The following is a 226,640-nucleotide window of genomic DNA, read 5'->3' on the forward strand; positions in this document are numbered from 1 at the left end:
CGCCCGCAAGGGGCTGGACGAGATATCCGGCCCCAATATCGACCTCACCGTTGCCCGATCGGCCTTCGCGACCGGCAACAGGCGCGGCGGCGCGATCGCCGTCAATGGCACGATCCCCGGTCCGCTGTTGCGATTGCAGGAAGGCACGACCGTCCGGCTCAATGTCCATAACCAGCTCGAGGAAGATACCTCGATCCACTGGCACGGTCTGCTCGTGCCGTTTCAGCTCGATGGAGTGCCTGGCGTGAGCTTTCCCGGCGTCAAACCGGGAGAGACCTTCACCGCCGAATTTCCGGTTCGCCAGTCGGGTACCTACTGGTGGCACTCGCATAGCGGCCTGCAGGAACAGGCCGGGCATTACGGCGCGATCGTGATCGACCCCGCCGGACCCGATCCGGTCCAGGCCGACCGCGAATATATCGTGGTGCTGAGCGAATTCAGCGAAATGTCGCCCCACACGATTTTCGACAAGCTCAAGAAGGGCGAAGGCTACTTCAACTACAACCAGAACACCTGGACCGACGATTACCCGCTTTCGGGCGAGGATCGCCGGATGTGGGCGAAAATGCGCATGATGCCGACGGACATCCTCGACGTGTCGAGCGCGGCTTATACCTATCTTCTGAACGGCCATGGCCCGCTCGACAATCTGGAATACCTCTTCCGCCCGGGCGAACGCGTGCGGCTGCGCTTCATCAATGCCGGCGCCATGACCTTCTTCAATATTCGCATTCCCGGCCTGCCGATGACCATCGTTCAGGCGGACGGGCAGAACGTCGAGCCGGTGGAGGTCGACGAGTTCCAGATCGGTGTGGCCGAGACATACGACGTCGTCGTGACGCCGGGCGCGCAACAAGCCTACACGCTGGTCGCGGAGTCGATGGACCGCTCGGGCATGGGTATTGCCACACTCGCGAGCGCGCCCGGCGCTCGCGCCGCCATTCCGCCGCTGCGCGATCCGCCGCTTCTGACCATGGCCGACATGGGCATGAGCGGCATGGACCACGGCTCGTCTGGCGATGCCGGCATGTCGGGCATGGACCACGGAAGTGGCGGCGACATGGCGGGGATGGATCATGGTTCGTCCGGCCAATCCGAGATGGCAGGCATGGCCGGCATGTCGGGGATGCAGATGCGCGACACGTCGCTTCTGCCGCCCGATGTGAAGGTCGGGCCCGGTCTCGACATGGTCTCGATGAACCCGGTCGACCGCATGGGCGATCCCGGCATCGGTCTCGCCGATGTGCCGCATCGTACGCTCGACTATCGCAAGCTGCGCGCTCTGACTCCACACCGCGAGGGCCGCACGCCGTCCCGGCGAATGGAAATTCATCTGACCGGCAATATGGAGCGCTACATGTGGTCGTTCGACGGCAAGAAGTTCTCCGCCGTCTCAGACGAGCCGATCCGTTTCGCCTATAACGAGCGCGTGCGCGTGAAGCTCGTCAACGACACGATGATGGCGCACCCCATTCACTTGCACGGTCATTTCTTCGAGCTGGTCAATGGCGCGCCGGCCGATCGTCAACCGCTCAAGCACACGGTAATCCTGCAGCCGGGTGGCAGCGCGCAGTTCGACCTGACGGCGGACGAGCCGGGCGACTGGGCCTTCCACTGTCACCTTCTCTACCACATGCATGCCGGGATGTTTCAGATCGTCACGGTCGCCAATCCCGACGGGAGCGAAGCATGAAAATTCGTATTGCCAGCCTGCTCGCATCGGTCGCAGCCGGCTCAGTTCTCGCCTCCCCCGCGGCGGCACAGCATGCCGGTCATTCGCCGACGGAACCGCAGCAGAGTGTCGAGGCGCAGTCTGACGCGAAGACGAAGTGCGAACTAGAAGCCGAGCGCCATCGCGCAAAGGGGCATCCCGTAGCAGATGGAGCATGCGAACCGGCTGCTCAGCCTGAAGCCGCCATGGACCGCTCGCAGATGGATCATTCAACCATGGATCATGGTTCGATGACCGCTCGGGACGGTCATTCTGGCATGACAATGCCGATGGACGCTGCCCGTCCACAGGCATCGCCCGAAAGTCATGACGGAATGGATCACGGCTCTATGCCGCAGGGCAAGCCTGCCGAAGGCGCGATGGATCATTCGCAGATGAATCACGGCGAGATGGGACAGGCGGAAGCCAGTTCGTCGATGGACCATGGGCAGATGGATCACAGCCAGATGAGCCATGGGGAGACGCCTTCGCAGGACATGCAGGGCATGGACCATTCGGCGATGCAGATGGGCGCGGACGATGATATCCCGCTGCTGCCGCCTCCTCCAGAAGCCGGGAGCGGCCCCGCGCGCGCGGCGGTCGCCATCTGGGGCGAGGAAGCCATGAACGAAGCGCGCCGCGAGCTTGTCCGCGAGACCGACGGAGGAATGCGCTTCTGGTTTCAGGGCGATCGGCTCGAATACCGCGCCCGCGAGGGGAAGGATGGATATCTGTGGGACATCCAGGGCTATTATGGCGGCGACATCGACAAATTCTGGTTCAAGTCAGAGGGGGAGGGCAGCTTCGGCGAACCCATAGAAGGTGCCGAGGTTCAGGCGCTCTGGAGCCGCGCCATTGCGCCCTTCTTCGATTTCCAGGCGGGTGTTCGCCAGGACCTCACCGGTCCGGAGCGCACGCACGCGGTTATCGGCATACAGGGCCTCATGCCGTACCGTTTCGAGGTCGATGCTGCGGCCTTCGTGTCCACCAAGGGCGATGTGACCGCGCGGATCGAGGGCGAACTCGACCAGCGCATCACGCAGCGGTTGATCCTCCAGCCCAGAGCCGAACTCGCGCTTTCTGCGCAGGACATTCCCGAGCTGGGCATCGGTGCCGGTCTTGATCGGATCGAGGCGGGCCTGCGTCTACGCTACGAGTTCGCACGCGAATTCGCACCCTATGTCGGCGTTTCGCAGGAATGGCGCATCGGCGACAGCGCGGATTTTGCGCGGGCCGCCGGAGAGGATCCGAGCGTCACCAATTATGTCGTCGGTGTGCGATTCTGGTTCTGAAATTTCAAAAAGGATAGAACTTCCATGACCAAGACTTTGACACGCATCGCGGCGACTGCGCTTGTTGCCACGCTGATACCGCTGCCAGCCTTCGCCCAGCAGATGGACCACTCTTCCCATGCGAACCATCAGATGCACGCGATGGACGCTTCGGCGGACGATGTCGCGGGCGCTGAAGAAACCCTCAAGGCCTATCGCACCGCTCTTGAAGCGCGCGACGCGCAGGCAATGCGCGCGCTCTTCACCGAGGACTCGGCCATCTTCGAGAATGGCAAGGCCGAAGGAAGTTTCGCGAATTACATGGAGCATCATCTCGGACCCGAGCTCGACGCGATCGTGAGCTTCACCTTTACCGACCCCACGCTGACCGTCACCCGGATGGGGCACATGGCCCATGCCTATGAGACGTATGGCTATCGTATCGAACTTACCGATGGCCGGGTGATCGAGCGCGACGGCGTGGCGACATCGGTGCTTGCTCACGATGCGGACGGGTGGAGAATCGTCCAGTACCATTCCTCGTCGCGCGCGCCGCGCAACTGATTACGGCTTTCGAAGAGGTAGCACCGGTTGGCAACGCCGTCGCTGAAGCTGCGCTTGCATGTGCTCGGCAGCAAGATCCACAAATGGCTGGCGATTTTCGTCGGTGTCCAGGTCCTCTTGTGGATGGGAACCGGCGCCCTCATGTCGTTTCTCGACCTGGAAGAAGTTCGCTCCGAACATGTCGTTTCGCGTGAACGAGAGGCGCTACCCGCCGACGCCCCGCTCCCGGCCTGGGTCGCAAGCGACGGTACTCTTGCAGCGGTAGCGACACGTTCGCTCGACGGCGATGCCGTGACCGAGGTCCGAAAGGTCGACGGTAGCGTGAGCCTCCACGATCCGGTGACAGGGCGCAAACTCTCCCCCATCTCTGCTGCGACGGCAAGATCCATCGCGTTGCGCGCATGGACCGGACCGCGCACGACGATCGAAGGCGCGCGGCTCGTTCACGAACCGGTGGGAACCGAGTTTCGCGGACCATTTCCGGCCTGGCAGGTCACCTATGCTGACGAGGCTTCGACGCGCATCTACATCGATGCCAGCAGCGGCACGCTCGGGGCGGCGCGCAGCGATACATGGCGCCTGTTCGATTTCATCTGGGGCCTGCACATCATGGATTGGACCGAGCGCGATCGCATCAACAGTTGGTGGCTGCTCCTGTTCGGTATTGGCGGCACGATCATAGCCCTGTCGGGTTTCGTCCTGCTGGCGAACCGGATGCCGAGGCTGCGTCGTCGCACAAAGAAGAGCAAGCTCGCCTGAGCCCATGGGGCTTATTCGCGTGGGCGCACTGGGCCAGGAGCCGAATGCGTTCGACGATCGCGATCGAGTCGTCAGCAGACGTGATACGGCGGACGCACATCTGTCGCACCAATACCATCAAATTAATGTGAGGGGCACGCGGCTGCCGTGCGTATCAGGCACATAGGTCGCACTGCAACTGCCGGGCCGGGAGATATACGAGACATGAAAGCCCCCTCATTTTTGGCGCTGCTCGCCGCAAGCCTGCTCTTCGTCGGACCCGTTCAGGCTCATGGCGACGAAAAGCACGGCGAACAGGCGAGCGCCGCGCCTGCTGCCACCAATGGCGATGCGCACGACCAGGCGGCCATGGCGCAGATGGGCGAGACTGCCGATGCTGGCGAGTCGTCCGGCGCGCACGACGAAGCGGGCGGAGGCCATGACGAGGCCGGTGGCCATGCGGATGTGGGCGAGGCCGGACTCATGGCCGTAATGAAGAAGCTGCATCCGGCAACGATCCATTTCCCGATCGCCTTGTTTCTCATGGCTGCGGCCACCGAATTGTTCGTGATGCGCCGGAAAGGAGCGGGCCTGGAAAGTGCGGTGCGCGTGCTTGTCTACGGCGGAGCCATCGGCGCGGTGGTCGCAGTCCTGTTCGGATGGATTCACACCGGGCTGTGGTTCGGCGGCGACACTGTCATGCAGGTGCATCGATGGAACGGTATGCTGATCGCGGTTCTCGGTATTGCGATGGCGTATCTCGCGAGCAGGCCGAGCCAGAGCCGTGCATGGTTGCGCGCCTCGATCTTCTCCATGGCGGCACTCGTTCTCATCCAGGGCTTCCTTGGCGGCGAGCTCGCGCATGGACCGAACCACCTCGGTATTTCCTGGCTCTGAAGGAGTTGAAAAGCATGCGTACTTCCAGATTGAATGTAGCGATCGGGTTTCTCGCGATCGCGCCCTTGATGTCCGCTCTTGCTGCTTGCGACGAGGCGCAGGAGAGCACACCGATCACCGAGGTTTCGCCTATGGGCGAAGCTGCGGTGGTGGCTGGCACGGCACCCGAGCCGGGCCTCGCCGATCCGGCAGCCTCTCCCTCCGAAGATGAGGCAGCGACTGCGCGGCAGGACGCTCTTTCGACAAATGGCGCCGCGCCGACCGCCTCACGGCCTGCTGCCTCTCCCGCATCACGCGCAACTGCCAAACCCGCAGCGCCAGCAGCGGGCACGCAACCCGCGAGCGAAGCGACCCAACCCGCCGATCCCCATGCGGGCCATGACATGTCCTCGATGGCCGATCACGACATGGAAGGCATGTGATCGGACGCGTTTCCCGGTGACACAGTTATTCAGGAGAGACCCTCGGCAAGAAATCGCAACGAACAACGCAAGATCAGGAAAGGACGGCCCCGCCTCCCCCCGAAGCCCTGCGGGTCGCAGGTGCCCCCAAGGGGTCGTTCAGGAACCCCGCGTGAAGACCAACCCGCGCGGGGTTCCGTTTGCCCGGCTTCGCTGTCGCCGTGCCAGGCGCATCCCGGTAGGGCTTTGTGCTATGTGAGCAGCGTGCAGACGATCGCCTCGTTGGTTATGAAAGGAACCGCATATGTCGGAAACGGGAAAAGCCGGGGCGCTGTCGCGCTGGGAAGACGAAGGCGGGGCATTGCCCTGCGGGCCGCAGGAAGCGCTCGCTGCCGATTGCGAGAAATGGGATATTCCGCCACTTTCCGATGCCGAGATCATCCAATTGCGCATCAGGGTGATCGCCCTTGAGAACATGGTGCTCGGCCTTCTGTCGAAGGCCAGCGCCGATCAGCTTGCAGCAATCGAAGAAATCGCGGAATTCATATCCCCGCGTGCCGATGCGAAGCCGCATCCGCTTACCCTGCATGCCGCCACCCAGATGGAGCACTTCGTCGAGCGCGCCCGGCGGCTTCGCGAGCAACCCACCGCTGATTGAGCGACGCATGACCGGGCCACGAATGCTGGCCTTCCTCGCCGCGGCCCGACCGATGATCCGAAAAGAGTGCGATGGACCTCGATACGCTTCTCATCCGCTATTTTGGCACTGCCGATCCTGGAGCGATTGGCGCAGAAACCTTGGCCTCGGGGATCGAGCGATGCCAGGTCGATCTCGGTCTGGAGCAGGACCGGGGAAAACGCTTTGCCCTGTGGGCCATGCTCTACCTGCTCGGGTCTGCCCCCGACCTCGACGTGGCCTTCGAGAACGAGGAAGACCGGGAAGCAGCCCGCAACTTCATGGATCTCCTGGCGGCATCGGAAGGCAATGAGGTAAGCTGATTGCAGCAGGGTCCTGGCACCTTCAGACCCGCACCCGATACCCATCCGGCTTTCTTCGCGAACAGTCCTGAACCAGGTCAGCTGAGGAGCCGCAACCCGTTCCTTTCCGGCCGTGTTGGCGGCTTCGCCGCCTGCCCGCACCACCCGTCATGAACAGGTTTCCCTTCGGCCCTTCAGGCCTGCGGTGCAGTCCTCCCATGCCCTGCTTCTTCTGGATGTTCGCAAGCCGGAGATGGTCTCCGGTTTGAGGAACTGAAGGAATTTGATCATGACCAATATCGCAATCCTCACCGGCCGCATCGCCCGCGATCCCGACACCCGCGAGACCAAGGGCGGCACCAGCGTCACCGGGATCACTGTCGTCACCGATCGTCCTGCACGCGACAAGGACGGCAAGACCTACAAGGACGAGAACGGCTACACCGCCAAGGACAGCGAATTCCACCGTGTGACCTGCTTCAACGGCCTCGCCAAGACCGTCGGTCAGTATTGCTCGAAAGGCCAGCTGGTCTCGGTCCAGGGCCGCATCCACTACACCCAGTGGGAAGACCAGGACGGTGTGACGCGGTATGGCTCGGAGATCCTTGCCGACAAGGTCGATTTCCTCTCGCGGGCCAATGGCGGCGACAACCAGGACGCTCCTCCGATCGACTGATCCGGCGCCATCGAACCAGCCATAGGAGGCTCTGCCGGAAACGGCAGGGCCTCTTTCGCTGTTCACACGTCCTTCCGCTCGTTCTTCTCTCCAGGGATTAGCCAGGCGCTGCCCGGAGGGCCCGACCCATTATGGCAGCGATCATCTGAAACGGTCGTTTGAGGTGGACTGGATTGGCCTTGTCCGTCGTCAGAACATTCGGCACAACTCGCGGCGTAGATTAGCGGAGTGCGGACCTCGTCAGGGGGTTGATGTTAGGCGGCGAACTTGCGGTGCTGCAAGCGCCGATGTTCGATGGTCTGTCGCTTGATCCTTTCGCGCAGTTTGATGATTGCCGGAGCCCTGCCGAAGTAGGCGTCGGCAGGCGTCACATTGGCCAGGCTCTCGTGGTATCGCTGGTGATTGTAGTGCTCGACGAAGGCCTCGATGTGAGCTTCGAGGTCGCCGGGCAGGAAGTAGTTTTCCAGCAAGATGCGGTTTTTCAGGGTCTGATGCCAGCGCTCGATCTTGCCCTGGGTCTGCGGGTGTAGCGGGGCACCGCGCACATGGCTCATCTTCAGGGCCTCGATGTATTCCGCCAGTTCGCCGGCGATGTAGCTGGGGCCATTGTCCGACAGCAGCCTTGGCTTGTGCAGCACCGTGGCGCTGTCGCAGCCCGATGCGGCCAGTGCCATGTCCAGCGTGTCGGTCACGTCCTCGGCGCGCATGTTGGTGCACAGCTTCCAGGCGATGATGTAGCGTGAGAAGTCGTCGAGCACGGTCGACAGGTACATCCAGCCCCACCCGATAATCTTGAAGTAGGTGAAGTCGGTCTGCCACATCTCGTTCGGCCGGGTGGTCTTGGTGTGGAACTGATCGGCGGCCTTGATCACCACATAGGCCGGGCTGGTGATCAGGTCATGGGCCTTCAGAAGGCGGTAAACCGTGGCTTCCGACACGAAGTAACGCCTTTCGTCGGTAAAGCGCATCGCCAGCTCCCGTGGGCTCAGCTCGGACTGCTCCAGTGCCAGTTCGATGATCTGATCAAGGATGTCAGGCGGGATCCGGTTCCACACGCGGCTCGGTGCCGATGGCCGATCTTCCAACGCCTCCGGTCCGCCTTCGAGGAACCGGTCGTACCAGCGGTAGAACGTCCGGCGTGCGATCCCCAGCTTGTCGAGGGTGAGCTTCGCCGGCAGATGCGACTGCTCGACGATCCGGATGATCTCGAGCTTCTCGGATGCGGGATATCTATCATCTCGATGGGCTGATCGAATCCGTCCTGCCGTTCGCCGAAGAAAAGCTCGAAGAGATCGAGGGCAGAAAGGCGCGCGAGGCAGCCCGGCGCAATCGGCGCGGTGCACCGAAGCGGCGCTTGAAGCTGGTCCACAGCAAGGAAGGCGACGACGAATAACGAGATTGCGCCGTAGCTCAGCGGATAGAGCCCCTGGTTGCTACGTAGGTGGGTGGTTGGCACCCCTATCTACGGCCAGGGAGGTCGCGGGTTCAAGTCCCGCCGGCGCACCCACCTTTAGGGCCGTCCCTGCAGTCCCGTTCGCGCCTGGCTTAGAACGATGAGATTTTCCGGCTCGGCCGCGAACCAGGCGTAGCTTCCCCATGCGAGGCTATCGACTGTCTTCTTGAACGGTCCGGCGCTGCGATCGAGATAAGCGGTCACGAAGGCGACGTGCTCGGCCGGGAAGCCTGATTCAGCGACCAACTTTTCGAGCGCCTCCTTGCGGCGCTCGCTCACCGGTCCATCGGTCGCCACGACCTCGATGAAAACGAGAAGAGGATGGGTCGGCTTCAAATCGACCAGGATCATGTCCGGAAGGTTCTTGTCGGCCTGGATGGCAAGGCCGATCGATCGCGCCAGCTCGTCGTCGCGCTCGACCACCTTATTCCCGCTCTCGCTCAGAAAGACGACTGCAGGCTCGCCTAGATAGCTTGACGCAAAAACCTCTAGCACCGCCTTGCTGATCGCCGAACTCGGACCCGGCTTCATGCGGCGCGTTTCCCCATTAGGGAAAGTGACGAGCACCTGATCGTCGCTCATGCCCGCGCCCCGGCGCACGATAGCCATTCTGGCGAGCGCACCGGGATTGAGAAGCTCGCTGCGCCAGGCTTTGATGCGCGTTGCGAGATCTTCTCCAGTGAGCGCGGGATCGAAAAGCGCGGCGAAGCCCGGCGTCAAGGCATAGCGCGGCTTGCTCGATGTCGTCGGAAGGTCGGTTCGCTCGCTCACCGCGCCGATCGCCACAAGACCTTCGCGGAGCGTCTCGTCGCGGATCGGCTCGCGCGTGTTGTCCTGATACCAGCGCTGGCCCTCAATCGCGCTGCCGGGACGCAGGACACCGGTTGCATAGGCCGCACGGCTATCGTCGTCGGTCAGCGCGGCCTGTTCGTCCGTCATGCGGTAGATATGCTTTGGCCCTAGCAGCGTGTCGCCGCCTTCGATCGCCTCGATGTAAAGCGCCACGAAAACAGTGCTCGCAGCGAGCATACGGGTCAGATAGACGCGGTTGGGCGCGCCATCGGGAAAAATGGTCTGCAGCCGCTCATGGACGGCATCGCGGTCGAGCAACGGTTTCATACAAACTGCTCATAGAGCTTTGCCAGCTCGGCCTCGATCTTCGCACCGCTCGCACCGCGCCGGACCATTCGCTCGATGCTGAGCATGGAATCAGGCGAGGGCAGGGGTATCGCCTCCAGCTCGAAGGCCGATACCGCCACGCTGCCATTGATGCAGCGGAACAGCTTATCGATAACTTGGCTGTTCAGCACGGCCGCAACCGTCGCCGGGGATAGCGCTGGCCGGGATTTAGGCCGAACCATGTTCAAATGGTTCTCGACGACGACACCACCATGATCCTCGATGAAGTCGGCGGGAAGCTCGGCCGCGATCAAGCGGCGTGCCTGCTCTTTCGCGGTCGTGCGCTGCACCAGAACACAGGCCTGATCGACCAAGAGCCATCCATCGCCGCGCTCAATCTTAAAATAAGGCGCGTGATTGCGCTTCTCGGCCCGGTAGATGAATTGGCCGTCGGCCGTCACCGCTTCCGCCCATAAAAGCGGATGCACATTGCGGCCGGGGCGATGGCGCATCTGACCTTTGAAGCGATTCCACACCAAAGGCCCGGTCGAGACGGTATAGCCCCAATCCGCCAGGCGAGCGGACATCTTCTCGGCAGCGGCAATCAATGCGCTATGATCCGGCTCGCGCGGCGCAAGCCACGGTTGCGAGGCGGGGGAGGGCAGGCCAATCGTACCGTTCTTGATCACCCGTGCCTCGCGCTCATTCGCGACATGGACGTAGTGAACTTGGGCGCGCGCAGGTTTGGCACCGCGTTTGTAGACGGCAAGCAGAGTCTCCTGCAGCACGTCCTCGAACACGCCGCGCCGCGCATGGACGAAATCGATCGCCACGGGCGGCGCTTCATCGGCGATCAGCGCGCGCAGCGCGGAATAGTATTGGCCAGAGAGAAAGCTGGTAGGAGTGAGATAGGCGATCACGCCGCCTCGTTTCACCCATCGCATGGCGATGTCGGTGAACACGCCGTAGAGGTTGGCATGTCCGTAAAGCCCGCGCGCGAACCGCTGGCGCTGCTCCGGCGTCAGCCGAACGCGGCCATAGGGCGGATTGCCGATCACGATGTCGAAGCGAGCCTTTGGAGGCTCTTCCAGCGTATCGGCAACCTGCGTGACAATCGGCGCGGGCAAACCTGCAGCGGCGGTCACATCGGCCAACAGCAGTTCGATCGCGTTCTGGCCTAGTCCGGCCGCATAGGGGTCCAGCTCCAAGCCTCTCAGGCGTGCGCCAATCTGTCGAAGCACGAATGCCGGGTCGGCAGAGGGGAGGGCAGCGATCATCCGCTCGGCTGCAGGCAACAGGAATGCCCCACCGCCGCTGGCGGGATCGAGTACGCGCGCCGTGCTCCAATCGGCACCCTGTTCTTCGGCCATGTCGAGCAAGCGGTTGGCCAGAGCCGGGGGTGTGTAAAATGCTCCGAGCGCACCGCGTTCGCGTGCCGCCAAGAGCACGGTGTAAAGCCCGGTCAGAAAATAGGCCGCTTCATTCATCGGAAGTGGCGCGGTCTCGCGGCCGATCGTCTGCGCCAGCTCGGCAATGGCAGGATCGAGCTGGCCGTAAGGCTGCGCCAGAGGCGGGCTAAGGCGTGCATGTGGCCGCGCGTGCTGCTGGTAGGCTTCGATCGCCTGGCGCGTGAACAGCGCGGCTTGGTCTCGCCGCCGTGGCTCGGGTAAGGTCTGCGCCCATGCACGAGCGAGTTGGCGCGCGCGCGTCAGTTCGTAACGCTGCTGCTCTAGGTCTGCAGGTTTGCGAAACGATGATGCCGGGGCAGGGCGCGCGCTGCGCGCGAAAGAAGCTGGCTTAGACAAGTTCGAGCTGCACGCGTCGTCCCACAACTGCAGCGGCGCGCTGCAACGTCTCGATCGTGACATTGCCGTCCTGCGGGTCGAGCACCCGGTCAACCTGGGTGCGGCTTGTGTGCATCATTGATGCGAGGCGGCTTTTGCTGAGCTTACGCTCCTTCATCGCCTCGGTGAGCTGCCAGGCGATAGCTTCCTTGATCGCCTTCGCCTGAAATTCGCCAAGGACGCCTTCCTCTTCAAGAAAGCTGTCGAGCGTCGATCCCCGATGCTTGTTCTCAGCCATTTTCAATCTCCTTCTGGCGCTTGCGCGCCAATGCTAAATCGGGCGGCGGGGTCTTCTTCGCCTTCTTGATGAACCCATGCAACGCATACAGCTCGCCAGCGTTGAAACAGAACATCACCCTGGCAATCGTGTTGTCCGCTAGGTTTGTGCGGACCTCGAATAATCCTTTTCCCATCGGTCGCACCAGCGGCATTCCGATGGGCCATCCATACTGGACCCGCATGAGATCGAGTCCGATCGCGCGCCGATGCTCCTCCGGCAATTCGACCAACCAATCCCGGACCGGCTCATTGCCGCTCTCGGTCTGGTAGAACACCAATTCGATCTTTTGGGGCGAACTGGTATCCATCAAGTTTCTTCTCCACCAACTGCACCATATATAGTGCATATGTCAAGAACATTCGGTGAATGCCTGCGGTAATTATAATTCACTGGATAGAGGCTCGCGCTGAGGAGAACTCCATCAACACCGGCAGGCGATAGGCACGGCGCAGCGCGTCACATTGCGCCAAGGCTTCGGGGTCCGGCTGCCCGTCCTCGCCGTAAACATTGAGCCGCACTGCCCATCCGTTCTCGGGCGATCCACCTTCACCAGTCATATCGACAAGCTGCTGCGCGACGGGCCGACCTACATCGCGCCTGCGCATGAATTCGGCATCGCTGATTGGTACGCCGTAGACGACTTCAACCGGCACACCCCTAGCACGATCACGCAAGGGTGGAGGGTTGATCTTGTCCTCGCCGGTCACGGCGATCTCATAGATCAGGGGCGGGGGAGAGGATGGCGGCGGCTCGCCTCTTATCGGCTCCCAATCATAGGTCACGGTAGCATAAGCGAGTCTGTCGCCCAGATTGTCGCGCGCCCATCGGCCGAGCCAATAACTGTCTGATCGAACTTCCCGCAGCCTCGTCCGAACCGTAGGGCTCTCGACCCACGCCGGGCGGGGCGGTTGGCGCATCAAGCAGGGACGGTCCGGGTCCTCGGCGTAAGCTGTCTTGTCGAGCATCCAGCGCAAGCCAGGATCGTATGGCTCAAACGCTTGCGGACTGTCAGCACTCGGCGTCGAAGAGGAAGAAGGGGAGGGGGAAGGAGCAAACACGGTCCACCCACCCTCGCCAGTGGTCGGACCGGGCTCGCTGGGCGCGCAACCGCCGACAAGTCCAAGCGCGACAACGAGAGCGCGACTACCAAAATAGTCTTTCGCAAGCGTCATGAGACTGGCCCGACCAGCGAGCTTCGCCCGCCGGGAATATGCCGGTATAGCGTCGAGGGCCGCACCCCAATCTGCTGCGCCACTTCCTCGACCGTAATTTCCGGGTCGGCCAGCATGGCCTTGGCGCGCTTGATTTCCGCTGGACCCATTGCCGGTTTGCGCCCGCCGCGCCGGCCCAGTGCCTTTGCCTTGGCGAGCCCCGCATGCGTGCGCTCGAGCGTCAACTCTCGCTCGAACTCCGCCACGGCCGCGAACACATGGAACACGAGCCGCCCGCCGGGACTGGTGGTGTCGATCGCCTGGGTAAGCACTCGAAGGCCGATCTCGCGGTTAGCCAGATCCTCGGCCGTCTCGACCAGCTGGCGAACGGACCGCGCCAGACGGTCCAGTTTCCAGACCACTAGCGTGTCGCCGGCGCGGATGTAATCGAGCGCCGCTTTCAGCTCGGGCCGATCACGCGCGGCGCCCGATGCTTTCTCGGTGAACACGCGTTCGCAGCCTGCCTCGCGCAGCGCGTCGAGCTGTAGAGCAGGAGATTGGTCGCGGGTTGATACGCGGGCATAGCCGACAAGCACAGTCGTTCTCCGAAAACTCGACGTCGGGTATCCCGTTTTCGGAGAAGGAAACAAGAGACGGTTTCGGGAAGCCGTAGCGCTATCCCCAGCTGATCAGACCATTCCCGGTCACGGTCTCCCGCGAACGACCGTTCGCGGGATAGAAGGACATTACTATTATGTAGAAGTGCAGGGGACTCGTGGCTGGGCCCTTCATGTCATCTTTGCGAAGGGACACGTTGTCAAAGGTTGGCTGGCGCCGTTCATCCTCTCTGGAAATGATGGATCGAGAAGCCGGCGTGTGCTTGCAACCGCCCAGACAAGCGCACCTGGCAAACCGTGCGGTATATCTGAGCTGCCCAAAGCCGGCTCAGCGTCCGTCCGCTTAAGAAGCCGTAACAGCGCCCGCTCGTCCGTGTTGAGCATTGGATTACAACAGCATTCAGGAACCAATGCTCGGCCAAGGCATCCTTCGGTTAGTTGAAAGACGCTAGCGAGGGCGACCACCGCAGGAGCCGGAATCCCGAACTCGCCCCCTAGTCTGGTGAACGGCGGCAGGGGTTGCTCACCGAGTTGCCGGCACGCCGCGTAGCGGCGCAGCAGCCGCACCACGATCTGCTCGGCGTCCCCTGCATTGGGGTCTATGCGCACCATCACCGTCATCGCCCATATTTCATCAGAGCCGCTATTGCGATGCATTCGCATCTATCATAGGGCGCGTCAACGATTGAGAACGATTCGCAAAGGGGTGAAAATGAGGAAAAGTGGATTAAGCGGTGCGCTAGGCCTTGGATTGATGGCCGTGCCCGCAGCGGCTCAGGGTCAGCCAGCCATTCCGGCTACGGACGCCCGCCAAACAATCATCGTCACCGGCGTCCGGGACGGCTACCAAGTCGATGCGACAAGCACCGCCACCCGCACACCGACCAGTCTCAAGGACGTTCCGCAGGCGGCCTCGATCATCACCGAGGCGCAGATTGACGACCAGGCGATGCGCTCGATCGCCGACGTGCTTCGCTATGTCCCCGGCGCGGTGATCTCGCAGGGCGAGGGCCACCGCGACCAGATCATCCTGCGCGGGAACAGCAGCACCGCGGACTTCTTTGTCGATGGCCTGCGTGACGACGTGCAATATTACCGCGGCCTCTACAACGCGGAGCGGATCGAGGTCCTGAAAGGTCCCAACGCGATGATTTTCGGGCGCGGCGGCGGGGGTGGGATCGTCAACCGCGTCACGAAGCGCCCCGTTGCCAACGCCTTCATCAGCGGCAGCGGCTCGGCGGACACATATGGCGCATGGTATGTCGACACCGACATCAACCAGCCAATCGGCGAATCCGCCTCCGCTCGGCTGAACGCCGTTTACGAGGAGTTCAACAGCAACCGCGACTTCTACGACGGACGCCGGATTGCGATCAATCCGACCTTTGCGGTATCGCTCGGCGGCACCACCCGGATCGACCTGGGCTTCGAATATAACAATGACAAGCGCACGATCGATCGAGGTGTCCCCTCGGCTGTCCAGGGCTTTCTGACGAGCCCGTCACGCCCCCTCACCGGCTACCGCGACACCTTCTTCGGTGTTCCGGGCTTCAACGTCAGCGACTTCGAGGCCAAGGTCCTGAGCGGGCGCATCGAGCATCGGTTCAGCGACAACCTGACCCTGACAAGCCGGGTCCTGTACGGCGATTATGACAAGCTCTATCGGAATGCCTTCGCGGTGACCCCGGTCACCCTGCGCGGCGGCGTCCAGAGCGTCGGCCTCGAAGCCTATAGCGATCCCACGACGCGCAAGAACTTGCTCAACCAGAACGACCTCGTCTGGACGGTCACAACCGGACCCGTCCGCCACGTGCTGCTCGCCGGCTTTGAAGTTGGCGATCAGCGCACGCGCAACCAGCGGATCAATGGCTTCTTCGCAGGCGGTGACGTGGTCAACGGGGGCCGGCGAGTTTTTGTGGGGTTGGCCGACCGGATCACGGTGCCGCCGGTCACGCTGCGCACCACCGCCAACACCGGTTACCGGTCGATCCGGACAAACGCCGACGCCACTGCCTTCTATGTGCAGGACCAGATCTCGATCGGCGACCATGTCGATGTTATCGGTGGCGTTCGCCGCGACCGCTTCGAGCTTAGCATCGACGACCTGGTCGCCGGGCAAAGCTACAGCCGGACAGACACTCTCTGGTCTCCCCGCCTAGGGGTGGTGCTGAAGCCGGTGCAACCCGTCTCGATCTACGCCAGCTATAGCCGGTCCTTCCTGCCCCAGTCGGGCGATCAGTTTTCATCGCTCGACATCACAAGCGCCGCGCTGGAGCCGGAGAAGTTCGACAATTACGAACTTGGCCTCAAATGGGATATCTTTCCAACGCTTAGCCTGACCGCTGCCGTCTACCGGCTCGATCGTACCAACACCCGCGCGACCGACCCCAACGATGCCACGCGGACGGTGCTTACCGGCGCACAGCGCAGCAAAGGGCTTGAGATCGGCCTCAGCGGAGCGATCACGCCCCAGTGGCAGGTCAGTGCGGGCTATGCGCTGCAGGACGCGGAGATTCGCAAAACGACGAGCGCGGCCCCGGCCGGGCGCGAGGTACCGCTGGTTCCCAAACAGCAGGTTTCGCTCTGGACCCGCTACGACTTCACCCCGCGCTTCGGGGCCGGCGTCGGCGTCTACCACCAGTCGAAGAGCTTCACTTCCATCAGCAACACCGCCGTCCTGCCCGCCTTCACCCGCGTCGATGCGGCCGCATTCTTCAAGCTTACCCCCCAGATCGAGGCGCAAATCAACGTCGAGAACCTCCTCGACAGCAACTATTTCTCGTCCGCCTACAACGACAACAACATCATGCCTGGTGCGCCGACGACGGCGCGAGCGACGGTTAGAATGAGCTTTTAGACAAGGAGTTCCCGTTGCTGCTGGATGCTTCACCACAGTCGTTCAGCATGCGCTAAACCGCCTCCTCGTTGGGGGGGCACACTGAACCGCCCCATTCATTTCCTCCAGAAGTCGATAGTGTCGGTCCATCTACCGAGCCGCTACCATTCTTTGACGATTCCGCTGGCCATCGTCCAGCTTCTGCGGGCAGCGGCATGGCCATGTGCCGCTGCCCGGCTCACGAGCAATATCGGCGGCTTGTCGCCAATCGCGCTATGTGGCCGCGATAAACGTCGGCATATGTACGGCCACGCCCTTGCCGGCAGCCGCCACGCACATAATAGTCGCCGCCTCGCTTGACCTAACGAGCACCATGGTTGCCGCCGTAGCTGCGCTCGGAATGTCAACAGAGGTTAATCAGGGAAATTGAAACAGCGGGACGCGTGGATCGCCGGCCTGCGTGCGAGCTGTGAACGATTGGACGCAATGGAAAAGTGCGCCGCCGCGCCCGGGGGCGTTCCCGCTTAGTGACATTCGTTCACGTCGGATTCGAGGGGTGTTCGCCGGCCGTGCGTAAAGGATGTGAGCACGGCGGAGGAATGAACATGGATATGGATTTGGACAGCGCCTTGCGCCGCCTTGCCGAGCAGCCGCTTCATCCCCGGCTCGCTGAACTGGAAGGCGATGTCATGCGGTAGATCGCGGCGGAGCGGCGCGCCGGCGGCGGAGTGACACTGCGGACTGGCATGCTGGCAGCGGTAGGCGCAGTCGCCTTGGGAGTGGTGGGCGGCGGCTTGTCGTCCGCAGCGGCGACTGCGCAGGTGCCGGCGCTGACACCTTTCGGGCCCGCCACGCCGCTAGCGCCTTCGACCTTGCTGGCGTTCCAGTGACGAGCAGCGCCCGGAGAACGATGCTGATCGCGGCCGTCGTGTTCTTGGCAGCGATCGCAGGCGTGTGGGCTGGGCGCGAGTTGTTCCCTTCCCCACCGAGCCCGGGCGTGGAACTTCATAGCTTGCTCCACGACGGGCTCGAGCTGGACGAAGCTCAACGGACCAAGCTCGAGACGCTGGAGTCACGCTTCGCCGTTCGAAGGCGTGCCTTGGAGCTTGAACTCAGGGCCGACAACGCCCGGCTTGCCGACGCCATGGCGCATTCGCAGCAGCATCTGCAGTCGATGCACGGCGGCCAGAATTTCTCGCAGGTCATATTTAATCTGGCCGAATACCAGGTCCGCGACGGTCGCGACGCCTATCGATGGGATGGCGGTGCCTGGTACGGTGGCGACATCAATCGCCTGGTTCTTAAAACCGAAGGCGAAGGGAACTTTGGGAGAAGCCTGGAAAGGGCGGAGCTGCAGGCGCTCTATGCACGGGCGATCGGACCCTTCACCGACTTCCAGGCCGGGATTCGTTACGACTTCAAGCCCAACCCCTCCCGTGTCTACGCTACGGTTGGGTTCGAGAGCCTGGCCCCAGGCTTTTTCGATGTGGAGGGCGCACTGTTCTTGTCTAGCAAGGGTGACGTGCTCGGCCGCGTTGAAGGGTATTACGATCAGCGTATCACCCAGCGCCTGATCCTCCAGCCTCGTCTCGAAGCGGAATTTGCGGCGCAAGACGTTCCGGAAGACCGGATCGGCTCGGGCTTGTCGGACCTCGAGCTTGGCTTGCGGCTGCGCTACGAGGTGAAGCGCGAGTTTGCCCCTTATATCGGTGTTTCATACGAGCGCAGAGTGGGCCGCTCTGCTCGTTTTGCACGCGAGGACGGCGAGGATGCGTCATCGACCAGCCTTGTTCTGGGCATTCGCACATGGTTTTGAGGCCGATTGGGCTTTGTTGCGTTGACTAAGTCCAAGAAGGAGCAGGCAATGTTTAAGACACTTACAGCTCTGGCTCTGGCGGCGATGGCAGCGAGCCCGGCTTTGGCTCAGCAGCAGATGCAAGGCATGGACCACTCGAAAATGCAGGGCATGAACCACGACAACATGCCTGGCATGAACACGCCCTTCATGCCCGCCGAGATGGCGATGCACGAGAAGATGATGAGGGCCAAAGGCGCCAATGCAAATGAGACGTGGGCCCGCAAGATGATCGAGCATCACCGCGGTGCGATTGCCATGTCGCAGATCGTTCTCCGCGAGGCGCCCGATGCGAAGACCCGGCAAATGGCTCAGAAGTCTATTGCCGAGCAAAACAAGAGCATCGGTGAACTCCAGGCGATGCTCCGGTCGATGAGCAAGCGACCTCAGTGATAATCTTCGTTCCTCCCGCCCCACGAGGGGCGGGAGGAATGACCAAGGAGTTTTTCCATGAAGACAGCTTTACGATCCGCGCTTACTGCCGCAGCCTTGTTGGTTCCGGTTGCCGTCAGCGCGGCCACCCCCGATCGTTATGCACCGCGATCCCGGCTGCGGCTGTTGCGCCAAGTGGGCAGCGCAGGTGCAGCGGCAGCTCGGACGCCAGGTGCGCGTCGTCGATGATTCCAATCGCCCGGCGCTGCAGAAGCGCGCGGGGGTCCCTGCGGACGTCTCGTCCTGCCACACAGCAATCGCCGATGGCATGGCTTTCGAGGGCCACGTGCCGATTGCCGATATGAAGCGGGCTCTCGCGACCCGGCCCAAGGGTGTGCGAGGCCTCGCGGTCGGCGGTATGCCGCTCGGCTCGCCGGGAATGGAAGTGCCGGGCGTCAAGACGCAGGCCTATGACGTGGTCGCCTTCGGTCCCGGCGGGCGCCGCCTGTTCGCGCGCCACGGCAGCTGATCGGCGGTTTTTTCAGGCTAGCGGCGCAGGACCCGGCCGCCGCAGCCGGCGTAGCTCCACGGTCCAGTTCGTCTGAAAGAGCAGGCGAAGAGTTCACAAAAGGGTTCGGACGGGTGAGGAAAACGGGAATCGATGAACACGGATCAAGGGGTCGGGTGATGGGCGGTAAACGAGGCGGGGCCTTCGCTTTGCTCCTTGCGGTTGCAATGTCAGTAAGCACGTCGGCATCGGCTCATGAAGATCACGATGCGCTCGGGGCCGGTCCCGGGCCGGCCGCTAACAGCGCAGGCGAGACTCAGAAAAAGGATGGAGCAGACGCTGGCGACGGTCACATGGGGATGGGCTCTATGTCGACCGTGGACATGAACATGGCCGGCCGCGACATCGCCGGCGATGACATGGACATGGGCGGCATGCACGAGGAGACCGCTAACAAGAACAAGAGTTTCGGCGAACGTCTTGTGAGTTGGCTGGGTCGGCTGCACACCATGGTCATTCATTTTCCCATCGCACTGTTCATCGGTGCGTTCGGGGTGGAGCTGTTCGGGTTGTGGCGCCGCAACCGGGACTATCAGCATGTCGCACATATAATGTTGGTCGTCGGAGCGCTGGGAGCAATCGCGGCGGCGTTCCTGGGCTGGTTCGCAGGCGGGTTCTACCTGACCGACCGCAACCCGATCCTGATGACGCATCGCTGGCTGGGAACGTTGATCGCGGTCTTCGGCGTTGCGCTGGCTTGGATGGCAGCGCGCCACCGTAAGGGTCCCGAGCGGTCGCGGACGTTGTACTGGGTGTTGCTTGGCCTGATGACGCTGGCGATCTCCATCCAGGGGTTCCTTGGCGGAACCTTCATGCATGGCGGAATAAACCACTTGGCGTTCTGACCCAGTCCGGCTGTGTGCGTGAAGCGGTCGTTTCCTGAACAGGGACCGTCGAGGACGCGTCTCCGCCAAGGACGCGTCCTCGGCTGATCAGCGGATCGACTGAACCGCTTCGTTGCAAGCCTGTTCGCAGCGGCGACAGTGTTCAGCGCAGATGCGGCAATGCTCGTGCATGCTCGCATGCTTCTCGCACTCCTCCGCACACAGCCCGCAGGCGATGGCGCAGGCTTGAAGAGCCGCGACCAGCGCCTGCTCGTTGCTGCCGGTGCGGCGGGTGCCGAGCGAGCCTGCCGCCAAGCAGATGTCGGCGCAGTCGAGGTTCAGACGAATGCACTGGCGAAGCTGCGCGACCATCTCTTCCGCCAGACAGGCATCAGCGCACGACGTGCAGGTTTGAGCACATGAGTAGCACTCCTCGAGACAGCGGATCAGTGCATCGTTCGTGCTTCCTTTCACGTCCGGATGCGTCGCGATCATCTCTTTCATGTGGTGCATCGTTCTCTCCTGTTCAGGCAGTGGTCTCACCACCTGTCGAAGCAAGAGGTTACAAACCTGAATGTTCCGGCCTTTGCGTTGGACCGTGCGTAAGCGCCGACGGAAGGCGGCCTTGTTGCCGGCACCGGAATAGGAAAGCTCGCGGCCTTTGAGGAGGCGTGAGCATGGACATCGAGCAGTCAAACGAGCCTCGTATGAGCGGTCGCGGTGATGGCGGAGCGCTTGTACGGGTGGAGCGGCGTCGGAACTGGAGCGACGAGGAGAAGCTGGCGATCCTGAAGGAGACGACGGCGCCGGGGGCGATCGTATCGGCCGTGGCTCGGCGGCACAGCGTTGGAACAGGCCAGCTTTATACCTGGCGCAAGCAGCTGCTTCGCGGAGCGATGGCGGGCTTCGTGCCTGTCGAATTGGCATCGTCTTCGCCGTCGGCCAAAGCTCGGGAGCCAGGGCGGATTGAGGTTCGAGGGCGGTGCGGCCTGACGGTGTTGGTTGATGGCGAGGTCGATCGGGCCGCCCTGAAACAGGTGCTCGATGTCCTGCGGGAGCTGGATCAATGAGCCTGGCGTTCCCGCCTTCGACGAAAATCTATCTGTCGCTGGCGCCGTGCGACATGCGCAAGGGGTTTGATGGGCTGTCGGCGCAGGTGCGCAATATTCTTCAGCTTGATCCCTTCTCGGGGGCGGTTTTCCTGTTCCGCGGGAAAAGGGGCGACAGGTTGAAGGCCTTGGTCTGGGACGGGTCCGGGCTATGCGTGTATGCGAAGCGTCTCGAGCGCGGAAAGTTCGTGTGGCCTCGTGCTCATGAGGGCGCGCTACGCCTGTCGGCAGCCCAGCTTGCGATGCTCGTCGAAGGGCTGAACTGGAAGCAGGCGATCGTCCACGACGCGGTGATCACGCCGAGGCTCGCATAGCCACAAAGATCAGGAAAACCGCCATTTTATGTAGGATTTACCGTGGGCTTCGGCTATTATCGGCGGCATGCGGTTCGCCCTTGATCGCCTTCCCACAGACCCGGTTCTCCTGCAGAAAATGCTGCTGGAGATGGCCGATGTCATGGAGCAGGAACGGGCCGAACTGACGGCGGCGCAAGCCACCGTCAAAGCCCAGACCTTGCGGATCGAAAAGCTCGAGCATCGCGTCGCGCGGCTGCTGCGCGTCCAGTTCGGCCGCAGCTCCGAGAAAATGGATATCGCCCAGCTGCGGCTGATGTTCGAGGAGGTCGATGCACCAGAACCCGCCAACGATGAGGTGGCGGCGCCGCTTGTGGTGAAATCGGCCCGCAAATCCGGCGGCCGTGTTCCGCTTCCTTCGCACTTCCCGCGTCATACAGTCGATCATCAGCCCCGCCCGTGCAGTACCGGTTGTAACGGGCCGTCAGTACAGATCGACGAGGCTGTCACTGAGGTCCTCGACTATGTCCCTGCGCGCTTCCGGGTCATCCGTCACGTGCGGCCAAGACTGGTGTGCCGGTCCTGCGAACAGATCCGCCAGGCGCCCGCTGTCGATCTGCCGCTGCCCAAGGTGATGGCGAGCAGCGCCTTGCTGGCCCACCTCGTCGTGAGCCGCTTTGTCGATCATCAGCCCTGGCACCGGCAGTCAGTGATCTTTCGCCGCGTGGGACTCCACATCGATCGGGACGTGATGAGCCGCTGGGCACGGAAACTGGCATGGCTGCTGGCGCCGCTGGGCGAGCGGCTGTTCGCCTATATCCGGGAAGCCGCCAAGATTCATGGTGACGACACGCCGGTCACCTTGCTGGGCAATGGCGACGGCAGCCGGACCGGGCACTTGTGGGTATATCTGCGTGATGACCGCTCCAGCGGCGACATGAGCCCGCCTGCCGTGGTCTTCCGCTTCAGCGCCGATCGTGGCGGAGCGCATCCGGCAGAACATCTCGCCGACTATCGGGGGTATCTACAGGCAGACGGCTTTGCCGGGTACAACGCACTTTACCGTGACCCCAAGACCAAGGCGCTCAGGGATATCGTCGAAGTGGGATGCTGGAGCCACGCGCGCCGGAAGTTTACCGACATCCTGGATAAGAGCCCGTCACCGATCGCGGCGGAGGCGGTCGTGCGGATCGCCGAACTCTTCGCCATCGAGCGCGATATCAAGGGTGCGCCACCTGATGAGCGAAGACGCATCCGCCAGATCAAGGCGGTGCCGAAGCTCGAGGCTTTGCGCGTCTGGCTTGAAACCCAGAACCGTGGCCTGTCTTCCGACAGCAATCTGGCGCGTGCCTGTCGCTATCCGCTCAACCGCTGGCAGGCCATGATCCGTTACTGCGATGACGGTCGGCTCGAGATCAGCAACAATCTGGTGGAGAACGCCCTGCGCGGTGTCGCGCTCGGGCGCCGGAACTGGATGTTCGTCGGCTCCATGAAGGGGGGAGAAGCGGCGGCGCTCTTCTACGCCCTGGCGGGCACATGCCGGCTCAACGGCGTCGAGCCCGAGGCATGGTTCACTGACGTCATCGAGCGCATCGGTGATCACCCGATCAATCGGATCGATGACTTCTTGCCGTGGAACTGGCAGGCATCAAGGCTGACCAACGATCTGGAGAAGGCTGCGTGAGCAACGGCACTGTCGTGCGGATGAAGATTACGCTGGACGATGTCCCGCCCATCGTCAGCCGAACGCTGGAGGTGCCGCTCAATATCCGGCTCGATCGTCTGCACACCGTCTTCCAGACTGCCTTCTCCTGGACGGACTCTCACCTGTGGGAAATGAGCTTCGGGCAAACCGGCTTCGGCATCCCTGATCCTGAATATGGCTTCGACGGACCGCTCGATGCCCGTAAGGCCACTCTCGCTCAGGTTCTGGCGGACACCAGGCGAAAGACCTTCCGATATCTCTACGACTTTGGCGACGCCTGGGAGCATAGCGTCAAGATCGAGCGCGTCACCGCGGCCAGCCCGCACCTGACATATCCGCTCATTCTCAATGCAGTAGGCATGCGGCCGCCAGAGGACTGTGGCGGCCCATGGGGTTACGCCGAAAAACTCGAAGCGTTCGGCGACCCCCAGCATGAATATCATGAAGAAGCGCTCGATACCCTCGGCGACGACCATGATCCCAACGCCCAGCCCGATATCCCACTGATCGAGGCAAGGCTGGAAGCGCTCGCGAAAAAATGGGCGCCGCGGACACGCCGCAAAGCCTGACAGGCCGCGTCAACGCCACCTTCCATCGGCGCTTACGACCGTGCGGCCGCTTTGGCGTGTCGAGTAACCTCTGGCGCTGGTGGTAGCGCACCGTCTCGACGCCCATGCCGCCTGCGTGAGCGAGCCCGGGATCGTAGTGCGGGAATTTGAACGGAGAAGGGCCGTGTCGCCGATCGTCGTGTGGGTACGATTCAGCGCTGGGTGGCGGCTTTACTCGTTGCACTGCCAATAGCTCGCGCTAGGTCGGCAGTACGCCCCGAGCGGGACACAGCCCGGCCATGGCGGATGCCAATCCGCTGTCGCTGTCGCGCAACAGGTTATGGATTGCGGTCGCAGCGATCGCTGCTTGTCCGGTCGCGACGCTGATCTGATCGAGCCCTTCCACAACGTCGCCAACCGCGTAGAGGCCAGCAACAGAGGATTGTTGGCGGGCGTTGGTCAGCACGCAACCTGATTCGCTGAGCTTCGCGCCCAGCGAAGTGGCAAGCCGCGTTCGAGGCGACGAGCCGAGCGCAGGGTAAAGCGTGTCGAATTGTAGCCCCAGGCCGTTGGCCAACCGCACCTCGACACACTCGCCCAGACGCAGCTGCTCGAGAGGCGAAGGCGCGACATCGATGCCCTGCTGGTTCAGCTTGGCAAATTCCATTGGAGCGAGGTCGAGCGACCGTTCGGCGAGAAGCGTGACCTTGGCGCCATAAGCGCGCAGAAATTCGGCTTCTTCAGCGCCATGGCCGTCGCAGCCGAGCACCGCCACGTTCATCCGCCGAGCCTCATAACCATCGCAAATCGGGCAGTAGCGAATAAGACCACGCGCGACGCCGATGTCATGCATCGCATCGGGCATCTCTGGACGTCGATTGACGACCCCGGTCGCGAGGACCACGGTCCGCGCGTACATGACGTTCAGTCCGCAGCTTGCCGAGAAATGGTCGCCTGATGCGACAATCGCGTCGATCTCACCGCTCTGGATCGTACCGCCATATTCGTGCAGCTGAGCTTGCAGGCGCGCAAGAAACGTGACGCCGGAAATGCCGCCGGGAAATCCTGGAAGGTTGTGCGAGCGCGGGATGGAGGCGGCGCGCCCTGCCGCCGTGTCGAAGACGACGCAGCTCCTGAGAAACCGGGACAGATAGATCGCGGTCGTGAGGCCTGCGGGACCGCCGCCCACAATCAGACAGTCGATGACCTCCTCGGGATCGCCAGTCCAGCCTTGATTGGTCAACCGCAACCTCATCATTACCCCGCGCAAGCGCCCGTCAGGCCCGCCGCGACACCTCGTCCGGACGGGAAGGCGCAGTGAAAAGCGCTCTGTACTCCCTTCTGAATACGCGCCTCCCCCGCTAACCCCTCATCGAGAGGCGCGGCGGCACGAAAAAGATCGTGAGGGGTGACCCGCCCGGCTGCGTAATACAGGTGAACCCAATCGAAATGGAGATTACCCTGATGCGTCGCTTGTTCATCACGACTGCCGCCGCGGCCTTATTCTTCGCAGGCGGCGTGGCGAACGCGCACCCGAAGCTGGTGTCCTCCAGCCCCGCCGCCAACGCGGCCGTCGCGACCCCCGAGAAGATCAGCCTTCAGTTCAGCGAGAAACTCGTGCCGGCTTTCTCCAAGGCCGACCTTACCATGGCAGCGATGCCGGGCATGGACGCTTCCCTCCAGCGTCGCGGGGAAGGGGCATGATGGTCGCCGGGCGGATGCCTGCACTGTTCATCGGCCACGGTAGCCCGATGAACACGCTGGAGCGGAACGGCTTCACCGACGCCTGGAAGTCGCTCGGGCGAACACTGCCCCGTCCCCGTGCACTGCTGGTCGTCTCGGCCCATTGGTATTTCGGTGCGACCGCGGTGACGGCCATGCCGAGACCTCGAACGATCCACGATTTCTACGGCTTCCCGCAGGCGCTGTTCGACTTCGACTATCCGGCACCCGGCGCGCCGGACGTGGCGCAGGAGATTGCGGAAGTGGTGAAACCGGAATGGGTTGGTCTCGACCGCGATCAGTGGGGGCTCGATCACGGCACCTGGTCCGTGCTCGCGCACCTCTACCCGCAAGCCGACGTGCCCGTGGTGCAACTTTCGATCAATGCGCTGCGCCCGCTCGAATACCATGTGGACATCGCCGCGCGGCTCGCCGCGTTGCGCGACAGCGGCGTGGCGATCCTCGCCAGCGGCAACGTCGTCCATAACCTACGAGAAATCCAGTGGGACCAGCCTAACACAGCATTCGATTGGGCAGAGCGGTTCGACGACGCCGTGGTAGCGCAGCTCGCCGACGCGCCAAGCGACATTCTGAGGGTGCGCGAGCATCCCGACTACGCGCGCGCCGTGCCTACGCCCGACCACTTCGTTCCGCTCCTCTACCTGGCAGGCCTGGCGGCCGCTGAGGACGCCCGGCCGGAACCGATCGTGCGCGGCTTTTCGATGGGTTCGATCTCGATGACATGCCACGCACTCGGCGCGAACCTACCGGTCGAGACGGACGCAGAGGACGCCGCGACGCTGCCGCGCGACGTTCCCGCCGATCAGACGAATATCTGACCTACGCGGCTACGAAGTGATGGATTCATTGTCATGAGCTCTCCGCCTCCAGAGCGACCGCTGCCCTATAAATGCACCCCTGTGTTCGACGAGAACACGCTTCCGGCCGGGCTGCGAAAAGAGCATCGCACTAAGCCTGGGGTGTGGGCGCCATTCGAGTGCGCGCCGGGCGATTGCGCTATCATGTTCTCGACCCGGCCTCGGAAACCATACTCGATCCCGATTGTCCTGGCTTGGTGCTCCCGGACCAACCACATTTTGTCGAACCGTTCGGACCGATGCGAATGCAGGTCGAGTTCTATGACCGGATGCCCGCACACGCCGCGGGTTAAGGCTGAAAAGCTGGCCTGTTAACGTTTTCAGAGACAAACGAACGAGGGTAGCAAGTCATGATCGATGGCAAAAGCAGTGAAGCCGGCAGCGGCCAGGGTGGCGGCGGCGTCGTTCTGATCACGGGTGCGAGCGGTTTCATCGCCGCCGCGCTAATTGCCCGGCTCGGCGAACGCTACACGGTTGTCGGCCTTGATCGTGCCGGTCCTCCGGACCCGCCGCCTCCTGCGGCCGCGGTCGCCATCGATCTCGGGTCCGACGAGGCGGTCCGCGCCGCGCTCGAGGAGGTGCGCGCACGATACGGCGCCCGCATCGCGTCGGTTATCCACCTAGCCGCTTATTACGACATAACCGGCAAGCCTAACCCGCTCTATGACAAGGTGACAGTCCAGGGCACCCGCCGGCTGATTGAGGGGCTGCAATCGTTCGAGGTCGAGCAATTCGTCTTCGCCAGCACGATGCTGGTCCATAAGCCGACCGCCACTCCGGAGGAGCGCATCAGCGAGGAGTCGCCAATCGGTGCGTCCTGGGCGTATCCGCAGTCCAAGGTCGACACCGAGGCATTGCTGCATGAGCGCCACGGGAACATCCCCGCCGTCTTCCTCCGCGCCGCAGGAGTTTACGACGACGACGGGCGCTCGGCGTTTCTCGCGCAGCAGATATCGCAGATCTACGAGCACCGCCTGATCTCGCATTTCTATCCCGGCATGCTGTGCGCGGCACAGTCATCGGTGCACCGCGAGGACTTGGCCGACGCCGTGGTGCGCCTCGTCGATCGGCGGCACGACTTGCCGTCAGAACTGCCACTGCTCGTCGGCGAACCCGACCCGCCCGGCTATGCCGAGATCCAGGACATCGTCGGGGAGGCGCTCCACGGCGAGGGCTGGAAGACGATCCGCATCCCGCAGCCGCTCGCGAAGGCCGGGATCATCCTGCAGAACGAGGCGCTCGGCAGTGAAGACTTTATCAAGCCGTGGATGATCGACAGCAGCAACGATCACTACATCCTGGACATCTCGCGTGCACGTTCGCTGCTCGGATGGGAGCCGAAGCACAACCTTCGCGACACGCTGCCGACGATCGTCGCTGCGCTCAAGCGGCATCCGCGGGCCTGGTACCGGAACAACAAGCTCAACGAGAACCTGGTCGCGTGGGATGAAGAGCCAGAGGCCGAGCTTGCGGGGTCTGGCCACCACCAGCCCGCAGCGGCCGCCGGAACGGGCGGCATAGATCACGGCGGGATGGATCACAGCAAAATGGACCACGCGGCGATGGGGCACGGGTCCGGCGCCGCGGTCGCGGTCATGTCGGACCACGGCGGGCACGGCGATCACATGGCCTTGATGGACCGCGATGAGCGCCGCGCACGCTGGGCGCTTTACGCCAACATCGGTCTCGGTCTGTGGCTCGCCTCCAGCCCGCTCATCTATGATTCCATGACCACGCAGAGCGTCGGCGAAGCCGCGCGTTTCGTAACCGTCGATCGCGGGCTGCCTTCGATCGAATGGCGGGCCAGCGCACTGGCTATCAGCGATGTCGTCAGCGGGCTCGCCATCGCGCTGTTCGGCGCGCTGTCGCTCGCCCCGCGCACCAAGACATGGGCGCAGTGGGCTGTCGCGTTCATCGGCATCTGGCTGTTCTTCGCGCCGCTGATCTTCTGGAGCCCGAGCGCCGCGCAGTACAACAACAACCTGCTCATCGGCTCGGCCGTGATCGCCCTGTCGGTGCTCGTGCCAATGATGCCGGGCATGAGCATGGCGGGCATGATGGACCCCAAGAACATCCCGCCTGGCTGGACCTATTCGCCATCGACGGACGCGCAGCGGCTGCCGATCGTCGCCATGGCGCTGATTGGGCTTCTGACCTCGCGTATCCTGACGGCCTACCAGTTAGGCCACATCGATACTGTGTGGGAGCCGTTCTTTGCTGGATCGCTGGCCGACCCGCGTAATGGGACCGAGGAGATCATTACATCCGACATGTCGAAGGCTTGGCCGATCCCCGACGGCGGTCTTGGTACAGTCAGCTACGTGCTCGAAATTCTTATGGCGGTGATGGGCACCCGCGACCGCTGGCGGACCATGCCGTGGATGGTGACCTTCTTCGGCATTCTCGTCATTCCGCTCGGCGTCGTCAGCATCTATTTCATCATCAGCCAGCCGATCGTCATCGGCACGTGGAGCACGCTGGCGCTGATCGCCGCGCTCGCCATGCTGATCATGATCCCGTTCGCATTGGACGAGGTCATTGCCATGGGCCAGTTCCTCGCCTGGGCGAAGCGCCGCGGCAAGCCGCTGATCCGCACCTTCTTCCAGGGCGACGCGGTCGAGGCGGGGGCCGAGGACGCATCCGACGTGATGGCCTCGCCTTCTACCTTCTGGGCGGATGCGAAGCGCGGGCTGACGCTGCCGTGGACGCTGGCGGCCAGTATCGTGCTCGGCGCCTTCCTGATGCTGACGCGGGTGATCCTGGGGAACGAAGGCGAGATGGCGAACAGCGACCATGTCGTCGGCGCCCTCGTGATCACAGTCGCGATCATTGCCACCGCAGAGGTGGCCCGCGCTCTCCGCTTCATCAATGTCGCGTTCGGGGCATGGCTCGTCGCTGCCCCGTTCCTGCTGACAGGGGCCGGCCCCCTCGGGGCGATCGTGTCGGTGGTCGTGGGAATCGCGCTCATCGGGCTCAGCCTGCCGCGCGGCAAGCGCAGCCCCGAACATTATGCGAGCTGGGACAAATACGTAATTTGAGGCCTTATTCGCCTCCAGAGAGGAGGGGCACAGCATGGCGCAGTCCAGGTACCGAGTTCTATCCGGGCGGTCATTCAGGCGGTTATATGGCCGTCGATTATGGCGGTGCGGTTGCCGATGGCCGGGTCAAGAGCGGCCGAGTATGCCGAGATGAACGAGTTCGCGTGAAGCTGCTCCAGGCCGCAGGCGTCGGCGTGAAGTTCGCGATCCATCCGGTTGCGGGGCGCATGCCCGGTCACATGAACGTGCTGCTCGCCGAAGCCGGCGTGCCCTATGACATCATCTTCGATATGGAAGATATCAACGCCGAGTTTGCCAACACCGATGTCGCGCTGGTCATCGGGGCCAACGATGTCGTCAACCCGGCGGCACGCACCGACAAATCCTCGCCGATCTACGGCATGCCCATCCTCGATACCGACCAGGCCCACCAGGTCTATGTCGTCAAGCGCGGTCAGGGCAAAGGTTATTCCGGCTTCGAGAACCTGCTCTTCTTCAACGAGAATTGCAGCATGGTCTATGGGGATGCCCAGGCGGTGCTGACGCAGATGGTGCAGGCCGTGAAGGATCTCGGCGCGTGACCGTACCCCTTACCCCCGAAATCTGATTCACCACAGGAGAATGGACAATGACCTACGCGACCATCAATCCCTATACCGGAGACACTGTTGCGACCTTTCCCGACGCAACGGACGAGGAGGTGAAGACCGCGCTGGACAAAGCAGACGCGGCTTTCCTCAGTTGGCGCGAAACCTCCTTCGCCGAGCGCGGCCGTATCCTGCAGAATGCCGCAGACATCCTGCGCCGGGACAGCGATGCTTTTGCCCGCCTGCTGACGCTGGAAATGGGTAAGCTGGTCGCCGAAGCGAAGGCCGAGGTGGAACTCTCCGCCAAGATCTTCGAATATTATGTTCGGCATGCGGAAGACCTGCTGAAGCCGGAGAAGCTGCCGGTGCTCGATCCCGCCGAAGGCGAGGCGATGCTGGTGCACGAGCCGCTCGGCGTCCTCCTGGCGATCGAGCCATGGAATTTCCCTTATTATCAGATTGCCCGCATTCTCGCGCCGCAACTCTCGGCCGGCAACACGCTGATCCTCAAGCACGCCTCGAACGTTCCGCAGAGCGCCGCGGCGTTCGAGAGACTGATGAACGAAGCGGGTCTGCCGGAAGGCGCGTTCCAGAATCTCTATGCAACGCGCGATCAGATCAACCTCATCATCAACGATCCGCGCGTTCATGGCGTGGCGTTGACTGGCTCGGAAGCTGCCGGCGCGGTGGTTGCATCCGAGGCCGGCAAGGCGCTCAAGAAGTCGACCATGGAACTGGGCGGCGCCGACGCCTTTGTCGTGCTCGCCGATGCCGACATGGACAAGACGATCGACTGGGCCGTCTTCGGCCGGCACTGGAACGGTGGCCAGGTCTGTGTTTCGTCCAAGCGCATGATCGTCGTCGATGAAGTCTACGACACCTTCCTCGACGGTTATCGCAAGGGCGTAGCCAAGCTCGTCATGGGCGACCCCTCCGACCCCGGCACCACTCTCGCGCCGCTCTCCTCGCAAAAGGCGGCCGACGACATCAAGGAACAGATCCGCAAGGCCGTCGAACTGGGCGCCAAGGCTGAGGAAGTCGGTCCTACAGTGCCGAACAAGGGGGCTTTCGTGCAGCCAACTTTTCTGACCGACCTCGATGAGGGCAATCCGGCCCGTTATTGGGAATTCTTCGGTCCGGTATCGATGCTGTTCCGTGCGAAGGATGAGGACGATGCCGTGCGCATCGCCAACGACTCGCCCTTTGGCCTGGGCGGCTCCGTCTTCACCTCCGATCCTGTCCACGGCGCCGAAGTGGCGAAGCGGATTTCCACCGGCATGGTCTTCGTCAATCACCCGACTAAGGTGGAGGCCGACCTGCCGTTCGGCGGCATCCGTCGCTCGGGCTATGGCCGCGAACTGCTGGGCCTCGGCCTCAAGGAGTTCGTCAATCACAAGCTGATCGATGTCGTCGATATCGACGCGCATTTCTGAGAGAGGAACATCGCCATGGAAAGCACGATGAAAGCCGCGGTCGTCCGTGAATTCGGAAAGCCATTGGTCATGGAGGAAGTCGCGGTGCCCCGACCTGGCGCCGGCCAGATCCTCGTCAAGATCGCAGCCACCGGTGTGTGCCACACCGACCTGCATGCCGCTGAGGGCGATTGGCCGGTCAAGCCCAATCCACCCTTCATTCCTGGTCACGAGGGCGTCGGACATGTGGTCGCGGTTGGCGCAGGTGTGAAGCATGTCAAGGAGGGCGACCGGGTGGGCGTGCCATGGCTATATGATGCCTGCGGCCATTGCACGCACTGCCTGGGCGGCTGGGAAACGCTGTGCGAGGAGCAGCACAATACCGGGTATTCGGTGAACGGCAGCTTTGCCGAATATGTTCTCGCCGATCCCAATTATGTGGGGCATCTGCCCGGCAACGTTTCGTTCGTCGATATTGCGCCGATCCTGTGCGCCGGCGTCACCGTCTACAAGGGCCTCAAGGTAACCGACACCAAACCGGGCGACTGGGTGGTGATCTCCGGCATCGGAGGTCTCGGCCATCTCGCCGTGCAATATGCCAAGGCGATGGGCCTCAACGTCGTCGCCGTCGATGTCGATGACAGGAAGCTCGACCTCGCCCGGTCGCTGGGGGCCACGTTGGCAGTCAACGCCCGTTCGGAAGACCCGATCGCTTTCGTGAAGAAGCAGATCGGAGGCGCGAATGGGGTGTTGGTCACCGCCGTGTCGCCCAAGGCCTTCGAACAGGCGATGGGTATGGTGGGACGCGGCGGCACGGTCGCGCTCAACGGCCTGCCGCCCGGTGACTTCCCGCTGCCGATCTTCGACACGGTGCTGAACGGCGTGACCGTGCGGGGATCGATCGTGGGGACGCGGCTCGATTTACAGGAAGCCTTGGACTTCGCCGGTGACGGCAAGGTGAAGGCCACGATCTCAACCGACAAACTCGAGAACATCAACGACATCTTCTCCCGGATGAACAAGGGCGACATCCAGGGCCGCGTCGTCATCGATTTCGAGCAAGCGACTTGAGCGGAAAGTACATATGTCATCCCTGCCCTCATTTCCGCCAAAGGAGCCGCTCGATGGCACCCACTTCTAAAGGCCATTCAGGCCATGTTCCCCCGTCGACGGATCGTCGCGCGCTGGTGGTCTCAGGCTGGCTCACCGGCAGCTATTTCGTGGTCGAGCTGGTGATCGGCCTGTGGACAGGCTCCGTTGCGGTGACATCAGATGCCTTCCACACCTTTTCGGCTGTCGGTGGCGTACTCATCGCCCTGGTGGCGATGCGGCTCGCGGAACGCAAATCCACGCCTGCGAGGACCTTCGGCTACACCAGGGCAGAGATTCTGGGAGCTCTCTTCAACGGCCTCTTCCTCGTTCTGATGGCGCTGTTCGTCTTCGGGATGGGAGCAATGCGCCTGATGGACCCGATCGAGCTGCCAACGACTCCCATGCTTTGGGCGGCAGCGGGCGGCATCGCCACGGAGCTGGTCGCGCTCCGGCTTCTCTACCAACGCCAGAAGGGCAACCTCAACATGAGGGGAGCCTTCTGGCACGTCATGCAGACCTTCGTCGGCAGCTTCCTCATCATCATCTCGGCCCTCGTCATTCGTTTCACAGGCTTCCTGGCCATCGACCCGCTTCTCGGAATGGCATTCGGAGTCGTGCTCCTTTGGGCCTCATGGGGCATCCTCAAGGAGTCCCTGCACATCCTGCTGCAGGGGACGCCGGAAGATGTAGATCTGGATGCCGCCATTTCAGCCATAGGGGGTCTCGACGGCGTTATCGACGTCCATCACGTGCATGCCTGGAGCCTCACGTCGGGACTCAACATCTTTTCGAGCCATGTGCGCGTGCAGGATGCCAGCACGGGGCAGCATATTCTCACCGAAGTAAGCAACCTTCTCCGGGACCGTTTCAACATCTACTTTTCGACCATCCAGATCGAGGAACTCTGCCTCTCCGGCGAAGACAGAGCAGCAGCAATCGACGTCGGGGACCTTTCCATCGGCTCACATGGCGCACATGGCGCACATGGCGCCTGATGACCCTCATAAGGCGGACACATCCTTGGTTTTGCCTCGGCTAAGTGCTTGGCAAGCGTAGTGTGAGGACGCGTAGCTGCGCGGCGCTATCAGATGATGCAGCACTCAAGCGTCTGGCTCTGCCAGGACTAGGGGTTCATGCATCTGATAACGCTGACCGAAACTGACCGCCTGACATTACGGATATCTCTGACCTGGAAGCAGTGGAGAGAGCGCAGATCGGTTCAAGCCGATTCTGGGGAGGCGGCGATGCTTTCCAGCGGAAGCCCGTTTATCGGTATGGTGACGAACCGGAATATCCTCTCGTCAGTCTGCTCGCGATATCACGCGTAACGGCGTCCATGCCCTGCATCCCGTCGATCTGAACGAGTTCTCCTCTGCGGAGATAATAGCCCAGAAGCGGCCCTGTCGTTTCCCGATATTCGTCGAGACGCCTCGCAAAGACTTCCGGATTATCGTCGCTTCGCACTGGGTCGTGGGCGGCCAGGGTATCGGCGACGCGCTTCGCCATTCGCTCGATCAGCACGGCGGGATCGACCTTCAGTTCGATCGCAGCGCTTAGCTTGACGCCCTTTCGATCGAGCATCGCCGTCAGGGCTTCCGCCTGCGCGACGGTCCGGGGAAAGCCGTCCAGAATGAATCCGGTGCGGCAATCCTCGCGATCGATCCGGTCGGATACCATCTGATCGACGACATCATCGGGTACGAGCTCACCGCGATCCATGATCGCTTTGACCGGCAGCCCGAGTTCCGTGCCGCCCGTCACCGCCGCACGCAGCATCTCGCCTGTGGAAAGCCACGGAATGGAATAGCGTTCGGCCAGGCGCCTCGCCTGCGTTCCCTTTCCCGCTCCCGGCGGTCCCAGCACAACCAGCCTCATCGTCTTTTCTTACCTCACGAATTTTCGGCGTCCTGCCGGACCCCTCGGACCCCCGTAACGCTGCGGCCCTGTTCGGCAGCAACAACCGGACCCGCTGAAACTTCTCTCGCGAACCGGAACTCGCTCAAGTCCACGCTCGGCTCTCGCAGAGCTAAACCATATACGAGCCGCTAGGGAACCACTTCATGGGTCCGAAGCCTAGGACTTATCGAGGACGGTGGCGCCAAGTTCGACGTAGTCGCCACTGTCGCCGGCGAGGTCGCTGAGGATGGGACAATCGGGCCGATCATCGCCATGACAAGCGCGTGCGAGATCCTCGAGCGAGCGTCGCATCGAGCGAATCTCCGCCTCCCTGTTTCTGAGTTCCCCGGCCCGTGCGAGCGCGACCGACTTGACGTCCGCGCTCGAACGGCCGCGATCTTTCCACAGCGCCAGCAGCTGCCTGATCTCCTCGATCGGGAAGCCGAGGTCGCGAGCGCGGCGGATGAACCGCAGCATATGAAGGTCGCGCGCGTCATAGTCGCGATAGCCCGATTCCCGTCGCGGCGCCTTGGGGATGAGTCCGATCGCCTCGTAATGACGGATCATCCGCTGGCTGACCCCCGACTGCTTCGAAGCCTGGCCGATGTTCATGCTGTAGCTTCTGCGGCGAGACCATATTTGCCATGGCCGATTACCGGGCGGAAACGCTTCAGGCGAAGGGCATTGGCGAGCACGAACACGCTGGACAGAGCCATCGCGCCCGCGGCGAAGACCGGCGAGAGAAGCAGGCCATAAGCGGGGTAGAGGATGCCGGCTGCGACCGGGATCAGCGCGATGTTATAGGCGAAAGCCCAGAACAGATTCTGCCGAATGTTGCGGATCGTCGCCTTGGAAATGGCGATCGCGTTCACCACCCCGCGCAGGTCGCCGGACATCAGCACGACATCGGCCGACTCGATGGCAATGTCGGTCCCCGTCCCGATCGCGACACCGATATCCGCTTCCGCAAGCGCCGGCGCGTCGTTGATGCCGTCGCCGACAAAAGCGAGCCTGCGCCCTCCCTCGCGCAGTTGGCGAATGGCCTCGACCTTGCCTTCGGGGAGCACCTCCGGCACCACCTGGTCGATGCTGAGCCGGCGAGCGACCGCTTCGGCCGTGCCGCGATTGTCGCCGGTGATCATCGCGACCTTGAGGCCGAGGCGATGCAGCGCCGCGATCGCTTCGGGAGTCGTTTCCCTGATCGGGTCCGCCACGGCAATGGCGGCCGCAATCCGCCCTTCCACCGCAGCGTAAAGCGGCGTCTTGCCCTCGCCCGCGAGGCGGGCGGCCTCGGCGGTGAACAGGCCCACATCATGGCCGAGCCGCGCCATATAGCGGTCGGCCCCGACCTCGACGCGCCTGCCCTCCACGTCCGCGGAAACGCCAAAGCCCGGGAGCGTCTCGAACGACCGCGGGGATGCCACAGAAAGGCCGCGCTCACGCGCCGCTTCAAGGATCGCCTCGGCGATCGGATGCTCGGATCGGGATTCCACAGCAGCAACCAGCGCAAGCACCTCGTCGTGCGCAAAGCCCGGCGCCGGCGCAAGGTCGGTGAGCGCCGGCCGTCCTGCGGTGAGAGTGCCGGTCTTGTCCAGCGCCACCACCTCGACATCGCGGAGCGACTGCAGCGCCTCTCCTTTGCGAAACAGGATGCCGAGCTCCGCGGCGCGACCGGTTCCGACCATGATCGAGGTCGGTGTCGCGAGGCCCATCGCGCACGGGCAGGCGATGATCAGCACGGCCACGGCGTTCACCAGCGCGAAGGTGAGCGCCGGCGACGGCCCGAGGACGAGCCAGACAAGGAAGGTGAGCGCCGCCACGGCCATGACGGCTGGCACGAACCAGCCGGTGACCTTGTCGACGAGCGCCTGGATCGGCAGCTTGGAGCCCTGTGCCTGCTCGACCATGCGGATGATCTGGGCGAGCAGAGTATCCGCCCCGACCTTGGTGGCGCGGACGCTGAACGCGCCCGTCTTGTTGATCGTCCCTCCGACCACGTCTGTGCCCGCTGCCTTGGCTACCGGCACGGGTTCGCCGGTGATCATGCTCTCATCGACATAAGACGAGCCGTCGACCACCTCTCCATCAACCGGGACCTTCTCGCCGGGACGCACCTGGACGATATCGCCGCGGCGGACGTCCGCCAGGGGCACCTCCACCACTGCACCATCGCGCTCCACGCGAGCGGTCTTCGGCTGAAGGCCGACGAGCCGCTTGATCGCTTCCGAGGTGCGGCCCTTCGCCTTGGCTTCGAGATAGCGGCCCAGAAGGATCAGGGTCACGATGACGGCGGCTGCTTCATAATAGACATAATGAGTGCCCGCGGGCAGCAGCCCCGGAGCGAAGGTCGCCACCAAAGAATAGGCCCAGGCTGCGCTTGTGCCGATCGTCACCAGCGAATTCATGTCTGGCGTCCCGCGCAGCAGCGCCGGAACGCCCTTGCGGAAGAAGCGCAGCCCCGGTCCGAACAGCACGATCGACGCCAAAGCGAACTGAGCGAGCCAGCTCGCCTGGATGCCGATGGTCCCCATCACCAGCCGATGGATTGCGGGCACGAAGTGCGAGCCCATTTCAAGAATGACGATCGGCAGAGTGAGCAGTGCCGCGATCAGGGTCGAACGGCGGAGGCTAGAGATCTCCTGGTCCCGGACAGCACGCTCACGATCGACTCCGCCATCATCGGCGATGATACGCTTTGCCTCATAGCCTGCGCCCCGGACTGCCGCTTCAAGGTCTTCGATCGAGGCGATGCTGCCGCGGAAGAGGACGCTCGCCCTGCCGGTAGCCAGGTTCACGGTCGCGGTGGTCACTCCGGGCACTTTCAACAGAGCGCGTTCGACGTGCGACACGCACGAGCCGCAGGTCATGCCCTCCACGGCCAATTCGACCTGGTTTTCGGGAACCTCATAGCCCGCCCGTTCGATCGCTCCGACGACACCGGCGACATCGACCGCGTTCTCGAACTCAATCTCGGCCCGGCCGGTGGCGAGGTTGACGCTGACAGTACGAACGCCCGGCACCTTCCCGACCGCCTTCTCCACGCTCCCCACGCAGGAGGCGCAGGTCATGCCGGCCACCGGCAGCGTGATGCTGCCGCCCTGGCCGTCTTTCGCCTCCGGGCGTGCGAGTGTCTGAACGTCCATGTCTTGCCTCCTCTTGCGAGCAGACCCTCATATGCGCCTTGACATGATGTGAAGGTCAAGAGGCGAAAAAGCTATCATGGTCCCTTGACCTTGACACGATGTCAAACCCCACATCGTTGTCATCGAATAAAGGAGAAGAATGATGATGAAGTTCCGTGTTGAAGGGATGACCTGCGGCGGCTGCGCCCGAGGTGTCACCAATGCCGTTCGAGCGATCGATCCAGAAGCCGAAGTGGCAGTGGACCTTGCTGCCAAGTCGGTCGCGGTCCGCTCCAACGCCTCCGCCGATCGCATACGCAGCGCAATCGATGAGGCAGGCTATCGCGCGGTCGTCTCCGATTGACCATTTTCCGGAGGCTCTCCGCCCCCCTCCTGCAACTTTCGGCTAAGCGGATCGTCCCTCGTGCAAGGCGCCCGCACACTGCGTGCCGGAACAATCCGACTCAGATAGGATCGTGCGAGCAGAGGGACGTCGTTTTAGTGGAGAAGACCTATGCACCATATGCATCCGATGATATCGGCCCTGTCCGTCGTCAGAACATTTGGCACAACTCGCGGCGTAGAGTTACGGAGTGTGGGCCTCGTCTTGGTTTGATGTTTAGGCGGCGAGCCTGCGGTGTTGCAAGCGCCGATATTCGAGTGTCTGTCGCTTGATCCTTTCTCTTCGTTTGATGATGGCAGGAGCCCTGCCGAAGTAGGCATCGGCGGGTGTCACATTGTCGAGGCTCTCGTGGTATCGGCAGTGGTTGTAATGCTCGACGAAGGCCTCGATCTGCTGGTGGAGATCGCCGGGCAGGAAGTAGTTCTCCAGCAGCACGCGGTTCTTCAGGGTCTGGTGCCAGCGCTCGATCTTGCCTTGGGTCTGTGGGTGGAAGGGTGCGCCGCGCACGTGGCTCATCTTGTTGGCCTCGATGTATTCGGCCAGTTCGCCAGCGATGTAGCTGGGGCCATTATCGCTGAGCAGGCGGGGCCTGTGCAGCACGTTGGCGTGATCGCAGCCTGAGGCTGCTAGCGCCATATCGAGCGTGTCAGTGACGTCCTCGGCTCGCATGGTGGTGCAGAGCTTCCATGCAATGATGTAGCGCGAGTAATCGTCGAGCACGGTCGACAGATACATCCAGCCCCACCCGATGATCTTGAAGTAGGTAAAGTCTGTCTGCCACATCTCATTCGGGCGCGTGGTCTTCGTGTGGAACGCCTCTGCCGCCTTGATCACCGTATAGGCCGGGCTGGTGATGAGGTCGTGGGCCTTGAGCAGGCGGTAGACCGTGGCTTCGGACACGGATTCGAAGCGTAGCGAAGAAGGGCAAGCGTAGCGCGCCCAACTAGCGCTTCTCGTCGGTGAAGCGCACCGCCAGCTCTCTCGGCGATAGCTCGCTGTGTTCCAGAGCCATGTCGACGATCTGATCCTGAACCTCGGGCGCGATCCTGTTCCACACCCGGCTCGGCGTCGATGGCCGGTCTGCCAGCGCTTCGGGCCCGCCTTCAAGGTAGCGATCATACCAGCGGTAGAAGGTCCGGCGAGCAACGCCGAGCTGGTCCAGCGTGCGCTTGGCGGGCAGGTGCGATTGCTCGACGATCCGGATGATCTCGAGCTTCTCGGATGCGGGGTATCTCATTCGTCGCCTCCCCCATCCGCGATCATGCTTTTTTTGAGCAAGCGGTTCTCCAGGGTGAGGTCGGCCACGCACTCCTTCAGGTCGCGGGCCTCACGGCGCAGGTCCTTCACCTCGTCCGTGGTAGCAGCACGGGCTGTATCGCCAGCAAGCCTGCGCTTGCCAGCTTCCATGAACTCTTTGGACCAGGTGTAATACAGGCTCTGCGCAATCCCTTCGCGGCGGCACAGCTCGGCAATGGAGTCCTCGCCGCGCAGGCCATCGAGGACGATCCTGATCTTATCCTCGGCAGAGAAATGCCGACGGGTCTTGCGGCGGATGTCCTTTACGACCTGCTCGGCAGGCAATTTGGACCTTGAGGATTTGGGCTTCATCTTCGTTCCTTCGTCACTACGACGAAGCCCAAATCCTCCTTAAATCACAACCTCAAATCTGTGCCATTGGCGCTGACGGGGGACATAGTGCGGAACAGGCGGTCAACAGAGCAGCGAAGGCTGCTACCATGGGTGCATCAAGAACGATCATAGCTATCTCCGAATCGAGATCGCACTTGTTCTACATTTGTTCCGAGTAGGAAAATTAGGAAAGTGCGATTAAGCCGGTCGCATGCTGTTGATTGCTGCCGCGCTCGCTGTATGTGCTCCCGGTCCCCGCGACCACTGCGTCCATGACGGCGACACAGTCTGGCTTGATGGCGAGAAAATCCGCATCGCCGACATCGATACGCCGGAATTGAACGGAGAATGCGCCTCTGAGCGAAAGCTGGCGCTTCGTGCGCGCAATCGGCTTGTCGAGCTTCTCAACGTTGGTCCATTCGACATAAGCCGCTCTGGCACCGATCGCTACGGTCGAACGCTGGCGGTGCTACATCGCTCGGGCAACTCGATTGGCGGGCAGCTCGTAGCTGAAGGATTGGCAAGGATCTGGTCCGGCCGCCGAGAGCCATGGTGCTAGGGCGAAGTGGTTATGCGGGAGTGGTCTGACAAAGAGGCAAAGCCAAGCCTCGCTATCTACCTCGAAGCCAGCCTGCTTGCCCTGCTACAGATTGCGGCTCTTTTCGCGTTGGCTCTGGCGATCTTCTCGCCTCAACCGGTAGAGGCTCACCCTGGTGGGCTCGCTGCAGATGGTTGTCACAATGATCGAAAGAATGGCGGTAGGCATTGTCATCGCGGGCCGAATGCTGGGAAGTCATCGCAACCCGCCCGGTCCGGCGATATCTACTATCCGAACTGCGCCGCAGCACGTGAAGCTGGAGCAGCTCCGGTTCGGCGCGGTGAGCCAGGCTACGGTCGGCATCTCGATCGAGACAATGACGGCATCGGCTGCGAGTAGAAACCTTGTATCTCGGCCTGCCTAAGCGGAAAGCCGTAACAAATGCCAACGATGACGGTGCGATAGTGAGCGTGACGCGAGAACAAGAGCTATGGGCTATGGCGCTCTGGGTAGACCGCGAACATGGCGAGGACGGTGAACGCTTCATCACGGAACGTGTCCTGCATTTCGATGCGATCGGAGACGAAGGCGGCAAGCTGCTGTGGATGGACGTGGCGCGCAGGTTCGTGGAATTGCAGGGTAGTATTTCCGCAACTCCGAACTGACTGCTTCGGGGCCGGTAGTTGACTGTCCGCTCTTGGCTTCACCTTCGGCAATGTGGACATCCACGGGCCCATAAGTCGGCGCGAGACGTTACCACCACATGACCATGCACTACACGCGCACGGGGCGCGGAAAACCCCTTCTCCTTGTCCACGGACTGGGGGCAACCTGCGGCTCGTGGGACACTATTTCGCCTGCGCTTTCTCAAGTCAGGGAGGTAATTGCCCTCGACCTTCCCGGCCATGGGCAGACAAGCGAAGAGGCCGACAGCGGCACGTTCGAAGGACTCGCGCGCAGTCTCGACGAATGGCTCGGCGCAGAGAATTTCACAGGTATTGATATGGTTGGCAGCTCGCTGGGTGCTCGCCTGGTACTCGAGATGGCGCGGCGCGGCAGAGCGGGCGCGGTTGTCGCACTGGATCCGGGCGGCTTCTGGCAGGGGTGGGAGCGCACCTTCTTCAAAGCCACCATAACGCCATCAGTTGCTCTGGTTCGCGCGCTGCAACCGGCGCTTCCTGCTATCACCGGAAATGTCGCAGGACGGACCGCGCTCATGGCCCAGCTCTCTGCAAGGCCGTGGGCACTCGACCCGGCATTCGTCGCGCGTGAATTGAAGTCATTGGCTGATACGCGCACCGTCAATTCGCTTGTGAAAGATCTTGCCAATGGGCCAATGCAGGAGGGCCCTGCAAAGACGGCTGCGCCCATTGTTATCGGCTGGGGACGCAAGGATCGGTTGTGTCTACCGCAGCAGGCGGAGCGCGCGATGAAAGCCTTCCCTCAAGCCACATTGCACTGGTTCGAGCGTAGTGGACACTTCCCGATGTGGGATCAGCCAGAGGAGACGGTTCGCGTGATCCTAGATGCAAAGAGCATTTCGAAATCGAAATAATACTGCAACTGGGCGATTAGCAAAACGAGGGCCTATACAGGGGCTGACCCCATCGTAGGGTCCTTTGTGGGGCCGAAAGCTAATTGTCTGTTTTAAGGCAGATCGGGCGCTATCTTGATGTTGCATTGGATCGACTGTCCTTGGGTCAGCGACCGTAAGCGAAGCGCGGCGTCCAGCGATCGATCACCGCTTCCTCGTCTTCTTCGCCATCGTCGTCGGGCTCGGCCAAGGCCTCTGAGGACAGGATAGTCAAGGTGAAGCCATAGCGGCCAATCCCGATGACCTCCTCGTCCAGGCGGGCGTGGCGGTCGGTGTCGAACCAGTCCTTGAGGTCGCATTCGCCGGCCGATCGGCGGGCCGCTGTCACATTGCCGGACCGAGCGTTAAACGCCGCCGTCACCCCGGCGGGCAAAGGGTCTCCCTTCCTCAGGAAAATGCGTGTGCCAAGGCTTTTGAACGCATCCGACGAGAAGGCGTAGCGAACCTCCCCACCGTTGCTGACGACTACGCACAGTGGAAAGGACGCACACTCGGCGGCCCTGATCGCGGCCGCGGTGAGCGACACGTGGGCGTCCTCCGCCAGCCGGCAGATGCCCTCAAGGCCGACTTGGTGCCGTTCGAGGTGGCTGCGGACGAGCCCTGCCGGCATCAGCAATCCGGCGGCGAAATGGTCCGCTTCAAGCTCAATCGAGCTGGTCCCCTCCGTAAATCCGGCTCGCGAGAAATGCTGCCCGCCGGCCTTCAGGATCTGATCGGGATGATCGGGCAGGAAATAGTGCCCCAGCTCGTGGGCCACGCTGAACCGCTCGAACCCCTCATTCTCCAGCTCAGCGGAATAGATGATGATCGGTCGCGGCTCGGCGAAAATCAGCGCACCGGAGACACCCTGCATCCCGGCCGGCTTCTCTTCGATATGGATGTCGTGCTTCGCCGCGATCGCGAACGGGTCCACCGGAAAGGAGTGAAACCCCTCGTCCCTGGCGCGCTTTTGCCCGGTCTGCGTCGCCATCAGGAGACGGAATTTGCCCGCCATCTCAGGTCTTCCCTCCTCCCGCAAGCCGATCGATCAGGCCCTGAATATAATCCCTGTCGCCAGCAGTGAGCTTCTCTTCGTTCCTGAATGCCACCGTCGCCTGCACCCCCAACAGATAATCCGAAGACACCCCGAGGGACGTCGCAAGCCGGCGCACATTCTCGAACGAGGGCTTGCGCCGATTCGCCTCGAAATGGGCGATCGCGGATGGCTGCATCCCGGCGCGTTCCCCTAATTCTGCCTGGCTAAGTCCTTGTTGTTCGCGCGCTTCTTTGAGGCGCGCCCCAAACACAGACTGCGAGCTTGACCCATTCATGACGATTCCGTATAGTTCAGTTGACGATATCGTCATAAACCCTGCTAGGGCGCCGCGGAGAGGGGCCATCGCAGTAATGACGAGTTCGTCAAGATAGGCTTACGAGCTGTAGCGGGTCAACCCGCCTTATAGAGAGTGACGAAATGAGCAATGACAAGCGGATCCACGTCGTGCCTCACAATGGGGAATGGGCCACCCGCCGCGAGGGCGCCGACCGGGTCGGGACCACCCATCGGACCCAAGCGGATGCGATCGAGGCCGCCCGCGGCCGGGCTATCCGTGAGAGCGGCGAGGTCGTGATCCATCGGCCCGATGGCCGGATCCGGGACGCCGATTCCTACGGCAACGATCCCAATCCGCCCCGTGACATGAAGCACTAAGCCGGCGGCGCGCCCACGGTCGGGTGCGCCGCCAAGCAAGAAGGAAATTGAATATCATGGCCAAAGAGAAGCTGGTGACGATCGCGATCAATTCGCGGAAGTTCGAGGAGCCCAAGGGCAAGATCACATACGACCGCGTCGTCGCGCTGGCCTATCCGGACCACGCACAATTCCCCGACGCCACCTACAGCATCGTCTACGAGCGCGGCGCCTCGGGGCGCGCCCAAGGCACGCTGTCAAAGGACGGCTCCGTCGAGATCGTTGAAGGGATGCGCTTCCGTGTCAAACGTACTGGAGAGTCATGACGACCTGAGACAGCTGGTCGAGCGAGACTACGCTGTTTCGATCATCGGCGCCCATCTGGTCGTCGACGACGTCTATTATCTTGACGCCGCCGGGGCGCTGCAGAAGGGGCGCCTCGCGGCGCCTCTCAATCTGCCGACCCCGGAGAACCTAGGTCCGCCAGTCAACCACCAGATGTATTGGTCCGGCTCGGCCCCGCATTATGCCAACGGCAGCGCGATCCCGAACTTGGGGACCGGCGAGGTTTCGCTGCCGATCGGCGACACGACCTACGTGCGCCATCTATCCAACAAGCCGCCCGAAGGCTTCGCGACCTACGGCCTCCTAGTCGAGCATTATGTGTCGCTAATCTCCGCGCCGGCCGAACAGAAATTCGGCGTGTCCGCGCGGACCGGCGCAACCTACGATGTACCGCCCGACACCTCGCCTTTTAAGGTCCGCGACACCTTCTCGGCACGGGCCGAGATCACCGACCTGAACCAGCGGGTCGCGAACGACAGGGTGGCCGTCATCGGCTTGGGCGGCACTGGCGGCTTCGTGCTCGACTTCATCGTGAAGACGCCCGTCGCAGCGATCGACGCCTATGATTTCGACACCTTCAAGGTTCATAATGGCTTCCGCCTTCCGGGCGGAGTCCCGATGGACCAATTCGGGCACTTGAAGACCGAGGTGCTGAAGCGAAAATATGAGCCGCTTCGTCATGGCCTTACCTTTCGCAACAAGCGCATCGGCGCCGGGGACGAGGCTCTCTTCGCCGAAACGACCTTTGCGTTCGTGTGCATCGACGATGGCGAGGCGCGGGCCGAAATCTGCGAGATGCTCACCCGCCTCGGCATCACGTTTATCGATGTCGGCATGGGCGTGGAAAAAGAGGAGGGCTCCCTGGACGGCTTGGTCCGGACAACCCTGTTCACCCCGGCGACGGCGGCGCGGGCCATCAAGGAGGTTCCGCTGGATCGCCGGACCGAAGATGGCGCCTATCGCACCTTCGTGCAGATCGCTGAGCTAAATGCGCTGAATGCGGTGATCGCGGTCATGCGCTACAAGCAGCTTCGGGGTTTCTATACTGATGACGCTGCCTACTGGCACAGCCTGGTCTCGATCGGCTCCAGTAACTGGATTGGTGAAGCATGAGATACCGGCTCGTTGAGGTGGAAGAATTGCCCGAAACGCTCGGGGCGGGCGCGCTCTACTGGTCCCGGGAATATGAAATTTCGGCGCACCTTTGTGCGTGTGGATGCGGTGATGTCATCTATCTGCCGATCGGTCCGGTCGACTATTCAATATCGGTGGATCCTTCCGGCCCCACATTGAGCCCGTCGGTGGGGAACTGGAACGTGTGCAACGCTCATTACTGGATCACCCGCGGCGAGGTCGCATGGGCCAGTCAGTGGAGCCCGGAGCAGATCGCGGTGAGCCGGGCGAGCGAGGATTTGCGCCGTGAGGCGCATTACGACCAGCCGGAAGGTTGGTGGCGGCGCCTCATCAGCCGGCTCCGCGCTTGGCTGCGTTGGATCGGCATTGGCGAAGGTGATTAAGCTGTCCCCATTAGAATGCTGGAGTCGAGCCTCCCGCATTGAACCATCGACGCTTGTCATCAGGGCGGTACGGCTGCTTTCCGGTACCGCCCCACTGCGGACGGATGACTGAAATGCGGACGCGGCCGCACGTATAGACTTTTTTAGAACGAAAGGGGGTGGCTCTCTGAAAGAGAGCGGAAAAGGGCTTCGACCTGCTTCCCGAACCCGACGAGGGCGACCTCTTCTACGACATCGAGGGCGATCCCTACTATCCGGACGGAGGACTGGAGTACCTCCACGGCATCTGGATGCTGAAGGACGGCGATTGGGACTTCGTGGACTTCTGGGCGCACGACCGAACGGAGGAGGCGAAGCTCACCCACGACCTCCTCGACTTCCTCTCCTCGCACATGCGTGCGCACCCCAGGGCCCACATTTACCACTACGCCAACTACGAGATAGCGGCACTGCGACGGTTGACCTCTCAGCACAGGACCGGCGAGGCTGCGATGGACCAGCTCCAACGCGAACGTCGGTTCGTCGATCTCTTCAGGGTGGTGGCAGGCGGCCTGATCGCGTCCGAGAAGGGATACTCCATCAAGGACCTTGAGGCCTTCTACATGGCGAAGCGCGACGACCAGGTCGCGACCGCCGGCGCCAGCGTCGTCGCCTACGAGGAATGGCGCAGGACCCGAAGACAGGAAATCCTCGACGAGATCCGCGACTACAACCGCACCGACTGCATATCGACGAAGCTTCTGCGCGACTGGCTCGTGTCGGAAGTGCGGCCCGCCGGCCCCTATCCAGTCTTCGGCGACACTCCGGGTCCGAAGGCCGACGAGAAGGTCCAGGCCGAGGAGGACGAGGACGAGGCCCTGCGCGAGAGGCTGGTGCCGGTTGGAGAGAAGCTCGGCGAGAACGTCGCGACGCTCCTTTTCGATCTCAGTCGCTTCCACCAGAGGGAGGACAAGCCGGCCTACTGGGCGATCTTCGACAGGCTCGCCCAAGACAGCGAGGATCTGCTGGACGACCTGGAATGCCTGCAGGGGCTCGAAGCGACGGGTGCGGCAATCAAGGACAAGCGCTCGTTCCAACGCGAATACCGCTTTCCCGAGCAGGAGACGAAGCTCAGGGTCGGCAAGACGCCGTGCGTGAAGCCGGCGACGATGCCCGAAGGCATCAACCTTGTGGCCCTCGACGAGGAGGCCCGCACCGTCGTATTACGACGATCGACGGCCAAGGGTCCACTGCCCGACAGACTCGATCTCCTCCCTCCACGACCCATCGACAACCGGATCGTCCGCAAGGCGATGGCCTCGACGACCGAGCGCATCATAGCGGCCGACCCTCGCGCCTCCGCCATCGTCGATCTTCTCACCAAGGCGCATCCCCGCATCGACTGCGTCGAACCGGGGGTCGCGATCGTCGCGGAAGGCAGGGAACTGGTCGAAGGAGCCGTCGAGGCCATCGGCGCGATGCGGGACACGGTCCTCGCGATCCAGGGACCTCCCGGCACGGGCAAGACCTACGTGTCGGCCAAGGCGATCGTCGCACTGGTGAGGACAGGACGCCGCGTGGCGGTATCGTCCAATAGCCACCGTGCCATCGGCAACCTGCTGAAGGGGGTGGCGGAGGAGGCTGGGGATCAGGGCGTCGAGTGCCGTATCGCGCAGAAGGTCTCGGACCCCTCGGACGCCGGCGACCACCCCGCGGTGCAGGTCGTGAGCGACAACGAGGCGCCCGAGATCGCCGCGGCCGATGTGGTCGGGGCGACGTCATGGCATTTCGCCCGATACGACGATGCGGCGTTCGACCACCTGGTAATCGACGAGGCAGGGCAGGTGTCGCTCGCCAACGTGATGGCCATGTCGCGAGTGGCCCGCAACATCGTGCTGGTCGGCGATCCCATGCAGCTTCCGCAACCGATACAAGGCGCCCATCCTGGCGAGAGCGGTCTCTCCAGCCTGGAATACCTAATCGGCGAGCACCGCACGGTCCCTGCCGACAGGGGGATCTTCCTACCGACCACGCGGCGACTGCACGACGACTTATGCGCCTTCATCTCGCGAGCGGTCTACGAAGGACGGCTCGAGAACGACGCCGCGGCTTCGGCGCAGTCGCTCGTCGCACCTGACGGGACGGATCTCGCCGGGGCGCGGGTCGTGGGAGCCTGCCACGAGGGCCGTTCGCAGGTCTCGCCAGAGGAGGTCGAGCGCGTGCATGCGGAGATCGAATCCGTCCTGGGCGCGCGATATGTCGATCGAGACGGCGAGCAGCACGTGATCGGATCGAAGGACGTGATCGTGGTCGCGCCGTTCAACGCGCAGGTCAACGCCTTGAGATCGGCCCTCGACTCCGACGTCAAGGTCGGCACGGTGGATCTCTTCCAGGGGCAGGAGGCACCCGTGTGCATCGTATCCATGACGACGTCGGACGGGGAGGAGATACCTCGTGGCGTGGAGTTTCTATTCTCGCTCAACCGGATCAACGTGGCCGTGTCGCGCGCGAAGGTCGCCGCGCGCGTGATCATGAGCCCCTCGCTGCTAGACACGCCGGTCAGTACAGTCGAGCAGATGAAGTTGGTCAACACCCTATGCCTTCTCGAAGAACACGGCGAGCGTTGATCGGCTCGCTTCGAGGGTGACATGTTCCGACACCCTCGCGTGCGACAAGGGCAATGGCAGGCGAATCGGTCCGCCCGCCGGAAGCACGTGAAGGAGCAAGATCATGGCAGGAAGTCGTTACCGTAGCGCCGGGAGTGGTCGCTACGTCACCAGCAAAGCATGGAAAGGCGAGCCTCAGCACGACCGTGCGCGAGGCCGCAGGCAAGAGTGGAAGCACCGGCGGCGCATATCGCAGCGCTATCAGCGGCCGCTTCGTGACCGCCAAGCACGGGAAGAGCAGCCCGAGTACGACGGTGCGCGAGAAGTGATCCTCGGCGGGGGCGGCTCGATGGGGCCGTCCCCGCTCAAACGCAGGAGGTGCATGACAGAATGACCCAGGACGAACTGCAACTGGAAAGCCTCGAAAGTGGAGAGGAGCGGCGACAGACGCGGCGCTTGGTCTTGTGCTTCGATGGGTCATGGAATAAACTGGATTCAAGTCAGCACCCTACGAATGTCGTGTTGCTGGCCGAAAGTGTGCCGCCCGTCGACCGAGACGGGCGCGACCAAATCGTCTACTATGATGAGGGGGTAGGCACGGCGTCAGACGAGACGTTCCGCGGAGGGGCATTCGGGAAGGGCCTCGTCGCCAACGTCCAAGAGGCCTATCGCTTCCTCATCTTCAATTATCGCCCCGGCGACGAGATATTCGTCTTCGGTTTCAGCCGCGGCGCCTTCACCGCGCGCACATTCATCGGATTCATCAAGTGTGCGGGAATCATCTCGGTCGCGGATGCCTCGCAACTGAGGCGGGCCTGGGAACTCTACGGTATGCATGCCAACCGCGACGCGGACGAACCGGAAGAATTGCTCGAATTCCGCCGCAGGCACTGTCCTGCGTCCTGCGTTTCCGCTGCGGAGCTCGCTTGGCGACGGCAAGACGACCCCTCTACGGATGCCGAAATGGTCAAGGTACGCTATTGCGGCGTGTGGGACACGGTCGGGTCGCTCGGCTGGAAGGCGATAGCGGCGACCTTCGACCGGCGTAAAGACAAACGCTACTCCGATCACGACACCCAGCTGTCCGATCTCGTCGAGGCCGGCAGGCACGCGGTCGCAATAGACGAGCGGCGGGTCCACTTCATGCCGACGCTCTGGCGTAACGTTCGCGAACTGAATGTCGCGTCGGGGCACGACCCTTATTCGACCGAGGCACCCTATCAGCAGAAGTGGTTCGCGGGCGACCATGGCTCGGTCGGGGGCGGTGGTCCGGAACGCGGCCTCTCGAACGCCGCTCTGCATTGGGTCCTCAAGGGCGCCATCGAGATGGGGCTCGAGGTGGATCTCGGAGGACGTTCGCAACTCGACGACATACGCTACCGCGCGGATGCGCCCTTGACCAATACGCCGCAGCCGCTGGCCGAGCAGGGTTTTTCGCTCCGAAGGTCGGCCAGTAGGGTACTTTCCGCCGCCAAGGACCAGCTGCTCACCGCTGACCGCAGCGGGCCTGTCGAGGCTGAGGATATACATCCCTCAGCGTTGCGTCGCTGGTTCCTGCCCGGTTCTTCTCTCGGCGGAGCGGATTACCGTCCGGCGCCGCTCGCGCCCTTGGAACGCAGTATTGAAGCAGGAAGGCAATTGTTCGATCCATTGGGCAAAGCCGATCTACCGACCTACGTCGTCGCACCGGGCGAGAGCCTATGGCGCATTGCCCGCCGGATCCTGAAGGATTCGGATCGCCATGACGAGATATTCGCTCTCAATCGTGATCTGCTCGATCATCCGGGCGACATCTTTCCCGGTGACGTGCTTCGCATGCCGAAGGACGCCGCGATCCTCTCGCCCGAGGTTTCCTACCGCCCAGGCTCATGAAACCCAACTGCGCGACCTTGGCTGCACCCGGAAATCCCACTTGTCGAGGATCCCGCGCCCCAGAAACCATCCGAGCTAGGGAGAACTAGCGTCCGTCTGGGGGTCAATGGTCTTTCTATAAGTGGGATGACCGCCGCTTCCAAGCCGCTCACAAAACCGCTTGCGCAAAATACTTTAAAGTATTACATACGTGAGTAAGGAAGGGCCCCATGGACAGAATCAATCCATCAAAGACCTCACGCACACGTCGGGCGGCAGCCGAGTTGATGCTTCAGGACGAACAGCATCGGACCGCCAACGAACTATCTTCTGCGCTCGCTGCTCTGAAGCTGACTGTCCGAGATCACGAGGAAGGTTCGCTTCCGTTCGTCGAAAGCGCAATCAAGCGACTGGAGGGGTTCGTCGCAGTGCGCCGAATTCTCGCCAGCCCAGAAGAGCGCGGATGTGACATCGTAGAGTGCCTTCGCGATCTCGCCATAGCTATGGAGCAAGGCCGTTCGATACCCGGAGGCATCGCGCTCACTACGTGCACACTTACCGTGCGGGTCGTGCCGGATCTCGCGCGCACCATCCTCAATCTTGCACACGAAATGCTCACCAACGCGATGAAGCACGGGTCGGGGGCCCACGAGATCCTCCTTTCGATCCGCTTCACGCGCCGATCCGTCCTCCTGCGTTGCGAGAATTCGAGCCAGGCTTGTGGGATTGGGCGCAAAGGCGGCGGAGGCCTGCGGATCATGCGCGCTCTGTGCCGAACTCGTGGTGGGGCCTTCAGCTACAGTAGTGGCGAGGACGGTTTCCATGTTCTCGCGCGACTGCCACGTCTGCCGCGGCCCGATGTCTGACGGTCACGACCGGACCGGCTTGTGCCGAACGTAGTCTCTGTTGCGCAACTCGACGCTCGAGCAATCGACGTCCGCTACGAGCGCTGAGAGCGACACGTCCAACGCAACGGCTATCCTCGCCATCGTCCTCAAGTTCGGAACGGCGCGACCTGCTTCGAGGCGCCAGACATGAGCCTGCGACATGCCGACCCGACGCCCGAGTTCGGTGCCATCGATCCCCGCGATCTCCCGCAATTCGGCGAGGCGTCTGCCGAAGGACAGGGCAAGTCCATCATCGTCGGTCGTGTCGTCCGCCTTTGCCATCCTGCAATTCTATCACCGGCATCGTGGCGGCAAAACCCCCTCAATCCGCGTTAGCCACGACGACGATCTGCATTCACCGCGCATGCTGCGCACCACTCGCATCGGTGCCTGGTCAGGTTCGTCATCATCGCCGCTCAAGCGCCAATGAATGCGCGTTCAGGTGGAGAGGCTTCTGCAACCACCTGCGGGAAGCGGCGCGAAATCCGCGCGGCGAATTCGGATCCGGTGGTGACCTGCGACTTGCGCGGAAAGCGACGTCCAGAGAATCTTCAGGAAATCCAGGCATGCTTCGGGGATGGTTTCAGACCAGACTGAAGAGAGCGACCTTGGTCATCCGATCGCATCGGACGCATGGACATGGATGGACTGGCTCCTTCGTGCCGCTGGCGCCGGTAATCGTGTCCTCGCTCCGGGAACGGCGCGAGACCTGAAGCGGCGGATCTACACGCGGAGGACTTTCGGGCCGGATGGAGCTGGCCTACATGAGATCGATGTCGGTAACGGAGCCCGGCTAGCCGACTGTCTTCTACTCGTTCTGGAGGAAAGCGGGTACGATCTGTCGGACCAGTCGTCACGGCCGACATCCGCGCGGATTGCGTCCATCGAACGATTTCGTGCCATCTGTCCCTCCCGAAGGTCGCGGCTCGATCATATGAAGCATATCGCGCTCCGATACTGCCAACGGAGGGACGAGATCTTCGACGAAGCGGGATGCGCCCGCCAACTCGCACAATGGTCAGATAGACGGTGAGGCGCGTCGTTCACCGAGCGCCACGCCGACTTCGTCACTGGCCCAATCCCGGAAACCATCGTCGAAGGCTTGAGCGATGTTCTCATCGGCCTGAGCGAGGAAGTCCCGGAAGCCTCGAATGATCGCCGCGGGATCCACGACCACCCTCGTCGCCTGGGTCCGAGGATCTGACAGCCACTCGCCGATTTCGCCGTAATTAGAAACCGCGAATGGTGAGCGGACCGGGAGGTCCGGCCTGTCCGGGGTGTTCATCTCGGCCAGTGCCGATGGAGCCATGACCAGTTGCGGCCGACCCCTCGTATTGTTCGCCTGGCCCGCAGCCACCAGCCAGCTCTGTGCGAAGGCGGGCCTGAGTTCGGGCCAGTTGGTGCGCACGATCCGAATGATCCTCGTAGGACCACAGCCAGTCTCCACCAGTTCGAACGCCAAGAGAAGCTGCAGGATCTGGTCGATCCCGAACATCACGGCCTTGCCTCGGCCGGCATTGACGCCGCTCGGAAAGCCGTTTCGCTGGAAGTTCTTATAGCGGGCCAGCAGCCCAGCCTTGTCGTCCCTGATGTCATGGATGACGCGCAAGGCGGCATCCAGGACGCCGTAGCCGATCGCGAACATCTTCAATCTCCTGACGCAGAGCAGCGGAAGTAGCGATTTTCAGGATGGAGGAAAAGAATGGAAGACGCATCTTCCCCAGAAGCCAACTATCTCGTGCTCGATATCGAGACCAAGCAGGATCCTACCGCTCGTGCGCTTGCCGGCGGCGGCAAAGGGTGGCGCATCGGCCTGGAAAAGCTTTCTGCGTTCGCGGTCCTCACCGCGCGATTGCGAAAGAATGTCTGGGATAATGTCGAACTGGTCTCGGGAGAGAGCGAGGAAGAGCACGATCTGCTTCTCCGCCTCGACGCGATCGTCGGCGCTCATCCAGCGAGTTCGATCCTCGTCTCGTACAACGGTACAGGCCATGATCTGGGAGTCATACGCAGAAGAGCGGCCCGCCACTGGTTGTTCGATCTGCCCCTACTCGAATATCTCCAGCAAGCCGATCACGTCGATCTCATGCGTCGCCACACCAGGGCAGCGAAGGACCGATTCCCGTCGTTGCGGGATGCGTGTGCCGGTTTGGGCATCGCAGCCGATCACCGCCTTGTCGCAGCCAATGCCGTCGACCCGGGCCTGCCATCGCGCAAGGCGGAAACCGATGTGGTCGCGACCTTTCTGCTCATGCTTTTCGAACTCGCCATAGCTGAGCGGGATCACGACGTTCTGTACAACGGCTGGCGCTCGCTCGAGGCAATGATCGCCGCCAAAAACCCCGAGCGTGCGGCGCCGCATCTCGAGCAGTTTCTTCGCCATGCCCATTTCAGGGCGATGAAGGTACGGCAGCGACGATAGGAAGGCCTTGCATAGGAGAAAATGCAAGATTATATTGCATAGTGGAGAATGAAAATGGAAATCAGAGTCGGCGAGCGAATACGTGCGTTGAGAGAGAAGAGCGGCGTCACACAGGACAGACTGCGGGAGGTTCTCGGGCTTGAGAACCGGCAGACGATCGGCCAGATCGAGGCCGATGAGCGTCGTATCACGGTTCCAGAACTCATGACGGTACTCGAATTCTTCGATGTCCCTCTGGAGCGCTTCACCAACCCGTTCATACCCATGGCGACGCCGAAGTTTTCCTGGAGGCAATCGGATAGCGAGATCGATGACCTACGGCAGTTCGAGGAGCGAGCCTCGGAATGGATCGGGGCGTACCGCGAATTCGGTCGCGCTCTCGGGGAGGATCGAAGTGCGCTCCGTCATACCCTCGACCTGACATTCAAGAGTTCCTTCGAAGAGGCGACCGCAGCGGGAAGTGCGATGGCCCGCCAACTCGAGCTGGGAATTGCTCCCGGTAAAGCACTGGCTGACGTGATGCAGCAGCGCATGGGCATCCTCGTGCTGATGGTGGATGCGCTGCCCGGAATTTCCGGCGCCGCGAGCACCCTTCCGGACCTAGATGTCGCTCTCATCAACCGGCGTGAACCGGAAGGCCGCAGAAACTTCGATCTCGCGCATGAACTCTTCCACCTCCTGACATGGAAGACCATGCCGCCGAAATGGCTGGACGGTGAGGCGGCCAATGATGCCGAAGCCAAGAAACTGAAGCGCATCGAGCAACTCGCAGACCGTTTCGCAGCCGGCCTCCTCATGCCGAAGGAGGCCATCGAGGCACTCGGCGAGCCGGGAGAAGACGTGAACGAGTGGGTGAAGGAGAAGGCCGGCGTTCTCGGGGTTTCTGCTCAGGCCCTCGGATACGAACTCATCGACGCAGGCATCATCTGTCCGGAATACCTGCATAACTCCTCGCGCCGGAAGCTTGCTCGCCGTGCCACTGCACTGCCCCCTCTCTTCAGCCGCCCCTTCGCCGAACGTCTGGCTAAGGCAATATCCAGAGGGTTGATCTCCGTCAGCAGGGCAGCCGTGCTCACCGATCTGACGATAGAAGCAATGGGTCGGCTGTTCGATGATCACGGGGTCGTGCGTCCGTCAACGATGGGCGGACCTATGGCGGACGCGGCCTGAAACACCTACCGTGCGGCTTCGTGACAAACCGGTTCTCGTCGATACGAACGTCATCCTCGAAGCCCATCTTACGGGTTGCTGGGATGCATTGGCGGGAGGCTACAACCTCGAGACCGTCGAGAAATGCATCGAGGAGACGCAGACGGGAAACCAGCTGCGCGAACGGAAGGTCGAAATCGATGAACGAGCGCTGCGTGCATCGTTGACCGTGAACGAGGTGGACGAAGACGAGGTGCTCGTACTTCGTCTCTATGGCGGCTCATCGGTTCATGACGGAGAACTTCATCTGTGGACGCATGCGCTCGCTCGCGAGGATGCCTGGATATTTTGCGGTCCCGATGGGGGTAGCATGAGGCTGGGTCACCGGCAGGGCCACGGCGCCCGGATCGTCCATCTCGAAGGCCTTCTCCACGAGATCGGCCTGAAGCTCCCCCGGAGCGCCGGGCAGCATTTCGGACGAAGGTGGCACGAGAAGTTCATGACGGACCTCGCGCTGGGATTGATCTAGCTGCCGTAATCGGATGCGCCCCGCGACTGCCGTTACGGCTCGGCACACATTTCCATCGTTCGGATGGCGGACCGTCAAAGCGCTCGGCGGCCTAGCGTCATCCTGACCCTAATGCGCTACAGCTCAGGCTCTCGCGTCGTGCTGGTCGGCTGCTCTAGATCAATATTCTCATTTACAAGCGGTAGCCCGCGTCGCGTCGAGGCAGCTTGGGAGCGCCGATCCTCCATCATATAAAGTACCGGCCCAACACCACAACGGACTGCAGCATGGCCTTATCGAGCACCCATATTGATCCAGTCGTAGGCGAGAAAATCATCTTCGACGATTGCCAGGACAGTGGCCGCTCGGATTGGGAGGCAGCGCAGGGCCATGAGCATGCGTTTCGACGAGTTCTTGCGGACCTCGGGTTGGACGCAACCTTCCCGATCCGACTGTCTCACGTCCAAGGTTCCGCGAACGTCGAGATATCCGTATTCGATCAAGACATCCGACGATTGTCCTCCCCCAATCTCCTCATACCGATCGATACCACTTCCGAACCGGACGTTCGTGTCATCCGATCGACCCTAATGGCATCGATCGGCCAGTTGATCGCTGAGAAAGAGGCTCTGATCGAGATGGCGGAGGAAACATGGAAACAGCTGCAACCCATGTTTCAAACGAGATCCAAGGCCACTCTCGAGCGGATCGATTTCGTGAAGGGAGACGGAGGACGCCTTCTTCTCCATGCTCGGGTCGTCACGGTGCGAGACGATCTCGACAGGGCTCGGTCGAGGATAGTCGCCGAGCGCGTCGAACCACTCGTCGCACTCATGACTTCGGTATTGCAGGATCACGATGCGTATGTGTCGGTCATGAAGGATGACAGAGAGCCCTTCGATCAGACGAGGATGAGTTCTCTCACCGCGAAGGTGCTCGAGCTCGTCGGAATGGATCCCACGAGCCTCATTATGCGGGTCGACGCCGATAACGGTCTCGGTTTCGAAGTCATCGACAGTTCCCTGCCGTTCTCTTCGGGCAGGTTCATATGGTCAAGAGGGGTCCTCGGGTGCTCGCTCGCGATGCGAAGCCAGAACTGCTGGGTAGACCACGATCGGGTGTTGCTAACCACCTCCGGAGCAATCCCGGAGACCTTGCTCGCATCCTCCGCGGGTCGGCCCTCGGGCGATTTCGTGGCAATCGAAGGGCTGAATTTCGAGGCTCGAGTTTCGAAAGTCAGTAGGATGGGCGAACTCTTTGTAATTGGTATCGAAATGCCGGAAGTGGAAATGTGAAAAGTAGCCCTGCACACCCCTATTGCGGCCCGCAGTCGTGTCTTCCAGAAGGGAGCGGCAACGATCATTTACTCACGGTGGGGTTCTGACGACCGGCGATGGTCGTTAGTTATTCGGAGCGAAGACTTTCCGGCAGCCGGGCCAACCTGGCGTTGCTGGGTAACCGACAGAGAAGACAACGGTCGTGGAGCCCTATGCTCGCGCCCTTGTGCATTTATTGCCTAAGCGGACGTTATCCGCCCGCGGCGGTCAAGGTTTTTGTCAATTTAGGTCGCGAACTCGCGCGCGCCGCAAATCAGATTTGAAACTGAAACAGTCTAACCGGCGGCTTGAATGGGTCGGAAGCGGACTGTCTTCTTTCGGAGCACAGAGGCCACGTAGCTGTCGGTCCGCTACGAACGCGGTTCAGCGCGCCGAATTTCGATGCTTGGCGGGCAGGAAGCGATTAATTCATCGGCGTCTGCTGGACGGTTGCCGGGGAAAGACGGCCCGAGTGTCAAAGAGCGAATACCCTTTCGATCGCCTTGTGACAGCGGCAGCGCCACGTAAGGCGTCGGGCCGTAGCGGCCTTCCCTGACGCCTACTGGTAGGGCATCTACGTGCCCTTCGGGACAGTTGCCGCCGTGATCACTAAACCCGCTCGCCACGCCCGCATCCCGGATAAGGAGCCGAGAGATCCTGATCTCCCGTTCGGATCGATGCTGAGGCCGTTTAAACGCATAAAGGTCGCTGACGAAGAATTGCGCCAGCTCGAGAAGCGCTTCCCGATCGTCGGGCTCCAGTTCATGCTCCTCTTGGAGCATCATCAGTCCCGCTCCGACGAAGCGGTCCAGTCCGTCACGATCATAGACGACGCGTCGGACGTTCACCCCTGCCCAATCCACGAGGAAGCGGGCGTCGGTTCCAATAGCGCAGCCAGTTCCGCCGTCCCCGTAGCGCTCCCATTGGCCGGGGTCGTCATCAGTCGGGGATAGGCAGCCGATAAACATCTTGGTATTGTTCTCAAGCCCAAGCAGCGCGGACGTGGCCAAAAGTCGTGGCACCATATCGACGAAGACTGGACGGTCCCGGTAGACTTCGAGAAAGCAATCCCGGGCGTAGGTATATTCGTCCGGATCGTTCATGCAGGCAAAATCCGACAGCCAGAGGGCGTCCCCGGCGAGGATCCCGCGCGCACCCGCAATGCTCGTGTAGTGGTAGAGCAACTCGCCCTCGCGCGGCACGTAGAAGTGCGGGGGAAGCCCCTCGACCTCCTGCCCCGCACAGGCCCTGTTGCTATCAGCCATCCGTCCGGATCCTTCGTCCAAGCCCTCGATGTAGGACGTCGCGCCGCTTCGCTGTAGGCGGCCCGTATGAGGCACGTCCAGATTGTTATCCAATCGGGACCGAGAGAGGTGGAGGAGATCGACGATCACGCCATTCACGAAGCGGATCAGTGCTGAAAATCAGCCGAGGCGGTTGGCCTCGGGGATTACTCGAACTGGGCCGGAACAACTCAGTCAGCTTTGGACCTGAGTTCTTCACAAACCGGCCAGTCCGATCGGACCTGTCCTATATGAGGGCCGGGCCGCCCGCTGCCGTTCCATCCTTTCCAAGGTCCGCAGCCGCCCTTAGAGAAGGGGGTCCCCGCGCGGGGTGGCGGAATTGGAGCTAAAGCTCTTGTCTGGGCAAGCTCGTCACGCTGGGTCGGCAGCGCCGTTAGCGTCGAGCGTGCGATCGTCCAGAGCCTTCTTCATGTTTCCAGTGAAGGTGGTAATCTCGAGATAGATTTCGGTCCCCTTTGGCAGGCGCTCCTCGGCTGATCTCGCCGCACCAAACTCGACCAGCAAAGCGTTGATCGGGTCGCGCACGTCAACACACGGCCCACCGAAGGCCTTGGTCAGCATATCAGTATGCCGGTCAAGGGCGGCTGTGAACGCGCGAACGGCATTTGCATCGCTGTCCGGAGAAGTTCCTCGAAGCGAGGATGCGCGGCTACCCGGGCCATACTTCTCCATCGCCTTCAGGGCAGCCGCTAGAACGCCGTCAAGCACTCCCAACTCGCCATGTTCGAAACGGCCGATGATTTGTTGACGAGCCGTCTCAGCCTTGTTGGCTGAGGTTCGCGCTTGCCAAGCCTGCCAGATCGCAATCCCGGCCCCAAGGATCGAGAAGGCGGTGCCAATCCAGGTGACGGTCTCACTGGTCACGGTCAGTCACCGAGAAGCGCGGCTATTTGTTCGCGTCCGAGATTGTGCTGCCGCTCGAGTCCCCGCCAACGCGCCAACATCTCGCGATAGGTGTCGAGCATCGGGCAGTGGCTGTTGAAGTAGGGATATTCGTCGTGCTTCAATATCGAGAAGCGGTCGAGATCGACAACGAAGTAGCGGACATACGCCATCAGGTGCGTTTCGTTGTTGCCGTCGAACCCCGGGAAACGCGCCATGTGGTGCTCCCTGAGCTTGTCGCCCTCGTCCAGCTTCTCGATGCCCCATGCGATTTCGCTGAACATATCGAGGATGTCGATCACCTCGCGACACTGTTCTTCGCTCAACTCGTCGTAGAGATGCTCGACCATCCAATCGTAGTGGTAGGTGTACCCTTCTTCGAGAGCGGTCCTGTTCTTTGCGTAATGATCTGCATCCTCGGGATACAGTTTTTCAAGAATACGGAGCTGATAAACAAATGACAGCCGTTCCTTCTTCGTCAGTTCCATGACTTCCCTCGTTCGGTGTGAGGGACCCTCATAATTGGTGAACAGGCCCGCGCAAGCCAAGTTGGGAACCGCCCCCTCAGGGGCGGAGGCTTGCGCTTTCGGCGTACGCGGCCCGAGCCTACAGTCCGCGCGCCTCGGCCCGGTACGGCGCAATGCAGACGTTCAAGGAAGAGGTCTGGGTGGATGTGGTCCGCTCGCCTCACAACCAATCGCTCGTCCGCGATCTGATAAGCGCGCAGGCCAGCGCCGGGCCTTCGGCACGATGCTGGCGATACACTATGTGGCGTGAGTAGTCCGGGCAACACCGACAACACCCACGCCGGGCGAAAGCGCCGGGACATGAACGGCGAGCTTGTGCCGACCGAGAGCCGGCACTGGCTCCGATGCCGGAAGCCCTTCGGGAGCGAGGGGCCGCACAATCGGATTTGTAACGGATGCCGCAATAGCGACGTGAGCCCGTTTGCTAGGTAGCTGTGGAAAAGTTCGCTAGCAGCGAACAATTGCTTGCGTCTGGCGAACAGCCGTCATACATACGTTTCAGCGTTTGGGTAATGGAGATGCACTAGAAGCATGGCGGTTCGCCGCCAGTGAAGGACCGCAAGGACCTTTATCACCTTTCCAGCTCTCGTTCCGGCGTCCCGGCGTCGGAGAAACGAGGATGGTCTCGGCATACAGTTATTCGGTAATTCGGATTTTCCGTGTGCAGTGTGCGCCTAGGAGTAGAACCTCAACCCTGATCCGCTCTCGGACCTAGTGCAGATCGACCAGCAATTCGGCTGGTTGACGGTCTGGGAGACTCATGATGGCTCATTTGCCGAAAAAGAGCCCAGACGCCGGGTTGTGGAAGTACGGACGGCAGGCGGTCCGGCGCATTGTGGAAGCAGTGCGTTGGAGCTTCAGAAAGGTTCTGCGGAACCGCCTTGTCCTGATGTCGCTGATTAAGATGGCGGAAGCCATCGTGAAACTGATCAGCGCCATCCTCGAGTTGTTCCGTCACTTCTAGGCGTCATTCACAAGAAAGGATGCATGATGCTGAACGAAGCTCTGCGACTGGTTCGGGTTTTCCATGATCTGAACAAGACGCAGACTGCAAATCGCGTCGGGCTGTCGAAGTCGTATATCACCGAGCTCGAGCGGGGCGATAAGAAAGTGTCGATGGAGGTGCTGGAGAAGTACGCAGAGGCGTTCTCCATCCCGCTGTCGTCGCTCATGTTCTTCGCTGAACAGGCGGCTGACCCCTCCACTGCTGAAAAGACGCGCACATTCGTCGCGGGCAAGACCCTCAAGATGCTCGACTGGATTTCGACCGTGACTGCCGAGCGGGACGAGCATGAACACGCATAAGCGCGTCCCACTCAAGGGCAGTGCCCTCTTCCGGCTCACCTCCCCTCGTCGCCTCGCTGAGATGTTGCTTGTGCCCCGCGCAACCCTTGAGCGCTTGGTCGAGGCGGGCGATGACAACTACCTCGTCCGGCCCGACCGCAAGTCCGGCCGGATAATCGAGGAACCGAAACCGCAACTCAAGCTCATTCATCAGCGCTTCGCGCGACTGCTCGCTCAAATCGAAACCCCGGATTATTTGCATTCTGGCGTGAAGGGTCGCTCCTACATCACAAATGCCAACGCCCACGGCGCTGACGACGCTTGCGTGAAGCTCGACATCAAGAAGTTCTTCCCGTCTTCAAGCTCCCACCACGTTCAGCGGTTCTTCGAGGACGTTCTCGAGTATCCGCCGGACGTAGCTTCTCGAGCGAAGCAACTGCTGACCCATGACGGGCATTTGCCGACCGGCGGCAATGCCAGTCCCATCCTCTCCTTTTGGGCATACAAGCCCATGTTCGATGAGATCGACACGCTGGCTCGGGAGAACGATTGCGAATTCACGCTCTATGTCGATGACATGTCAATCACCGGCGTATTCGCAAACCGCAAGTTTCAACAGGCCGCTCGGAAGATCATCGCGCGCTACGGGTTGCGAGCTCACAAGGCGAAGACCTTCTCCCCGAACCAGCCACGGGTCCTCACCGGCATCGCAAAGACGCGGCGTGGGCGGGAGGTTCCACACCGGCGCGCGAAAGGCATCGCCCAGCTAGAACAGCAAGAAGCGGAAGCCGAAACGACAGCAGATAAATTGAGGGTGATGCCGTCGCTCATCGGCAAGCTGAGCGAGGCGGCGATAGTGGATCCATCGTGGACTGCCAGGAAGAACGCCGCCGTTCAACGTCGCAGGAAAATGAAAGCGTCGGGGTAAAGGTCGCTACCCCGAAAATACCTCTCACCGAATTGGCGGGGCCGTCCATCCAGCTAAGATTTGAAAAGTTTGTAGGCGCGGCAAGGCTTGAACTTGGGCCTCACTCGTGTGGAGGGTAACCTCAGTCATTCTTGTGCGAATGGCAGGTTTGGGCAAGGACCGAAAATAGCTGCAATGGCCGAGATTAGGGCGCATAGCAGCCAATTGCCTAACTTCCCGAAACTGCCAGCTGGCAAGAGCGCTGACGAAAGCCAATTGACGCAACGCAGGTATTCGTAATGTCTGCCGTTGAAAGAATGAGCCCTAAAATCCCTGATAGCTACGTCCCAGCTGCTCGGAGATTTCACTGTCATTGAGGAAGAAACGCGTCGCATATTCCTGCTCGGTCACTTGGACTGGCTCGTCGCGCGGCATTCCGATCCACTGTCGCGCCTGCCAAGAACCCAAGCGGGCGAGCGTTTCGATTTCATCAGCGTAGTTCGCGATCGCATGCGCCTTCCATGTTTCGAATTCGTCAAGCATGCACAAACAGCCGTGCCCAAGCTGATCGTAGCGGACAGCTGCGGTCTCGGTCGGAAATGTTTCGCCAAGGTCGCGCTCGCGCAGGAGCTCGCGGTAATTGTCAACGCTGTCCAACAGCGTGATCTCGCTTCGCCAGAGGCGCTTCAGTTCATTGCGTGCCGACGCCGACCGAAATCTCTGCTTCTCATCCATCATCGCGTCGACGAAACGCTCGTTGCTCATACGCTCGATTTGTTCGGTCTCGAAGATGAGATGCCGCTCGGGGCTCGAAACCAGCTGGCCGAAAGCGAACTCGTCGCCGAAATGACGCTGCGCCAAGTGGAGCGCCTGACCTGTCTTGCGCAAATGCGGTACCAGCACGAAAAGTAATTTTGCGACGCGACGGCTGGCCGCCGCATGCAGGAGAATAACCTGCCGGTCACGATTGGCGCTGAAATTTGTCAGGCACAGACCGATCAGGTCATTGATGGCTTCTTCGAGATCAGGCTTACTGGAGTCGCGAAAGAGCCAGGCGGGTAAATGACGCGCCTCACCGCCGTCGGCGTGCAGCGTAATAAGGTATTGGAGCGAATGAATGTGAAACGCGTGATTGGCGGAGCGCGGACGATCAGGGAAAATGCGAGAGGAAATCGCAATAGCATCGTCGCGGCTCCGTGATACGAGAGTCGATGCGATAGTCTTCATCTGGCGCCAAGGCATCTCGAGCCAGAATCGGCTTTCGATGAGCTCAGGGGTCTCCAGCGACCGCAGCGCGACATCTACCTTTTCCGGCGTATCGCCATCCGGCAAGGCTCTCATATTGTCGATGATCCGATCGCGCTTGCTGTCGAGCCGCCGCCGGAGAAGCTTGGCCATTTCCTCGAAACGACCCAGGCTGAACTCGCGATCGAACACTTTGTCCAGCAGCCGCACTACCCGACGCTTCTCGAAGAACCATGCTTGCAGGGGGCCAAGTAGCGCGCGAATCAGATCGAGGTCCTTCAAGAGGTTTTCGCGCATCACCCGCAGCACGGGTGATTCCAGGCTTTCTTCCCTGTCGTAGATTTCAAGCGCGTGACCATCGCACAGCACCACGAGTGCTGCATTGATCTTCGGATGGATCGCGTACTGGACCGCCTGCCAGAGCGCGTTGTAGCCGAAGACGCCCTTTGTCACGTCCGGTTTCTTGGCCTCGATGATCCAGAAGTTCTCCTCCCAAAGCGTGACGCTGTAGTCGACGGCGAGACCTTTCTTGGCGATCCGGAGCGAGACTTCCCGATCGACGGAGAACATCGACTCCTTCCTGTAACCGATTGCCCGTAGAAGCGGTGTGATGATCTCTTCGCGGACGTCCTGCTCGGAGAACCGATCGAGTTTCTCAAGAGACTGGATCCGCTCAGTAGAGTGGGTTGCGATGGACTGACGGACGACGCCGACATTGATCAGCGAGAGGACATTGCGGTGCGTCAGCATAGATGGCGTAGGCATTGCGCAGACGATGGAGAGCGAACTGGAGGGGGTACCAGTTCCCAATTGTGGCGCTGCCTAAATGATCCGACCCCCTCGGACACTAGGAAACAATCTAAAGCAAAGTGACAACGACTGTTGGTATCGTCCGACCGTCTCGGAAGATAGCGCTAACCGGGTGAACTGAAACGATAACGATATATGATTGCAAGATGCATCTCCTGCTCATATATATGCGTCATGCGCTATCTGATTTCTCCTCCCGGCGACGTGGTGTCACTCGAGAACGGCTACCGCGAGACCATGAGCCTTTGCTTGGTGGACTGTCTCGGAAGCTATGCGGTCTCCGACCGCAAAAGGCGGCTGCGGTTCATCCGTGAGGAACTTAACTTCGAACTGGAACCGGGTGAGCCAGAAGACGCGATCTTCACTGAGGACTGCGAAGGGGCGGGGGTAAGAAGGGCCAAGGCGCATCTGGAAGCGCTGAAACTGATCGTCGTCAGTGCCCCCGGCTTTGACGGTGACTTCCATGTCGAAAATCCGAAGGGATGCAACAATCCCATCTCAGATCGCATAGCCACCCTCCGCAAGTTCCGTGAAACATGCGCCAAGCATTTCCTGTGTCCGAAGGCCAATCCTTGGTCCATCACCGGCTGGCACGACAAGAGTGACACGGAAAAACACGATTACTGGCGCCGCCGCCATCCCAAGGCGAAGTGGGGCTTCGTCCATGCGGGCGGTCGCTTCCGGACCGTGAACCGGGAAATCTATCCGCCCCTAATGGAGGATCCGGACCAATGCGGACCCACGATGACCGAAGCCGTGCGAGCCTATGGCGCGCCGGTCAAAGTCCTGCAGATCTGCATGACGATGGAAGTCAGCGGACAGCGCTACTCCGATGTGGCCTTCGGTGACACGCTCGGCTGGTCCGGCAGCGGTTTCGGGGACTGGTTCTGGGGGCGCAACAAGTTCGAGCGCGGCAACTACCAGAAGCCCATCATCCTCCATCCGGAAGTGCGCGAGCGTCTGATCGAGGAATTCGATTGCCGCCCTCATCCCACCGAGGAGGGAAGATCGCTGATGGACAGGGTCCGCGAACTGGCCGAGCGGAATGACGCTGCAGCAAGGAGCGAACTCGCTTCCATCCCTCTCTTTCCAAGCAGTCGCGGAACCCCCTTTCACTATTCCACCTTCAACGGGCATTGGTTCAGACCAGCCATGGAAAAGGGCGGTGTGCTCATCCATTCCGATCAGGGCACCCGGAGGCCCACTCCCGGCTGGTACCGGCACGCCACCTACACCGCCGAGATGGAAGAGATCTACGCGACCACAGAGCACGAAGAGGACATCCCGGGCAAATGCGAGGAGCTGGGCAAGACCTTCGGGCACAATTCCGATCAGTCCGGCCGATACGCACCCCTCATAGAGAAGCGCAGGGCGATCGAGAAACAGTTCGATCAGATGGAGCGCCGCAAGGAGCGTCAGCGGGCGAAGAGGGAAGGCTTCGTGCTCCCGCGAGACAACAAGCTGGAGGATCCAGAGGCTGACCGGCTTATCGCGAACCTTCCGAGGCGGAGGACGGACGCGTGACCAAGGAGCGTGCCAAGCGCAGCACCAGGCGCACCAAGATGCCGCGGTTCGAGGTGGCTTCGTTCGCCATCCATCCCGATGATCGGGGCGAGATGACGGCTCGTCTAGGGGTGGATGTCGACGTCCGCACCTTCTGCAAGCCGATATGGGTCAGCTTCGCAGCATTCCAGTCCGTCTATGCCCTCAACCGAGGAACAGCCACCGAACTGCGCCGCGCTGGCATCTTCGAGAGCAAACGCTCAGGCAGCAAAGCCGGAAAGCCGACATACTGGATGCGCATCGATCCTTCGAAGGACATCCAGCGGGTCTACGAAGACTGGGCTGCGGACCTTCCGTTGCTCACGAAGCACAAGCAGTTCGACCTCTACAAATCCGTCCGCCGCTGGATGCGGGTCGTCGCCCGATACCCCCATCCGCACAACGTCCTGCTCGGTGCCGCCATCAAGCTGGAAGAGATCGGTTCCTTCCACAAGACCGAGATCGCCGCATTCCTCCCATTGCCGGAATGCGTAAGAGAATCCACCACACAAGCTCTCAAGGCCCTGTGTGGAGAAGCAGGCCGCAGACTGGCTCTCCAAGGGGCGGTCCCCAGTGTGGACAGTCTGTGCGAACGTGAACCGCGACTCCGCGCGATCCCCGAAACCCACTTCACGAACCCCGGTATCGAAGCCCCCTGTCCGGCGTCCCGGAGATGTCTGGGCCAGGTCGAAAGGATCTTTCCCGCCGCGTCCTCTTTCCTGTTCCTGTTCGCACCGAAAAGCCGAGCCCCTCGCCGTACGTCCGAGATCGCACGAGCATTCCTGCGCTTCGACCAGGAGTTCGCGAAACGACATCCCGAGTCCGATCATCGCGACCAGGAGGCGATCGGGGACACGCTGAAGCACATAATCACCGATGACGAATGCAGGTCGCGCTATCGCTATTACGTCCGGTACCGCCTCGTTTCATTCGTCCTGTCCAGCATGAGACAGATGAAGCGATGGATCGCGCATGCCGATCCAGAAGCGGCAGGAGGAATGGAAGACCTCACGCTCGCGACACCTGCCGACCTCGACGAGATCGTCGAATTGTTCCACGCCGAGTTCAAGGGCCGAAAGGGTTCTGCGGAAGGGCGGCGGAAAGCCCATAGCGACAAGGTCAGCGACGCGCTTCCGGAAATCGATGACTGCACAACGTTCAGGATGGAACAGCTCAAAGGCATCGAAGCCGGTCTCGATGCGGCCGCAACGAAACTGCCGGCCTGCGGAAGCCTGCGCTGCGCGATCGATACGACGGTGCTCGATGAGAAGGGCAGGATACTCAGCGGTAGCCAGAGGACCTATTGGACCATCTGGCGGGCAAGCGCGATCATCCCGACCATCCGGACGACCCACGGGACAGTGGTAGAAAGAGACGAACAGGGACTGACGAGCCTCGCAGCCCTCACCGAAAGCGGGGAAAGGCCCGATGAGATATTCTTCGAATACAATGGGTGCGTGCCGTTGGTAGGCGAACGAAGTGAAATGCCGTTCTTCGTTCTTCCCTTCGCAATGGCCACGATCGCAGCTCCGAATGGACTGGATGTCAGATCACGGCGTATCCGTCACAGGGCTCTCCTCCGAACGGGCCTACCCGCCTATACGGCGTGCTCGGGGGGTCTCCTGACCTTCGATAGGTGCGGTTGGAGCGTCTACCGTTACGCCTTGGCACGCAACAGGGTGATCGTGCCGGTCAAGGAATTCGGGACGGCCATGCGCTTCGCATCCGTCGCCTATGACCTGTCCAGGGACACGCTGGCGCGCCCTCATGAAGTCCTGCAGACCGTACAGGATGCGGACGGCTGGTCGGTGAAACGGGTGAGGGGGCAGGCCCAGGCGGGTTTCGAAGCGTTCCCCAAATGCGGACCGGGAAAGCCGTTGCCGAAAGAGCCCGTGTGGTTCCCGGTCTCGAACGATACCTTCAAGGGCGCCCTCGCGCTGGCCGAAAGAATATCGGGCATCCATGAGTACGAAAACGGGCACCTGCCCATGGTCACACCCCTGCCTGCGGTAGGATGGAAATTGCCTGGCGATGCCGCGCTGATCTTCCAGTGGAACGGCAAAGCCCTCCGGATGGACGAGATCGCCCTGTTCCTGAGGTACCTGCTGGTCGGGTGGCGGGAGGTACGTTGGTACGATCTGCGTCACGCCGGTGCGAACGAGATGCGAGAGGCCGGGGTCCCCATGCGTTACATCCGGGCGATGCTCAACCATTCCGATCTCAGGATCGCAGGCTACTATGCTCGTTGGACCAAGCGCCAGAAATCGACTGCGGTCAGTAACCGTGTGGCGAAGATGCGGACCATAGCCGCAGATGCCGAGTTCAGAAGGGCCGAAGCATGAGCAAGCGTCTATCGGATGGCTCGGGCGGACCGAAGCATATGAGGAAGCGGCGCGGTGTCGAGCGCAGAGAACGCGACAGAGCGATATCGAACGCCTGCGACAAGGCAGTCGCGAAGGACGAGTGGCCATCCCCTGCACTGATCGCTTCGCTGGCCGGCGTGTCGGAAGCGGTGGTCAGCCGAAGGAAGGAAATCCTGCGGCCGGCGCGCCTCCGCTGGGTCGAGAAGTTCGGACCCCACCCCCAATGGGGGGATGGCGAGCGGGACGCGTCCGGCGATCCCCGCGACGCGCGGATCGAAGCTCTGGAGCGCAGGGTCGAACATCTCACCGCAAGACTCGATTATGCCATCGCGCTCATCCGGCGCCTGCGAAAGCTGATCCCGCGCTTCAAGCGCGAGGCGAAGGAAGCGACGGCCGAGCGCGATGCGTTCATGGAATCCGTCAGGCCGCCGAACGTCCAGATGCTGGTCACGCGCAACGCCACGCAAGAGGGGAAGGGTGATCCCGGTCCGGTCCGCCGTCTCGTGACGCGTGGGAGCGACCGTTGAGCGGGGCACTCGCTGTCAACTGCTCTGCGCCGGCACCGGACAGCCCGAACCTATTTCTCGAGGCTAGTGCCCGTTTCAAGCAGCGCTTCTGCAGCAGAGATGAGAAGCCTTGCGTGATGCTTCGTCATCAGCCCTGCGTCGACTGCCGCCCTTGCCAAGAGCCTCACACCCGAACGCAGGTCATTGGTGGCCGCGTTCTTTCTCTCGTCGCGAGAAAACAAGGGATCAGGCGCGGGGTCCGGCATCTCCATTATCGATGGGTCCCATGAATCGATCCGTGAGCGCGTCGTAATCAGACGATGTTCTCGGTGAACGACCGCGATCTCCGCGTTCCAGGCGCCTAATGCCAATTGCGCCACGATGCGCTTCAACTGCCGCGGGGTGTCAACGCATTCGTAACGCAGGAACCGCCCCGACGATGTGACCTCGAGCCACTCAGCCCGCCAGCGGCCGATGGGAGTGGACCGCTTCATGCTCCCAGGCCTGATGTCTGCGCTGCAAGGACCATCATTGTGCGCGCACGGAATGACGAGACTTACGACGCAGAGCCGTGATACCGGCGTTCCAGCGAGACACGGATCAGTCGCAGCCCGGCTAGCGAGATCGCCAATTCGCACGGAACCGAGCCTTCGAGAAACGGATCGGACCGGCGAAACCAGGCTGCGGGATCTCTCTGTTCCGACCACGCGGCCAGACCGAGTACGGCATCCAATTGGCGCAGCTTCGCCTCGAAGGTCTCCTTCGGCGGCAGCGGCGCCAACAGCATCTCCAGTTCCCTCGTGCCGATGCCGAAAAGAGGCGCCCTGGCCTTAACCCTACCGGCAAGATGGCTCACCTCGTCGAATTGCGGAAGCTGCATGGCTCGTGTCCCTTCAAGAAAGCGATCCCGTCGAGCAGATCAATGCAACTACTTTAAAGTAGTTCCCGGGGTGTTAGCCATCTCCCGGACGATGCCAGCCAAGCCAACGGTCGGTGGGCACGCATCGCAACGGCCGAAAAGGCATCCGTCGAGCAAGAAACCGCCATGCCAAGCCGAGGCGGTCAATCGGGCATCGTGGGCCGAACGAGGTTGAACTCCGTCAACTCACAAGCGAAAGGAAACGCATCATGCATCACAAGGACGCGATTCTCGACTCTCTCGCCATGCGGGGAAACGTCGCCCAGTTCGTCGCCTTCCGTCCCGATAGCGGGAAGGCGAGGCAGAGCCACTCGCGCATCGCCGGTCACGAACCCAATCAGCTTTATCTCGATACCCACGAGGCTATCGAGACACTCCTCGCGGCGAGCGCAGACCATTCGGTCAACGTGCGCAGCTATCTCCCCAGCGATCCTCGCAGCCGGGAGTTCGTGTATGGATTGAAGAGTGCAAAGGAGGCCTGCAGGACGGTCGAGCGGCTCACTGCGGAGGGCCTCCATACGATCGTGAACGAGACGGTCGACATCTCAGATGGCGGCGTATCCGGGGTACTGCAGGGTCAGACGCTCGAATTCTCTCCCGACGACACTCCCAGATGCGTGGAGAAGCCCGGGACGGCTTCGATGCCGTTCGAGAAAGGCATGGCGCTTCTGGAAATGGTGTACGGGTTTCGCCCCGATCTCGACGCGGCAATCGGAGAACGGACCGAATTCAGCATCCACCCACGGCCCATGGGTTGGAAACAGACCCACACCTTGCTCTGGGAACACGAATTCGGTGCTCCTTCGGTTGCCGGTGGCGAGGTGACCTGGCCGAACAACTTCAGCCGAATGATCGGCGACAAGGCATTCGGCCTCATGATTGCGCACCTCGCGGGAGCGTGCGTGCCGAGGACACTCGTGATATCGAGACGGATCCGTCCCTTCGAGTTCGGCAGATCGACCGGTGAGCAGGAAGTGTGGACGCGGACCTGTCCGACGGAGCAGCAGCCCGGTCTCTATACGACGGTAAAAGGTTGGATCGACCCTTTCACACTGCTGCAAAAGGAGGATCCGGAAGGGGACCAGATCGCATCCGTGCTCTCACAGGACGCCGTGGCAGCCGGCTATTCAGGTGCGGCAATCACCACGGCGGATGGCGGCTTCCTGATCGAAGGCGTGCAAGGCGAGGGCGATGAATTCATGACGGGCAGGGTCCAGCCTGGCGATCTTCCTCAGGAAATCCGGGCGGACGTGGAGAACCTGAACCGGCGTCTCTCCTCTTCACTGGGCCCCGTCCGCTTCGAATGGGTCCACGACGGCAAGACGGCCTGGTGCGTCCAGCTCCACAGGGGTCAGAGCGTCAGTACCCGAAGTGTCATAGTCGACGGCGAGACCGAAAAATGGTTCGAGTTCGACGTTTCGTGCGGGTTGCCTGCGCTCCGCGACCTACTCGCAGAGATGCCGCGCGGGGCTGGCGTCCTGGTCGAGGGCAAGGTGGGTCTTACAAGTCACATAGCCGATGTGCTGCGCAAGGAAGGACGGCCAGCCCGTTTCACGGCCACCAAGACCCACGCCTAAGGGTGGTCTTCGTCCGTGGCGTCAACGCTGCGCCAGACTTCTCCGAGCAGTCTGTCCTTCTCGGCCTCGTGGACCGCGAGGACGTACTCGGACACGTCAGGCACCCCACTCTCGACCAGGAGTTCGACCACATTGCCATACAGGCCGCGACCCGCCTTCCGGCGTTCCTCGAAAGGGAAATCCTCGATCCGCCGGAACGTGCTCTTGCCTCGGGGCAGGGGGGCATAGATCGTGGAGCCGCTGTTCATCGGGCTGAGCAGGATACGATCCCGGTAGGCATCGACAAGCTTCGCGGTATCAAGGGTGAGCACCGTCTGCTTCCGTCCGCGGTACGCTCGTGCGTCCAGGAGATTCCAGACCCGTTTCCGTGACAGCCAGAAGAAGGATTTCGAATTGAGTGTCCGATACCAGTCGGAAGGCTGAAGCCCATCCTCCAGGCACTTCTCCAACGCGCTGTCTCGCATCGGCTTCTGGTCACGCAGCACCGCACCGGGCAGCCCATCCGCGGAGAGCGGGACAATCTCCGGCCGGTGCCGGGCGAAATGCGCCTCCCGTTCCTCGCCTTCGATGCCGTAGAGATCGAGCAGCGCCTCCACGCTCAGCAGCCCGTGCTCTACTATCGCCGGCCACGCGCCCTCATGCGCCATGTGATAGAGGCGTGGGTATTTCTCGACGAGGGTATCGACTTTCACGTCCAGGTTCCTTTCTCCAGAACGCCATCCTTTGCGAACGCCTTCGAGACGTAGGCGACCGGGACGCCGGTTACCATCTCAAGCTTCCGGATGAACGCCTGGGTCTGCTCGTTCAACGACGCGTAGTCGGTCGCCTCCCGGTTCTCGACGCCGAAGTAGTCCGCGAAGGTGAGGGCGATCTTGGTGGCGCCGTTGAGTTGCGCCGAACGCCGAATGCGCGCCCAGTCGAACTCGGCAACGCGGCGCTTTCGCCCGGACACCGTGCCGCGTTCGGTCTTGTCGAATTCCTCGATGGGAATGTTCGACCGCTCCTGGATCGTTTCGAAATCAATCACCTGACCCATCGCGCCGGACGGTCCACCTACGCGGATCGGATAGGTCCGCACGACCATTATGACATCACGCACCACGTCGAAAGAGACACCGGCATCCGCCAGACAGCCTGAGCTCGACGTCTCGCGCGAGGTGACATGGGGATAGCGTCCGTGATGAATGCTGAGTTCGGTACCCTGAGTGCCTTCGAGCATGACCAGACGGCCTTGCGCCAGCATGGCCTCGATGACTTCACGCGCGGAACGGACGTAGGGCCGCAGCTGCTCGACATCCCGCGCGAGCTTGACGGGAGGGCCGAAGACCGGATCACCACGATTGAGGATCTTCCGAGCGGCGGCAGCGCCGACGCCCTGTGCCGTCGTCGCGATCCGATTCAGGCCGCGTTCGGTATCCCCGGCCTCGATACGACGATCTTCATCGTCGATCACGATCGCCTGAGGATCGATCGTCAGTCGTTCAGGCGTCACATCGTGATCCAGCATCTCGAGCATGAGCTGCGGCAGCCAGAGCGTCGAGCCGGCTGCGATGACGATCTTCGCGTTCGGGTTCGACTTCGATCCTGACGGGAACTGCACATACTTGTACTTGGGATCGGCCACGCGATGGCCGGCGTTCGGGCCGCCGATGCGTACAAGGCAATCGTAGTTCTCCGCCAGATGCGCGCAGACATTGCCCTTTCCCTCGCTGCCGTACTGTCCGCCAACTATCACGTCGAGCGTGCGCTCGAGGCGCGGTGCCGGCTGACCCAGCCAGGCCATCGCGGTGGCAGCGAGTTCCTCGCTGGTCGCGGCGGAACCATCCAGGACGAGATCCGCGATATCGGCCAGCGTCGACACCTGCGCCTCGGTACCATGGGCGGCGGCTTGCTCGTAGGTATCGAACTCGCGGACATCGGAGGCCCGTGTCATGTATCGCTCCTCGAGCACTTCGTGGTCCGCGTAGAGATGGATGTGGACGAGTTTCCCGCCGAACCTTGAACGCAATGCTGCGACCTGCTTTGCGATGCGGGCGGAATCAAGAACGAGGATCGGAGCGCTGGATGCTTCCACCACTGGTTCCACGGCGTCGGCCACCCAACCGCCATCGGTCTCGCGGTCGAGCCGATCTCCTGCGTCCTGAAGCGCCCGCCGCTCATTTTCGCACCCGGTCGTATCCAGGATATACGAGCGAGTTGAGATGCGTTCTGCACCGAATGTTTCCAAAGCTTCAAAGAAGCTGGATTTGCCTACGCCGATCGGTCCGGACAGAACAATCAGGTGCTTCATGGAATCACTTCCTTCCTGTTTTTGGTTTTGACCTCATGCATCCTATAATTGCCTAGACAACGCCTCGACGCACCGCACGTGACAAAAGGAACCAGCGTGAACATTTTCTCACCTACCCTGGCCATCGTCTCGCAGAAGGGGCCGACGATCATGCTGGCGAGCGGCAAACGTTTCGATCTCCTCGATCCCTCTGGCAGCGACTTCGACATAGACGACGTCGCCCACGGACTCGCCCACGTTTGCCGCTATGCTGGGCAATGCAGGAAATTCTATTCCGTCGCGGAACATTCCATCCTCGTCAGCGAGACTGTCGCTGACTTTGCGTACGAGGCACTTCTGCACGATGCCGCAGAAGCCTTCATAGGCGACATCACGCGTCCCCTGAAACAGCTGCTCCCCGACTACAAGGCAATCGAGGCCGACATTGAAGAAGCGATCAACGAGCGGTTCGGATTGAGCAAGGCGGCCAAACCGGTCATCAAGGAAGCGGATCTGCGGGTCCTGGCAGCCGAACAGATGCAGGTCATGGCTCCCGAATGTGCGGACTGGGCGGTCGAGGCCGGGATCGCACCAGCCGATATAACGGTACGTGGTCTCCTCCCTCAACAGGCAAAGGCCGAATTCCTCCGCCGTTTCTCGGACTTACGACCCTGAGCGACCGCCCCCGGCCGCGCCGAGGGGCATGTACTACGCTGCGACCGAGATCGAAGCTCGATCCTGCCGTGAGACCATGCAGTCATAATCGGTGCCGAAACTTCCGCAGGCCAGCCCGCGATGATCTCAGCCGATCCACCGGACGTGTGCATCCACATGTAAGGGAAACGATGCTGGCAGCATCGATGTCCAGCTACCTTTCAAAGCGCCTGGAAGCGGATCCGTGGATCACAATCCACTAGCAGACCGAGGTCGGACCACTCGACGGCGAAGAGCACCTGACGGGCATCACGGTGCGTCACCGGGCCGATCGTACCCATGAACTGCGCGACACCTGAGCATAGTTCATCATGGCCGGGCCGCCCCCGGTACGTCGTGGCTCGCCTATTTCGTCAGACTAGACAAGCACGGCCTCGTCATCACCGGTTCCTATACGGATGCGGGCTCTGCCTACGAACGTCCCGGCCGGATGTCCAACGCAACCTCCCCATCGAAGAAACGCTACGTTCGATCCATCGGGATCTGGGCAGATCGCAGAGCATCCGCATGGAGGATGGAAATCATATCATCGTCTACTGGAAGAACGGAGTGCTCACAGGGACATACATTCTCGGCGATGGCATCCGTTTCCAAGAGCGGCGGATCAGGCTCGACCTTGGGAACAAGACCGTGCCGAAGACCGCCAAAGGTCGCGAAGTCGCGGATGTGATAGAATGCAAGCCTCGGCTTCCGAGCGGCGTGCGCATCGAGACGGTACACAAAAAGGAGGCTGTCGGTCAGGAACTTGCTCTCGAAGCGACCCCCATACCGTTCGACTCGCAAGGCAATCTGCTGAGTTAACTTGTTGAGTAGCGATCGCTGACGATCTCGTGCCGATCGCTACCCATCCTCATCCGACGTCGCGCGGATCACGACATTGGATCGATGGGTCCTCTGATCCACTCAGTGCCGCCGAGCATGTCATTGTAATCTATGGTCACCGACCATTCGTTTCCCACAATCATCGTCACCCCTACCGTGTCTGGACCGTGGAACCGCAAGTCTGTCACCAATGCGAAGATCGCCGATCTGACCTTGGACCGAGCCTCGAATCTCACATCCCCGTCGTCGGCGTGCAGGGATGCACGGAGACCGTTGATGCGTTCCCATTGCTCCTCCTTGCTGGGCGCGTGTTTCAAGGCGAGAAGCCTTTCTCGAGCTTCCTCCAGCTTTGTCGAGGCAATATCGACCTCATCTGTCAACGCGGTCCAGGCAACCTGTGCTTCGGGCCTCCCGGTCTCTATGGCGATGCGTAGAGCGGAATCGGCCTTTGCCTTGGCCACCTCCCATATCCGTTCCAATTGCGCGATCTCGATCTCGTTTCCACGCAGCTCGGACTGCGATGCCGCATGGTCTTCGTGAAGAGCCTCGAAGATGATGGGGTCGAGGATGCCATTCTCCCAGATCGTGTAGTTGTAGTGGGTGCGGTTTTGGCATCCGCGGCCCCGTTGGTAGCCGTCGCAAACCAGATAGTCTTCGTTCACCCATGAGCCGTCAGCGCGTTGCTTCCTGCCTTTGCTCCTGAAGATCATCTTCGACGAGCAGGCGTCACAGCGTGCGAGACCCGAAAACAGATTGACCAATCGTCGACCGCGGCCGGTCGAAACGCGAGACCTTTCTTTCATCGCGAGCATTGCGCGGCGATGGAGGTCTGCATCGATCACTATTGGATAGTAATCGAGGATCACCTCCCCGGTCATCATCCTTTCGCCTCCACGCGCCTTCTGGGCCAGGTGCAATTCACCGATGACGGCCGGATTCCGAAGTATCTTCTGAACATAGCTGGCGTGCCAGGCTTCGGCCCTCCCGAACGGCGGCACGCCGTCCAGATTCAAGTTTCGCGCAATATGGGCTTTCCCGAAGCCGGCAACGGTCTCCTCAAAAATACGACGAACGATCTCGGCTCGTTCCGAGTTGGGTATAAAGACCGGCGGCGAACCCACCACATCAAGCCAAGCAGGCGCACGGCGGGTCATCACGAACTTCTCGCCGCTGTTCAGACGGCGCCGCTTCGCCGCCCAAGCCGCACCCAACCTCTGGCTCTTCTTCTCGGATTCTTCATGACTGAGCTGGGCCTTCACCACCACCTCGATGATTGAAGCCATGTCGAAATTGCCCTTCGAATAGCGACGGCTCCCATCGACAGTGGCAACAGTAACACCGGCCTCGGTGAGGTTCATCATCCAAAGGAACACCTTCCCCGGCTCCTGCCTCGAAAGCCGGTCCAATTTCTCGCATAGCAGGACGACCCCGTCCGGATACCGTCCGGCGTCCACCTCGGCGACGAATCTCCCTAAAGCACCGGTTGATGCATGCTGCCCCTTGAAAGCGCTGATACCATCGTCAACGAGTTCATCGACTACCGACCATTCGTTTTCCGAAGCGTGGCGACGACAATCGTCTCTTTGCCGTTCGAGTGTCGATCCGCGTGATTGTTCAGCGCTCGACCACCGCATGTAAATGACACAATCCATCATGGCTTCTTATCGCTATTTCCGATTGAAGTGTAGCCATACCGTAACTGAGCAGGTTGTGCGCGCCCGCCGCGGCGATTTCCAATGCGCGCTTGGCGGTTTCCTGCCCCTTCACCTGCTTGAGATCGCCGCCGCTCCTCTCGCTCGCCACCACGCCCGGTTCGGGCTGGGACAGCAGCTGCGTACCCTTGAGATGGTTGAGCAGGCTGGCCAGGTCGGGCGCGGCACACACAGGGACCTCGCTCGCCCAGCGCGCTTCCGATCCCTGCGTGCTGGGGCAGATCAGCCCGACCTCGGCCTCGCTCGCATGGATTGCCGCCAGCAGTACGCCGGGCGAAGCGACGATCCGCGCATCGAGCGCGAGTTCGCCCACCGCGATCCAGTCGCCCAGCTGTTCGGCATCGGTCACGCCCATCGCCGCCAGCAGCGCCAGCGCGATCGGCAGGTCGTAATGCGACCCCTCCTTCGGCAGATCGGCGGGGGAGAGGTTGATCGTTATCCGCTTGGGCGGCAGCGCCAGCCCCATGCCCGCCAGCGCCGCGCGCACGCGTTCCTTGCTTTCGCCGACCGCCTTGTCGGCCAGGCCGACGATGTTGAACTTGGGCAGGCCCGGCGCGACCGAGCACTGAACTTCCACGCTGCGCGCTTCGAGCCCCAGATAGGCAACGGTTTTGACCAGCGCGACCAGCGTGAATCCCCACCCCCGTAGTTACCCGTAGATGATGGCCGCGAACGCCTCGCTTGTCGAGGGTAAACAGAAACCACAACGCCAGTGAACTATTATGGTTAACAGCGAGTTAGCCATACCTCTTGAGCCGGTCGAAACCGGGCGAGCCGCATAAGCTTGCCATGTTTCGAATCACTGCCCTTATCGCTTCCGCCGTCGGCTCGCTGTTTGCTGCCCCCGCAGCCGCCCAGTCGCTGACCCTGGTCAACCTCCCGGTGGTCTATGTCGCCAGCCCGGTGGTCCAGGAAACCCATCAGGGCAAGGCGATCGCGCCGAAGGCCGTTTCGCGCCCCGCAGCAAAGCCGCAGACCGAGACCAAGCAGCTCGCCGCCATGCGTCCACAGGTCCATGCGCCCGCCGCGCTGCCTGTGTGGAAGGCCCCCGCCTTCGTCGATCGCCGGTTCCGCAATTACAACCGCGGCGTCGCGCAATACGGCCCGTTCCGCGTGCTCGACGATCGCCGCGTCGCGCTGGTCGGTGAAACCGATGCCACAACGCCGGGCTACTTCCGCGCCATGATGCGCGATTTTCCCGATCTCGAGCAGCTCGACATGGTCGAATGCCCGGGCACGCGCGACGACCGCGCCAACCTGCAGGTCGGCCGGATGATTCGCGCAGCCGGTCTCGTCACGCATGTGCCCGCCGTCGGGTCGGTGCGTTCGGGCGCGGTCGAGCTGTTCCTTGCCGGTGTCGAACGCGACATTGCGCAGGGTGCCGAATTCGCCGTGCACAGCTGGATGGACGCCTATGGCCGCGAAGCCGACGACTTCGCCATGCATGCGCAGGAAAACCGCCAGTATCTCGACTATTATCGCGAAATGGGTATGAGCGCCGAGCAGGCCCGTTCGTTCTACGCCTTCACCAATTCGGTGCCGCACGCCCGCGCGTTGTGGCTCGATGCAAGCGACATGCGCCGCTGGACGGGCCGCAAGACGCAGCGCGCCCAGTCGCCTGCACGCTACCAGCAGGCACAGCCCGCCCCGACGCTGACCTACGCCAACGTCACTTTTTCTTGACGCCCCCGGGCCTATCGCCTAGGCGCGCGGCCCTGTAAGGCGGTCGCTCCCGAGATCGAATCAAGCGGGGCGACCCTTGTGCCGGAGCGAACCGTTCGTACCGGCAACCAACCTATCTAGTAAGGACGATCCGATGAAGCGGACATTCCAGCCCTCGAACCTCGTACGCGCCCGGCGCCACGGTTTCTTCGCGCGCAAGGCTACCCCGGGTGGCCGCAAGGTGCTGCGTTCGCGCCGCGCCCGTGGCCGCAAGAACCTCTGCGCGTGATGTGATGCGCTGCGCTCCGGCGCAGCGATAGTCACGGACAGTCAGCGGGCTCCCCTCGGGGGGCCCGTTCGCGTATCTGACTCCCATGGACCCGAGTCTTTCCGTCATCCGCAAGCGCGGCGACTTCCTGGCGGCAAATCGCGGGCTGCGGGTGGCGCGCCCCGGCTTCGTGCTGCTGGCCCACCCCAATGACGGGCGGGGCAAGCGCTATGGCATCACGGTGACCAAGAAAATCGGCAATGCAGTGGTGCGCAACCGCATGAAACGGCGGTTCCGCGAATTGCTGTGGGACGCACTCCCCGATAGCGGCCTGCCCGATCACGACCATGTCCTGATCGGCCGTGCGGGCGGGGTCGAACGCGATTTCGCCAAATTGCGCGACGAGCTGGCCGCTGCGCTCGACCGCGCGGCGCAGGGCAAGGGCGATCGCGCGCGCAGCCCGCGTGCGCATCGCAGCCGCCGCGCGTGAAGCAGCCGCTCATCTGGATTGCCCGCCTGTGGCAGCTCGGGCCGAGCCGGATCCTGCCGCCGACCTGCCGCTATCACCCCTCGTGCAGCCAGTATGCGATCGAGGCGCTGGGAAAACACGGCGCGATCAAGGGTGGATGGATGGCATTCAAGCGTATATTGCGCTGCAACCCATGGGGCGGCCACGGCCACGATCCGGTGCCCTAGCACTGTCTTGACAGGCTAAGACACCTCCCCACATTCTGTATTCGACCGGACAAAGACGGGACCGACCTTGGACAACCAGCGTAACCTGATCCTCGCCATTGCGCTCTCCTTCCTGCTGTTGCTGGGCTGGACGTCGGCGATGGACTATTTCTATCCGCAGCCCGAACAGGCGCTGGTGGAAGACCGGGCGGACACCCCGACCGAACAGGCCAGCCAGGCGGCGACGCAGCATTCGCGCACCGGCGGGCTCGTCGATCCGGCGATGCGCGCGCAGGAAGTCGCCGACGTTAAGACCGCGCTGGCCAGTCCCGACCGCGTGCGCATCGACGCCCCGCGGGTGGCCGGCTCGGTCAATCTGCGCGGCGGCGTCGTCGACGACATCGTCCTCAAGGAGTATGACGAGACCACGCAGAAGGACAGCGAACCGGTCCGCATCTTCTCGCCCAGCGGCACCCCGGCGCAGCAGTTCGCGCAGTTCGGCTGGGTCGGCTCGAACCTCAAGGTACCCGGGCCGCAGACGCTGTGGGAAGCCGATGGCGATGTGCTGAGCGCCGACACCCCGCTCACGCTGACGCATGAGAATGGCGAAGGGCTGACCTTCTCGATCCGCTATACGATCGATGACCAGTACATGATCACTGCCGCGCAGACGGTGGCCAACACTGCGGGCAATGATGTGGTCGTGCAGCCTTTCGGACTCGTCAACCGCACCAGCCGTACGGCCAGCGAAGACCTGTGGATCGCGCACTCGGGGCCGATCGGCGTGTTCGGCGACAGCGCCGATTACGACATCGATTACGACGATCTCGACGAAGACCAGCGCGTTTCGCCCGAAGGCCGCACCAGCTGGGTCGGCTTCACCGATATCTACTGGCTCGCCGCGCTCGTCCCGCAGGACGACAGCGCGCCTGAAACCACCTTCCGCGCGATGGGCGACGAAACCTACCGCGCCGACATGATCTACGAAGCGACCACGCTGCCCGCGGGCAATGCGCTGACGGTCACCTCGCGCCTCTATGCGGGGGCCAAGGAAAGCGCGGTGCTCGATTCCTACGAGGATGCGGGCATCCAGAAGTTCGGCCTGGCGATCGACTGGGGCTGGTTCCGCTGGTTCGAGAAGCCGATGTTGTGGCTGCTGCGCACGATCTACGACGCGGTGGGCAATTTCGGCATCGCGATCATCGGGCTGACCTTCATCGTGCGCGGCCTGATGTTCCCGATCGCGCAGCGCGGCTTCGCCAGCATGGCGGAGATGAAGGCCATCCAGCCGAAGATGAAAGCGCTGCAGGAGAAGTACAAGGACGACAAGCCCAAGCAGCAGCAGGAAATCATGGCGCTCTACAAGAGCGAGAAGGTCAACCCCGTTGCGGGCTGCCTGCCAATGCTGCTGCAGATCCCGGTGTTCTTCGCGCTCTACAAGGTGCTCTATCTCGCGATCGAGATGCGGCACCGCGACTTCCTGTGGATCGGCGACCTGTCCGCGCCCGACCCGGCCAATCTTGCCAATGCGCTGGCCTATGTCGGGATCGACGTGCCGCAGTTCCTGATGATCATCTTCGGCCTCGGCGTGCTCGCTGTGCTGCTCGGCTTCACCATGTGGCTGACCTTCCGCCTCAACCCGAGCCAGATGGACCCGATGCAGCAGAAGATCTTCGACATCATGCCGTGGATCCTGATGTTCGTGATGGCGCCCTTCGCCGCCGGCCTGCTGCTGTACTGGGTAACCTCCAACGTGCTCACGCTGGCGCAGCAGAAGTACCTCTATTCGAAGCATCCGCAGCTGCGCGCCTCGATCGAGGAAGAAAAGGCGCGCAAAGCCGCCGAAGCTGCAAAGGCGGGATCATGAGCACCGAAGAAGCTGCCGAGCGGGCCGCGCTCGAACGGCGCGCGGGCAAGCTGTTCTCGGGCCGGGTGGATTTCCTCCTTTCGGCGCCGCAGCTCAAGTTCCTGCCCGAACCCACCGTACCCGAGATCGCCTTCTGCGGACGCTCGAACGTGGGCAAGAGCTCGCTGCTCAATGCGCTGACCGGGCGCAAGGCGATCGCGCGCGCTTCGGTCACGCCTGGCCGCACGCAGGAACTCAACTTCTTCGAAGTGGGCGAACCCACGCTGTTCCGTCTCGTCGACATGCCCGGCTACGGCTTTGCCAAGGCGCCAGTGAAAGTGGTCGAGAAGTGGAAGAGCCTCGTGAAGACCTATCTGCGCGGCCGGCCCGTACTGGCGCGCACGCTGGTGCTGGTCGATGGGCGCCACGGCCCCAAGGATGTCGACCGCGAGATGATGAAAATGCTCGACGAGGCAGCGGTGGGTTACCGTGTCGTGCTGACCAAGGCCGACAAGATGAAGGCCAGCGAACTCGCCAAGGTGATCGAGGCCACCGAAGCCGAAGCACGCAAACACGTCGCCGCCTTCCCCGAAATCCACGTTACCAGTGCGGAAAAGGGCATGGGTATCGGCGAGCTAAGGGCGGCGGTCCTGGGCGACGCGGGGGTCTAGGTGGCATCCGCTTCGCGGCGGACTTTCTCGCACCTCCAGCTGCAAGATCGGCAAGACTGGCAGGGCCAGGCTGGCGGGGCATTTACCAGCCGCCCGTATTCTCACCCGAGGCATTTCTGACCAGGCTTCGCGCGAAGGAATTTCCGTCACGCATCACACGGGCCCAGCGCTTGTTCGTGAGGCACACGTTCCTCACCTTCGCCCGTGTGCCGGTCTTTCTCCAATCACGGCAAACGATCAGGTCCGGATCGTAGCCCGGATGAGCCGGATTGGTGATCGGTTCGCCCGAAGCCTTGTAACCCGGCTTGACCGTACGCTCATCGGCCGAAGCCATGCCCGCACCAGATATTGTCAGACCAAGAAAAAGTAACGCCTGCCATTTCACTGCGGACCTCCTGTCGTTTCTTGTGTCTTTAGTTTTTCAGAGGATACACAGGGGCGAGACAGAGTCTAGGGGGAGGGAAAGTACTGCCCTTGTTCGCAAGGTTTCCGAGCGTTCTTAACCCCTTGCCTAGTCTTCAGCCGGGAAACAGCCGGAATTGCGATCGGGCGCATGACCGCGGTTGGATTCGTCGGCTTGGATCTCTTACGTCGCAAACAGCATCGCGTCGTCGGCGAAGGCCTTCATCTCCAGCGCGTTGCCGCTGGGGTCGCGGAAGAACATCGTCGCCTGTTCGCCTGGCTGCCCCTTGAAGCGGATGGTCGGCGGTATTGCGAATTCGGTGCCCGCGGCCTCGAGCCGGTCGGCCAGCGCGTGCCAGTCCGCCATCGCCAGCACCACGCCGAAATGCGGCACGGGCACGCCGTGCCCGTCGACATGGTTGTTCGCGCGGTCGCCCGCTTCGCCGGGGGCGAGATGCGCGACGATCTGGTGGCCGTAGAAATCGAAATCGACCCATTCGGCGCTCGATCGTCCCTCGCGGCAACCCATCGTTTCGCCATAGAAGGCGCGGGCCGCGGCGAGGTCGTCGACTGGAAAAGCGAGGTGGAAGGGCCTGAGCGACATGTCTACTCCGTCGCCCCTGCGGAGGCAGGGGCCTAGATATGGGGTCTTGCTGGCACACCTTCCGCCTAATGGAAACCGCATCGAGCATCGCTGCCGTTATCTGGATTCCCGCCTGCGCGGGAATGACGAACCGGGGCCGGGCGACCTTGCCTGTTCAGCCTCGACAGTGCCCGGCCGGGTCTCTACCGCCGCCCCACGCAAGGTGGGTGCACACATGAAGCTGATCATCGGCAACAAGAATTACTCGAGCTGGAGCCTGCGCGGCTGGCTCGCGGCCAAGCAGTCGGGCCTGTCGTTCGAGGAAATCACCGTGCCGATGTTCGGCAAGCAATGGGATGCGCTCAAGAGCGAGGATGGCGGTACGCAGCCCTCGCACGGCAAGGTGCCGATCCTGTGGGACGACGAGGCGGTGGTGTGGGACAGCCTCGCGATCCTCGAATATCTCGCCGACAAGGTCGGGCGCGATCGGTTCTGGCCCAAGGACGCGGTCGCGCGCGGCATGGCGCGCTCGATGGTCGCGGAAATGCATTCCTCCTACCATGCGCTGCGCGGCGAATGCCCGATGAATGTGCGCAAGCGGTTCGAGGGCTTCACCCCGAGCGAGGCCTGCCGGCAGGACATCCTGCGCATTCTCGGGCTGTGGGCCGAGGCGCGCAGCCGCTTCGGCAGCGGCGGCCCGTTCCTGTTCGGCACTTTCGGCGCGGCGGATGTCTATTTCGCCCCCGTCGTGTCACGCTTCATCAGCTATCAGATCGCCGTACCCGGCTTCGCCGCCGCCTATATGCAGGCGGTGTGGGAGCATGAGTGGTTGCAGGCGTGGATCGAAACATCGGAAAGCGAAGAATGGGTCATCGAACAATACGAAACCATTGGCTGAGCGCATGCGCCGCGCTGGCGGCGCTGCTGCTCCCCGCGCAGGCGCAGGCCTGGGGCTTCTACGCGCATACGGTGACCGCCGATATCGCGCTGGAAAACGTGCGCCCGCAGACGCGCGCGGATATTGCCCGGCTGCTGCAGGCTTCGCCCATGCTGGGCACGCCAGAGTGCGACCTGGACAGTCTGCAGGATGCAAGCGTGTGGCCCGACTGCCTGCGCGGCCAGTACTGGCGCTGGGGCCACACTTTCGCCTGGCACTACCAGACCGAGCCGGTCACCGAGGAATATGACGCGCGCAAGAACTGCTCGGGCCTCGGCTGCGTCAGCGCGCAGGTCGAACGCAACCAGCGCATCCTCGCGGACGAGAGCCTGCCCGACAATGTCCGCGTTGAAGCGCTCGCCTTCCTCGTCCACTTCATCGGCGACATCCACATGCCGCTGCATTCGGGCGATCACGACGACCGCGGCGGCAACGATCGCGAGGCCGCCTATGGCATCGTCCCGGGGCTGAACCTGCACTGGGTGTGGGACGGGCCGCTGGCCGAACGCGCGATCAGCGGCAATCCGCCGATCGCGCGGCGCTACAGCGCGGCCGAACGCGCCGAACTGGCTGGGGGCAAGGCCGCCGACTGGGGCCGCGAAAGCTGGCAGATCTCGCGCGATTTCATCTATCCCGAAACCTTCGGCTGCGACCCGTGCGAGGGCGAGCTGCCGCGCGAAACCGCGCTGTCGCAGGAACTGATCGAACGCTCGGCCCCGATCGCGCGGCGCCGCGTGCTGCAGGCGGGGTTGCGCATGGCCGAATATCTCGACCGCGCTTTCGAGCCGGGGCCGCTGCCCGAAGAGGCACGCGACTAGGGCACGCGCTCGGTCTCGTAGCGGCTGCCATCGCGGCGGAAATAGCCTTCGGGGCTGAACCGCATGTCGATATCGGGATACTCGCCGCCGTCGATGGCGAAATCGCCCGCAGAAGCGACCACGAAGACGCAAGGCTCCTCGCCCCGGTTCTGCAGGTGGTGGCCATTGGCCGCGCCCGCGGGCCAGGCGAGGATGTCGCCGGGGCACACGGCGGTTTCGCCATCGCCCTCGACCAGCACCGCTTCGCCTGCGAGCATTACCAGCAGTTCGTCGAGATCGGTGTGCCAGTGCCGCTGGCTCGACCAGGCGCCCGGCTCGAGCACGACGTGGCTCGCGCGCAGATGCTCGAGCCCGCAGGCCGGGGCGAGGCGGCGGTAGCGGCGGCCGCTCACGGGCGCATCGAACGGCGCGGGATAGCCCGTCGCATTGGTCTGGGGGATGGCATCGAGATCGAGCTTGGGCATCGCTGCGCACTCCTGCTAGCGGACACAGCATGACTGATGTTCTCGATCTCGCCAAGCGGCTGATGGCCGCGCCCAGCGTCACTCCCGCCACGGGGGAGGTGTTCGATGCGCTGGAAGCGATGCTGGCGCCGCTCGGCTTCGAGGTGACGCGGTTCACCCGCGGAGAAGGCGCCGCGGGCACGCCCGAGGCGCCGGTGGAGAACCTCTTCGCGATCCGCCGCGGGCCCGAAGCCTCGCGGCACCTGGCCTTTGCCGGCCATCTCGACGTCGTCCCGCCCGGTGGCGGCTGGACCAGCGAGGCCTTCGAACCCGAGGTGCGCGGCGAGCTGCTCTATGGCCGCGGCGCGGTCGACATGAAGGGAGCGATCGCCTGCATGGTCGATGCGGCGGCGCAGGTGCCTGCCGATGCGGGGACGATCAGCTTCATCATCACCGGCGACGAGGAGGGCCCCGCGCTGCACGGCACGCGCGCGCTGATCGATTTCATGCGCGAGCAGGGCCACCAGCCCGACCTCTGCCTCGTCGGCGAACCCACCTCGGTCAACCGGCTGGGCGACATGATGAAGATCGGGCGGCGCGGTTCGGTCAACATCTGGCTCGAAGTGCAGGGCACGCAGGGGCATGTCGCCTATCCGCATCTGGCGGACAATCCGATCCCCAGGCTGGTGGCGATGCTCGCCGACCTCGATGCGCTGGTGCTGGACGAAGGCACCGACTGGTTCCAGCCGAGCAATCTCGAAGTGACAGAGATCGACGTGCCCAACGATGCACACAATGTGATCCCCGCGGTCGCCAAGGCGCGGATCTCGATCCGCTTCAACGATCTTCATTCGGGCGCAACGCTGTCCGAGAAGGTCGGCGAAATCGCGGAAAAGCACGGCGGCAGCGCGCTGCCGATCATCAGCGGCGAGCCGTTCCTGACCCCCCCCGGTGCCTTCAGCGATACGATCGCCGCCGCCGTGAAGGCGGAAACCGGCGTCGATCCCGAACCCTCGACCACCGGCGGCACGTCGGATGCGCGGTTCCTGCGCAGCGTCTGCCCGGTGATCGAATTCGGGCTGGTCAATGCAACCATGCACAAGACCAATGAGGCGGTGGCGGTGGAAGACCTTGCCGCGCTCGGCCGGATTTACGCGCGCATCGCGCGGGACGTGCTGGCCGGCCAGGCCTAGGCCAGGACGCCGGGCAGCGGCGGTCCGGCGTTCACTTTGCTTTGCTTTCGCCGAGAACTGCGTCATGGATTGGCGCGCGGCCATGCCGCTTGCAACGACGGTAGACAGGGGTTGGGAATTTGCTGAAGACGTGGTTCGAAATTCCACTGTGGCAGCGCGTGGTCACTGCGCTCATTCTGGGTGTGCTCACCGGCTGGGCCTGGGGTCCCGATGCCGAAAGCATCAAGTGGATCGGCGATTTCTTCATCAAGGCGATCAAGATGCTGGTCGTCCCGCTGATCTTCTTCAGCCTCGTGTCGGGCGTCGCCGCGATCGGCGACCTGCGCAAGCTGGGCGCGGTCGGCGGACGCGCGCTGCTGCTGTTCGTCGTCACCGGGCAGATCGCGGTCTGGCTGGGCCTCGGCCTCGGCACGTTGATCCAGCCGGGTGCGGGTGTGGATACCAGCGCGATCCAGATGGGGGAGACTCCGGTTCCCAACGAAACCACTGCGGTCGACATGGTGCTTTCGATCGTGCCCGAAAGCCCGGTCCAGGTGATGGCGGACGTAGCCGTGTTGCCGCTGATCGTCTTTTCGCTGCTGATCGGCATCGGCATCCTGATGGCCAAGGAAGAAGGCCTTCCCGTCCAGAAGGTGTTCGATAGCGGCGCGGTGATCATGCAGAAGGTCACCATGATCGTGATGGAGCTGACCCCCTTCGGCGTCTTCGCGCTGATGGCCTGGGTGGCGGGCACGCTGGGGCTCGATGCCTTGGTCAGCCTCGCCAAGCTCGTCGGCCTCAACTATCTCGGCTGCCTGCTTATCATCGTGCTGATCTATGGCAGCATGATCAAGTTCCTCGCCCGGCTGCCGGTGCGCGATTTCTTCCGCGGCATCGTCGATGCGATGGCGGTGAGCTATTCGACCGCCAGTTCGAACGCGACGCTGCCGGTGACGCTGCGCTGCGCCGAGCGGAACCTCGGCGTGTCGAACTCGGTGGCGAGCTTCGTGATCGCGCTGGGGGCGACGATCAACATGAACGGCACCGCGATGTACCTGGGACTTGCGACGCTGTTCGGCGCGCAGATCTTCGGCGTCGACCTGTCGATGGGCGATTATTTCCTCATCTCGATCCTCGCCACGCTGGGCGCGGTCGGCGCGGCGGGCATCCCCGGCGCGGGCCTGATCATGATGGCGCTGGTGTTCGGGGCGGTCGGCGTGCCGCTGGAAACGATCGCCTTCGTCGCCGGCGTGGACCGGATCATGGACATGATGCGCACCACCACCAATGTCAGCGGCGACGCGGCCGTGGCAACTACGGTGGCGGTGATGACCGGCGAGATCGACACGCGCGAGATGATCTCGGCGGACGATGTCTGAATAGAGAATCCGCCCCGTCTGGCGGCGCCGGATGGGGAAGCTGTTGGACCTACCGTCCCCTGGGCTTCTCCAGCACCTTCTTCCGGTAGCTGCACAGATCGACCACCGGGCAGCGCCAGCATTCGGGCGTGCGCGCCTTGCAGATATAGCGGCCGTGCAGGATCAGCCAGTGATGCGCCCCCAGCCGGAAGGGCTGCGGCACGCGCTTTTCCAGCTTGGCCTCGACCTGCTCGGGCGTCTTGCCCTTGGCGAGGCCGGTGCGGTTGCCGACGCGCAGGATATGCGTGTCCACCGCGAAGGTTTCCTGCCCGAACCAGCAATTGAGCACGACATTGGCGGTCTTGCGCCCGACGCCGGGCAGGCGGACGAGATCCTCGCGCGTGTCGGGCACCTCGCCGTCATACTCGTCGACCAGCAATTGGCTCAGCGCGATCACGTTCTTGGCCTTGGAGTTGAACAGGCCGATGGTCTTGATGTGCTCCTTCAGTCCCTCTTCGCCCAGTTCGAGCATCTGCCGGGGCGTCTCCACTTCGGCGAAGAGCGCGCGCGTGGCCTTGTTGACGCCGACATCGGTTGCCTGCGCCGACAGCGCCACGGCCACCACCAGCTGGTAGGCATTGCCATATTCCAGCTCGGTCTCGGGTGAGGGATTGTCCTCCGCCAGTCGGCGGAAAAACTCGAATATCTGGTCTTTGGTCATAGCTGTTGGCGGCTCATTCCAGGCCTGCGCCTTCCATTTCCTCGAGCGCGCGGGCCATCGCTTCGCGGCGGCGTTGCATGGCGTCGCTGAAGGCGGCGGCAACGATTCCGGTGGGCAGGGCGACCAGCAGCACGCCGCCGATGGCGACAGCCGAACCGATCAGCCGGCCAAGCGCGGTGACCGGATAGGCGTCGCCATATCCCACCGTGGTCAGCGTGATCACCGCCCACCACAGCGCGCGCGGGATCGAGCCGAACTGCTCGGGCTGCAGGTCGCCCTCGACCCAGTAGAGGCCGGCAGCGCCCAGCAGCACGAGGACCAGCGCCAGCGTGGCGCAGACGAGCAGATCGTAGCTGCGTTCGCGCAGCGCCGCGCCGATTTCACGCATGGCGGCGGAAAAGCGGCTGAACTTCATGATCGACACGATCCGCAGCAGGCGGATCACGCGCAGCACGGCGGCATTGGCCACGAAGAACGGCGCCAGGCTGACCACCACCACCACGAGGTCGATCAGCCCGATCGGGGAGAAGATGAAGCGCCAGCGTTTCTGCCAGGGGGAGCCGGGGCCTTCGCGCTCGGGGGCGGCGAAGATCCGCCCCGCATATTCGAGCAGGAAGACCAGCCCGAAGATGAATTCCGCGATCAGGATTTCGCCCTGATAGGGCAGGCGTATCGCCGGTTCGGTCGCGACGATCCCCACCAGCAGCGCCGCGAGGATGACCCACACGACGAATACGTTGAGCCCGGTCAGCTTGCCGTTCGGCCAAGAGCCGATGTGGAGCTGCCGGTGGAGCCTGGCGCGCAGCGTCACCGGGTCAGATCCCCAGCACCTGATCCATCGCATAGCGGCCGGGGGCGCGGCCGATCATCCATTCCGCCGCGCGCACCGCGCCGCGCGCGAAGATCGCCCGGTTTTCCGCGCTGTGCGACAGCGTGATGCGCTCTTCGCTGCCGGCGAGGATGACGCTGTGCTCGCCCGCCACCGTGCCGCCGCGCAATGCCGCGAAGCCGATCGTGCCCTCTTCTCGCGCGCCGGTGCACCCGTCGCGCCCGCGCACTGCATGATCGCCCAACGCAATCCCGCGCCCGGCCGCCGCGGCTTCGCCCAGCAGCAGCGCGGTCCCGCTGGGTGCGTCCACCTTGCGGCGGTGGTGCATTTCGAGGATCTCGATATCCCAGTCCGGGCCCAGCCGTGCGGCCGCCTCGCGGACCAGATGCGCCAGCAGCGTCACCCCCAGCGAGGTGTTGCCCGTCTGCAGCACCGCCACTGCACGCGCGGCATCGTCGATCGCGCCGTGATGGCGTTCCTCCAGCCCGGTGGTCCCAATGACGAGCGGGATGCCGGCGCCGATCGCGGCATGCAGATTGGCGTCGAGCGCCTGCGGCGAGGAGAAATCCACCAGCACATCGCTGGCGTCGGCGAGCGATGCCGCATCGCCGCCGCGGTCGATGCCGCCGGCCCATTCGTGGTCGCTGGCGTCAATCACGCCGGCCAGCGCCTGGCCCATTGCGCCTTCGCTGCCGATAATTCCGATCCGTGCCACTGCTGCTCCCTTTCGGTTATGGTTCATGGCCGGTCTTTGACTTGCCCTTCTGCATCGCTACTTGAGGGCAAATGACCGACATGCGCAACATCGTGATACTCACCGGGGCGGGGATTTCCGCGGAAAGCGGCATCGATACCTTCCGCGATGCCGGCGGGCTGTGGGAACAGCACCGGGTGGAGGACGTCGCCACGCCCGAAGGCTTCGCGCGCGATCCCGAACTGGTCCTGCGTTTCTACGACATGCGGCGCGAGGCGATCCAGACCAAGCAGCCCAATGCCGCGCATGAGGCGCTGGCGCGGCTGGACGCGAACTGGGACGGCGAGCTGCTGATCGTTACGCAGAATGTCGACGATCTGCACGAACGCGCTGGCGCGGGGCGCGTGCTCCACATGCACGGGACGCATCTCAACGCCTGGTGCACAGCCTGCGACGTGCGCACGCCGTGGACCGGGCCGCTGATCGATCGCCCGGCCTGCCCGGCCTGCGATGCGCGCAGCCTGCGCCCCGATGTCGTCTGGTTCGGCGAGATGCCCTATGAAATGGGGCGGATATATTCGGCGCTGCGGCGGGCGGACCTGTTCGTGTCGATCGGCACGTCGGGCGCGGTCTATCCCGCGGCCGGTTTCGTCGAGGAAGCGCGCCAGCGGCGCGTCCGCACGCTCGAGCTCAACCTCGAAGCAAGCCAGGGTTCGCGCTGGTTCCACGAAACCCGTCAGGGGCCGGCAACCAAGGTGGTGCCGGAATGGGTCGACGAGGTGCTAGGCGGCTGATCCGCAGCCGGCGCAGGCCGGATCCTTCGCAATGGTGAAATTGCGCATGCCGGGCTTGAGCCCGTCGAGCAAATGGACCCGCCCCCAATCGGTTGCGCCGAATGCGCTGACGCCGTCGAGCAGAGTGCGCACTGCCTGCAGCGCGGCGAATGTCGCGACCCAGCCGGCCATGGCGCCCAGCATGCCGTCCTCGGCGCAGCTGTCGCAATTTTCCGCATCGAACGCATCGCCGACGAAGCAGCGATAACAGGCCTCGCCCGGCAAGTGCCCGGCAAAGGCGCCGACCTGCCCCTGAAAGCGGCCGACCGCCGCGGACAGCAGCGGGACGCGTTCGGCGACGCAGGCGTCGGATACCGCCAGCCGGGTGGCGAAATTGTCGGTCCCGTCGAGAATCAGGTCGGCATCGACCACCAGTTCATGGGCATTGTCGCGCGTGATCCGGCGGTCGCTGATCGTCACGTCGAGTTCGGGATCGAAGCCGGTCACCCAGCGCTTGGCGATGACCGCCTTGCCATGGCCGACATCGCGCGCATTGAACAATGTCTGGCGTTGCAGGTTCGACGCCTCCACCCGGTCGTCGTCGACCAGCGTGAGTTTCCCGATTCCCGCCCCGGCGAGATATTGGAGCGCGGGCGAACCGATCCCGCCGAGGCCCACCAGCACGAGGTGCTTGCCGGCCAGCGCGACCTGCCCCGCGCCGCCGATTTCGGGCAGCACGATGTGACGGGCAAAGCGGTCGAGGCGCTCGGGCGACAGGCTCATGCGTCGTTGCCGGGCTGGGGGCGGCGTTCGGCGCGAAAGCCGTGCATGCCATGCCACCATTGCAGCGCGATCACTGCGCCCTTCGCGGGTTGCAGCGTGAGCAGCATGAAGGCCACCGCCAGCGGCAGGATGATCGCGAGGATCGCCGTGCTCGACAGCGCAAAATCGCTTGCCAGCACGATCAGCACCGGCGCCAGCAAGTGCCCGGTCACGAAGATGGAGATGTAGGCGGGGAAATCGTCCGCCCGCTGGCCCGATATATCGAGCGTACAGGCGGGGCAGGTGTCATAAGGCTTGAGCCAGCGCCGGAACAGCCGCGCCTCGCCGCAGCGCGGGCAGCGGCAGCGCGCCCCGCGCAGCAGCGCCGCGCCGAAGGAATGCGGCAGGTCGATGCCTGCAGGCTGCGCAGTGGGGGCGGGATCGGGCATGGAGGCTCTTTGACGCGTCGCGGCGTGCCTGTCGACAGGTCTGTGTACAGACCTGTCGATCAGCTGTGCTCCGGTTGAGGAAGGCGCTGCAGGGCAGCGGGGGCGTCAGCTTTCCAGCTGGCGCAGCAGGCTGCGCACATCGCCGTCCATATCGGCATCGCGCTGGCGCAGGTCTTCGATCAGCCGCACTGCGTGGATCACGGTCGAATGATCGCGTCCGCCAAACTTGCGTCCGATTTCCGGATAGCTGCGCGGGGTGAGCACCTTCGACAGATACATCGCCACCTGCCGCGGTCGGACCACGGCGCGCGCGCGGCGCTTGCTGCTCATCTCGCTGCGGTCAATGCGGTAGAACTGGCACACGGTGCGCTGGATCTCGTCGATCGTGATCCGCCGGCGATTGGCCGACAGGATATCGGTCAGCTGCTCTTCGGCCAGCTGGAGCGAGACTTCCTGCCCGGTGAGCTGGGCGTAGGCGATCAGCTTGTTGAGCCCGCCAACCAGTTCGCGGATGTTGCGCGTGATCGTCCGCGCGAGGAAGTCGAGCACGTCGGCAGGGACCTCGAGCGGCGCGAAGCGCGTCAGCTTGGAGGTCAGGATCTTCTTGCGCAGCTCGATATCGGCGGCTTGGATGTCGGCGACCAGACCCATCGACAGCCGGCTCAGCAGCCGCGGTTCGACCCCGTCCAGCGCCTGCGGGGCGCGGTCGGCGGCGAACACCAGCCGCTTGCCCTCGGCGAGCAGCGCATCGATCGTGTAGAGCAGTTCTTCCTGCGCGCTGGCCTTGCCGATGATGAACTGGATGTCGTCCACCAGCAACAGGTCGAAGCTGCGCAGGCGCGCCTTGAATTCGAGCATCTGGTTGGCCTTCAGCGCCTGGACGAATTCGACCATGAAGCGCTCGGCGCTGCAGTAGAAGATACGGCTGCGCGGATGCGCCTGCAGGAACGCGTGGCCGGTGGCGTGCAGCAGGTGCGTCTTGCCCTGACCGGTGGCGGCCTTGAGGTAGAGCGGGCTGAACTGCGGCTTCTCGGTCGCGCCCATGCGCTGCGCGGCATTGAACGCCAGCACATTGGCTTCGCCGGTGATAAAGGCGGCAAAGGTGAGGCTCGGGTCGAGGCCGACCGAGCTGGTGAAACCGGTGTCGCCCAGCGTGTCGGCGCCGATCGCCATCATCGAGGTGTCGAGCCCGTCATTGGCCGGACGGCGGCCGTCAGAATGCAGCCGCAAATCCGTTACCTGGCGGCGTCCGGGATGGACCTGGATGCGGACGTCGCGCACTTCGCTGCGCGCGATCTTCCATGCCAGGCCCAGGCGGTCGGCAAAGCGGTCCTTGACCCAGTTGGCGCTGAATTCGGTGGGCAGGAAGAGGTCGAGCGTGCCGGTTTCCTTTTCGATCCCGCCCACCTGGATCGGCTTGATCCACTGGCTGTGCAGCTGGTGGCCCAGGTCCTTGCGCAGGCCCTGGCTGATGTCGGCCCAATCGGCGGCGAGGTTTACGGCTTCCTGGTCTGCCATGAAATCGTCCTGTGCCTTCTGCGCGCCGATGTCCGATGTCTTTCGCATACTACTTATCACCCCCGGTCGGCTGACCCGCCGCCTGTTTGTTGTTCTTACATCGGCAAGGCCGGGCACAGCACAGTCCCGCTCCGGAATCGGTTCATCCGGAGGTCGCCCTCGCACATCGATCATTTAAAAGCCGGAGCTGTCCCGCCCCCGACTGAGAGCCTTGGTGTAGGTCGCTCTCCGGATGAGTCGCAAGGGGGATAACTGTAAAAAACACGAAATATACTTGTTGACTCAAGTGGACCCCGCAGAGGCCCGTTCAAGTCGATGAATCTACTACGATAAGCCCGAAATGGCAGCGCGAATCGCGGGATTCCCATGGGTTATGTTACGGCGTCATTACAGGCCGGTATCGGAATGAAACTGGAATACGACAAAAGGGCCGCCGGTACACCGGCGGCCCCTTCGAATGACTCGCTTGCAGCCGGCTGCGAAAGCCGGCGGTCGGAGATCAGAGCGCGGAAACGCGCTTGCTCAGACGGCTCATCTTGCGCGACGCCGTGTTCTTGTGAAGCACGCCGCGGGCAACACCGCGCGCCAGTTCCGGCTGGGCGTTGCGGAGCGCGGTCTGCGCGCTGTCCTTGTCGCCGCCTTCGATCGCGGTTTCCACCTTCTTGAGGAAGTTGCGGATGCGGCTCATGCGGGCACCGTTGATTTCGGCGCGCTTTTCGTTGCGACGGATGCGCTTTTTGGCTTGCGGCGTATTGGCCATGTCTGTCCTCGTCAGGCCGCACGGCATGCGCGGCGGAAAATCTCTGTATTGCGTACGGAAAGGCGGCACGGGCCGCCGGAAAGCGGCGCACTTAGCGGCGCCCCTGCGAATCGTCAAGCAAATCGTCGACCATTCGCGGAACCGCGTGCATCGGCTCCGGTTGGCCCTATATGGGATACCTCACTCGAAAGGACAAGGCATTGCCCGACCAGCAAGAACTCACCGATGCCGAATGGCGGGAGAAACTGAGCCCCGAACAATATCAGGTGCTGCGCCAGGCAGGCACCGAACGCGCCTTCACCGGCAAGTACGACAAGCATTACGATGAAGGCGAATATTACTGCGCCGGATGCGGACAGAAGCTGTTCGAAAGCGACGACAAGTACAACAGCGGCTGCGGCTGGCCCGCCTTTACTGCCCCGGCCGAGGGCGAGGCGGTGAACGAGCACCGCGATACCTCGCATGGCATGGTGCGAACCGAAGTCACCTGCGCCAATTGCGGCGGGCACCTCGGCCATGTCTTCCCCGACGGTCCGCGCGATCGCGGGGGCATGCGCTATTGCATCAATTCCGCCGCGCTCGATTTCGAGCCCGAGGATTAAGCGCCGCCGCCTGCCGTTCACATGCGGTTAGCTCTCGCCATGCGAGATTGCGGCAATTACAGGGCGGACAGCAACAAGGGTGCCAGCGTAAGCAATGAATAACCGACGCAGTGGTCGCCAGCGGACGCGACGCCAGAAACGCGGCTCCGCAGCGGGCGGCACACCGCCGGGCCGGCTGCGGACATGGGGCCGCCGGCTGGCGATCTGGGGCGCCGCGCTGGCCTTGTTGTTGGTGCTGTTCGTCAGTCTGGCAGTGGCCTTTTCGGTCCGCTCGATGCCCAGCTATTACCAGCTCAAGGCGACGCAGACCGCGCAGACCATCGTCGTGCGCGCGCGCGACGGGACCGAGATCGTCGAGCTGGGCCCCAGCTTCGGCAAGTGGCTGACCGCGGACGAGATCCCGCAGGTGATGAAGGATGCGATGATCTCGGTCGAGGATCGCCGCTATTATTCGCATTTCGGCATCGATCCGGTACGCACGGGCGGCGCGATCATCGAGGGGCTGACCGGATCGCGAGCGCGCGTGGGCGGTACGTCGACCATCAGCCAGCAGCTGGCGCGCAACGTCTTCCTCAACAACAACCGGTCGCTCGACCGCAAGCTGCGCGAGGCGATCCTCGCCATGGCGCTCGAGTGGAAGTTCTCGAAGGAGCAGATCCTCGAGCTCTATCTCAACAAGGTCTATTTCGGCGGCGGCGCCTATGGCATCGATTCGGCCAGCCGCAAGTTCTTCAGCCATCCCGCAACCGAGCTCTCGGTCGCCGAGGCGGCGATCATCGCCGGGCTGGTCAAGGCGCCCAGCCGCTATTCGCCCACTGCCGATGTCGATGCCGCGGTCGGCCGCGCCAGCGTGGTGCTGCGGCTGATGAAGGAACAGGGGCGCATTTCACCCGACGTCACCGTCGATCCCAGCGCAGTGCGGCTCAAGGAAGAGGCCGGGCAGAACTCGGTGCGCTATTTCACCGACTGGGTGCTGCCGCAGCTCGACATGCTGCTGCCCGAAACCTTCGAGCCGATCGAGGTGTGGACCACTCTCGACGTCGGAATGCAGCGTGCGGCGACGGCCTCGATCAAGGCGAACACGCCCGATGGGGCGCAGGGCGCGCTGGTCAGCATGGACCGCGACGGCGCTGTGCTCGCGCTGGTGGGCGGCACCGATTACGTCCAGACCAATTACAACCGCGCCACCGATGCGCTGCGACAGCCGGGTTCGTCATGGAAACTGTTCGTCTATCTCGCCGCGCTCGAAGCGGGCTACACGCCCGACGACCGCGTGGTCGACACGGCGGTGACGATCGACGGCTGGAGCCCGCGCAATTCGAGCGGGCGCAATGTCGGCGAAATCGACCTGCGCACCGCCTTCGCCTATTCGATCAACACGGTTGCGGCGCAGCTCGGCAATGAGGTCGGCTTCACCTCGGTCGCCTCGATGGCGCGGCGCTTCGGGATCACCACCGAAATCAACACCTATCCGGCCATGGTGCTGGGCTCGAACGAGGTCCGGCTGATCGACATGACGCGGGCCTTTGCCGCGGTGTCGGCGCGGGGCGAATCGGTCGAACCCTATGGCATTCTCAAGGTCGAGACCGCCGATGGCGAATTGCTCTACCAGCATGAAAAGCCGCGCAGCTCGCAGCTGGTGCCCGACTACGTGGCCGCGGGGATCACAGATTTGCTGCAGACCGCCGTCGCGACCGGGACCGGGCGCGCGGCGCAGATCGGGCGTCCGGTTGCGGGCAAGACCGGGACCACCAGCTCGAACAAGGACGGCTATTTCGTCGGCTTTTCCTCGGGCGTGACCACCGGCGTGTGGATGGGCCGCGACGACAACACCCGCGTCGGCGGCCTGCAGGGCGGTACCGCCCCGGCGCGCGCCTTTGCCGCCTATATGCGCTACGCGGTCAAGGATCGCCCGGTCGAGGAATTCGACACCGATCTGCAATTGCCCGAATGGCAGCTGGAGCCCGACGATGAATACATGTTCGGCGATCCGGAAGATTACTATTTCATCGACGAGCAGGGGAACCTGATCGAACCGGGCACTGCGGACACGCCGCGCAATGACCCCTTCGCGCAGGACTTCGACCGCACGCTCGGCCCCGAGCGGCCGAACCCGTCTAACACCTCTCAGCCCGGGCCCGGGCCGCGGCCGCCCCAGCAACCGCCGCGCGGCGCCGACGGCGCTCCGCAGGCGATCGGCGACGATTTCCTCGAGGAAGCCACCGGGGCAAGCGGAAGCAATCGCTCGCCGCCTGCACAGCGGCAGATCAACTAGGCTAGGCTGGCAACAGAAAGGGCGGCTCTCCCCATCGGAAGAGCCGCCCTGCTGTCGTCTGGTCCGGGCCAGGGGCTAGCGCAGCCGAACCGCCACATAGGCCGCCGGCTGGCCGCGGCGCTGGACGCGCAGCAGCACGGCTTCGCGGTCTTCGCTTTCCGCCGTGCGGATGATGCTTTCCAGATCGTCGAGCGAGCGCACCTGGCGATAATTGGCCGTCAGGATGATGTCGCCGCGCTGCAGGCGCTTGCGTGCCGCATCCGAATTGGGATCGACGCGTGCCACGACAAGGCCCTGCGTATCCGCGCCGGCACCCAACTGGCGCGCGATCTGGGCGGTCAGCGGCAGGACCTGGAGCCCCAGCCGTTCCTCGATCACGGCATTCTCGCCCGGCTCCATCGGGTCCTCGTCCTCGATGTCGGGGTTGAACTGCTGCTGCTGGCGCAGTTCCTCCTCGCTCGGACGTTTGCCCACGGTCAGCGTGACGCGGCGGGTTTCGCCGTCGCGGACCAGTTCGACCGGAATGGTGGTGCCCGGCGCGATGTTGGCCACGAGGAAGGACAGGGTCTGATCGGGCGTGACCTCCTGCCCGTCGATCTTGGTGACGATATCACCGGGGCGGATGCCCGCCTGCTCGGCGGCTTCGCCGGGCTGGACACCCTGGATGAATTCGCCCCGGTTCTGCGGGATGCCAAGCGAATCGGCCAGGTCGTCGTCGACCGGCTGGATCGATACGCCGAGATAGCCGCGCTCGATTTCCACCCCGTCGCGCAGCTTCTGCACGATCGGCGCGGCGATTTCGGCGGGAATGGCGAAACCGATCCCCACGCTCCCGCCCGAAGGCGAGAAGATCGCGTTGTTGATGCCGATCACATTGCCCTGCATGTCGAACAGCGGGCCGCCCGAATTGCCGCGGTTGATCGCGGTATCGGTCTGGATGTAGCGGTCATAGGCACCGCCCTGGCCGGTGTTGCGATAGACCGCCGAGACGATGCCCGAGGTGACCGTGCCGCCAAGGCCGAAGGGATTGCCGATCGCGATCACCCAGTCGCCGGGGCGGGACTGGGTCGAATCGCCGAACTCGACGAAGGGGAAGGGCTCGCGGCGGCTGATCTTGAGCACTGCGAGATCGCTCTGCGCATCGGTGCCGACGAGCTCGGCGTTGTATTCGGTGCCGTCGGGCATGGTGACGGTGATCTCTTCCACCGTGCCGCGCCCGTTGGGGCTCACCACGTGGTTGTTGGTCACGACATAGCCATCGGCCGAAATGACGAAGCCCGAACCCAGCGACTGGCCTTCGCGGTACTGCGGTTCGCGCTGCTGCCCGCCGCGGCGGTTGAACAGGCCTTCGAAGGGCGTGCCCGCGAAAGGATTGCCATTGTTGCCCGATACCTCGATCCGCTGGCGGGTCGAGATGTTGACCACCGCAGGCTGCAATTGCGCGGTGAGATCGGCGAAGCTTTCGGGAGCGCCCGCACGGGGCACCACGCGCGCCATCTGGCTGTCGTCGTTCTGGGCGACCTGGGCACCCGCCGGATAGCCGGTCGCGAGCGAAATGGCAGCGCCGCCTACCAGCAGCGCACTCGTTACGGAATATGCATATCGCACTGGCTTCACGTCCTTTTCGTCCTCTTCTCTACTGTGCGGGCCCCGCGGTCGGCAGAACGCTGACCAAGCGGGAACCACGCGTTCCGGCGGGTGAATGTCGGGCCCGCCGGTGAATGCCGATTGAACGGTGCCGGCGCCGTTCGACGAACCGTCAACGCCGCCCGCGGAACTGCCGCAGATATTCATTGTCCGGCGACAGGATGATGCTGCTCTCCGACGGGTTGTCGTCGTTCGAGAAGGTCGCGTCGTAGCTCTGCATCGCGCGGTAGAAATCGTAGAACTCGGCATCCTTGCCGAAGGCCTCGGCATAGATCCGTGCGCTTTCGGCATCGGCTTCGGCGCGGATGATGCGCGCGTCGCGGCTGCCGCCGGCGCGGATCGTGCGGGCTTCGCGTTCGCGGTCCGATTCCATCCGGCGGAAAGCCGATTGCAGCGGCGCTTCGGGAAGGTCGGTGCGCATGATCTTCACATCGACCACCTCGGCCCCGTACTGCCGCGCCTGACGATCGAGATTGGTGCGGACATTGGCCAGCGCGCTGCCGCGTTCGGCGGTCAGCATGGCCTGGAAGGTCCGGCGGCCGAGTTCCTGGCGCAGCACCGAGTTGAGGATCGGCTCGAGCGCGTTGCGCACGCCATCGGTCGAACCGGCGCGTTCGACCATGCGCACCGGATCGGTGATCCGGAATCGGGCATAGGCGTTGACGAGCAGGCGCTGCTGGTCGGCCGAGAGGACTTCCTCGTCGGTCATTTCGAGATCGAGCAGGCGCTTCTCGATGCGGTTGACGCTGTCGATGAAGGGCACGCGGAAATACAGGCCGGCGTCGGTTTCGCCGCCGGGCGTGTTGACCGTGCCGACCGGTTCACCCGTGCGGATGATCACGACCTGGTCTTCTTCGGGCACCACATAGGCGCTCATCATGAAACCGATCACCAGCACTGCCAGCGCGATGACCGTGTTGCGGTGATCCTGCAGGAAATTGCTCATGTTACTGACCCTCCGGTGCGGTCACGGTGGTGACGGGCTGCTGCGACCGGCGGCGGATTTCCGGCAACGGTAGGTAGGGTGTGACATTGTCGGTCTCGACAATCGTCTTGTCGGTCTGGCTCAGCACGCGCTCCATCGTTTCGTAATACAGTCGCTGGCGGGTCACCTCGGGGGCGAGGCGGTACTGGGCATAGACCTTGTCGAAGGCCTCAGCCTCACCTTCGGCCTGCGCGAGGACCTGCTGGGCATAGCCCTGTGCCTGGTTGCGCGCCGCATCGGCGTTCTGTTCCGCAACCTGCACGTCGCGGAAGGCATCCACCACCTGCGCGGGCGGATCGGCCTTCTCGATTTCGACACCGAGCACCCGCACCCCGGCCTGGTAGCCGTCGAGCGTGCGCTGCATGCGTTCGCGCACGTCCATTTCGATGGCCGCACGCCCCTGGCCCGAGAAGGTCTCGTCGAGCTGGGTTTCGGCGACCGCGGCGCGCATGGCGGCCTCGGCAGCCTCGTTCACGGTTTCTATCGGGTCGACCACGCGGAATTTGTAATTCGCCAGATCCTTGATGTTCCAGCGCACGATATAGCTGAGGTCGACCAGGTTCTGGTCGCCCGTCAGGATCAGTTTGGCCTGGTTGTTATTGCCCGGGATCCGCACCGATCGCACGCCTTCGACGTCTTCCACGTCGACCGTCTCGATCGGGAAGGGGGCGGAGAAATTGAGGCCCGGTTCCATCTTGCGGGTGTAATTGCCCAGCGTCTTGACCACGCCTTCTTCCTGCGGTGCCACGAGATGCACGCTGGTTGCCAGCAGGCCGACGCCCACGATCGCCACCACGGCGAGCGGGAACCAGCTCTTGCCGCCGGGTCGCTGGGGAAAGCGGAAATTGGGGCCGCCGGGCCCGCCGCCGCCACCCGAGCGACGCGGGCCTTCGGGGCCGCGGCTCTTGAAGATGTCTTCGATATTGGGCGCGCGCCGGCCATCGTCGCTGGTGCCGCCGGGTGGCAGCCACGGGTTGCGCGGGCCCTTCGGCTTGTCGCCGCCGCCCTGCGATCCGCCGGGCGTGTCGCCCGTGCCGCCATCATCCGATCCACCGCCCCAAGGGCTTTTCTTGCCCGCCATCGCGAGGGAAATCCTCTGTCCGAACCCGTCAAAAATTCTCATGCTGTTCCTTATAGGTGCGGTTCGGCGGAAAAACAGGGGTTGCCGCGCGCTTTTCGATGCTACAGCAGCCGCGCCCATGAGTTCGACCGATCCCAAAGCGCTGCTTCCCGACAGCCTTGCCGCCCGTGTTTCGACGCTGACCATCAAGGAAGGCAGGGCCATCGCCATCGTCGATGCCGCGGGCCTGGGCCAGCAGGAGCGCGACGATATCGAACGCGCGATCACCGATATCCTCGGCCAGCGCGAAGAGGTTTCCGAAACCCGCGTCGTGATGACCGCCGAACGCACGCAGCGGCGGATCATTGCGGTGGGCAGCGGCAAGGGCGGCGTCGGCAAATCGACGCTGACCGCCAATCTGGCGATTGCGCTGGCACGGCGCGGGCGCAAGGTCGGGCTGGTCGATGCCGATATCTACGGCCCTTCGCAGCCGGTCATCCTGGGCAATCAGGGTTCGAAGCCGGTGGCCCGCGACAAGAAGCTGGAGCCTGTCGACAGCCCGGTGGGGATCCCCGTGCTGTCGATGGGCCATCTGGTCGAACCGGGGCGCGCGCTGGCCTGGCGCGGCCCGATGGCGGGCAATGCGCTGGCGCAGCTGATCGATGCGCATTGGGGCGATGTCGATACGCTGCTGGTCGACCTGCCGCCGGGTACGGGCGATGTGCAGCTGACCATGCTGCAGCGCTACAAGCCGATGGGCGCAGTGCTCGTCTCCACTCCGCAGGACCTTGCCCTGATCGATGCCGCCCGCGCGGGGCAGCTGTTCGACCAGGCGGGGGTGCCGGTGATCGGACTGGTCGAGAACATGGCGGGCTATGCCTGCCCGCATTGCGGCGAGGTGTCCGACCCGTTCGGCAGGGGCGGGGTCGAAACCGCCGCCGGGCGGCTTGACCTGCCGTTCCTCGGGCGCATCCCGCTCGACCTAGCGATCCGCGAAGGCAGCGACCGCGGCCAGCCGCCCGCTTGCGGCGAAGATGCGCTCGCAGCGCCGTTTCACGATATCGCCGCCAAGGTCGACGCGTGGATCCGCGCGCAGGGCTAGCCGCGCTGCCGGTTTCGCGGCGGCAGCTGCTGGCCGGGGCCGCGGTCGGCGGCGGGCTGGCGGTCGGCTGGTGGCTGTGGCCGCGCCGCTATTCCAGCCCGCTGGTTCCCGGACCGAACGAACACGGCTTCGGCGGCTGGCTCACCATTGCCGAAGACGGCGTGGTCACCGTGGCTCTGCCGCAGCTCGAGATGGGGCAGGGCGTGACCACCGTGCTGGCGCAGGTCGTGGCAGTCGAACTGGGTGCCGACTGGCGGCAGGTCGCCATCGAACCCGCACCGCCTGCAGGCCTGTTCGCCAACACTGCGCTCGCCGCGAAATGGGCGCCGCTGTGGTCGCGTCTGCCCGGCCTGGCCGATGATCCCGATGGCCTGCTGGCCGAACGCTTTGCGCGCAGCAACGCCTTCTGCGCCACGGCCGAAGGCCTTTCGCTCGCAGCCTATGAACAGCCGCTGCGCGCGGCCGCTGCGGCGGCCCGCGCGCTGCTCGCCATGGCGGCGGGAGAACGCTGGGGCGTGGGCTGGGAAGAATGCGAAGTCGCAGCGGGTCTCGTGCGCCACGGCGAACAGGAACTGGGCTTCGGCGAACTGGCCGCGCAGGCTGCCACGCTCGACCCGCCCGATCCGCCGCCGCTGCGGGTCGAACATGCCAGCGAGGATCCGTCCCCGGCTGAGGCCGAATTGGCGTCCGCCTTCCCGCGGCTCGACCTGCCCGCCAAGGTCGACGGAAGCTTCCTGTTCGCCGGCGATATCCGCTTGCCGGGCATGGTCTACGCCTCGATCCGTCACGGGCCGCTGGGGAAGGCCGAACTGACCGCCTTCGACAAGGAAGCGGTGGCCGGCCTCAAGGGGCTGGTGGGGGTGGTGAAGTCCAAACGCTATCTCGCGGCAGTGGCCGAAAGCTGGTGGATTGCCGACCGCGCGCTTGCGGCGATGCGGCCGGTCTTCGCCGGGCCCGCGGCCGTCGAGAGCGCGGGTGCACTGCGCGCGCTCGATACCGCGCTGGCGGAGGGCGAGGGCGAGCGCATCGTGACCGAAGGGGATCCGGACGGCGCTCTCGCACGGCCCGATTATGCGCAGGATTATTCCGTCGCCCAGGCAGTTCACGCCGCGATCGAGACCGCCAGCGCGACGGCGCGCTTCGACGGCGGCAAGCTGGAATTGTGGATCGCCGCGCAGGCGGGTGAACTGACGCGCCGCGCGGCGGCCAAGGCAATCGGCATCTCGCCGCAGGACGTGGTGCTCTATCCCACTGCGGCGGGGGGCAGTTTCGACGCGCGGCTCGAACGGCGGCACGCGATCGAGGTTGCGCAGATCGCGCAGCAGATCGGCCGCCCGGTCCAGCTGACCTGGCCGCGCCAGCAGGAATTGCAGCTGGTGCCGGTGCGCACCCCCGTCAGCGCGCGGCTGGAGGCGGGCTTCGTCCCGGCGAGCGGCGGCCGCATCGCTGCCTGGCGCACGCGGCTGGCGATGCCCGCGACCATGCGCGAATTCGGCCACCGTCTGTTCGACAACAACACGCCCGAAGCGGCGATGGAACACGCTGCGGGCGAGGCCGATGCGCTGGCCTGCGAGGGCGCGGTCCCGCCCTATGGAATCGCGCATGTCGCAGTCGACCACCTGCCGGTGACGCTGCCCTTCCCGACCGGGCCGATGCGCGGCAATGCCGCGGCGTACACCGCGTTCTTCACCGAGAGCTTCATCGACGAACTGGCCGAACGCGCCGGGCGCGACCCGTTCCTCTACCGCATCGAGATGCTGGGCCAGACGCCGCGGATGGCCGATTGCCTGCGCCGCGCGACGCGGCTGGCCGGCTGGGACGGCGGGCGCCGCGGCACCGGTCAGGGGCTGGCGATGGTGCGTATGGGCGGACCCGGGGAGGGGGGCGGGCGCATCGCCTGCGTGGCGCAGGCCGCGCTGGGCGAAGGCGGGCTGCGCGTGACCCGGCTGCACGCGGCGGTTGATATAGGGCGGATCGTCAATCACGACATTGCGCGCCAGCAGATCGAAGGCGGGCTGATCTTCGGCCTGTCGCTCGCCACCGGGTCGAGCGTGGCCTATGAGGATGGCCGGCCCGTCCCCGCGCGCCTTGCGGGGCTGAGCTTGCCGACGCTGGCCGATTGCCCCGAGATCGTTATCGAATTCCTCGCCAGCGACGCACCCGCGTTCGATCCCGGCGAACTGGGCGTCGCCGTGGCGCCGCCCGCCATCGCGAATGCGCTTTACTCCGCGACAGGAGTGCGCTTTCGCCGTCTGCCATTGCTTTCGGAGGGCCTATGACCTGGCAAGAACAATCGCTTCCCGCCGACCACCCCGCAGTCAAGTCGGGCGGCGTCGGGGTGCTGCTCGTCAATCTCGGCACGCCCGATGCGCCCGAGAAGGGGCCGGTCAAACGCTATCTCGCGGAATTTCTTTCGGACCGCCGGGTGGTCGAAATCCCGGCAATCGCCTGGCAGCCGATCCTGCGCGGCATCATTCTCAACACGCGGCCCAAGAAAAGCGCGCATGCCTATCGCCAGGTGTGGACCGAGGAAGGCTCGCCGCTGGCGGTGATCACGCGCGACCAGGCGGCCGCAATGCAGCAGCGGCTGGGCGATGAGGTGAAGGTCGACTGGGCGATGCGATACGGCACTCCGTCGATCCCCGAGCGGATCGAGGCGCTGATGGCGGACGGTTGCGAACGGATCCTGCTGGCTCCGCTCTACCCCCAGTACTCGGGTGCGACCACGGCCACGGTTGTGGACAAGGCTGCGGACAAGCTGCGGGAAATGCGTTGGCAAGCCTCACTGCGGACCCTGCCGCCCTATCATGACGACCCGGCCTATATCGATGCGCTGGCGAGCGATCTCTCGCGCCAGATCGATGCGCTCGATTTCGCGCCCGAAGTGCTGCTGCTGAGCTTCCACGGCATGCCGCAGCGCACGCTCGAACTCGGCGATCCCTATCACTGCCACTGCCAGAAGACCTCGCGCCTGCTACAGGAGCGGCTGGCGCGGCCGGGGCTCCGTTTCCGCACCACTTTCCAGTCGCGCTTCGGGCCGGCCAAGTGGCTGGCCCCTGCGACCGACGATACGCTGGAAGAAGAGGCGCGGGCCGGAACCAAGCGGCTGGCGATCGCTGCGCCGGGCTTTTCGGCGGATTGCCTCGAGACGCTCGAGGAGCTGGCCATCCAGGGCCGCGAGCAGTTCACCGAGGCCGGCGGAGCGCAGTTTGCCGCGCTGTCCTGCCTCAATACTTCCGACGCCGGACTGGCCATGCTGGAGACGCTTTTGCGCCGTGAATTGATGGGGTGGATTCGCGCCTGAAAATTACTTACAACGAAGTAAGTTTTAAGGAGCTACCTAATGGCCACGCTTGCCCCGCACCAACCTGCCGAGACCGCGCCGTCGCATTGGCAGGAAGGCAATCCCAGCGAAGATGCGCTCGCGCACATCCCGGGCGAGGGGGGGTGGCCGATCGTCGGCAACACCTTTAAGATGCTGGCCGACCCGCATGGCCAGACGCGGCGCATGGTCGAAAAATACGGCCGCGTGTACAAGAACCGAGCCTTCGGTGGCTGGAATGTCGCGCTGATCGGGGCCGAGGCCAACGAGATGCTGCTGATGAACCGCGACAAGATCTTCAGCTCCGAACAGGGCTGGGGACCGATTCTCGACAAGCTGTTCCCGCGCGGGCTGATGTTGCTCGATTTCGATCATCACCGCGCCGATCGCCGCGCGTTGTCGATCGCCTTCAAGCCCGGCCCGATGCGGCATTATGCGGACGCGCTGAACCGCGGCATCGCCAAGCGGGTCGAGGAATGGGGCGGCGATGGCTCGGGGGCGCAGTTGCTCTTCTATCCGTCAATCAAGGAACTGACGCTCGACCTGGCGGCCGACAGCTTCATTGGCATTCCGTGGGGCCCCGAGGCGGACCGGATCAACACCGCCTTCGTCGACATGGTCCAGGCCAGCGTGGCGCCGGTGCGCAAGCCACTGCCGTTCACGCAGATGAAGCGCGGCGTCGATGGCCGCGCCTATCTGGTCGACTATTTCACGCGCGAAACGCATCGCCGCCGCGCCGAGGGCGGCGGGCAGGACATGTTCAGTCAATTCGCCACCGCCGAATATGACGATGGCAGCCTGATGCCGGTCGACGAAGTGGTCGATCACATGAACTTCCTGATGATGGCCGCGCACGACACCATCACCTCCAGCGCCACCTCGCTGCTGTGGCTGCTCGCCAAGCATCCCGAATGGCAGGATCGGCTGCGCGACGAAATCGCCGCGGTCACCGGGGGCAGCGATGCCAGCGGCCGCCCGCGCGATCTCGAGTATGACGATCTGGGCAAGCTCGACCTGACCGAAATGGCGTTCAAGGAAGCGCTGCGGTTCGTGCCGCCCGTGCCCTCGATGCCGCGCCGCGCGCTGAAATCCTTCGAATACGGTGGCTACCGCATCCCCGCCGGGGCCCATGTCGGGATTAACATCCACTACACGCATCACGACGAGGAACACTGGGAGGATCCCTACACCTTCGACCCGATGCGCTTTACGCCCGAGCAGGTGAAGGCACGGCACAAATATGCCTGGGTGCCCTTCGGCGGCGGCGCGCATATGTGCCTGGGGCTGCATTTCGCCTACATGCAGGTGAAGATCCTGCTGGCGCAGATGCTGCCGCGCTACCGTATCGAACTGGCGGCGGGCGATCCCGAATGGCAGGCGTGGCCGATCCCCAAGCCCAAGGACGGGTTGAAGCTCAAGCTCACCGCCATCTGATTCGGTTTTTATCGGGCATCCTCGCTCACGCGACCTGATGGTCGCGTCGCTGTGGGCGGCCAGTCGGCCTTGCCTCGCCTGCGGCGCGGGGATTCTCGCCCAGCGATCGAGTAGTGCTAGCCCCGGCCCGGAATGAGGGCCGGCAAGGGCGGAAGCGAAGTCGAAGACACAGCTGGCCAGAGGCCACCTGCATGCCCGCCCGCAGGGGCCCGCAGCGAAGCAGAGGAACAGCCCCGAGGACGCACCGACGGATGTCGGTGCGCAACCGGAACATCATTTCAGAAATCGATGGCGATGCCGTCTTTTACCCAGTCGCCATAGCGCGTCGGGCTGAGGTCCTCGTCATTGCTGCCCTTCCTGGGCGCAGGCGGGGCATCGTTGGTCCAGTGAGCGGGCTTCTTGAACCCTTCGGGGCGGGTGGTTGCGCGTTTCGGCATGCCGCCAACATGATGCCGCTGGCGGCTTTGTGCAAGTGGGGGTAGGGGCTGGCCCCCATGGCCCAACCTACCGGTATCCACGCCCGCCGCGCTGCGCTGCGCCTGCTCGATGCAGTGCTTCGCCAGGGCGAAACGCTCGACATCGCCTTCAACGGCGCGACCCGCGACATCCGCAAGTTCGAGGACAAGGCGCTGGCGCGGGCCATTGCCAGCGAAGTCCTGCGCTGGCTGGTCGATCTCGACGCGCTGATCGACAGCGCGACCAAGAAGCCGCTGCCGCATGATGCCAAGGCGCGCATGGTCCTGCGGATGATGCTGGCGCAATGGCTGCGGCTGGACACCCCGCCGCACGCGGTGCTGGCAACCGGGCTCGACTTGCTCGCCGGGGGGCAGCGCCGGCTGGCGCATGGCGTGTTCTCCACTCTGACCAAACGCGGCGACACGCTGCCCGACGCCCCGACGCTGCCCGAGCCAGTCGCTATGCGCTGGGGCGAGCGGGCCCCCGCGATCGCCGCCGGCCTGGCCGAACCGCCCCCGCTCGATCTTACACTGCGCGATCCTGCGGACACCGCGCAGTGGGCCGTACAGCTTTCCGCCGACAGCCTGATGCCCGGGCATTTGCGCCTGCCGCGCGGAGCCAATGTCGAGAAGCTGCCGGGCTTTGGCGAAGGGGCCTGGTGGGTACAGGATATCGCTGCTTCGCTGCCCGCACGGCTGCTGGGCCCGGGCGAGGGGCGCCACGTGCTCGACCTGTGCGCAGCGCCGGGGGGCAAGACGCTGCAGCTGGCCGCGCAGGGCTGGCAGGTGACCGCGCTCGACATATCTAAACGCCGGCTCGACCTGCTCAAGGCCAATCTCAGGCGCACGGGTCTGAAGGCGGGCGCCGTCCGCGCCGACGCGCTCAAGTGGGAACCGAAGCACACATTCGATGCGATCCTGCTCGATGCGCCCTGCACGGCGACCGGGACCGCGCGGCGTCATCCCGATGTGCTGCACCGCATCGGCCCGGAGGCCATCAAGCAAATGGCGCAATTGCAGGCCACACTGCTTCAGCGTGCGCAAGGCTGGCTCAAGCCGGGCGGGACGCTGGTCTATGCAACCTGCTCGCTCGAACGCGCGGAGGGCGAAGACCAGGCCAGCGCCGTCTCGCTCACCCCCGATCCGATAACCCGTGATGGTTTGCCAGAGGGTGTCGAGCCGGGCAGCACGGGATGGCTACGCACCGACCCCGGCATGCTCGAAGAGCACGGCGGTCTCGACGGCTTCTTCATCGCGCGATGGCGGCGGGACCTCTGATCAGCGGGCGATGAAGTCCCGCAGTTGCGCGATCGCGAAATCGGGATCGGTCATCAACACATAGTGGGCCGCCGTATCGCTTGCCGCCAGTTCGATATCGCCCGCAGCATCGAGCCGCTCGGCAAGGGCTGCCGCCCCGGCGAAGGCGGTCTTGGGATCGCGCTTTGCGTGCAGCACCAGCGTCGGCGGGATTCGTTCGGGCAGACGGCCCAGATCCGCGGGTGCTTCATAGGTCGGGAACCCGCCGGGCAGCAAGTGCCGCGGCAGCGGGCTGGCGAACAGCAGCCCGGCTTCTTCGCTCTCGATCATTTCCTCTGTCAGCTCGGCGCGGCGGTTGTTCTCCGACCGGCTGATCAGGCTCACCAGCGGGATCGACGAACCGAACTGCGGGAAAGCGGCGAAGGTCTGCTGGACACGCCCGAGCTCGGCCTGCGCGTGCTCCAGCCATGCCGTGTCGCCGCGGTGCAGGCCCGCGATGATAAAGGGCAACATCGCCCGCGTCCGGGGAAAGTCGATCAATGCGGCGAGCAGGTATTTCGGCTTCGGCCCAAGCGGCTCCGACAGTTCGGGATCGGCGAGCAGGGCTGCCAGCGCCTCGTCGAGCGGCTGGTCGAAATAGCGGCTGCAGTCAGGCCGCTCATCGCAATCGCGCAGCACCTGCCGCCCGACCGCATCGGTCACCTGTGAACGCCGGCTGAGGTCGTGGCGCAGATCGTCGTCGGCGGGGACGAGCGAGTCGAGGATCACACCGTCGAGCCGCTCGGGCGGGGCGACTGCCAGTGTGCGCAAGATCAGCTGCGTGCCGTAGGAGACGCCGTAGAGATGCCGACGCATGTCACCGCCATGGCGGTCCATCAGCAGGCTCACGTCGCGCGCTGCATTGCCGATCGTGAAAGCCAGCGTGCGCTGCGGATCGGCATGCAAAGCGCCGATGCAGCTGCCCCATTCCGCACCCTCCAGCGCCATGCCGCCGGCGCTGTCCGCGCTTTCCTCGGACGGGCACAGCCGTGTGGACAGGCCGGTCCCGCGGTGATCGGGCACGATCAGGTCGAAGCCGGGCGCCGCCGCGCGCAACCTGTCAATGTAGGGGTAGAAGGACGCACCCGATTCCCCCGGTCCGCCGGCGATCAGCCATAGCTCACCGGTCGCAGCCCCGCGTGCCGGGAACTTGCGGACGAACAGATCGATGGTGCCCGTTTCGGGCGCGCCGTGATCGAGCGGGACGGCCAGCTGCGCGCATTGCGTGTCACCAAGTGCTGGAAGCGCGCCGGCGTCAGCGCAGGGGGTGAACCCGGGCCGCTCTGCGGGTTCGCCCGCCGCTGCCGGAGCGGCCGCGGCAAGCGACAGGACTGCGCCGGCGGCAAGCAAGGATATGATCGGTGACACGCTAAGCTCCGGCAATATCGGGGAAATCGACGGCTAGGCGCCATCCTTCCTCCGGGCAATGGAACCCGCCCGCCGCTTCGTCGAAGTGCTGCCTCCTATCGACCGCCGACAGCTTCGGCGAGCAGCAGCCCCGACATATAGGCCGCCTCGACCCGCGGACCGATGAGCCAGTCGCCGCAGACGCCGATCCGCTGTTCTGCGTCCCACAAGGCCTCTTCGCCAGCCGTGCCCGACCTGGCAAAGCGCCAGCGATGGGCGGTTGCGCCCAATTGGCGCGGAAGCGGGCCACCATTGGCTTCGGCCAGTTCGGCCAGCAGCGCGGCTGCAACCGTTTCCGCGTCCTCTTCGAGATGCGCGCGCGACCATTCGGCCGAGGCCTGGACGACCCAGCATTCCTCGCTTGCGCGCCCGGGCTTGGCATTGTTGCGCGCGGCCCAACCGATCGGGCCGCGCTGGCGCAGCGTGTCTTGCACCAGCGCCAGCGGTGCCTCGAACCCGGCCATCAGCGTCCAGCATGGGTCCGAAGCGGTTTGATCCGCGAGCGTGGCCATGGCCGGGGCATGCGGCTGCAGCAGCGGGCCGGCCTGCTCCGCCGGCACCGCGACGAGCACCGTGTCGAAAGGCGTATCCAGCGCGCCTTCTCCGTCGATCTGCCAGCCCTCGCCATCGCGCACGAGCTGTTCGATCCGCGTCCCGAATTGCACGCCGAGCTCACCGGCCATCGCCTTGAGCGGCGCATTCATCGCGGGCGTGCCGACCCAAGCGTCATCGCCTGCGGCGGCCCAGCGCGCGGCCACGCCGGAGGCTTCCCAGTGCGCAACCTGCTCGACGAAGCGCGGGTTGCGCGCGGTGAAATACTGCGCGCCGTGGTCGAAATGCAGCGTGGTGCCGCCGTCTTCCATGCGCCGAGTCGCCATCCGCCCGCCGGGTCCGCGGCCCTTGTCGAACAACCGGACCTCGTGCCCCAGCCGGGAGAGCCGCTGGCCGCAGCTCAACCCGGCCATACCGGCACCGACGATCGCGATCCGCATCGCGCCGCCCGCGTCAGGCATCGGCCTTGAGGTACTTCTGGAAGCTCTTGCGCAGCTTCATCAGCTTGGGCGGGATCACTGCCTGGCAATAGGGATTGCGCTGGCCTTCGCCTTCCCAATATTCCTGGTGGTAATCTTCGGCCGGATACCACTGACCGCTCTCGATCGTGGTCACCGCCTGCTGCCCGGGATGATCGTCGTTCCAGCGCCCGACCGCCGCGCGGGCTTCGTCTTCCTGCCCGTCGAGCGGAAAGATCGCGCTGCGGTACTGCGTGCCGACATCGTTGCCCTGCCGGTTCAGCTGGGTCGGATCATGCGTCCCCAGGAAGACATCGTAGAGCTGGCCCAGCGTGATCTGCGCATCGTCGAAGGTCACGCGCACGCCCTCGGCATGGCCGGTATTGCCGGTGCAGACCTCCTTGTAGGTCGGATCGGGCTTGTCCCCTCCGATATAGCCGCTTTCCACCTTACTGACGCCGATAACGTCCTTCATCACCGCTTCGGTGCACCAGAAGCATCCACCGGCCACGATCGCCTGTTGTTGCGCCATACTCGTCAATCTCCTTGTGCCCAGCAGATAGGAAGCCGTCTTCGCCTTGTCATCCATCGGCGGCAGGTCCAGAACACTGCCGGATGAATTGAGGAGGATTTTCCATGCGTCTTATGCTGACTGCCGCCGTTGCCGCTCTTGTCGCGTCACCGCTCGCCGCCGACAACCACGCCGCCGATCTCGAAACCGTGCTGACAGCCGACATGCGCGATGACGACCGCGCGCGCGACCAGTACCGTAACCCCGCCGAAACGCTCGAATTCTTCCAGGTCGCGCCCGACATGACCGTGGCCGAATACGGTCCGGGCGGCGGCTGGTACACGCGCGTGCTGGCGCCCTATTTGCACTCCTCGGGCAAATATATCGCCTTCGATCAGGACAGCGACGGTCGGACCTACAACAGCCGGGCGCAGGAAGCGCGCGCGAAGGGCTGGACCGAGCGGTTCAAGGCCGAAGTCGCCGAAATGACAGGGGTCGAAGCTGACAGCGTCACTGCATTCGAGATCGACGAGATGCCCGAAGACCTCGCCGGCACGGTCGACCGCGTGCTGATCTTCCGCTCGATGCACGGGCTGAACATGGGCAATGCGGCGGACGATGTGCTCAAGGCCGCGCGCATGATGCTCAAGGACGACGGCATGGTCGGCGTGGTCCAGCACCGCGCGCCCGAAGGCGCCAGCTACGACGATTACGGCGCACGCCAGCGCGGCTACATGCGCAAGCAGGATGTCGTCGCGATCTTCGCCGCCAACGGCTTCGAACTGGCCGGGGAAAGCGAAATCAATGCCAATCCGAACGACCCGGCAAACTGGGAAGGCGGCGTGTGGACGCTGCCGCCGGTGCTGCGTTACGGCGATCAGGACCGCGCGAAATACGAAGCGATCGGTGAAAGCGACCGCATGACGCTGCTGTTCCGCAAGGCGCAGTAACCATTGTCTGGACGGCGGCGGCTGCCTATCTCGCGCGCATGAGAAAGCTGTCCGTCGCCGTCCTGCAATTGCCGCTCGCCCGCCCCGAGCCGGCCGACAACATCGCTGCCGTGTCCGCGCTGGTGGAAGAAGCCGCGGGCAAGGGCGCGCAGGTCATCCTGCCGCCCGAACTGTTCGCGGGCGAGTATTTCTGCCGCATGGAAGAGGAAGAGCTGTTCGACCTCGCGCATCCCACCTTCGAAAGCCCGAGCGTGCAGGCGATGCAGGAACTGGCGGCAAAGCTCGGCGTGGCGATCCCGACCAGCTTCTTCGAACGCGACGGGCAGCACTATTACAACACGCTGGCGATGATCGGCCCCGATGGCGCCATCATGGGGACTTACCGCAAGAGCCACATCCCCGACGGCCCGGGCTACGAAGAGAAATACTATTTCCGCCCGGGTAATGACGGGTTCAAGGTGTGGGACGTGTTCGGCACGCGCATCGGCGTGGGGATCTGCTGGGACCAGTGGTATCCCGAATGTGCGCGCGTGATGGCACTCAAGGGTGCCGAAGTGCTGTTCTACCCCACCGCCATCGGCTCCGAACCCTATGACGCCGATCTCGACACCAGCCGAATGTGGCGCCGCGCGATGATCGGTCATGCGGTGTCCAACTGCATGCCCGTCTGCGCCGCCAACCGGATCGGGCACGAAGGCCCCGCCGATCGCCAGCAGAGCTTCTATGGCCACAGCTTCATCAGCGACGAATGGGGCGATCTGGTCGCGGAATTCGGCGGGTCGAGCGAAGGCGTGCTGACCGCCACGCTCGATCTCGACGGCGCGCGCAAGCACCGCGCCGGCATGGGCTTCTTCCGCGACCGGCGGCCGCAGCTCTACGGGCGCATCAGCGAGGATATCTGAGCTTGGTCGGGGGCATCGACCAGACACGGCTCGATGCCCTGTTCCCGGCCGCGCTCGAAGCCGCGATCGCCCGGATCGAAAAGGACGGGACGTTCTTCCCGCTGGTGTTCGAACTGCGCGCCAATGGCCTCATCCAGAACGTCGCGGTGCTCGATACCGGCGCAACCGAGGGCGCGCAGAAGGTCATCGACCGGCTGGTCCAGGTGCTCCGCCCCCGCGCTGCCGATCAAACCATCCAGGCAGCCGCCATCGTGCTGTTCCGCAGCGCCGAGCCGGCGATCGAGGTGCGGTTGCAGGCGGCGAATTATTCGCGCGACGTGACCGCGCCTTTCACGCTCGCGACCAGCGGCGTGTTCCGCCGCAGGCGCAAGCTGACGCTGGGCGAATTCACCACCCGCGAAGCGGCGAACGAGCTGTTCTAGCCGCCCGCAAGCTCCTTCAGCACGATGTTCCAATGGTCGAGCCCGGCATAGAAGGCCTCGACCCGCATCCGTTCGTTAAGGCCATGCGCGTAGATGTCCTGCGGCCGGCTCGCGCCAGCGCCGATGGCCACCGTGTCGTAGCCCAGCGCGCGGTAATGCATGCCGTCGGTGCCGCCCGATGACATGGTCGGGATCATCGGGATCGCTTCACCGAAGCGGGTTGCAAGCGATTTCGCCAGCGCTGCGCGAACCTCGTCGGGGAACGCGCTCATCGGGCTTTCGGTCGCTTCTTCGCGCTGTGTCACGGTGATCGCTTCATTGTCGACTGCCGTTTCCAGCGCAGCCTTGACCGTTTCCACCCCTTCACCCGGGAAAACCCGGCAGTTGACTGCGGCGCTGGCCGATTGCGGCAGCGCGTTTTCGGCATGACCTGCATCGAGCATGGTCGCCACGCAGGTCGTGCGCAGCGTGCCGACATAGCCCGGATTGGCGCTGATCAGCGCGATTGCCTCGTCATCGGCGGGATTGGCGGCAAATGTCCGCATGGCTGCGCCAAGTTCGCCCGGAATGCTCTGCCCCAGCGCGCCGAAATAGCTGCGCGTCAACTCGCTTTCGCGCACCGGAAAGCGAAGCTGCTCGATCCGCGTCAGTGCGCCCGCGAGGTCATAGATTGCATTGTCGCTGCGCGGACGCGAGGAATGCCCGCCGGGATTGGTCGCGGTTACATCGAAGGTGACATAGGTCTTCTCGGCCAGCTGCACCTGCTGCGCGAGCGGGGCGAAATCGTCCGCCAGGCCGATGCCCCCAGCATCCGAATTGAGCACATAGGCGGGATCGACATTGTCGGCGACCCAGCGGGCCTGCGCGCGGGTGGAGACCATGCCGGTTTCCTCGTCGCCCGAGAAAACCAGATAGAGATCGCGGTTTGGCAGCCAGCCCTCTTCCTTCAGGCGGATGAAAGTGCCGGTGAGGTTGGCGACGCCGTATTTGTTGTCCTGCGTCCCACGGCCGAAGAAATAGCCTTCGTCCTCGACCAGCGTGAAGGGATCGCGCTCCCAGTCCTCGGGCAGGGCGTCGACCACGTCCATATGCGCGAGCATGACGATCGGCTTCGCGCCGGCAGACCCGTCACCGCGGTAGCGCACGACCAGTCCCTGCGTCGGATCGCCGTCACTGTCGAAATCGGTGACCAGCAAATCCTCCTCGGCAAAGCCCGCGGCCGCCAGCCGGCCGGTAAGATAGGCGACCATGTCGTCCATCTGGCCGTGACCTGCTGCCGTGCGGAAGGCGATGATATCGCGGTAGATGTCGTAAACCCGCTGCTCATGCGCGGTCAGCGCGCGCGGCGCGTGGTCGTCGGCGGCGGCCTGCCCCGCCATGGCCAGCGCACCCGCTGCCAGAATCGCCTTGATCTTCATTCGCCTGCCGCTCCCGTTTGGTACTTGTCGGCAGCGAGGCTAGGGCGGGGGCATGGGCGACGCAAGCGAGCATCGATATCTGGTCGCGCTGGGCTCCAACCGCCGGGTGCAGGGGCTGGGCGCGCCGCGCGCGGTGCTGGCGGGGGCGGTGGCGGCGCTGGCCCAAAGCGGCTGGGAGGTCGAGGCGGTTGCGCGCGTGATCGACAGTGCCCCGGTCGGCCCGTCGCTGCGGCGCTATGCCAATGGCGCAGCGATCATCGCGGGCGATCGCGCGCCGCTGGCCGCGCTGGCGAGCCTGCAGGCGATCGAACGCGCTTTCGGGCGCGACCGGCGCGGGCAGCGCTGGCGCTCGCGCACGCTCGATCTCGATATCGTGCTGTGGAGCGGGGGGACATGGTACGGCCCGCGCCTGGCGATCCCGCACCCCCTGTTCCGGCAGCGCGACTTCGTCCTGCGCCCGGCGGCGCAAATCGCGCCCGACTGGCGCGATCCGGTCTCCGGCCTGACGCTGCGCCAGCTGGCGGCACGCGCCGTACGGCGGCGCTGACAGGATTGCCGCAACACCGGCTTGACCACCTGCGACAGCGCCCCTAGGTGGCACGCCGTGGTCGGGCCGTTAGCTCAGTCGGTAGAGCAACTGACTTTTAATCAGTAGGTCGCTGGTTCGAACCCAGCACGGCTCACCACCTTGAATTCCGCCCCGAGGCCGGTGCGCCGGCGCCCCTAGTCCGGAGCCGTCATCCATGAAAACCCGCGCCGCAGTCGCCTTCGCCCCCAAGCAGCCGCTCGAAATCGTCGAGCTCGACCTGGAAGGGCCCAAGGCAGGCGAGGTGCTGGTCGAGATCATGGCCACCGGCATCTGCCATACCGATGCCTACACGCTCGACGGGCTCGATTCCGAAGGTCTTTTCCCCAGCGTGCTGGGCCACGAAGGCGCGGGCATCGTGCGCGAAGTCGGCGCGGGCGTGACCAGCGTGCAGCCGGGCGATCACGTGATCCCGCTCTACACGCCCGAGTGCCGCCAGTGTAAATCGTGCCTCAGCGGCAAGACCAATCTGTGCACCGCGATCCGCGCGACGCAGGGCAAGGGGCTGATGCCCGACGGGACCACGCGCTTTTCCTACAAGGGCGAGCCGATCTACCATTACATGGGCTGCTCGACCTTTTCGAACTTCACCGTGCTGCCCGAAATCGCGGTCGCCAAGATCCGCGAAGACGCGCCGTTCAAGACCAGCTGCTATATCGGCTGCGGCGTCACCACCGGCGTCGGCGCGGTGACCAACACTGCCAAGGTGCAGGTGGGCGACAATGTCGTCGTGTTCGGCCTCGGCGGGATCGGCCTCAACGTGATCCAGGGCGCGCGGCTGTCGGGTGCGGGCATGATCATCGGGATCGACATCAACCCTGACCGCGAGGAATGGGGCCGCAAGTTCGGCATGACCCACTTCCTCAACACCAAGGGCATGAGCCGCGACGAGGTCGTCGCGAAGGTGGTCGAAATGACCGATGGCGGCGCCGATTACACCTTCGACTGCACCGGCAATACCGAGGTCATGCGCACCGCGCTCGAGGCCTGCCATCGCGGCTGGGGCACCAGCATCGTGATCGGCGTGGCCGAAGCGGGCAAGGAAATCGCCACCCGCCCGTTCCAGCTGGTGACCGGGCGCAACTGGCGCGGCACTGCCTTTGGCGGCGCGCGCGGGCGCACCGATGTGCCCAAGATCGTCGACTGGTACATGGACGGCAAGATCGAGATCGACCCGATGATCACCCACGTCCTGTCGCTCGAGGAAATCAACAAGGGCTTCGACCTGATGCATGCAGGCGAAAGCATCCGCAGCGTGGTGGTATTCTGATGGCCGGCAAGATTTATCCCGATGCCACGGCGGCGCTCGACGGCGTGCTGCGCGACGACATGCTCATCGCCAGCGGCGGCTTCGGCCTGTGCGGCATTCCCGAACGCCTGCTGACCGCGATCCGCGATAGCGGCGTGAAGGGGCTGACCTTTGCCAGCAACAATGCGGGCATCGACAATGAAGGCATCGGCATGCTGCTGCGCACGCAGCAGGTGAGGAAGATGATCTCCTCCTATGTCGGCGAGAACAAGGAATTCGAACGCCAGTTTCTTTCGGGCGAGCTCGAGGTCGAGTTCTGCCCGCAGGGCACGCTCGCCGAACGCATGCGCGCCGGCGGCGCGGGCATTCCCGGCTTCTACACCAAGACCGGCGTCGGCACGCAGGTCGCCGAAGGCAAGGAAGTGAAGACCTTCGACGGTGAGGACTACATCCTCGAACGCGGCATCTTCGCCGACCTCGCCATCGTCAAGGCATGGAAGGCGGATGAAACCGGCAACCTCGTGTTCCGCAAGACCGCGCGCAATTTCAACCAGCCCGCGGCCACCTGCGGCAAGGTCTGCGTGGTCGAGGTCGAAGAGATCGTGCCCACCGGCAGCCTCGACCCCGACTGCATCCACCTGCCGGGCGTCTATGTCCAGCGGATGATCGTGGGCGCGCCCTACGACAAGAAGATCGAATTCGAGACCACGCGCGAAAGGGAGAGCGCCTGATGCCCCAGGAAGCAGCAGGCTGGGACCGCAACGAGATGGCGGCGCGCGCCGCGCAGGAATTGCGCGACGGCTATTACGTCAATCTGGGTATCGGCATTCCCACGCTGGTCGCCAACCACATTCCGCAAGGCATGCATGTCACGCTGCAGAGCGAGAACGGCATGCTTGGCATCGGGCCGTTCCCTTACCCCGACGAGGTCGACGCCGACCTGATCAATGCGGGCAAGCAGACCATCAGCGAACTGCCGCACAGCGCCTATTTCGACAGCGCGGCCAGCTTCGCGATGATCCGCGGCGGGCATATCGACCTGACCGTGCTGGGCGCGATGGAAGTGGCCCAGAACGGCGACATCGCCAACTGGATGATCCCGGGCAAGATGATCAAGGGCATGGGCGGCGCGATGGATCTGGTCGCGGGCGTCAAGCAGATCATCGTGGTGATGGATCACACCGCCAAGGACGGCAGCCCCAAGTTCATTCCCGAATGCACGCTGCCGCTGACCGGGCAGAACGTGGTCGACATGATCGTCACCAATCTGGCGGTGTTCCAGCGGCCCGACCATGACAGTCCCTTCCGGCTGGTCGAACTGGCGCCGGGCGTGACGGCTGATGAAATCGCCGAGAAGACGACCGCGAAATACGAGGTCGCGCTATGACCACTGCGGGCACGCTCGAGACGGTATCGGAAAATTGCAGCCATGGCGGCGTGCAGGGCGTCTACCGCCATGCCTCGGCCAGCACCGGCACGCAGATGACCTTCTCGGTCTTCGTCCCGCCGCATGAAGACGGCGCGAAGCTGCCCGTGCTGTGGTTCCTGTCGGGGCTGACCTGCACCCACGCCAATGTCACCGAGAAGGGCGAATTCCGCGCTGCCTGCGCCGAGCACGGGGTCATCTTCGTCGCGCCCGACACCTCGCCCCGCGGCGAGGCCGTGCCCGATGACGAGGCCTATGATTTCGGGCAGGGCGCGGGCTTTTATGTCGATGCGACGCAGGTACCCTGGGCGCAGCATTTCCAGATGCGTAGCTATATCGAACAGGAACTGCCCGCGCTGCTGGCCGAGCATTTCCCCGCGGACATGCAGCGGCAGGCGATCAGCGGCCATTCGATGGGCGGCCACGGCGCGCTGACCATCGGCCTGCGCAATCCCGACCGCTTCCGTTCGATCAGCGCCTTCTCGCCGATCGTCAGCCCGCTGAACTGCCCATGGGGCGACAAGGCGCTGGGCGGCTATCTGGGCGATGACCGCAGCGACTGGCGCGAATACGATGCCTGCGCGCTGATCGAAGACGGTTCGCGCCATGCGAACCTGCTGGTCGACCAGGGCACGGCGGACAATTTCCTCGAGGAACAGCTCAAGACCGATCTGCTGGTCGATGCCTGCAAATCCGCCGACATGCCGGCGGACATCCGTATGCAGCCCGGCTACGACCATTCCTATTACTTCATCTCGACCTTCATGGCCGAGCATGTCGGCTGGCACGCGCGCCATTTGCAGGGCTGAACGCTTGGCGGGATAGATTTGCGTCAGCCATGCGTTAGGGCAGCATGATCCTCGATACTCCCTGGCCCGATATCATCGCCCGCGGCGTGCTGCTGGCAATTGCCGCCATCATCTGGGTGGTGGTGCTGATCCGCCTCAACGGGCTGCGCTCGCTGTCCAAGATGACCAATTTCGACTTCGTGATGACGATCGCGCTGGGCAGCCTGGTCGCGGGCGCGGCGCAGGCAAGCGACTGGAAAGCCTTCGCGCAGGCCATGGTCGCGATGGCGGGCCTGTTCGTCGTCCAGGCGGCGTCGGCGCGGCTGCGCAAGACCTCCGACAGTGTCGAGGACCTGATGCAGAACGATCCGGTCTTCCTGATGCGCGACGGCAAGTTCTGTGACGATGCGCTGACATACACGCGCGTCGCCAAGAGCGATCTGATCGCCAAGCTGCGCGAGGCCAATGTACTCGATTACGGACAGGTTCGCGCCGTAGTGCTCGAGACCACCGGCGACGTGTCGGTGCTGCACGGCGACCATCTCGAGGAGACGATCGTCGAGAATGTGAAGCGCGTCTAGCGGCGGTCGAGCCAGCGGGCGAATGCGACCCCGCCGGTGATCAGGAACGGCACCAGCACCAGGCTGAGCACGACCTTGGCGATGATCTGCCCGATCAGCAGGTTGGTGATGGCGAACTGGCCATAGAATGCCAGCGTGATGAAAATCACCGAATCGATAGCCTGGCTCAGCGCCGAGGCAATCGCCCCGCGGGCCATCAGCGAGAGTGTCGACGCGCCTTCGGCCGATCCGCGGAGCCGCGAGAAAATCCAGACGTTGAGCAGCAGCGACACGATGTAGGCGGCCGGTCCCGCCATCCACACGCGCCACAATGTCGCGTGGACGCGTTCGAAGGCGGCGAGGTCGTCGGCGCGGAATTCGGTCATCTCGACCGATGGCGGCAGGTTCAGCACCAATTGCATCAGCAGCGACGCCACCAGCAGCGGAACGAAGCCCCACCAGACGATGCGATTGGCCAGCTTCTCTCCGTAAAGCTGTGCGATCGTGCTGGAAATCACCACCAGCAGCAGGAAGGCGAAGATGCCCGATTCGACTGCCAGTTCGGTCGGCCACAACTGCACCTGCTTGAAGGCCAGCACGCCCGCCAGCACCGTCATCCCGCCATAGAGCAGCGTGTATACGAACAGCCCCAGCGGCATGGCGGCAGCGGCGAGACGGGTCTCGTTGGCGGGGTGGGTCATCTCTCGGCCTCGACAAGTTTCGTGGACGGCGAGGCCGTCGGCGGGCCCTGAAAATTGACTAATGCGGCGGCGCACGCAAGACAGCGCCCGATTTCATCCGCAACTTGTCCTCCTGCCAAAGGGAAAGCGATGGCGCCTATCCTGATTAATCTCGTCGGTATCGTGGCGATCCTGCTGATCGCCTTCCTCCTGTCGACGGGCAAGAAACGCATCAGCCTGCGCGTCGTCGGGGCGACCTTCGCGCTGCAGGCGCTGATGGCGCTGCTGGTGCTGCGCACCCCGTGGGGCGTGCAATTGATCCAGGCGCTGTCGAACGGGGTCATTGCCCTGCTCGACTATTCGAAGGTCGGGATCGAGGCGATCTTCGGGCCAATGGGCGCCAATCCCTTCACCAACACCTTCGTCATCGCCGCGCTGCCGGTGATCGTCTTCTTCGCGGCGATCGTGTCGATCCTGTATCACTGGGGCATCATGCAGCGGCTGGTGCGCTGGGTCGGCGGCGCGATCGGCTGGATCACCGGGATCAGCAAGGTCGAGGCGCTGGGCAGCGCGGCCAACATCTTCGTCGGCCAGTCCGAAAGCCCGCTGGTGGTGCGCCCCTATCTCGCCGCGCTGACCCCCAGTCGGCTGTTCACGCTGATGAGCGTGGGCATGGCGGGTGTCGCCGGCACGATCCTCGCGGCCTATGCCAGCTTCATCGGCGCCGAGGCAGTGCCCTTCCTGCTCGCCGCGGCGTTCATGTCCGCGCCCGGCGGCATCCTGATGGCCAAGATCATCATGCCCGACGACGACAGCGTGCTGGCGCGCGATGCCGCGCAGATGTCCGGGGTCGACCCCCATGGCGAGATCGTGCTGCCGAAGGGCCGGATCAGCGCCGAAGGACCTGCCGCGCTGACCGAAGGCGGCAAGGCGCATGAAGTCGAAGTCGCCGAGACCTTCGAGGAAGGGCACAAGCCCGCCAATGTCATCGAAGCCGCCGCGCAGGGCACGCAGACCGGCGTGAAGCTCGCCGTGGCGGTTGGCGCGATGGTGATGGTCTTCGTCGCGCTGGTCGCGCTCGCCAATGGGATTCTCGGCGGTATCGGCGGCTGGTTCGGCTATCCCGACGTCAGTTTCCAGCAATTGCTCGGACTGGTGTTCGCCCCGGTGATGTATCTGATCGGCATTCCCTGGGACCAGGCAGGCGCGGCGGGCGGATTGTTCGGCACCAAGATCGTGCTCAACGAATTCGTCGCCTTCATCGAACTCGGTTCGATGGATGGCAGCGTGCTGTCCGATCGCAGCCGCGCGATCGTCACTTTTGCGCTGTGCGGTTTCGCCAATTTCAGCTCGATTGCGATCCAGATGGCGGTGACCGGCGGGCTGGCACCCAACCAGCGCCCGGTGATTGCCAAGCTCGGCCTGCGTGCACTTGCGGCGGGCAGTCTCGCCAATCTGATGAGCGCGGCGCTGGCGGGACTCTTCCTCCCGTATTAAAGGCCGGTCCATTATGACCGATTCGAACACAGATATTGCGGTTGTGTCGCTGGCACAGCCGCTCGACTCGATTGCCGACGAGCTTGGCCGCAGTTTTCAGCAATACGGCTTTGCCGTCATTCGCGACCACGGGATCCCGCAGGAGCTGATCGACCGCGCCGAAGCGCTGTCGAAGCAGTTCTTCGCGCTGCCCGACGAGGTCAAGCGCGCCTATCACATTCCCGGCGGTGGCGGGGCGCGTGGCTACACCCCCTTCGGGACCGAAAAGGCCAAGGACGCCAAGGTCCACGATCTCAAGGAATTCTGGCACGTCGGGCGCGAGCTGCCCGAAGGCCATCCCCTGGCCGAATTCATGGCCGACAATGTCTGGCCGTCCGAGGTCGCAGGCTTTCGCGAAACCTTCAGCGAACTCTATGCGGCGTTCGAGGAAGCCGGCGGCCGCGTGCTCGAAGGCATCGCGCTGCATCTCGGGCTCGACCGCGAGTTCTTCGCGCCGACCATCGAGGACGGCAATTCGGTGATGCGCCTGCTGCGCTATCCTCCTCTGGAAGGCGAGGAAGCCGAAGGCGCGGTCCGCGCCGCCGCGCATGGCGATATCAACACGATCACGCTGCTGCTCGGTGCCGAAGAGGCCGGGCTGGAACTGCTGACCGCGCAGGGCGACTGGAAAGCGGTCGCCCCGCCCGAAGGTGCGCTGGTGGTCAATGTTGGCGACATGCTCGACCGGCTTACCAACGGCAAGCTGCGCTCGACCACGCACCGCGTGGTGAACCCGCGCGGCGATGCCGCCTATCGTGCGCGCTATTCGATGCCGTTCTTCCTGCACTTCCGGCCGGATTACGTGATCGAGACGCTGCCGTCCTGCATCGACGCGGACAGCGGCACCAAACCGCCCGAACCGATTTCAAGTCACGACTACCTGATGCAGCGCCTGCGCGAGATCGGCCTGGCCTGATCCGCACGCCGCTTCCGGGGGCTGTTGCACTTATGCACCGGTTCCCGGAAGAATCGGATTTGTTGCCTTTATGCAACTAACGTAAATACCTGAAATACAGCGGATTTCCCGTTTGGTGCGGCGATGCGTCTCGCACCTGCAACATATGTCTTGATCTTGTCACAAAAAGATAGCTTTGCCGCAACGTCCTCCCGCCAGGGAGTCGGCTCAGCAGCACTAGCCTACTTTTAACGAGACGAAGGGATCCGCTCGATGAAGTTCAAATATCTCCTGGCCGCGTCGGTTGCCGGACTGGCAACCACGACGGCGATGATTGCAGCGCCCGCTGCCGCACAGCAAATCACCTCGGGAATCGAAGGCCGCGTGGTCAGCGAAGCTGGCGAGCCGCTGAATGGCGCAACCGTGGTCGTCACCGATACCCGCACCGGCCAGGACCGGACGCTTGTGACGGCAGCTGACGGCAGCTTCCGCACCAGCTCGCTCGTCCCGGGCGGTCCCTACACCGTCACCGCCACGGCCGATGGCTATGAAGGCCAGACGGTCGAAAACACCTTCATCACCGTTTCGGGCAACACCGATTTCACCTTCGAACTGACGACGGGTGTCGCGGCGAACACCATCATCGTTTCCGGCTCGCGCGCCAATGTGCAGCAGCTTGCCGTCGGACCGGGCACCGCCTTCGGTGTCGAAACGCTGGAAAGTTTCCCGAGCATTTCGCGCGACGTGCGCGACATCATTCGTCTCGACCCGCGCGTAAGCCTCGATCGCTCCGACGAAGTCGACCGGATTTCCTGCCTCGGCGGCAACGACCGGTCGAACACCTTCACTGTCGACGGCATCGTCCAGGCCGACGTGTTCGGTCTCAACGGAACGCCGTTCGCCGCGCGTAACTCGCTGCCCCTGCCGTACGATGTGATCCGCGAGACTTCGGTCGAATTCGCGCCTTTCGACGTCGAGTATTCCGATTTCACCGGCTGCCTCGTGAACGTGGTGACCAAATCGGGCCAGAACCAGTTCCACGGTTCGGCCTTCTACACCTATTACGACGACAGCATGCTCGCCGACACCATCATCGACGGCGACGGTGTCGAACAGCCGCTGTCTTCGGGCAGCGAGAAGCGCTGGGGTGCCACCCTCGGCGGTCCGATCATTCCCGACTATCTGTTCTTCTATGCCGGATACGAGGAAACCGACCTTGGCGATGCGAACGACACGGGCCCCGCAGGCGCCGGTTTCGTCAATTCGGTCGATGCCGTCACGCAGGCCGATTTCGACCGTTTCGCCACGATCGCGCAGAACGTCTACGGCCAGGACATCGGCGGCTATCCGCGCACGCTTGACGAAAGCAGCAAGCGCTACTTCGGTCGTCTCGACGCCTATCTCGGCGAAGACCACCGTCTGGAACTGACCTACCAGCGGCTCGAGGAGAACAATGTCGAGCCCGACTTCGGCACCGATGCTCTGGGCGGTCTCAACTCCTTCGAAGCCGAAGGCACGATCTCCGATTACTATTCGGGCCGTCTGTATTCGGACTGGACCGACACGATTTCGACCGAACTGCGGCTGAGCCGTTCGAAGGTCGGCGACGTTCAGGGCCCGGTGGGCTTCGGTGAAGCGCAGTCGGACAATCCCACGGTCCGTCTGGCTGTCGGTACCTTCAACAATGGCGAATACGGTCTGCTTTCGACCGGCCCCGGCATCTTCCGTTCGGCCAACCAGCTCGACACCACGATCGATCAAGCGAAGTTCCAGATGAACATCGACGCCGGCGATCACCTGTTCAAGCTGGGCGCCGAAATCAATTCGCTCGACACCTACAACCTCTTCGTCATCAATGCGACGGGGACGCTGTACTTCTCGAACCTCGACGATTTCGAGCAGGGCATTCTCAGCCAGGGTGGCGAATTCTTCCCGACCAACGAGGAAGTGTTCCTTGGTGAAGGCTACGGCGCGGATATCAACGCCACTCCGACCGGTGACGTGAACGAAGCAGCCGCGCGTTTCACCCGCAACATCTACTCCTTCTATGCGCAGGACGAATGGCAGGCGACCAGCCAGCTCAACATCACTGCAGGTCTGCGGGTGCAGTTCTATTCGGGCGATGCGCCGCGGGCGAACCCCAACTTCCTCGCTCGCTACGGGTTCACGAACTCGAACCCCTTCAGCAAGCTTGATCCGGTTCTTCTGCCCCGTCTGTCGGCAACCTATGAACTCGACAATGCCGGTTTCTTCTCGAATTCGCGCGTAACCGGCGGCGTTGGTGTCTTCTCCGGCGGCGACCCGGTCGTGTATTTCTCGAATGCCTTCTCGAACAACGGGTTCTCGGCTGGCCTCGGCACGGACATCTTCTGCGCCAACCGTCCTTCGGACGTGGTCGTCAACGGCGAGTTCACCGGTTTCCCTGATTGCGTGATCGCGTCCGGTTCGGACAGCGCGGCCCAGGGTCTTGCCGATACCCAGTCGACCGATCCGAATTTCGACATCCCCACGGTGGTGCGTGCGAACCTCGGTTTCTCGACCGATTTCGGCACCACTTCGGGCTTCTTCAGCGACTGGCGCCTGAACCTCGACTACATCTACTCGCGGTACAACGACACGCTGAACTTCGTCGACCTGTCGCAGACCCCCGATCCGAGCCGCGGTGTCAACGGTTTCACCGTCGACGGTCGTCCGATCTACCGGGCAATCGATCCGACGGCTGCAGGCTGTGAAGCGACGCTCGAAGGAACGGGCGGGACCCCGCCGGTCTGGAACAATGTCACGGCACCGTGCTTCGCAACGGGCCGCGATGATGAAATTCAGCTGACGAACGGCCCGAGCTACGACAGCCACGTGGCATCGTTCCTCCTGTCGAAGAACTTCCGCGGTGGCCTGCTCACCGAGAATGGCAGCGTTGGCCTTCGCTTCGGCTATGCCTTCACCGACTCGAGCAACAACCGCAATGTCGGGTCGTCGACGGCCACTTCGTCCTACGACGTGACCGCGGCATTCGACCGTCAGAACCCTGGGATTTCGACGTCCAACTATGAAACCCGCCACAATCTGACGGCAGCGTTCAGCTGGAAGGAACGCTTCTTCGGTGATTATGCCACGCAGCTGGGCATCTTCTTCCGGGCGCGTTCGGGCCGGCCGTACAGCCTCGTGTTCGACGGCAGCGGCGTCTTCAACGACAGCTCCTCGGGATCGGACAACGCGCTGCTCTACGTTCCGTCGGGCGTGAACGATCCGAATGTCACTGGCGATGCCGGCGACATTCAGGCGCTGATCGATTACGTCGAAGCATCGGGCTGCGATTACACGCCGGGCGCTTCGATCAAGCGCAACAGCTGCCGCAACGAATGGTCGTATGATCTGGACCTCCGCTTCAGTCAGGAACTGCCCTTCCTCGGCAGCCTGACCGGGATCGCGGACGATCGGGTCGAACTGTTCGCCGACTTCGATAACTTCCTGAACTTCCTCGATAAGAGTGCCAACCGCGTGAAGTTCTTCAACGATATTCCGGTAACCAGCACCGGTGTCGATGCGCAGGGTCGCTACGAAATCGGAAGCTTCAATCCGGATGACGACCAGATTGTCTCGGTCTCCAGCTCGGCCTGGAAGGTCCAGGTTGGCGTGCGCTACGAATTCTAATCGGTAGCTCTTCGGCAAGATCAGGGCGGTCCTCTTCGGAGGGCCGCCCTTTTTCGTGGGGTCGCTGGACCCGGTGGGGCGGCTTTGCCATGAGGGGGCGATGGCCGAACCCGCAACTCGTTATGCCCAGACCAGGAAGCGCCTGAACCCCTGGGTGATCGCGCTGATCGCGGTGATCCACCTGGGACTGTTCTACCTGCTTGCAAGGGCGCTTGCGCCCAGCGCCGTCACCGGGGTCGAGCAATCGGTGGTCTCGGCATTTACCGTCACCGTCTCGGCACCCGAGGAGCCGAACGAGCCGCCGGAGCCGGAACCGGAACCGGAAGGCGCGCAGGGCGATCCGGGGCGTGAGGCAGTCCCCGATGCGGTTACCGCGCCGCCGCAACCGGTGCGCCGGGATCCGCCCGCCCCGCGTGCGTCGTCCACCGGCACTGCCGATACGTCGGGGGCGACCGAGGAGGGGGGCGGTACGGGCCGATCAGGCACGGGCGAGGGCACCGGCAGTGGCGAGGGCGGCGGCGGGCAGGGCGGGGGTGCGGCCACCAAGCCGCAGCTGGTCCGTGCGATCACCGATGCCAGCGCCTTCCCGGTGCCGCCCGGCGGGCGTGCCGCGCGGATCGGCCAATCGGTTATCGTGCGGCTGAGCGTATCGGCGCAGGGACGCGCCACCCGCTGCAGCATCTATCGCCCGAGCCCGTTTCCCGAGACCGACGCCACCGTCTGCCGGCTGGCGCTGGAACAATTGCGCTTCGAGCCCGCCCGCGATCGTGCGGGGAACCCGGTGGCCGCGGAATTCTATTACCAGCAGCGCTTCTTCAACTGAGGCGCCTCGCTGCGGCGGGTCAGGTCTGGGTCTTGCTGCCGATCACCTGCAGCAGTTCGTCGCGGCCATAGGGCTTGGTGAGCAGGCCCGCCGCCCCCAGTTCTTCGAGCCGGTCCTGCATTTCGCCATATCCGGTTGCCAGCCAGAACGGCACGCCCAGTTCCTTGAGCTTCAGCGCCACCGGCTCGCTGTTTTCCTTGCCCAGATTGTAATCGAGGATCGCCAGCTCGGGCTCGGTTTTCGCCAGCGCGTCGAGGGCGGCGGCCACCGAGCTTTCGACCCGAACGTTCTCGACCCCCAGTTCCTTGAGGCAATCCTCCGCGTCGAGCGCGATGATCATGCTGTCTTCGACCAGCAGGACGGTATTGGGAACATCGGCCAAGCCGGTCTCCTTCTTGGTGGCGGTGGGCTCGATTTCGTTGCCCTCGGCGGCGCGCCATTCGACATATTGCGAGGGAATGCAGAAGCGGGCCTCGACTCCGCTGAGCCGGTAGTTGATCTCGGCCTCGCCCTTGAGTTCGTGCGGGATCGAGCGATCGATGATCGTGCTGCCGAAGCCGCGCCGCTGCGGCGGCTTGACCGGCGGGCCGCCGCGTTCGCGCCAGTCGAGGCAGAGATCACCATTGTCCTGCCGGGTCACGGTCACTTCGAGCATGCCCGAACTGTCGCTGAGCGAGCCGTATTTGGCCGAATTGGTGATCATCTCATGGATGACCAGCGCCAGCACCGTATAGGCTTCGGGGGCGATCATCGCCTCCGGGCCGATCAGCGCGAGCCGGTCGCGCTGGTCCGACAGATAGGCATGCGCTTCGGTCTCGATCAGCTCGGAAAACGGCGCATGCGACCAATTGCCTTTGGTGATGTTGTCATGCGCAGAGGCCAGCGATCGCACGCGGCCACCGACGATCTCGACGAAGCTTTCGATGTTGCGCGCATCGTTCTTCGACTGGTTGATGAGGCCGCGGATGAGATTGAGGATATTGCGCACCCGGTGGTTGAGCTCGGCAATCAGCAATTCCTGCTGCTGCTGCGCGCGGGCGCGCTCGGTCACCGCTTCGTCGGTCAACCGCAGGATGATCTCGAGCAGCGTGACCCGCAGGCTTTCGGCAATCTCGATATCGGCATCGGACCATTTCTCGGCGCGGCCCTCGACGGTCTCCTGCCACGCTTCGAAGCTCTTGCGCGGGGTCAGCCGGGCGCCATTGGGGCCCATCTCGACCGGCTTTTCCGGATTGCCCGCCCAGGTCACGGTCTGCACCAGCGGCTTGCGCCACAGGACCAGATAATCGCGCGGGGTGCGCGAGACGGGGATGATCAGCGCCCCCACCGCCCGATCGGCGAAACGCGCGGCGCGCGGCAGGCGGTCGGCGATCGCTTCGCTGGCGAGAATCCGGCTGGTCGCCGCGCCGTTCAGGCTCGATACGATCGCGCGGAATTCCTCTTCGTTGGGCGCGGAACCACGCGAATCGTAGAGGTCGTCGACGAAGATGCTCGCGCCGTCATGCGGAATGGCCTGCTGGATGACCGGCTCGATCATCGGCAGGCTGGCCGACAGCGGGGTGCCCGCGGCCACATCGCGCATCAGCTGCGTGTGCATCGCCCGCCCGTGTTCGCGGCGTTCGGCGGTCTGCCGGGCCAGCGTACGGTCGAGCGTCAGCGAGAAGAATTCGGAGAACAGCTCCGCCGCGGTGCGCTGCGAATAGGGCAGCAGCGCGGGGCCGTAGTGATGGCAGGCGAACAGGCCCCACAGCTTGCCGCCGATGATGATCGAGATCGACAGCGAGGCGCCGACGCCCATGTTCTTGAGATATTCGATATGGATCGGCGATACCGCGCGCAGCGAACTCATGCTCAGGTCGAGTGGTTCGCCTTCGAGCGAGAGACCGGGTTCGATCGGGACGGGTTCGGCCTCGACATCGGCGATGATCCGGAAGCGGTTGCGCACGTAGAGCGCGCGGGCCTGGTCGGGAATGTCCGACCGCGGATACCGCAGGCCGTGGAATTTCTCGAGATCGTCGCGCGCCGCCTCGGCGATGACCTCGCCCGAAAGATCGTCGCGGAAGCGATAGACCATCACGCGGTCGATCTCGAGCGCGGCGCGCAGCTGGCGCGCAGCCTCGGCGACAAGCGGTTCGACTTCGGTATGCTTCTCCAGCCGGGCCATGATCGGGCGCAGGACGGCCAGCTGGCGGTTGAGGACGCCTGCGGCATGCGGCTCGATCTCGATGATCGTATTGCCGCCCGAACTGTGCAGCGCGCAGTCGAACAGGCAGTCGCCGTCGAACAGCGCAAGGCCGAAGATCCGTTCGACCTGGTCGGGGAAAGTCAGCGCGGCAGCCGCGCTGCGCAACTGGTCCATCGCATCGGGCGCGAACAGCCTGCTCAGCCGGTCGCCGATTTCGATCGTCCGGCCAGCGCCGAGGATCGTCTCGAGATTGGTCGATCGGTGCGCGACGAACCAGTCGGCATTGAGCGCGAGCAGCGCGCCGAAATTCTGGATTTGGCCCAGCTGGTGGATCGGTTCGCGGTCGCAATTGCTCAGATTGACGTCGGTCGAATGCATCAAGCGGCCTTAATTACAAGGCAGTGTGATGCAACTAGGTTGAAATGCGTAAATGTGGAACGTGCGGCGCGCAGTATGCTTTCACAGTCGCGGCTGTTGCAAGGACGGGTGAGGGCCGGGAGCATGCTGCGCCAGTACTGGCCCATGCGCGGGTCGGCGAGGAAGGCGGTGGGAACATCGGCCTGCGCCTTTGCCAGCCGCGCCAGGATCGCCCGGTTGCCCAGCGCCGATCCGGCCAGAACCCAGCATACCCCCAGCGTGTCCTCGTCATCCGCGGCCGTGAAATCGGGCGCTTCCGCGGGGATCGCCTGGCCGAGGCTGGCCAGGTCCCGCGCGACGAGATCGGATTGCGGCGGCGGCGGATCGCCGAGGGCGCGGGCTTCCAGCCAGCGCTCGACACCGCGCCGTGCCCGGTACTGGATGTCCAGGAACTGCGCGTAGCCATCGCGATCGGCGAGGACGAGCGAACCCAGCCGGGCGTCGAGCATATCATGCTCGGCCGCGGTCCCATGCTTTAGAATTTCCCGGATGGTGCGACCCACCGCGTCGGTTGCCGGCATACGAGCGGCCTCGCTCATCAAACGTTTCACCCCCAGCTAAAAGCAGAGGCCTCAACGATTGGTTATCGGCCAAGCCCCGCCAGAACGAAAAGCGCGCAGTGATCGAAATGGTTCCCGAACTAGCTTTCGCGTGATCCACTCATCCGGCGGGTTACTTGGGAGCGATCAGCTTCTGCCCCTGCTGGCGGATCGCACTAGCGACCATCGGTTCGACGAAGGACAGCGCCAGAGGCAGGTTCACCTCGAAGATCACCTGCGTTTCCTCGATGATGACGCATCCGTCGATCGATTGGCCCATCGCCTTCACGGCCAGGTTCATCCGGTCTTCGCTCGGCCAGCTCGTGGTCACGTCGGCCAACCCGCCGGGCACATATTGCCCGATTTCGTGGCTGCGCGACTGCAGGCGGCGCCGGACTTCGTCCTTGCCGAGATCGTGGGAAAGCGGAACGCGCATCAGCTCTTGTCCTCCAGCTGCGGGCTGGTCTGCGCCGCTTCGCCGAACTTGTAATCGAGATAGCGGTGCTTGATCGCCAGGTCGTCGAGCGAGCCTTCGGCCAGCTGCCGGGTGATCGAATCGATTTCGCCGCTGATCTTGCCGAGGCTGTCGGTCAGCTGCTCGTCGGGCGTCGCCCCGGCACGCTGCTCGGTGCGCAGATGCGCGGGAATGCGGCGGTAGCTGTCGATCATTTCGGGCAGCTGTTCGCCGACCAGGCTGCGCACTTCGCGTGCCTTGGGATGGTTCTGGTCGAGCCCTTCGAGCTGCAAGCCCAGCGCATCCAGCTGGACGCCCATGTCATCGACGATCTTCGCCGCTGGCGGGGGCAGGGCGGGGCGCTGCGCTTCGAGCCACAGCTCGGTGCGGCCGACCATCTGCTGGACATTGCCTTTGTTGATGTCGGCGCGCTTGGGCGTCTTGATCTTCGGATAACTGGAGAAGATTGCGGTAGCGATGGCCGTGGCGACAACGACAGCCATGACGCCCCAGAAACCGATGCCGCTGAAGATCGCCCCGGCAATTCCGGCTCCCACCCAGATGACGGCCACTGCGATCAAGAGGTTGCGCACCTTCTTCATCAGGTGGTCGCGCTTGGCCTTGGCCGAACCCTGCCCGATCGAGGGCGCGCGCCGGTGGCGGCCGCCTTCGCGGTTGTCGCGCACCAGCGCCTTGCTCTCGGACAATATGCGGTCGCTGTCGCGGGTGAGGTCGTTCACGATGCCGCCCTCAGCCCTCGATGCTCAGCAGGCTGCTTTCGGCGACCTGCTTCTGCGCCTGCGCCTGGCCTTCGGCGCGCGCGATATAGCCCTTCGACTTCTCGACCTCGTCGGTCAGCAGCGTGACCGTCTGCTTCATGCTGTCGAGCGCGCGCAGCTTGAAGCTGTCGACCTCGTCCATCGTGTCGTAGATGTTCTGGAAGGCGCGTTGCAGCGTTTCCAGCGGGATCGTGCTCGCTGCGGCCTGTTCGTGGATCTTGCCGGTCTGGTCGCGCAGCAGCGTGCTGGTGCTGTCGATGATTCCTGCAGTGGTTTCGTTGAGCGCGGTGATCTGGCCCAGCACGAGGCGCTGGTTGGTCATCGCCTCGGCCACGGTCACTGCCGTGCGCAGCGCGCCGACGGTGGTGGTGCTGGCGCGGTCGACGCCCTTGACCAGCTCGACATTGTTCTTTTTCACCAGGTCGAGCGCGAGATAGCCCTGCACGCTCACCGCCATCTGGGTGAGCAAATCCTGCGTGCGCTGGCGGACATAGAACAGCGCGGTTTCGCGCACCGCCTTGGCCTTGGCCGGATCGGTCGCGTCGAGTTCGGCGGCCTTTTCCTCCAGCTTCGCGTCGAGCGAGTTGGAGATGTGGATCATCTGTTCCAGATTGCCCATCGCCTCCCACAGTTTCTGCCGTTCGACGTCGATCGCGGCATTGTCCATGATCAGCTCGTCCTTGCCGCTGGCGAGGTTGTTGAGGATCGACTGGATATGCGTCTGCGCGCTCTGGTAGCTGCGGAAGTAATTGGTCAGCTTGTTGCCGAAGGGAATGATACCGAGGATCTTGCGCGGACCGGACAGCTTGCCGCGCTTGCCGGGGTCGAGGTCTTCCACCACGCGGCGCAGTTCGGCCAGATTGGCGCCGACGCCTTCGTCCTTGTCCATCGCGCGCACCGGGCGGTCGAGGAAACGGTTCGACATGCCCGCAGCAGCCATGATTTCCTTGCGGCCCATATTGGTCAGCTGGTCGACCTTCTTGCCGAATTCGGGCGAATTCGCATCCTCGGCGATCAGATCGGCGACGAAGCCGTCGACCTTGGTCTGCAGCTTGCTCTTCACCTCTTCCGAAACCGGGACGAGGCCCGCAGCCTTCTCCGGCTTGACCTCGGGCACGGGATCGGGCGGCGTGAGGTCGAAGGCGGTTTCGGTGGCAGTTGCGGTCGGCGTTTTCGTATCGCTCATGGGCGCAGATCTCTCCAAGCGGCTATAATCCTGTATTAGGGTGGCAATACACGATCTTCAAGCGCGCAGTCGCGCGGCGCAGCGATAGTGCCGCGCCGATGGCGCGAAGCGCAAGGCAATTCGGAAAAGGGTCCGTTCGCAGCGCCAGCGCCCGACCGGGGGCGATTGCTTCAGGCGGCCAGGTCCAGCGGTACGATTTCGCCAGCGAGATACTGCTTTTTCGCCTTGGCCCGGCTGAGTTTGCCCGAACTTGTGCGTGGCAGGGTGCGCGGTGGGACCAGCTCGACCACGCAGCTCATTCCGGTGACGCCGCGGACCTTGTCGGCGATCTGGTCGCGCAGCTTGATCCGCTCTTCGGGGTCCGAGACGCGGCAATGGACCAGCACGGCGGGGGTTTCTTCGCCATTGTCGGTATCGACCGAGAAGGCGGCAATGTCGCCGTGGTTGAAGCCCGGCAATTGCTCGACCGCCCATTCGATGTCCTGCGGCCACAGGTTCTTGCCATTGATGATGATCATGTCCTTGGCGCGGCCGACGATGAACAGATAGCCATCGGCCATGTAGCCCATGTCGCCCGTGTCGAGCCAGACGTCCCCATTGTCCTTGGCGACGAGACAGTCGGTGGTCGCTTCCTCGTTGCGGAAATAGGAATGCATCACGCTCTTGCCGCGGCACCAGACCTTGCCGATCTGGTGATCGCCCTTGATCCGGCCGTTCTCGCCGCGGATCTCGACATCCATGCCCGGTATCGGTTTGCCACAATTGACGATGGCGCGGTACCGCGCGGGTTTGGACAGGTCGCGCGGGCGTCCCGACAGGCGTTCTTCCTCGACCAGTTCGACGCGGATGCCTTCACCCGGCGGCATGACCGTTACGGCCAGCGTGGCTTCGGCGAGGCCGTAGCTGGGGTTGAAGCTGCTTGCCTGGAAACCGGCATCGGCAAAGGCATTGACGAAATTCTGCATGACGTCGGGACGGATCATGTCCGCGCCATTGCCCGCCACGCGCCAGCGCGACAGGTCGAAGCGGTCGGCGACCTGGCTCTGGCTGGAAATGCGGCGCGCGCAGATGTCGTAGCCGAAAGTCGGCGAATAGCTGAGCGTGGTGCCCTGGTTGCGGCTGATCAGGTCGAGCCAGGCGAGCGGACGGCGGGCGAAATGCTCGGTGCGCAGGTAGTCGACCGACACCTGGTTGGCGATCAGCGACAGGAAGCAGCCGACCAGACCCATGTCGTGATACCACGGCAGCCAGCTGACCACGCGGTCGTTGGTGCCGATATGCATCGATTCGGCATGTCCGCGCAGATTGTGGAGCAGCGCCTCGTGCGTTACTGCGACGCCTGTGGGGAAGCGCGTCGAGCCCGACGAATATTGCAGGTAGCAGATGTCTTCGGGCTGCGCTTCGGGCAGCTCGCATTGCGGGCCGGCGCGCTGGGCGAAATCGTCCCAGCTTTCGCCGTCGCAGCCCTGCCGGTCGGCGGCGGCCTTGGCCATTTCGGCGATTTCGGCGGGATAGATCAGGATTTTCGGGTCCGAGCTCTGCAGCTGGACCGAAAGCTGGTCGATATAACTTTCCTTGCCGCCGAAGGTCGTCGGTAAGGGCAGCGGGACCGGCCACGCGCCCATCAGCGTGCAGCCGCAGAACAATGCGGCGAACTCGGCGCTGGTCTCGGCGACCAGCGCGACGCGGTCTTCCTTGCGAATACCCATCGCCACCAGCCGGTACGCGGCCTGCAGCGCGTCCTGCTGCATCTGCGCATAGGGATAGACCCGTTCCAGCGTCCCGCGCATGTCGTGGAAGTTGAGGCCCTTGGCGCTTCGCGCAGCGTAATCGATAGCCTCATTGAACGTCGCGAAGTCCGACCGGCGGCGTGGCAGGTCGCAGTCATTCGGCGTCGGCGTCAGTACGGCGTCGGTCATAATTTTCGGCGATACCCGTGAATAGCTGGGGCCTTTCGGCCATTCTCTTTGCGTGCTCTTTCGCGCTCATTGTAGGATGGGCGCGCTCTCCCACATTTCCCAATCTTAAAGGACTGTGGCAGGAATATGGCCCATGGATGATGAACGCACAACATCCGGTCGTGCTCGTCGCCGGGCAAAACCGCTTGATCGCATCCGGCTGGAAGAGCTGGCGGTGTCCTACGTCGCCCGGTTTTCGACCAGCGCGGGGAAGCTGCGGACCTATCTCCAGCGCAAGCTGCGCGAACGCGGGTTCACCGAGGGGGAGGAGCCCGATCTCGACGGTTTGCTGCACAAGTTCGTCGCGCGGGGCTATGTCGACGACGAGGCCTATGGCCGCGCCAAGGCGGGTGACTTGGCAGCGCGCGGCTATGGCGCCCGGCGGGTCGAGCAGGCCTTGCGGGCGGCGGGAATCGAGGACGACTTGCGCCAGGCGCTCGAACCCGGCGAGCACCAGCGGCGCCGCGCGGCGCTGGTGCTAGCGCGCAAGCGCCGCTTCGGTCCCTATGCCCGCCCGGCAGAAGGCGACGCCGAGGCGCAGCGCAAGCTGCACGAGAAGCGACTTGCCGCGATGGTGCGCGCAGGCCATGATTTCGAAATTGCCCGGCGCGTGATCGAAGCGCGCGATGTCGAGGAGCTAGAGGAATGGGTCGCGGAAGCCGCCGAGGGGTACGAATGAAGGTGCTGGCCGCCATGGCCGGGATGGCGGCGCTGCTTGCGTGTTCGCCGCAGACACAGGCCGGGGCCTCCTCCGAGCCGGCCGGCGCGCAGGCGCAGGCCCCCGAAGCCGCGGTCCACCCCGTTTCGGGCCTCGCGGTCGTTCCCTTGACCGTGACCAGCGGCGAAGACCGCCACCAGTTCGCGGTCGAGGTGGCCGACACGCGCGAAGCGCAGGCCCGCGGCCTCATGTTCCGCACCGAGCTCGGCGATTTCGAAGGGATGATCTTTCCTTATGACGGAACGCGCGCGCAAAGCTTCTGGATGAAGAACACGCCGTTGTCGCTCGACATCATCTATGTCGGGCCGGACAACCGGATCAGCAATATCGCCGCCGAGACCGAACCCTATTCGCTCGACCCGGTCTACTCGGTGGGCCCGGTACTGGGCGTGCTCGAACTGCGCGGCGGACGCGCGGCGGAACTGGGGATCGAACCCGGCGACCGGGTCGAATGGTAAAGTCGCGCGGGCCCGCACGCGGGCGCTTGAGGCACGGCGAATAAACGGCTAACCGCGCGGACATGAACTTCCTCGGCAAGATCTTCACCTGGTGGAACGGTGCCACCATCGGCACGCATCTGTGGTCGGCCCGCAATGGCGAACACGTCGGCACCGATGCGCAGGGGAACAAGTACTACCGGTCGAAGAAGACCACCGGGGACGGGCGCGAACGCCGCTGGGTGATCTACGAAGGTGCCAACGATGCCAGCCGCGTGCCGAGCGAATGGCACGGCTGGCTGCACGGTTCCTTCGACGACGTACCCGAAAGCCATCTGCCGCCCGCCCGGATCTGGGAAACCGATTACACGCCCAATGCCACGGGTACGGCAACTGCCTATCGCCCCGCCGGAGCGCTCGAGCGCGGCGGGCAGCGGGCCCGCGCCACCGGCGATTACGAAGCCTGGTCGCCCGAGGCGTGACGATGCGCGGGGCGCTTGCCCTCCTGGCCATGGCGGCGATTGCCTCGGGCTGCGAGCAGCAGGCCGAAGCGCCCGAAGAAGCCGTCGCCACTGACATTCCCGAAGAGCTGCAGCAGGACGCGCTTCCGGTGCAGCCTGCCGCCGAGGCGGGAATCGGCACGCCGATGGCGGAGCGCGTCGCCACGCTCGGCCTGCTCAACAAGCGCAACAATGTCAGCCGCGATCTCGAATTGCAGCCCGGCGACCAGCAGCGCGTGGGCGACGTGATCGTCCGCCTGCAAGCCTGCGAGCGCACGGCGCCGTGGGAAATGCCTAGCGAAACCGGGGCCTTCGTCCAGTTGCTGGTCAAGGAACGCGGGACCGAGGACCAGTTCCGCAAGGTGTTCTCGGGCTGGCTGTTCAAGAACTCGCCGAGCCTGAACGTGGTCGAACACCCGATCTACGACGTGTGGGTCAAGGAATGCACGATGGCCTTCCCGGGCGAGGAAGATGCGCCGAACCCGGCCACCACTGCAGGTAGCGACGCCGCGGCCTGACCGCCGGCTTGCGCCACCGCCGCCATGTATTGCGCCTGCGGCAGCGGAACCGCGCCCATCCGGCCCAGATGCTCGGTCATGAACTGGCAGTCGAGCACGGCATAGCCCGCCTCGCGCAATGCCGCGACCAGCCACGCCAGCGCCACCTTGCTGGCATCGGATGTGCGGCTGAACATGCTTTCCCCGCAAAACACCCGGTCGAACGCCACCCCGTACAGCCCGCCGACCAGCTCGCCGTCCTGCCAGCATTCGATCGAATGCGCGTGACCGGCCCTGTGCAGCGCGTTGTAGCTCGCTTCGACGCGGTGGCTGATCCAGCTTTCGGCATGCTCTTCGCGCGGCAGGGCGCATTGGGCGATCACGGCGGCGAAGGCGTGATCGCAGGTCACGCGGAAGCGGTCCTGCCGCAGCGTCTTTCGCAGGCTCTTCGACATGCGGAACTCGCCGAGCGGAATGATCGCGCGCTCGCGCGGCTCGACCCAGTAGACTTCGGGGTCGTCCCGGTGGTCGGCCATGGGGAATACCCCGCCGCGATAGGCGCGGAGCAGCAATTCGACCGGAATCAGCGAGAGGTTGGGGGCATGCATCGCGCTGCGCTCTACCACTTCCCGATTGCCAGCGATATCCGCCTTGCCAAGTAGGGATGGGCATACTAATGCGCGCCCTTCCTGCAGGGGTGTAGCTCAGCTGGTAGAGCATCGGTCTCCAAAACCGAGGGCCACGGGTTCGAATCCTGTCACCCCTGCCATTTCCTTTTCGCGGTGACTTGTCGTTGGCTCCCGCGCGCCCTATCGGGCAGCGCATGACAGAAGACGAAAAGCGCCGGCGCGGCATCGAAGACCGCAAGTTTTACGCTGCCGAACAGGAAGCCCGGTTCGAGAAACAGGGCCTCGAATCCCACACTCCCCAGACCGAGCATCCAAGCTACAAACTTGCGTTCCAGGACAAGGACTTCCTGCTGCGCGAGGAATTGCGCCCGGTGCGCTTCCAGCTCGAACTGCTCAAGCCTGAAATGGTCCTCGACGAGGCCGGCGTGGGCTCGACGCTGGTGATGTATGGCAGCGCGCGCATTCCGCCTCCCGAAGCGGCGGAAACCGCGCTCGAAGGCGCGAAGGACCTGCCCGAGGAAGAGCGCAAGGTCGTCGAGAGCCTGGTCGCCAAGTCGAAATATTACGAGGAAGCGCGCAAGCTGGCCAAGCTGGCGACCGAGAAGTCGATCATCGAGAACGGCAAGCGCCAGTTCGTCGTGTGCTCGGGCGGCGGTCCGTCGATCATGGAAGCGGCCAATCGCGGTGCCAGCGAGGCGGGCGGCGAATCGATCGGCCTCAACATCATCCTGCCGCACGAACAGGCGCCCAACCAGTATGTGACGCCCTACTTGTCGCTCAACTTCCATTATTTCGCGCTGCGCAAGATGCACTTCCTGCTGCGCGCGCGCGCGGTTGCGGTGTTCCCCGGCGGGTTCGGCACGTTCGACGAATTCTTCGAACTGCTGACCCTAATCCAGACGGGCAAGATGAAGCCCATCCCGATCCTGCTGTTCGGCAAGGATTTCTGGTCACGCGTCGTCAATTTCGAGGCGATTGCCGAGGAGGGCACGATCTCGAAGAAGGATCTCGATCTGTTCCGCTGGTGCGAAACCGCGGACGAGGCGTGGGAATATCTGTGCGACTTCTACGATCTGGGCTGCTGATCGCGTTCGCCCCGGTTGCGGACCGCCTGATGGCCCAGCGGGCCTGATCCGTCGCCGAAACCGGGCGCATTCTCGATCGCGGCATAGGTGAACGCGCGGGCGATCCGGATCGCGTGGGTCAGCGGCTGCCGGTGCCCCAGCAGCGTGGCCAGCGCGGCCGACAGGGTGCAGCCGGTGCCATGCGTATGGCGCGTGTCGAGGCGGGTATGCGCGAAGCTGGCGAATTTCCCCGAAGGCGAGGCGATCCGGTCGACCACCTGCGTTTCGTCGCCGCCGTGGCCGCCCTTGGCCAGCACCTGGACGCCATGGCGTTCGGCCAGCGCGTGGGCCGCATCGAACATCTCATCGTCGGCAAGCGGACCGCGACCGGCCAGTATCTCGAGTTCGGGCTTGTTGGGGGTGACGATGGTGGCGATGTCCATCAACGCGGCGAACCCGGCGATCGTCTCATCGTCGGCCAGCACCGATCCGCTGGTTGCCACCATGACGGGGTCGAACACGATCGGGCCGGCGAAGGTGTCGAGCTGCTCGGCCAGCAGCCGGGCAGTTTCGGGGGAACCGAGCATGCCGATCTTGATCGCATCGGCGCCGATGTCCGACAGGCAGCTTGCCACCTGATCGAGCACGAATTGGGGCGGCAGCGGTTCGACACCTTGGACGCCGCGCGTATTCTGCGCGGTGATCGCGGTCAGCGCCGTCATCGCATAACCGCCCAACATGGTGATGGTCTTGATATCCGCCTGGATACCCGCGCCGCCCGAACTGTCGGAGCCCGCGATGGACAGGATGCGGGGAGGCGGCGCGTCGCTCACGCGGCAGCCTTTCGCTTGGTGGCAGGCGGGAATTTTTCGTGCAGCTTCCTGGCCCGGGTCGGGCGGTCCATTAGTTCGCCACCGCAATTGGGGCACAGATCGTCCAGCTCGTTCGCGCAATCGGCGCAGAAAGTGCATTCGAAACTGCAGATGAAAGCGCCGGGATCCTGCGCCGGCAGGTCGGTTCCGCAACGCTCGCAATCGGGTCTCATGTCCAGCATGGCTTGCTCCGTTTCCGCCCCCGCAATGCGCAGCGGTTCAATTTATCGATGGTGCGCGCGGCGAGGCGTCAGGACGCCGCCCGCACGGCATCGCAGATCCGGTCGACCAGCAACTCGACCTGGGCGGCATCGTCGCCTTCGGCCATCACCCGGATAACCGGTTCGGTGCCCGACGGGCGGATGACCAGCCGTCCGTTGCCCCCCAGTTCGCGTTCGGCCTCGGCGATCGCCTGCTGGACGCTGTCCTGCTCGAGCGGCGCCCCGTCATCATAGCGCACGTTCTTGAGCAATTGCGGCACCGGTTCGAAGAGCCGCAGCAATTCGCTCGCGCGCTTGCCCGAACGCACCAGGCCGGTCAGCACGCTCAGCGCCGCGACCGTGCCGTCGCCGGTGGTGGCGTGATCGAACAGGATCATGTGCCCCGACTGTTCGCCGCCGACGTTGAAGCCGCCGCGGCGCATGCGTTCGAGCACGTGCCGGTCCCCCACCTGCGTCCGTTCGAGCGTCAGCCCGATGCCCGCAAGATAGCGTTCGAGACCCAGGTTCGACATCACCGTGGCAACCACGCCGCCGCCAGTCAGCTTGCCGCGTTCGTGCAGCCGGGTGGCGATTGCCGCCATGATCTGGTCCCCGTCGACCGTCTCGCCCTTCTCATCGATGACGATGAGGCGGTCGGCGTCGCCATCCAGCGCGATACCGATATCGGCGCCTTCGGCGACCACGCGCGCCTTGATCGCCGCGAGCGAGGTCGAGCCCACGCCGTCGTTGATATTGGTCCCGTCGGGCTCCACCCCCATGGCGATCACTTCGGCGCCCAGTTCCCAGATTGCGCCCGGGGTGACCTCGTAGGCGGCGCCATTGGCGCAATCGACCACCACCTTCAGCCCATCGAAGCGCACGTCGCTGCCGATCGATTGCTTGACCGCGTGCATATAGCGCCCGCGGGCATCCTCGATCCGCCGGGCGCGGCCGATATGGCCGGGCTCGACGAGCTGCGGCTGCTCTTCGAGCAGCGCCTCGATCGAGGCCTCCGCCTCGTCGGACAGCTTGAAGCCATCGGGACCGAACAGCTTGATGCCATTGTCCTCGAACGGATTGTGGCTGGCCGAAATCATCACGCCCAGATCGGCGCGCATCTCGCGGGTCAGCATCGCGATGGCAGGGGTGGGCAGCGGCCCGGTCATGACCACATCCATGCCGACGCTGGTGAAGCCCGCCACCAGCGCGCTTTCCATCATGTAGCCCGACAGCCGCGTATCCTTGCCGATCACCACGCGGTGGCGATGGTCGCCGCGCAGGAAATGCGTGCCTGCCGCCTGGCCGACGCGCATCGCAATTGCGGCAGTCATCACCCCGCTATTGGTGCGTCCGCGGATTCCGTCAGTGCCGAAGAACTTGCGAGCCATGGATGGTCAAACTCCCTTGTGTCGGAGCCCCAATGGCGCGGTTGCCCGAGAAATAAAAGGCCAGCGCCCCTCTTTTCGCGTGCTATATCGCCGCTATGTGCAACCACGCGCTTACAGGGGCGTTAGGGACGCGAGTACGAAATTTGTTCACACCAACCCAAGAGGGGACATTCCATGGCTTTTGAGCTGATCGACCTGCCTTACGACGACACTGCGCTGGAACCTGCGGTTTCGGCCAAGACGCTCTCGTATCACCACGGCAAGCACCACAAGGCCTATCTCGACAAGACCAACAAGGCGATCGAGGGCACCGCCCACGAAGGCAAGAAGCTGGAAGAGGTGGTTGCCGCCGCGCGCGATAGCGACCAGGGCCTGTTCAACAATTCGGCGCAGAGCTGGAACCACGGCTTCTACTGGCACTCGATGGCGCCGGAAGAAACCAGCCCGTCGGACGAGCTCAAGAGCATGATCGACGATGTCTTCGGCTCGGTCGACGGCGTGAAGGAAAAGCTCGCCGAACGCGGTGCGGGCCACTTCGCCAGCGGCTGGGTCTGGCTCGCCGTGAAGGACGGCAAGCTGACGATCGAGGAAACGCATGACGGCGACACGCTGGCCGATCTCGATGGGGTGAACCCGCTGCTCGTGATCGACCTGTGGGAACACGCCTATTACCTCGATCACCAGAACGCGCGCCCGGCCTATCTCGAGGCAGTCAATGGCAAGCTCAACTGGAGCTTCGCGAGCGAAAACCTCGCGCGCGGTACGACCTGGGAATATCCCTGCTAAGCGTCAGGAACCCGACGATTTCGAAACCCGTCGCCAGCAATGGCGGCGGGTTTTTTTACTGCTGCGCGGCGGTTTCGGCGGTCTCAGCTTCGCCGAACAGATCGGTCGCGAACAGCGGTTCGCCGAAGATGAACCCGACCAGATTGGGGCGTCCGATATGGTCGAACAGCGCAGTCAGCATCAACAGGATGGGGACCGACAGCAAGGCGCCGAACACGCCCCAGATCCAGGTGAAATAGGACAGCGCGATCAGGATCAGCACCGGGTTCATGGTGAAGCGCGCGCCAAGGATCGACGGGGTGACGAGATTGGCTTCGACCGTGTGCAGCGCCAGATAGGCGGCTGCCGGGACGAGGCCCAGCACCACCGTATCGGCGGTGCCGATGCCGAACAGCCCGAGCAACGCGACCATCACGATCGGTCCGACATAGGGCAGGAAATTGAGCAGCGCCGCCAGCCCGCCCCACATGATCGGGGCATCGACCCCCAGCGCCCAGGCGCCCAGCGCAACGACCACGCCGACCAGGGCATTGATCGACCCCACCGTGAGGATATAGGCGGCGACCCGGTCCTGCACTTCGCGGATCACGCGCGCGGCCTTGATGCTGGTGCCGAAGCTGGCGCGGCCGAACAGCAGCCGCTGGCGCAGCCGCACGCGCGCCTCGATCATGAAATAGGCCATCAGCAGCGTCAGGATCGTCTCGAGGATCAGGCTCGGCGTGGCAAAGGCCACCTGTTCGAGCAGGCTGGGAGCGGCCAGCACCACTTCGCGGGTGCCGTCACTGTTCATCAGCGCGGCGAGCTGTTCGTTGAGCGTGGCGATCCAGGCGAAGCGCTCGCGCAATTCGCCGAAGCGCGCCATCACGCCTTGCGCCATCGCCGGCACGTCGTCGAACAGCGCGACGGCCGGCTGCAGGATCAGCGCCAGCGCCAGCAGCAGGATGGCGAAGAAGAACAGGAGCGCCGCGAGCGAGGCAAGCGCATTGGGCAGGCCCCAGCCGTTGAGCTTGTCGGCCAGCGGCGAAAGGATCACCGTCAGCACCAGCGCGGTAACCACTGGCAGGAACACCACCGAACCGATCGACAGCACGAAGGGCAGGGCGAGGAACAGGCCCAGCCCGATCAGCAGCACCAGCGAGGAGATCAGCCGCAATTCCTGTTCGGCGAAGGCGTGCCTGCTCGACCGGCGGCGCGGCGCCGGTGACACGGTTTCCTCGGGCGGCTTGGTCTCGCTCATCGGCGCTTATCTGCCTCGCATGGCGATTGGTGACAAGCGGCGCGGTCGCGACGGTTGCTAGCTGCGGCTGCTGCCCATGCCGGAGGCCACATCGTCGAGTTCCTGCAGGATCGCGCGGTGCGCTGCGCTGTCGCCGATCGAACGCTTCGGAATGTTGCCATCCGCCAGCATTGCATTGAGCGCGGCGCGCGCACGGCCCACCCGGCTCTTGATCGTGCCCACCGCACAGTCGCAGATCGTCGCGGCTTCCTCGTAGGAAAAGCCGCCCGCACCCACGAGCAGCAGCGCTTCGCGCCGCTCGGGCGGCAGCGTCAGCAGCGCCCGGTGCATGTCGGACAGGTGGATCGGTTCTTCCTGTCCCGCCGGTGCGGTCAGGACGCGCTCGGCGACGGTCTCGTCATATTCGCCGCGAAAGCGGTTGCGGCGCATGTCGGTGAGGTAGGCATTGCGAAGGATCACGAAGGTCCATGCGCGCATGCTGGTGCCGGGCTGGAAGCGCTCCTGCGCCGCCCATGCCTTGAGCAGCGTTTCCTGGACCAGATCGTCGGCCATGTCGGCGCGTCCGCACAGGCCGCGCGCGAAAGCGCGCAGGTGGGGGACGACCTCGGTCAGTTCCCGTTTGAAGTCGGCTTTGTCCGCTGCCGTCCGTTCGTGGTCCGACATCAGTCCTTTACATCCAGCTTGTCGAGCAGGTCCTGGAAACTGTCGGGGAGGGGCTCTTCAACCACGGAGTCATAGAGTTGGCGCAGGCCGTTCGCCCAATCCGGATCCTGTTCCTTCCCCGGAGCAGATGGATGTGGCGGCGGCCCGCCAGCGGGTGCCCGCTGCGGAGTGTTCGGCGTATCTGAGCTCATGGCTTGAAGACTGCTACCCTTTTCGTATGTCACCGGCAGGACGCCCTACCAGCATCTTTCGATCCCGCAATGTGCTTCGCACAACGCATGGGACGATGTCGAGTTCCCTTGCTTTGTGCAATGGAACAATTAGGCCCCCGCGGCATAGTAAGCGTTACTATGGGACCAGGCAAACCGTCAGGGGCAGGAAGCTGGTAAGCGAAGAACTCCAACGCAAAGGGCGCCGCAGGCGTTGGCTGATCGACTATCCGCGCGGAATCCCGGTGCTGATCTTCGTCCTGGTCACCGCCATAACCGTGCTCAGCGTCTTCGCGATCGAGCGCGGCGAGGCGCAGCGCGATGCCGCGGATGTCGCGCGCAAGGCGCAGGCGATGACTTCGGCGATCGAACGCCGTGCCTATACCAGTTCGGCCTACCTGCGTGCCGGCGCCGCGCTGCTGTCCACGCAGGACGAGATCACGCCCGAACTGTTCCGCCGCTTCGTTTCCGAATTGCGGCTGGATGCCAATTACCGCGGGGCAGAGGGGATCGGCTGGGCCCCGGTCGTCACTGCGGCCGAACTGCCTGAATTCGAAGCCCGGCTGAGCCGCAGCCGCGTGGAAGAACAGCGGGTGTCGCCGACCCTGGCCGAACAGCCGCGCGACATGCTCACTCCGATCCTCTACCTGCAGCCCGACACAGTGCGCAATCGCCGCGCACTCGGCTACGACATGTATTCGGAACCCATCCGCCGGGCCGCGATGGATCTGGCGGGGGCGAACGATCGGCCCACTGCCAGCGGGCCGATCGTCTTGCAGCAGGAAGGCGACAGCGAGGCTGCGGGCTTCCTCATATATATGCCGGTGTTCGAAGGGCTGAGCAGCACGCGCGAGCTCAAGGGCTTCATCTACAGTCCGTTCAATGCCTCGCAATTCCTCAGCTCGGCCAGCGAACTGGTCAGTTACGAGGCGGTCGGGGCGCGCTTGCTCGATACGGATGCCACGGCGGAGGTCGCGATCGCGCATAGCAACAGCTGGATTGAGGGGCGCCCCACGATTACCCGCGAACTCAGCCTCGCCAACCGGTCGATGCTGCTCGAGGTGCAATCCGCGCGCGAGGAAGGGTTGTCGGCCATGTCGATGATCACGCTGCTGTTCGGGCTGGCGGTCGCCAGCCTGCTGATGCTCGTGGCCCGCCTGCTGACCCAGCAGACGCTCGAGGACCGCCGCGCGATCAGCTGGTTCGAGGAACAGAACTCGATCCGCAACTCGCTGACGCGCGAGCTCAACCACCGGGTCAAGAACACGCTCGCCAATGTCCTTTCGATCGTATCGCTGACGCGGCGGCGGTCGCAGGACCTCGACGAATTCGCCGAAGGTCTCGACGGCCGCATCCGCGCGCTGTCGGCCACGCACGACCTGCTGACCCAGTCCGAATGGGGCACCACGCCGATCCGTTCGGTGGTCGAGGTCGAGCTCGCACCCTATGCGCGCGACCAGGACCATTCGCTCGATCTGGTGGGGCCGCATACCGAGCTGGCGCCCAATGATGCGCTGTCGCTGGGGCTCGCGATCCACGAACTGGCGACCAATGCGGCCAAGTTCGGTTCGCTCAGCGTCCCCGGGGGCGAGGTCGCGGTGCATTGGAGCCAGGTCAACGACACGCTGGCGAAAATCGAATGGATCGAAAGCAACGGGCCGCCGGTGGACAAGCCGCGCCGCCGCGGTTTCGGCACCGATCTGATCGAGAAGATCGTCGCGCATGAACTGCGCCACCCGGTCGAGCTCGATTTCTGCCCCGAAGGGGTGCGGTGCACGCTGCTGGTACCGGTGCGCGAACCGAGCGAGTTCGAACTGCGCCGCAAGGGTCCCGCGGCGGTCGGGCGCTAACAGGTCGGGCGCTAACAGCACGGGTTTCGCGGCCGCAAGACCCCGCGCCGACCTCTCGCAACTACATCAATTGATCCGAGAAAAACGCGGCCCGATCGCGCCGCGTCGGTGCCGACCGCATCGGCACGGTGCAGCCTTCGCACTGCAGGCAAAGAAAAACCCGGGCCGCAGGGACCCGGGCTTTCAAAAACCGATTGCCGGCGGGGGTTAGCCCAGCGGGCGGCTCGAGCCGAAGAACAGCGCTTGGCTGATCGCGGCACGAACGGTCTGTTCCTGGAACGGCTTGGTCACGAGATAGGTCGGCTCGGGACGGTCGCCGGTCAGCAAGCGTTCGGGATAGGCGGTTATGAAGATCACCGGCACGCTGCTGATCGCAAGGATATCGTCGACAGCATCGAGGCCTGAGGACCCGTCCGCCAGCTGGATATCCGCCAAGACCAGGCCGGGCGTCTTCTGGGCGACAACTTCCTGGGCCTGCGTGCGCGTGGCAGCAGTGCCGCAGACTTCATGGCCGAGCGAGGTCACGAGGTCTTCGAGCTGCATCGAGATGAGCGGTTCGTCCTCGATGATCAGCACGCTGGTCGACGACTCGCGGTCGATTTCCGAAACCGCTTCCTGGGCCAGCCGCTCGATATCCTCGGCCGACATGTCCATGATTTCGCCGGCCTGGTCGGACGAGAAGTCCTCCAGCGTGGTCAGCAGCAGCGCTTGCCGGTTCAGCGGGGTTACCGATTTCAGCCGGTCCTGCGCCGCATTCTCATGCGTGTTGTCGCCGACGGCTTCGGGCACTTCCATATAAGCGCTCGACCAGACCTTGTTGAACGCCCGGTACAGCGGGACGCGGCCGCCTTCGAGCGATTCCTTGAGTTCGCTGTCAGCCAGTGCGGCTTCCAGCGTGGCACGTACGAATGCGTCTCCCGTGGCCTGCGAACCGGTCAGTGCGCGTGCATAGCGGCGCAGGTACGGCAGGTTACGAGCAATTTGATCACCAAGCGACATTTAGACCCCTTCCTTAAGGTGCGCGCTTCTAACGTCCCGATGGGGGTTAGGTTCCTTGGGCCGATGCCGCAACCCGCAGGTTTGACATCCATGCCGTTTCAGGCCCATTCCGGGTGCTGGGGATTGCCTGTCGAGGACTGCCGCGTTGCAAGAAATTGCCGATCCGATTGCCTGTGTCGAGTGTCCGCTCCAGTCCTGTCCGGGACTGCGCCCGCTCGAGCCGAACCAATTGTCCTACATGCAGCGGTTCAAGGACGGCGAAATCGCGCTGCAGCGCGGCGATATCCTGATCGAGGAAGGCGCGTCGCATCGCCGCCTGTTTACCTTGCTCGACGGCGTGCTCATTCGCTCGCGTGCGCTCGAGGATGGGCGCCGGCAGATCCTCAATTTCATGTTCCCCGGCGATCTGGTCGGCTTGCAAAGCGCCTTCGACGAACCGGCGACCCATACGATCGAGGCGCTGATCGACGCGCGCCTGTGCCGTTTCCGCCGCGCCGATTTCGCCGATCTCATCGCGCAGCACCCGGCGCTGGGCTACGACATCACCTGGCTGGCGGCTAAGGAAGAGACCGCGCTCGAAGGCCATATCGTTTCGCTGGGACAACGCAGTGCGCGCGAACGGGTGACCTATCTCGCGGTCTGGCTGCTCGACCGGGCGCAAGCGACCTGTCTCGCCGATCATCACAATACGCTCGCGCTGCCGATCACGCAGGCGCAGATCGCGGACATGCTCGGGCTGTCGCTGGTGCATACCAACCGCACGCTGCGCCAGCTCGCGCGCGAAGGGCTGGTGGACTGGCAGTCGCGACGGATCCACGTGCCCGATCTCGACCACGCCGCCGACTATGCGCAGTTCGAGCGCAAGCAGGGCGGCGGACGGCCATACATCTGATTGTTTTTGCTTCGGAATGTCATTTTAGGCAAAAAATTTCACCCCGCTTGGGAACCCAGTTTCTGGCGGCGCGTATTCCTTATGTCACCGCCGAGACCCCCCCCTCCCGTCCAAAGCGGCTGGTGATACGATCCCGAAAGGCCTCCGTTGCACGGCAACGGAGGCCTTTTTTCTGTCCGGTGTAGTTTCGGCAGGGTTTGTGATCCGGAACGCGCGCCTTGATCCGGCGCGTGCGGCCGCGTCTATCGCAGCGCGCCGCGCAGCCGCGAGATGATCCCGCGCGGCTTCGACTGGCGCAGCACGGCAATCAGTTCCTGCGCGTCGTAAGGCTTCTCGAGCGTGCAGCCCAGCGCGGCGATGTCCGCCGGAATGTCCTGCGGGGCGCCGGTCGAAAAGATGATCTGGGGGCTGTCGGCGCCCAGCGTGCGCACCAGTTCGGCAATCGCCCAGCCGTCGTCGCGATCGGCCAGGTGGACGTCGAGCACGATCGCTTCGGGACGCCCGTCGCGCAGGTGCTGCATGGCTTCTTCTGTCGACGCGCACAGCGCCACCCGGGCCACGCCTGCATCGAGCAGCGCCTGCTCGATCGTCATGCCGAGCACGGCGTCATCCTCGACGACCAGCACGTGGCCGGGCAGTTTAGCGGGGGCGGCCGTCTCGGGGTGCTGCGTCATCGTCTCTCGCATGGCTGGCGACACGGGCGCCGCTTTCGCCTGTCCAACGGGAGGCGGCCGGGCGCAGTTCCCGGCCCGCGTGCATTGCCGCCGGGCCGTGGCGCAATTGCGACAATCCCGCGGTCAGGAGGCAAGCGAGCGTTCGTAGATCGCATATTCGCGGTTGACCGTGCTGCCAATCGCATCGGCAATTGCCTTCATCCCCTGGTTGTCGTCGAGGATCCAGCCGATCTCCGCGCGCTTGGTCTGGTATTCGGCGATCGCCACCTCGCGGATCTGGCTGATCATCATGAAGGCCAGCTGGCTGGCGAGCCGCGAATTGTGCAGTTCGCGGCGCACCCCCATCAGCGGAACGCGCATGCCCGCACCGCTCGGCTTGCGCATCCAGCGCAGCAGGCGGAGCCAGCCCAGCGGCCACAGCCTGCCGTTCACCTTGCGCAGCACATCGTTGATGTCGGGCAGGGTCAGCATGAAGGCCACCGGCTTGCCGTCGACCTCGGCGATCAAATTGATCTGCGGATGGATGATCGGCTTCAGCTTCTTGCCCGCATAGGCGATCTCGGCATTGGTGAAGGGGATGAAGCCCCAATTGTTCGACCATGCATCGTTGAGGATGGCGAGGATGGTCTCGACCTCCTCGTCCCAGCGCGACAGGTCGACCGGGCGCAGGCTGATCCGCTCGTTGCGCTGGCCCGACTGGACGATCCGGCGAATCAGCGGCGGGAACCCCACCGTCACGTCGAGATCGTAGGTCAGCAGCGTCTTGGCGCGCGCATAGCCCGCGCTTTCGATCCAGTGCTGGTAGATTTCGGGATGGTGCCCCATCATGATCATCGGCGCGTGGTCCTGTCCGCTCACGAGCAGGCCCGGCTCTTCCCAGATCGACATCGAAATCGGCCCGATCGCGCGGTCCATGCCCTGGCCGCGCAGCCAGTCCTCCGCCGCGCGCAGCAGCGCATGCGCCACCGCTTCGTCGGCGGCGTCGAAATAGCCGAACATGCCTGCGCCCGGGCCGAAACCCTGCTGGCGCGGCAATTCCAGCGCGAGGCGGTCGATATGCGCCGAGATCCGGCCGACCACCGCGTCGCCGCGCCGGGCCACGAACAGCTGGTGTGCGGCATGGCCGAAAAAGGGGTTCTTGGCAGGATCGACCAGTTCAAGCTGTTCGCCCCGCAATTGCGGCACCGCATGCGGCTCGCGCGATGCGAAGCGGCGGCCCGTATCGACGAAAAGGGCACGGCCCCGCTTGCCTTCGACCGGATCGATCACCACTTCACCATTCATTCGCGCACACCTCGTTCAGCTTGGATTAGCCCTGTGTGCGCTAGCTGATCTTTGTCAAGGAACCGCACCGCGCCGATCACTATGATCGCAACCCATCGCTGTAATGCGGGTGCGTTTTCGGCTAAGGGCCGCTCCAGGATACCAGACCATGAATGTTCAACAGACACAGATTTCGGCTGCCGATACCCTTTCGCGTCGCGAGGCGGGAAGCGGCTGGCATGCGCAAATCCCCGACGACAAGGCCATGCTGCGCGCCGCGCGCGACCTGACCAAGGATATCTCCGCCCACCGCGCGGACATCTACTGGGCCGACATGATTGCTTCGGCGCTGGTCGGCTATGGCGCGCTGGCGGGCGCGATCCTGACCGGCAGCCTGCCGCTGGCAATTGCGCTGGGCGTGGTTTCGGTGCTCGCGCTCTACCGCGCGCTGCTGTTCATCCACGAGATCTCACATTTCCGTAACGGGGCGCTGCCGGGCTTCCGCACCGCGTGGAACGCATTGGTCGGCGTGCCGATGCTCACCCCGTCGTTCATGTATGAAGGCGTGCACACGCTGCATCACAAGCGCACGCAATACGGCACGATCGAGGATCCCGAATACCTTCCGCTGGCGCTGATGAAGCCGTGGAGCCTGCCCGCATTCGTGCTGATCGCGCTGCTCGCACCGGTCGCGCTGCTGCTGCGCTTCGCTGTGCTGGTCCCGCTGGGCGCGATTGTCCCGCCGATCCGCCGGCTGACCTGGCAGCGGCTGAGCGCGCTGGCGATAAATCCCGATTTCCGTCGCCGCAATCCCGAAGGCGACCTGCGCCGCCGGGTGCTGCTGCAGGAAGCGGGCGGCATGCTGTGGAGCTGGGCGCTGATCGGCAGCGTCTTCGCGTTCGGCTGGAAGCCGCTGCTCGTCGCGCTCGCGGTTGCCTCGGTGGTCGCGCTGCTCAACCAGCTGCGCACTCTGGTGGCGCATCTGTGGGAGAACGAGGGCGAGGCCATGACCGTCACCGCGCAGTTCCTCGACAGCGTCAACGTGCCGCCCCCGGGCCGGATCGCCGAACTGTGGGCGCCCGTCGGCCTGCGCTATCATGCGCTGCATCACCTGATGCCGTCGATGCCCTATCACTCGCTGCCCGAAGCGCACCGTCGGCTGGTGGCCGAGCTGGCAACCGATTCCAGCTACCACGGCGCCAACCATGCCGGGATGGGCGTGCTGGTATCGCGCATCGCACGCAACACGATGCGCCCGCGCGGCTAATCTCGCCAGCGCAGCAGGTTTTCGCGCCTGTCAGCCGAGAAAGCGGATCATCGCCACTCTGCGTTCGCGCGGAATACCCAGCGCGACGGCCCGGTCCAGCGATTGCGTCAGATGGGGGTGGCTTTCGAAATTCTCCACCACCACGAAGCCGTGGCGGGCATAGAAGCCCTCGTTCCAAGGCAGATCGGCGAACGTTGTGAGCGTGATCGCGCGAAAGGCCGAATTGCGGGCGTCGATCACCAGCGCTTCGAGCAGCGTCGCGCCGATCCCGCGGCGCTGGTGCGCGCGCGCCACGCTGAGCTCGTGGAGATGGAGTTCGCGGCGCATCGGCTCGGCCGCCGCGAAACCGACAACGACTTCGCCGACGGTGGCGGTCAGCGAGCGGCCCCGGGCAATGGTCCTGGCGTGATCGCGCGCAGACGCCGTCGGCGGGATGGGAATGCCTTCGAGCGAGGGCGCTTCGAGGAGCAGTGCGGCGGCATCGTCCTCTACCCGGTGGAAGGCCTCGGCATCTTCGGGGCGCGCCAGCCGGATCGAGAACGCGCTCATTCCTCGGTGCGGATCAGCACCGTCTCGCCGATCAGCAGGAACAGGAAGAACGGTGCCCAGGCGGCAAGGAAGGGCGGGTATCCGCCGAAGCTGCCCATTGCGAGCGCGGCATTGTCGACCACAAAATAGGCGAAGCCCAGCGCCATGCCGATCACCGCGCGGACGAACAATTGCCCCGACCGGGCCAGGCCGAACGCCGCCACCGCACCAAGCAGCGGCATCAGGAAAGCGGACAGCGGGCCCGATATCTTGTGCCACCATTTCGCGCGCAATTCGGCCGTCGGCCTCCCCGCGCGTTCGAATTCCGCAATCGAGCGGGTCAGTGTCCAGAAGGGTTCGGCATCGGGGTCGATCTTGGCAAGATCGATCTGATCGGGGGTCAGCGCTTCGCCCACCAACAGCGTATCGGGGGTGTCGGTCACTGCGTTCTGCACTCCGAAGCGCGTGACGCCCGACAGCTGCCAGCCCGGCGCGGCATAGCGCGCTTCCTCGGCCTCGACCTGCTCGGTGATCATGCCGTCGGCATTGCGTTCGTACCAGGTGACCTGGCGCATCACGATGCCCTCGCCCGACCCGGCGAGATAGCCAGCCGTCAGGATGTTGCCGTTGTCGTTGAGGTAGATATTGGTGCGCACGCGCTCCTCTTCGGGGATCGGCCCGTATTCGACCGCTTCCCACGCCTTGAGCGTCTCGGTCGCCCGGGTGACCACGCGCTCGTTGAAGGCGAAGGTGGCCACCGACACCAGCCCCGCGGTCAGCAGCAGCGGGGCCAGCACCTGATGCGCCGACAGCCCCGCCGCCTTCATGGCGATGACCTCGCTGTTCTGGTTGAGCGTGACCAGCGTGATCAGCGTGGCGAGCAGCACCGAATAGGGCAGGAAACGCGACACCAGCTGCGGGATGCGCAGCCCCGCATAGGTGAGCAATTCGCCCTGGCCATTGCCTTCCACCGCCAGGATCTCGCCGCTGCTCGACAGCAGGTCGAGCATCATCAGAACCAGCACGAGGACGAACAGCATCGCCGCGATCCGCGCGACGAACATCTTCGCGAGGTACAGCGTCAGCGTGCGCGAGGGGAAGAAATCGAGCTGCATGGGTTCCCGCTATTCGGCTGCTGCCAGGTCGATCTTGAGCCGCCGGCGGCGGAATACGCGGCCGACGCGCTTGGCCAGCTTGTCGAACCAGATTTCGAGCGCACCGATCGCCTGCCCGCCGGGGACGTAGGCGACCCGCCAGTACATCCACACGATCAGCGCGGCGAACAGGAAGAACGGCCCCCACAGCGCCAGGATCGGATCGACGCGGCCCAGCGCGGCGACGTCTTCGCCATACTGGTTCACCTTGTGATAGGCGACCACCATCACGATCGACAGGAACACGCCCAGCGCGCTGCTCGAACGTTTGGGCGGCACGCCGAGCGCCACGGCCAGCAGCGGCATCAGTGCCATCATCACCACTTCGACCAGCCGGAAGTTGAAGCTTGCCTGGCTGGCGTCGCGCTGGGCTTCGGGGCGTTCGTCGCTCCACCCGATGCGCAGCAGTTCGGGCAGGATGTATTCGCGTTCGGCATCGCCGCGCGCGCGAAATTCCTCCACCGCGGGCAGGTCGATCGGCAGGTCGTGGCGCGTGAAGGTCAGCACACGCGGCGTCTGGCTGCCGGTGTCCTGCACGATCGTGCCATCGGTCAGCCGCAGGATGATCGTATCGGGGCTGTCGGTGGTGGCGAGGAAGGCGCCTTCCTTGGCGGAGATTGACAGCACCTGGCCGCGGTCGTTCGCGACGCGGGCGAAAATCCCCTTCAGGCGGCGGCCGTCGTCCTCGCTTTCCTCGATCCGCAGCGCCATGCGATCGGCCAGCGTGGTAAATTCGCCCACCTTGATCGAGGCGCCGAGCGCGCCCGAGCGCAGCTCATATTCCATCTGCTCGTAATAATAGCGGCTGACCGGCTGGATGAAGAACACCAGCGCGACATTGACCATCATCAGCACGGCGGTGATGGCGAACGGGACGCGCAGCAGGCGGCCATAGCCGAGCCCGACCGCGTGGAAGACATCGAGTTCGCTGGTCGTCGCCAGCTTTCGGAAGGCAAGCAGGATGCCCAGCAGCAGGCCCAGCGGAATGGCGAGGCTGGCATATTCGGGCACCAGCGCGATCAGCATCTTGAACACGACGCCCACCGGGCCGCCTTCGACCGCGACGAAATCGAACAGCCGCAGCATCTTGTCGAGCACGAGCAGCGACGCGGCGATGGCAAACACCGCCAGCATCGGCACGGTCACGAGCCGGAAGATGTATCGATCGATGCTGGGCAGGAATTTGAGCAAGGGGCCGCCGGTCAATTGTCTCCGCGCCAGCCCCTAGCGCGCTTTTGCCTGCAGGTCATGCCCCTTGTGCGGACGGGCCGCGCGGCATCGCCGGTTCAGGCCTTCTCCAGCGTACATTGCAGCGGGTGCTGGTTCTGCCGGGCGAAGTCCATCACCTGGTGGACCTTGGTTTCGGCAACCTCGTAGGGGAAGATCCCGCAGACCCCGACACCCTTCTGGTGGACGTGGAGCATCACGCGGGTGGCTTCCTCCATGTCCATCTTGAAGAAGCGTTTCAGGACGATGACCACGAATTCCATCGGCGTGTAATCGTCATTGAGCAGCAGCACCTTGTACTGGCTGGGCTTCTTGGGCTTGGCGCGGGTCTTGGTGGCAATGCCGACCTGACCGTCGCCCTCGCGCGAATCGTCGTCCTCGCCGGCAGCGCGGATGGGGGTAAGGGGGGGAATCTCGGCCATTGCTGAACCCATTATCGTAACGCTTGGGCAAATCGCAAGGCACGAGCGGTGAGCCCGTGCCTGTGCGCGCCCGCTGGGCCGCACGGATGCAGCCTGTGCGGCAGACGGAAAAAAGGGCCGGATGGCAAAACCATCCGGCCCACGGTGTCCAATTCGCCGGGCGAGGGAGAGAGGAGAGAGTGCCCGGTGGAATTGAAGCTGGAAATTCGGCCTCAGGCGGTCTTGCCGACCTTTTCGGCGGCCAGGCTCATGCGGTTCGACATCGGCGCGAACGCCTCGTTGACCAGCTTGAGCATGGCTTCGGTGTTCTTCGAAGCGGTCGAGACCATGGCATCGAAATTACGGCGGGCGATTTCGCCCTGCAGTTCGAAGAGCTCGGTCGGCGACTTGATCGCGGTGAACTTCTTCATGTCTTCCTGGACGGTCTCGGCAGCCGACTTGGCTTCTTCCGCATAGCTGCGGCCCATGTCCTGCATGCCCGAAGCGAGGATCTTGCCCGATTCGACCACGGCCTCGAGATTGCCCTTCTGGAATTCGGCGGCTTCCTTGGTCATTGCAGTGCCCTTTTCGTAGGCGGCCTTGACGCGGGTCTGCATGTCGGCAGCCATGTTCTGCGCCTTGGCGGTGTAATCGGTGGTGTTAGCGGTCTTGGCAGTAGCCATGATGGTGTCCTTCAACTGGGAGATCGGGGCGGTCTTGGCGAGCGCCGCAGCCGGCGCCGCGGGAGTGGCCTGCTTCGCCGCCGGCGCGGCTTTGCGCCGGGCGGTCTTGGGTGCGGCCTTTTTCGTCGCGGCTTTCTTCGGCTTTTTCGCGACGCTGGCGGGGCCGGCATCGGCTTCCACGGCCTTGGCGATGGCCGCGGTGCTTACTGCATCGCTTGCCGGCGCAGCCGCAGGCTCGGTCGAAACCGTGGCAGTCGCCTTGGCGCTCTTGTTCTGGCTGTCACCCATCGGGAACCTCGCTATGTTGCAGTGCACAAAATAGGCACTGCAGCCGCGAAGTCAAGGATATTTTGTGCACTGCACAATAAGCCGCGAATGCGGCGGGTGGGGCCGGTTATCGCGCCGCGACGTAGCGTCCCGGCGCATCCTCGATCACTCGGTCACCGCGGCCGCCGGGCTTGCGCTTGCCCTTCGCGGCCACCGTGGCGGGATCCTGTTCGCGCAGCCATTCGATCCAGTCGGGCCACCAGCTGCCGGGATGCTCCTGCGCACCGTCGCGGAATTCGGCCAGGGTGCGCGGCGATCCCGTATTGGTCCAGTACTGGTACTTGCCCGAGCCCGGGGGATTGACCACGCCCGCGATATGGCCCGATCCCGCCAGCACGAATTTCAGCGGGCCGGCGAAATGGTCGGTAATCCGCCAGACGCTTTCGGCGGGCGCGATGTGGTCTTCCTTGCCCGCCTGGACGTAGGTCGGGGTCTCGACCAGGCCGAGATCGATCGGCGTGCCATCGGCGCCCAGCGCATCGGGTTCGACCAGCCGGTTGTCGCGGTAGAAATCGCGCAGATATTGTTCATGCCACTTGGCGGGCAGGTTGGTGACGTCGCCATTCCAGTGAAGCAGGTCGAAGGCCGGGTAATCCTCGCCCAGCAGGTAATTGTTGACCACGTAGTTCCAGATCAGGTCGGTGCCGCGCAGCAGGTTGAAGGTCGCCGCCATGTAACGCCCGTCGAGATAGCCTTCGGGGGTCAGGCCCTTGATCGCCGCCAGCTGCTGGTCGTCGACGAAGTTGCGCAGCTCGCCCGCCTTCTCGAAATCGACCTGCGCGGTGAAGAAGGTCGCGCTCCTGACCTTGTCCTGCTCGCCGCGGCGGTGCAGCACCGCCAGCGTCCCCGCCAGCGTCGTTCCGGCCACGCAATAGCCGATCGCGTGGACCGCCGGCACGTCCAGCCGCGCACGGATATGGTCGATCGCGTCGATTTGCGCGCGCACGTAATCGTCCCACACCACGTCTTTCATGCTGGCATCGGCCGATTTCCAGCTGACCATGAACACGGTGACGCCCTGTTCGACCGCCCAGCGCACGAAGCTTTTCCGGGCGTTGAGGTCGAGGATGTAGAACCGGTTTATCCATGGCGGGAAGATGACCAGCGGCGTCGCCAGCACCGTGTCGGTCGTCGGCGTGTACTGGATCAGCTGGTAGAGCGGGGTCTCGTGCACCACCTTGCCCGGCGTCACCGCGATGTTCTCGCCCAGCGTGAAAGCGCTCGCGTCGGTATGCGACAATTGCCCGCGCCTCAGATCGGCGAGCAGGTGTTCCATCCCCGTGACGAGGTTTTCGCCCTGCGTTTCCAGCGTGCGTTCCATCACCACCGGGTTGAGCAGCGGGAAATTGGCCGGGCTGGCCGCATCGGTCATCGTCCGCGTGGTGAACCGCAATTGTTCGCGCTTGTCGTCGGACAGCCCGTCGATCCGGTCGACCATTTCGGCCACGCGCTCGGCCAGGAACAGATAGGTCTGGTGGATCAGCGCATAGGCGGGGTGCGCGCGCCAGCGCGGGTCGGCGAAACGGCGGTCGCGGCGCGGCATGTCGGCGGCGTCCCGGGCCTCTTCCTGCCCGCCGGCGCCCAGTCCGTATTGCGCCAGCACCTGCTGCCACACCTCCATCCCTTCCTGCCACAGCGCCTGCTGCTGTGCGGGATCGCCCAGCGGCATCTGGCGGTACCAGTCCTGCGCCAGCCCCATCCACCGCGCCGGGTCCATCCACGGCACCAGCGCCTGCGGATCGGCCAGCTGCTCGGCCTGGTATTCCAGCCACATCGTCTGCAGCTTCGTCCCGACCTCGGCCCAGTGGCGCATGTCCTCCGCCGACAGCGGGTTGCCCCCCGCCGCCTCGGCCATCGGCGCGAACAGCGCGCGGGCGAATTTCGCCGGCGCTTCGAAAAGGTTGGTGAAGGGGTCGGGGCCGTCGTCGGTCATCATCGCTCCTGCCTGGTGCCAAGCGCCTGTTGGGGTCGCAATAGGATATTCCGCCTCCGCATGCACGCGCGCCGATTGCACCGGGGAGGTGAATAGGTAATCAGTGTGACTCGACCAACGCCCGAAAGAGCCATGATGTCCGACGAATTCTACCGTATCAAGCGCCTGCCGCCCTATGTCATCGCCGAGGTCAACGCGATGCGGCACGAGGCGCGGCGCGCGGGGCGCGACATCATCGATCTCGGCATGGGCAATCCGGACCACCCGCCGCCGCAGCACGTGATCGACAAATTGTGCGAGGTCGCGGCCAAGCCGGGCGCGCATGGCTATTCGCAGTCCAAGGGCATTCCCGGGCTGCGCAAGGCGCAGGCGAACTATTACGGCCGCCGCTTCAACGTCGATCTCGATCCCGATCGCGAAGTGGTGGTGACGATGGGCTCGAAGGAAGGCCTGTCGTCGATGGCCACCGCGATTACCGCGCCGGGCGACGTGATCCTCGCGCCGAGCCCGTCCTATCCGATCCACACCTTCGGCTTCATCATCGCCGGGGCGACCATCCGCAGCGTGCCGACCACGCCCGACGAGCGCTATTGGCGCGCGCTCGAGAACGCGATGGACTACACCGTGCCGCGCCCGACCGTGCTGGTGGTCAACTATCCCAGCAACCCGACTGCCGAAACGGTCGACCTCGCGTTCTACGAACGGCTGGTCGCATGGGCGAAGGAGAACCGGGTCTGGGTGCTGTCCGACCTCGCCTATTCGGAACTCTATTACGACGGCAAGCCGACCCGCTCGATCCTCGAGGTCCCGGGGGCGAAGGATGTCGCGGTGGAATTCACCTCGATGTCGAAAACCTATTCGATGGCCGGCTGGCGGATGGGCTTCGCGGTCGGCAACCCCACGCTGATCTCCGCGCTGACGCGGGTGAAGTCCTATCTCGACTACGGCGCCTTCACCCCGATCCAGGCGGCCGCCTGCGCCGCGCTCAACGGGCCGCAGGACGTGGTCGAGGAAAACCGCGCGCGCTACCAGAGCCGCCGCGACGTGATGGTCGAAAGCTTCGCCCGCGCCGGGTGGGATATCCCCACGCCGCCCGCCAGCATGTTCGCCTGGGCCAAGCTGCCGCCCGGTTTCGAGGAGATGGGCAGCCTCGAATTCTCCAAGCAATTGCTCGAACATGCCGATGTCGCGGTCGCGGCCGGGGTCGGCTATGGCGAGGAGGGCGAAGGCCATGTCCGCATCGCCATGGTCGAGAACGAGCAGCGCATTCGCCAGGCAGCGCGCAATGTGAAGCGCTTCCTCGCCGACCACGCGGGTCGCTGATGCGGCTGTTGCATCCGGATCGGTAGCATTTCCGCGTCCGGGCGGTTCTCAAACCTCGGTTTTTACTTAGTCTCCGGCCCGCATCGGAAAACCGAGGGGTCGCTTGATGAGGGGCGCGACATTCGCATGGCTGTCGACCAGCCCGGCTGTCCCGGTCCGATGGGATCTGGGCCATGCCGGCTGGTCGATGGAACACGCACCGGATGCCGCCAGCGCGTCCGCGGCGTTGCCGGGCGTGCTCGACTGGCGCGCCGCCAGCCGGCCGCGTGACTGGCATGAGCTTGCGGGACGCAGCCGGATCGTCGCGGTAGGGGTCGATAGCCCGCGGGAACGCGCGCGCCTGCTCGATGCCGGGCTGGGCGATGCGCTCTCCAGCCACGTCGCCTTCGTCGAGCTCGGCGTGCGGCTGGCGCGGCTGCGCCATGGCGAAAGCTCGCTCCCGCGGTCGCTGCGGGCGGGGCCGGTGACGCTCGACCTGTTCTACCGCGACGGGCGGCTCGATGGCCGCTGGCTGGGGCTGCATCCGCGCGAATTCGGCCTGCTCTGGCGGCTCGCCGAAGCGCGCGGCATGCCGATCACCCGCCGCCAGCTGCTGCGCGATGTGTGGCGGATCGAGCATCCGCCCGAAACCAACTCGCTCGCCGTGCATGTCTCGCGGCTCCGGGCCAAGCTGGCGGTCTCCGCCTGCAGCTGGCTGGTGGAAACGCATCCGCAAGGCGGCTACCGGCTGGCGGCCCGGCCCGCGGCCATTCCCTGCGAGGCGCAATGCGCCTGACCGTCCGTGCCGCTGCCGGCACGCGGCAACTGGACATGGCCCGCCCGATGGGTACCAAGGGGCGCACAATTGCGGAGAGAGGTTTCAGCATGCAGTTCAACGATCGCGTTTCCATCGACCTGGCCGATAATGGCGTGGCGCAGGTCCGCTTCACTCGCGGCGACAAGATGAACGCGCTCGATCCCGCTCAATTCGACGCGGTGATCGCCGCGGGCGAAGCGCTGCGCACGATGAAAGGGCTGCGCATCGCCGTGCTGTCGGGCGAGGGGCGCGCCTTTTGCGCCGGGCTCGACACTGCCAGCTTCGGCGGCGACGGCGGCGGATCGTCCAAGCTTGCCGAACGCGGCTATGGCAATGCCAACCGCGCACAGGAAGCCGCGATGACCTGGCGCAAATGCCCCGTGCCGGTGATTGCCGCAGTGCACGGCGTGTGCTTCGGCGGCGGGCTGCAGATCGCCAGCGGCGCCGATATCCGGGTGGTGCACCCGCAGACGCGCATGGCGGTGATGGAAATGAAATGGGGCCTCGTGCCCGACATGGGTGGTTATGCCCTGTGGCGCGGGCTGGTGCGCGACGACGTGCTGCGCGAACTGACCTACACCAACCGCGAATTCATCGGCGAGGAAGCGCTCCAACTCGGCCTCGCCACCATGCTCGACGACGATCCGCACGCCCGCGCCACCGCGCTGGCCGAAACCATCGCCAACAAGAACCCCGAAGCGATCCGCGGCGCCAAGCGCCTGTTCCGCGTGATGCATGAAGAGGGCGAGGATGCGATCCTGCTGGCCGAGAGCGAGGAACAGGACGCCATCATGCGCCAGCCCAACCAGATCGAGGCGGTCATGGCCGAAATGCAGAAACGCGCGCCGGTGTTCAAGGACGTGTAAGGGGGGGGCTTGGCCTCACGGGCCGGCTGCGCGCGTTAACATAGCTATGACGATCTGCGCCTAGGCACGCCACTATGCAGCAATTCGGCCAAATCACTCGCCGCCTGTCCGGATGGGTCATGCTCTGCCTTGCACTGGCAGTCGCGGGGTGTTCGCTCACCGATCAGACGCCAGTCTATCGCTATCGGCTGACCGTGGAGGTCGATACGCCCGATGGGGTGAAAACCGGATCGAGCGTGATCGAGGTGGATACCGAGGTAGCGGGCGGATATTCGATCCCGACACCCGGGCGGGTTACCAATCGCGTACGCGGCGAAGCGGTGACGGTCGATCTCGGCGAGGGGCGGGTGTTGTTCGCACTGCTGCGTTCGGAGGCCGACATCGATTGGGCGGGACGGGTAATGTACCGCCTTTCTCCGCAATACGCCGGCGAAAATGCTCTTCGGGACGGGTATCGGAACATGCTGCGGCACCGGCCGGAAAGGACCGTGCCGCGACATTTTTCGCGTGCCGACCAGGTGAATAAACGCTCGGCCTATCCGATGCTGGTCACTTTCGGCGACCTCGACGATCCTGCCAGCGTCGAACGAGTCGACCCCGACGATCTGGCCGCGACATTCGGAGAAGGGGTCCGCCTCAAGCGCATCACTGTGCAGATCACCGACGATCCGGTTACTAGCGGGATTGAGCAACGGCTGGGATGGTTGGGCAATATCAGGGAAATGAATCTCTCCAATGAGGACTTCCCAGAAGATTTTCCCGTTGGTGATTTTAGTGGGCTCTTCCAAAAGGATACAATGAGGTGAAATGGAATGTTTTATCTCGTTGGTCGCCTTTGATAGCTGCAATCGCGGTTTTGGATTAGATACCGATAAGTTGGCTAATCGGCTCGGCTAACATCCCAGCGCTCGCCACCATATCCTACCGCCGCACCCACCAATCACCCCGCCCGCGGGATAGCGCAGGCCGAAGCGTAGCCCAGGCCGCGCGTGATCGCGGGGAACAGCCTGCCGCCGGCTGCGGCGAGCGTCATTTCGGTAGGGACGGGGCGCGAATGCTGCGCCTCGATTGCCTCGCCCAATTCGACCGCGCGGAGAAAATCGCTTTCGTCCGCGGTTATCTCGCTTGAGGCTAGGCCGCTTCGCTTGCGGGCTGCGACGCGGCGAGGAATTGCCGTACGAGGTGTTTGAGATGCGTCGGGAAGTGGTCGAGCCCGGGGGCCTCGCCAATCGGTGCCCCGATCCTCGTGTCCGGCTTGAGCCGTTTCATGCGCCAGTTGGGAAATGCGCGCTGCGCGATTTCGGTCTGGCTCAGGATCTCGATCTGCGAATGGCGCGTGTCTTCGCCAAGCCGCGAAAGCAGCGCATCGATTGCGCTCCGGGAACCTTCGACGACCTGGAAGAAGCGGTTTTCCGCGAAGATCAGGAACCCGGTGAGATCGTCTCGGGAATTGTTTCGTGCCGAGGTTTCGATGATCTTGAACACATCGTCGGGAGCAAGGACGCTCGATGCCCTGCTCACATAGGCTAATTGCAACACCCGGTTCACTCCTGAATTTTCGCTATCCTAACCAGTCTGGCTTACCGAGCCGTTAAGAAATTGCCGGTCAGTGGGTGCGCCACGGCGCCGTTCTGTCACCGCTCCGCGCTTGGCCGCGGGCCTTCCCATCGCAGCAAATTCTCGGGTATCGCCGGCATCCCCATTGCGCTGCCCGATTGCGCGTGTTCAACACCGCAGCCGGTTCATCCAGGGGCACGATCGGGCTTGCTCCACGTTAGAGGTCATGATGTTCGATCGCCTGTCTGTCCTGCCGCAATATCTCCTGCCCAAACGCGGGCTGACACGTCTTGCCGGGCGCGTTGCCCGGGCGCGTGGGGGGCGGGCGACGACCCGGCTGATCCACTGGTTCGTCGGAAAATACGGCGTCGACATGAGCGAGGCCGAAAACCCGGACATTGCCAGCTACGCCTCGTTCAACGATTTTTTCGGCCGCCCGCTGAAACCGGGCGCGCGGCCGCTGGCCGATGCCGATTTCATCTCGCCGGTGGACGGTGCCATCAGCCAGTTCGGCGCGATCGACGATCACCATATCCTGCAGGCCAAGGGGCATCGCTTCACCACGACCCAACTGGTCGGCGGGGACGCCGCGCTCGCGGGCCGGTTCCGCCACGGCAGTTTCGCGAACCTGTATCTCTCGCCGCGGGATTATCACCGGCTGCACATGCCGTGCGCGGGCCGCCTGCAGCGCATGATCTATGTTCCCGGCGCGCTGTTTTCGGTCAATCCCGTGACCGCGCGCGGCGTGCCCGGACTGTTTGCCCGCAACGAACGCGTGGTCTGCGTGTTCGATTCCGAAACGCATGGGCCCTTCGTGATGGTGCTGGTCGGCGCGACGATTGTCGGCAGCATGGCCACCACATGGCACGGGGTGGTCAATCCGCAGCGCACCGGGGCGATTGCCGAGTGGGATTATTCGGACCAGCCGGTCGTGCTCGAACAGGGCGAGGAAATGGGCCGCTTCCTTCTCGGATCGACGGTGATCATGCTGTTCGAGAAGGATGTCATCGAATTCAATGCGGACTGGCGCCCCGAAGGCCCGGTTCGGCTGGGAGAGGTGATGGGCACCAGGCCCGCCCGGTAATCCCGGTTCACGGCTACGCGCAGTCTCGGATCAGGAAACGCGCCGTGCGGTGCTCAGGCGGCGGCGGAAGCGTCGCCCTTCAACCGCCGTGCCTGGAATGCGAAGCGCGCGGCCCTGCCGACATCCTCCTGGAACGATGAATTGACCAGTCCGCCGACGATCGAACCCACGAGGGGTACGACCATGCCCGCCCGGCTGCGGAAGCTGGTGAATGCGATTGCGCGCGAAATCCGCTCGACTGCCTGATCGACGATCGGCGCGATGTGTTCGTGATCGGCATGGACGAGTTCCCCGGCCGGGCCGAGGGCCGCTTCCAGCGCCGCAATGCGGTCCCGGCGCGCCTCGGGTTCGTCCACTGCGGCCAGTTCGAGGATCTGGAGGCGGAACAGCTTTTCTGCCGGGCCATCGCCCGTGTAGCCATAGGCGCGCCCGGTATCGCGGATGGCGCGCAGCGCAATGGCGATGGTGGCCGGGATGTCCGCGCTCATCGACAGCGCACCGCCCAAGCCAGCGGCGGCCCCGGTGGTCGCGCTGACGCTGCGCGCGGCGCGCGAGACCTTGCGTGCCGCCTGCCGCGCCGCCTCGAGATCGGCCGCATCGTGATCGAACTGGACGAGGCGCGGGGCGCCCGCCGCCCGGTCGAGCCCCTTCAGCACGGTTTCGACCAGACCCTTCGGGACCACGCTGGCGATCGCTGCCCCGAACGGATGCGTCAGCCGCTCCAGTCCGCGCCCGAGGCGGGAAGGGGTGCTGTCGCGGAACCGGCGCTGCTCTTCGATGATATCCATGCCAACCGAATGGCTGCGGGGCGGACACGTTCCGGAACGGGGCTGGTAATTCGGCAGCCGGCCGGTGGGTTCGCGGGTACGCCAGTTCCCCCGCGCTCGCTCCTTTAGCCCCGGATAGAGGCGACTCGCGCGCCGCTTTCCTACAGCGTGGGCGATCGGCATGAGCGGCCCGCTCTTTGACCGCGTGAAATTGCTACCCTGCCGGGCGTGAACGGTGCAGTGCCTTATACTGCCGGAAGGTCACACATGCGCGGGCGTTGCCGGGGGCAAACTGCTGGCTGCGCTGATCATTCCGGGAAGGTCACGCTTTCCGCAGGAGCGTAAAGCGGTCCACGTTCAGCCGAACACCGCCACGCATTGCATCCCATCGAGCATCTGCTTGCCATCGGCGTTCCACAGCCGCAGCCGTTCGGAGGAGTAGCCATGCGCAGCGTGCTGGCTGGCGTTCTCGCTCATCCACCAGCCGTCGCGGGTCGCGGGCGCGGGTTCGAGCAGGTTGAACGACCAGTTGACCGAGCTGATCGGTCCCTGCCGTTTCATCGCGCGCATCGCGCCCGGGGGCAGGACGTCGCCCAGCAGGATGAGCTCGCTCACCGGGTCGAGCCCTTCGCGGTCGGTCAGCCGCGCCCAGCGGCGCACCACCGGGTCGCCCGGACCCTGCTGCTCCTGCGCGCGGCGGATCTCGAAGTTGTTCTGGATGAAGGCGGGGCCCTTGCCGTGCATCGCGTTCTCGGCTTCCTCGGGCGGACCGGGCCAGTCGGCGACCGGTGCGGCATCGTGCATCGCATTCGCCTCGCGTTCGGTGCCGAACAGCCAGAAGGCGGTGAGCGTGCATTGCCCCTCGCACCAGATCTCGCTGCGCACCTGTGCGACATTGCGGCCCTGCCGGACGATCTCGCGGCGCAGCTCGGCATCGGGTCCGGTAGGGGCGACGAAGGCAACCTGGGCGCCGCGCAGCGGCGGCAGGTCGGGGAATGCCCGGGTGACCGCGGTATAGGCGATCAGCGCGGAGGCGCCGCCGTAGAGCGTGCGGCCCTGCATCCAGTGGTCGAGCCCGGAAAAGCGCGTGTCGCCGCCTGCTGCGGTGATCGGATCGAGAAGGTTGGCAATGCTCATGCGCAGGGTCATTGCCCCTATCCGGCCATGCGTCCAGACTGACGTTACGTAAGGCATCACTGGGCGATTGCCTTTGCCGCGGAGAATCGCTAGTGCGCCGCTTCCTTCCCGAGAGGGAGGGCGAGGCCCGATGGCGGAGTGGTTACGCAGAGGACTGCAAATCCTTGCACGCCGGTTCGATTCCGGCTCGGGCCTCCACTTCCCGCGCAACCCGCGAAAGTGCCGCTTTAGCTCAGTTGGTAGAGCACATCATTCGTAATGATGGGGTCACAGGTTCGAGTCCTGTAAGCGGCACCATTCACGGCCGAGGCCGAAAAGCGCCCAGCCCGCTCCAGCTGCATCGCCGAATGAAAGAGAAGAAGCGCGAGCGTGGTCCGGCATTTGCGCGCGAGCGTTGCGGCTCCGCCCGCCGTGTTGCCAAGTTATTTGGCCGATCACCCCGCCACGTCGGACATTGCCGGCGGCGAGTGGTCTAGTCCGACAGGGGTAGGGTCGAAATCTGCAGCGCCGCCCTCGGGAACCTCCGGAAGAAGTCCGCGCGGGCAAGCTCGGTTCCGGTCGCAGCGCACACATCCAGCAGATCGGGCGCCTTCGTCCACTGACCATCCCGCCAGCACCACGGCAGGGAATGCCTGGTGTCGATTATGACTGCAGTTCCTTCGAGTTGGTAATAAGCGATCTGCACGGCGCCCTCGTCTGTTCGGCGAGACGCCAATAGAAAATCGGAGGGCCGATACACCCTAGGATTATCACTTAGAAAGCCGGGCGGCGGGGACAGTTTGACGCGAGCACTGACGCGCTGGCAATCCGGGAGCAGGAGCGGCCGGGAAGCCGCGCGGTCAGGCGGTTTCCTTGTCCGAATATCCGAAGCGAAGCGCGCAGGCTTCGTCCACCGGGACGGCAGGGCTGAACAGGTAACCCTGCCCGTAATAGCAGCCAATCTCGAGCAAGGTCCTTCTCTGCTCTTCGGTTTCTATGCCTTCAGCGATCACCTCGATACCGAGGCTGCGGCTCATCACGACCATCGCCTGAACGATGTTCTTGGACATCACCGAAGTGCATATGTCGCGTACGAAAGAGGCATCGATCTTGACCCGGTCGATCGGGAAATCGCGAAGATGGGTGAGCGAGGAATAGCCGGTGCCGAAGTCGTCGAGGGCGATCCGGATCCCGCGACTTCTCAATTGGTCCAGAACGCTTTTCACATTCTGGTTGTCGCCGACCATCAGCATGGTTTCGGTAATTTCCAGGGTTACCCAAGCCGGATTGATGTGGTGTCGCTCCAGCGCCTCGAACACGCGGGGTACGAAGTCGCGGCTTATCAGGTCGGCTTCGGTGGCATTGATGCTGACATATTGCACTCCGCCATGCGCGGCCATCAGGCTCGGAAGATCGCGCGATACGTTCTCGAACATTCGTACGCTGATCTGGCGGGAAAGGATGGGGTCCATGATCGCGGGAATGACGGCGGATGCCGGTATCAGCGTATCGTCTCCGGCTTTCAGTCGCATGAGCGATTCGAAACCGATAAGCCGGTTGTCGGTGATCTGGATGATCGGCTGGTACCCGGACTGCACCCGGTCCTCGCCCAGAGCCTGGGTTACGGTCTCTATGGCCCGCCTACGCTCGACATGCGGCAGTTCCATGGACGAGTTGTAGAAGTGGACCGTTCCCGGTTCGCGGGCCTTGCCATGATACAGCGCCAGATCGGCCTTGTGGATCAGCGCGTCGAGGGATGCGAGCGCCGTGCTCTCCGCAACGCCGCATGTCGCGCTGACACCGACGCCGCCTTCTCCCAGGTCGACCGCCTCTTCGATCGTCAGCAGCAGGTTGCTGGCGAAGTCCTGAACCTCGTCCTCTGACATCGATAGCGGACTGAGCACCGCGAATTCGTCGCCGCCCCACCGGGCAAGGATCGCGTTTGCGGGTACGGCGTCTTCGATTTGCTTCGCAATTCGCCGCAAGAGCTTGTCGCCCGTCTGATGGCCGAAAGTGTCGTTGACGAACTTGAAGCCGGTAAGGTCGAACAGCATCGCGTAGAAGGTGCAATTGATCGCCGCGGCATCTTTCAGCCGCTCGACTGCCCGCGCTTCGAACGCATTGCGGTTGAGCAGGCCCGTCAGATCGTCGTGACTGGCCGCATAGCGCAGGTCCAGCATCGCCTGGAGCTTTTCCGTAATATCGCGGACAGTACCGATCATCACGGATTTGCCGCCCTTGGCATTCTCGACGAACTCCGCGATTATCCGGGCCTGTCGTCTTTGGCCCCCCCGGCCCACGATCTCCGCGGTGAAATCGAGGTTCTTCCCTGTCCGGCGGGACTCCAGATAGAGCGCTTCGACGCGCTCGCGCTCATGCGGGGAGTAAAACTCGAGGGTATCGTCGAGCGTCATCGGACGCTGCTGATCCAGCCCCATGATTTTGTAGGCTTGATCGGAAAAGGTCAGCGACTGCGTCTCGACGTCGAATTCCCATGAACCCAGCTTCGCGATTTTTTCCGCTTGCTGGAATGTCCTGACGCTTCGTTCCAGCCTGCGATGCGACTTGGCCAGTTCGTCTCGCGCGGCAACAACCGCGTCGATGTTAAACGCCTCGACGATCGTCCCGACTGTCGATCCGCTGGAATCGACCATCGGAGAAGCGGTGTAGGAGACGTTGTAGAAATGGCCGTCCTTGTGGACGAACATGTCTTCGCCGCTAATCTGGTGGCGTTCGGGAAACGCCCGGTCGATGGGGCATTCTTCGATCGGGAAGGGCGACCCGTCGGGGTATTGGTGATGGATCAAGCCGTGGAGGCACCGTCCGACCGCCTCTTCGAAACTGTAACCGGTCAATTCTTCGGCAGCGCGATTCATGAAAGAGCAGTTCTGCTGCTCGTCCATCATGAAGATGGCCATCCTGGTGTTGTTCAGGATGGCATCCAGCCGGGAGCTGGTCCGTTCGAGGCGGTCCCTGATCGAGTTGAATTCAGAAATGTCCCGGATCGCTGCGAAGAAAACGAACTCGCCCTGGGATTGGATCAATTGCAGCGAGACCGAGACTTCGTAAGTGCTTCCGTCTTTTCGGCCGTGGACCGTCTCGAAGGAAAGCCTGGGAACTTCTGCGGATAACAGTGGGCCGACGAAGGCTTTGAATTCTTCTTCAGAAAACTCCGGCTTCAGGTCCCAGGGGTGCATTTCGCTGAGTTCTGCCAACGAATAGCCGAGGTTTTCGCGCGCACCCCTGTTGACCAGGATAAAGCGGAAGTCATCCGCGGCGAAGACGTAGATCTCGGACGCCGACTGCTCGACGACTTCTCCCAAACGATCCACGCCTAAAGTTGACATCCGAACCTCATCCTAGGGAGTCTGAGTATCGCAAAGAAGGTAAACCAAACCCTTCATGCCTGTCACGCGTAAGGCCTCGTTCCCGATTGACCGGCTGTATCGCTGCGCGCTCGCGGCGGGAGGGCCGCTATCGGCGATGGGGACCTCGTTCCGGTGCTGGTCCGGTCAACCCACGATTGAAGATTGTGCAGGAGGAGGCGGGCTTTGGGGGGCGGCATGCGCGCCCGCCGACCATGCTGTACCAGACGGTGCGGAAAGCCGGGGCGCCGAGCCGATCCGGCCACAGCGGCTTTTCGGGAAGCCACCGGCGGCCCCTCCGCGCGCAGGCGCGAGCGGCCTCAGGCGGGGATGAAGCAGCAAGGGTAGCCTGCAAAGCGGTTTCGACGAGCCGCCGAGCCCCATGTGGGTTCATTTCTGACAATCCCCAAAACCTAGCGGATTGCGACTCGTGTTATTATTATTTGAAACCAAGCTATCAAAAGCGGGAATCGGAAGCAAATTCCCGATATTTTTCTTACGATTATCCGAGCAGGTGCAAGCGGTGTCATGCGCTGTCACCGGGGCGCGCTGGCGCCTGTCCTGATTCATCCGACCGGCCGACGCCTGGCCCATGCTGCCGAGGGGCAGGTGGACTGGCGGTCAGCCCAGTCTGTCGTGAGACATCCGTGATCAGGTCGTGCTTCCGGGAAGCGTCAGCCCGTTGCCGTACCAACAGCAGCAGCTAGGGACCGGCATGCTCGCCGTGCCGCTGTACATCTCTCGCCCGCGGGCCTGAAGCGGTCAATGCCGCTGGTCAATGATTGGATGATGACTTGCCGGCGGCGCACCCCATGAGGGCGGGCTGGAAGCCAGCCGCGCCGCTCATGGGGCATGTATCATCCACGCACGCTGTCACGAAAGCGAAACGTGCCGTTTCAGATGGTGGTCGACGCTGCCAAATTCGGATTCGAAGATCGTCAGGCGCTTGAAGTAATGCCCGATCGCATATTCATCGGTGACGCCATTGCCGCCGTGGATCTGCACGGCTTCCTGGCCGATCAGGCGCGCGGCCTGGCCCACGCCGACCTTAGCCGCCGAGGCGGTGCGCTTGCGTTCCTTTTCGCCGGCATCGAGCTTGATCGTGGCGAGATAGGTCAGCGAGACCGAGGTCTCATAGGCGGTATACATGTCGACCATGCGGTGCTGAAGCACCTGGAACTTGCCGATCGGCACGCCGAATTGTTTGCGTTGCCGCGAATATTCGACCGTCATCGCATGCGCGACCTTCATCGCGCCGCAGGCCTCGGCACATTGCGCGGCGATCGCCTCGTCAGTCACCTGCTCGATCAGCGGGAGCGCGGCACCTTCTTCGCCGATCAGCGCATCTGCGGGGACCGAGACATTCTCGAAATAGATTTCCGATGCACGGCGGCCGTCGACGGTTTCATAGTCGCGCGTGACGATACCGTCGGCCGATTTATCGACAATGAAAACGCTGACGCCTTCGCGGTCGCGGCGGTCGCCGCCGGTGCGGGCAGTGACCATGAGGTGGCTGGCCCAGGGGGCGCCGATGACCACGGCCTTGTGGCCGTTGAGGACGTAGCCATCGCCGTCTTTCTTCGCCGTCGTCTCGAGATCGGCGTAATCGTAGCGGCCACGCGGCTCGGCATAGGCGAATGCGAAGACACGTTCCCCGCCGATGATGGCCGAAAGGTGTTCCTCGCGCTGGGCGTCGCTGCCGGCATGCTTGAGGAAGCCGCCGGCGCAGACCACGGTGGGAACGAAAGGTTCGACCACCAGGCCCTTGCCGAATTCTTCCATGACGATCATCGCATCGATCGCGCCGCCGCCAAAACCGCCGACATCTTCGCTGAAGGGCATGCCCAGAATGCCGAGTTCGGCGAGCTGCGCCCAGATTTCGGGGCGCCATCCGGCATCGCTCTCGATGGCAGCGCGGCGCGTTTCCCAATCGTATTGTTCACGGACCAGGCGCGAAAGACCGTCGCGCACCATGTCCTGTTCTTCGGTGAAGTTGAAATCCACGTGTCGTCCCTTTCCCGTGCCGTCCGGCGCTCTCAGAGCCCGAGGATCATTTTCGTAATGATGTTGCGCTGGATCTCGTTCGATCCGCCATAGATCGATGTCTTGCGCATGTTGAAATAGGTCGCCGCCGAATCGTGAGCGTAGTCGGGGCCGATCGGGTATTCGTTCGATCCCGTGTCGTTGGCGATACTGCCGTAATAGGGGGCCGAGTAGCTGCCGACCGCTTCGAGCGTGAGTTCGGTCAGGCGCTGCTGGATTTCAGTGCCCTTGATCTTGAGGATCGAGCTTTCCGGTCCCGGACCCTTGCCGGCCTGCTCGCCTGCAAGCGTGCGCAGTTCGGTGATCTCGAGCGCGGCGAGGTCGATCTCGAGCTGGCTCACCTTGCGGGCGAAATCCAGATCGTCGATCAGCGGTTCGCCATCGAGCGTTTCGTTGGCGGCAATTTCGCGTAGCTTTTCGACGCCGCGCTTCGAGCGGGCCACACCGGCGATCCCGCTGCGTTCGTGAGCGAGCAGGAACTTGGCATAGGTCCAGCCCTTGTTCTCTTCACCCACGAGGTTTTCGACCGGGACGCGGACATCGGTCAGCCAGGTTTCGTTGACCTCGTAACCGCCGTCGAGCAGCTTGATCGGCTTCACCTCGACACCTGGCGACTTCATGTCCACGAGGATGAAGCTGATGCCTTCCTGCGGCTTGGCGGCGTCCGGATCGGTGCGGCAGAGGAAGAAGCCCCAGTCGGCATATTGCGCCAGCGTGGTCCAGGTCTTCTGGCCATTGATGACGTAATGATCGCCGTCGCGCACCGCCGTGGTCTTGAGCGAGGCAAGGTCGGAACCCGCGCCGGGTTCGGAATAACCCTGGCACCACCATACTTCGCCGCTGCGGATGCCCGGGAGGTGCCGCGCCTTCTGCTCTTCGCTGCCGAAGGTGTAGATCACCGGCCCGACCATGGAGACGCCGAACGGCAGCGGCATGATCGCATTGACCCGCGCGTTCTCCTCGGACCAGATGTATCGCTGGGTAGGCGTCCAGCCCGTGCCGCCATACTCGACCGGCCAGGCAGGAACCGACCAGCCCTTTTCGCCGAGGACCTTGTGCCAAGCGAGAAAATCCTCGCGCGAGAGGTCTTCGCGCAGGCCCACGTCGCCAAGGTGCTTGGGGTAATTTTCTTCGATGAAGGCGCGCACTTCGTCGCGGAAGGCCTGCTCTTCAGGGGTGAATTCGAGGTTCATATGCTCAAGCTCCGGTTTCCATCCGCTAAGGCTCGGAATTCCCCGTCCAGTTTCTACCGGGTCGGACCATTCGGCTAGGTGAAGGTCTTCGCGAAGCGCGGCGCCTTTGACAAGTGCAAGCTCGACAAATCCTATCTGAAGCGCGTGCAATCTACGCTTTCGCCCGCTCGATCACGGCGGCCGGGGCCAGCTTCGCGCCGGGCCCCGGCCGTATGGTCACTTGAGCGGCAGGATGCGGCCGATGATGTAATCCGCGGCTTCCTCGGGGGTCATTTCGACCGTGTTGACCCGGATCTCCGGGTCTTCAGGAGGCTCATATGGGCTGTCGATCCCGGTGAAGTTCTTGAGCTTGCCTGCGCGCGCCTTCTTGTAGAGACCCTTCACGTCGCGCGCCTCGGCCACTTCCAGCGGCGTATCGACGTGGATTTCGACGAACTCGCCCGCGTCGATCATGTCGCGGACCAGCTGGCGATCCGCGCGGAACGGACTGATGAAGGCGGTGAGGACGATCAGCCCCGCATCGGTCATCAGCTTGGCGACCTCGCCGATGCGGCGGATGTTCTCGATCCGGTCGCTTTCCGTGAAACCGAGATCCTTGTTGAGGCCGTGGCGGACATTGTCGCCATCGAGCAGGAAGGTGTGGCGGTTCATCAGCGCCAACTTCTTTTCGACTTCGTTGGCGATGGTCGACTTGCCCGAGCCCGACAGACCGGTGAACCACAGCACGCGCGGCGTCTGGTTCTTCATTGCTGCGTGATGATCACGGGTGATGTCGGTCGGTTGCCAATGGACGTTCTGGCTGCGCCGCAGGCTGAAATGCAACATGCCTGCGCCGACCGTGCGATGGGTGATCTTGTCGATCAGGATGAACCCGCCCAGCGCACGGTTGTCGGCATAGGAATCGAACACGATCCGCCGGTCGGTGGTGATCTCGCACACGCCGATCTGATTGAGGTGAAGTGTCTGCGAGGCGAGGTGCGACCCCGAGCCTGACGGATTGTTGACGTCGATCTCGTATTTGGGTTCCGCCACGGTCACGCTGACCATCTGTGCGCCTAGCTTGAGCCAGTAGGCACGCCCGACGACCAGTGGTTCGTCGTCCATCCACACGATGGTCGTCTCGAACTGGTCGGCGACTTCGGGCGGACTGTCGGCTGCGGCCAGAACATCGCCGCGCGAACAATCGATCTCGTCGGCCAGCGTGATGGTGACCGACTGGCCGGCAACCGCTTGGTCCAGGTCGCCATCCATGGTGACGATCGACTTGACCGTGCTGGTCTTCCCCGAGGGCAGCGAACGCAGTTCGTCGCCGGGTTTGACCGTGCCGCTGGCGATCAGGCCGGAGAAGCCGCGAAAATCGAGATTGGGGCGATTGACCCATTGCACCGACATGCGGAACGGCTTGGCCTGACTGGCGGTGCTGCTGACCTCGATGGTCTCGAGGTGGTCGATCAGGACGGGACCATCGTACCAGCGCGTGTTGCCGGATCGGGTGGTGATGTTGTCGCCGGCAAGGCCGGACATGGGAATGGCCGTGAAATCCTCAACTCCGATGCTGTCGGCGAATTTCCGGTAATCGGCCACGATCGCTTCGAACTTTTCCTGATCGTAGTCGATCAGGTCCATCTTGTTGACGGCCAGCACGAGGTTCTTGATGCCGAGCTGGTGACACAGGAAGCTGTGACGCCTGGTCTGGACCAGCACGCCCTTGCGCGCATCGATCAGGATAACCGCGCAATCGGCGGTCGAGGCGCCCGTCACCATGTTGCGCGTATATTGCTCATGTCCCGGGCAGTCGGCGACGATGAACTTGCGTTTCTCGGTCGCGAAAAAGCGATAGGCGACGTCGATCGTGATACCCTGTTCGCGCTCGGCGGCGAGCCCGTCAACGAGCAAGGCGAAGTCGATCTCCTGCCCCTGCGTGCCCACGCGTTTGCTGTCGTTCTCGAGCGCGGCGAGCTGGTCCTCGAAGATCATCTTCGAATCGTAGAGCAGGCGGCCGATCAGCGTCGATTTGCCATCATCCACGCTGCCGCAGGTGATGAAGCGCAGCATCGACTTGTTTTGGTGCTGATCGAGATAGGCCTCGATATCGTCCGCGATCAGCGCGTCGGTTTTGTAGATGGGATCGGTCATCAGAAATAACCCTCCTGCTTTTTCTTCTCCATCGACGCGTCGCCCGCGTCCTTGTCGATCACGCGGCCCTGCCGTTCGCTGGTGGTGGTGAGCAGCATTTCCTGCACCACTTCCTGCAAGGTGGCTGCCTCGCTCTCGACCGCGCCGGTCAGCGGGAAGCAGCCCAGCGTGCGGAAGCGGATCGAGCGTTCGGTGACTTCGGGCCGGTAGCCCATCACCTTCTCGAGCCGTTCGAGGTCGTCGGCCATGAACAGCCCGCCTTCATGCTCGTAGGTCGGGCGTTTGGCGCTGAAATAGAGCGGCACGATCTCGATGTTCTCGGCCATGATGTACTGCCAGATGTCGAGCTCGGTCCAGTTGGACAGCGGGAAGACGCGAATGCTCTCGCCTTTCTTCTTGCGCGCATTGTAGATGTTCCACAGCTCGGGGCGCTGGTTTTTCGGGTCCCAGCCATGCGTCGCGGTGCGGAAGGAGAAGATGCGTTCTTTCGCGCGGCTCTTTTCCTCGTCGCGCCGCGCACCGCCGAAGGCGGCATCGAACCCGTGCTTGTCGAGCGCCTGCTTGAGCCCCTCGGTCTTCCACATGTCGGTATGCAGCGGGCCGTGATCGAAGGGATTGATCCCGCGTTCCTCGGCCTCGGGATTCTGATAGACGATCAGGTCCATCCCGGCGCCCCGCGCCGCCTTCTCGCGCAGCTTGTACATGTCCTGGAACTTCCAGGTCGTGTCGACATGCATCAAGGGGAAGGGCGGTGGCGAGGGATAGAAGGCCTTCTTGGCGAGGTGCAGCATGACGGCGCTGTCCTTGCCGATCGAATAGAGCATCACCGGCCTGTCTGCCTCGGCAGCGACCTCGCGCATGATGTGGATGCTCTCGGCCTCGAGCCGCTGGAGGTGGGTCAGGGTCTGGGGTTCGGTCATGTGGGGCTCCGTAACACTTGCCCCAGAGATAGGAGCGGATCGTCAGGATAGACCTCCCAAATGGGAGGTGATAGAAAAGCTTGCATGCGGATTCCCAATCTCGGCGAGACCGACCTGCTCGTGCCGCTCCATTCGGGCGTTTTCGAGCAACCCATGTGGCAGACATTCCTGCGCCAGTTGCGGCGCGTCTGCGGCGCGCGGGGTGCGGCGATCCGGCTGGCGAGCGCGGGTGAGGGGGGCGATATCGCCTTGGGCGACGGGGCCCCGATTGAGGCTGTTACTGCCGCAATGCGCGAGGCGCGTATCTATTCGGGTGGCGATCTGGACGGTCGCGAGGATGGCCTGCGCGCCGTCCGCGTGAGCGGAGCGGACATCGACCTCACCCTGTGCGTGCTCGCGGACAACGCGCCGGGGGCCGAAGTCGCCAGCCTGCTATCGGCGCTCGTCCCGCATGTGCGCGTGGCGCTCCAGGTCGTCGCTTCGATCGCGCGCGAGCGCAACCGCGCTTCGGTCAGTGCGGAGGCGTTCCGGCGGATGAATTTCGGCTGGATCGCCCTGGACCAGCGTTGCCGCATCGTCGATATGGATGCGCAGGCAGAGCGCTTGCTCGAACGCTCGGGCGTGCTGCGCCGGGGGCCGTATGACCGGTTGGTCCCATCTTCTCCCGTGATCGATCGCCAACTCACCGCGCTGGCGAAAGCGATGGCGCGGGACCGCCGCCACCGACCGCGTGCCATCAACCTGGCACAGGATCCGTGGATCGATATCCTGGTGGCACCGATGCGGATCGATGCGCTCGCTCGCGAAAGCGAGGCGGTGGCAGTGGTCTATCTGCGCGGCGACCGGTCATCGAGCGCCGACCGGCACGAACAATTGGTCGATCTGTTCGATCTGACCCCCGCCGAAGCGCGGCTCGCCTGGTCGTTGGCGCAAGGGCTCTCGATCTCCGAGGCGGCGCAGGCGCACGGTCTGACCGTGGAAACCGCGCGCTATTACTCAAAGAAAATCTACGCCAAGACGGGCGCGCGCGGGCAAGTCGATCTGGTGCGCAACATCCTGACCGGCGTGCTTGCGCTGGCCTAGTCGGTTCGCGCGGTCAGCCCGGGCCAGAACGAGTCGGCTCCCGCATCGACCACCATTGTGCCCAGACGCTTGCTCCAGTAGGCGTCGTTCCCGTATTCGGACCGCCATTGCCACAGCCGCCGCGTCAGCGGATGAAGGCCGTATTCGTGCGTGAAGCCGATCGCGCCATGGACCTGATGAGCGACCGTCGTGCCCACCTCCACCGCGCGGTTGGCGCGCAGTTTCGCTGCGGCAATTTCGAACCCGGCATCCCCGCGCTCAAGCGCCTGTGCCGCACCGACGGCCGCGCAATTCGCGGCAGCCGCCTCGCAGGCGAATCCGGCGAGCGACTGCTGCACGGCCTGGAACTTGCCGAGCGGCCGGCCGAACTGTTGCCGCTCGTTGACATAGCCGACCGACAGCGCGAGCGCCGCATCGAGCGCGCCGGCGATCTGCGCCGTGCGCGCGAACGCCATCAGGGCGAAGTGCGCTTCGGTGCCTTCCCCGGCCGTCTTGGCAACGATCATAGCGGGCAGGTCGATGGCCAAGGCGTGGTAGCCGGCGAGGCGGAAGACGGTCAGCGCGTCCATCCAGTCACCGCCGAAACCGCCATCGGCTTCGGGCATCAGCAGCGCGGGCAGGCCCAATTGTTCGAGCCTGGCCCCGTCACGGTCCATCGTGGCATCCGCGCCCAGTTCGGCAAATAGCGGATCGGCCATTTCGGCCAGCATGCGCCTGGTGTCGCTCATCGTAGTCCCAGCCCCCGGGCGATGATGCCCTTGACGATTTCGCGTGTTCCCCCGCGCAGCGAGAAGCTCGGGCTGACCTGCAGCAGGTAGAAGCAGACTGCCTGCACGACCTGTGCATCGATGCGTTCCCAATCGACCGCGGCCTGCACCAGCTGCGGGATCGCCTGTTCGTAGGAATTGCCGAGGTCCTTGACCATGGTCGCCTCCAGCGCCGGGTCTTCGCCGCGCGCCAGCTTGGCAGCGACCGATGCGCTCATCAGCCGCAGGGTCCAGGCTTCCGCGGCCAGCCTGCCGACCAGTTCGGCCAGCGCGGGATCCTGCGCAGTTTCCGCATGGCGCACGAGTTCGAGGAACAGCACCATCGACGACAGATAGCGTTCGGGTCCCGACCGTTCGAGCGAGAGCTCGGCAGTCGCTTGCTTCCAGCCGGCACCCTCTTCGCCCAGCAACGCATGCGCTGGCAGGCGGACGGCGTCGAAGAACACCTCGTTGAACTCATGCGCGCCGGTGAGGTCGGTGATCGGTTTCACCGTCACACCGGGCGTATCCATCGGGATGACGAATTGCGACAGGCCCTGCTGGCGTTCGCTGCCCGCTTCGCTGCGTACCAGGGCGATCATGAAATGGCTGACATGCGCGCCGCTGGTCCAGACCTTCTGCCCGTCGATCACCCAATCCGAGCCATCGCGCCGTGCCGTGGTGCGGACCGAGGCGAGGTCCGAACCCGACCCCGGTTCGCTCAAACCGATGCAGGCGAAGGCTTCGCCGCGCGCGATCTCTGGCACCCAGCGGCGCTTCAGTTCCTCGTTTCCAAGCCGCAACAGCAATGGCCCGCTTTGCCGGTCGGCAATCCAGTGTGCGCCGACCGGCGCGCCCGCAGCAAGCAATTCCTCGATCACGACATAGCGTTCGAGCTGGCTGCGTTCATGCCCGCCGTATTCCTTGGGCCAGGTCATGCCGAGCAGCCCGGCCTCGCCCAGCTTTTTGCTGAACTGCGGGTTTGCCTTGGTCCAGCAATTCGCACGGCGGACCGGGTCGCGCTCGCCATGCGCGGCCACCAGCGCGCGCACCTGTTCGCGCAGGTCCGGCGCGGTCCCGGGCCAATCGACGGCTTCGGTAACGAAGGTCTGCATTGCTCTCCTCTTCGGCGCCTCTCTCTCCAATTTGGCGCCGCACCGCAAGACCCGTTGCATCGAGCAACGAATTTCGACAGTGTGATGCCAAGGGACGAATCCCAGATTTGCGCGAGGAGAGAGACATGACCGACTACAAGAACCTGATCGACGGCAAGATGGTCGATAACGGCCAATGGCTGGAGGTGCTCAACCCCGCCACCGAGCAGGTCGTCGGCCGTGTGCCGTCCTGCGGCAAGGAAGAACTCGACAGCGCCGTTGCAGCTGCACGCCGCGCCTTCACCCAGTGGAAGAAGACCACCGCCGAAGAACGGCAGCAGGTCGTCCAGGGGATCGCCGCTGCGATCAAGGAGAATGCCGACGAGCTCTACCGCTTGCTGACCAGCGAGCAGGGCAAGCCGCATGCGCAGGCACAGCAGGAAATCTACGGCGCGGCGGGCCTCGCCGCCGCCCAGTCGACGCTCACGCTTGACGATGTGATCAACCAGGACGACGATACCCGCCTGTCGCGCACGCGGCGCGTGCCGGTGGGCGTGGTCGGCGGCATCGTGCCGTGGAACTTCCCGATCATGATGGCGATCCAGAAGATCGTCCCGGCGCTGGTCGCGGGCTGCACCATCGTGCTCAAACCGTCGCCCTTCACGCCGCTCACCACGCTGCGGGTGGCCGAACTGATCAAGGATGTCGTGCCCGCGGGTACGGTGAACATCATCACCGGCGAAGACACGCTCGGTCCGCTGATCACCGAGCATCCCGATATCGACAAGATTACCTTCACCGGTTCGACCGCTACGGGCAAGAAGATCATGGAAGGCGCCTCGGGCGACCTCAAGCGCATCACGCTGGAACTGGGCGGCAACGACGCCTCGATCGTGCTGCCCGATGCGGATGTCGAAAAGGTCGCCGAACAGCTGTTCTGGTCGAGCTTCTCCAACGCTGGCCAGGTCTGCATCGCGGCCAAGCGGATCTACATCCACGAGGATATCTACGACGACCTGTCGAAGGCGATCGCGGACTACGCCAAGACCGTGGTCGTCGGTGACGGTTCGCAGCAGGGCACGGGCGTCGGGCCGATCCAGAACAAGAAACAGTACGAGCGCGTGCTCGACCTGATCCAGGACGCCAAGGACAATGGCTACAAGTTCCTCACCGGCGGCGACAAGGATCCTTCCGGCACCGGCTACTATGTGCCGATCACCATCCTCGACAATCCGCCCGAGGATGCGCGCATCGTGGCCGAGGAACAGTTCGGCCCGGTCATGCCGCTGATGAAGTTCGCCAGCGTCGACGAAGTGATCGAGCGCGCGAACAATTCGGAATACGGTCTGGCCGGTGCGGTCTGGACCAAGGATACCGACAAGGGCGTCGAAATCGCCGAACAGCTCGAAACCGGGACCGTCTGGATCAACGAGTTCATGCAGCTGTCGCCCTTCGCGCCCTTCGGCGGGCACAAGCAGTCGGGCTTCGGCGCCGAATACGGCATCGATGGGCTGAAGGAGTTTACCTATCCGCAGGTGATCACGGTCAAGCGCGACGCCGCCGTCTGATCGATATGCTTACTCCGGGCGGGGCGGGCCGAATCCGCCGCCGCCCGGGGTCAGCACCACGAAGGTATCGCCCGGCTGCATCTCGGCACTGGCGGTAGCGCCCAGATCCTCGCGCGACCCGTCCGCGCGCTCGACCCAGTTGCGGCCCGGCGCGGCATCACCCCCGCCGGCAATGCCGCGCGGCGCGATCGCCCGCCGGTTGGCGAGCATGTTGGCGTGCATCGGTTCGAGGAAGGTGATCCGCCGCTCCACCCCGTCGCCGCCGCGAAATTCGCCATCACCCCCCGACCCCGCGCGGATCGCGAAAGCATCGACCCGCACGGGTAGGCGGGTCTCGAGGATTTCGGGATCGGTCAGGCGCGAATTGGTCATATGCGTCTGCACCGCGCTGGTGCCATCGTGGTCCGGCCCCGCGCCCGAACCGCCGCAGATCGTCTCGTAATACTGGTCGGTTCCGTCGCCGAAAGTGAAGTTGTTCATCGTCCCCTGGCTGGGCGCCAGGCGGCCGGTTGCCGCAAACAGCGTATCGGTCACGACCTGGCTGGTCTCGACATTGCCCGCCACCACCGCGGCGCCGGGGCGGGGGTTGAGCATCGATCCTTCTGGGATCACCAGTTTGACCGGCCGCAGGCACCCGTCGTTCATCGGGATGGCATCGTCGACCAGCGTGCGAACGACATAGAGAGCGGCTGCCCGGGTGATCGATTTGGGAGCGTTGAAATTATCGGGCAGCTGGTCGCTGGTGCCGGTGAAGTCGAACACGGCCGAGCGGCTGGCATGATCGATCCGGATCGCGACCTTGACCACCGCACCATTGTCCATCGGGTAGGCAAACTCGCCATCGCCCAGTCGGGACAGCAGACCGCGCACGCTTTCCTCTGCATTGGCGAGCACGTGATCCATATAGGCGGAGACGACCTCTGCGCTCTCGTCGCGCGCTGCCGCCTGGAGCAGTTCCATCCCCCGGGTGCACGCTGCCAACTGCGCGCGCAGATCGGAAATGTTGCGATCGGGATTGCGCGCCGGATAGCGGGCTGATGCCACCAGCTCGCGCACGTCGCTTTCACAGAAGCGGCCTTCATCGACCAGCAACATATTGTCGATCAACACGCCTTCCTGTTCGATCGTCCGGCTCTCGGGGGGCATCGATCCGGGCGCGATCCCGCCGACGTCCGAATGATGTCCACGCGCGGCCACGAACGCATCGGGTTCGCGGCTGTCCTCGCCATAGAATACCGGGACGATCACGGTGATATCGGGCAAATGGGTGCCGCCGCGATAGGGATCGTTGAGCATGTAGGCATCGCCGCGCCTGAACCCGCGACCGTCACGGGCTTCGCCGCGGGCCTCGATCACGCGCGCAATGCTGTCGCCCATGCTGCCCAGATGCACCGGGATATGCGGGGCATTGGCGATCAGTTCGCCGGCCGCATCGAACAGCGCGCAGGAAAAATCGAGGCGCTCCTTGATGTTGACCGAGGTGGCGGTGGATTGCAGCACGACGCCCATTTCCTCGGCAATGGCCATGAACAGATTGTTGTAGATCTCCAGCCGGACGGGATCGGCGAGGGTCCCCGCCGCACTGCTGCGCGCCAAAGGTTCGTTGCGCTTCAGGATCAGGCTACCCTCGACCGCCCGCTCCGCCTGCCAGCCGGGTTCGACCACCGTGGTCGAGGCCGGATCGATGACCAGTACGGGCCCCGCGACCGGTTCGCCGCAAACCATTGCGGCGCGGTCGATGGTCTCCCAACCGCCCGTGGCAGCCGTGCCCGATGATACCGGTTCGGCAACCGCTTCGCCAAGCCCGCCCGAAGTGCCGCTGGCTTCGACGCTGAGCGCTTCGACGATGATCGGGGCGGAGGCGTCCGAATAGCCGAAACGCTGGCGGTGGAGCGTGCGGAAAGCGGCGTCCATATCCGCGCGATCTTCGCAGTCGAGCGTGAGCACGCTGTCGCTGCCGGCAAACCGCAGCCGGGCGCGGCGTTCGAGAACGATCTGGTCAGGCGCGATGCCCTGTTCGGCAAGGGCGGCGCGGCTATCCGCCTCGAGCGCGCCGAGTTCGGCGGTGAAGTCTTCGGTCAGCGGACGCACGAGGCTGACCTCGCGGATCGCCTTTACCGGCGCAAGTCCGATGCCATAGGCGGACAGGATCCCCGCCAGCGGATGGACCAGCACTGTGCCCATGCCCAGTGCATCGGCCACACGGCAGGCATGCTGTCCGCCCGCTCCGCCAAAACAGGCGAGCGCATAAGTGGTGACGTCATGCCCGCGCGCGACGCTGATCTTGCGGATTGCATTCGCCATGTTGTCGACCGCGATGGCCAGGAAGCCTTCGGCAATGTCCTCGAGCGAACGGCTTTCGGGCAGGCCAGCGGCGATGTCTTCCAGCCGCGCGCGCGCCGCGGCTGGATCGAGCGGCTGGTCGCCATCTGGGCCGAAGACGCTCGGGAAAAACGCTGGATCGATCCGGCCGAGAAAGAGGTTGCAGTCGGTCACCGTCAACGGGCCGTCCTTGCGATAGCAAGCCGGGCCCGGATCTGCGCCTGCGCTTTCCGGGCCGACGCGGAAGCGCCCACCATCATACCGGCAGATCGAGCCGCCGCCTGCGGCCACCGTGTGGATCTGCATCATCGGTGCGGCGATCCGCACTCCGGCTACTACGCTGTCGGCAGTAAGCTCGTATTCGCCCGCGTAGTGGGTGACATCGGTGCTGGTCCCGCCCATGTCGAACCCGATGAGCTTGCGATGGCCCAGCGGCTCGCTCGCCGCGACCATCCCGACCACACCGCCGGCCGGGCCTGAGAGGATAGCGTCCTTCCCGCGGAAGGCGCCCACTTCGGCCAGCCCGCCGTTAGACTGCATGAAGCGCAGGCTGTCGGTCTGCGGCAGGCCTGCCTGCAAGGCATCGGTATAGCGCCTCAGAACAGGCGAGAGATAGGCATCGACCACCGTGGTGTCGCCGCGCGGAACCAAGCGGATCAGCGGGGCGACCTCGTGGCTGACGCTGACCTGGGAGAAGCCTTCCTCGCGCGCGATCTCGGCGAGGCGTTCCTCATGTGCTCGGTAGTGCCAGCCGTGCATCAGGACGATGGCCAGCGCATCGAACCCGTCGGCCTTCAGCGCAGCGAAATGAGCGCGTGCCGCTGCTTTATCGAGCGGGGTCAAAACCGTGCCGTCGGCACCGACCCGCTCGTCGATCTCTATGACACGTGCGGGCAATTGTTCGGGCAGCAGGATATGCCGTGCGAATATCTCGGGGCGCGCCTGGTTGCCGATCCGCAGCGCATCGCCGAAGCCTCTCGTAATCGCTAGGGCCAACCGCTCGCCCTTACGTTCGAGCAGCGCATTGGTGGCTACGGTCGTACCGATCCGCAGTTCGGCGATCGGGCCCTCCCCGTGACGGTCCATCAGCCGCCGCACGGCTTCGCTCGCGGCATCGTCGTAATGGCCGGGGCTCTCCGACAGCAGCTTGTCGGTGACCAGCCGTCCTACGGGAGTCACGGCGACGACATCGGTAAAGGTCCCGCCGCGATCGACTGCGAAGCGCCATGCGCCCGGATTTGCCTTGGCATTCATGGCCCAGGGCTTTGCACGCACCGACGAGGCATTTCAAACGCCGCGACCCGCGACGCTGCCGGGACCATCGGATCCCGCATCTGCGTAATCCCCCGAACCGGGAATTAACTATTTAACATTAGCTATATTCGCGAGGCGAGCGGGGGTTCGCCGGAAAAAGACGGGGAGCTAGAATGTCGCAGCAGGCACTTTTGCCGAGATCGGCCGAACCGAACCGGTTCAATGACGACGATTGGGCACGCGGTCATGTGGCCGCGGGCTTCGAGCCGGTAGCACATGCTTTTGCAGCGACCATCCGGTCGGGCGCGGCACTGGGCGCTGCCTGCACCATCATCCACCGCGGCGAAACGGTGGTCGACTTGCAGGGCGGGTGGCAGGATCGATCGCGCCAAATGGCCTGGCAGGGTGACGATATCGCGCTGGTCTATTCGCTCACCAAGGGGGTGACCGGAATGGCTGCGGCAGTCGCCGTCTCGCGCGGCCTGTTCGCCTATGAAGAGCCGGTCGCCGATATCTGGCCCGAATTCGCCGCGCAGGGCAAGGGCGCGGTGACAGTCGGCGAAGCGCTGTCAGAACAGGCGGGGCTCGCGGCTATCGATTTCAAGCTCACGCTCGATACCATGGGTGACGAGGACGCCATCTGCGCTGCCATCGCGCGGCAGAAGCCCAATTGGACACCCGGAGACTATGCGGGCAACCATGCCTATACGCTGGGCTGGATCGCCAGCGAGCTGATCCGCCGCCGCGATCCGCAGCGCCGCAGCCTGGGCCGGTTCTTCGCCGAGGAAATCGCCGCCCCGCTGGGGATCGACGTCTTCATCGGGCTGGACGAAAGCTTCGATCGCAGCCGCATCGCCCGGATCGCTGGCTTCGGCGTGCCCGACCTGTTCCTGCACCACACCACCATGCCCTGGCCGCTGACGATCAGGATGTGCCTTCCCGGCACGCTGGCGTTCCGAACGCTCAACAACCCCTTGCTGCTGCAGGGGCCGGGGGCGCTCGATTGCGAGGCTTTCTGGCGGGCCGGGCAGGGGGCCGCCGGGGGGATGGCCTCTGCACGCGGGCTGGCCGCACTCTACCAGGTCTTTGCCGAGGGCGGGGAGCGCCTCGGGATCACCCGCGCGGTGATGAACAAGGTTTCCTCGGGCCATCGCTATCCGCGCAAGGGCCTCAAGGACCGGATCCTCGCGCTCGACATGTATTATTCGCACGGCTTCGAGAAACCATTCGCGGATTGGGAATACGCCCGCAGCCGGAACGCCTTCGGCAGCTTCGCAGTGGGCGGTTCGCTGGCCTACGCCGATCCCGAGGACGAAGTCGCCTACGCCTGGATAACCAACCAGCTCGGCACCGGAAAATGGGACGACCCGCGCGAGAAAATCGTCCGCGACGCCTTTTATGCCTGCCTGGAGAACCGCTCATGACTATTGCCCAGATCGTTCTGTCGGACCTCCATCTGGGGGCCCGCGACAGCCTGCTTACCCATGTGCTCGGCGGCGGGGAAATCGCCCGCGAACCGTCCCCCGTGCTGGCGGCCTTCGCTGCGGGTCTGCGTGCGACGCTGGGGGATCGGGAAAAGCCCCAGCTCGTGCTGTTGGGCGATGCGCTTGACTTGGGACTGTCGCCCTTCGGCGATGTGTCGAAGGCGTTCCTCCAGCTGATCGATGCGTTTTACCCGGAAAACGGGCAGGAAATCTACCGCCGGGACATCGTCTATATCGCGGGCAATCACGATCATCACTTGTGGCGCATGGCGCAGGACCACCGCTTCGTGAAGCAGCTGCAGGACGGGCAGATCCCGGGCGATCTCGAACACATCACCCCGATCATCGGACAGCCGACGCACAGCTGTCGGCTGATGGAATCGCTGATCGCGCAGCGTCCGCACCTGGCCGGCGCTTCGGTGCGGATCGCCTATCCCAACTGGGGCCTGGCCGATGCCGATCGCAAGCGGGCGGTGGTCATGCATCACGGACATTATCTCGACGGCATGTATCGCGCGCTGTCGAACATGCGCGGCTTTCTCGAACAGACGCCCGCACGCCCGGCAACGATGCACCAGCTCGAGGCGGAGAACGGTTCGTGGATCGATTTCCTGTGGTCGGATCTGGGCAGCGCAGGCGAAGTCGGCGGGCAGACCGGTTCGCTCTACCAGACCATGCTAAGCGCCGGCGCCAGCCACGATTTCGCCGAAAGCATCGCGCGGCGGCTGACCGGCGGGTTGAACGCGAAGCTGGGCATCAATCCGCAAATGCAGCTGAAATACGGAATCACGCTCGACAATCTCATCCGCGCCGGGGTCGATCTGACCGCGGGACGCGCCGCCGAACGCCAGCGCGAAGGCTATGGCCACGTACTTGGCGAAGCCGAGATCGGCGACATTGGCTGGTATCTCGGGCAACCCATGGCTGCCCAGCTGCGCGAGGAACTTGGCGAGCTGCCCCGCGAATTGCAGTTCGTGTTCGGACACACGCACAAGCCGTTCCAGGACGAATTGATGGTCGATGGCTACGCCACCCCGGTCGGTGTCTTCAACACCGGCGGCTGGGTACTCGACGAACCGACGCTGATGCCGGTGCAGGGCTGTGCCGCCATGCTGATTTCCGACGAGCTCGAGGTCGCCTCGCTGCGGCTCTTCAACGACCCGACCGACGGCACGATGGCGCCGGTTCGCGTCGAAGGCAGCGGGCGCGTGTCGCGGCTTGTCGATGACGCGAGTGAAGCGGTGGCGGACGCAGCCGACGAATGGGCCGCATTCTCCAGCGAAGTACACGGGCGCATCGTCGCGGAAGCCGACCGGCGGGTCCGCGACATGCTCGACCAATCGAACCACGCCGTGCGGGAGGCAGCAGAATGACTACCCAGAAACGCATCGCAAAGCCTCTCGACCAGGCGCTATCGCATTATACAGTTCTCGTCGTCGGCTCCGGCTACGGTGCGGGTGTTGCGGCTTCGCGGCTGGCCCGTGCCGGCCAGCAGGTCGCAGTGCTCGAGCGCGGCCGCGAACGCCTGCCGGGTGAATATCCGAACAAGCTCGCCGATGCGCAGGGTGCGATGCAGATCAACGCGAAGGGCGGGCGGATGGGTGAACCCGACGCCCTGTTCGAACTGCATGTAAACGACGATCAATATGCTCTGGTCGGCTGCGGGCTGGGCGGCACATCGCTCATCAACGCCAATGTCGCGCTCGAGCTCGACAAGCGGCTGCTCGACCAGGCGCATTGGCCCGCAGCCTTTCGTGACAACCGCAGCGAGATCGACGGTTTTTTCGAACGGGCGCGCGAAATGCTGGCGCCCAACCCCTATCCCGACAGCCATCCCGTACTGGGCAAGCTCGAAGCGCTCGAACATTCGGCCAAGGCGATGGGGCAGCGTTTCTACAAGACCCCGATCAACGTCACTTTCGAGAACAAGATCAACAAGTTCGGCGTTCCGCAGCCGGCCTGCACGAATTGCGGCGACTGCGTTTCTGGTTGCAATGTCGGGGCGAAGAACACGACGCTGATGAACTACCTGCCCGATGCCGCGAACCACGGGGCGGACATCTTCACGCAGGTCAAGGTCCTGTGGATCGAACGCGACGGACCGCGCTGGCGCGTCCATATCGAGCCCAATGGCGAAGGGGCTGCTCAGGGCCCGGGCAGCATCACGGCCGACCATGTCATCCTTGGCGCGGGCGCGCTGGGGTCGACGGAGATCCTGCTCCGCTCGCGCGAGAAGGGACTGCCGCTGTCCGACCGGCTGGGGGCGAATTTCTCGGGCAATGGCGATGCGCTGGGCTTCGCCTATGACAGTTACCTGAAGGCTGAAAAGCAGGGCGATACGCTGACTGCGCAGCCCCTCTATGCGATTGGCGTTGGCGCTTCGGATATCGCGAAGGATGCCTATCCGGGGCCCTGCATTACCGGCGTGATCGACATGCGCGCGACCGAGGATGTCACCGACGGGCTGGTTATCCAGGAAGGTGTCGCCCCGGGGATCATCGCCACCGCGCTCGCGCCTGCCTTCTTCTTCGGAGAGGCACTGGCCGATGGGTTCACGCGGTTCGGCATGGACCAGATCAAGCCGCGCCTGCTCGATGCCAAGGCAATGGGCGAGGCGGTCCAGACCGATCCGGGAAGCATCGCGCAATGGGCATACAAGGGGCCCATGGCGCGTACGCAGACCTATCTGGTGATGAGCGTCGACGATTCGGGTGGGCAGCTCGCACTCGAAGACGACCGGCTTGCGATCCATTGGGCGCAGGCCGGCGAACAGCGCAGTTTCCGGCGCGACGACGACCGTATGGCCGAAGCCGCGCGCGCAATCGATGCGCAATATTTCTCCGATCCCCTGTGGAGCGATCCGTTCGGCAAGAAGCTGATCACCGTCCATCCAATCGGTGGCTGCGGGATGGGTGACGATGCCGCGCATGGCGTGGTCGACGATACCTGCCGCGTGTTCGCCGGGACGAGCGGAGCCGAGGTACACGAAGGACTCTACGTTTGCGACGGGGCGGCGCTGCCCGGGGCGGTGGGCGTCAATCCGTTGCTGACGATCACCGCAGTGGCCGAACGTGCGATCGAAAAACTGGCCCGGCGACAGGGCTGGCAGATCGATTACACGCTGGGCCAGGAAGCGCCCTTGCCGGCGCCAGTGGAGCAAGCCGCAGAAAAGCCGCAAGCCGACCCAGCACCCGAACCCGCGGCGGCTACGACCGGCCATGGCATGCGGCTCGACATCGCCAAGTGGGTGCCCGGCCATGCAATCGAGGCTGTGGCGCAAGCCGTCGAGAAAGCCGCACGGCATTTCAGGACCGGGGCGATCGATGAAGGCAAGGCAGCGATCCGCCAGCTGGTGATCGACCATCCCCGTGCGATGAGCCCGGGGCTGTCGTTCACCGAAACCATGGCAGGCCACATCAGCGCCACCGGATGCCATCACCGTCCGTGCGGCCATGTCGAACGGATCCGCGACGATTATGCCAATGGCGAAGCCTGGGGACGCAGCGAGGGCAGCGCGTGCGATTTCCGCCTGACGGTGACCACAGACAACCTCCATCGCATGCTCGAGGAGAAGGACCATCGCTCGCGGATCACCGGCGCGGTGACGGTCAGCGCGCTATCGCCCGATCCGCTGCCCGTTCGCGAAGGAACCTTCCGGCTGCTGGTCGCCGATCCCGAACGGGCGGAAAGCTGGACGATGCTTTACGACATGGTCCTCGAAGGACCTGAAGGCCCCGTTCATTTCCATGGCTTCAAGACGCTTGCGCAGCGCGGCAAGTCCGACCCGTGGACCGATCTGACCACTTTGTTCGTGACGCTGCGCACAGGCGAGGATGCGACCGGCGAACTGATCGGGCGCGGCGTGCTGAAGCTGGGCATCGATGAATTCATGCGCCAGCTGACGACGATCGAAGTGCACGACAGCAATAGCCTGATCGGTCACGTGGTGAACCTGATCCCGCAGGCGCGCAAAGCGATCGAAACCTATTTCGTCGCCAAATATGCGGGCTTCTTCGCGATGACTACGTTCCGCGCCTATGGCGGGATGCTGGCAACGCTCAACGATTTCCCCGCTAAGGACGCGGCCGGCCTGGTCGCGCGCGCCTTGCGGCTACCCCCTCCCGAACGCCATGTCGTCCCGACTGCCGATGGCATCAACATCGGCCTGACCCGCTATCGCGGCGGCCCGCGCGGGCCGCTGGTACTGGCGCCGGGACTGTCGGTGCGCGCCTCCAGCTTCGCGACACCTACGGTCGAGGAAAACCTCACCGAAAGCCTCGTCGCCCAGGGCTATGATGTGTGGCTGTTCGATTACCGCGCGAGCGCGGATTCGGGCAATGATACCGAGGACCCGCCCGAGTTCACGATCGACGACATTGCGCGGCATGACTGGCCTGCGGCGATCCACAAGATCCGCGCTGTCACGGGCGCCGACAGCGTCCAGGCGATCGCGCATTGCGTCGGTTCGATGAGCCTCCTGATGGGTATCGGCGCGGGCTGGGTGTCGGGCGTGCGGTCGATGATCGCCTCGCAGCTGACGCTGCATCCGGTAACCGACTGGCTCAACTACATGAAGGCCGATCTCGGCCTCGTCGGCGCGCTGGAACAGGTGTCGATGCTCGATGGCCATCTCGATTTCGTCGGGCGGGGCACCGAAGAGGACAATGAAATCGATGCTATCGCCTACCAGATCCCGGTGCCCGAAGGGCAGGCCTGCAAGAACCCGGTATGCCGCAGGGTATTCGGGGTGTTCGGTCCGAGCTGGGATCATGCGCAACTGGGCCACGATACGCATCTGGCGCTGGGCAGCATGTTCAGCCGTGTTGCGCTCAAGCCGTTCGAACACCTGCAGGACATCATGCGGCAGGGGCTGGCCGTCGATGCGGCGGGAGATGCGATCTACACAACGGAGGATACGGCGCGGCGGCTGGCGTTGCCAATCAGCTTCCTGTCGGGCGCGACCAACAAGCTGTTCTATCCCGAAAGCGGGCAGCGCACTCGGGTCTGGCTGCAGGATCGCAACGACCGCGAGCTGTACCAGCAGCGCATCGTGCCCGATTACGGCCATATGGACTTGTTCATAGGGCATAGCGCGCATCGCGATGTCACGCCGGTGATCCTCGAACAGCTCGAATGGCTGGACGGCCGGGCGCGGCATGCGGCGGACCGCCACCAGGCGTAATCGCTCGCTTTTGCAGTGCAGCGGATAACGCCCGCTGGCGCGCGCCGAGGGCTGGTATTGGAGCACTTGGCTGCGCTACGCAATTTTTCGCGTCGTGGAGGTTCGGCAGTTGGACAAGATGTTTCGCCGAGAAATTCTCGAGGCGATCGGGCACGGGGTTGTGTTCACCGATCCCGCAGAGAAGATCACTTACGCCAATCGCTATTTCTGCGAGATTACCGGCTATGACGAGAGCGAGGTGCTCGGGCGGACGTGCCGGTTCCTGCAGGGGCCCGAGACTGCGGCCGAGACCAAGTGGCGGATCCGGCAGGCGCTCGATGCGCGTACGCAATTCGATGGCGACGTCCTCAACTATCGCAAGAATGGCGATGCGTTCTGGAACAGCATGTCGATCACGCCGCAGTTCGGCGACGATGGTGAACTGATCGGCTATGTCGGGATCACGCGTGACGTCACCGAGAGCAAGGCCCGCCAGCTTCGCAATGAAGAGCTCGAGCAGCAGTTTCGCCTGATCTTCCAGAAGATCCAGGCGGGTATCGTGGTCCACTCGCCCGAAGGGGATGTGGAGATGATCAACCTGCAGGCTTGCCGCCTGTTGGGTCTTTCGCACGATGAAGATGCCGCACTGGGCGAATTCGAGGAGCTTACGCTCATGCTCGAGGACGGGACGACGCTGGCGAAGGAGGATTACCCGGCGCGGCAGGTGGCGGCGACGGGCGAATTCAAGCGCGGCCTGATCGTCGCTCTTACACAGGACGGGCTGAAAGATGTGCGGTGGCTGTCCTGCAGCGCCTTTCCGATCTGCAACGACGCTGGCGAAGTCACGGTCATCGTATCCAGCGTGACCGATATCACCCATGCGCGCGAACAGCAGTTCGCAGCCCAGCGCGACCGCGAGCGGTTCGAACTGGCATCGCGCGCCGCGAAGAGCATGATCTTCGACTGGAACCTCGTCACCGGCGCGCTCTGGACCAACCAGAATTTCGAACGGATTTTCGGAACGCAGCCCCCGGCCGAAATGAATTTGGACAATGTCGCGCAGTTCGTCCTCGAGGCCGAGCGCGAGACTACGCATGGCCAGCTGCTCGAGGCGTTCGAGCAGGGCAGCGAACGGCTCGAAGGGGAATTCCGCTTTGCCCGGCCGCGGGGCGGCGTCGGGATCGCGCATGCGGAATTCATGATCCATTACAATGACGAAAAACCGGTGCGTATCGTCGGGGCGATCCGGGATCTGACCGAGCTGCGGCGCAAGGAACAGCGGCTGGAAACCTCGGAAGAGCGGCTGCGGATCGTGGCCGAACTGTCGAGTGACATGCTGTGGGAACTCGACCCGCGCACCGACCTGTTGTGGCGCGCCAGCGAAGGGGTGGAGCGGCTCGGGCTCGATCCGTCGCTGGCCCCCTATTCGGGCGGCGTGTGGCACAACACCATCCTGCCCGAAGACCGACGGGAGGTGATCGCTTCCTTCTGCGAGGCGATCGAAGGCAAGGCGGATCGCTGGCGCGCCGAATACCGGATCGAGCGCGCGGACGGGTCACACCTCCTGGTCGAGGATCGGGCGGCGATCATCCGGTCGAAAGACGGCACGGCAATCCGCGTTGTCGGGGCGGTGCGCGATATCACCGAAAGCCGGCGGCTGGAGGACATCCTGCGCGAGAACCAGTCGCTCGAGGCTCTGGGGCAGCTTACCGGTGGGGTGGCCCACGACTTCAACAACATGCTGATGATCATCATGGGCAATGCGGAGACGCTGGCCGAAGATCTCGCGAGCCCGTCGGACCGCGAACGGCTCGAACTGATCCACTCGGCGGCGCGCAACGGAGCCGAACTTACCAGCCGCCTGCTGTCCTTCGCGCGGCAGCAGCCGCTGGCCCCGCAACGGATCGATATTGCCGAACAGATGGCGCAGGCAGCCCGCCTGATCCGCCACGCACTGCCCGACCAGGTGGAACTGACGGTCGATGTCGAAGGCCAAACGCTCTATGCCGAGGTCGATCCCAGCCAGCTCGACAATGCGCTGGTCAATCTGGCGCTCAATGCCCGCGACGCAATGCCGCGGGGCGGTTCGCTCTCGCTGGAAGCGCGCCCGTACCGGGTCGAGGCCGGCCTGCTCGATTCCGTGCTGGAGGCTGGCGACTACATCCGGATAGCGATGGTCGATACCGGTGCCGGGATCGAGCCGGAGATCGCGCCGCGCGTTTTCGAACCCTTCTTCACCACCAAGCCGATCGGCGATGGAACGGGGCTGGGGCTCAGCATGGTCTATGGCTTTGCCAAGCAATCCGGCGGCCACGCGCTGGTGGAAAGCAGCCCGGGCAAGGGGACGACGGTCAGCATCTTTCTTCCGCAGGCAGCCGGTGGTCGGCCCGTCCCACGCTCAAACGACGCAAGTCCGAGGATAGACGGGGAAAATGCGACCATCCTGCTGGTCGAGGACGATACGCAGGTGCGCGACTACGTGGAATGGATCCTGAACGCCGAAGGATATTCGGTGCTGAGCGCGTCCGATGGCTCCGAGGCGCTTGAGATACTGGAGCAGCATGCGGAAATCGGGCTGATGTGCACCGATGTCGTCATGCCCGGCGGGATGGACGGTATCGAACTCACGCGCGAGGCGCAGCGCCGCTTACCCGGCCTCAAGGTGCTGGTCATTTCAGGCTATGCGAGCGAGGCATCGCTGCGCGAGGCGCTCGATTGGAGCGATACCGCTTGGCTGCCCAAACCGTTCACCCGCCGTGACCTGGCGGGTGCGCTGGCGCAGATGGAGCGAAGCTGACCGCGCTCAGCAGTTGACGGATGCGGGCCGGGCGGCGAACTTCGCCCTTTCGAAGGTCAGAGCGAATTCCACCGCGTTGCGGACCTCCAGCTTCTTGAAGATATTCGCACGGTGAACTTCGACGGTTCGCGGGCTGATATCGAGCGCGCGGGCGATTTCCTTGTTGCTGCTGCCATGCACGATCTGGCTCGCGATTTCGCTTTCGCGCGATGTCAGCCGTGCAATCAGCGATTTGCACGCTTCCACTTCCGCAACCTGCCGCCGCAGTTCCACCGATCGTTCGATATGCCCTGCGATCTTGTCTGCGAAGCTCTTGATCGACACCGGCTTCTCTACGAAATCGACCGCGCCGCATTTCATGGCTTCGACGGCTAGGCTCACTTCGCCATGCGAGGTGAGCATGATGACGGGTATTGCTTGCGCTTCGGCCGGGATCTTGCCCAGTACTCCCAGCCCGTCGAGTTCGGGCATCCGCATGTCGAGGACTACGCAATCTGGAATCTCGAATTCGAGGCTGTCGAGGAAATCCACGCCGCTGCGAAAGGGACGGCAAACATAGCCGAACCGTTCGAGCCCGCGCACCAGCGTCTGGCGCACACCGGATTCGTCATCGACGATCGCGATGCGGTGTTTAGCGTCGTTATTGTCGTTCGTGTCCTGCGGATCAGCAGTCAATAGTTCCTCCACCCCTGCTCGGTCGTATCGGCGCATCGAGGCGCACAATACAACCCCTTTCCGGCCGGAACCTGCTCTTACCCCGCCCTCGAGCAATCGGCGCGCCCCGACAATGGATGTGGGGGTTAGCCGAATTATCATTAACATCGTCGGAACGCAAATTTGCGGCGCATAAACAAGATGCTATCGGACGGGGCCTAGGATGGGGCGCGGCTGCATTCTACCCAGCGAGATCGGGGGGGCGACTGTTCGTGCAGCTAGGCTTGCTTGAACGCTTCATTTGTCGTCGGTGAAGGCGGCGACGGCAGAGATCGACATGGTCGGAACGCCCAGAAAAATTCTCAGGACCGTTACTTGGGTCCTTCGCGAAGTGCGCTCGCGTAGCTTTAAGGGCGCCCTATCAGGACTTGAGCCAGGTCCTGATAAGGAAGGCTACCGTTCCCAGCACTGCGACGCTGGCGAGCCAGATTGCTGCCATCCATCCCAGCCGCTGCCACAGCGGGGGATCTTCGGGCTGCCCCATCAATGGTAGCCTTCGTCGCCCACCTTGCCGCGAAAGACCCAATAGGCCCAGGCGGTATAGGCGATGATCAGCGGCATGGTGATGGCAACGCCCACCAGCATGAAGATCTGGCTGCGTTCGGGTGCCGCGGCATCCCAGATGGTGACGCCGGGCGGGACGACATAGGGCCACATGGTGAAGCCGAGCCCCGCCATGCCGAAGAAGAACAGCGCCAGGCTGAGCCAAAAGGGCTTGCTGTGGCGCTCGACCGACAGCGAACGCAGCAGGGCGATGGCGATAACTCCGGTCAGGATGGGCACGGGCGCAGCGAGGTATATCTCCGGCGCCGTCAGCCAGCGATCGGCATATTCGGGGTTGAGGAAGACGTTGTAGAGGCTGACCCCGCCCATCAGCGCGAGGGTGGCCCATGCCGCGCGCTTGCCCATCTGCCGCGCGTGGTGCTGGCCAGGCCCGTCGAGCTTCCATACCAGCCAGGTTGCGCCGAGCAGGGCATAGCCCGCCACCGTGCCGAGCCCGGTCAGCAGCGTATAGGGCGTCAGCCAGTCGAACCAGCTGCCCGCATAGGCGCGGTCGACCACCTCGATCCCCTGCAGCAACGCGCCCAGCGTCATCCCTTGCGCCATCGCCGCGACAAGGCTTCCGCCGGTAAAGGCGGCATCCCACAGCCGCCGATGGCCAGGGTCGCGCCAGCGGTATTCAAAGGCGACTCCGCGAAAGACCAGCCCCAGCAACATGGCGATGATCAGCGGATAGGTGGCGGGCAGGATCACCGCGTAGGCCAGCGGGAAAGCAGCGAAAAGCCCGCCGCCGCCCAGCACGAGCCAGGTTTCGTTGCCATCCCAGACCGGGGCGATCGAATTCATCGCGCGGTCGCGTTCGGGCCCGACTTCGAAGGTCGGGAAGAGGATGCCGATGCCCAAATCGAACCCGTCCATCACGACATAGGCGAAGACCGCAAAGGCGATGATGAACGCCCAGATCACGGTGAGGTCGAAATTAACGGCCATCGGTCGCCTCCTCCTGATTGCGCGGCAGGGTGCTGGGGTCGCCCGGGTTCTGCGACGGCCCCGGGGTAATGCCGGCGGTACGGATGGGGCCCGTATCGCCGCGCTTGACGCCCTTCTCGCCGAGATGGGGCGATTTGCGCATCAGGTGGAGGATATACCACACACCCGCGCCGAAGACCGCGAAATAGACCAGGACGAAGGCCACCAGCGATGCGCCGACCGCGGGCGCATCGAGCGGGCTGGCTGCATCGGCCGTGCGCAGGAGATTGTAGATCACATAGGGCTGGCGACCGACCTCGGTCGTGATCCAGCCGGCCAGCACTGCGACAAAGCCGCTGGGCGCCATGACCAGCGCCGCACGGTGCAGCCATTGCCAGTCGTAGAGCTTGCGCCGGAACCGTGCGGCGAGGCTCCACAGACCCAGCCCGAGCATGGCGAAGCCGATGCCGACCATGATGCGGAACGACCAGAACACGATGCCGACCGGCGGTTCCTCGTCGTCGGGAATGGTGTCGAGCCCGGCGAGCGGGGCATCAAGGTCGTGTTTGAGTATCAGGGAGGACAACTTCGGGATTTCGAGTGCATATTTGACGCGTTTCTCCTCGCTGTCGGGAATGCCGAACAGGATCAGCGGCGCCCCGTCGGGGTGGCTCTGGTAATGGCCTTCCATTGCCATCACCTTCTGCGGCTGGTGCTCGAGCGTGTTGATGCCGTGCATGTCGCCGGCGACGATCTGGATCGGCGCGACGATTGCCGCCATCCACATTGCCATGGAGAACATCTTTCGCGCGTGCAGGTTGGTGCGGTCGCGCAGCAGGTGCCAAGCGCCGACCCCGCCGACGACGAAGGCAGTCGTGAGATAGGCGGCAGTCACCGTGTGGACCAGGCGATAGGGGAAGCTGGGATTGAAGATGATCTCGAGCCAGCTGTCACCCGGCAGATATTGTCCGTTGGCGCCGATCTCGTACCCCACCGGCGTCTGCATCCAGCTGTTGACCGACAGGATCCAGAAAGCGGACACGAAGGTCCCCACCGCGACCATCAGCGTGGCGGCGAAATGGAGCTTCTTTCCGACGCGGTTCATGCCGAACAGCATGACGCCGAGGAACCCGGCCTCGAGGAAGAAGGCGGTCAGGACCTCATAGGCCATCAGCGGGCCGATGACGGGGCCGGCAATGTCGGAGAAGACCGACCAGTTGGTGCCGAACTGGTAGCTCATCACGATGCCCGAGACGACGCCCATGGCGAAGGCGATGGCAAAGATCTTCAGCCAGTATTTGAACAGGTCGAGATATAGCTGCTTGCCGGTCTTGAGCCACAGGCCTTCGAGCACTGCGAGAAAGCTGGCGAGCCCGATCGAGAATGCCGGAAAGATGAAGTGGAAGCTCACCGTAAAGGCGAACTGGATCCGGGCGAGTAGAAGTGCGTCGACGCCTTCGAACATGACTTTTTCCCTATCTCTCTGCCTGTCTAGCGGAGCGGGGGGCTCGGGGCCCGTCCGATTTACGCAAGGGGTGTTGCATTGGATCGGCGCTCGGCGCGCCAGCGATAGAAGGTCTTCTCCGAAATTCCGATTTCGCGGCAACTTTCGCATACGCCCCGGCCGGCGGCAATGAGCGCCGCGATCCGGCGGCAGCGGGCGTCCTTGTCGGGGATGCGCGGCATCAGATCATCCCCCGCGCCATGTCGGAGGGCGGCACCTCGGGCGGGCCGCCATTGGCCGCAAGCTCGCGAAAGGCGCGGTTCTGCGACAGGAACACCCGGCCGCTGAGCTCGGCGACGAAATCCGTGCGGTTCAACCGGTCCATGACCGGCCCCTTGACTTCGGACAGGTGCAATCCGATCCCGGCGTCGGCGAGGCGATGATTGATCGCCTCGAGGCTTTCGAGGCCAGAAGCGTCGATCTCGTTCACTGCGCTGCACATCAGGATCACGTGGCGGACTGCGGGTCGGTCGGCGACTTCCTCGAGGACATATTCCTCGAGCCAGCGCGCGTTGAGATAGGTCAGGCTCTCGTCGATGCGGATCGACAGGACGTGCGGCACGGTGAACACGTCATGGCGGTCGATATTGCGGAAATGCTCGGTCTCGGGAACGCGGCCGACGATCGCGGCATGCGGGCGGCTGGCGCGCCACAGATAGAGCAGCAGTCCCACCGCTACCCCGGCGATCACACCCAGTTCGACGCCCGCCAGCAGAGTGATGACGATGGTCACCATATGCGCGGCGAAATCGGCCTTGGAATAGCGCCACAGCTGGCCCGGTGTCTTCAGGTCGACAAGGCTGAGGACGGCAACGATGATCGTCGCGGCCAGTGTCGCGATCGGCAGGCTGAACAGCAGCGGTGTCAGGAACAGCCCCGCCAGCGCGATACCCACCGCGGTATAGGCGCCCGCCGCGGGCGTTTCCGCACCGGCATCGAAATTGACCACCGACCGGGCGAAACCACCGGTGACGGGATAGCCGCCCGAAAAGGCGCTGGCGATGTTGGACGCGCCGAGGCCGATCAGTTCCTGGTTCGGCGCGATCCGCTGGCGGCGCTTGGCGGCCAGCGTCTGCGCGACCGACACGCTCTCGACAAAGCCGATGATCGAGATCAGCAGCGCGGGCACCCACAGTTGGGCAATCAGGTCGGGATTGGTGGAGGGCAGGGCAAATGGCGGTAATCCCTGCGGGATCGCCCCGACGAGGTTGACCCCGCGCGCGCCGAGGTCGAGCGCGAGCGCCGCCACGATGGTTGCAGCGACAGCGGCAACCGGCCCCGCCTTGGCGACGATATCGGCGGCATGCTGCGTCAGGCCCAGCCTGACCAGCAGCGGCTTCAACCCCTTGCGCACCCAGAACAGGAACAGCGTGGCGGGCACCCCGATCGCGAGCGTCCAGGGATTGATCTGGTCGATGGCCGCGGCAATCCCGCCGAGCATGGCGGGCCAGGTATCCCCGCCCGCGCCGACACCCAATATGTGCTTGAGCTGGCTGGTCGCGATCAGGATCCCGCTGGCCGTGATGAAGCCGCTGATGACCGGATGCGACAACAGATTGGCAAGGAAGCCCATCCGCAGCAGGCCGAGCACTGCCAGCATGATGCCGGACAGCGCGGCGAGCGTGATCGCGGCTTCGAGATAGAGCGCCGTGCCCTGCGCTGCCACCGCACCGGCCGCGCTTGCAGTCATCAGCGAAACCACCGCCACCGGCCCCACCGCCAGCGTGCGGCTGGTCCCGAAGATGGCATAAGCCACCAGCGGCAGGATCGAGGCATAGAGACCCACGACCGGGGGCAGGCCCGCCAGCAGCGCATAGGCCAGGCTCTGCGGGATCAGCATGATGGTCACGACCACGGCCGCCACCAGATCCCGCGTCAGAACCGCGCCGTTATAGGAGCGGCCCCATTCGAGAATCGGGAAGTATTGCGCCAGCGCATGCGCGCGCTGGCGCTGCCCGGGTGCACTTGCCGGTGCTGCGCCGCCTTCGGTGCCGGCCGGTTCCATCAGGCTGCGGTCTTGACTTGCGGCCGTGCCAGCCACTCATGGCCCTTGAGCATGCCGTTCCAGTAGATCCACGGCAGCGCCTCGGACTTGAGCAGCCAGCTGAGCCGGCGCGGACGGGTGCCGTCGATCAGCCAGGTGGGCAGGCTGGGCAGGAGCTTGCCGCCATACCCGAATTCGGCGAGTACGATCTTGCCGCGTTCGACAGTCAGCGGGCACGAACCATAGCCGTCGTAATCGGCGACCGGCTGCTTGCCGTCGAGCACCGCCAGCGCGTTGACCGCGACGATCGGGGCCTGCTTGCGCACGGCGGCTGCGGTCTTGGCATTGGGGCTCGACCCGGCATCGCCGAGCCCGAAGACATTCGGATAGCGCACATGGCGCAGGGTGATCGGATCGATATCGACGAAGCCGCTTTCGGCCTGCGCGAGCGGGCTGTCGGCAACGAACGTCGGGGCGACTTGCGGGGGAACGACATGGAGCATGTCGAACGCGACCGTTTCCTCACCGGCTTCGGTTTTGAACGTGGCGGTCTTTGCCGGTCCGTCGACCGCGACAAGTGTTTGGTTGAGCTTGAGGTCGATGCCGTATTTCTCGACATATTCCATCAGCGCGGGGACGTATTCCTTGACACCGAACAGCACTCCGCCGGCATTGCGGAACTCGACATCGATATCGCCCAGCACGCCGCGATCGGCCCAGGCGTCGCACGACAGGTACATCGCCTTCTGCGGTGCGCCCGCGCATTTGATCGGCATCGGCGGCTGGCTGAAGATCGCCCGGCCTGATCTGAGCGTACGAACGAGGTTCCAGGTGTAGGGCGCCAGGTCGTAGCGATAGTTCGAAGTGACGCCATTGCGCCCGAGCGTCTGCTCCAGTCCCTCGATCTGTTCCCAGGCGAGCCGTATGCCCGGTGCAACGATCAGCAGCCGATAGGCGATCGTGCTGCCATCGCGCAGCGTAAGCTGGTTGTCTTCGGGCTGGAAGGTCGCCGCCGCCTGCCGGATCCAGCGGGTGCGTTTGGGCATGACGCTGGCCATCGGGCGGCAGGTCACGGGCGCATCGAACACCCCGCCGCCGACCATGGTCCAGCCGGGCTGGTAATAGTGGTGTTCGCTCGGTTCGACGATGGCAATGTCGAGCAGGGGCCGTCGCTTGAGCAGCGATGCGGCGGTGGCGATGCCGGCCGCGCCGCCACCGATGATAACCACTTCGTGCGTGTAGCTGTGTGCCATGCCAGATCTCCGGTTTGCGGGTGCTATTCGGCCAGTTGCGATGCGAGCGCGGACAGGTCGTAACCCGCGGCGCCGGCTTGCTCGAGGCGGTCGGCTACGCTCACTCCTTCGGGATTGGCGAGCGCATCGAGCGTGATCGAACGGGTGCCGGTGCGACAATAGGCGAGCACCTTGCCGCCGGCTTCGCGGCGGACCTGCCCGAAGGCGGCAACCGCTTCGGCAGGAAATGCGCCGCCGGCAACGGGGATATGGTGGAAGCGCATGCCGGCGCTTTCCGCCGCCGCGCGCATGACTTCCGCGGCGGGCTGGTCATCGTCCTCGCCATCGGGGCGGTTGCAGACCAGCACGCTGAACCCGTCCTGGACCAATGCCGGCAGCGCTTCGGGCGAAAGCTGCGGAGCCACTGCAAAGCGATCGGTGACGCGTTTGTAGGTCATGCCGATTTCGCTTCGAACAACCGGACCAGCGCCATGCCCGCCAGCATCGCGGCGACGAATATTGCGGCCGCACCCGGTTCGATCACCAGAGCGGCAATTCCGGGGCCGGGGCACAGGCCGGCGACGCCCCAGCCAATTCCGAACAAGGCGGCTCCGCCGATCAGGCGCGGCGTGAGATCGGCGCGGGTGGGAAGGTGGAAGGCCTCGGCCAGCCACGGCGTCTGCATCCGCGGAACCGCTCGCCAGACGATTGCCATGACGAGCACTGCCCCGCCCATCACGAAAGCGAGCGTCGGATCCCACGCGCCGAACAGGTCGAGGAAGCCGCGTACGCGCGCCGGGTCGGTCATTCCGCCAAGTGCTAGACCGGCGCCGAACAGCGTACCCGAAACGAGGGCGGGGAGGGCGGGGCGGGTCATCGCAGCACCTCCATGCCCAGCGCATTCATCGCGGCGACAGTGGCGATGCCCGCCGCCATGAAGGTCAGCGTGGCAACGATCGAGCGGGCGGACAGGCGGCTGACGCCGCAGACCCCGTGACCGCTGGTGCACCCGCTGCCCAGCCGCGTCCCGATACCCACCAGCAGGCCCGCGACAATCAGGACCGGGGCGCTGGCGAAGCGGGCTTCGATACCGCCTTGCAGCATGGACACGACCAGCGCGCCAAGCGGTAGCCCGATAACGAATGTCCAGGCTCCGCTGCGGGCAATGCCGCTGCCGCCCAGCCCCGCAGCCTTGGCCGCAATCCCGGAAACGCCTGCAATACGGCCCAGGCCAAGCAGCATGACGGCTGCAGCAAGGCCAATCAGCACGCCGCCCGCAAGGCCGGCAAGCGGGGCCGCCTCGGGATAGCCCGGCAGTGTCATACCGCGTTCACCGGGATCTTGATGTAACTGACGCCATTATCTTCCGGTTCGGGCAACCGCCCGCCACGGATGTTGACCTGCACCGAAGGCATGATCAGCTTGGGCATGTCCAGGGTCTTGTCGCGGCTGGTCCGCATGGCGACGAAGTCTTCCTCGGTGACGCCGTCCTTCACATGGACGTTTTCCTCGCGCTGCTGCTTGACCGTGGTCTCCCAGGCATATTCGTCGCGGCCCGGCGCCTTGTAGTCATGGCACAGGAACAGGCGGGTTTCGTCGGGAAGCGACAGCAGGCGCCGGATCGAGCGGAACAGTTCGTGTGCATCACCGCCGGGGAAGTCGGCGCGTGCGGTGCCGAAATCGGGCATGAAGATCGTGTCGCCGACAAAGGCCGCATCACCGATGATGAAGGCCATGTCCGCGGGCGTATGTCCGGGCACGTGCAGCGCGATGCCCTCGAGCTCGCCAAGGGCAAAGCTTTCGCCATCGTCGAACAGCTTGTCGAACTGCGATCCGTCGCGCTCGAAATCGGTACCGGCGTTGAACAGCTTGCCGAACACTTCCTGCACGCGGATGATCTCGCGGCCGATCGCCAGCTTGCCACCCAGCCTTTCCTGCAGATAGGGCGCCGCCGAGATATGATCGGCATGCGCATGCGTCTCGATCAGCCAGGTAACTTTCAAATTATTCGAAGTGACATATTCGATAATTCGATCGGCGGAGCCGTTCGAAGTCCGGCCCGAGGCCGCTTCGAAGTCGAGCACCGAGTCGATGATCGCCGCTTCTGCAGTCTTTGGGTCATGCACGACGTAGGATATGGTGTTGGTGGCTTCGTCGAAGAAGCCGGCGATCGACGGACGGCGCGTCTTATCGTCGCGGGCGCGCCCGATCTGCTGCGTGGCGTGGGCGAGTGGTTGGTCGGTGGCCATCGGACTTACTCCAATAAATTACATAAACTATGTATATGTATTGCACTATTGATGTCAAGTGGTAGGAAGGCGCAATGAGGCAGGACGCGCACAACTCCGGCGATGCATCTGCGGCCCCCTGCGCGGGCCTGCGGATCGGCGACATGGCCCCCGATTTCTCGGCGCGCAGCACTACGGGCGATGTCCGTCTGTCCGATTACCGCGGGCGCTGGCTGGTGCTGTTTTCGCACCCGGCTGATTTCACGCCCGTCTGCACCACCGAATTCGTCGCGCTGGCGCGTGCGGCGGGTGATTTCGCTCAGCGCGACTGCGCGCTGATGGCGCTGTCGGTGGACAGCCTGTTCTCCCATTTCGCGTGGCTCAGGATGATCCGCGACCGGTTTGATGTCGAAGTCCGCTTCCCCATTCTCGAGGATCCGACGCTGGTGATCGGCCGCGGTTACGGGATGGTCGCACCGGGCGACAGCGACAGCGGCGCCGTACGATCGACCTTCTTCATCGATCCCGAGGGGGTGATCCGCGCGATGACCTGCTATCCCGCCAATGTCGGGCGTTCGACACCCGAAATGCTGCGCATGCTCGACGCGCTGCAGGCGGTCGACAAGGAGACTTCGCTGGCACCCGCGAACTGGCAGCCGGGCGAGGCACTGCTGGGCCAGCCACAGGCGGACCTCGACAGTGTCTTCGCGGCCCAAGGCGAGGCCGACTGGTTCCTGGGCAAGGCCGGGGCGGGAGCGCGCAGGTGAACGATGACGATCTGGTCGCGGCGCTGAAGGCGGTGGCCCACCCGGTCCGCTTGCGCATCCTGCAGACGCTGTCGGGCGCCGAACGCAATGTCGGCGAAATCGACGACGCGGCGGAGATCGGACAGCCGACGCTGTCGCAGCAGCTGGCCGTCCTGCGCGGTGCCGGGCTGGTGGCCACGCGCAAGGACGCGAAGCTGGTCTATTACCGGATCGACGAAACCAAGCTCGGTCACGTGACCGCCGCGCTGGCGCAATTCGCCGGCGAAGCGGTGGGGTCAGAAGCGCCGGTCCGTCGCCGCACTTCAGCGCCCGGCGTGGCCAATTTTGCACAGCTCGGCTGAGCTGGGGCGAATTCCGTAACTCCCAATAAGCACGCTCCCTGATCATGATCAGGGAGGCGGCGAATGGTGCAATTTATGCACCATCGCGCAGCAGAAAACGCAAATGAGAATGACTTGCAATAGAAGTTGCGCGGGCTTAGGCGGACGCTCCAAGCGAATCAGCAGGGCCCAGCACACGTGTTCCGAAAACTCCTTCCCGCAGTCATTCTCATCGCCGCGACTCCGGCCGCGGCAGGCACCCAGACATTGCCGCACGATCTCAGCGTATGGGGCATGTTCACGCAGGCCGACTGGGTGGTGAAACTGGTGATGGTCGGGCTGGTCCTGGCCTCGGTCGCCACCTGGACCGTCCTTATCGCCAAGCATCTCGAGCTCGCCCGCCAGCGCAAGAGCGCCGAAGCCTTCCGCGACACGCTGGCCGACGCGGGATCGCTGGCGCAGCTCGATGCCGCGTCCGCCGCGCATCCCATCGTCAGGGAGGCGCGGGCGGAAATTGCCCAGTCCGCCGATGCTCTGGCGGATGCCGAGGGCCTGAAGGAGCGCCTCGTCTCGCGCCTCGACCGCTATGAAGCGAAAGTCGCCCGCAAGATGACGCAGGGGGTCACGATCCTCGGCACCATCGGGGCGACGGCGCCCTTCGTCGGCCTGTTCGGCACGGTGTGGGGCATCATGAACAGCTTCATCGGGATTGCGGAATCGCAGACCACCAATCTCGCCGTGGTGGCGCCGGGCATCGCCGAAGCCCTGCTGGCGACGGCATTGGGCCTCGTGGCCGCCATCCCCGCCGTGGTGATCTACAACCATTTCGCGCGTGTGATCGCCGCGCACCGCGCCGTGGTCGCCGATAGCGCGGCCGCCTTGCTACGCATCGTCTCGCGCGATCTGAGCCGCGGCACGCTGCCCGCGGTCGAGGGCTGACCATGGCGCTCAAACTTGCTTCGGACAGCGAGGACCTCGCGGTCGCGCATGAAATCAACGTGACGCCGTTCATCGACGTGATGCTGGTGCTGCTGATCATTTTTATGGTCGCCGCGCCGCTCGCGACCGTCGACGTCAAGGTCGACCTGCCGGTATCCAACGCGCAGGCGGCTGCCAAGCCCGAAACCCCCGTCTACCTTTCGCTACAGGCCGACGGGGCCATCCTGGTAAACGAGGACGCGGTCGAGCTCGGCGGGCTCGGTATGGCGATCGAACAGGCGACTGCAGGCGACCGTGAGGAGCGCGTTTTCCTGCGTGCCGACAAGGCGATCACCTATGACGAGATCATGCAGGCCATGAACGCCCTGCGGGCTGCGGGCTACGTCCATGTCGCCCTGGTCGGCGCGGAAGCCCCCGGAGCGGCGCTGTGATCGATATGGGGGCAGGCCGCAGCCACTGGATGCTGGGAGGCGGTTTCGCGATCGCCGGCCATGCAGCCGTGCTGGCGGGCGTGCTCCTGGTCAACACTGGGCCGGTGGAACCCCCGGTCGAGGATCCGGTGGTGCTGGTCGAGCTGCCACCGCAGGCGGCTCCAGCGCCTGCGCCGGCCGTTGTGCAGCCGGTCCAGCAGCAGGCCGACTACGTCCCGCCGCAAACCTTGCCGCCGCGCGTCGAAGCGCCGCGCGTGAATGCACCTTTGCCGCGCGAATTCGTCGCTACGCCCCCGCCCCCGCGGCCGAGGCCCGCTGCCCCGGCCGCGCCGCCGCGCGCTGCCCTGGCGATCGCACCGGCGGGCAGTGGCACCGGAACCGCGGCTACCCCCGGCGACGATCCGAAGGCGAAGCGCGAGGAGGCCGACTATTATTCTCTGCTCAGCGCGCATCTCAACCGCAAGAAGCGGTACCCCAGCGAGGCCAAGAAGGCCCGCCAGCAGGGCGTCGTCACCGTTCGCTTCACCGTCCATGCGGATGGCCGGATCAGCGGCAGTTCGATCCGCACATCGAGTGGCCACGACCTGCTCGACCAGGCCACGCTCGACCTGATGGAGCGCGTCGCCCCGCTGCCCAGATTCCCGCGATCGATGACGCGCGACCGCGTCACGATCTCGCTTCCCATCGACTACTCACTACGCACGAAATGAGAGAAAGGTTTTACCATGAGGGATCGTAACCGGGGCGTGATCCGCCCGCTCAGCCTGCGCGGTGCCGGACGGGGCACTGCTGCGGCGATGGGCCTGTCGGCCGCGTTGATTGCCGGCGGTGCACAGGCGCAGGATGCCAATGGCGAAGACGAAGTCGTCCTCGACACGCTGCAGATCGAAGACGCCACCGCTGACGTTAACCCCAACGCCCAGCCGGGCGTACCCTACAAGGCGCGCACTTCGGGTGATCTGCGCCGCGTGAAGCCGCTCTCGGAAACCCCGCAGACGATCCAGGTGCTGACCGAACAGCAGCTCGAGGAACAGGGCGCAACCGACCTGCGCGACGTGCTCGACAATGTTCCCGGCGTGACCATCGGTACGGGCGAGAACGGCAACGCCTTCGGCGACCGTTACATCATCCGCGGCCACGAGGCCCGCAGTGACGTCTTCGTCGACGGCCTGCGCGATCCGGGCATGACCACGCGCGAGACTTTCGCAGTCGACCAGATCGAAATCACAAAGGGGCCGAGCTCGAGCTTCGCGGGTCGCGGTTCGACCGGCGGCGCAGTCAACTCGATCACCAAGAAGGCCAGCACCGATTACCAGTTTACGCGGGTGGACGCGGGCATCGGTACCGATGACTATTACCGCGTCACGCTCGACGCCAACGTGCCGCTGACCGATACGCTCGCGCTGCGTGCCAACCTGCTCTACGGTTACGAGGAAGTGCCCAACCGCAACTTCTCCGACCGCGAGCGCTACGGCGCCACTGTGTCGGCCGCCTTCAAGCCCAGCGAAGTGTTCGAACTGGTGCTCGACTACTATCACCTGACGGCGAACGATACACCCGATCTCGGCGGCTACGTTCCCCGGCCGACCGGTACCGGCCCGGACGATGTAACGGTTTACGAACCGTGGGACGACGTGCCCAATTACACGCAGAACGGCGACTTCCTGGATTCGGATGTCGATACGGTCACCGGCCGCATCTACATCACGCCGTTCGATGGCTTCACGATCGTCAATTCGACCCGCTACGGCGAAACCAGCAATGGCTATGTCCTTACCGGTCTTCGCGGCGGTGCCTACGATCCGGCGACGGACACCTACGCCCCGGTCACGCTCAGCACGCACCAGGGCAATCAGGAAGTCGAATATTTCGTCAACCAGTTCAATGTGCTGGGCGAATTCGCCACCGGCACCGTGCTGCACAATCTGATCGTGGGTGCCGAATATTCGAACCTCCAGGTCGCCAATGGCACTTACGACCTGACCGCGAACGGCGCGACCAATTGCGTCACTGCCGGGCGCGGCGGACTAAGCCCGAATTACTGCATCACCGATGAGAACCGCAATGTGATCTTCGGCGAGAACGAGATCCACAACATCGTGCAGCGCACGATCGCGGATGGTAGTGTCGACAGCGATTGGCAGGTCGAGACGCTGTCGGTCTATGCGATGGACACGGTGGACTTCACCGACTGGCTGTCGGTTCATGGCGGGATCCGCATGGATGCCTTCAGCTACAGCAACGTGGTGACCAGCCGCGGCACGGTCACGCCCTACACCTACAGCGATACGCTGTGGAACGGCCATGCCGGGATCGGGGTGAAGCCGCTTGAAGAAGTGTATGTCTACTTCAACTACGGCACGGCCAAGAACATCAACGGCGGCGAATCCGATCTTGGCGGCAATTGCGGCTACGGCGGCATCTGTGTCGACGACGGTACCGGCATCGGCGATGGCAGCCCGGAAAGCAGCGAGAGCTTCGAACTCGGCGTCAAGGCCGACCTGTTCGACGATCGCTTCCTCCTGACTGCCGCGGCGTTCCAGATCACCAAGGGCGACGTGTTCGAATCTGCCGGCGACGGTTACAGCGCCGGTGGCTCGCTCAACACCGGCGAGAACCGTGTACGCGGTCTCGAATTCGGGCTGGTCGGCAACATCACCCCGCAGTTGCTCGCGCAAGCGGCGCTGACCGTGATGGATTCGGAAATCACCGACTCGAACGACCCCGACAAGATCGGCCGCCGGCTGAGCAATTTCGCCAACACGCAGTTCAGCGGCCAGCTGCGCTACCAGGTCACCGATGCGATCGCCTTCGGCGGCACCGCGACCTACAAGAGCGCACAGTACACCGGCCAGCCTGACGATGCGGCGAGCTACGACAGCAATCTGGACATCTTCACCTACCGCGTGCCGGATTACTGGACCTTCGACGCCTTCGCGAGCGTGGATTTCAACCAGAATTTCGGTGCCCGCGTAAACGTGACCAACATCGGTAACGAGGATTATTACGTCTCGGGCTATCGCTCGGGTCACTTCCTCTACAAGGGTGACGAACGCCGGGCGACGCTGACGCTCACCGGCAAGTTCTGATAAGGCAGGGCGCGGGCTTCGGCTCGCGCCCTTCCACTCTTGCGACAAGACGACACTGCAATGCTGACCATCATCGAGAACCTGCTTAACGATGAAGAGGTGCGCCGCTTTCGCGAGCGCTTGCATGCTGCCGACTGGCAGGACGGGGCGGGAACCGCCGGTACCCGCTCGATTGCTGTGAAGCAGAACCTCCAGCTCCCCCGGCAAGATGCCTTGGCGCAGGAACTGGGCAATGCGGTCCTGCGGCAGCTCGGCCAGCATCCGGAGTTCGTGTCTGCATCGCTGGCGGAGAAGATCTGGCCGCCGGTGTTCAATCTCTACCAGGACGGCGGACATTACGGCACGCATTCCGATGCGGCGCTGATGCGGCTGCCTGAAGCGGACCTGACCATTCGCAGCGACCTTTCGGCCACGCTGTTCCTGTCCGACCCGGGCAGCTACGACGGCGGCGAGCTGATCGTCGAGGAGCAGTTCGGCGCGCAGGCGGTCAAGCTGGCGGCGGGCGACATGGTCCTCTACCCTTCGTCGAGCCTGCATCAGGTGGCGCCGGTGACGCGCGGGCAGCGGATCTGTGCGATAACCTGGATCCAGAGCGCGGTCGCGGATACGCCGGCGCGCGCGCTGCTGTATGATCTCGATCAGTCGATCAGGGGGCTGACGCCCGAGCGGCCGAAAGACGATCCCGAGATCAACCGGCTGATCCACATCTATCACAATCTGCTGCGGCGCTGGGCCCAGGTGTGATCGGCACACGGCGGGCATTGCTGTGGGTGGCGCTGGCAATCCCGGCGGCGCTGATGATCCAGCGCTTCGCCAGCGGCGAGGCACTGGCGATGGACTTGTACCATCCGAGCGGTGAGATGACAGTGCGGCTGATGATCCTTGCGCTGCTGCCCGGTCCGCTGGCGGATGCGCTGGGGCACAGCCGCTTCCTGTGCGGCTGGCTGGCGATCCGCCGCAATTTCGGCGTGGCCGCATTCCTTTACGCGCTGCTGCACCTTGTATTCTATGTGCTCGACATGCGGATGATCGCCGCGATGCTCGATGAAGTGGTTATCCCCGGCATCTGGACCGGCTGGCTCGCCCTCGTCTTGATGCTGGTTCCGGCGGCGATCAGTTCCGACCGGGCCATGCGCTGGCTGGGCCGCCGCTGGAAAAGCTGGCAGCGACTGGTGTACCCGGCATTCCTGCTGGCGCTGATCCACTGGCTGCTGCTCGACTGGCAGTGGGGGCCAGCACTCGTTCATTTGGCGCCGCTAGTACTCGCCTGGAGCTTACGTTTCGCGCTGCGGCGCCCGAAATCGCCATCGAGGAGTATCGCATGACCTTTCGCCAAAACGCCAAACGCTCTGCTCTTGCCGCTGCCGCATTCGCAGCACTCGGCCTTGCAGTGCCTGCGCAGGCCGATGGCGACGTGACCTGCAATGCCGGCCCGCAGAAGGCTTGGCAGAAGATGTCCAAGCTCAAGAAGAAAGCCTGGCTGGAAGAGTGGGAACTGCTCAAGATGCAGGTCGAGGGCGATTGTTACGAAGTCTATGCGCGGACGAAGGAAGGACAGTCGATCGAGGCTTTCTTCCATCCCGTCACGCTGAAGAAGCTGGTGGTCTTCCGCCGCGGACAGGAAATCTACCGCGCCGACGGTTTTACCGGATAGCGCCCATTAGCGCTGTTGCGGCGCATTCTCGGCTCAGGGTCAGTCCCGGTCCCCGGCGATCACCCGCGCGGCAATTTCACCGATCCCGTCGAATACCGCGATGGCGTGCTGGCCAGCGGCTATTTCGTGCACGCCGGTAATTGCGCCGCTCGAAATCCACCAACCCGCCTGCGGATCGATGCCGCGCTCCACCAGATTGCGCAGAAGGAAGGCCGCCGCGCCGAATGGCCCGTCGAGCATCGTCGCAGTCGTCGCACGGCCCTTTTCCTCGCCGTCGATCGCAAGCGTGACCCCGACCTCATCGAGCCGCGACCAGTCTGCCCGATCGACCAGGCGCCCCAGCAGCAGGCCCGCGTTATTGCCATGGTCGGACACGGTCACGCAGGGGCCGTCGCGATTGATTGCCGCATAGGGCGAAGACGCCACCTCGAGCCCGATGCGAACCTCGTCGACCCAGTCCATGGCCTGTTCGGGGGAGGTGGGCGGCGCGGCCTCGCGCGGGGCGAGCCGCAGCATGAATTCGGCCTCCATGGCAGCGAAGCCGCCGCTGAAGATCGGAAATTCGGCCAGGCCTTCGGCTTCCGATTTGATCGTGTCGGCGAAAGCGGGCCCGATCAGGCGATTGGCTCCCAGTTCATCTCTGGCGGGGGGATTGATCTTGCCCACCTTCCAGCCGCCGACCGGGCGATCCCACTGTTCGAGGGCGGCATCCTGGATGGCATAGGCCCCGGCAAGATCGGTCGGCCGGCGCCCGGGATATGCGGCCAGGGTCTTCCAGTTGCGGCGGGCATCGACAAAGGCGCGTGCAATGTCGCCGGCTGCGGAATTCATGGGGGCCCCTCTCGAAATATCCCACTTGCAGGGTGTCTTTGACGAAAAAGGAAACCGGTGTCAAAACGTATTTCGCCATCGCCCTGCGGATAGCGTTCAGCTGCGCCCTCCCATTTTCCGAGGTGGCGGCTATGAAGATGGCGCACAGCAAAAGGTTGCGACGAATGGCAAAGTCCGGTCCGGCACCTACGATCAACGACGTAGCGCGGGTTGCGGGCGTCTCGAAGAAAACCGTCAGCCGGGTGATCAACCGGTCCCCCCTGCTCAAGCAGGCCACGCGCGAAAAGGTCGAGAAGGTCATTGCCGAGCTCGGCTACACGCCGAACCCGCAAGCGCGGGCCCTGGCGCTGCGGCGCAACTTCCTGCTCGGGCTGCTGCACGACAATCCCAATGCGCAGACCGTGCTCAATTTCCAGGAAGGGGTGCTCGACGCCATCCGCGACACCGAATTCGCACTGGTGGTGCGGCCGGTCGATCGCCATTCGCCTGCCATGCTCGACGACATCCGCAATTTTCTCGAGCAGCAGCGGCTCTACGGCGTGCTGATCCTGCCGCCGATTTCCGAGAATGACGAACTGGCCGCGCTGTGCCGCGAAATGGGTTGCGGCTATGTTCGCATGGGATCTGCAGCGCTCGACGAGGCGGAGCAACTGGTCCAGTCGAACGATCGCGAAATGGTCGAAGGGGTGGTCGATTACCTGGTCGAGATCGGGCATACGCGGATCGGGTTGATCGAAGGGCCGCAGGGTTTTCGTTCTGCCTTCGAACGGCGCGAGGGTTTCCTTACCGCCATGACGCGGCACGGGCTGGAAATGCCCGACGACGCGCTGGTGCAGGGCAATTACCGGTTCAGTTCAGGGGTCGAGGCGGCGAACCGGCTGCTCGACCAGAACCCGCATGTCACCGCGATTTTCGCCAGCAATGACGAAATGGCCGCGGGCGCCTACCACGCGGCGCGCGAACGGGGGGTCGACATCCCGCGGGATCTTTCGATCGTGGGATTCGACGATTCCCCCATCGCCGCGCATATCTGGCCGCCGATGACAACGGTCGGCTGGCCGATCCGCGAAATGGGCAAGGCCGCCGCGCTCAAGCTCGTCGCGCCCGATACGGCGGAAGCCAAGCCATCGTGCTTCCCCGCGCGGCTGGTTACGCGCAATTCGGTCGCCCCGCCTTCCAAGAAAATCTGATCCGCCGCTTGAAATAGCCTCCGGTTTGCGGATACAACGTGCTTTGACACCGGTTTCCTAACTGGACTCTTGGAGCCGCTCGATTTCGCACCAGCGCCCCCAGCGGGCAGGGAGAACCCATGAAGATCGCTCTCATCACCGAGAACAGCCAGGCCGCCAAGAACGGCCTTATCTACGATGCCCTCAACACTGCTGCCGAACCGTTCGGCCACGAAGTGTTCAATTACGGCATGTACACCGCCGAAGACAGCGCATCGCTGACTTATGTGATGAACGGTGTGCTGGCGGGCATCCTGCTCAATTCCAAGGCCGCCGATTTCGTCGTGACCGGCTGCGGCACGGGCATGGGGTCGATGCTCGCCTGCAATGCGATGCCCGGCGTGTTCTGCGGCCTCGTGATCGACCCGACCGATGCCTTCCTGTTCAACCAGATCAATGCCGGCAATGCGATCGCGATGCCCTATGCCAAGGGCTTTGGCTGGGCCGCCGAGCTCAACCTGCAGGATTGCTATCGCAAGCTGTTCGAAAACGAAGCGGGCGCGGGCTATCCGCGCGAGCGGGCCGAACTGATGCGCAAGAACCGCGGCTTCCTCGCCGACCTCAAGACCGCCAGCACGCATGACATGCTGACCGTGCTGAAGAATGTCGATCAGGACCTGCTGCGCGCCGCGATCGCGGGCGAGCGCTTCGCAGAATATTTCTACGCCAATTCGCAGGATGACGCGATCAGCGACTATCTGCGCAATCTTTGACCCCTTCGGGAATCGCATGACCGGCATGAACCGGCACCGGGGGCAGGGGATCGCGTCGTCGCGGCGCGATCCCCACCGCACCACACTGGGAGAGTGAATACCATGGCCACCACCCCCTTCGACCTGACGGGGCGCACTGCGCTCGTCACGGGTGCCAATACGGGTATCGGGCAGGGCATCGCCATCGCGCTGGCACAGGCCGGGGCCGATATTGCCGCGGTGGGTCGCAGCCCCGCCGACGAGACCGCCGAACAGGTCCGCGCGCTGGGCCGCCGCTGCGAGCTCGTTTCCGCCGACCTGTCCTCGATCGAACCGGTTACCGAAGTGGTCGACACGGTCGTCGCCAAGCTCGGGCGTCTCGATATCCTCGTCAACAACGCCGGTATTATTCGCCGCGAGGATGCGCTCGACTTTTCGGAAGAGGATTGGGACGCGGTTATGGACACCAATCTGAAGACGCTGTTCTTCCTGTGCCAGGCGGCCGCGCGCCACATGACCGGCTGGGCATCGCAGGATGGCGAGCGCGGCAAGATCGTTAACATCGCCTCGATGCTGACCTTCCAGGGCGGCATTCGCGTGCCGAGCTATACTGCCAGCAAATCCGGCGTCGGGGGCCTGACCAAGCTGATGGCCAATGAATGGGCGCCGCGCGGCATCAACGTCAACGCGATCGCGCCGGGCTATATCGCGACCAACAACACCGCTGCGCTCCAGGCGGACGAAACGCGCAATCGCCAGATCCTCGAGCGGATCCCCGAACAGCGCTGGGGCGACCCGGCCGATATCGGCGGCGCGGCGGTCTTTCTTGCCAGCCGCGCGGCGGATTATGTCCAGGGGCATATCCTCGCGGTCGATGGCGGATGGCTGGCGCGATGACCGCGTCGCCGAAATCGGGCCACGTGGTCTGTTTCGGCGAGCTGCTGGCGCGCCTGTCGCCCGAGGCGGGGACGCCGCTGGCGCGCGCGCACAGCCTCGCGCTCGCGATCGGCGGGGCCGAAGCCAATGTCGCCATTGCGCTCGCCAGCCTTGGCCAGCCTGCCGCGATGCTCAGCACTGTGCCGGACAATCCGCTGGGGCTCCGCGCGCTCGCCGCGCTGGGCGAAGCGGGTGTGGATCAGCGCTTCGTGCGCCGCGCAGCCGGCCGGATGGGCCTCTATCTGTTCGAGCCGCCCAGCGGTCCGATCGGGGGGCGGGTGACCTACGACCGCGCGGGAAGCGCCTTCGCCATGGCGCAGCCGGAAGATTTCGACTTTGCCGGAGCGCTCGATGGCGCGCGGCTGCTACATCTTTCGGGCATCACGCCTGCGCTGGGCCCCGACGGGGTGGCGCTGGCGAAGAAGGCCGTCGCCGCCGCGTCTGCGGCAGGCGTGCCGATCTGCTTCGATGGCAATTACCGCGCCAGTTTATGGGATGCCTGGGACTGCGATCCGCAGGCGATCCTCACCGAACTGGTCGAAGCGGCCACCATCCTGATCGGCAACCACCGCGATATCTCGCTGCTGCTCGGCAAGAGCTTTTCGGGCGACGGGCCCGATCGCCGACGCGAAGCTGCCGAAGCCGCCTTCGCGCGCTTCCCCGACCTGGCGGCGATCGCCTCGACCGCGCGCCATATCGAAAGTTCGACCACGCATAACCTCGCCGCGCGGGTCGACCTGCGCGAAAGCCATTGGCAGACCGACGAAGTCCGGATCGCCCCGGTGGTCGATCGGATCGGCACTGGCGATGCCTTCGCCGCGGGCGTGCTGCTGCGCTGGCTGGAAGTTGGGTCCGCGCAGGAGATGGCCAAGACAGGGCTGTCGCTGGCGGTGATGAAACACGGTATTCCGGGCGATACGATAGCGGTGACGCGCAGTGAGCTGGACAGCTTCCTTCCGGCAGGAGCCGATGTCAGCCGCTGACGGTATGACCCGCCGCGCGGCTCTGCGCGGGGGCCTCGCAGGGGGCGCATGGCTTGCGGCCCCGGCGGTGGCGGCAGGGAGTAGCGGCGATCCCCGGGCTCTAGCCTATCGCGGCATGATCGATCGCGGGGTGCCCGCATTTCTCGGCATCCGCTATGCCCGCGCGGCGCGGTTCGACCGGCCTGTGCGCGAGCCTGTTCCTACCGCGCCCACGCCCGCGACGCAGTTCGGTCCGCTGTGCCCCCAACGTGGTCCGATGACCCCGGCGATGAGCGAGGACTGCCTGTTCCTCAACATCTGGACGCCAGATGCCCATTCTTCCGCGCGCCGCCCGGTGATGGTCTATTTTCATGGCGGGGCCTACAATTGGGGCTCGGTCACCGACCCGCTGACGCATGGGGCGAAGCTTGCCGAACAAGGCGATGTGGTGGTCGTCACGGTCAATCACCGGCTCAACCTGTTCGGCTATGGCTGGCTGGGACCGCTCGGTGAGCGTTTCCGCCATAGCGGCAATGCGGGGCAGCTCGACCTGATCTGCGCGCTCGAATGGATTCGCGAGCATATCGGGGCCTTCGGCGGGGACGCGGACCGCGTGATGGTCTTCGGCCAGTCGGGCGGCGGCGCCAAGATGGCGACGCTGATGGCGATGCCCGCAGCCGATGGTCTCTTCCACACTGCCGCGACGATGAGCGGACAGCAGGTCACCGCGCAGGGTCCCGGCAATGCCTGGCGGCGGACGCGCGCCCTGTTCGACCATCTCGGACTGGCGGAAGACGGCGGCGCTGCCCTGCTTGCCCTCCCGTATGAGCGCCTGCTCGAAGGTCTCGAGGCGACCGACCCGGTGCTCGGGGGCAGTCTCTATTTCGGCCCGACATTGGATATGCTGCATCTGCACCGCCATCCGTTCTGGCCCGATGCCGCGCCGCAATCGCGGCACATCCCGATGATCCTCGGCAACACGCGGGACGAGACGCGGGCCTTCATCCGCAGCGACGGGCCCGTCGTGCAAGGTCTCGACTGGCAGAATATCGCCGAGCGGCTGGCCAAGCAGATCCGCATCGATCTGCCCGCGGACTGGGTGGTTGCGCAATATCGCGCGAAGTTTCCGCACTGGTCAGCCGAGCAGCTTTTCTATGCCGCGACCACCGCCGGACGCAGCTGGCCCGGTCAGGTCATCGAGGCGGATGCGCGCGCCCGCGCAGGGGCGCAAGCCACCTGGGTTTACCAGCTCGACCGGCCCAGTCCGATCGATCCCACGCGCGGTGCGGCGCATACCGACGATCTGCCCTATGTCTTCGGGACGCTCGCTGCACCGGGCAGCTATTCGGGAACCGGGCCACGCGCCCGCGCGGTCAGCGATGCGATGATAACTGCCTTTGCGGGCATGGCGCATACGGGCCGGCCGGGGCTTCCATCATGGGCGCCCTATACGCTTGCCGACCGTGCGACGCTGGTGATCGACGAAGAGAGCATCGCGACCCGGAGCGACCCGCGCGGATGGGAGCGCGAGCTGTGGGCGCGGGGCCCCTATATCCAGCCGGGCAGTTGAAACTCGGTCAGAGCTGATGCGGTGGTCCGTGACAGCGGCAGGCGGCTCGCTTGCGGCGTGAAGACATACCGCAGCGAAGCCGCCTACCTTTTCAAAAGCCCCAGCATGTTTACCGATTGGTGGCGCGCATCTCACGATCGCGGGGCGAAAGATGCTCCTGCGCACCGTCCTTCTGTCCCGGCCAGATCCCCGACTTGGGGGTCATGGTGGCAAGGTCCCAATCCGCTTCGACGAAGGGCGCGCTTGTCGCTTCGAACTGCGGATAGCCGCCGACCTCGTTTTCCGAATCGATCACCTCGCCGCGTCCTTCTGCGATGTAAAACAAGACTCGGATTTCCATTTCGCTGCGGTCCCACGGGCGCGCGCCCGAGGTTGCGAGCAGGACGGTCTCGACATCCTCGCTGGGCATGATCGAATAGCCATCCAAGTCGTGCAGCGGCGCATCTTGCTCGATGATCTGTGCGCGTGTGTGGCCATAGCGGCCGAACATCGGCAGGTCGTTGCCATACCGGTCGATCGCGACATTATCGCGGCCATAGTATTGCAGATCACCAACACCGCCGATCGTCAGGAACGGCAGGCCCGTATCGGTGCTGTTGCCGCCGCGCATGACATTGCCCACCGCGGTAAGCTGGCCGTCGACCGGCGTGTGGCCCGCCCATTCCAGATCCATCAGATTGTAATGCACCGCGCGATATTGCGGATCATAGATCAGATTGTTGATCATCAGTGCCTCGACCCCGCCCTTCAGCAGCGGCGAGCGTTCGACATTGTGCGCCCAGACATTGCGTTCGAACACGATGCCGGTGGCATTGTCATGGATCAGCGAACCCTTCGAATGCTCGCCCTTGGGGTGCGTCGAATCGGCCAGGCCCTCGGCCGCCAGGTTCGACCGGAAGATTATGTTGCGGCTGGTGCCTTCGCGCCATTCTTCCACCGTATCCCCGGTAAAGCGCGGACCCGAAGCGGACATGTTCTCGTCGACACCCCAGAAGAAGCTGTTGTTCTCGATCAGCAGATTGTGCGCCGAGCGGGTGGAGAAAGCGTCCACTTCCCAGCCGTGGCGTTTCGGCAGGCCGTCGCTGCCCACCGCCACGCGCAAATGGCGGATGATGACATCATGGGTGTTTACATTGATCCCGCCGCGCAGGATGGTGATGCCGGGCGAGGGCGCGGTCTGGCCCGCGATGGTAACATGCGGCTGGGTGATGGTGAGCGAAGACCTCTCGAGGTCGATCGCGCCGCCAACTTCGAACACGATGATCCGCGGTCCTTCGCGGTCAAGCGCGTCGGCAAGGCTGCCGGGGCCATCCTTTGCAAGCGTGATCACGCGGACGATCTGCCCGCCCGCGCCGCCGTCGGTCGGTTCGGCAGCATTTACCGCTACTGGCGAAGCAATCACAAACACGCACAGCGCGAGCAGGCAATTCACGATATATTTCATGACTGTTTCCTCTCCGTTGATTGCATCCTTGACACTGAAGGCGAGATCGAGCAAGAAGAATTGACACCGGTTACCAAAACAGCCGGGTCGAGGGAATTCAGAGTGTCGGGGAGGGGTGCGGCCAAGGCCGCTATTTCGCTTCTCCAAAAAAGACACCGGTGCCAATTTGGAGGAGGATGCGATGAGGTTTGTGGTTCCCACGGGGAGCGTGAAGGCGGCTCTGCTGGCTGGCAGCGCGCTGGTAATTTCGACGCCTGCGCTTGCGCAGGACGCGGGTACGCTCGATGCCGAGGAGGTGAGCGATGCGGCCTCGGAAGCCTCGGGCGAGATTTCCGATAGCGATAACGTGATCATCGTGTCCGGCTTCCGCCAGTCGCTCAATGCGGCCATCGCGGCGAAGCGCGAGGCGGTCGGCCAGGTCGACGTGATCGTAGCGGAAGACATCGCGAAATTCCCCGACACCAACCTTGCCGAATCGCTCCAGCGTATTCCCGGCGTCGCGATCGAACGCGATGCGGGCGAGGGCCGCCAGATTACGGTCCGCGGCCTCGGGGCGCAGTTCACGCGGGTTCGCGTCAACGGCATGGAAACGATCGCGACCTCGGTCGATGGCGCCTCGTTCAACCGCGACCGCGCGTTCGACTTCAACGTCTTCGCATCCGAGTTGTTCAATTCGATCGTCGTGAACAAGACCGCTTCGGCCGCGCTTGACGAAGGCTCGCTGGGGGCCGTGATCGACCTCAATACCGGCAACCCCTTGTCCTATGGTGCGGGCCTGAAGCTCGTGGGTTCGGCGCAGGCGCGCTACAACGATCTGAACGATGATCTGGCGCCGCGTGTCGCGGGCCTGCTCGCGTGGAACAATGCCGACGAGACCTTCGGCATTTCCGCATCTGCGGCCTGGACCAAGTATGAAACGCCCGAACTGGGCAACAATTCGGTCCGCTGGGCGAACAATGCGACCTTCCGTTCGGTCGATGGCGTCGACTGCGCGGCCAATCCGGCCGATTCCGGATGCGTCGAGGTGCGCGAGGCGTTCCATCCGCGCATCCCGCGCTACGGCCTGGTCAATCACGACCGCGAACGCTTGGGCGCAACGGCGGCGATCCAGTTCCGCCCGACCGATCGAACGGATATCGAGCTCAATGCGCTTTATTCCAACTTCAAGGAAGACCGCGACGAATATTGGGGCGAAGTGCTGCTGCGCTCGAACGAGGACGAGATCGACCTGTCGAATTATGTGATCGACAGCGACAACAATCTGATCAGCGCGGACCTGCAGAACGCGTGGGTTCGCAACGAGCGATACCACCGCGAAAGCGAAACGGATTTCTACCAGATTTCGGGTCGGCTCGAGCAGGCGTTCAGCGACACGTTCCGCGTTTCGCTGCTGGCCGGCTTTTCCAAGTCGGACGCCACCATCCCGGTCGAAACGACGATCATCTTCGACGATCGCGATGGCGAATACAGCTATGATTACACCGATATGAAATTCCCGCGGCTGACCTTCGAATCCGATGTCACCACTCCGGGCGCATTTCAGCTTGCCGAATTCCGCGACCGGCCGAGCTCGGTTGAGAACAAGTTCAAGACCGTCGCATTCGATCTCGAATGGGAGCCGACCCAAGGCCTGAAGCTTTCGGGCGGTCCGTTCTATCGGAAGTTCGATTACGCGACCGAAAGCGCGCGTCGCGACAGCCAGTATTGTTCGGTCTTCACCTGCGCTCCGGGGGCCTATGGTGCTCCGGTCACGGGCGACCTCGCCGAATTGTTCGAACTGGGCGATGCCGGTCAGCCGGCGGGGAACACCAATAGCTGGATCGTGCCGGACCTTGATGCGGCGATCGCGTTCCTCGATCTCTACAATCGTCCGGCCGTCACCCGCGAGGGCGATGTGCGCGGCGTCGAGGAAAAGGTCACCGGGGGGTATTTCCAGACCGACTTCGAAATCGACCAGGGTATGCGCGTGACCGGTAACTTCGGTGCCCGCTACGCGCGCACCGAGCAGGCCTCGCAGGGGTTCAACAACGGACAGTACGTCACTGTCGAACGCACTTATGAAGACTTCCTGCCCGCGTTGAACCTGAATGTGTTCCCGAGTGACGACTTCATCATCCGCGGTGCCATCGCAAGGGTTATCACCCGCCCGTCCCTTGGCAATCTGACGCCGGGCGGTTCGGTCGATGAATTCAACTTCCGGATCACCACCGGCAACCCGTTCATCGAACCCTATCGAGCCTGGAATTACGACCTCTCCGCGGAGTGGTATTTCGCCCCGGGTGCGATCCTCTCGCTGGCAGGCTTCATCAAGGAGGTCGAAAGCTTCCCGGTGGGCAGTTCGCAGCAGATCACCTATGCGCAGAGCGGGCTGCCGCTGTCGCTGCTGACTTCGGGAACGCCGGCCTACGATGCCATCGTCAACGGGACCGACCCGAACCGCGAGTTCGAGTTCCGGTCGACGACGAATGGCGAAGGCGCCACGATCAAGGGGCTCGAGCTCGGCCTGCACCTGCCGTTCTCCGTTTTTTCCGCAGGTGCGCTGTCGAACTTCGGCGTGCTGGGTAACGTCACCTATGTCGACAGCTCGCAGGAAATCGAGTTTGAGGGCGAGACTTTCGAAACAACCTTCGCAGGGGTTTCGAAATACTCCGCCAACGGCACCGCGTACTATGACGACGGGCGCCTGTCGGTGCGCGTTTCGGCCGCCTATCGCGACGGATACAACGCCGGCGGCAGCGGCAATGGCAACTTCCTAGAAGGCTTCAGTTCGTCGTTCAATCTCGATGCCGCGATCCGCTACAAGCTCAACGACTTCATCGAGCTGACGCTGGACGGAAACAACCTGACCGACGACTACCGTTTCCGTTGGACCGACGACGTCGCTCGCCGGAACTACGAAAACAACCACTTCGGTCGCATCATCATGGCCGGTGTGCGTTTCGAATACTGACCCGAAGCGCGTGACGACAAAGAGGACCCGCGTATGAGAAGTGATCGACGGTCGCTTCTCGTCGCGGGTCTCTCGCTGTCGGGAGTTCTGGCCGGCGGGGCGGTTGCGCGCGCCGACCGCAACCCTGCAGATGCGAAACTCGCGGCGCTTGAACTCTGGCCGGGGGGCGCGCCCGGCTTGCCCGATCGGCCGCCGCTGGAACGCATCACCGACCGGGCGGCAGACCCGTCCTACCAGGACCGCGCGGTCGCCGGGATAACCGCTCCGCGTGTGAGCGTATTCCAGCCCGAACGTCCCACCGGGGCCAGCGTCCTGCTGCTGCCGGGCGGCGGATACCGCCATGTGGTCGTGGACAAGGAGGGCCATGAAATGGGCCGGTGGCTTGCCGGCCGCGGCATCACCGCTTTCGTGCTATTCTATCGTTTGCCCGGCGACGGTTGGGCGGCCGGACCCGACGTGGCGCTCAGCGATGCGCAGCGTGCGATGCGGCTCATTCGCGCGCAGGCGAAACGCTTCGCGATCGACCCGGCGCGGGTCAGCGCCATGGGCTTTTCCGCGGGCGGGCATCTGTGCGCCGATCTTGCCACGCGGTTCGCGAAGGAAACCTACCGTCCGGGCGACGCAGCCGACGCGCTTTCGCCCCGTCCCGATGGCGCGGCCTGTATCTATCCGGTGATCAGCATGGATCCCGCGATCGCCCATGCCGGTTCGCGCCGCCTGCTGATCGGCGAGGGGGCCAACGCCACACGCGAGCGTGCGCATTCGCCGGACCACAACGTCGCAGCGGACACTCCGCCAATGTTCCTGCTCCACCCCGAGGACGACGGCTCGGTCCCGGTGGAAAACAGCCTGCGGATGCGGTCCGCACTCAAGGCACAGGATGTGCCGGTCGAGACGCATTTGTTCGCCAGCGGCGGACACGGGTTCGGGCTGCGCAGGGCGGTAGGCAAGCCGGTGGAAAACTGGCCCGAGCTCTGGCTGGCCTGGGCCGCAAGAAGGAAGCTTGCATGACTATCCGCCGAAGGGATCTCCTGGTCGGTGTCGCCGGGGCCGGAATGTGCGCATTCTCGCCCGGTTTTACAGCGCCCCTCGCTGCGCGAACCCACACAAAACGCAGTTCCGGCGGCTCGTTGCAGACCTATCGCCGCGGGTTCGACAACCAGCGAATTCCCGATCTTGGCAATGGCACCTTCCTCAATCCCGTGGTCTCGGGCGACCGTCCGGATCCCGCGATCCTCAAGGATGGTGCGGATTACTACATGACCTTCTCCACCTTCGACGCCTATCCGGGTCTGACGATCTGGCATTCGCGCGACCTGGTGAACTGGCGGCCGCTCGAAGCCGCGCTGACGCGCAATATCGGGTCGGTCTGGGCCCCCAGCCTGCACAAGGACAAGGGGCGTTACCTCCTCTACATCCCGGTGAAGGCCAAGCCGCAGAACGACATCTTCGTCGCTTGGGCGGACGATATCACCGGGCCGTGGAGCGATCCGATCCCGCTCGGGCTGCCCAGCCATATCGATCCCTGCCATGCGGTGGCCGAAGACGGCAGCCGCTGGCTGTTCCTGTCGGGCGGCGACCGTGTTCGCCTGTCCGACGACAATCTCTCGCTCGCGGGCGCGGTCGAGCATGTCTATGATCCGTGGCGCTATCCGTCCGACTGGATCGTCGAAGGGTTTTCGCCCGAAGGTCCGAAGATCCACCACGTCGGCGGTTGGTATTACATGATCACCGCCGTGGGCGGCACCGCCGGTCCCCCGACCGGGCACATGGTCATCGCCGCCCGTTCACGCTCGCTCCATGGTCCGTGGGAGCACCATCCGGGTAATCCGCTGGTTCGTACCGAAAGCGTGGATGAGGCGTGGTGGTCGCGCGGCCATGCCTCGTTGGTCGAAGCGCCCGATGGCAGCTGGTGGTCGCTCTATCACGGCTATGAAAACGGCTACTGGACGCTTGGCCGCCAATGCCTGCTCGATCCGGTGGAATTCACCCCCGACGGGTGGTTCCGCATGACCGGCGGCGACCTGTCGGCACCGATCGCCAAACCGGGCGGCGGGGCTGCGGTCACGCATGGCATGCCGCTGACCGACAATTTCTCCGCCCCGCTTGCGCTGGGCAGCAAATGGGCCTTCTTCAAGCCCGACGCCGATGAAGCGGCGCGGGCGACCAGCGGCAACGGCGTGTTGCGGCTGAAGGGCAAGGGCGCGGCGCCGTCCAGCGGCTCGCCGCTGCTGCTGACCGCAGGCGACCGATCCTATCGCTTCGAATGCGATATCGAACTCGCGCCCGGCGGACGGGCGGGGCTGATCCTGTTCTATGACGACAAGCTCTATTGCGGGCTGGGTTTCGATGCGGAGCGCTTCGTCACGCACCAATATGGCCGCGAGCGGGCAAGGCCGGCAAATCCGCATGGTGGGCGGATGCGGATGCGCGTGACCAATCGGCGCCACATCGTCACCTATGATACCAGCGGGGATGGCGGGAAAACCTGGCACCGCTTTGACCGCGGGATGGAAGTCTCCGGATACCACCACAATGTGCGCGGCGATTTCCTGATGCTGCGGCCCGGCCTCTATGCGGCGGGGCCGGGCGAGGCGAAATTCCGTGACTTCCGCTTCACCGCGCTCGAAGATTGAACAAAATGACGGGGAGCGGAAGAAACATGACGAACGGGCGCATGGCGCTGTCGCGGCGAAGCGTGCTGGCCGGCGGCATGGTGCTGGGGGCAGGCGCGATCCTGCCCGGCTGCAAACCGGTGATGTCGGGGCTACTGACCGGCGCCGATGCGCATCCGGGCGATTACCCGACCGTACGCGCGGTCGAGTTCATGGGCCGCTATCTCGATGAGAAAACGGGCGGCCGGCTGGGCATCAGGATGTTCGCCGGCGGCCAGCTCGGCAGCGAAACCGATACGCTGGAGATCACCAGTTTCGGCGGTATCGATTTCAACCGGGTGAACTTCGCGCCGCTCAACTCGATCGAGCCGATGACGCTGCCTTTCTGTCTGCCCTTCGTATTCGATTCGGTCGCGCATATGCGGCGCGTGGTCGACAGCGAAGTGGGCGATGAGGTGATGGCCTCGCTCGAACCGCACAATCTCATCGGCCTGTGCATTTACGATTCTGGTGCGCGCAGCTTCTACAATGTGCGGCGCCCCATCACCACGCCGGATGATCTGCGCGGGCTCAAGATCCGCGTGCCCGCATCGGACCTCTATATCGCGATGGTCAATGCGCTGGGCGCCAATGCGGTGCCGATCCCCTTTGGCGAAATCTACCAGTCGCTTGCCCAGGGCGTGATCGACGGCGCGGAAAACAACTGGCCCACCTTCGTTGGGGAGCGCCATTACGAAGTCGCCAATTATCTCAGCCTGACCCAGCACCTGCTGACCCCCGAGGCGCTGGTGATGAGCAAGGCGAGCTGGGAACGGCTGTCGCGCGCGGACCAGCTGCTCGTGCGCGAGGCGGCCAAGGCTTCGGTGGTCGAGATGCGGCGCTTGTGGGACATTCGCGTTGACGAAGCCAAAGCTGCGGTCGCCGCGTCGGACGTTGCCGTGAACACGGTCGATACCGAACCCTTTGCCGCGCTGATGCGGCCGGTGTGGGATCAATTCATTACGACGCCCGCGCAGCAGGACATCGTCCGGCGGATCCGCGATATGAGGGAAGGATGACTATGGCCGCGACCCTATCGCGCTGGTTGATCGGTTTCGGTTCGATCGGGCTTCTGGCGATGACCGCGATCATCGGCTGGCAGGTGTTCGGGCGCTTCGTGCTCAACTCGAGCCCGTCTTGGACCGAACAGGCTTCGCTGATCATGATGATCTGGTACGTGATGTTTGCCGCCGCCGCGGGCGTCTATGAAGGCTTCCATATCCGCATCGCGCTGCTCGAGGAAAAACTGGGCGGCCGCGCGCGGCCGCTGCTGCGGATCGTCGCTCTCGTCATCGCCGTGATCGGTCTGGTGCTGCTCGTTTACGGCGCGCAGCTGTGCTGGGCGGTGCGCGGCAATGTCGTGCCATCGCTCGGCGTCAGCCGCGCCGTAGCCTATGTGCCGCTGCCCGTTTCGGGACTGCTGATGACATGGTTCGCGCTGCCACAGCTGCTGACCGGACGTCATCCGGCGGATGATGACAGTGAAGATGCCAGTGAAGGGGAGCGCGGCTGATGGAACTCCTCGTCCTGTTCGGCGTGCTCTTCGCCATGCTCGTCATCGGCGTACCGGTGGCCTTTTCCCTGCTCGCGGCGGCGCTAGCTTGCTTCCTCGCGATGGATATCCCTCCCATCGTCGCGGTCCAGCGCGTCGCCGCGGGGATCAGCGTTTTCACCCTGATGGCGATCCCCTTCTTCATCTTTGCAGGCGACCTGATGTACCGCGCGGGGATCGCCGACCGGCTGGTCCGCGTGGCCGATGCCGCCATCGGGCGCGTGCGCGGCGGGCTGGGGATCGTCGATGTCGGCGCCTCGATGATGTTCGGTGCGGTGTCCGGCTCGGCTATCGCCAGCGCCTCGGCGATCGGCTCGACCATGGTCCCGCTGATGAAGGAGAAAGGCTATCCTGCAGATTATGCGGTCAACGTCACCGTAACCGCGGCGATCGTGGGCCTGCTGATCCCGCCTTCGCACAATATGATCATCTATTCCGCCGCCTCGGGGATCGGCGTATCGATCGGCGATCTGTTCCTTGCCGGCGTCATCCCCGGCGTGCTCACCGGCCTGATGCTGATGCTGGTGGCGTGGCTGGTGGCCAAGCGCGGCAAACTGCCGCTGGGCCGCTTCCCCGGTTGGCGCGAGTTCATCCTCGCGAGCGCCTATGCAATCCCCGGTCTGATGACCGCGGTGATCATCATGGGCGGTATCCTCAGCGGGTTTTTCACGCCTACCGAAAGCTCGGCCATCGCAGTGATCTACACCATGCTCATCGGGACCTTCGTCTATCGCAGTCTGGGCTGGAAGGGCATGTGGGAAGCCGCCGGGAAGTCGGTGCGCACCGCTGCGATGGTCTTGTTCATCATCGCTGCCGCCACCGCCTTCGGCTTCGCGCTCGCGCTGCTCGAAGTGCCCGCCGCGATGGGCGCGCTGATCGGCGTGATGACCGACAATCCGATCCTGACCCTGCTGATCATCAACCTCATGCTGCTGGCGCTGGGCACTTTCATGGACATGGCCCCTCTGATCGTCATCACCACGCCGATCTTCCTGCCGGTGGCGATGGATGTCGGGGTCGATCCGGTGCACTTCGGGATCATCATGATGCTCAATCTGGGCATCGGCCTGGTCACGCCGCCGGTCGGCTCGGTGCTGTTTGTCGGCTCGGCAGTGGGCAAGATCCCCGTGACCGCGCTGGTGAAGACCATCTGGCCGTTCTATCTCACGCTGATTGCGGCGCTGGTAGTGATTACCTTCGTGCCTGCGCTCTCGCTCTGGCTCCCGGGGGCATTCGGCGGGTGATCACAGGGTTACCCCGCGTTTCCAGATCGAAATGACGCGCTGGTCGCTGCGTTCGGCGGCGGTGGGCTCGCCGCTGGCAATGGCGAGCAAATAATCCGCAAAGGCGGCATCGACCGCGTCCACCCCTTCGGCAAGCGCGCAGCCTGCGTCGAAATCGATCCAGCCCGGCTTGGTTTGCGCAAGTGCGGTGTTGGACGAAATCTTGACCGTGGGCACCGGAAAGCCGAGCGGCGTGCCCCTTCCGGTGGTGAACAGCACCAAGGTCGCCCCCGCCGCGGCCAGCGCGGTGGAGGAGACCGCATCATTGCCCGGCGCTTCGAGCAGCGTCAGGCCCGGCCGCGATACAGTGCCGCCATAGTCGATCACATCGACCAGCGGGGCGCAGCCGCCCTTCTGCACCGCGCCCAGCGATTTTTCTTCCAGCGTGGTGATCCCCCCCGCGATATTGCCGGGCGAGGGGTTCTTCGAAACCGGTTGGCCCTGGTCGAGGAAATAGCGCTTGAAGCGGTTCACCAACACGCCTGCCTGCTCGAAAACCTCCGGTGACACGGCGCGCGCCAACAGCGCTTCCTCGGCGCCGAAGATTTCGGGGATTTCGGTCAGCACAAGGCTGCCGTCCGACCCTGCGAGACGATCGCTGAAGCGACCGAGCAGGGGATTGGCAGTCAGCCCTGACAGCGCGTCCGACCCGCCGCATTTCAGCCCCACGGTCAGCGCGCTCGCCGGCGCGTCTTCGCGCATTACCGGAGCGAGTTCAGCCACCAGATCGGCAATTTGCGCAAGCAGGCGTTCGCGCTCGTCGCCCGGGTCCTGCGCGCGGACGAGCCGCAGCTTAGCGCGGCTACGTTCGGGGACGCTGGCAACAAGGTCATCGAGCTGGTTGCTCTCGCAGCCGAGCCCCACCAGCACCACGCCGCCCGCATTGGGGTTGTCGCACAGCGCGGCCAGCAATGCGCGCGTGCCCGAAAGATCGTCGCCCAATTGCGAACAGCCGTGCGGGTGAGCGAACCCCACGATTGCATCCACGCTGCCGCGATGGATTGCGTTTGCTTCGCGCGCCACCAATTCCACCAGTGGTGCAACGCAGCCGACGGTGGGCAGCAGCCAGATCTCGTTACGAGTGGCAAAGCGCCCGTCGGCGCGGCGGTATCCCTGCCAATTGCCCAGTGGTGGGGAGGCTTCCGGGCTCGGCGCAGGCGGCGCAAATGTGCCATACTCCATCTCCCCATCCAGCGCGGTGGCGAGATTGTGCGAATGGACATGCTCGCCCGCTGCGATTGGCTGGCTGGCAAGGCCGATCGGGGCGCCATAGCGCAAGACCGGTTCGCCTTCGTTGTGGGGGCGGAGGGCGAATTTATGGCCTCTCGGGATCGCTTCGGGCAGCCGCAGGACAATTCCGTCCAGTTCGATCCATTCGCCGGCCTTGTGATCGCGCAGTGCGACGCCGGCGCCATCGGCCAGGTGCGAGCGCCAGACATCGGGCAACCTCATCCCTGTGGAAGCGCTGTCGGCCTCGGTCATTGCGCGTCGCTCCTTATCCCCCTGCCTGACCGGTTGATTTCCTCTCCGGTAAGCGGCAGAAACCGCTCTTGACACCGGTTACCATAATTCATCGCGGGAGAGAAGAATGAGCACGCCCCTGAAGCTGCATGAGGATCGCCTGTTCCCGGCGGAGCCCGGCATCCGCGCGCTTGCGTGCGAGCTCTATGCCGATGTCGCCGATCTGCCGATCATCAGCCCCCATGGGCATACCGACCCGGCGTGGTTCGCTCATGACGAGCCGTTTGGCAATGCGACCGAATTGCTGCTGCATCCCGACCATTACGTGTTCCGTATGCTGTATTCGCAGGGCATTGCGCTGGAGGATCTGGGCATCGGGGGAGGCGGGGCCGATCCGCGTGCCGCGTGGCGCATCTTCGCCGAGAACTATCATTTGTTTCGCGCCACGCCTTCGCGGATGTGGCTCGACTGGGTCTTCGCCGAGGCCTTCGGCATAGAGGTGCGGCTCGATGCGGGCACGGCCGATCTCTATTTTGATACGATCACCGAGAAGCTGCAGCAAGACGATTTTCGCCCGCGCGCGCTGTTCGACCGCTACGGCATCGAAGTCCTCGCCACGACGGAAAGCCCGCTCGACCCGCTCGACCATCACCGCGCCATTCGCGGCAGCGGGTGGGGCGGCCGGGTCATTACCGCCTATCGCCCCGATCCGGTGGTCGATCCCGAGTTCGAAGGCTTTGCCGACAATCTGCGCGCATTCGGTGACCTCACTGGCGAGGATACGCTGTCATGGCCGGGCTATCTCGCCGCGCACCGCCAGCGGCGCGAATACTTCGCTGCGATGGGGGCGACCTCGACCGATCACGGCCACCCCACCGCGGCAACTGCCAATCTGTCCGATGCCGACGCGGCGGCCCTGTTCGAGCGCGTGAAGCACGGGGGCGCCTCCGCCGCCGATGCCGAACTGTTTCGCGCGCAGATGCTCACCGAAATGGCGGCGATGAGCGTGGACGATGGTCTGGTGATGCAGATCCACCCCGGCAGTTTCCGCAACCATAACCACCAGCTGTTCGCCGGGTTCGGCCGCGACATGGGGGCGGATATCCCCACACGCACCGACTATGTGCAAGCGCTCAAACCGCTGCTCGACCGGTTCGGGAACGAGGTGGGACTTTCGATCATCCTCTTCACGCTCGATGAAAGCGCCTATGCGCGCGAACTGGCGCCGCTGGCGGGGCATTATCCGTGCCTCAAGCTCGGCCCGGCGTGGTGGTTTCACGACAGCCCTGAAGGCATGCGCCGCTTCCGCCAGATGACCACCGAGACCGCCGGCTTCTACAACACGGTCGGCTTCAACGACGATACGCGCGCCTTCCTGTCGATCCCCGCGCGGCACGACGTCGCCCGGCGGGTCGATTGCGGCTTCCTTGCTCAGCTTGTCGCCGAACACCGAATCGAGGACTGGGAGGCCGCCGAGGTCGCCCGTGACCTCGCCTATACGCTGGCGAAGCGGGCCTACCGCCTGTGAGGCTCGGGCCCGATACGCTGGCCCACCTGCCTGCCGATGTCGGCACATGCCCTTACGACCGCGACGCGCAGAAGATCGGCATTGTCCATTTCGGGATCGGGGCGTTCCACCGTGCGCATCAGGCTTGGTATACCGATTGCGCAATGGCGGCGGGGGACCGCGACTGGGGCATATGCGGCGTTTCGCTCCGCTCGCCCGACGTCGCCCGGCAGCTCAATCCGCAAGACGGGCTTTATACGCTAACCGAACGCCAGGGCGAGGCTACGCTAACGCGCGTTATCGGGGCGGTTCGCGAAGTACTCTACGCCCCCGATCAGGCCGGGGCGGTAGTTACCCGGCTCGCTGATCCGACCTGCCATATCGCAAGCTTCACCGTCAGCGAGAAGGGCTATACGCGCAGCCCTGACGGCGGGCTCGACCTCATCGCGGGACGCAGCAGCTTCTATCCTTTGGTGGCGCAAGGACTGGCCGAGCGCCGCGCGCGCGGACTGGGCGGCCTCACGCTCCTGCCCTGTGACAATCTGGCGGAAAACGGCAAGGTGCTGGCGCGGCTGATGGAGCAGTGGCTGGCGGCGGACATGCCCGACATGGTCGAGTGGTTCCGGCGCGAATGCCGCGTTCCCTCGACGATGGTCGATCGCATCGTTCCGCGCACGGCGCCGCAAGCGCTGACCGCGCTCGAACGACACCTTGGCATGCGCGATGCCGGTGCGGTGTTTACCGAAGGCTTCAGCCAATGGGTGATCGAGGACGACTTTGCAGGGCCACGCCCGCAATGGGAACGCCACGGGGTGCAACTGGTCAATGACGTGGCCCCCTTCGAGACCGCCAAGCTGCGCATGCTCAATGGCGCGCATTCACTGCTGGCCTATTGCGGTCTCGAGGCAGGCCATACCTATGTCCACCAAGCCGTCGCCGATCCCCGCCTCGCCGCACTTG

213 protein-coding genes, 5 tRNA genes and 5 pseudogenes (2 of these 223 only partly in view) are annotated in these 226,640 nt (G+C 64.0%); 130 read left to right on the forward strand and 93 right to left on the reverse strand.

Going from position 1 to position 226,640, the window contains the following annotated elements; genetic code table 11:
* The 9 genes from GRI55_RS12240 to GRI55_RS12280 all read left to right on the forward strand — a co-directional run.
* Positions 1-1,693: the 3' portion of a copper resistance system multicopper oxidase gene (locus GRI55_RS12240; protein WP_054523313.1), read on the forward strand. The gene continues 116 nt to the left of window position 1, outside the view; the window shows 1,693 of its 1,809 coding nt (coding positions 117-1,809); its start codon lies beyond the left edge, outside the window; it ends in the stop codon at positions 1,691-1,693.
* A complete protein-coding gene (locus GRI55_RS12245; protein ID WP_160767366.1) occupies positions 1,690-3,003 on the forward strand; it encodes a copper resistance protein B in 1,314 nt (437 codons plus the stop codon). The genes GRI55_RS12240 and GRI55_RS12245 overlap by 4 nt, the downstream gene beginning before the upstream one ends.
* 24 nt (positions 3,004-3,027) lie before the next feature.
* Positions 3,028-3,546, forward strand: coding sequence for a YybH family protein (locus GRI55_RS12250; RefSeq protein ID WP_082851464.1), 519 nt, complete (start codon positions 3,028-3,030; stop codon positions 3,544-3,546).
* A 27-nt stretch (positions 3,547-3,573) separates the two neighbouring features.
* The gene (locus GRI55_RS12255; protein ID WP_160767367.1) at positions 3,574-4,305 is read left to right on the forward strand and encodes a PepSY domain-containing protein; all 732 of its coding nucleotides are present in this window, start codon (positions 3,574-3,576) and stop codon (positions 4,303-4,305) included.
* A 204-nt stretch (positions 4,306-4,509) separates the two neighbouring features.
* On the forward strand, positions 4,510-5,181 hold the full coding sequence (locus GRI55_RS12260) for a DUF2231 domain-containing protein (protein WP_054523316.1): 672 nt from the start codon (positions 4,510-4,512) through the stop codon (positions 5,179-5,181).
* A gap of 14 nt (positions 5,182-5,195) precedes the next feature.
* On the forward strand, positions 5,196-5,603 hold the full coding sequence (locus tag GRI55_RS12265; RefSeq protein WP_156502108.1) for a hypothetical protein: 408 nt from the start codon (positions 5,196-5,198) through the stop codon (positions 5,601-5,603).
* Positions 5,604-5,886: 283 nt separating this feature from the next.
* The gene (locus GRI55_RS12270; RefSeq protein ID WP_010240464.1) at positions 5,887-6,240 is read left to right on the forward strand and encodes a hypothetical protein; all 354 of its coding nucleotides are present in this window, start codon (positions 5,887-5,889) and stop codon (positions 6,238-6,240) included.
* 71 nt (positions 6,241-6,311) lie between these two features.
* Positions 6,312-6,581 (forward strand): hypothetical protein, encoded by a 270-nt coding sequence (locus tag GRI55_RS12275; protein WP_054523318.1) that lies wholly within the window; start codon positions 6,312-6,314, stop codon positions 6,579-6,581.
* Between the two features lie 268 nt (positions 6,582-6,849).
* The gene (locus GRI55_RS12280; RefSeq protein ID WP_054522840.1) at positions 6,850-7,236 is read left to right on the forward strand and encodes a single-stranded DNA-binding protein; all 387 of its coding nucleotides are present in this window, start codon (positions 6,850-6,852) and stop codon (positions 7,234-7,236) included.
* A 254-nt stretch (positions 7,237-7,490) separates the two neighbouring features.
* Here GRI55_RS12280 and GRI55_RS12285 read toward each other — a convergent pair.
* Positions 7,491-8,477 (reverse strand): annotated as a pseudogene (locus GRI55_RS12285) (IS3 family transposase); the annotation flags it as partial.
* A gap of 158 nt (positions 8,478-8,635) precedes the next feature.
* On the opposite strand from GRI55_RS12285, the gene GRI55_RS12290 reads away from it, so the two are divergent.
* Positions 8,636-8,743: transfer RNA gene (locus tag GRI55_RS12290), tRNA-OTHER, on the forward strand.
* Between the two features lie 3 nt (positions 8,744-8,746).
* Here GRI55_RS12290 and GRI55_RS12295 read toward each other — a convergent pair.
* The 6 genes from GRI55_RS12295 to GRI55_RS12320 form a co-directional block, all read right to left on the reverse strand.
* Positions 8,747-9,808, reverse strand: coding sequence for a BsuBI/PstI family type II restriction endonuclease (locus GRI55_RS12295; protein WP_160767368.1), 1,062 nt, complete (start codon positions 9,806-9,808; stop codon positions 8,747-8,749).
* Complete coding sequence (locus tag GRI55_RS12300) at positions 9,805-11,613, reverse strand: Eco57I restriction-modification methylase domain-containing protein (RefSeq protein WP_237452530.1); 1,809 nt, start codon at positions 11,611-11,613, stop codon at positions 9,805-9,807. Before GRI55_RS12300 ends, GRI55_RS12295 begins: the two co-directional genes overlap by 4 nt.
* A complete protein-coding gene (locus GRI55_RS12305; protein ID WP_160767370.1) occupies positions 11,606-11,890 on the reverse strand; it encodes a helix-turn-helix domain-containing protein in 285 nt (94 codons plus the stop codon). Before GRI55_RS12305 ends, GRI55_RS12300 begins: the two co-directional genes overlap by 8 nt.
* Positions 11,883-12,239 (reverse strand): type II toxin-antitoxin system RelE/ParE family toxin, encoded by a 357-nt coding sequence (locus tag GRI55_RS12310; protein ID WP_160767371.1) that lies wholly within the window; start codon positions 12,237-12,239, stop codon positions 11,883-11,885. The genes GRI55_RS12305 and GRI55_RS12310 overlap by 8 nt, the downstream gene beginning before the upstream one ends.
* 79 nt (positions 12,240-12,318) lie before the next feature.
* The gene (locus tag GRI55_RS12315; RefSeq protein WP_160767372.1) at positions 12,319-12,639 is read right to left on the reverse strand and encodes a hypothetical protein; all 321 of its coding nucleotides are present in this window, start codon (positions 12,637-12,639) and stop codon (positions 12,319-12,321) included.
* Positions 12,640-13,100: 461 nt separating this feature from the next.
* Positions 13,101-13,679 carry a recombinase family protein gene (locus GRI55_RS12320; protein WP_160767373.1) on the reverse strand — a complete coding sequence of 193 codons (579 nt, stop codon included), beginning with the start codon at positions 13,677-13,679 and terminating at the stop codon, positions 13,101-13,103.
* Positions 13,680-14,454: 775 nt separating this feature from the next.
* Here GRI55_RS12320 and GRI55_RS12325 point away from each other — a divergent pair.
* The 6 genes from GRI55_RS12325 (at position 14,455) to GRI55_RS12350 (ending at position 20,176) form a co-directional block, all read left to right on the forward strand.
* Complete coding sequence (locus GRI55_RS12325; RefSeq protein WP_230833292.1) at positions 14,455-16,557, forward strand: TonB-dependent receptor; 2,103 nt, start codon at positions 14,455-14,457, stop codon at positions 16,555-16,557.
* Positions 16,558-17,264: 707 nt separating this feature from the next.
* The gene (locus GRI55_RS15030) at positions 17,265-17,426 is read left to right on the forward strand and encodes a hypothetical protein (protein ID WP_230833291.1); all 162 of its coding nucleotides are present in this window, start codon (positions 17,265-17,267) and stop codon (positions 17,424-17,426) included.
* A gap of 20 nt (positions 17,427-17,446) precedes the next feature.
* Complete coding sequence (locus GRI55_RS12335) at positions 17,447-18,352, forward strand: copper resistance protein B (RefSeq protein WP_202392497.1); 906 nt, start codon at positions 17,447-17,449, stop codon at positions 18,350-18,352.
* Between the two features lie 48 nt (positions 18,353-18,400).
* The gene (locus tag GRI55_RS12340) at positions 18,401-18,784 is read left to right on the forward strand and encodes a DUF305 domain-containing protein (RefSeq protein ID WP_037472990.1); all 384 of its coding nucleotides are present in this window, start codon (positions 18,401-18,403) and stop codon (positions 18,782-18,784) included.
* A 187-nt stretch (positions 18,785-18,971) separates the two neighbouring features.
* Entirely contained in the window at positions 18,972-19,292 is a 321-nt protein-coding gene (locus GRI55_RS12345) for a DUF411 domain-containing protein (protein ID WP_307020193.1), read from the forward strand.
* A gap of 347 nt (positions 19,293-19,639) precedes the next feature.
* Positions 19,640-20,176 (forward strand): DUF2231 domain-containing protein, encoded by a 537-nt coding sequence (locus tag GRI55_RS12350; protein WP_084718461.1) that lies wholly within the window; start codon positions 19,640-19,642, stop codon positions 20,174-20,176.
* A gap of 87 nt (positions 20,177-20,263) precedes the next feature.
* Here the strand turns inward: GRI55_RS12350 and GRI55_RS12355 are convergent, their stop codons facing one another.
* The gene (locus GRI55_RS12355; protein ID WP_202392498.1) at positions 20,264-20,659 is read right to left on the reverse strand and encodes a four-helix bundle copper-binding protein; all 396 of its coding nucleotides are present in this window, start codon (positions 20,657-20,659) and stop codon (positions 20,264-20,266) included.
* 173 nt (positions 20,660-20,832) lie between these two features.
* Between GRI55_RS12355 and tnpA the strand changes: the two genes are divergently transcribed.
* From tnpA to GRI55_RS12375, 4 genes are all read left to right on the forward strand, one after another.
* A complete protein-coding gene (tnpA, locus tag GRI55_RS12360; protein ID WP_160767375.1) occupies positions 20,833-21,225 on the forward strand; it encodes an IS66-like element accessory protein TnpA in 393 nt (130 codons plus the stop codon).
* Positions 21,222-21,578, forward strand: a complete 357-nt coding sequence (gene tnpB, locus GRI55_RS12365) for an IS66 family insertion sequence element accessory protein TnpB (RefSeq protein ID WP_160767376.1) — start codon at positions 21,222-21,224, stop codon at positions 21,576-21,578. The genes tnpA and tnpB overlap by 4 nt, the downstream gene beginning before the upstream one ends.
* Before the next feature lie 142 nt (positions 21,579-21,720).
* Entirely contained in the window at positions 21,721-23,241 is a 1,521-nt protein-coding gene (tnpC, locus tag GRI55_RS12370; protein ID WP_462362579.1) for an IS66 family transposase, read from the forward strand.
* Complete coding sequence (locus GRI55_RS12375) at positions 23,238-23,831, forward strand: plasmid pRiA4b ORF-3 family protein (RefSeq protein WP_230833288.1); 594 nt, start codon at positions 23,238-23,240, stop codon at positions 23,829-23,831. Before tnpC ends, GRI55_RS12375 begins: the two co-directional genes overlap by 4 nt.
* Before the next feature lie 238 nt (positions 23,832-24,069).
* Here GRI55_RS12375 and GRI55_RS12380 read toward each other — a convergent pair whose 3' ends face one another.
* A complete protein-coding gene (locus GRI55_RS12380; protein WP_237452531.1) occupies positions 24,070-25,053 on the reverse strand; it encodes an NAD(P)/FAD-dependent oxidoreductase in 984 nt (327 codons plus the stop codon).
* Positions 25,054-25,274: 221 nt separating this feature from the next.
* Between GRI55_RS12380 and GRI55_RS12385 the strand changes: the two genes are divergently transcribed.
* The 8 genes and pseudogenes from GRI55_RS12385 to GRI55_RS12420 all read left to right on the forward strand — a co-directional run bounded on the left by GRI55_RS12385 (position 25,275) and on the right by GRI55_RS12420 (position 33,534).
* Entirely contained in the window at positions 25,275-25,514 is a 240-nt protein-coding gene (locus GRI55_RS12385; protein ID WP_370873298.1) for a copper resistance protein CopC, read from the forward strand.
* Positions 25,511-26,371 carry a 4,5-DOPA-extradiol-dioxygenase gene (ygiD, locus tag GRI55_RS12390; RefSeq protein ID WP_046407130.1) on the forward strand — a complete coding sequence of 287 codons (861 nt, stop codon included), beginning with the start codon at positions 25,511-25,513 and terminating at the stop codon, positions 26,369-26,371. The genes GRI55_RS12385 and ygiD overlap by 4 nt, the downstream gene beginning before the upstream one ends.
* 33 nt (positions 26,372-26,404) lie before the next feature.
* Positions 26,405-26,703 (forward strand): annotated as a pseudogene (locus GRI55_RS12395) (DUF1971 domain-containing protein).
* Between the two features lie 57 nt (positions 26,704-26,760).
* Positions 26,761-29,448: a vitamin K epoxide reductase family protein gene (locus tag GRI55_RS12400; RefSeq protein WP_160767379.1), complete on the forward strand. Its 2,688-nt coding sequence runs from the start codon at positions 26,761-26,763 to the stop codon at positions 29,446-29,448.
* 170 nt (positions 29,449-29,618) lie between these two features.
* Positions 29,619-30,029, forward strand: a pseudogene (locus GRI55_RS12405) (NAD(P)(+) transhydrogenase (Re/Si-specific) subunit beta); the annotation flags it as partial.
* A gap of 47 nt (positions 30,030-30,076) precedes the next feature.
* A complete protein-coding gene (locus GRI55_RS12410; RefSeq protein ID WP_037475975.1) occupies positions 30,077-31,468 on the forward strand; it encodes an NAD-dependent succinate-semialdehyde dehydrogenase in 1,392 nt (463 codons plus the stop codon).
* Positions 31,469-31,483: 15 nt separating this feature from the next.
* Positions 31,484-32,518: an alcohol dehydrogenase AdhP gene (gene adhP / locus GRI55_RS12415; protein WP_160767380.1), complete on the forward strand. Its 1,035-nt coding sequence runs from the start codon at positions 31,484-31,486 to the stop codon at positions 32,516-32,518.
* 53 nt (positions 32,519-32,571) lie between these two features.
* Positions 32,572-33,534: a cation diffusion facilitator family transporter gene (locus GRI55_RS12420; protein WP_160767381.1), complete on the forward strand. Its 963-nt coding sequence runs from the start codon at positions 32,572-32,574 to the stop codon at positions 33,532-33,534.
* 271 nt (positions 33,535-33,805) lie between these two features.
* On the opposite strand, the gene GRI55_RS12425 is transcribed toward GRI55_RS12420, so the two are convergent.
* The 3 genes from GRI55_RS12425 to GRI55_RS12435 all read right to left on the reverse strand — a co-directional run bounded on the left by GRI55_RS12425 (position 33,806) and on the right by GRI55_RS12435 (position 37,578).
* On the reverse strand, positions 33,806-34,414 hold the full coding sequence (locus tag GRI55_RS12425; protein WP_160767382.1) for an adenylate kinase: 609 nt from the start codon (positions 34,412-34,414) through the stop codon (positions 33,806-33,808).
* A gap of 198 nt (positions 34,415-34,612) precedes the next feature.
* Positions 34,613-35,047, reverse strand: coding sequence for a Cu(I)-responsive transcriptional regulator (gene cueR / locus GRI55_RS12430; protein ID WP_082837498.1), 435 nt, complete (start codon positions 35,045-35,047; stop codon positions 34,613-34,615).
* Positions 35,044-37,578: a heavy metal translocating P-type ATPase gene (locus GRI55_RS12435; RefSeq protein WP_160767383.1), complete on the reverse strand. Its 2,535-nt coding sequence runs from the start codon at positions 37,576-37,578 to the stop codon at positions 35,044-35,046. Before GRI55_RS12435 ends, cueR begins: the two co-directional genes overlap by 4 nt.
* Positions 37,579-37,723: 145 nt before the next feature.
* Between GRI55_RS12435 and GRI55_RS12440 the strand changes: the two genes are divergently transcribed.
* Positions 37,724-37,921, forward strand: coding sequence for a heavy-metal-associated domain-containing protein (locus GRI55_RS12440; RefSeq protein ID WP_067504031.1), 198 nt, complete (start codon positions 37,724-37,726; stop codon positions 37,919-37,921).
* 255 nt (positions 37,922-38,176) lie between these two features.
* On the opposite strand, the pseudogene GRI55_RS12445 reads toward GRI55_RS12440, so the two are convergent.
* Positions 38,177-39,568 (reverse strand): annotated as a pseudogene (locus GRI55_RS12445) (IS3 family transposase).
* 232 nt (positions 39,569-39,800) lie between these two features.
* Between GRI55_RS12445 and GRI55_RS12450 the strand changes: the two are divergent.
* The 4 genes from GRI55_RS12450 (at position 39,801) to GRI55_RS12465 (ending at position 41,682) form a co-directional block, all read left to right on the forward strand.
* Positions 39,801-40,148 carry a thermonuclease family protein gene (locus tag GRI55_RS12450; protein ID WP_160767384.1) on the forward strand — a complete coding sequence of 116 codons (348 nt, stop codon included), beginning with the start codon at positions 39,801-39,803 and terminating at the stop codon, positions 40,146-40,148.
* 12 nt (positions 40,149-40,160) lie between these two features.
* Positions 40,161-40,526, forward strand: a complete 366-nt coding sequence (locus tag GRI55_RS12455) for an excalibur calcium-binding domain-containing protein (RefSeq protein WP_160767385.1) — start codon at positions 40,161-40,163, stop codon at positions 40,524-40,526.
* A 71-nt stretch (positions 40,527-40,597) separates the two neighbouring features.
* A complete protein-coding gene (locus GRI55_RS12460; protein WP_414478903.1) occupies positions 40,598-40,792 on the forward strand; it encodes a DUF6961 family protein in 195 nt (64 codons plus the stop codon).
* A 98-nt stretch (positions 40,793-40,890) separates the two neighbouring features.
* Positions 40,891-41,682 carry an alpha/beta fold hydrolase gene (locus GRI55_RS12465; protein ID WP_160767387.1) on the forward strand — a complete coding sequence of 264 codons (792 nt, stop codon included), beginning with the start codon at positions 40,891-40,893 and terminating at the stop codon, positions 41,680-41,682.
* Positions 41,683-41,827: 145 nt separating this feature from the next.
* Here the strand turns inward: GRI55_RS12465 and GRI55_RS12470 are convergent, their stop codons facing one another.
* Complete coding sequence (locus GRI55_RS12470) at positions 41,828-42,715, reverse strand: ImmA/IrrE family metallo-endopeptidase (RefSeq protein ID WP_160767388.1); 888 nt, start codon at positions 42,713-42,715, stop codon at positions 41,828-41,830.
* Between the two features lies 1 nt (position 42,716).
* Complete coding sequence (locus tag GRI55_RS12475) at positions 42,717-43,031, reverse strand: helix-turn-helix domain-containing protein (RefSeq protein WP_160767389.1); 315 nt, start codon at positions 43,029-43,031, stop codon at positions 42,717-42,719.
* 143 nt (positions 43,032-43,174) lie between these two features.
* Here GRI55_RS12475 and GRI55_RS12480 point away from each other — a divergent pair, with 143 nt between their 5' ends.
* The 7 genes from GRI55_RS12480 (at position 43,175) to GRI55_RS12510 (ending at position 50,554) form a co-directional block, all read left to right on the forward strand.
* Positions 43,175-43,411: a DUF2188 domain-containing protein gene (locus tag GRI55_RS12480; RefSeq protein ID WP_160767390.1), complete on the forward strand. Its 237-nt coding sequence runs from the start codon at positions 43,175-43,177 to the stop codon at positions 43,409-43,411.
* 56 nt (positions 43,412-43,467) lie between these two features.
* Entirely contained in the window at positions 43,468-43,716 is a 249-nt protein-coding gene (locus GRI55_RS12485) for a multiubiquitin domain-containing protein (RefSeq protein WP_160767391.1), read from the forward strand.
* Positions 43,691-44,848: a ThiF family adenylyltransferase gene (locus GRI55_RS12490; RefSeq protein ID WP_160767392.1), complete on the forward strand. Its 1,158-nt coding sequence runs from the start codon at positions 43,691-43,693 to the stop codon at positions 44,846-44,848. Before GRI55_RS12485 ends, GRI55_RS12490 begins: the two co-directional genes overlap by 26 nt.
* Complete coding sequence (locus GRI55_RS12495) at positions 44,845-45,252, forward strand: DUF6527 family protein (RefSeq protein WP_160767393.1); 408 nt, start codon at positions 44,845-44,847, stop codon at positions 45,250-45,252. Before GRI55_RS12490 ends, GRI55_RS12495 begins: the two co-directional genes overlap by 4 nt.
* A 194-nt stretch (positions 45,253-45,446) precedes the next feature.
* On the forward strand, positions 45,447-47,858 hold the full coding sequence (locus GRI55_RS12500) for a TM0106 family RecB-like putative nuclease (RefSeq protein WP_160767532.1): 2,412 nt from the start codon (positions 45,447-45,449) through the stop codon (positions 47,856-47,858).
* A gap of 369 nt (positions 47,859-48,227) precedes the next feature.
* The gene (locus tag GRI55_RS12505; RefSeq protein WP_160767394.1) at positions 48,228-49,709 is read left to right on the forward strand and encodes a phospholipase effector Tle1 domain-containing protein; all 1,482 of its coding nucleotides are present in this window, start codon (positions 48,228-48,230) and stop codon (positions 49,707-49,709) included.
* Positions 49,710-49,918: 209 nt separating this feature from the next.
* Positions 49,919-50,554: a sensor histidine kinase gene (locus GRI55_RS12510; RefSeq protein ID WP_160767395.1), complete on the forward strand. Its 636-nt coding sequence runs from the start codon at positions 49,919-49,921 to the stop codon at positions 50,552-50,554.
* Between the two features lie 3 nt (positions 50,555-50,557).
* Here GRI55_RS12510 and GRI55_RS12515 read toward each other — a convergent pair whose 3' ends face one another.
* Positions 50,558-50,857, reverse strand: a complete 300-nt coding sequence (locus GRI55_RS12515) for a helix-turn-helix domain-containing protein (protein WP_160767396.1) — start codon at positions 50,855-50,857, stop codon at positions 50,558-50,560.
* Positions 50,858-51,593: 736 nt separating this feature from the next.
* Positions 51,594-52,220 (reverse strand): hypothetical protein, encoded by a 627-nt coding sequence (locus tag GRI55_RS12520; protein ID WP_160767397.1) that lies wholly within the window; start codon positions 52,218-52,220, stop codon positions 51,594-51,596.
* 57 nt (positions 52,221-52,277) lie between these two features.
* Between GRI55_RS12520 and GRI55_RS12525 the strand changes: the two genes are divergently transcribed.
* The 4 genes from GRI55_RS12525 to GRI55_RS12540 all read left to right on the forward strand — a co-directional run bounded on the left by GRI55_RS12525 (position 52,278) and on the right by GRI55_RS12540 (position 55,949).
* Positions 52,278-52,997: a 3'-5' exonuclease family protein gene (locus tag GRI55_RS12525; protein ID WP_160767398.1), complete on the forward strand. Its 720-nt coding sequence runs from the start codon at positions 52,278-52,280 to the stop codon at positions 52,995-52,997.
* Between the two features lie 54 nt (positions 52,998-53,051).
* Positions 53,052-54,167: an XRE family transcriptional regulator gene (locus GRI55_RS12530; protein ID WP_160767399.1), complete on the forward strand. Its 1,116-nt coding sequence runs from the start codon at positions 53,052-53,054 to the stop codon at positions 54,165-54,167.
* A gap of 10 nt (positions 54,168-54,177) precedes the next feature.
* The gene (locus GRI55_RS12535) at positions 54,178-54,675 is read left to right on the forward strand and encodes a hypothetical protein (protein ID WP_160767400.1); all 498 of its coding nucleotides are present in this window, start codon (positions 54,178-54,180) and stop codon (positions 54,673-54,675) included.
* Between the two features lie 266 nt (positions 54,676-54,941).
* Positions 54,942-55,949, forward strand: coding sequence for a hypothetical protein (locus GRI55_RS12540; protein ID WP_160767401.1), 1,008 nt, complete (start codon positions 54,942-54,944; stop codon positions 55,947-55,949).
* Between the two features lie 392 nt (positions 55,950-56,341).
* Here GRI55_RS12540 and GRI55_RS12545 read toward each other — a convergent pair whose 3' ends face one another.
* From GRI55_RS12545 to GRI55_RS12555, 3 genes are all read right to left on the reverse strand, one after another.
* The gene (locus GRI55_RS12545; RefSeq protein ID WP_160767402.1) at positions 56,342-57,235 is read right to left on the reverse strand and encodes a DUF2971 domain-containing protein; all 894 of its coding nucleotides are present in this window, start codon (positions 57,233-57,235) and stop codon (positions 56,342-56,344) included.
* A 390-nt stretch (positions 57,236-57,625) separates the two neighbouring features.
* Positions 57,626-58,138 carry a hypothetical protein gene (locus GRI55_RS12550; protein WP_160767403.1) on the reverse strand — a complete coding sequence of 171 codons (513 nt, stop codon included), beginning with the start codon at positions 58,136-58,138 and terminating at the stop codon, positions 57,626-57,628.
* A gap of 2 nt (positions 58,139-58,140) precedes the next feature.
* Positions 58,141-58,644: a YfbU family protein gene (locus GRI55_RS12555; RefSeq protein ID WP_160767404.1), complete on the reverse strand. Its 504-nt coding sequence runs from the start codon at positions 58,642-58,644 to the stop codon at positions 58,141-58,143.
* Positions 58,645-59,446: 802 nt separating this feature from the next.
* Between GRI55_RS12555 and GRI55_RS12560 the strand changes: the two genes are divergently transcribed.
* The 3 genes from GRI55_RS12560 to GRI55_RS12570 are packed head-to-tail and all read left to right on the forward strand — an operon-like array spanning position 59,447 to position 60,895.
* Positions 59,447-59,647 (forward strand): hypothetical protein, encoded by a 201-nt coding sequence (locus GRI55_RS12560; RefSeq protein WP_237452532.1) that lies wholly within the window; start codon positions 59,447-59,449, stop codon positions 59,645-59,647.
* Positions 59,648-59,670: 23 nt separating this feature from the next.
* Positions 59,671-59,988: a helix-turn-helix domain-containing protein gene (locus GRI55_RS12565; protein ID WP_202392500.1), complete on the forward strand. Its 318-nt coding sequence runs from the start codon at positions 59,671-59,673 to the stop codon at positions 59,986-59,988.
* Positions 59,975-60,895 carry a reverse transcriptase family protein gene (locus GRI55_RS12570; protein ID WP_160767406.1) on the forward strand — a complete coding sequence of 307 codons (921 nt, stop codon included), beginning with the start codon at positions 59,975-59,977 and terminating at the stop codon, positions 60,893-60,895. The genes GRI55_RS12565 and GRI55_RS12570 overlap by 14 nt, the downstream gene beginning before the upstream one ends.
* A gap of 303 nt (positions 60,896-61,198) precedes the next feature.
* Here GRI55_RS12570 and GRI55_RS12575 read toward each other — a convergent pair whose 3' ends face one another.
* Positions 61,199-62,869, reverse strand: coding sequence for a type I restriction enzyme HsdR N-terminal domain-containing protein (locus GRI55_RS12575; RefSeq protein WP_160767407.1), 1,671 nt, complete (start codon positions 62,867-62,869; stop codon positions 61,199-61,201).
* Positions 62,870-63,103: 234 nt separating this feature from the next.
* Between GRI55_RS12575 and GRI55_RS12580 the strand changes: the two genes are divergently transcribed.
* Genes GRI55_RS12580 through GRI55_RS12590 form a run of 3 tightly spaced genes read left to right on the forward strand, consistent with a single transcriptional unit; the run spans position 63,104 to position 67,361 of the window.
* On the forward strand, positions 63,104-64,453 hold the full coding sequence (locus GRI55_RS12580) for a hypothetical protein (RefSeq protein WP_160767408.1): 1,350 nt from the start codon (positions 63,104-63,106) through the stop codon (positions 64,451-64,453).
* Complete coding sequence (locus GRI55_RS12585; protein WP_160767409.1) at positions 64,450-66,813, forward strand: hypothetical protein; 2,364 nt, start codon at positions 64,450-64,452, stop codon at positions 66,811-66,813. Before GRI55_RS12580 ends, GRI55_RS12585 begins: the two co-directional genes overlap by 4 nt.
* Positions 66,814-66,851: 38 nt before the next feature.
* Positions 66,852-67,361, forward strand: a complete 510-nt coding sequence (locus tag GRI55_RS12590; RefSeq protein ID WP_160767410.1) for a hypothetical protein — start codon at positions 66,852-66,854, stop codon at positions 67,359-67,361.
* A 50-nt stretch (positions 67,362-67,411) separates the two neighbouring features.
* Here the strand turns inward: GRI55_RS12590 and GRI55_RS12595 are convergent, their stop codons facing one another.
* Both GRI55_RS12595 and GRI55_RS12600 read right to left on the reverse strand, forming a co-directional pair.
* A complete protein-coding gene (locus GRI55_RS12595) occupies positions 67,412-67,834 on the reverse strand; it encodes a hypothetical protein (RefSeq protein ID WP_160767411.1) in 423 nt (140 codons plus the stop codon).
* Between the two features lie 62 nt (positions 67,835-67,896).
* The gene (locus GRI55_RS12600) at positions 67,897-68,220 is read right to left on the reverse strand and encodes an antitoxin Xre/MbcA/ParS toxin-binding domain-containing protein (protein ID WP_160767412.1); all 324 of its coding nucleotides are present in this window, start codon (positions 68,218-68,220) and stop codon (positions 67,897-67,899) included.
* Between the two features lie 248 nt (positions 68,221-68,468).
* Here GRI55_RS12600 and GRI55_RS12605 point away from each other — a divergent pair, with 248 nt between their 5' ends.
* On the forward strand, positions 68,469-69,836 hold the full coding sequence (locus GRI55_RS12605) for a hypothetical protein (RefSeq protein WP_202392501.1): 1,368 nt from the start codon (positions 68,469-68,471) through the stop codon (positions 69,834-69,836).
* Here GRI55_RS12605 and GRI55_RS12610 read toward each other — a convergent pair.
* Positions 69,833-70,528 (reverse strand): DUF7002 family protein, encoded by a 696-nt coding sequence (locus GRI55_RS12610; protein ID WP_160767413.1) that lies wholly within the window; start codon positions 70,526-70,528, stop codon positions 69,833-69,835. The two genes, GRI55_RS12605 and GRI55_RS12610, sit on opposite strands and share 4 nt — an antisense overlap.
* Positions 70,525-72,126 (reverse strand): adenylosuccinate synthetase, encoded by a 1,602-nt coding sequence (locus GRI55_RS12615; protein ID WP_160767414.1) that lies wholly within the window; start codon positions 72,124-72,126, stop codon positions 70,525-70,527. Before GRI55_RS12615 ends, GRI55_RS12610 begins: the two co-directional genes overlap by 4 nt.
* A 96-nt stretch (positions 72,127-72,222) precedes the next feature.
* Between GRI55_RS12615 and GRI55_RS12620 the strand changes: the two genes are divergently transcribed.
* Positions 72,223-72,780: a hypothetical protein gene (locus tag GRI55_RS12620; protein ID WP_202392502.1), complete on the forward strand. Its 558-nt coding sequence runs from the start codon at positions 72,223-72,225 to the stop codon at positions 72,778-72,780.
* A 546-nt stretch (positions 72,781-73,326) separates the two neighbouring features.
* Entirely contained in the window at positions 73,327-73,620 is a 294-nt protein-coding gene (locus tag GRI55_RS12625) for a hypothetical protein (protein WP_160767415.1), read from the forward strand.
* Positions 73,621-73,688: 68 nt separating this feature from the next.
* Here the strand turns inward: GRI55_RS12625 and GRI55_RS12630 are convergent, their stop codons facing one another.
* Complete coding sequence (locus GRI55_RS12630; RefSeq protein ID WP_237452533.1) at positions 73,689-75,293, reverse strand: recombinase family protein; 1,605 nt, start codon at positions 75,291-75,293, stop codon at positions 73,689-73,691.
* 40 nt (positions 75,294-75,333) lie between these two features.
* A pseudogene (locus tag GRI55_RS12635) lies at positions 75,334-75,981 on the reverse strand (magnesium chelatase domain-containing protein); the annotation flags it as partial.
* A 161-nt stretch (positions 75,982-76,142) separates the two neighbouring features.
* On the opposite strand from GRI55_RS12635, the gene GRI55_RS12640 reads away from it, so the two are divergent.
* From GRI55_RS12640 to yihA, 6 genes are all read left to right on the forward strand, one after another.
* Positions 76,143-77,036 (forward strand): alpha/beta hydrolase, encoded by an 894-nt coding sequence (locus GRI55_RS12640; RefSeq protein WP_160767417.1) that lies wholly within the window; start codon positions 76,143-76,145, stop codon positions 77,034-77,036.
* Positions 77,037-77,169: 133 nt separating this feature from the next.
* Positions 77,170-77,304 carry a 50S ribosomal protein L34 gene (rpmH, locus tag GRI55_RS12645; protein WP_050599757.1) on the forward strand — a complete coding sequence of 45 codons (135 nt, stop codon included), beginning with the start codon at positions 77,170-77,172 and terminating at the stop codon, positions 77,302-77,304.
* Between the two features lie 85 nt (positions 77,305-77,389).
* Entirely contained in the window at positions 77,390-77,773 is a 384-nt protein-coding gene (gene rnpA / locus GRI55_RS12650; RefSeq protein ID WP_063505231.1) for a ribonuclease P protein component, read from the forward strand.
* The gene (gene yidD / locus GRI55_RS12655; protein WP_160767418.1) at positions 77,770-77,979 is read left to right on the forward strand and encodes a membrane protein insertion efficiency factor YidD; all 210 of its coding nucleotides are present in this window, start codon (positions 77,770-77,772) and stop codon (positions 77,977-77,979) included. The genes rnpA and yidD overlap by 4 nt, the downstream gene beginning before the upstream one ends.
* A 67-nt stretch (positions 77,980-78,046) precedes the next feature.
* Positions 78,047-79,825 carry a membrane protein insertase YidC gene (yidC, locus tag GRI55_RS12660; RefSeq protein ID WP_160767419.1) on the forward strand — a complete coding sequence of 593 codons (1,779 nt, stop codon included), beginning with the start codon at positions 78,047-78,049 and terminating at the stop codon, positions 79,823-79,825.
* The gene (gene yihA, locus GRI55_RS12665; protein ID WP_063505229.1) at positions 79,822-80,475 is read left to right on the forward strand and encodes a ribosome biogenesis GTP-binding protein YihA/YsxC; all 654 of its coding nucleotides are present in this window, start codon (positions 79,822-79,824) and stop codon (positions 80,473-80,475) included. Before yidC ends, yihA begins: the two co-directional genes overlap by 4 nt.
* 82 nt (positions 80,476-80,557) lie before the next feature.
* Here yihA and GRI55_RS12670 read toward each other — a convergent pair whose 3' ends face one another.
* Together GRI55_RS12670 and GRI55_RS12675 are read right to left on the reverse strand one after the other, a co-directional pair.
* Complete coding sequence (locus GRI55_RS12670; RefSeq protein WP_156488994.1) at positions 80,558-80,860, reverse strand: hypothetical protein; 303 nt, start codon at positions 80,858-80,860, stop codon at positions 80,558-80,560.
* A gap of 201 nt (positions 80,861-81,061) precedes the next feature.
* Positions 81,062-81,481, reverse strand: coding sequence for a VOC family protein (locus tag GRI55_RS12675; RefSeq protein ID WP_160767420.1), 420 nt, complete (start codon positions 81,479-81,481; stop codon positions 81,062-81,064).
* A 214-nt stretch (positions 81,482-81,695) separates the two neighbouring features.
* Between GRI55_RS12675 and GRI55_RS12680 the strand changes: the two genes are divergently transcribed.
* Positions 81,696-82,358: a glutathione S-transferase family protein gene (locus GRI55_RS12680; protein ID WP_050599750.1), complete on the forward strand. Its 663-nt coding sequence runs from the start codon at positions 81,696-81,698 to the stop codon at positions 82,356-82,358.
* Positions 82,325-83,215 carry a S1/P1 nuclease gene (locus GRI55_RS12685; RefSeq protein ID WP_160767421.1) on the forward strand — a complete coding sequence of 297 codons (891 nt, stop codon included), beginning with the start codon at positions 82,325-82,327 and terminating at the stop codon, positions 83,213-83,215. Before GRI55_RS12680 ends, GRI55_RS12685 begins: the two co-directional genes overlap by 34 nt.
* Here the strand turns inward: GRI55_RS12685 and GRI55_RS12690 are convergent.
* Positions 83,212-83,679 carry a cupin domain-containing protein gene (locus GRI55_RS12690; protein ID WP_160767422.1) on the reverse strand — a complete coding sequence of 156 codons (468 nt, stop codon included), beginning with the start codon at positions 83,677-83,679 and terminating at the stop codon, positions 83,212-83,214. The two genes, GRI55_RS12685 and GRI55_RS12690, sit on opposite strands and share 4 nt — an antisense overlap.
* Before the next feature lie 29 nt (positions 83,680-83,708).
* Here GRI55_RS12690 and dapE point away from each other — a divergent pair, with 29 nt between their 5' ends.
* Both dapE and GRI55_RS12700 read left to right on the forward strand, forming a co-directional pair.
* Positions 83,709-84,851, forward strand: coding sequence for a succinyl-diaminopimelate desuccinylase (gene dapE, locus GRI55_RS12695; RefSeq protein WP_160767423.1), 1,143 nt, complete (start codon positions 83,709-83,711; stop codon positions 84,849-84,851).
* Positions 84,852-84,970: 119 nt separating this feature from the next.
* Positions 84,971-86,209 carry a dicarboxylate/amino acid:cation symporter gene (locus GRI55_RS12700; RefSeq protein ID WP_063512812.1) on the forward strand — a complete coding sequence of 413 codons (1,239 nt, stop codon included), beginning with the start codon at positions 84,971-84,973 and terminating at the stop codon, positions 86,207-86,209.
* Between the two features lie 49 nt (positions 86,210-86,258).
* Here GRI55_RS12700 and nth read toward each other — a convergent pair whose 3' ends face one another.
* The 3 genes from nth to dapB are packed head-to-tail and all read right to left on the reverse strand — an operon-like array spanning position 86,259 to position 88,453.
* Positions 86,259-86,909: an endonuclease III gene (gene nth, locus GRI55_RS12705; protein WP_063505625.1), complete on the reverse strand. Its 651-nt coding sequence runs from the start codon at positions 86,907-86,909 to the stop codon at positions 86,259-86,261.
* 13 nt (positions 86,910-86,922) lie between these two features.
* The gene (locus GRI55_RS12710; RefSeq protein WP_160767424.1) at positions 86,923-87,720 is read right to left on the reverse strand and encodes an ion transporter; all 798 of its coding nucleotides are present in this window, start codon (positions 87,718-87,720) and stop codon (positions 86,923-86,925) included.
* Between the two features lie 4 nt (positions 87,721-87,724).
* Positions 87,725-88,453: a 4-hydroxy-tetrahydrodipicolinate reductase gene (gene dapB, locus GRI55_RS12715; RefSeq protein WP_160767425.1), complete on the reverse strand. Its 729-nt coding sequence runs from the start codon at positions 88,451-88,453 to the stop codon at positions 87,725-87,727.
* A 71-nt stretch (positions 88,454-88,524) separates the two neighbouring features.
* On the opposite strand from dapB, the gene GRI55_RS12720 reads away from it, so the two are divergent.
* The gene (locus GRI55_RS12720) at positions 88,525-89,226 is read left to right on the forward strand and encodes an NAD-dependent deacylase (protein WP_063505627.1); all 702 of its coding nucleotides are present in this window, start codon (positions 88,525-88,527) and stop codon (positions 89,224-89,226) included.
* On the opposite strand, the gene GRI55_RS12725 is transcribed toward GRI55_RS12720, so the two are convergent.
* The 4 genes from GRI55_RS12725 to rpsT all read right to left on the reverse strand — a co-directional run bounded on the left by GRI55_RS12725 (position 89,215) and on the right by rpsT (position 92,694).
* Positions 89,215-89,988, reverse strand: a complete 774-nt coding sequence (locus tag GRI55_RS12725) for a HesA/MoeB/ThiF family protein (RefSeq protein ID WP_202392504.1) — start codon at positions 89,986-89,988, stop codon at positions 89,215-89,217. The genes GRI55_RS12720 and GRI55_RS12725 overlap by 12 nt on opposite strands.
* On the reverse strand, positions 89,985-90,416 hold the full coding sequence (locus tag GRI55_RS12730) for a DUF983 domain-containing protein (RefSeq protein WP_160767426.1): 432 nt from the start codon (positions 90,414-90,416) through the stop codon (positions 89,985-89,987). The genes GRI55_RS12725 and GRI55_RS12730 overlap by 4 nt, the downstream gene beginning before the upstream one ends.
* A 105-nt stretch (positions 90,417-90,521) precedes the next feature.
* Positions 90,522-91,982, reverse strand: a complete 1,461-nt coding sequence (gene dnaA / locus GRI55_RS12735) for a chromosomal replication initiator protein DnaA (RefSeq protein WP_050599740.1) — start codon at positions 91,980-91,982, stop codon at positions 90,522-90,524.
* A gap of 451 nt (positions 91,983-92,433) precedes the next feature.
* A complete protein-coding gene (gene rpsT, locus GRI55_RS12740) occupies positions 92,434-92,694 on the reverse strand; it encodes a 30S ribosomal protein S20 (RefSeq protein ID WP_050599739.1) in 261 nt (86 codons plus the stop codon).
* A 170-nt stretch (positions 92,695-92,864) separates the two neighbouring features.
* Between rpsT and msrB the strand changes: the two genes are divergently transcribed.
* Positions 92,865-93,296, forward strand: coding sequence for a peptide-methionine (R)-S-oxide reductase MsrB (msrB, locus tag GRI55_RS12745; RefSeq protein ID WP_228135215.1), 432 nt, complete (start codon positions 92,865-92,867; stop codon positions 93,294-93,296).
* A 94-nt stretch (positions 93,297-93,390) separates the two neighbouring features.
* Positions 93,391-95,571: a transglycosylase domain-containing protein gene (locus GRI55_RS12750; RefSeq protein ID WP_160767427.1), complete on the forward strand. Its 2,181-nt coding sequence runs from the start codon at positions 93,391-93,393 to the stop codon at positions 95,569-95,571.
* 75 nt (positions 95,572-95,646) lie between these two features.
* On the opposite strand, the gene GRI55_RS12755 is transcribed toward GRI55_RS12750, so the two are convergent.
* From GRI55_RS12755 to hflK, 3 genes are all read right to left on the reverse strand, one after another.
* Complete coding sequence (locus GRI55_RS12755; protein ID WP_050599736.1) at positions 95,647-97,179, reverse strand: Do family serine endopeptidase; 1,533 nt, start codon at positions 97,177-97,179, stop codon at positions 95,647-95,649.
* A 151-nt stretch (positions 97,180-97,330) separates the two neighbouring features.
* Positions 97,331-98,164, reverse strand: a complete 834-nt coding sequence (hflC, locus tag GRI55_RS12760; RefSeq protein ID WP_063505630.1) for a protease modulator HflC — start codon at positions 98,162-98,164, stop codon at positions 97,331-97,333.
* 1 nt (position 98,165) lies between these two features.
* The gene (gene hflK, locus GRI55_RS12765; protein ID WP_082835518.1) at positions 98,166-99,326 is read right to left on the reverse strand and encodes a protease modulator HflK; all 1,161 of its coding nucleotides are present in this window, start codon (positions 99,324-99,326) and stop codon (positions 98,166-98,168) included.
* Positions 99,327-99,402: 76 nt separating this feature from the next.
* Between hflK and GRI55_RS12770 the strand changes: the two genes are divergently transcribed.
* From GRI55_RS12770 to GRI55_RS12785, 4 genes are read left to right on the forward strand one after another with little or no spacing between them, the layout of a single operon-like run.
* On the forward strand, positions 99,403-100,365 hold the full coding sequence (locus GRI55_RS12770; RefSeq protein WP_160767428.1) for an Mrp/NBP35 family ATP-binding protein: 963 nt from the start codon (positions 99,403-99,405) through the stop codon (positions 100,363-100,365).
* Entirely contained in the window at positions 100,344-102,644 is a 2,301-nt protein-coding gene (locus GRI55_RS12775) for a xanthine dehydrogenase family protein molybdopterin-binding subunit (protein ID WP_307020159.1), read from the forward strand. The genes GRI55_RS12770 and GRI55_RS12775 overlap by 22 nt, the downstream gene beginning before the upstream one ends.
* Complete coding sequence (hemH, locus tag GRI55_RS12780; RefSeq protein ID WP_160767429.1) at positions 102,641-103,669, forward strand: ferrochelatase; 1,029 nt, start codon at positions 102,641-102,643, stop codon at positions 103,667-103,669. The genes GRI55_RS12775 and hemH overlap by 4 nt, the downstream gene beginning before the upstream one ends.
* A gap of 39 nt (positions 103,670-103,708) precedes the next feature.
* Positions 103,709-105,121: a cytochrome P450 gene (locus tag GRI55_RS12785; RefSeq protein WP_160767430.1), complete on the forward strand. Its 1,413-nt coding sequence runs from the start codon at positions 103,709-103,711 to the stop codon at positions 105,119-105,121.
* A gap of 278 nt (positions 105,122-105,399) precedes the next feature.
* Here GRI55_RS12785 and GRI55_RS12790 read toward each other — a convergent pair whose 3' ends face one another.
* Entirely contained in the window at positions 105,400-105,558 is a 159-nt protein-coding gene (locus GRI55_RS12790) for a DUF1674 domain-containing protein (RefSeq protein ID WP_082835556.1), read from the reverse strand.
* A gap of 57 nt (positions 105,559-105,615) precedes the next feature.
* Here GRI55_RS12790 and GRI55_RS12795 point away from each other — a divergent pair, with 57 nt between their 5' ends.
* The gene (locus GRI55_RS12795) at positions 105,616-106,854 is read left to right on the forward strand and encodes an RsmB/NOP family class I SAM-dependent RNA methyltransferase (RefSeq protein ID WP_160767431.1); all 1,239 of its coding nucleotides are present in this window, start codon (positions 105,616-105,618) and stop codon (positions 106,852-106,854) included.
* Here GRI55_RS12795 and GRI55_RS12800 read toward each other — a convergent pair whose 3' ends face one another.
* The 3 genes from GRI55_RS12800 to msrA all read right to left on the reverse strand — a co-directional run bounded on the left by GRI55_RS12800 (position 106,855) and on the right by msrA (position 109,821).
* Complete coding sequence (locus tag GRI55_RS12800) at positions 106,855-108,240, reverse strand: alpha/beta fold hydrolase (protein WP_160767432.1); 1,386 nt, start codon at positions 108,238-108,240, stop codon at positions 106,855-106,857. It lies immediately after the preceding gene.
* A 95-nt stretch (positions 108,241-108,335) separates the two neighbouring features.
* Complete coding sequence (locus tag GRI55_RS12805; RefSeq protein WP_237452535.1) at positions 108,336-109,292, reverse strand: NAD(P)/FAD-dependent oxidoreductase; 957 nt, start codon at positions 109,290-109,292, stop codon at positions 108,336-108,338.
* A complete protein-coding gene (gene msrA, locus GRI55_RS12810) occupies positions 109,285-109,821 on the reverse strand; it encodes a peptide-methionine (S)-S-oxide reductase MsrA (protein ID WP_160767433.1) in 537 nt (178 codons plus the stop codon). Before msrA ends, GRI55_RS12805 begins: the two co-directional genes overlap by 8 nt.
* Positions 109,822-109,925: 104 nt before the next feature.
* Between msrA and GRI55_RS12815 the strand changes: the two genes are divergently transcribed.
* From GRI55_RS12815 to GRI55_RS12825, 3 genes are read left to right on the forward strand one after another with little or no spacing between them, the layout of a single operon-like run.
* A complete protein-coding gene (locus GRI55_RS12815) occupies positions 109,926-110,750 on the forward strand; it encodes a class I SAM-dependent methyltransferase (protein ID WP_160767434.1) in 825 nt (274 codons plus the stop codon).
* A gap of 38 nt (positions 110,751-110,788) precedes the next feature.
* Entirely contained in the window at positions 110,789-111,652 is an 864-nt protein-coding gene (gene aguB / locus GRI55_RS12820) for an N-carbamoylputrescine amidase (protein ID WP_160767435.1), read from the forward strand.
* Between the two features lie 2 nt (positions 111,653-111,654).
* Positions 111,655-112,074 carry a hypothetical protein gene (locus GRI55_RS12825; RefSeq protein ID WP_160767436.1) on the forward strand — a complete coding sequence of 140 codons (420 nt, stop codon included), beginning with the start codon at positions 111,655-111,657 and terminating at the stop codon, positions 112,072-112,074.
* On the opposite strand, the gene GRI55_RS12830 is transcribed toward GRI55_RS12825, so the two are convergent.
* Positions 112,071-113,492 (reverse strand): M20/M25/M40 family metallo-hydrolase, encoded by a 1,422-nt coding sequence (locus GRI55_RS12830; protein WP_160767437.1) that lies wholly within the window; start codon positions 113,490-113,492, stop codon positions 112,071-112,073. The two genes, GRI55_RS12825 and GRI55_RS12830, sit on opposite strands and share 4 nt — an antisense overlap.
* Positions 113,493-113,544: 52 nt before the next feature.
* Between GRI55_RS12830 and folK the strand changes: the two genes are divergently transcribed.
* The 7 genes from folK to GRI55_RS12865 all read left to right on the forward strand — a co-directional run bounded on the left by folK (position 113,545) and on the right by GRI55_RS12865 (position 118,122).
* Positions 113,545-114,039 (forward strand): 2-amino-4-hydroxy-6-hydroxymethyldihydropteridine diphosphokinase, encoded by a 495-nt coding sequence (folK, locus tag GRI55_RS12835; RefSeq protein WP_160767438.1) that lies wholly within the window; start codon positions 113,545-113,547, stop codon positions 114,037-114,039.
* 63 nt (positions 114,040-114,102) lie between these two features.
* Positions 114,103-114,178: transfer RNA gene (locus GRI55_RS12840), tRNA-Lys, on the forward strand.
* Positions 114,179-114,235: 57 nt separating this feature from the next.
* Positions 114,236-115,348 (forward strand): S-(hydroxymethyl)glutathione dehydrogenase/class III alcohol dehydrogenase, encoded by a 1,113-nt coding sequence (locus GRI55_RS12845; RefSeq protein WP_063535080.1) that lies wholly within the window; start codon positions 114,236-114,238, stop codon positions 115,346-115,348.
* Positions 115,348-116,058 (forward strand): CoA transferase subunit A, encoded by a 711-nt coding sequence (locus tag GRI55_RS12850; RefSeq protein WP_160767439.1) that lies wholly within the window; start codon positions 115,348-115,350, stop codon positions 116,056-116,058. The genes GRI55_RS12845 and GRI55_RS12850 overlap by 1 nt, the downstream gene beginning before the upstream one ends.
* Positions 116,058-116,714: a CoA transferase subunit B gene (locus GRI55_RS12855; RefSeq protein ID WP_160767440.1), complete on the forward strand. Its 657-nt coding sequence runs from the start codon at positions 116,058-116,060 to the stop codon at positions 116,712-116,714. The genes GRI55_RS12850 and GRI55_RS12855 overlap by 1 nt, the downstream gene beginning before the upstream one ends.
* Complete coding sequence (fghA, locus tag GRI55_RS12860) at positions 116,711-117,562, forward strand: S-formylglutathione hydrolase (protein ID WP_160767441.1); 852 nt, start codon at positions 116,711-116,713, stop codon at positions 117,560-117,562. Before GRI55_RS12855 ends, fghA begins: the two co-directional genes overlap by 4 nt.
* Positions 117,563-117,606: 44 nt before the next feature.
* Positions 117,607-118,122, forward strand: a complete 516-nt coding sequence (locus GRI55_RS12865) for a DUF421 domain-containing protein (RefSeq protein ID WP_160767442.1) — start codon at positions 117,607-117,609, stop codon at positions 118,120-118,122.
* Here the strand turns inward: GRI55_RS12865 and GRI55_RS12870 are convergent.
* On the reverse strand, positions 118,119-118,802 hold the full coding sequence (locus GRI55_RS12870) for a queuosine precursor transporter (protein ID WP_050599717.1): 684 nt from the start codon (positions 118,800-118,802) through the stop codon (positions 118,119-118,121). The two genes, GRI55_RS12865 and GRI55_RS12870, sit on opposite strands and share 4 nt — an antisense overlap.
* Before the next feature lie 129 nt (positions 118,803-118,931).
* Between GRI55_RS12870 and GRI55_RS12875 the strand changes: the two genes are divergently transcribed.
* From GRI55_RS12875 to GRI55_RS12890, 4 genes are all read left to right on the forward strand, one after another.
* Positions 118,932-120,278, forward strand: a complete 1,347-nt coding sequence (locus tag GRI55_RS12875) for a NupC/NupG family nucleoside CNT transporter (protein WP_160767443.1) — start codon at positions 118,932-118,934, stop codon at positions 120,276-120,278.
* Positions 120,279-120,291: 13 nt separating this feature from the next.
* The gene (locus GRI55_RS12880; RefSeq protein ID WP_160767444.1) at positions 120,292-121,233 is read left to right on the forward strand and encodes an isopenicillin N synthase family dioxygenase; all 942 of its coding nucleotides are present in this window, start codon (positions 120,292-120,294) and stop codon (positions 121,231-121,233) included.
* Between the two features lie 252 nt (positions 121,234-121,485).
* Positions 121,486-124,863 (forward strand): TonB-dependent receptor, encoded by a 3,378-nt coding sequence (locus GRI55_RS12885; RefSeq protein ID WP_160767445.1) that lies wholly within the window; start codon positions 121,486-121,488, stop codon positions 124,861-124,863.
* 100 nt (positions 124,864-124,963) lie between these two features.
* Positions 124,964-125,686 carry a TonB family protein gene (locus GRI55_RS12890; RefSeq protein WP_160767446.1) on the forward strand — a complete coding sequence of 241 codons (723 nt, stop codon included), beginning with the start codon at positions 124,964-124,966 and terminating at the stop codon, positions 125,684-125,686.
* A gap of 19 nt (positions 125,687-125,705) precedes the next feature.
* On the opposite strand, the gene GRI55_RS12895 is transcribed toward GRI55_RS12890, so the two are convergent.
* The 6 genes from GRI55_RS12895 to GRI55_RS12920 all read right to left on the reverse strand — a co-directional run bounded on the left by GRI55_RS12895 (position 125,706) and on the right by GRI55_RS12920 (position 133,165).
* Positions 125,706-128,249 (reverse strand): HWE histidine kinase domain-containing protein, encoded by a 2,544-nt coding sequence (locus GRI55_RS12895; RefSeq protein WP_160767447.1) that lies wholly within the window; start codon positions 128,247-128,249, stop codon positions 125,706-125,708.
* On the reverse strand, positions 128,249-128,827 hold the full coding sequence (locus GRI55_RS12900) for a biliverdin-producing heme oxygenase (RefSeq protein ID WP_160767448.1): 579 nt from the start codon (positions 128,825-128,827) through the stop codon (positions 128,249-128,251). Before GRI55_RS12900 ends, GRI55_RS12895 begins: the two co-directional genes overlap by 1 nt.
* A 133-nt stretch (positions 128,828-128,960) precedes the next feature.
* A complete protein-coding gene (locus GRI55_RS12905) occupies positions 128,961-129,263 on the reverse strand; it encodes a polyhydroxyalkanoic acid system family protein (protein WP_160767449.1) in 303 nt (100 codons plus the stop codon).
* Positions 129,263-130,021 (reverse strand): MFS transporter, encoded by a 759-nt coding sequence (locus GRI55_RS12910; RefSeq protein ID WP_160767450.1) that lies wholly within the window; start codon positions 130,019-130,021, stop codon positions 129,263-129,265. Before GRI55_RS12910 ends, GRI55_RS12905 begins: the two co-directional genes overlap by 1 nt.
* A gap of 10 nt (positions 130,022-130,031) precedes the next feature.
* Complete coding sequence (locus GRI55_RS12915; protein WP_063506783.1) at positions 130,032-131,246, reverse strand: toxic anion resistance protein; 1,215 nt, start codon at positions 131,244-131,246, stop codon at positions 130,032-130,034.
* A 170-nt stretch (positions 131,247-131,416) separates the two neighbouring features.
* Positions 131,417-133,165: a fatty acyl-AMP ligase gene (locus GRI55_RS12920; protein ID WP_160767451.1), complete on the reverse strand. Its 1,749-nt coding sequence runs from the start codon at positions 133,163-133,165 to the stop codon at positions 131,417-131,419.
* Positions 133,166-133,298: 133 nt separating this feature from the next.
* Here GRI55_RS12920 and GRI55_RS12925 point away from each other — a divergent pair, with 133 nt between their 5' ends.
* The 4 genes from GRI55_RS12925 (at position 133,299) to GRI55_RS12940 (ending at position 135,377) form a co-directional block, all read left to right on the forward strand.
* Entirely contained in the window at positions 133,299-133,883 is a 585-nt protein-coding gene (locus tag GRI55_RS12925) for a regulatory protein RecX (RefSeq protein WP_050599707.1), read from the forward strand.
* The gene (locus GRI55_RS12930) at positions 133,880-134,380 is read left to right on the forward strand and encodes a DUF192 domain-containing protein (protein ID WP_233996636.1); all 501 of its coding nucleotides are present in this window, start codon (positions 133,880-133,882) and stop codon (positions 134,378-134,380) included. The genes GRI55_RS12925 and GRI55_RS12930 overlap by 4 nt, the downstream gene beginning before the upstream one ends.
* 62 nt (positions 134,381-134,442) lie before the next feature.
* Positions 134,443-134,841, forward strand: coding sequence for an NADH:ubiquinone oxidoreductase subunit NDUFA12 (locus GRI55_RS12935; RefSeq protein WP_160767452.1), 399 nt, complete (start codon positions 134,443-134,445; stop codon positions 134,839-134,841).
* Between the two features lie 2 nt (positions 134,842-134,843).
* Entirely contained in the window at positions 134,844-135,377 is a 534-nt protein-coding gene (locus tag GRI55_RS12940; protein WP_083437281.1) for a DUF2155 domain-containing protein, read from the forward strand.
* Here the strand turns inward: GRI55_RS12940 and aat are convergent.
* Positions 135,281-135,964, reverse strand: a complete 684-nt coding sequence (gene aat / locus GRI55_RS12945; RefSeq protein ID WP_160767453.1) for a leucyl/phenylalanyl-tRNA--protein transferase — start codon at positions 135,962-135,964, stop codon at positions 135,281-135,283. The two genes, GRI55_RS12940 and aat, sit on opposite strands and share 97 nt — an antisense overlap.
* An 85-nt stretch (positions 135,965-136,049) precedes the next feature.
* Here aat and GRI55_RS12950 point away from each other — a divergent pair.
* Positions 136,050-136,125 (forward strand) — tRNA-Trp (locus GRI55_RS12950).
* 54 nt (positions 136,126-136,179) lie between these two features.
* The gene (locus GRI55_RS12955; protein ID WP_050599703.1) at positions 136,180-137,070 is read left to right on the forward strand and encodes an LOG family protein; all 891 of its coding nucleotides are present in this window, start codon (positions 136,180-136,182) and stop codon (positions 137,068-137,070) included.
* Here the strand turns inward: GRI55_RS12955 and thiD are convergent.
* The 3 genes from thiD to glmM all read right to left on the reverse strand — a co-directional run bounded on the left by thiD (position 137,052) and on the right by glmM (position 139,509).
* On the reverse strand, positions 137,052-137,882 hold the full coding sequence (gene thiD / locus GRI55_RS12960; RefSeq protein ID WP_160767454.1) for a bifunctional hydroxymethylpyrimidine kinase/phosphomethylpyrimidine kinase: 831 nt from the start codon (positions 137,880-137,882) through the stop codon (positions 137,052-137,054). The genes GRI55_RS12955 and thiD overlap by 19 nt on opposite strands.
* On the reverse strand, positions 137,879-138,103 hold the full coding sequence (locus GRI55_RS12965) for a DUF1272 domain-containing protein (RefSeq protein WP_063506775.1): 225 nt from the start codon (positions 138,101-138,103) through the stop codon (positions 137,879-137,881). The genes thiD and GRI55_RS12965 overlap by 4 nt, the downstream gene beginning before the upstream one ends.
* Positions 138,104-138,171: 68 nt before the next feature.
* A complete protein-coding gene (glmM, locus tag GRI55_RS12970) occupies positions 138,172-139,509 on the reverse strand; it encodes a phosphoglucosamine mutase (protein ID WP_160767455.1) in 1,338 nt (445 codons plus the stop codon).
* A 174-nt stretch (positions 139,510-139,683) separates the two neighbouring features.
* Between glmM and GRI55_RS12975 the strand changes: the two genes are divergently transcribed.
* Positions 139,684-140,295, forward strand: coding sequence for a superoxide dismutase (locus GRI55_RS12975; RefSeq protein WP_063506773.1), 612 nt, complete (start codon positions 139,684-139,686; stop codon positions 140,293-140,295).
* Positions 140,296-140,350: 55 nt separating this feature from the next.
* Here the strand turns inward: GRI55_RS12975 and GRI55_RS12980 are convergent, their stop codons facing one another.
* Genes GRI55_RS12980 through GRI55_RS12990 form a run of 3 tightly spaced genes read right to left on the reverse strand, consistent with a single transcriptional unit; the run spans position 140,351 to position 142,386 of the window.
* Complete coding sequence (locus GRI55_RS12980; protein ID WP_160767456.1) at positions 140,351-141,532, reverse strand: AI-2E family transporter; 1,182 nt, start codon at positions 141,530-141,532, stop codon at positions 140,351-140,353.
* A gap of 57 nt (positions 141,533-141,589) precedes the next feature.
* Positions 141,590-142,195, reverse strand: a complete 606-nt coding sequence (locus GRI55_RS12985; protein WP_063506771.1) for a sigma-70 family RNA polymerase sigma factor — start codon at positions 142,193-142,195, stop codon at positions 141,590-141,592.
* A complete protein-coding gene (locus GRI55_RS12990; protein WP_082835656.1) occupies positions 142,195-142,386 on the reverse strand; it encodes a NepR family anti-sigma factor in 192 nt (63 codons plus the stop codon). Before GRI55_RS12990 ends, GRI55_RS12985 begins: the two co-directional genes overlap by 1 nt.
* 263 nt (positions 142,387-142,649) lie before the next feature.
* Between GRI55_RS12990 and GRI55_RS12995 the strand changes: the two genes are divergently transcribed.
* Complete coding sequence (locus GRI55_RS12995) at positions 142,650-144,254, forward strand: CHASE domain-containing protein (protein WP_307020139.1); 1,605 nt, start codon at positions 142,650-142,652, stop codon at positions 144,252-144,254.
* A gap of 207 nt (positions 144,255-144,461) precedes the next feature.
* Here the strand turns inward: GRI55_RS12995 and GRI55_RS13000 are convergent, their stop codons facing one another.
* Positions 144,462-145,253 (reverse strand): response regulator, encoded by a 792-nt coding sequence (locus tag GRI55_RS13000; protein ID WP_050599696.1) that lies wholly within the window; start codon positions 145,251-145,253, stop codon positions 144,462-144,464.
* Positions 145,254-145,398: 145 nt separating this feature from the next.
* Between GRI55_RS13000 and GRI55_RS13005 the strand changes: the two genes are divergently transcribed.
* On the forward strand, positions 145,399-146,145 hold the full coding sequence (locus tag GRI55_RS13005) for a Crp/Fnr family transcriptional regulator (protein ID WP_063506770.1): 747 nt from the start codon (positions 145,399-145,401) through the stop codon (positions 146,143-146,145).
* A 242-nt stretch (positions 146,146-146,387) separates the two neighbouring features.
* Here GRI55_RS13005 and GRI55_RS13010 read toward each other — a convergent pair whose 3' ends face one another.
* Positions 146,388-146,819, reverse strand: coding sequence for a response regulator (locus GRI55_RS13010; protein ID WP_050599694.1), 432 nt, complete (start codon positions 146,817-146,819; stop codon positions 146,388-146,390).
* 123 nt (positions 146,820-146,942) lie between these two features.
* A complete protein-coding gene (locus GRI55_RS13015) occupies positions 146,943-148,103 on the reverse strand; it encodes an N-acetyltransferase (RefSeq protein ID WP_160767458.1) in 1,161 nt (386 codons plus the stop codon).
* Positions 148,104-148,251: 148 nt separating this feature from the next.
* On the opposite strand from GRI55_RS13015, the gene GRI55_RS13020 reads away from it, so the two are divergent.
* Positions 148,252-149,349, forward strand: coding sequence for a fatty acid desaturase family protein (locus tag GRI55_RS13020; protein WP_160767459.1), 1,098 nt, complete (start codon positions 148,252-148,254; stop codon positions 149,347-149,349).
* 30 nt (positions 149,350-149,379) lie between these two features.
* Here the strand turns inward: GRI55_RS13020 and GRI55_RS13025 are convergent, their stop codons facing one another.
* The 6 genes from GRI55_RS13025 to GRI55_RS13050 all read right to left on the reverse strand — a co-directional run bounded on the left by GRI55_RS13025 (position 149,380) and on the right by GRI55_RS13050 (position 155,602).
* On the reverse strand, positions 149,380-149,898 hold the full coding sequence (locus GRI55_RS13025; protein ID WP_160767460.1) for a GNAT family N-acetyltransferase: 519 nt from the start codon (positions 149,896-149,898) through the stop codon (positions 149,380-149,382).
* Positions 149,895-150,992, reverse strand: coding sequence for an LPS export ABC transporter permease LptG (lptG, locus tag GRI55_RS13030; protein WP_160767461.1), 1,098 nt, complete (start codon positions 150,990-150,992; stop codon positions 149,895-149,897). The genes GRI55_RS13025 and lptG overlap by 4 nt, the downstream gene beginning before the upstream one ends.
* Before the next feature lie 9 nt (positions 150,993-151,001).
* Positions 151,002-152,222, reverse strand: a complete 1,221-nt coding sequence (locus GRI55_RS13035; protein ID WP_160767539.1) for an LptF/LptG family permease — start codon at positions 152,220-152,222, stop codon at positions 151,002-151,004.
* Positions 152,223-152,317: 95 nt separating this feature from the next.
* Positions 152,318-152,680, reverse strand: a complete 363-nt coding sequence (gene clpS, locus GRI55_RS13040) for an ATP-dependent Clp protease adapter ClpS (protein ID WP_050599689.1) — start codon at positions 152,678-152,680, stop codon at positions 152,318-152,320.
* A 212-nt stretch (positions 152,681-152,892) separates the two neighbouring features.
* Positions 152,893-153,630, reverse strand: coding sequence for a phasin family protein (locus tag GRI55_RS13045; RefSeq protein ID WP_160767462.1), 738 nt, complete (start codon positions 153,628-153,630; stop codon positions 152,893-152,895).
* A 106-nt stretch (positions 153,631-153,736) separates the two neighbouring features.
* Positions 153,737-155,602 carry a PHA/PHB synthase family protein gene (locus GRI55_RS13050; RefSeq protein WP_160767540.1) on the reverse strand — a complete coding sequence of 622 codons (1,866 nt, stop codon included), beginning with the start codon at positions 155,600-155,602 and terminating at the stop codon, positions 153,737-153,739.
* A gap of 135 nt (positions 155,603-155,737) precedes the next feature.
* Here GRI55_RS13050 and GRI55_RS13055 point away from each other — a divergent pair, with 135 nt between their 5' ends.
* The 4 genes from GRI55_RS13055 to GRI55_RS13070 all read left to right on the forward strand — a co-directional run bounded on the left by GRI55_RS13055 (position 155,738) and on the right by GRI55_RS13070 (position 159,393).
* Entirely contained in the window at positions 155,738-156,925 is a 1,188-nt protein-coding gene (locus tag GRI55_RS13055; RefSeq protein ID WP_050599773.1) for an LL-diaminopimelate aminotransferase, read from the forward strand.
* Between the two features lie 106 nt (positions 156,926-157,031).
* Positions 157,032-157,700: a winged helix-turn-helix domain-containing protein gene (locus GRI55_RS15045; RefSeq protein WP_237452536.1), complete on the forward strand. Its 669-nt coding sequence runs from the start codon at positions 157,032-157,034 to the stop codon at positions 157,698-157,700.
* Positions 157,701-157,789: 89 nt separating this feature from the next.
* The gene (locus GRI55_RS13065) at positions 157,790-158,587 is read left to right on the forward strand and encodes a crotonase/enoyl-CoA hydratase family protein (RefSeq protein WP_160767541.1); all 798 of its coding nucleotides are present in this window, start codon (positions 157,790-157,792) and stop codon (positions 158,585-158,587) included.
* Positions 158,588-158,661: 74 nt separating this feature from the next.
* On the forward strand, positions 158,662-159,393 hold the full coding sequence (locus GRI55_RS13070; protein WP_160767463.1) for a hypothetical protein: 732 nt from the start codon (positions 158,662-158,664) through the stop codon (positions 159,391-159,393).
* A 325-nt stretch (positions 159,394-159,718) separates the two neighbouring features.
* Here the strand turns inward: GRI55_RS13070 and GRI55_RS13075 are convergent, their stop codons facing one another.
* Positions 159,719-160,135 (reverse strand): BLUF domain-containing protein, encoded by a 417-nt coding sequence (locus tag GRI55_RS13075; RefSeq protein WP_331251269.1) that lies wholly within the window; start codon positions 160,133-160,135, stop codon positions 159,719-159,721.
* Positions 160,136-160,373: 238 nt separating this feature from the next.
* Here GRI55_RS13075 and asd point away from each other — a divergent pair, with 238 nt between their 5' ends.
* Positions 160,374-161,228 (forward strand): archaetidylserine decarboxylase, encoded by an 855-nt coding sequence (gene asd, locus GRI55_RS13080; protein ID WP_160767543.1) that lies wholly within the window; start codon positions 160,374-160,376, stop codon positions 161,226-161,228.
* Positions 161,229-161,281: 53 nt separating this feature from the next.
* Here the strand turns inward: asd and GRI55_RS13085 are convergent, their stop codons facing one another.
* The gene (locus GRI55_RS13085) at positions 161,282-162,016 is read right to left on the reverse strand and encodes an EcsC family protein (RefSeq protein ID WP_160767465.1); all 735 of its coding nucleotides are present in this window, start codon (positions 162,014-162,016) and stop codon (positions 161,282-161,284) included.
* A gap of 336 nt (positions 162,017-162,352) precedes the next feature.
* On the reverse strand, positions 162,353-163,132 hold the full coding sequence (locus GRI55_RS13090; RefSeq protein WP_063510782.1) for an acyl-CoA thioesterase: 780 nt from the start codon (positions 163,130-163,132) through the stop codon (positions 162,353-162,355).
* A gap of 124 nt (positions 163,133-163,256) precedes the next feature.
* Here GRI55_RS13090 and GRI55_RS13095 point away from each other — a divergent pair.
* Positions 163,257-163,330: transfer RNA gene (locus GRI55_RS13095), tRNA-Cys, on the forward strand.
* A 23-nt stretch (positions 163,331-163,353) separates the two neighbouring features.
* Positions 163,354-163,429, forward strand: a tRNA-Thr gene (locus tag GRI55_RS13100).
* A gap of 542 nt (positions 163,430-163,971) precedes the next feature.
* Here GRI55_RS13100 and GRI55_RS13105 read toward each other — a convergent pair.
* From GRI55_RS13105 to cysD, 5 genes are all read right to left on the reverse strand, one after another.
* On the reverse strand, positions 163,972-166,443 hold the full coding sequence (locus tag GRI55_RS13105; protein WP_307020129.1) for a sensor domain-containing protein: 2,472 nt from the start codon (positions 166,441-166,443) through the stop codon (positions 163,972-163,974).
* A gap of 906 nt (positions 166,444-167,349) precedes the next feature.
* Positions 167,350-168,480 (reverse strand): acyl-CoA dehydrogenase family protein, encoded by a 1,131-nt coding sequence (locus GRI55_RS13110; protein WP_050599680.1) that lies wholly within the window; start codon positions 168,478-168,480, stop codon positions 167,350-167,352.
* Positions 168,481-168,512: 32 nt separating this feature from the next.
* Positions 168,513-169,712: an acyl-CoA dehydrogenase family protein gene (locus GRI55_RS13115; RefSeq protein ID WP_050599679.1), complete on the reverse strand. Its 1,200-nt coding sequence runs from the start codon at positions 169,710-169,712 to the stop codon at positions 168,513-168,515.
* 216 nt (positions 169,713-169,928) lie between these two features.
* The gene (gene cysN / locus GRI55_RS13120; RefSeq protein ID WP_160767467.1) at positions 169,929-171,848 is read right to left on the reverse strand and encodes a sulfate adenylyltransferase subunit CysN; all 1,920 of its coding nucleotides are present in this window, start codon (positions 171,846-171,848) and stop codon (positions 169,929-169,931) included.
* Positions 171,848-172,798 carry a sulfate adenylyltransferase subunit CysD gene (gene cysD / locus GRI55_RS13125; RefSeq protein WP_307020241.1) on the reverse strand — a complete coding sequence of 317 codons (951 nt, stop codon included), beginning with the start codon at positions 172,796-172,798 and terminating at the stop codon, positions 171,848-171,850. The genes cysN and cysD overlap by 1 nt, the downstream gene beginning before the upstream one ends.
* 54 nt (positions 172,799-172,852) lie before the next feature.
* On the opposite strand from cysD, the gene GRI55_RS13130 reads away from it, so the two are divergent.
* On the forward strand, positions 172,853-173,851 hold the full coding sequence (locus GRI55_RS13130) for a helix-turn-helix transcriptional regulator (RefSeq protein WP_160767469.1): 999 nt from the start codon (positions 172,853-172,855) through the stop codon (positions 173,849-173,851).
* Here the strand turns inward: GRI55_RS13130 and GRI55_RS13135 are convergent.
* Positions 173,848-174,579: an acyl-CoA dehydrogenase family protein gene (locus tag GRI55_RS13135; protein ID WP_160767470.1), complete on the reverse strand. Its 732-nt coding sequence runs from the start codon at positions 174,577-174,579 to the stop codon at positions 173,848-173,850. The genes GRI55_RS13130 and GRI55_RS13135 overlap by 4 nt on opposite strands.
* Entirely contained in the window at positions 174,576-175,712 is a 1,137-nt protein-coding gene (locus GRI55_RS13140) for an acyl-CoA dehydrogenase family protein (RefSeq protein ID WP_050599675.1), read from the reverse strand. The genes GRI55_RS13135 and GRI55_RS13140 overlap by 4 nt, the downstream gene beginning before the upstream one ends.
* A 125-nt stretch (positions 175,713-175,837) precedes the next feature.
* Between GRI55_RS13140 and GRI55_RS13145 the strand changes: the two genes are divergently transcribed.
* Entirely contained in the window at positions 175,838-177,259 is a 1,422-nt protein-coding gene (locus GRI55_RS13145; protein WP_160767471.1) for an aldehyde dehydrogenase family protein, read from the forward strand.
* 9 nt (positions 177,260-177,268) lie between these two features.
* Here GRI55_RS13145 and GRI55_RS13150 read toward each other — a convergent pair whose 3' ends face one another.
* Complete coding sequence (locus GRI55_RS13150; RefSeq protein WP_160767472.1) at positions 177,269-180,835, reverse strand: hydantoinase B/oxoprolinase family protein; 3,567 nt, start codon at positions 180,833-180,835, stop codon at positions 177,269-177,271.
* A gap of 173 nt (positions 180,836-181,008) precedes the next feature.
* Here GRI55_RS13150 and GRI55_RS13155 point away from each other — a divergent pair, with 173 nt between their 5' ends.
* From GRI55_RS13155 to GRI55_RS13170, 4 genes are all read left to right on the forward strand, one after another.
* Positions 181,009-182,259, forward strand: coding sequence for a serine hydrolase domain-containing protein (locus GRI55_RS13155; RefSeq protein WP_160767473.1), 1,251 nt, complete (start codon positions 181,009-181,011; stop codon positions 182,257-182,259).
* Positions 182,256-183,692 (forward strand): metallophosphoesterase, encoded by a 1,437-nt coding sequence (locus GRI55_RS13160; RefSeq protein WP_160767474.1) that lies wholly within the window; start codon positions 182,256-182,258, stop codon positions 183,690-183,692. The genes GRI55_RS13155 and GRI55_RS13160 overlap by 4 nt, the downstream gene beginning before the upstream one ends.
* Complete coding sequence (locus tag GRI55_RS13165; RefSeq protein ID WP_160767475.1) at positions 183,689-187,501, forward strand: GMC oxidoreductase; 3,813 nt, start codon at positions 183,689-183,691, stop codon at positions 187,499-187,501. The genes GRI55_RS13160 and GRI55_RS13165 overlap by 4 nt, the downstream gene beginning before the upstream one ends.
* Positions 187,502-187,619: 118 nt before the next feature.
* Complete coding sequence (locus GRI55_RS13170) at positions 187,620-190,277, forward strand: hybrid sensor histidine kinase/response regulator (RefSeq protein WP_237452551.1); 2,658 nt, start codon at positions 187,620-187,622, stop codon at positions 190,275-190,277.
* 6 nt (positions 190,278-190,283) lie between these two features.
* Here GRI55_RS13170 and GRI55_RS13175 read toward each other — a convergent pair whose 3' ends face one another.
* The 11 genes from GRI55_RS13175 to GRI55_RS13215 form a co-directional block, all read right to left on the reverse strand.
* The gene (locus tag GRI55_RS13175; RefSeq protein ID WP_160767477.1) at positions 190,284-190,952 is read right to left on the reverse strand and encodes a response regulator transcription factor; all 669 of its coding nucleotides are present in this window, start codon (positions 190,950-190,952) and stop codon (positions 190,284-190,286) included.
* Between the two features lie 400 nt (positions 190,953-191,352).
* The gene (locus tag GRI55_RS13180) at positions 191,353-191,475 is read right to left on the reverse strand and encodes a DUF2474 domain-containing protein (protein ID WP_160767478.1); all 123 of its coding nucleotides are present in this window, start codon (positions 191,473-191,475) and stop codon (positions 191,353-191,355) included.
* Positions 191,475-192,482 (reverse strand): cytochrome d ubiquinol oxidase subunit II, encoded by a 1,008-nt coding sequence (gene cydB, locus GRI55_RS13185; RefSeq protein ID WP_050599667.1) that lies wholly within the window; start codon positions 192,480-192,482, stop codon positions 191,475-191,477. The genes GRI55_RS13180 and cydB overlap by 1 nt, the downstream gene beginning before the upstream one ends.
* The gene (locus GRI55_RS13190; protein WP_160767479.1) at positions 192,472-193,926 is read right to left on the reverse strand and encodes a cytochrome ubiquinol oxidase subunit I; all 1,455 of its coding nucleotides are present in this window, start codon (positions 193,924-193,926) and stop codon (positions 192,472-192,474) included. The genes cydB and GRI55_RS13190 overlap by 11 nt, the downstream gene beginning before the upstream one ends.
* Before the next feature lie 59 nt (positions 193,927-193,985).
* Positions 193,986-194,147, reverse strand: coding sequence for a helix-turn-helix domain-containing protein (locus GRI55_RS15315; RefSeq protein ID WP_156488712.1), 162 nt, complete (start codon positions 194,145-194,147; stop codon positions 193,986-193,988).
* Positions 194,147-196,006, reverse strand: a complete 1,860-nt coding sequence (locus tag GRI55_RS13195; RefSeq protein WP_307020120.1) for a SulP family inorganic anion transporter — start codon at positions 196,004-196,006, stop codon at positions 194,147-194,149. Before GRI55_RS13195 ends, GRI55_RS15315 begins: the two co-directional genes overlap by 1 nt.
* Positions 195,970-197,202, reverse strand: coding sequence for an NAD(P)/FAD-dependent oxidoreductase (locus GRI55_RS13200; RefSeq protein WP_202392506.1), 1,233 nt, complete (start codon positions 197,200-197,202; stop codon positions 195,970-195,972). The genes GRI55_RS13195 and GRI55_RS13200 overlap by 37 nt, the downstream gene beginning before the upstream one ends.
* A 23-nt stretch (positions 197,203-197,225) precedes the next feature.
* Positions 197,226-197,639 carry a protein tyrosine phosphatase family protein gene (locus GRI55_RS14915; RefSeq protein ID WP_202392507.1) on the reverse strand — a complete coding sequence of 138 codons (414 nt, stop codon included), beginning with the start codon at positions 197,637-197,639 and terminating at the stop codon, positions 197,226-197,228.
* Positions 197,636-198,058 carry a DUF6691 family protein gene (locus GRI55_RS13205; RefSeq protein WP_063505910.1) on the reverse strand — a complete coding sequence of 141 codons (423 nt, stop codon included), beginning with the start codon at positions 198,056-198,058 and terminating at the stop codon, positions 197,636-197,638. The genes GRI55_RS14915 and GRI55_RS13205 overlap by 4 nt, the downstream gene beginning before the upstream one ends.
* On the reverse strand, positions 198,055-198,504 hold the full coding sequence (locus GRI55_RS13210; RefSeq protein WP_063512345.1) for a YeeE/YedE family protein: 450 nt from the start codon (positions 198,502-198,504) through the stop codon (positions 198,055-198,057). The genes GRI55_RS13205 and GRI55_RS13210 overlap by 4 nt, the downstream gene beginning before the upstream one ends.
* A complete protein-coding gene (locus GRI55_RS13215; RefSeq protein ID WP_160767480.1) occupies positions 198,501-199,430 on the reverse strand; it encodes an MBL fold metallo-hydrolase in 930 nt (309 codons plus the stop codon). The genes GRI55_RS13210 and GRI55_RS13215 overlap by 4 nt, the downstream gene beginning before the upstream one ends.
* Positions 199,431-199,504: 74 nt before the next feature.
* Here GRI55_RS13215 and GRI55_RS13220 point away from each other — a divergent pair, with 74 nt between their 5' ends.
* From GRI55_RS13220 to GRI55_RS13260, 9 genes are all read left to right on the forward strand, one after another.
* Complete coding sequence (locus GRI55_RS13220) at positions 199,505-200,176, forward strand: peroxiredoxin (RefSeq protein ID WP_160767481.1); 672 nt, start codon at positions 199,505-199,507, stop codon at positions 200,174-200,176.
* Positions 200,173-200,517 carry an ArsR/SmtB family transcription factor gene (locus GRI55_RS13225; RefSeq protein ID WP_050599660.1) on the forward strand — a complete coding sequence of 115 codons (345 nt, stop codon included), beginning with the start codon at positions 200,173-200,175 and terminating at the stop codon, positions 200,515-200,517. Before GRI55_RS13220 ends, GRI55_RS13225 begins: the two co-directional genes overlap by 4 nt.
* Positions 200,518-200,694: 177 nt before the next feature.
* Positions 200,695-201,435, forward strand: coding sequence for a tonB-system energizer ExbB (gene exbB / locus GRI55_RS13230; RefSeq protein WP_202392508.1), 741 nt, complete (start codon positions 200,695-200,697; stop codon positions 201,433-201,435).
* 2 nt (positions 201,436-201,437) lie between these two features.
* Positions 201,438-201,866 (forward strand): TonB system transport protein ExbD, encoded by a 429-nt coding sequence (gene exbD / locus GRI55_RS13235; RefSeq protein ID WP_160767482.1) that lies wholly within the window; start codon positions 201,438-201,440, stop codon positions 201,864-201,866.
* A 5-nt stretch (positions 201,867-201,871) separates the two neighbouring features.
* Positions 201,872-202,576: an energy transducer TonB gene (locus tag GRI55_RS13240; protein ID WP_237452554.1), complete on the forward strand. Its 705-nt coding sequence runs from the start codon at positions 201,872-201,874 to the stop codon at positions 202,574-202,576.
* A gap of 15 nt (positions 202,577-202,591) precedes the next feature.
* Positions 202,592-204,955 carry a TonB-dependent receptor gene (locus GRI55_RS13245; protein ID WP_160767484.1) on the forward strand — a complete coding sequence of 788 codons (2,364 nt, stop codon included), beginning with the start codon at positions 202,592-202,594 and terminating at the stop codon, positions 204,953-204,955.
* Positions 204,956-205,015: 60 nt separating this feature from the next.
* Positions 205,016-205,699, forward strand: a complete 684-nt coding sequence (locus GRI55_RS13250) for a Fe2+-dependent dioxygenase (RefSeq protein ID WP_160767485.1) — start codon at positions 205,016-205,018, stop codon at positions 205,697-205,699.
* Positions 205,696-206,280, forward strand: coding sequence for a ferric reductase-like transmembrane domain-containing protein (locus GRI55_RS13255; RefSeq protein ID WP_160767486.1), 585 nt, complete (start codon positions 205,696-205,698; stop codon positions 206,278-206,280). Before GRI55_RS13250 ends, GRI55_RS13255 begins: the two co-directional genes overlap by 4 nt.
* Positions 206,277-206,609, forward strand: coding sequence for a PepSY domain-containing protein (locus GRI55_RS13260; RefSeq protein ID WP_050599163.1), 333 nt, complete (start codon positions 206,277-206,279; stop codon positions 206,607-206,609). Before GRI55_RS13255 ends, GRI55_RS13260 begins: the two co-directional genes overlap by 4 nt.
* 39 nt (positions 206,610-206,648) lie before the next feature.
* Here GRI55_RS13260 and GRI55_RS13265 read toward each other — a convergent pair whose 3' ends face one another.
* Positions 206,649-207,440 carry a 2-keto-4-pentenoate hydratase gene (locus tag GRI55_RS13265; RefSeq protein WP_160767487.1) on the reverse strand — a complete coding sequence of 264 codons (792 nt, stop codon included), beginning with the start codon at positions 207,438-207,440 and terminating at the stop codon, positions 206,649-206,651.
* A 164-nt stretch (positions 207,441-207,604) separates the two neighbouring features.
* Here GRI55_RS13265 and GRI55_RS13270 point away from each other — a divergent pair, with 164 nt between their 5' ends.
* From GRI55_RS13270 to GRI55_RS13290, 5 genes are all read left to right on the forward strand, one after another.
* Positions 207,605-208,630, forward strand: coding sequence for a LacI family DNA-binding transcriptional regulator (locus GRI55_RS13270; RefSeq protein ID WP_160767488.1), 1,026 nt, complete (start codon positions 207,605-207,607; stop codon positions 208,628-208,630).
* A 119-nt stretch (positions 208,631-208,749) separates the two neighbouring features.
* A complete protein-coding gene (locus GRI55_RS13275) occupies positions 208,750-209,382 on the forward strand; it encodes an RpiB/LacA/LacB family sugar-phosphate isomerase (RefSeq protein ID WP_160767489.1) in 633 nt (210 codons plus the stop codon).
* A gap of 102 nt (positions 209,383-209,484) precedes the next feature.
* Positions 209,485-210,258 (forward strand): 2-dehydro-3-deoxy-D-gluconate 5-dehydrogenase KduD, encoded by a 774-nt coding sequence (kduD, locus tag GRI55_RS13280; protein WP_160767490.1) that lies wholly within the window; start codon positions 209,485-209,487, stop codon positions 210,256-210,258.
* The gene (locus tag GRI55_RS13285) at positions 210,255-211,280 is read left to right on the forward strand and encodes a sugar kinase (protein WP_237452538.1); all 1,026 of its coding nucleotides are present in this window, start codon (positions 210,255-210,257) and stop codon (positions 211,278-211,280) included. The genes kduD and GRI55_RS13285 overlap by 4 nt, the downstream gene beginning before the upstream one ends.
* Entirely contained in the window at positions 211,267-212,829 is a 1,563-nt protein-coding gene (locus GRI55_RS13290; RefSeq protein WP_160767492.1) for a carboxylesterase/lipase family protein, read from the forward strand. The genes GRI55_RS13285 and GRI55_RS13290 overlap by 14 nt, the downstream gene beginning before the upstream one ends.
* Before the next feature lie 109 nt (positions 212,830-212,938).
* Here the strand turns inward: GRI55_RS13290 and GRI55_RS13295 are convergent, their stop codons facing one another.
* The gene (locus tag GRI55_RS13295) at positions 212,939-214,273 is read right to left on the reverse strand and encodes a pectate lyase family protein (RefSeq protein WP_160767493.1); all 1,335 of its coding nucleotides are present in this window, start codon (positions 214,271-214,273) and stop codon (positions 212,939-212,941) included.
* 181 nt (positions 214,274-214,454) lie between these two features.
* Here GRI55_RS13295 and GRI55_RS13300 point away from each other — a divergent pair, with 181 nt between their 5' ends.
* Genes GRI55_RS13300 through GRI55_RS13325 form a run of 6 tightly spaced genes read left to right on the forward strand, consistent with a single transcriptional unit; the run spans position 214,455 to position 222,673 of the window.
* Positions 214,455-217,223: a TonB-dependent receptor gene (locus tag GRI55_RS13300; protein ID WP_160767494.1), complete on the forward strand. Its 2,769-nt coding sequence runs from the start codon at positions 214,455-214,457 to the stop codon at positions 217,221-217,223.
* 33 nt (positions 217,224-217,256) lie between these two features.
* Positions 217,257-218,234 carry an alpha/beta hydrolase gene (locus GRI55_RS13305; protein ID WP_160767495.1) on the forward strand — a complete coding sequence of 326 codons (978 nt, stop codon included), beginning with the start codon at positions 217,257-217,259 and terminating at the stop codon, positions 218,232-218,234.
* Positions 218,231-219,859 carry a family 43 glycosylhydrolase gene (locus GRI55_RS13310; RefSeq protein ID WP_202392509.1) on the forward strand — a complete coding sequence of 543 codons (1,629 nt, stop codon included), beginning with the start codon at positions 218,231-218,233 and terminating at the stop codon, positions 219,857-219,859. The genes GRI55_RS13305 and GRI55_RS13310 overlap by 4 nt, the downstream gene beginning before the upstream one ends.
* Before the next feature lie 26 nt (positions 219,860-219,885).
* Positions 219,886-220,896 carry a TRAP transporter substrate-binding protein gene (locus tag GRI55_RS13315; protein WP_160767496.1) on the forward strand — a complete coding sequence of 337 codons (1,011 nt, stop codon included), beginning with the start codon at positions 219,886-219,888 and terminating at the stop codon, positions 220,894-220,896.
* A 2-nt stretch (positions 220,897-220,898) separates the two neighbouring features.
* Positions 220,899-221,390 carry a TRAP transporter small permease gene (locus tag GRI55_RS13320; RefSeq protein WP_237452539.1) on the forward strand — a complete coding sequence of 164 codons (492 nt, stop codon included), beginning with the start codon at positions 220,899-220,901 and terminating at the stop codon, positions 221,388-221,390.
* Positions 221,390-222,673, forward strand: a complete 1,284-nt coding sequence (locus tag GRI55_RS13325) for a TRAP transporter large permease (RefSeq protein ID WP_050599173.1) — start codon at positions 221,390-221,392, stop codon at positions 222,671-222,673. The genes GRI55_RS13320 and GRI55_RS13325 overlap by 1 nt, the downstream gene beginning before the upstream one ends.
* Here GRI55_RS13325 and GRI55_RS13330 read toward each other — a convergent pair whose 3' ends face one another.
* Positions 222,674-224,194: a UxaA family hydrolase gene (locus tag GRI55_RS13330; protein WP_237452540.1), complete on the reverse strand. Its 1,521-nt coding sequence runs from the start codon at positions 224,192-224,194 to the stop codon at positions 222,674-222,676.
* Positions 224,195-224,300: 106 nt separating this feature from the next.
* Between GRI55_RS13330 and uxaC the strand changes: the two genes are divergently transcribed.
* Both uxaC and GRI55_RS13340 read left to right on the forward strand, forming a co-directional pair.
* On the forward strand, positions 224,301-225,701 hold the full coding sequence (gene uxaC, locus GRI55_RS13335; protein WP_160767498.1) for a glucuronate isomerase: 1,401 nt from the start codon (positions 224,301-224,303) through the stop codon (positions 225,699-225,701).
* Positions 225,698-226,640, forward strand: partial view of a mannitol dehydrogenase family protein gene (locus GRI55_RS13340; RefSeq protein WP_160767499.1) — the 5' portion only. 428 nt of this gene lie beyond the right edge of the window; the window shows 943 of its 1,371 coding nt (coding positions 1-943); its start codon is at positions 225,698-225,700; its stop codon lies off the right edge, out of view. The genes uxaC and GRI55_RS13340 overlap by 4 nt, the downstream gene beginning before the upstream one ends.

It is taken from the genome of Qipengyuania citrea, from assembly GCF_009828015.1.
Taxonomy (GTDB): Bacteria; Pseudomonadota; Alphaproteobacteria; order Sphingomonadales; family Sphingomonadaceae; genus Qipengyuania; species Qipengyuania citrea.

What these genes read in the sequence shown, in the direction of transcription:
- GRI55_RS12245 (WP_160767366.1), top strand. Translation starts at nt 1,690, where the DNA reads ATGAAAATTCGTATTGCCAGCCTGCTCGCATCGGTCGCAGCCGGCTCA.
- GRI55_RS12250 (WP_082851464.1), top strand. Translation starts at nt 3,028, where the DNA reads ATGACCAAGACTTTGACACGCATCGCGGCGACTGCGCTTGTTGCCACG.
- GRI55_RS12260 (WP_054523316.1), top strand. Translation starts at nt 4,510, where the DNA reads ATGAAAGCCCCCTCATTTTTGGCGCTGCTCGCCGCAAGCCTGCTCTTC.
- GRI55_RS12265 (WP_156502108.1), top strand. Translation starts at nt 5,196, where the DNA reads ATGCGTACTTCCAGATTGAATGTAGCGATCGGGTTTCTCGCGATCGCG.
- GRI55_RS12270 (WP_010240464.1), top strand. Translation starts at nt 5,887, where the DNA reads ATGTCGGAAACGGGAAAAGCCGGGGCGCTGTCGCGCTGGGAAGACGAA.
- GRI55_RS12275 (WP_054523318.1), top strand. Translation starts at nt 6,312, where the DNA reads ATGGACCTCGATACGCTTCTCATCCGCTATTTTGGCACTGCCGATCCT.
- GRI55_RS12280 (WP_054522840.1), top strand. Translation starts at nt 6,850, where the DNA reads ATGACCAATATCGCAATCCTCACCGGCCGCATCGCCCGCGATCCCGAC.
- GRI55_RS12295 (WP_160767368.1), bottom strand. Translation starts at nt 9,808, where the DNA reads ATGAAACCGTTGCTCGACCGCGATGCCGTCCATGAGCGGCTGCAGACC.
- GRI55_RS12305 (WP_160767370.1), bottom strand. Translation starts at nt 11,890, where the DNA reads ATGGCTGAGAACAAGCATCGGGGATCGACGCTCGACAGCTTTCTTGAA.
- GRI55_RS12310 (WP_160767371.1), bottom strand. Translation starts at nt 12,239, where the DNA reads ATGGATACCAGTTCGCCCCAAAAGATCGAATTGGTGTTCTACCAGACC.
- GRI55_RS12325 (WP_230833292.1), top strand. Translation starts at nt 14,455, where the DNA reads ATGGCCGTGCCCGCAGCGGCTCAGGGTCAGCCAGCCATTCCGGCTACG.
- GRI55_RS12335 (WP_202392497.1), top strand. Translation starts at nt 17,447, where the DNA reads ATGCTGATCGCGGCCGTCGTGTTCTTGGCAGCGATCGCAGGCGTGTGG.
- GRI55_RS12340 (WP_037472990.1), top strand. Translation starts at nt 18,401, where the DNA reads ATGTTTAAGACACTTACAGCTCTGGCTCTGGCGGCGATGGCAGCGAGC.
- GRI55_RS12350 (WP_084718461.1), top strand. Translation starts at nt 19,640, where the DNA reads ATGTCGACCGTGGACATGAACATGGCCGGCCGCGACATCGCCGGCGAT.
- GRI55_RS12355 (WP_202392498.1), bottom strand. Translation starts at nt 20,659, where the DNA reads ATGAAAGAGATGATCGCGACGCATCCGGACGTGAAAGGAAGCACGAAC.
- tnpA (WP_160767375.1), top strand. Translation starts at nt 20,833, where the DNA reads ATGGACATCGAGCAGTCAAACGAGCCTCGTATGAGCGGTCGCGGTGAT.
- tnpB (WP_160767376.1), top strand. Translation starts at nt 21,222, where the DNA reads ATGAGCCTGGCGTTCCCGCCTTCGACGAAAATCTATCTGTCGCTGGCG.
- tnpC (WP_462362579.1), top strand. Translation starts at nt 21,721, where the DNA reads ATGGAGCAGGAACGGGCCGAACTGACGGCGGCGCAAGCCACCGTCAAA.
- GRI55_RS12385 (WP_370873298.1), top strand. Translation starts at nt 25,275, where the DNA reads ATGCGTCGCTTGTTCATCACGACTGCCGCCGCGGCCTTATTCTTCGCA.
- ygiD (WP_046407130.1), top strand. Translation starts at nt 25,511, where the DNA reads ATGATGGTCGCCGGGCGGATGCCTGCACTGTTCATCGGCCACGGTAGC.
- GRI55_RS12400 (WP_160767379.1), top strand. Translation starts at nt 26,761, where the DNA reads ATGATCGATGGCAAAAGCAGTGAAGCCGGCAGCGGCCAGGGTGGCGGC.
- GRI55_RS12410 (WP_037475975.1), top strand. Translation starts at nt 30,077, where the DNA reads ATGACCTACGCGACCATCAATCCCTATACCGGAGACACTGTTGCGACC.
- adhP (WP_160767380.1), top strand. Translation starts at nt 31,484, where the DNA reads ATGGAAAGCACGATGAAAGCCGCGGTCGTCCGTGAATTCGGAAAGCCA.
- GRI55_RS12420 (WP_160767381.1), top strand. Translation starts at nt 32,572, where the DNA reads ATGGCACCCACTTCTAAAGGCCATTCAGGCCATGTTCCCCCGTCGACG.
- GRI55_RS12425 (WP_160767382.1), bottom strand. Translation starts at nt 34,414, where the DNA reads ATGAGGCTGGTTGTGCTGGGACCGCCGGGAGCGGGAAAGGGAACGCAG.
- cueR (WP_082837498.1), bottom strand. Translation starts at nt 35,047, where the DNA reads ATGAACATCGGCCAGGCTTCGAAGCAGTCGGGGGTCAGCCAGCGGATG.
- GRI55_RS12435 (WP_160767383.1), bottom strand. Translation starts at nt 37,578, where the DNA reads ATGGACGTTCAGACACTCGCACGCCCGGAGGCGAAAGACGGCCAGGGC.
- GRI55_RS12440 (WP_067504031.1), top strand. Translation starts at nt 37,724, where the DNA reads ATGAAGTTCCGTGTTGAAGGGATGACCTGCGGCGGCTGCGCCCGAGGT.
- GRI55_RS12450 (WP_160767384.1), top strand. Translation starts at nt 39,801, where the DNA reads ATGCTGTTGATTGCTGCCGCGCTCGCTGTATGTGCTCCCGGTCCCCGC.
- GRI55_RS12455 (WP_160767385.1), top strand. Translation starts at nt 40,161, where the DNA reads ATGCGGGAGTGGTCTGACAAAGAGGCAAAGCCAAGCCTCGCTATCTAC.
- GRI55_RS12465 (WP_160767387.1), top strand. Translation starts at nt 40,891, where the DNA reads ATGACCATGCACTACACGCGCACGGGGCGCGGAAAACCCCTTCTCCTT.
- GRI55_RS12470 (WP_160767388.1), bottom strand. Translation starts at nt 42,715, where the DNA reads ATGGCGGGCAAATTCCGTCTCCTGATGGCGACGCAGACCGGGCAAAAG.
- GRI55_RS12475 (WP_160767389.1), bottom strand. Translation starts at nt 43,031, where the DNA reads ATGAATGGGTCAAGCTCGCAGTCTGTGTTTGGGGCGCGCCTCAAAGAA.
- GRI55_RS12480 (WP_160767390.1), top strand. Translation starts at nt 43,175, where the DNA reads ATGAGCAATGACAAGCGGATCCACGTCGTGCCTCACAATGGGGAATGG.
- GRI55_RS12485 (WP_160767391.1), top strand. Translation starts at nt 43,468, where the DNA reads ATGGCCAAAGAGAAGCTGGTGACGATCGCGATCAATTCGCGGAAGTTC.
- GRI55_RS12495 (WP_160767393.1), top strand. Translation starts at nt 44,845, where the DNA reads ATGAGATACCGGCTCGTTGAGGTGGAAGAATTGCCCGAAACGCTCGGG.
- GRI55_RS12505 (WP_160767394.1), top strand. Translation starts at nt 48,228, where the DNA reads ATGACCCAGGACGAACTGCAACTGGAAAGCCTCGAAAGTGGAGAGGAG.
- GRI55_RS12510 (WP_160767395.1), top strand. Translation starts at nt 49,919, where the DNA reads ATGGACAGAATCAATCCATCAAAGACCTCACGCACACGTCGGGCGGCA.
- GRI55_RS12515 (WP_160767396.1), bottom strand. Translation starts at nt 50,857, where the DNA reads ATGGCAAAGGCGGACGACACGACCGACGATGATGGACTTGCCCTGTCC.
- GRI55_RS12520 (WP_160767397.1), bottom strand. Translation starts at nt 52,220, where the DNA reads ATGTTCGCGATCGGCTACGGCGTCCTGGATGCCGCCTTGCGCGTCATC.
- GRI55_RS12525 (WP_160767398.1), top strand. Translation starts at nt 52,278, where the DNA reads ATGGAAGACGCATCTTCCCCAGAAGCCAACTATCTCGTGCTCGATATC.
- GRI55_RS12530 (WP_160767399.1), top strand. Translation starts at nt 53,052, where the DNA reads ATGGAAATCAGAGTCGGCGAGCGAATACGTGCGTTGAGAGAGAAGAGC.
- GRI55_RS12540 (WP_160767401.1), top strand. Translation starts at nt 54,942, where the DNA reads ATGGCCTTATCGAGCACCCATATTGATCCAGTCGTAGGCGAGAAAATC.
- GRI55_RS12545 (WP_160767402.1), bottom strand. Translation starts at nt 57,235, where the DNA reads ATGGCTGATAGCAACAGGGCCTGTGCGGGGCAGGAGGTCGAGGGGCTT.
- GRI55_RS12555 (WP_160767404.1), bottom strand. Translation starts at nt 58,644, where the DNA reads ATGGAACTGACGAAGAAGGAACGGCTGTCATTTGTTTATCAGCTCCGT.
- GRI55_RS12560 (WP_237452532.1), top strand. Translation starts at nt 59,447, where the DNA reads ATGGCTCATTTGCCGAAAAAGAGCCCAGACGCCGGGTTGTGGAAGTAC.
- GRI55_RS12565 (WP_202392500.1), top strand. Translation starts at nt 59,671, where the DNA reads ATGATGCTGAACGAAGCTCTGCGACTGGTTCGGGTTTTCCATGATCTG.
- GRI55_RS12570 (WP_160767406.1), top strand. Translation starts at nt 59,975, where the DNA reads ATGAACACGCATAAGCGCGTCCCACTCAAGGGCAGTGCCCTCTTCCGG.
- GRI55_RS12575 (WP_160767407.1), bottom strand. Translation starts at nt 62,869, where the DNA reads ATGCTGACGCACCGCAATGTCCTCTCGCTGATCAATGTCGGCGTCGTC.
- GRI55_RS12580 (WP_160767408.1), top strand. Translation starts at nt 63,104, where the DNA reads ATGCGCTATCTGATTTCTCCTCCCGGCGACGTGGTGTCACTCGAGAAC.
- GRI55_RS12590 (WP_160767410.1), top strand. Translation starts at nt 66,852, where the DNA reads ATGAGGAAGCGGCGCGGTGTCGAGCGCAGAGAACGCGACAGAGCGATA.
- GRI55_RS12595 (WP_160767411.1), bottom strand. Translation starts at nt 67,834, where the DNA reads ATGAAGCGGTCCACTCCCATCGGCCGCTGGCGGGCTGAGTGGCTCGAG.
- GRI55_RS12600 (WP_160767412.1), bottom strand. Translation starts at nt 68,220, where the DNA reads ATGCAGCTTCCGCAATTCGACGAGGTGAGCCATCTTGCCGGTAGGGTT.
- GRI55_RS12605 (WP_202392501.1), top strand. Translation starts at nt 68,469, where the DNA reads ATGCATCACAAGGACGCGATTCTCGACTCTCTCGCCATGCGGGGAAAC.
- GRI55_RS12615 (WP_160767414.1), bottom strand. Translation starts at nt 72,126, where the DNA reads ATGAAGCACCTGATTGTTCTGTCCGGACCGATCGGCGTAGGCAAATCC.
- GRI55_RS12625 (WP_160767415.1), top strand. Translation starts at nt 73,327, where the DNA reads ATGGAGGATGGAAATCATATCATCGTCTACTGGAAGAACGGAGTGCTC.
- GRI55_RS12630 (WP_237452533.1), bottom strand. Translation starts at nt 75,293, where the DNA reads ATGGATTGTGTCATTTACATGCGGTGGTCGAGCGCTGAACAATCACGC.
- GRI55_RS12640 (WP_160767417.1), top strand. Translation starts at nt 76,143, where the DNA reads ATGTTTCGAATCACTGCCCTTATCGCTTCCGCCGTCGGCTCGCTGTTT.
- rpmH (WP_050599757.1), top strand. Translation starts at nt 77,170, where the DNA reads ATGAAGCGGACATTCCAGCCCTCGAACCTCGTACGCGCCCGGCGCCAC.
- rnpA (WP_063505231.1), top strand. Translation starts at nt 77,390, where the DNA reads ATGGACCCGAGTCTTTCCGTCATCCGCAAGCGCGGCGACTTCCTGGCG.
- yihA (WP_063505229.1), top strand. Translation starts at nt 79,822, where the DNA reads ATGAGCACCGAAGAAGCTGCCGAGCGGGCCGCGCTCGAACGGCGCGCG.
- GRI55_RS12675 (WP_160767420.1), bottom strand. Translation starts at nt 81,481, where the DNA reads ATGTCGCTCAGGCCCTTCCACCTCGCTTTTCCAGTCGACGACCTCGCC.
- GRI55_RS12680 (WP_050599750.1), top strand. Translation starts at nt 81,696, where the DNA reads ATGAAGCTGATCATCGGCAACAAGAATTACTCGAGCTGGAGCCTGCGC.
- GRI55_RS12685 (WP_160767421.1), top strand. Translation starts at nt 82,325, where the DNA reads ATGGGTCATCGAACAATACGAAACCATTGGCTGAGCGCATGCGCCGCG.
- GRI55_RS12690 (WP_160767422.1), bottom strand. Translation starts at nt 83,679, where the DNA reads ATGCCCAAGCTCGATCTCGATGCCATCCCCCAGACCAATGCGACGGGC.
- dapE (WP_160767423.1), top strand. Translation starts at nt 83,709, where the DNA reads ATGACTGATGTTCTCGATCTCGCCAAGCGGCTGATGGCCGCGCCCAGC.
- nth (WP_063505625.1), bottom strand. Translation starts at nt 86,909, where the DNA reads ATGACCAAAGACCAGATATTCGAGTTTTTCCGCCGACTGGCGGAGGAC.
- GRI55_RS12720 (WP_063505627.1), top strand. Translation starts at nt 88,525, where the DNA reads ATGACCGACATGCGCAACATCGTGATACTCACCGGGGCGGGGATTTCC.
- GRI55_RS12725 (WP_202392504.1), bottom strand. Translation starts at nt 89,988, where the DNA reads ATGAGCCTGTCGCCCGAGCGCCTCGACCGCTTTGCCCGTCACATCGTG.
- GRI55_RS12730 (WP_160767426.1), bottom strand. Translation starts at nt 90,416, where the DNA reads ATGCCCGATCCCGCCCCCACTGCGCAGCCTGCAGGCATCGACCTGCCG.
- dnaA (WP_050599740.1), bottom strand. Translation starts at nt 91,982, where the DNA reads ATGCGAAAGACATCGGACATCGGCGCGCAGAAGGCACAGGACGATTTC.
- rpsT (WP_050599739.1), bottom strand. Translation starts at nt 92,694, where the DNA reads ATGGCCAATACGCCGCAAGCCAAAAAGCGCATCCGTCGCAACGAAAAG.
- msrB (WP_228135215.1), top strand. Translation starts at nt 92,865, where the DNA reads ATGGGATACCTCACTCGAAAGGACAAGGCATTGCCCGACCAGCAAGAA.
- GRI55_RS12750 (WP_160767427.1), top strand. Translation starts at nt 93,391, where the DNA reads ATGAATAACCGACGCAGTGGTCGCCAGCGGACGCGACGCCAGAAACGC.
- hflC (WP_063505630.1), bottom strand. Translation starts at nt 98,164, where the DNA reads ATGAGCAATTTCCTGCAGGATCACCGCAACACGGTCATCGCGCTGGCA.
- hflK (WP_082835518.1), bottom strand. Translation starts at nt 99,326, where the DNA reads ATGAGAATTTTTGACGGGTTCGGACAGAGGATTTCCCTCGCGATGGCG.
- GRI55_RS12770 (WP_160767428.1), top strand. Translation starts at nt 99,403, where the DNA reads ATGAGTTCGACCGATCCCAAAGCGCTGCTTCCCGACAGCCTTGCCGCC.
- hemH (WP_160767429.1), top strand. Translation starts at nt 102,641, where the DNA reads ATGACCTGGCAAGAACAATCGCTTCCCGCCGACCACCCCGCAGTCAAG.
- GRI55_RS12785 (WP_160767430.1), top strand. Translation starts at nt 103,709, where the DNA reads ATGGCCACGCTTGCCCCGCACCAACCTGCCGAGACCGCGCCGTCGCAT.
- GRI55_RS12790 (WP_082835556.1), bottom strand. Translation starts at nt 105,558, where the DNA reads ATGCCGAAACGCGCAACCACCCGCCCCGAAGGGTTCAAGAAGCCCGCT.
- GRI55_RS12795 (WP_160767431.1), top strand. Translation starts at nt 105,616, where the DNA reads ATGGCCCAACCTACCGGTATCCACGCCCGCCGCGCTGCGCTGCGCCTG.
- GRI55_RS12805 (WP_237452535.1), bottom strand. Translation starts at nt 109,292, where the DNA reads ATGCCTGACGCGGGCGGCGCGATGCGGATCGCGATCGTCGGTGCCGGT.
- msrA (WP_160767433.1), bottom strand. Translation starts at nt 109,821, where the DNA reads ATGGCGCAACAACAGGCGATCGTGGCCGGTGGATGCTTCTGGTGCACC.
- GRI55_RS12815 (WP_160767434.1), top strand. Translation starts at nt 109,926, where the DNA reads ATGCGTCTTATGCTGACTGCCGCCGTTGCCGCTCTTGTCGCGTCACCG.
- aguB (WP_160767435.1), top strand. Translation starts at nt 110,789, where the DNA reads ATGAGAAAGCTGTCCGTCGCCGTCCTGCAATTGCCGCTCGCCCGCCCC.
- GRI55_RS12830 (WP_160767437.1), bottom strand. Translation starts at nt 113,492, where the DNA reads ATGAAGATCAAGGCGATTCTGGCAGCGGGTGCGCTGGCCATGGCGGGG.
- folK (WP_160767438.1), top strand. Translation starts at nt 113,545, where the DNA reads ATGGGCGACGCAAGCGAGCATCGATATCTGGTCGCGCTGGGCTCCAAC.
- GRI55_RS12845 (WP_063535080.1), top strand. Translation starts at nt 114,236, where the DNA reads ATGAAAACCCGCGCCGCAGTCGCCTTCGCCCCCAAGCAGCCGCTCGAA.
- GRI55_RS12850 (WP_160767439.1), top strand. Translation starts at nt 115,348, where the DNA reads ATGGCCGGCAAGATTTATCCCGATGCCACGGCGGCGCTCGACGGCGTG.
- GRI55_RS12855 (WP_160767440.1), top strand. Translation starts at nt 116,058, where the DNA reads ATGCCCCAGGAAGCAGCAGGCTGGGACCGCAACGAGATGGCGGCGCGC.
- fghA (WP_160767441.1), top strand. Translation starts at nt 116,711, where the DNA reads ATGACCACTGCGGGCACGCTCGAGACGGTATCGGAAAATTGCAGCCAT.
- GRI55_RS12865 (WP_160767442.1), top strand. Translation starts at nt 117,607, where the DNA reads ATGATCCTCGATACTCCCTGGCCCGATATCATCGCCCGCGGCGTGCTG.
- GRI55_RS12870 (WP_050599717.1), bottom strand. Translation starts at nt 118,802, where the DNA reads ATGACCCACCCCGCCAACGAGACCCGTCTCGCCGCTGCCGCCATGCCG.
- GRI55_RS12875 (WP_160767443.1), top strand. Translation starts at nt 118,932, where the DNA reads ATGGCGCCTATCCTGATTAATCTCGTCGGTATCGTGGCGATCCTGCTG.
- GRI55_RS12880 (WP_160767444.1), top strand. Translation starts at nt 120,292, where the DNA reads ATGACCGATTCGAACACAGATATTGCGGTTGTGTCGCTGGCACAGCCG.
- GRI55_RS12885 (WP_160767445.1), top strand. Translation starts at nt 121,486, where the DNA reads ATGAAGTTCAAATATCTCCTGGCCGCGTCGGTTGCCGGACTGGCAACC.
- GRI55_RS12890 (WP_160767446.1), top strand. Translation starts at nt 124,964, where the DNA reads ATGGCCGAACCCGCAACTCGTTATGCCCAGACCAGGAAGCGCCTGAAC.
- GRI55_RS12895 (WP_160767447.1), bottom strand. Translation starts at nt 128,249, where the DNA reads ATGCATTCGACCGACGTCAATCTGAGCAATTGCGACCGCGAACCGATC.
- GRI55_RS12900 (WP_160767448.1), bottom strand. Translation starts at nt 128,827, where the DNA reads ATGAGCGAGGCCGCTCGTATGCCGGCAACCGACGCGGTGGGTCGCACC.
- GRI55_RS12905 (WP_160767449.1), bottom strand. Translation starts at nt 129,263, where the DNA reads ATGCGCGTTCCGCTTTCCCACGATCTCGGCAAGGACGAAGTCCGGCGC.
- GRI55_RS12915 (WP_063506783.1), bottom strand. Translation starts at nt 131,246, where the DNA reads ATGAGCGATACGAAAACGCCGACCGCAACTGCCACCGAAACCGCCTTC.
- GRI55_RS12920 (WP_160767451.1), bottom strand. Translation starts at nt 133,165, where the DNA reads ATGACCGACGCCGTACTGACGCCGACGCCGAATGACTGCGACCTGCCA.
- GRI55_RS12925 (WP_050599707.1), top strand. Translation starts at nt 133,299, where the DNA reads ATGGATGATGAACGCACAACATCCGGTCGTGCTCGTCGCCGGGCAAAA.
- GRI55_RS12930 (WP_233996636.1), top strand. Translation starts at nt 133,880, where the DNA reads ATGAAGGTGCTGGCCGCCATGGCCGGGATGGCGGCGCTGCTTGCGTGT.
- GRI55_RS12935 (WP_160767452.1), top strand. Translation starts at nt 134,443, where the DNA reads ATGAACTTCCTCGGCAAGATCTTCACCTGGTGGAACGGTGCCACCATC.
- GRI55_RS12940 (WP_083437281.1), top strand. Translation starts at nt 134,844, where the DNA reads ATGCGCGGGGCGCTTGCCCTCCTGGCCATGGCGGCGATTGCCTCGGGC.
- aat (WP_160767453.1), bottom strand. Translation starts at nt 135,964, where the DNA reads ATGCATGCCCCCAACCTCTCGCTGATTCCGGTCGAATTGCTGCTCCGC.
- GRI55_RS12955 (WP_050599703.1), top strand. Translation starts at nt 136,180, where the DNA reads ATGACAGAAGACGAAAAGCGCCGGCGCGGCATCGAAGACCGCAAGTTT.
- GRI55_RS12965 (WP_063506775.1), bottom strand. Translation starts at nt 138,103, where the DNA reads ATGCTGGACATGAGACCCGATTGCGAGCGTTGCGGAACCGACCTGCCG.
- glmM (WP_160767455.1), bottom strand. Translation starts at nt 139,509, where the DNA reads ATGGCTCGCAAGTTCTTCGGCACTGACGGAATCCGCGGACGCACCAAT.
- GRI55_RS12975 (WP_063506773.1), top strand. Translation starts at nt 139,684, where the DNA reads ATGGCTTTTGAGCTGATCGACCTGCCTTACGACGACACTGCGCTGGAA.
- GRI55_RS12980 (WP_160767456.1), bottom strand. Translation starts at nt 141,532, where the DNA reads ATGAGCGAGACCAAGCCGCCCGAGGAAACCGTGTCACCGGCGCCGCGC.
- GRI55_RS12985 (WP_063506771.1), bottom strand. Translation starts at nt 142,195, where the DNA reads ATGTCGGACCACGAACGGACGGCAGCGGACAAAGCCGACTTCAAACGG.
- GRI55_RS12990 (WP_082835656.1), bottom strand. Translation starts at nt 142,386, where the DNA reads ATGAGCTCAGATACGCCGAACACTCCGCAGCGGGCACCCGCTGGCGGG.
- GRI55_RS13000 (WP_050599696.1), bottom strand. Translation starts at nt 145,253, where the DNA reads ATGTCGCTTGGTGATCAAATTGCTCGTAACCTGCCGTACCTGCGCCGC.
- GRI55_RS13010 (WP_050599694.1), bottom strand. Translation starts at nt 146,819, where the DNA reads ATGACGCAGCACCCCGAGACGGCCGCCCCCGCTAAACTGCCCGGCCAC.
- GRI55_RS13015 (WP_160767458.1), bottom strand. Translation starts at nt 148,103, where the DNA reads ATGAATGGTGAAGTGGTGATCGATCCGGTCGAAGGCAAGCGGGGCCGT.
- GRI55_RS13020 (WP_160767459.1), top strand. Translation starts at nt 148,252, where the DNA reads ATGAATGTTCAACAGACACAGATTTCGGCTGCCGATACCCTTTCGCGT.
- GRI55_RS13025 (WP_160767460.1), bottom strand. Translation starts at nt 149,898, where the DNA reads ATGAGCGCGTTCTCGATCCGGCTGGCGCGCCCCGAAGATGCCGAGGCC.
- lptG (WP_160767461.1), bottom strand. Translation starts at nt 150,992, where the DNA reads ATGCAGCTCGATTTCTTCCCCTCGCGCACGCTGACGCTGTACCTCGCG.
- clpS (WP_050599689.1), bottom strand. Translation starts at nt 152,680, where the DNA reads ATGGCCGAGATTCCCCCCCTTACCCCCATCCGCGCTGCCGGCGAGGAC.
- GRI55_RS13045 (WP_160767462.1), bottom strand. Translation starts at nt 153,630, where the DNA reads ATGGGTGACAGCCAGAACAAGAGCGCCAAGGCGACTGCCACGGTTTCG.
- GRI55_RS13050 (WP_160767540.1), bottom strand. Translation starts at nt 155,602, where the DNA reads ATGACCGACGACGGCCCCGACCCCTTCACCAACCTTTTCGAAGCGCCG.
- GRI55_RS13055 (WP_050599773.1), top strand. Translation starts at nt 155,738, where the DNA reads ATGTCCGACGAATTCTACCGTATCAAGCGCCTGCCGCCCTATGTCATC.
- GRI55_RS15045 (WP_237452536.1), top strand. Translation starts at nt 157,032, where the DNA reads ATGAGGGGCGCGACATTCGCATGGCTGTCGACCAGCCCGGCTGTCCCG.
- GRI55_RS13065 (WP_160767541.1), top strand. Translation starts at nt 157,790, where the DNA reads ATGCAGTTCAACGATCGCGTTTCCATCGACCTGGCCGATAATGGCGTG.
- GRI55_RS13070 (WP_160767463.1), top strand. Translation starts at nt 158,662, where the DNA reads ATGCAGCAATTCGGCCAAATCACTCGCCGCCTGTCCGGATGGGTCATG.
- asd (WP_160767543.1), top strand. Translation starts at nt 160,374, where the DNA reads ATGTTCGATCGCCTGTCTGTCCTGCCGCAATATCTCCTGCCCAAACGC.
- GRI55_RS13085 (WP_160767465.1), bottom strand. Translation starts at nt 162,016, where the DNA reads ATGGATATCATCGAAGAGCAGCGCCGGTTCCGCGACAGCACCCCTTCC.
- GRI55_RS13090 (WP_063510782.1), bottom strand. Translation starts at nt 163,132, where the DNA reads ATGAGCATTGCCAACCTTCTCGATCCGATCACCGCAGCAGGCGGCGAC.
- GRI55_RS13115 (WP_050599679.1), bottom strand. Translation starts at nt 169,712, where the DNA reads ATGAACCTCGAATTCACCCCTGAAGAGCAGGCCTTCCGCGACGAAGTG.
- cysN (WP_160767467.1), bottom strand. Translation starts at nt 171,848, where the DNA reads ATGACCGATCCCATCTACAAAACCGACGCGCTGATCGCGGACGATATC.
- GRI55_RS13130 (WP_160767469.1), top strand. Translation starts at nt 172,853, where the DNA reads ATGCGGATTCCCAATCTCGGCGAGACCGACCTGCTCGTGCCGCTCCAT.
- GRI55_RS13135 (WP_160767470.1), bottom strand. Translation starts at nt 174,579, where the DNA reads ATGAGCGACACCAGGCGCATGCTGGCCGAAATGGCCGATCCGCTATTT.
- GRI55_RS13140 (WP_050599675.1), bottom strand. Translation starts at nt 175,712, where the DNA reads ATGCAGACCTTCGTTACCGAAGCCGTCGATTGGCCCGGGACCGCGCCG.
- GRI55_RS13145 (WP_160767471.1), top strand. Translation starts at nt 175,838, where the DNA reads ATGACCGACTACAAGAACCTGATCGACGGCAAGATGGTCGATAACGGC.
- GRI55_RS13150 (WP_160767472.1), bottom strand. Translation starts at nt 180,835, where the DNA reads ATGAATGCCAAGGCAAATCCGGGCGCATGGCGCTTCGCAGTCGATCGC.
- GRI55_RS13155 (WP_160767473.1), top strand. Translation starts at nt 181,009, where the DNA reads ATGTCGCAGCAGGCACTTTTGCCGAGATCGGCCGAACCGAACCGGTTC.
- GRI55_RS13160 (WP_160767474.1), top strand. Translation starts at nt 182,256, where the DNA reads ATGACTATTGCCCAGATCGTTCTGTCGGACCTCCATCTGGGGGCCCGC.
- GRI55_RS13165 (WP_160767475.1), top strand. Translation starts at nt 183,689, where the DNA reads ATGACTACCCAGAAACGCATCGCAAAGCCTCTCGACCAGGCGCTATCG.
- GRI55_RS13170 (WP_237452551.1), top strand. Translation starts at nt 187,620, where the DNA reads ATGTTTCGCCGAGAAATTCTCGAGGCGATCGGGCACGGGGTTGTGTTC.
- GRI55_RS13180 (WP_160767478.1), bottom strand. Translation starts at nt 191,475, where the DNA reads ATGGGGCAGCCCGAAGATCCCCCGCTGTGGCAGCGGCTGGGATGGATG.
- cydB (WP_050599667.1), bottom strand. Translation starts at nt 192,482, where the DNA reads ATGGCCGTTAATTTCGACCTCACCGTGATCTGGGCGTTCATCATCGCC.
- GRI55_RS13190 (WP_160767479.1), bottom strand. Translation starts at nt 193,926, where the DNA reads ATGTTCGAAGGCGTCGACGCACTTCTACTCGCCCGGATCCAGTTCGCC.
- GRI55_RS15315 (WP_156488712.1), bottom strand. Translation starts at nt 194,147, where the DNA reads ATGCCGCGCATCCCCGACAAGGACGCCCGCTGCCGCCGGATCGCGGCG.
- GRI55_RS13200 (WP_202392506.1), bottom strand. Translation starts at nt 197,202, where the DNA reads ATGGCACACAGCTACACGCACGAAGTGGTTATCATCGGTGGCGGCGCG.
- GRI55_RS14915 (WP_202392507.1), bottom strand. Translation starts at nt 197,639, where the DNA reads ATGACCTACAAACGCGTCACCGATCGCTTTGCAGTGGCTCCGCAGCTT.
- GRI55_RS13205 (WP_063505910.1), bottom strand. Translation starts at nt 198,058, where the DNA reads ATGACCCGCCCCGCCCTCCCCGCCCTCGTTTCGGGTACGCTGTTCGGC.
- GRI55_RS13210 (WP_063512345.1), bottom strand. Translation starts at nt 198,504, where the DNA reads ATGACACTGCCGGGCTATCCCGAGGCGGCCCCGCTTGCCGGCCTTGCG.
- GRI55_RS13215 (WP_160767480.1), bottom strand. Translation starts at nt 199,430, where the DNA reads ATGGCCACCGACCAACCACTCGCCCACGCCACGCAGCAGATCGGGCGC.
- GRI55_RS13220 (WP_160767481.1), top strand. Translation starts at nt 199,505, where the DNA reads ATGAGGCAGGACGCGCACAACTCCGGCGATGCATCTGCGGCCCCCTGC.
- exbD (WP_160767482.1), top strand. Translation starts at nt 201,438, where the DNA reads ATGGCGCTCAAACTTGCTTCGGACAGCGAGGACCTCGCGGTCGCGCAT.
- GRI55_RS13240 (WP_237452554.1), top strand. Translation starts at nt 201,872, where the DNA reads ATGGGGGCAGGCCGCAGCCACTGGATGCTGGGAGGCGGTTTCGCGATC.
- GRI55_RS13245 (WP_160767484.1), top strand. Translation starts at nt 202,592, where the DNA reads ATGAGGGATCGTAACCGGGGCGTGATCCGCCCGCTCAGCCTGCGCGGT.
- GRI55_RS13250 (WP_160767485.1), top strand. Translation starts at nt 205,016, where the DNA reads ATGCTGACCATCATCGAGAACCTGCTTAACGATGAAGAGGTGCGCCGC.
- GRI55_RS13260 (WP_050599163.1), top strand. Translation starts at nt 206,277, where the DNA reads ATGACCTTTCGCCAAAACGCCAAACGCTCTGCTCTTGCCGCTGCCGCA.
- GRI55_RS13265 (WP_160767487.1), bottom strand. Translation starts at nt 207,440, where the DNA reads ATGAATTCCGCAGCCGGCGACATTGCACGCGCCTTTGTCGATGCCCGC.
- GRI55_RS13270 (WP_160767488.1), top strand. Translation starts at nt 207,605, where the DNA reads ATGGCAAAGTCCGGTCCGGCACCTACGATCAACGACGTAGCGCGGGTT.
- GRI55_RS13275 (WP_160767489.1), top strand. Translation starts at nt 208,750, where the DNA reads ATGAAGATCGCTCTCATCACCGAGAACAGCCAGGCCGCCAAGAACGGC.
- kduD (WP_160767490.1), top strand. Translation starts at nt 209,485, where the DNA reads ATGGCCACCACCCCCTTCGACCTGACGGGGCGCACTGCGCTCGTCACG.
- GRI55_RS13285 (WP_237452538.1), top strand. Translation starts at nt 210,255, where the DNA reads ATGACCGCGTCGCCGAAATCGGGCCACGTGGTCTGTTTCGGCGAGCTG.
- GRI55_RS13290 (WP_160767492.1), top strand. Translation starts at nt 211,267, where the DNA reads ATGTCAGCCGCTGACGGTATGACCCGCCGCGCGGCTCTGCGCGGGGGC.
- GRI55_RS13295 (WP_160767493.1), bottom strand. Translation starts at nt 214,273, where the DNA reads ATGAAATATATCGTGAATTGCCTGCTCGCGCTGTGCGTGTTTGTGATT.
- GRI55_RS13300 (WP_160767494.1), top strand. Translation starts at nt 214,455, where the DNA reads ATGAGGTTTGTGGTTCCCACGGGGAGCGTGAAGGCGGCTCTGCTGGCT.
- GRI55_RS13305 (WP_160767495.1), top strand. Translation starts at nt 217,257, where the DNA reads ATGAGAAGTGATCGACGGTCGCTTCTCGTCGCGGGTCTCTCGCTGTCG.
- GRI55_RS13310 (WP_202392509.1), top strand. Translation starts at nt 218,231, where the DNA reads ATGACTATCCGCCGAAGGGATCTCCTGGTCGGTGTCGCCGGGGCCGGA.
- GRI55_RS13315 (WP_160767496.1), top strand. Translation starts at nt 219,886, where the DNA reads ATGACGAACGGGCGCATGGCGCTGTCGCGGCGAAGCGTGCTGGCCGGC.
- GRI55_RS13320 (WP_237452539.1), top strand. Translation starts at nt 220,899, where the DNA reads ATGGCCGCGACCCTATCGCGCTGGTTGATCGGTTTCGGTTCGATCGGG.
- GRI55_RS13325 (WP_050599173.1), top strand. Translation starts at nt 221,390, where the DNA reads ATGGAACTCCTCGTCCTGTTCGGCGTGCTCTTCGCCATGCTCGTCATC.
- GRI55_RS13330 (WP_237452540.1), bottom strand. Translation starts at nt 224,194, where the DNA reads ATGACCGAGGCCGACAGCGCTTCCACAGGGATGAGGTTGCCCGATGTC.
- uxaC (WP_160767498.1), top strand. Translation starts at nt 224,301, where the DNA reads ATGAGCACGCCCCTGAAGCTGCATGAGGATCGCCTGTTCCCGGCGGAG.